We start from the raw sequence: 223,165 nt of genomic DNA on the forward strand, positions 1-223,165 counted from the left end.
GCGGCACCGCTCCGCGCGCCGGAGGCCGACGCGCGGACCATCGCCCACGTCGTCGCGACCGAGACCGCGCGCGAGAGCCCGCGCGAGGCGATCTCGTTCGCCGGCGTCGAGGCGGGTCTGTACGCCCGCCGCCTTCTCGAGCGCCTCGGCGTGCGTCGCCCGCGCGCCCGGTCCCGGGGGACCGACCTCGCTTACGCACCCTACGGTGGGCTGCTGGCCCGAGCCGAGGTCCTGCGAGCCCTCGGCCTGCCGCGCGCCGATTTCGTGCTGTACGGCGACGACCTCGAGTACACCTCCCGGATCGTCGCGCGCGGGGGTCGCATCGGCCACGTCCGCGATGCCGTCGTCGTCGACCCCCGCGGGGAACGATGGATGCCGCCGGGCTTCGAGGTGCGGGCGATGTTCCTGTCGACGAGCCCGGCGTTGCTGTACTACTTCCTCCGCAACCGTCTGCATCGCGAACTGGGGACGGGGCGACGGTGGAGCATTCCGCGTGCGGGGAACGCGGCGCTGTTCTTCGCGCTCTGTGCCGGGTGTGCCATCGTGACGCGCCGATGGTCGAAGCTGCCGATCATCCGTCGGGCGGTCGGCGACGCTGTGGCCGGCCGTCTCGGGCGTCAGGTGGAGATCTGACCGCAGACGGGTGAGCTGCTGGGTGAGCCGCCTAGAGCTCGATCGTGATGCGCGGGCACGCCGCCCGCGAGACGCACAGCATCATCGTGCGGTTCGCCTCCTGCTCCTCCGGCGACAGCACGGAGTCGCGATGCTCGACGTCCCCGTCGATCACGGGCACTTCGCATGTTCCGCACGTGCCGACGCGGCAGCTCGACGGGACCACGGCGCCGTACTCCTCGACGACCTCGAGAATCGACTTCTCCGGCGGCACGGTCACCGTCAGCCCCGACATCATGAGGTCGACCTCGAAAGGCTCCGACCACACCGGCGGCCCTAGGACCTTCGCCTCGAACCGCTCGACGTGGAGGCTGCCGCGCGGCCACCCCGACATCGTGGCATCCAGGGCCTCCAGGAGGCGCGCGGGTCCGCACGCGTAGACGACCGCCCGCGAGACGGGAGTGCCGAGGCGCGCGTCGAGATCGAGACGTCGGCCCTCGTCGGCGGCGAATACCTCCACGCGGTCGCCGTAGCGCTCGACGAGCTCGTCGACGAACGCCATCGTGCTCCGCGAGCGGCCGGTGTAGAGCAGCGTCCACGCGGCCCCCGCGGTCTCGGCGGCCTCGATCATCGGAACGATCGGGGTGATGCCGATGCCCCCGGCGACGAAGACGTACGAGCGCCCCGCGGTCGGAGCGAAGAGGAAGTGGTTCGCGGGGCCGCGCACGCGCAGCGCGGTGCCCGGGTGGGCGTTTTCGTGCAGCCACACCGATCCTTCGCGCTCGCGGAGCACGCCGATGCGCCACGTGCCCCGTTCGCTCGGCGAGCCGCACAGCGAGTACTGGCGCTCGACTCCGCCGGGCAGCACGACGTCGATGTGCGCGCCCGGCGACCAGTGCGGCAGTACTCCACCCGGCCGCTCGAGGTCGAGCACGACGACGCCGTCCGCCGCCTCACGGCGCTCGCGGACGGTCACCTCGAACGTCAGACCGCCGCTCATGCTTCTCCTTCGCCGGGGTCGGGGGCGCCGTGCACCAGTTCCTTCACGATCAGCAGGCGGTAGGGCGCACCGCCGGGCGAGTGCCACCGGTGCGGTGTGCCGGACCGACAGTAGACCGAGTCGCCGACGGACAGGGTCGTCTCGCCGAACGGGCCGAGCGAGATCACGATCGAGCCCTCCAGCACGGTGAGGAACTCGTCCTCCTCGTGCACGTAGTGGTCCCCGGGTTCGGGGTTCGCGCCGGTGAACTCCATCGGCTCGAAGCGACGCGGACCCTCGGCGAGCATCCGGGCGCTGCCTTCGGCGTAGGGTCCGACGAGCCCCTCGTCGGCGCGCACGAACGTGGGGTGCGCGCTCTCGTCGGGACGCGGCGGCTCGGAGGCGGCGATGAGCTCGACGCGGCTCGTGCCCAGGGCGCGCGCCAGCCTCTCCAGGCTCGCCATGCTCGGGCGGGCCAGACCGCGCTCGAGTTGGCTCAAGAACGGATGCGAGAGCGCCGCCGCCTCGGCCAGCTGGGTCAGCGTCAACCCGCGCGCTTTGCGCAGACCGCGCAGGTGCGCCCCGAGACGTTCGTCGCCGGTGGAGCCGGTGGCGGGATCATCGGCGGGGATCGCGGGAGCCATGGTGGTCATCGTCCCACCCTCTCGAACAGTCGCGCGGTGATCTCGGCTTCGTCGGCGGCTGTGAGCCGTCCATCCTCCACGACGAGGCGCCCGGCGGCGACGACCGCGCGCGGACGGCGGCCGGGAGATGCCCACAGCAATCCCGCCACGCGATCGGCGACGCCGGCATCCGCGACACCCGAGACGTCCCACAGGCAGAGGTCGGCGGCCGACCCCGGGGTGAGCCTCCCCAGCTCGGGGCGCCCGAGGCCGTCGGCCGATCCCGCGGTCGCCATCGACAGGACCGTGGATGCCGCGAGCTGGGGGCCCACGAGGGCGGAGACCTGCATCGCGAGACGGGCGTCCGCGAGGAGGTGTCCGGCGTCGTTGCTGCCGCCGCCGCTCGTGCCGAGCCCCACCGGGATGCCGGCATCCCGAAGCTTCGCCACCGGAGCGACGCCCCATCCCATCGGTACGTCGCATCCCGGCGCGTGGGTCGCGGTCACACCGGCGGCGGCGAGCCGGGCGATCTCTTCGTCGGTGACGCCGCACAGGTGGGCGAGGGTCACGTCGGGCGCGAGCCAGCCCCAGTCCTCGAGCAGGTCGATCGGACGCCGGCCGTAGGTCGAGAGCGCGATCTCGACGTCCACGACCTCGTTCGCCTGCGTGCGGCGACGGAGCCCCCGGCGCTCAGCGACCTCGCCGAGCAGCGCGAACGTCTCGCGGGAGTCGCTGTGGACTCCGGCGGGGCCGACAGCCACTTGCAGCATCCCGTCCGCGGTCACACCGCCCGGGCGCCCGTCCACGAGCGCGGCGGCGATCACCTCGGCCGACAGCGCGGCTTCCTCCGGGTCGTCCCGCGCGGCGCCGCGCACGAACGCAAGTCGCGCACCGACCTGGGCGGCGGCATCCGCGGCGGCACGGGCCATCCCGACCGTGTCGGCCCCCGACGGCCACGTGAGGTGATGGTCGGCGACCGTCGTGACTCCGCTGAGCAGCGCCTCCGCGAGCCCCGCGCTCGCCGCGATCCCGGTCAGCTCGGGGTCGACACCCGCCGCGGCGTACGCGCTCGCCATCGCGGGCAGCCATTCGCGCATCGGGATGCCGCGGGTTCCGGGCAGAGTCCGGAACGCCGTCTGCAGGAGGTGGTGGTGGGCGTTGACGAGACCGGGAGTCACGACGCAGCCGCTCGCATCCACGACCGTCGCGTCCGCGGGCGCCGGGGTGTCCACGATGATCCCGTCGACGCTCACGACATCGCCCGTGCGGACCCGGCCCTCGGCTTCGACGACCGCGACGGCGTCGCGGATGACGAGCGCCGTCATCGCGCCATCACCGGCGTCGGGACCGCGCAGCCGGGTGCGGCGCCGGCGTGCAGGGGGCCGTCCGTCGAGCTCAGGGGCAGGGCGCTCGCGCGGCGACGTGACGCGACGATCTCGGCGATGACCGACAGTGCCGTCTCTTCGGGCGTCTCCGCGCCGAGATCGAGGCCCAGGGGGGAACGCAGCCGCCCGAGCTCGGCATCCGTCACTCCCGCCTGCGTGAGCAGCGCGGCCCGCCGCGCGACGGTCGCCCGCGATCCCATGGCGCCGACGAAGCCCACGGGAAGTCGCAGTGCCGTGCGGATGGCCGGGATGTCGAGGCGTTCGTCGTGCGTCAGGACGCATACCGCGGTGCGCTCGTCCGGCGATTCCAGCGAAGCGAGGTAGTCGTGCGGCGCGGCGACGACCAGTTCGGATGCCTCGGGGAATCGGTCGCGCGTCACCATCAGCGCCCAGGCGTCGCACACCGTCACGGCGAACCCCGCTGCCGCCCCCACGCGGCACAGGGCCGCCGCGTGCTCGCCCGCGCCGAGGACAACGAGCCGGGGGCGCGACGGTCGGTGCAGCTCCAGCACCGTCCCGTCCGTCAGGTCGAGGTCGATCGCGCTCTCGCGGCCGGCCGCGGCCGCCACGAGGGCGTCGCGCACCCGGGCGTCGTCGCCGTCGATCGGGTAGGCCACCACCTCGATCGCCCCGCCGCACGCGAGTCCCGCGGTGACGATCGCGTCGTCCGGGCCGGTGAAACCGAAGCTCCCGCGACGGACCTCGCCCGAGCGGAGCGCGTCCAGTCCGAGCATCACGGCGTCGCCTTCGACGCAGCCGCCCGAGAGCGAGCCGATGACGCGCGCGTCGGACGTCACCGCGAGGGTCGCGCCCACGCCGCGCGGAGCGCTCCGCACGACACGAGTCACCGTGACGGCCGCGACGGGTACCCCGCGTTCGATCAGGGGCAGCAGATCGGCGGCCAGTTCGAGCATGCTGGCGACCGTATCCCCGCCGTGTTTCACGCACGCTACGCTGTCGTGACCATGCCCTCCGCGACCGGTTCCGCCCCCGTCGGAGAGACGCCCGCCGGCCTCGTTCTCGCCGCCGGGGCCGGTCGTCGATTCGGGGGCCCCAAGGCTCTCGCTCGCGATTCCCTCGGTGTCCCGTGGGTCGAGAAGGTCGTCCGTGCCCTTCGCGCAGGCGGGTGCGACCCCGTCCTCGTCGTCCTGGGTGCCGCAGCCGACGCGGCGGCGCACCTCGTCCCCGCGGAGACGACCATCGTGCGCGCGGAGGGATGGAGCGAGGGCGTGTCGGCGTCTCTGCGCGCGGGCCTGGAGGCCGTGGCATCCACGTCCGCTCCCGCGGTCGTCGTGATTCCCGTCGACACCCCGGATCTCCCCGCTGCGGCCGTCGCGCGGTTGGCCTCGCGCACGAGCGGCGATGCGCTGGCGTTCGCCGCCTACGACGGCGCTCCCGGGCATCCGGTCGTGATCGGCCGCGACCACTGGATCGCGGTGGCCGCTGCGGTACGCGGCGATGTCGGGGCGCGTCCGTACCTCCGGGCGCACGGCGCCGAGGCCGTCGAGTGCGCCGACCTGTGGTCGGGAGCCGACCGCGACGTCCGCTGATCAGCCGAGGCCGCTGGCCGCGGCCCGGAGCTCGTCGAGCACGCGGAGGACATGCGGGGCGAGCCCCTGCTCATCACCGCGGGGGTCGTCGGACCAGCGCTGATAACCCTGCTTGAAGGCCAGCACCCCCATCTCGCTGGCGAGGTGCGCCGTCGCCGCGGGCACGCCGCGCTCGCTCAGCGCCGCCGACATCGCGGCGGCCATTCCGACGCTCTTGAGCGCGTCCCGTTCCTGGAGCTCGACACTGGCGGCGACGGCCGCTTTCAATCGAGGTCCGAGTGCACGGTTCTGCGGGCCCATCTCGCTCGACGCGCGCGCGAGCCCGGCGGCGACCGCTTCCAGTGGGCTGGCGTTCGAGGGTGCCTCGGCGATCCCCTCGGACAGGAGGCGACTGAGCGTCTCCTGTCCCGCCACGAGGAGTTCCCGCTTGTCAGGGAAATGACGGAAGAACGTGCTCTTGGTCACGCCGGCGCGCTCGGCGATCTCGGTCACCGTCGTGGCGTCGTACCCCTGCTCCGTGAACAGGTCGACGGCCGCGACGACGAGTCGCTCGCGCGCTCCCGGTTCCCATCGAGCCATACCGGAATCCTATCCGATGGGACAATTGTCCCGTCGGGGCGTATGGTGATGGGATAAAAGTCCCATCACTGAAAGGTTTCGCCATGATCGTTTTCGTCACCGGTGGCACCGGCACGATCGGCACGGCCGTCGTCGCCGAACTGCTTACCCATGGCCACTCCGTCCTCGGACTGGCGCGGTCGGATGACTCGGCGTCCGCACTCCTCGCCGCGGGTGCGGACGTCCTCCGCGGCTCGCTCACCGACCTCGACGTCCTGCGCGAGGGCGCGTCACGAGCGGACGGGGTCATCAGTCTCGCCTTCAGCCGCGATTACGGCAGTGCGGAGGCGCTGGATCGAGGTCTCGTCGAGGAGCGGGAGGCGATGGCGACCCTCGGAGGCGCGCTGATCGGGACCGGGAAGCCGATCGTCACGGTGTCCGGCACGCCGTGGGTGCCGGGGCGCGCGGCGACCGAGTCCGACCCGCTCCCGCTCGAAGGTCCCGTGGCCAGCCGCGCACTCGCCGTCACGGCTCTGCTCGACCTGTCCGCGCGCGGGGTGCGGGCTTCCGCGGTCCGCATGCCGCGAACGGTGCACGAGCACGGTGAGGGAGGATTCGCCGGGCTCCTCGCCGCGGCGGCGCGACGGACCGGCGTCGCCGGCTACCCCGGTGACGGGCAGCAGCGCTGGCCCGCGGTACACGCCCGCGACGCCGCCGCTCTGTTCCGTCTGGCCCTAGAGTCGGCGCCCGGGGGAAGCGCGTGGCACGCCGTTGCGGATGAGGGGGACCGCGTGGTCGACATCGCGACGGTCATCGGCCGACGCCTCCAGCTTCCGGTGCGATCGGTCCCCGAGGAGACCTTCGGCCCCTTCGGTTCGATCTTCGCGATGGACCAGCCCGCGTCGAGTGCCCTCACCCGGCAGGTGTTGGGGTGGGAGCCTCGGCATCCGTCGCTCCTTGCCGATCTGGAGGAACTGCAGCCCTAGCGGTTGCGGCCGAGGTGCGTGACGGAGTGGGGCTCGAGCCCCACTCCGTTATCTGTTCGTTGCACTCGGCCCGCGTCGAAGCTCTGGACAAATCCCGGCACCCGGGGATATGTTCACGGAGCCGTCATAATTAACGACGGCACCAGGAAGCCGGGACGAGGACGTACCCGATCCGACGCCGGGGAGGGCGCCGGGTACGGACCACGGGGGTCCCTGCAGTTCAGAGAGGAACGCAGATCACAATGCTGAAGAAAATTCTGACCGGTGCGGCCATCGCGGCTCTCGCCGTCGGACTCGGAGCGTGTAGCTCCACGCGTCCCGCCGACGGCGGCGGCGACGCCGCCGGGGGCAGCAGCGAGTGCAACGTCGGCATCGCGATGCCGACCCGCAGCCTCGAGCGCTGGATCAACGACGGTGAGCAGCTCCAGAAGAAGCTCCAGGACGCCGGCTGCACCGTCGACTTGCAGTACGCCGACAACAAGACCGACCAGCAGATCAGCCAGATCCAGAACCAGATCTCGGGCGGTGCGAAGATCCTCGTGATCGCCGCCATCGACGGTTCGACGCTCGGCCCGGTCCTGCAGGAGGCCAAGGCCCAGAACGCGACGGTCATCGCGTACGACCGCCTCATCAACGGCAGCGAGAACGTCGACTACTACGCCACGTTCGACAACTACAAGGTGGGCACCCTCCAGGGTCAGTACATCGAGGAGCAGCTCGGCCTGAAGGACGGCAAGGGTCCCTTCAACCTCGAGCCCTTCGCCGGCAGCCCCGACGACAACAACGCGAAGTTCTTCTTCGCCGGTGCGTGGGACGTGCTGAAGCCGTACGTCGACAAGGGTCAGCTCGTCGTCCCGAGCGGCAAGTCGCCCGCCAACGACGACGCGTGGGCCAGCATCGGCATCCAGGGCTGGGCCTCCGACAAGGCGCAAGCCGAGATGGACAACCGCCTCTCGTCGTTCTACGGCGACGGCAAGAAGGTCAACGTCGTCCTGTCGCCCAACGACAGCCTCGCGATCGGTATCGAGGCATCCCTCAAGTCGGCCGGCTACACCGCCGGCGCCGACTACCCGATCATCACGGGTCAGGATGCCGACAAGGCCAACGTCAAGGCGATCCTCGACGGTCTACAGTCGATGACGGTCTGGAAGGACACCCGCGCGCTGGGTGACCGCGTCTTCACGATGATCCAGGAGATCAAGGACGGCAAGGAGGTCGAGGTCAACGACACCAAGACCTACGACAACGGCAAGAAGGTCGTCCCGTCGTACCTGCTGACGCCTGAGGTCGTCGTCAAGGACGACGTGCAGTCCAAGCTCATCGACTCGGGCTTCCTGAAGGCCTCTGACGTCGGGCTCTGATCCGCAACTGCGGCGGGGCGGGTTCGCCCGCCCCGCCGCTCTATCTGTCGCCGCGCGGCGACGGAGGGAGACACCATGACCGAACCGATCCTGCGCATGTCGGGGATCTCCAAGTCGTTCAACGGCGTGCCGGCCCTGGCCGACGTCTCGGTCGACGTGCACCGCGGTGAGGTGCACGCGATCTGCGGCGAGAACGGCGCGGGGAAGTCGACGCTGATGAAGGTCCTCAGCGGGGTCTACCCCGCCGGGAGCTTCGACGGCACGATCACCCTCGAGGGCGAGCCGGTCGCCTTCCGCTCGATCAACGACAGCGAGGCCGCCGGCATCGTCATCATCCACCAGGAGCTGGCCCTCAGCCCCTACCTCTCGATCGCCGAGAACATCTTCCTCGGCAACGAGAAGTCCAAGCGCGGCGTCATCGACTGGAACGCGACGAACACCGCCGCCGCCGAACTGCTCAAGCGCGTCGGCCTGCGCGAGAACCCGGCGACGAAGATCTACGAGCTCGGCGTCGGAAAGCAGCAGCTCGTCGAGATCGCCAAGGCGCTGGCCAAGGAAGTGAAGCTCCTCATCCTCGACGAGCCCACCGCCGCCCTCAACGACGACGACTCCGCGCACCTGCTCGACCTCATCGACCAGCTGCGCGACCAGGGGATCACCTGCATCATCATCAGCCACAAGCTGAAGGAGGTGCTCCGCATCGCCGACCGCATCACGATCATCCGCGACGGCCGGACCATCGAGACGATGCGGCGCGACGACCCCGAAACCGACGAGGGACGCATCATCCGCGCCATGGTCGGTCGCGACCTCAACAGCCTCTTCCCCCCGCGAGAGCCCGACATCGGCGAGGAGCTGTTCCGCGTCGAGCACTGGACCGTCCACCACCCCGTCGACACGGAGCGCGTCGTCATCGACGACGCGTCCTTCATGGTGCGCGCGGGCGAGATCGTGGGCTTCGCCGGTCTCATGGGCGCCGGGCGCACCGAGCTCGCGATGAGCATCTTCGGCCGCATGTACGGCACCGGGATCTCGGGCGAGGTTTACAAGGACGGTCAGCAGATCGACGTGCGCACGGTGGATGCCGCCATCAAGAACGGCATCGCCTACGCCACGGAGGACCGCAAGAAATACGGTCTGAACCTCATCGGCGACATCCAGGTCAACGTCTCGGCATCCGCCCTCGCCCGCCTCGCGCGTCTCGGCGTCGTCGACCGGTACCGCGAGTACAAGGTCGCCGATTCGTACCGCTACAAGATGAACATCAAGGCGCCCAGCGTCGCCGCGATCACCGGGCGCCTCTCCGGCGGGAACCAGCAGAAGGTCGTCCTGTCGAAGTGGATGTTCACCGGACCCGACGTGCTGATCCTCGACGAGCCCACCCGTGGCATCGACGTCGGGGCGAAGTACGAGATCTACGGCATCATCAACGAACTCGCGGCCCAGGGGAAGGCCGTCATCGTCATCTCGTCGGAGCTGCCCGAGGTCATCGGCCTCTCCGACCGCATCTACACCATCTCCGAAGGACGCATCACGGCCGAGGTCAGCCGTGAGGATGCCACCCAGGAGACGCTCATGCGGCACATGACCGCCGGAAGGAACTGACAGCAATGGCCACCGCATCCACCCAGACGGTCGAAGCGCCGACGCAACCCGGGCCGCGGCGCCGCGGTCTCCTCGCGCGCATCAACTTCCGGCAGTTCGGCATCCTCGCCGCCCTGGTCATCATCATCGTGCTGTTCCAGGTGCTCACCGGCGGACGCCTGCTGCTCCCGGGCAACGTCAACAACCTCATCCAGCAGAACGCCTACGTGCTGATCCTCGCGATCGGCATGGTCATGGTCATCATCGCCGGTCACATCGACCTGTCGGTCGGATCGGTCGTCGCGATGGTCGGCGCGATCGCGGCGATCGCGATGAATCAGTGGGGCCTGCCCTGGTTCGTCGCGGTGATCCTGTCGCTCATCGTCGGCGCGATCGTCGGGGCCTGGCAGGGATTCTGGGTCGCCTTCGTCGGGATACCCGCGTTCATCGTGACCCTCGCGGGCATGCTGCTCTTCCGCGGACTCACGCTCGTTCTGCTCACCGGCGGCACGATCAGCGGTCTGCCCGACGGCTTCACGGCGATCGGCGCCGGGTGGCTGCCGCCCGTCCTCGGCTACGTCGGCAACTGGGACAGCCTCACCCTGGTCCTCGGTGCGATCGCGAGCGTGCTCCTCATCGTGCAGCAGCTGCGCACCCGCGCCACGCTGCGCCGTCTCGAACTGCCCCGCGAGGTCGCGTGGTCGTTCTGGCTGAAGAACGCGATCGCGGTCGTCGCGATCATGGCCGTGGCCTTCACGATCGCCGCGTACAACGGCACGCCGATCGTGCTCATCATCCTGGCCGTGCTCGTGCTCGCGTACACGTTCGTCCTGAACCGCACGACGTTCGGTCGTCACATCTACGCGATGGGCGGCAACCTCTTCGCCGCCGTGATGAGCGGCGTGAAGACGAAGTGGGTCAACTTCTTCATCTTCGTGAACATGGGTGTGCTCGCCGGTCTCGCCGCGGTCGTGAGCACGGCGCGCGCCGGCGGTGCCGTGGCATCCGCGGGTCAGAACTACGAACTGGATGCCATCGCCGCGGTGTTCATCGGTGGCGCCGCGGTCCAGGGCGGTATCGGTACCGTCGTGGGCGCGGTCGTCGGTGGTCTCGTGATGGGCGTGCTCAACATGGGCCTGTCCATCCTCAGCGTCGACGCGGCCTGGCAGATGGCCATCAAGGGCATCGTGCTGCTGCTGGCCGTCGCGTTCGACATCTTCAACAAGCGACGCAACGGCGGTGCCTGACCGGGTGGGGAGCGTGGCCGTGGGCCGTGCTCCCCACACCGGCGAGGACCGGGGGGCGCTCGATGCGAGAATGGGGGAGGTGCCCTCATGACTCCTGCCGTGTTCGAGCCCGCGACGCCGCTCGCACCGCCCGCAGGTCGTACGACGAACGACCTCATCCGCCAGCAGAACCTCGCGTCCGTGCTGTCGTTGCTCCACCTCCGGGGAGCGCTCTCACGGGCCCAGCTGGGCGCAACGATCGGTCTGAATCGTTCGACGGTCACGGGCCTGGTCATGGAGTTGACCGAACTGGGGCTCGTCCGCGAGGTCGCCGCCGGTGAGCGGACCGGCAAGGTCGGTCGCCCCACGCTCGACATCGAGCCCGAGGATCACGTCGCGGCGCTGAGCGTCCGCGCCGAACCGCACGCCGTCACGGTCGCGCTCGTCGGGCTCGGTGGCGTCGTCCACGCGCGGCTCCGGCACGACACGGCCAGTGCGCCGTCCCCGCGTCGCTTCGTGCAGATCGTCGCGTCGTCGGTCGAGGCGATGCGGGCCGACATCGACCGGCACTACCGCGTCGTCGGCGCGGGTCTCGCCGTCCCCGGGCTCGTGAACGCCAACGGCTCGGTGCTGGTGTCGCCGACACTGGGGTGGCGGCGCGATCCGGTGGCCGCGCGGTTGAGCGACGAGCTCGGCATCCCGGTCTCCGCCGGCAACGACGCGAGCATCGGCGCGCTCGCCGAGTCGCGGTTCGGCGTCGGCGTCGGGGTGTCGAACCTCCTCTACCTCGGCGGCGCGATGCACAGCATCGGCGGCGGCCTCATCATCGACGGCACGCTCCTGCGCGGGACCTCGGGCTACGCCGGCGAACTCGGCCACACCGTCATCGATCCCCGCGGGCGTGCGTGCGTGTGCGGGCGGAACGGATGCCTCGAGGCCGAGGTCCGGCTCGACCTCCTCGAGCCGCTGCTCGGTCGCCGGAAGCTCGACGAGGACGAGCTCGATGTCGAGCTCGGGGTCGCCCGCGACCCGCGGGTGATGGCCGAGGTCACGCGCCAGGTCGAGGTTCTGTCGCTCGCGCTGACGAACTTCGTCAACGCGTTCAGCCCCGAGACGGTCGTGTTGTCCGGGTACCTCGGTGCACTCCTGTCGGTGAGTCGCGAGCGCCTCGCCGAGGCCGTACGCGTCCACCCGCTCGGCGCGGAGGGGCGAACGATCCGCCTCGAACGCGCGCACCTGCGTTCGCGCCTCATGCTCATCGGCCCCGCCGAGCTCGCGTTCGCGGACCTCCTGGCGAATCCGGCCGGTTTCCGCGGCTGACGCCGGGCGCGCGCTGCCGAACGTCCGGCGACGTGGCGCCCGTGCTCCCGCGGCGACGGGCGTCGTTCACCCGCCGGTCAATCACGGGGGCTAGCCTCGCCGCGGCATGCGCTACCCGAGCGGATGCCAGGGGAGGGCCCGCGTGGATCTCGACGCCGGCCGCGGTCGTTCGTGGTCATCCGTGCTCGCCGCCGTTGCGGCGGTGCTGTTCGTCGGCATCGCGATCGCACTCGTCGTGTCGGCGCAGACCGCGGGGCGTGAGCGTCCGCTCGGGGAGCGCGTCGCGGCCTTCTCCCCCGTGGCGGCGGCCGCAGAGCCGGTGCCCGCCGACATCACCACGACGGTGAACCCCGATGCCACCGCCGTCACCGGCTCCGAAAGCACCGAGACGCAGACCGCCGATCCCGCGCCGGCGGACGCCCCGTCCACGGTGCAGCTCGTCACCGCGGACGCGACCTGGAGCGCGCGGACCGCCGCAGCCACCGGCATCCCGGAACGCGCCCTCCGCGCCTACGCCTCGGCCGCGCTGACCCTGAAGGCCGAGCAGCCGGGCTGCGGACTGGGGTGGAACACGCTCGCCGGGATCGGTGCGATCGAGTCCGCGCACGGCACCCACTCGGGAGGTCACCTGGATGCCGCCGGCTACCCGCAGCCGGCGATCAGGGGCATCCCCCTCGACGGCAGCGCAAGCGCCGAGATCGCCGACACCGACGGCGGTGAGTGGGACGGGGATGCCACCTGGGATCGCGCGGTCGGACCGCTGCAGTTCATCCCCGCCACGTGGCAGCGGTGGGGTGCCGACGGCAATGGCGACGGTGTGGCCGACCCGAACCAGATCGATGACGCCGCCCTCGCGGCAGGCCGCTACCTCTGCGCGGCCGGCGAGATGACGAGTGCCACGGGCTGGCGACGGGCGATCTTCTCCTACAACCACCTCGACAGCTACGTCGACGACGTCGCCGCGGCGGCGAACACCTACGCTGCGCGCGCCGCGGGCTGAGCGCGCATCAGCTGCGCAGCACGACGTTCTCGGGCTCCTCGCCCGCGAGGAAGTGGTCGATCTGCCGACGCACGAGCCGCGCGATGCGCGGGCGCATGGAGTCGGTCGCGCCACCGACGTGCGGAGCGATCAGCACGCCGTCCAGCGACCACAGCGGGTGATCGGCGGGCAGCGGCTCGGGGTCGGTGACATCCAGTGCTGCGCGGATGCGTCCCCTCCGCACGTGGTCGACCAGAGCGTCGGTGTCGACCACCGGACCGCGGCCGACGTTCACCACGAGCGCGCCGTCGGGCAGGGCCGACAGGGCTGCATCGTCGACGAGGTGCCGGGTCTTCTCGCCGCCGGGCAGCGAAGCGATGAGCACGTCGGTTCCCGCGAGGACGTCGTACAGCTCGCCGAGCGGGAGGACTTCCACATCGTCCTGCAGCCGGCCGTGCGAGGCGACCGCGCGCAGCTCGACCTCGAAGGGCTTCAGGCGTGCAGCGATGGCGCGGCCGACGCCGCCGAAGCCGAGCAGCGTGACGCGGGCATCGGCGAGGCCCGGCGCCCACAGGCCCTTCCATTCCGCTCGGTCCTGCGCGCGGACGAAGGCGGGGAGCGACCGCTGGGCTGCCAGCGCCAGTGTGACGGCGAGTTCGGCCGTCGCCGTCTCGTGCACGCTCGTCGCGTTGGCGAACGCGATGCCGGCGGGGAGGCGCCCCTCGACGTTGTCGTACCCGATGGACTGTCCCTGCACGAGCCGCGTCGTCACTTCGGACAGCCGGGCGATGACGGTGTCCATCGACATGTACGGCGGCACCACGATGTCGATGTGCGGGCGGGGTGCGGCATCTGTCATGTCCCAGACGAGCACCTCCACCCCTTCGGCCAAGGGCAGCAGGTCATCTCGGAGCTGCGCGGTGGGCACGGACACGACGAGCGAGGAAGTCACCCGCCCCACGCTACCCGCGCGTCCGCGTGAGGCAGCACGTCGTGTCGGTCAACCGGGGACATCCGCGGGCGCGGGCCGCCGACCGATGTGCACCCCGACCGGAACGTCGTACGCGAGGTACTCCGCCATCAGCGCGTCCGCGTCGCGGGTGAAGAGTCGACGCGAGAGTGCCGCGGCGAGCTTCGTCGCCCCGCCGACCAGGCCGGGGATCTGATGGCTCAGCATGCCCTGGCTGATCCGCGCGCCGTGATTGAACATGTGGATGCGTGACAGCGCCGAGTGTTCCGGTGCGCTGCGGCTGACCAGACCGAAGTCGTCGTCGAGATAGGGGAACGCGGCGAGACCCGGGCTCTCCGCCGCTTGCGCCGGAGTGAGGCGGTCGGCCCAGAGCGTGGCATCCGGGGCCACCGTCGACAGCTCCGGACGGCTGGCGAGATCCGCGACGATCCCCGTCGCCGCGATGACGACGTCGTAGCGGTGGATGCCGTGCGGCGTCGTCACCACGATGTCGTCGCCGTCCCACTCGGCACCGTGCCACGGCGACGACGTGAGGAAGCGGAACTCGTCGAAGGCGTGCGCGCGCCAGATCGCGTTCTGCGTCGCGGGCTGGTCGACCGCGGAGAGGTGCACGTTGAACGTCCACTTCTGCGCGTCGGTGAGCGAGCCGTAGTTCTCGATGAGACCTGCGAACTCCATCCACCGGTACGGGCTCACCTGCGGCATCGCCGGGCGACGCATGTGCACGTCGACCGCGGCGGCGCCGTGCTCGAGGGCCGTCGCGGCGTTGTCGAACGCGCCGGTGCCCGCCCCGAGGATGCCCACGCGTTTTCCGGCGAGGGCGGGGAAATCGATCGCGTCGTGAGTGTGGTGGACGCGTTCCGCGGGGAGGCCGGCGAGGAGGGCGGGGAGGTGCCGACCGCCCGCGCCCTCGATCCCCGTCGCGAGGACGACATGGCGGGCCAGCAGCACCCAGGAGCCGTCGGGGCCGTCGAGCTGCAGGCGCAGGGGGCCGTCGGCATCCGTCGCCGTGATCCTCGTGACCGTGGTCGAGCCGACGACCTCGACACCCGCGACCGTGCGGTACCACTGCAGGAATCCCTGCCACGCGACGGTGGGGAAGAAGGCGATCTCGTCCCACGCCGCTTCGCCGTACACGGCTTCGAACCACGCGCGCGGGCTCTCCGCCGGAACGCCCCACGTCGGCCACGCGATGTCCTTCGGCGTGCGGAGGGTGTGCATGCGGGCGTACGTCGTCCAGGGGCCGGTCGCGTCGGCCGGCGCCGCGTCGAGCACGACGACGTCGTCGATCCCGCGGGCGCGCAGACCGCGGGCGAGGACGAGCCCCGCCTGCCCGGCGCCGACGATCACGACCGGGTGTTCCCCGTCGCGCTCACCGACCCACGACCGTCCGTCCCCCGCGCTGAGGTGTTCCTGGTGCGCGGCCTCCCGTTCGAGCGCGGCCAACCGCGCCGATGCGTCGCGGAGGGGTGCGAGCGTGCTCACTCGGGGATGACGACCCGCACGCCGTACGCGTCGTCGAGCCGGAAGTTGTGGTGGTCGGTGACGTTCGTGTCGTCGAGTTCGAGATTGACGAAGTCCATGCTCGGCTCGGCGAAGAACGGACCCGCGTGCCACGTGCCCTTGAGCATCGTGATCGCGGTGCGCGGCGGGATGCGGAACGCGCGCAGGTCGTCGAGACCGGGCTGGTCGATGCCGGCGGGCGCGACGGCGATGGTCCACTCGACGTCACCGACGGACATGAGCGTCTGCGTGGTCTCGAGGTGCCGCGTGACGCGCGTGAACTCGGGCTTCTTGTCGTCGAGCGACATGAGGTAGAACCGCGGGATGCCGCCGGACACGTCGAGCACGGACTCCTCCGACGTGAAGGGTGTGCCGTCGGCCATGGGGGTGAGGACGACGCCGAACGGGGCGAACGTTTCTGCGGTGACCGTCTCGGCGGTCAGCGGGTGGGCGGGGAGCGTGTCGGTCATGCCCCCAAGCTACGCCTGTCCGACAAGTGCTCACCATACTTGTCTGACATGTTCACGACGCTGTTACGATCCCGAAACGCCCCGATCGTGCCGGACCCGACGGATCAGCGCGTTCCGTAGCCCGGCGGGCGCGGCCACCTGCACTTCGCGGGACCAGTACCCGACGTCGTCGCCCGTCCCGTATCCGCAGTACGTCATCTCGACGACCGGGGTGCCCTCGGCCGTCGCGAGCAGCGCCGCGCGCTCGGCATCCAGGCCCACCGCATCGACCCACAGGGTCTCCCACGCGACCCGGATGCCGTTGGCCTCCTCGGCGAGGTCGAACACGGGTCGCCGCGGGTCGAGGTCGACCTCGCGCGCGAGCGGAACGAGGTCTTCCGCGAGGGCGTAGGGGGCCCCGTCGACCCGCCACACTTTGACGGTGCGGAACACCCGGGTGCCGTCCGGGAGGTCGTCGAAGCGGCCCGGGTCGCCGCCCCGGAGCACGTGCACCCCGGATGCCGCGACCTCGAGCAGCGGTTCGTAACCGGCGGACCGGATCGACAGGGAGTGGTCGAACTGTTCGTCGATGCGGCGCCCGACGTCGGGGAGGCGTCGGTTCGGTGTCGTTCGCGTGCCCTGCGTGCGGTGGACGTAGCCGCGCTCCTCGAGGCGCACGAGCGCTTCACGCACCGAGGCCCGGCTCGCTCCCGTGAGCTCGGCGAGGCGTGGCTCGGACGGCAACGTCTCGAGGTCGCCGCTCCAGAGGGCGAGGATCCGGTCGATGACGGCGTCCTGGTCTGTCGCGCGCATGGGCCTCTCGTTCCGTGCGAGCCTCACGGCCAATCGTCGGGACGCTGCAGCAGCTCCACGGCGTCCTCTCGGCTCGACACTCCCAGCTTGCCGTAGATCGACCGGACCTGAGACTTCACCGTGTTCACCGACACGTTGCGCACCCGCGCGATCTCGGGGATGCCCAGGGGCGAGGTGAGCAGGTAGGCCAACTCGCGTTCGGTCGTGGTGAGGGCGGCAAAGGCTCCCGATCCGTTGGAGCGGGCGGCGATCATCGGGAGGATCTGGCGCATCATCGCGACCGTCGGAGCCAGGCCGGGGTTGTGTTCGACGACGAGGCTGAGCAGCCGTTCGGTGTCGTCGAAGGGGATCATCAGGAACGGCGTGACCGAGCCTCCCGTGCGCCCGATCAGCTGGACGACGGATTCCATGCTCTGCACGGCGCGCTTCTCGCTTCCGAGCCGGAGGAAGGCGACCGCTCTCCGCGTCAATACGGGCGTGAGGGTTCGGAGACAGTGCTCGTCGAGCAGCGCGACACATGCGTTGGTGGTTTCGATGACCTCGCGTTCACGGCCCATCTGAAGCAGGACGCCCGCGCGCTGCATCGGGAAGCAGACCGCGTGGCCCGGGTGCGTGGCGGCGTTCGCCATCACGGCCATCGCCTCGTCGAACTCGCCCTGGGCGGCGAGCATGTCCGCGTGGAGGCCCAGAAGAAGATCGCGCACGATCCGGAAGCTGCGGGTGCGGCCGGATCCGTGCAGCAGCTGTCGACTGTCGGCGAGGCCCGTGGTGAGGTTGCGATCGATGAACATGGCCGTCACCCGGATCATCCCGACGCTGAATGCCCAGTAGGGATCGTCCGGCTGCGCAGCTTCCAGTTCGTCGGCGATCTCTCGCATATGGTCCATGTCGGCGGTGCTGACGGTGACCAGCCCATCGCCCAGGAGCAGGCAGTGGGAGGTGTTCTCGATGGACCATCCCTCGTCGACGAACACGCGCCGGGCCTCGTCGATCGCGACCGTGGCCGCGGGGTATTCCGCATTCAACCCGAGGTTCAGGGCCTGAACGCTGAGTGCGCGATATCGCTGCGCGGGTGTCTCCGCGAACATCAGCGCCTCGGCGGCGTAATGACCGCCGATCTGCGGCCAGCCGATGGCGGCGCAGTACTCGGCGACGCTCGCGAAGAGTCCCGACCGGGCCGGTCCCGACAGCGCGGCGGGCCGCGTCAGGCGCCCGGTGTCGAAGTAGCGTGAGACCAGGTCGATGCCTTCGCCGAGCGCATCGTTGCGGGCGCGCGCGACGAGCATCGCCGACAGCAGCATCGCGCGCGTGTCGGTCCAGACGAGCGGCGGGGGGCCCGGTTCGGCCTCGGCGAGCAGCGAGAGGTGCCGGGGAAGAGGCTGTCCGTGTCCGGGCTCCAATCGCGCGAATGTGTGCGCGGCTGCGGCCCGCAGAGTGGCGCTGTGCCCGCTGGCACCGTGTGAATCGCTCATATGACCTCCGTCGCACGAGCGAATCCGCGCCGCTGACGTGCGCGGCGATCGCGTCGTGGATTGACAGACACCCGGGAAGGGCGGTCGGACGCGAATTCGGGTACACGAGCGGCCGCTGAGACCGCATGCCCCCAGGGAAGCGGCCCCCACAGCGAGGATATGACAAATGTGCCAAGAACGCGCCCGGTTCACCCACCGAAACGAGTGGTCGGCGCGGCGCGACGCCGTGGGGAGGAGAGGTGGTGGGTGGCCCTACGCGGCCGCGGACACGACGGCCGAGATCGCGGACGTGAAGAAGCCCAGCCCATCGACGCCCGAGCGCATCGCGACGGTCGTACCGGGGCCGAAGCCGGGCTCGACCGCGTGCTCGGGGTGCGGCATCAGGCCGACGACGTTGCCTCGCTCGTTCGTGAGGCCGGCGATGTCGTCGAGCGAACCGTTCGGATTCACGCCCAGGTAGCGGAACGCGACGAGCCCCTCGCCGTTGACGCGGGCCAGGGTCTCGGCATCCGCGATGTATCCGCCGTCGGCGTTCTTCAGGGGGATGACGATCTCGTCGCCCTCGTCGAATTCGCTGGTCCACGCCGTCGAGGCGTTGTCGACGCGCAAACGCTGGTCGCGACGGATGAATTGCTGGTGCGCGTTGCGGATCAGGCCGCCGGGCAGCAAGTGCGCCTCGACGAGCATCTGGAAGCCGTTGCAGATGCCGAGGATCGGCATGCCCTTGGCCGCGGCATCCTTCACCTCGGCCATGATCGGCGCGAACGCGGCGATCGCTCCGGCGCGCAGGTAGTCGCCGTAGCTGAATCCGCCGGGGAGGACGAGCGCGTCGACTCCGCGCAGGTCGTGCTCGCCGTGCCACAGGGCGACGGGCTCCGCACCCGCGAGGCGGATCGCGCGCTGCGCGTCGCGGTCGTCGAGCGAGCCCGGGAAGGTGATGACCCCGATGCGCGTCGTCACTCGACGACCTCGATGTTCACCACGTCCTCGATGACCGCGTTCGACAGCATCTCGTCGGCGAGCTCGCGGGCGCGGGCCAGCGTGGCCTCATCGACCTCGCCCTCGACCGTCAGTTCGAAGCGCTTGCCGATGCGGACGTCGGAGAAGCGGTTCTCACCCAGTCGCGACAGGGCACCGGCGACGGCCTTCCCCTGGGGGTCGAGAAGCTCGGCCTTGGGCATGACGTCGACGACGATGGTGGGCATTCCAGCTCCAGGTGTCGGAAGGGCAATGGATGCCATTCTACGTGGCCGTGCCCGGGGTCGACCGACACGCCCCTGTGCGTGGTCGATGCAAGCCCTTGCGTGCTCCCTTCCGATATGGGAGCGCTCTCTTGACACCGTGGGAGCGATCCCATAGCCTCGGTCGCGATCGGTGAGAGCGCTCCCACGGTTCAGAGGTCGAGGGAGCGCCGCGCATAGGAGCACACCGAATCACCCACCACGAAGGAGTGTTCTGTGAAATCACGTGCCCTGCGTCGTACCGCCGTCATCGCGGCCGTCGCCTCCACCTCCGCCCTCGTGCTCGCCGGTTGCTCCGGCAGCGGGGGCACCGCTTCCGGCGACGGCGAGGTCACCCTCACCATCGCGACGTTCAACGACTTCGGGTACACCGATGCGCTCCTCCAGGAGTACATGAATGCCCACCCGAACGTGAAGATCGTCCACAACAAGGCCGCGACGAGCAACGATGCGCGCGAGAACTACTTCCAGAAGCTCGGCAAGACCGGGCTCGCCGACATCGAGGCGATCGAGGTCGACTGGCTCCCCGAGGTCATGGAGTACGCCGACCTCCTCGCCCCCGTGCCCGACGACCTGAAGAGCCGCTGGCTCGACTACAAGGTGGAGGCCGCGACGAGCCCCGAGGGCAACCTCATCGGCTACGGCACCGACATCGGTCCCGAGGGCGTCTGCTACCGCTCCGACCTGTTCGCCGCGGCGGGCTTGCCCACCGATCGCGCCGAGGTCGCAAAGCTCCTCCAGGGTGACTGGTCGACCTACTTCGAGGTCGGCGACAAGTACGTGGCCGCGACCGGCAAGGCGTTCTTCGACTCCGCCGGCGGCACCTACCAGGGCGCCATCAACCAGGTGGAGGCCGCGTACGAGAACCCCGACAACGGAGAGATCACCGCCACCTCCAACCCCGAGGTCAAGAAGATCTACGACCAGGTGCTCAAGGCCAGTGCGACGCAGTCGGCGCACCTCGGCCAGTGGTCCGACGACTGGTTCGCCGGGCTCTCCAACGGCGCTTTCGCCACGATGCTCTGCCCCGGCTGGATGCTCGGCGTCATCGAGGGCAACGCCCCCGACGTCAAGGGCTGGGACATCGCCAACGTGTTCCCCGGCGGCGCCGGCAACTGGGGTGGCTCGTACCTGACCGTCCCCGCCAACGGTAAGAACGTCGAGGCCGCACAGGAGCTCGCCGACTGGCTCACCGACCCCGAGACGCAGGTCAAGGCGTTCGAGAACGCGGGCACCTTCCCGAGCCAGACCGACGCACTCAAGGCCGACGCCCTGCTCGGTAGCACCAACGCCTACTTCAACGACGCCCCCGTCGGCGAGATGCTCTCGGAGCGCGCTCAGGCCGTGAAGGTGTCGCCGTACAAGGGGAAGTTCTACTTCCAGATCAATGACGCCATGCAGAAGGCGCTGACGCGTGTCGAAGACGGCACGCAGGATGCCACCTCCTCCTGGCAGCAGTGGGTGACCGAGGTCGACGCCCTTTCCTGACCCGCGCGAACGGATGCCAGGGGCTGCTGCTTCGGCCCCTGGCATCCGTCGCCCGTCCCCCTGGAGGAGACAGAACGTGACCAGCACACTCGAACGGCAGACCCCGACGGCGCCGCCGTCCGCTGGGGGACGCCAGCCCCGGCGCGTGGGTTTCAGCAAGCGCCGCAGCGCGTGGGACCTGAAACTCTCGCCCTACCTCTACATCTCGCCGTTCTTCATCCTGTTCGCGGTCACGGGGCTCTTCCCCATCGCGTACACCGCGGTGATCTCGTTCATGGACTGGGACCTGGTCCGCAACTCGGGGCACTTCATCGGCTTCGACCAGTACGCGTGGGTGCTCAGCCAGCCGAAGTTCTGGATCGCCCTGCGCAACACGTTCAGCATCTTCCTGCTCTCGAGCGTCCCGCAGCTGATCCTCGCGATCTTCATCGCCGCGATGCTCGACCAGAACATCCGCGCCAAGACCTTCTGGCGCATGAGTGTTCTGATCCCCTACGTCATGGCCCCGGTGGCCGTGGCCCTCATCTTCAGCAACATGTTCGGCGACCAGTACGGCGTCGTGAACACCACGCTGCAGAGCCTCGGTCTCCCCGCCGTGCCCTGGCATTCCGATGCCTTCGCCAGCCACATCGCGATCGCGACGATGGTGAACTTCCGCTGGACCGGGTACAACACCCTGATCCTGCTCGCTGCGATGCAGGCCGTACCTCGCGAGTACTACGAAGCGGCAACCGTCGACGGCGCGGGGAAGATCCGGCAGTTCTTCTCGATCACGCTGCCGAGCCTCAAGCCCACGCTGATCTTCGTCATCATCACCTCGACGATCGGCGGCCTGCAGATCTTCGACGAGCCCCGCATGTACGACCAGTACGGCACCGGCGGCGCGGACAACCAGTGGCTCACCGTCACGCTCTGGCTCTACAACGTCGGGTGGGGGGAGTGGAACTTCGGGCGCGCCGCGGCGCTGGCCTGGATCCTGTTCCTCATCATCCTCGCCATCGGCGTGATCAACCTGTTCATCACGCGCTCCGTCGTGCGCGACGAGGGTCGGCGCGACGCGCGCTCCCGTCGCGAGGTCCGCGCTCAGGCGCGCGCCGCGAAGAAGCAGCTCGCGCGAGAGGAGGCGGCACGATGAGTTCCGTCAACGCCGTTCCCGTCCCCGTCGTCGACCCGGATCTGCCCTCGGCGCCGCGCCGACGTCCGCGCCCGGTGCGCGGCTCGCGGCCGAGCTGGATCGTGTACGCCGCGCTCGGCGCGGTGCTGCTGGCGAGCGTGTTCCCCTTCTACTGGTCGCTGCTCATCGGATCCGGCGACTCGTCCACGATCCGCGACGCCAACCGGTCGTGGATCCCCGGCGGCAACTTCTTCGCCAACGCCGCCGCCGTCATCAGCGACCCGGCGGTGAACTTCTGGCCCGCGCTGCTGAACTCGATCATCAGCTCGGGGCTGATCGCGGCATCCGTCGTCTTCTTCTCCACCCTCGCGGGGTGGGCCTTCGCGAAGCTGAAGTTCCGCGGCGGCCCGTGGCTGCTGGTCTTCGTGGTGGCGACGATGGCCGTGCCGACGCAGCTCGGCGTCGTCCCGTTGTACATCCTGTTCAGCGAACTGGGGTGGACCGGGCAGCTCGGCGCCATCATCATTCCGGCGCTCACCAGCGCGTTCGGCGTGTTCTGGATGACGCAGTACCTGCGCCAGGCGGTGCCCGACGAGCTCATCGAGGCGGCGCGCGTCGATGGTGCCAGCTCGTTCCGCACGTTCCTCACGGTGGGTGTCCCTGCGGCGCGCCCCGCCGCGGCGATGCTCGCGCTGTTCACGTTCGTGAGCGCGTGGAACAACTTCTTCTGGCCGTTCATCGTGCTCGATCGGCAGAACCCGACCCTGCCGGTAGCGCTCTCGCTGCTGCAGTCCAACTACTTCGTCGACTACTCCATCGTGCTCGCGGGCGTGCTGCTGTCGACGATCCCGCTGCTGCTGCTGTTCGTGTTCGCCGGGAAGCAGCTGGTCAGTGGCATCATGCAAGGGGCGGTCAAGGGATGACACTTGCGCCCACGGAAGGAACCCGATCCATGTCCCACACCCGAGCCTTTCCCGAGGGCTTCCTGTTCGGTGCGGCGACCGCCGCGTACCAGATCGAGGGAGCCGCGTTCGAGGACGGGCGCACGGCCTCGATCTGGGACGCTTTCAGCCGGGTCCCCGACGCGGTGATCAACGGCGACAACGGCGACGTCGCGTGCGACCACTACCACCGGTATCGCGATGACGTGCAGGTGATGAAGCGTCTCGGGCTGCAGACCTACCGCTTCTCGACCTCCTGGTCGCGTGTGCGTCCGGACGGCGGCGCGCTCAACCCGAAGGGCGTCGACTTCTACGAGCGTCTCGTGGACGAGCTGCTGGATGCCGGCATCCTCCCGTGGCTGACCCTGTACCACTGGGATCTTCCCCAGGCCCTGCAGGACCGCGGCGGCTGGGCCGTCCGCGAGACGAGCGACCTCTTCACCGAGTACGCGCTCGACATGCACGACGCACTCGGCGACCGCGTGAACGTGTGGACGACGCTGAACGAACCGTGGTGCTCCTCGTTCCTCAGCTACACCGCCGGCGCCCACGCGCCCGGTCGGTACTCGCAGGCCGAGGGAATGCTCGCTGCGCATCACCTGCTGCTCGGGCACGGCCAGACCGTGCGCGAGCTGCGCGCCCGTGACGCGTCGCTCAACCTGGGGCTCACGCTGAACCTGACGGTCGCGGATGCCGTCGACCCGTCGAACGCCGCCGACCTCGACGCCGCGCGTCGCATCGATGGTCAGTTCAACCGCTGGTTCCTCGACCCGGTGTTCCGCGGCAGCTACCCGGCCGACATCATCCAGGACTTCCGGAACGTGGATGCCGAGGCCGTGCGGCGCTGGCAGGACGCCGTTCGGCCGGGCGACCTCGAGGTCATCTCGACCCCGATCGACACGCTCGGCGTGAACTACTACCACGGGGAGTTCGTCGGTGGGACTCCACCGCTCGTCAACCCGCCCGGGGGCGACGCCCCGACGGTGCGACCGATCTCGTCGCCGTTCCCCGCGCACGAGAACCTCTACTGGCACGATCGCGGGCTGCCGCGCACGACGATGGGGTGGGAGGTGCAGCCCGACGGGCTCACCCAGCTGCTGGAACGCGTGAGCACGGAGTACTCCGCCGAGCGCGGCGTCGCGCTCTACGTCACCGAGAACGGCGCCGCCTACGACGACGTCCCGGTCACGGAGGACGGCGAGACGCGCGTCCACGACGTCGAGCGCGTGGAGTTCGTCGAGGCGCACCTCGCGGCCGTCCTGGATGCCGTCGATCGCGGTGTCGACGTGCGGGGCTACTTCTACTGGTCGTTGCTCGACAATTTCGAGTGGGCGTGGGGCTACGAGAAGCGCTTCGGCATCGTGCACGTCGACTACGCGACGCAGGAACGAGCGGTGAAGGACTCCGGCCTCGCCTACGCGCGGGTCATCGCGGAGCGGGCACTGCGCGCGGACGTTGCGGTCGCCGACGAACTGCCCGCCGCCTGATCTCGAGCGCGGGAACTCGGGCGATCGCTCGGCCCGTCCGCGGTCGTGCCGAGCGGAATCCCTCGACCGCGGAGGAGTACGCTCGCAACGTCGCCGGGAGTGATCCGGCGTACCGTCGCGTCCCTGAACCCGGGAGGAGGCCGATGGATCTCGCCCCTGCGCGAGGCGCCGCCACCATCGAAGAGGTCGCCGCCCGAGCCGGCGTCTCCCGTTCCACCGTGTCGCGCGTGGTCAACGGGTCGACGGCGGTGTCGCCCACCGCCCTCGAGGCCGTGCGCCGTGCCATCGAGGAATTGCAGTACGTCCCCAATCGGGCCGCACGGTCGCTCGCCAGCCGCCAGACGCGCGCGATCGCGCTCGTGATCCCCGAAGACACCGACCGCTTCTTCGGCGACCCGTTCTTCGGGTCCATCGTCGCGGGGATCTCGCAGGTCATCGGCGACTCCGACTACGTCATGAACATGCTCATCGCGAGCGACGACGCGAGCGCCAAGGCCCTCGGGTACCTTCGCAGCGGCAGCGTGGACGGCGCGATCGTGGCCTCGCACCATACGAGCGACACCTTCGTCGACCGCCTCGCCGACACGGTCCCCGTCGTGTTCGGCGGACGCCCCGCGCGCGTGCGACCCACCGACCACTACGTCGACGTCGACAACATCCAGGGCGGGCGGGATGCCACCCGCTACCTGCTCGACCGCGGTCACCGCCGTGTCGCGACCGTCGCCGGGCCCGCCGACATGCCCGCGGGCATCGACCGTCTCCAGGGGTTTCGGGACGTCCTCGCGGAGGCCGGGCTCGAGCCCGTGGGTGTCGAGGACGGCGACTTCACCGAAGCGGGCGGCGCCGAGGCGATGCGCCGGATGCTGGCATCCGGGGATCTTCCCGAGGCGCTCTTCGTCGCCAGCGACCTCATGGCCCGTGGCGTCTACACGGCACTCCGCGAGCGTGGGCACGAACCGGGACGCGACATCGCCGTGATCGGCTTCGACGACTCCGCGGTCGCGACCTCCCTCGTACCTGCCCTGACGACGGTCCGGCAGCCCTCGCGCGATCAGGGCCGGCAGATGGCGACGATGCTGCTCGACGTCCTCGCGGGTCGGGTGACGGCCAACACTGCGATCCTGCCGACCGAGATCATCGTGCGCGCTTCGGCGTGAGCGCTTCCCCGATCGGGGCGACAAGCGACGCGCCCAGCCGCTAGCCTGAGCGCACGGCGGCGCGCGAACCCGAATCCGCGCCCGCGCGAGAGGACCGACGATGCGTCGATGGAGAAGTGTTTCCGCCGTGGCCGCGCTGGTGGCGCTGGCGAGCCTGACCGGATGCGTGCCCGAGGAGGCGACTCCCGTCGCGTCCGAGACGTCCACGCCGTCGGTGACGGTGGTGACGCCGTCGGCCACGCCCGCGCCCACGTCCTCGCCCAGTTCGACCTCGGCCAGCGTGGCGGCCAACGTTCCGGCATCCTGTGACGACCTCGGCACCGCGAGCAGCCGCGCCGAGACCGTCGGTGATCTCACCGCCCAGCACGCCGACGGGTTCGTCCGCCCCGCCCCGCCGAACGCGACCACCGTGCTGTCGTGCAACTGGATCCAGGAGGAAGCCGCCGCGGTGCTGCTGATCGTCAGCACCGCGAGCGACGCCGACGTGACCGACGGGCTCGCGCAGCTGACGTCGGAGGGCTACCAGTGCCAGCCGGCGCAGGACTTCGGAGCGCAGTACTGCTCGCGCCCCGGCGATGCGGCGAGCAGCGAGGACGTCATCGTCGCGCGCGACGACGTGTGGATCTACCTCGAGACCGTCAACGTCAACGCGCGGGCGTGGCTGTCCGACATCGCCGCCCAGATCTACGGCTGACCTTCACTCCCACGTCGCGGCGTCGGGGTCGATGCCGTGCGCCCGGGCGCTCGCGTCGATCGCGTCCCGGAGCCATACGGCGAGGCCGGGGTGCACGCCGTCGTAGTGCGCCGCGAAACGCGGGTCCGCCGCGTACATGCGGCCCAGGCATACCTGCATCGATCGTGTGATCGGGAAGTACGCCGAGAACACCCCGCGGTGCCGTTCGACGAGATCGTTCGCGCGCTCGTCTCCGGGCAGGGCGCCGGATGCCAGGGCGTCGCCGAGTTCGCGCTCGAGAGCCGTGACCGCCGAGGTGACGGCCGCCCAGTCGGCGGGCGTCCGCGACGCCGACCGCTCGGCGTACTGCTGCCACTGTTCCGTGCCGCGGTAGCGTTCGGCCGCCTCGGCCGCCCACGCGGGGTCCCAGTCCCGGCCGAACGCGGCGGTCTGCTCGTCTTCGGAGAGAAGGATGCCGCGCTCCTGCGCCGCGATCATGCGTTCGAGGTCGTCGTCGAGGTCGCGCAGCTGCTCCATGCGCTGCGCGAGTTGCGCGCGCTGGACTCGCAACTGGGCGGCGACGTCGCCGCCGGCCTCGTCGAGCACCGCGCGGATGGAGTCGAGGTCGAGGCCGAGTTCGCGGTACACGAGGATCCGGCGGAGGCGTTCGAGGTCGTCGCGGGTGTACAGCCGGTAGCCGGCGGTGGAGCGCGCCGCGGGCCGCGCGAGCCCGATCTCGTCCCAGTGGTGCAGGGTGCGCACCGTCACCCCGAGGCGCGCGGCGGTCTCGCCGACGGGGAGACCCTGGTCAGTCATGGTGTCCATTGTCGGTGCCGATGCCCACGCTCCGGAGGTTCCGTCCTTCGGCGCTGTCAGGATCGAAGACCTTCGCCGCGGTGAAGGTCACGCGGACGTTCTCGGGTGTGACCACGTCGATGTCGCGCGTGTTCCAGGGGCTGTCGTGCGAGTCCGCGTCGACGCCCACCTCGCGCAGTGCCGCGAGGATCTCCGGGATCTGCCCGAGCACGCACGCGAAGCTGACGCGGGAGGTCGGGACGATCTCGTTCCCCTCGCCCGCGACGAGCAGGACGTCCTGGAACGCCCATCGCCGGAGATGCACCATCCGGCCCGGGATGCCGAACAGCTCGAAGAACCCGAGCCCGCGCGTCCAGAAGTCGACCGAGGCGGCGAGGTCGGACGTGGGGAGGGTGACGAACATCGGCATCCCGTAGATGCCCCGGAACAGCGGTGGGGCGACGGCATCCGGTCCGGGCGGGGGAACGGGGCTGATCTCGAAAGCGTCGGAGGAGCGGGTCATGAGTCCAGGCTCAGGGCTCACGCCGCGTGAGGGTCAAGCCGCCGATCAGCTTCTCGGGGGCAGCGGCTGCTGGTACACGTCCGGAACGTCGTCGCCGTCGGCATCCACTTCTTCCGCCGCCGCGAGCTGCTTGTAGCGGCGGTTGCGGGCGAGCAGGACGATGGCGGCGAAGACGGATGCCAGGAGCGAGGCCACCATGATCGCGATCTTCGCGTCGTCGGTGTGGGGTGAGCCGGCGGGGAAGCTGAGCTCGGCGATCAGCAGCGACACCGTGAATCCGATGCCCGCGAGCAGGCCGACACCGGCGAGGTCGATCCATTTCAGCGCCGGGTCGAGGCGCACCTTCGTCACCAGCGTGAGCAGGCGGACCCCGAGCAGGATGCCGATCGGCTTGCCGAGCACGAGCCCGGCGACGACGCCGACGGTGACGGGGTCCATGACCGCGCGAGCGAGACCCTCGGCGCCGCCGATCGCCACGCCCGCGGCGAAGAACGCGAAGATCGGCACCGCGATGCCCGCCGACAGGGGGCGGAAGCGGTGCTCGAACTGCTCGGCGAGGTCCATGCCGCGGATCTCGGGCTGACGCTTCGAGGGGGCGACCGGAATCGTGAACGCCAGCGCGACGCCGGCGATCGTGGCGTGGACGCCCGACGCGTGCAGGAACGCCCACGCGGCGAAACCGATCGGCAGCAGCACGACCCACGCGGCCCACGGGGTGCGGGCGAACCAGGCGCGGCCGCGATGCGCGATCACGCCGTAGATCGCGACGAGCACCGCGAAGACGGCGAGCGGGAGGAGCGAGATGTCGCTCGTGTAGAACAGCGCGATGATCGCGATCGCGATGAGATCGTCGACGACCGCGAGCGTGAGCAGGAAGATGCGCAGCGGGCCCGGCAGGTGCGAACCGACGAGCGCGAGCACGGCGACGGCGAACGCGATGTCGGTCGCGGCGGGGATCGCCCAGCCGGCGAGCAGGCTCGGCTGCGAAGAGACGACGGCGACGTAGATGAGCGCGGGCACCGCGACGCCCGCCGCGGCGGCGGTGATCGGGACGATGGCGGTGCTGAAGCGGCGAAGGCTCCCCACGACGATCTCGCGCTTGAGCTCGAGGCCGACCATGAAGAAGAAGATCGCGAGCAGGCCGTCGGCCGCCCACGCGCCGACGCTCAGTTCGAGGTGCCACGGCTCGTACCCGAACCGCAGGTCGCGCAGGGCGAAGTACGCGTCCGAGGCGGGGGAGTTGGCCCAGATGATCGCCGCGATCGCGGCGATCACGAGCAGCATGCCGCCCACGGACTCTCGGCGGAGCACGGTGGTGACGCGGTGGACTTCGCGGTAGCCCGGCCAGCTCGGCGCGCGGGTGGGGGTTTCTGTCATGGCATCTGCTTTCGGGGTCGATCGACACGATCGTCGACCAGACTTCCCGACACGCCCCCGCCAGTTTACCTGGGCGACCTGAACGTTGCCGAAAGCGCACGATCCGGCCGGGAGCACACGTTCGGGTCGGCCGGAACGTGGGCGCTCGACCCGAACGGGTGCTTTCGAGCGCGGATGCCGCCCGCGCGGGGCCTCAGGACGGGTCGCCGCCTAGGGGACCCACCGCGGGGATCGGGCCGCCGTCGTCGGCACCGGTCTTGCGGGCGCGGGCGATCGCGTTGCCCAGGTGGTAGATGACCAGGGCGGCGACGGCGCCGAGCACGATCGCGCCGAGCTGGAAGTCGCCCCACTGCATCGTGAACCCCGCGATCGCGAGCACCAGCGCGACCGCGCCCGTGTACTGGTTGACCGGGCGCGAGAAGTCGACGCGGTTGTCGACCCAGATCTTGATCCCGATGATGCCGATCAGGCCGTAGAGCGCCGTCGTGACCCCACCGAGCACTCCGGCGGGGATCGTGTTGAACACCGCACCGACCTTGGGTGAGAGGCTCAGCACGATCGCGGTGAGCCCGGCGACCCAGTACACGGCGGTCGAGTAGACGCGGGTCGCGGCCATGACGCCGATGTTCTCGCCGTACGTCGTCGTGCCCGAGCCGCCGAACGTTCCCGCGAGGGTCGTGGCGACGCCGTCGGCGATCAGCGCGCGTCCGGTGGAACGGTTGGCCGTGGCATCCGTCATCGCCGCCACGCCCCGGACGTGCCCGACGTTCTCGGCCACGAGCACCAGAACGACCGGGAGGAACATCGCGATGACCGACCACGTCTGCGGCGACGCGAAGTTCGCGAGGTGGAACTCGGGAAGGCCGATCCACGGCGCGGCCTCGACCGGCGCGAAGTCGATGAGCGTCTCACCGGTCGTGACCTGGATCAGGACCGTCGCGACGTAGCCGACGATGACGCCGAGGAAGATCGAGATGCGCCCGAGGAATCCGCGGAACAGCACGCTGAAGAGGATCACCGCGACGAGCGTGATCGTGCCGGGCAGGGGTTGGAGCTGGAAGTTCTGCCACGCGACGGGGGCCAGGTTGAAGCCGATGAGCGCGACGATCGCCCCGGCGACCACCGGCGGCATGACCTTGTCGACCCACCCGAGCCCGACGAACTGCACCACGACGCCGATGAGGGCGAGCAGGATGCCGACGGCCACGATGCCCGCGAGGGCGGAACCCGTTCCGCCGATCGTGGTCGCCGCGGTCACGGGCGCGATGAAAGCGAACGACGACCCGAGGTAGCTGGGGAGCCGGTTGCGGGTGACGAGGAGGAAGAGCAGCGTCCCCACGCCCGAGAACAGCAGCGTCGTCGACACCGGGAACCCGGTGAGCACGGGCACGAGGAACGTGGCGCCGAACATCGCGATGACGTGCTGGAGTCCGATCGCGACCGTGGCTCCCCAGTTGAGGCGCTCGCCCGGGGCGACGACCGCTCCCGGCGCGACCGTGCGCCCGTTTCCGTGCAGCTTCCACTGGAACATGTGTCTCTCCTCGCGGTGGTGGGGAATGGATGCCGATCGCGCACGTTCGGGTCGAACGCTCACGTTGCAGACGCCCCGAGCGTGTGCGTTCGGCCCGAACGTGTGTTCTCGTCGCTGCCGGCGCGGGCGCCGGGCGCGTCAGGACGTCAGGCGGCTCAGCAGCTCGGCGTAGCGGGCGCGTGTGCGCGTCACGATGTCGTCGGGGAGGGCGGGGGGCTCGCCTTGCTTGTCCCAGTGGGCGGCGAGCCAGTCGCGGACGATCTGCTTGTCGAAGCTCGCCATGCGCTCGGCCGGGGTCGTGCCCGTGCGCCAGGCTTCGGCATCCCAGTACCGCGACGAGTCCGACGTCAACACCTCGTCGGCGAGGGTCAGCACGCCCTCGGCGTCGTAGCCGAACTCGAACTTCGTGTCGGCGAGGATCAGGCCGCGCTTCTCGGCGATCGCTGCGGCGCGGCGGTAGATCTCCAGCGACAGGTCGCGCAGGGCGGCCGCGGTCTCGGCGCCGACGAGCTCGACGGATCGCTCGTACGTGATGTTCTCGTCGTGCTCGCCCATCGGCGCTTTGTAGGCGGGGGTATAGAGAGGCTCGGGCAGCCGATCGCCATCGCCCAGTCCGTCGGGGAGCGGGATGCCGCACACCGTACGCGTCGCCTGATACTCGGCCCATCCCGACCCGGTCAGGTAGCCGCGCACGACGCACTCGATCGGCTGCATGTCGAGCGACCGGACGAGCATCGCGCGACCGCGCACGGCATCCGGGATCAGCTCGACGGCGTCGTCGCCCTCGAGCACGTGGTCGGCGGCGAGGTGATTCGGGATGCCACGCCCCCCGTCGGCGCCGGCGAGCCGGTCGAACCACCACAGGCTCAGCGTCGTCAGCAGCACGCCCTTGTCGGGGATGCCGGGGTTCAGGACGTGGTCGAAGGCGCTGACCCGATCGCTCGCGACCACCAGCAGGTGCGCGGGCGCGGCTCCCTCGGCCGTGTCGGCGGGGACGTACAGGTCGCGGACCTTGCCCGAATAGATGTGGCGCCAGCCGTCGAGCGCGAGGGGGGAGTCGGGGATCACCCGCTCATTATCGCGGGTCGGCCGGGCCGCCCACGGCCGCGATGAGCGAGATCTTGTCACATCCCGGCCGCGCGCGCCCGCCCCCCGGCGTTTTGGGGTCGCCTCGCTACCGTCGAAGGATGACCGAGGCGAACCCCGACACCGCGGCATCCATCGATCCTCCCGACGGCAGCTCCCACCGCACCCTCCGCGGCTGGGTGTTCTGGCCGGCGTCGGCCATCGCGCTGACGTTCATCGCCTTCGCGCTGCTCTTCCCCTCCGCGGCCGAGGTCGCGTTCGGCGCGCTGCAGACGGCGATCGTCTCGGCGTTCAACTGGTACTACGTCCTCATCGCGGCGTTCTTCGTCGTCTTCGCCCTCACGATGGGATTCAGTCGATTCGGCCGCATCAAGCTCGGCGGCGACGACGACGAGCCGGAGTTCTCGACCCTGTCGTGGTTCTCGCTGCTGTTCGCCGCCGGCATGGGCATCGGTCTGGTGTTCTACGGCGTGAGCGAGCCGCTGAGTCACTTCACCTCCCCGCGACCGGGCGTCGACGGCTCGGCGACGGAGATCGCGCAGCAGGCGATGTCGCAGACGTTCCTCCACTGGGGCGTGCACGCGTGGTCGATCTACGTCGTGATCGGTCTCGCGCTGGCCTACGCCTTCCATCGCCGCAAGCGCCCGCGCACGATCCGCTGGGCGCTCGAGCCGATCCTGGGCGCCCGGCTGGTGCAGGGCGGGTGGGGCAATGCGATCGATGTCGCCGCCCTCGTGGGCACGCTCTTCGGCGTCGCGACCTCGCTCGGACTCGGCGTCATCCAGATCAGCGCCGGCCTCGACTTCCTCGGCGTCGTGCCGCCCTCGATCGTCAGCCAGGCGATCCTCATCGGCATCATCACCGGGTTCGTGCTGTTCTCGGTTCTGTCGGGCGTCGGCCGCGGCATGAAGTGGCTGTCGAACATCAACCTCGTTCTCGCCGGCATCCTGATGCTCTACCTGCTGTTCGTGGGACCGACCGAGTTCCTGCTGCGCGACGTCGTGCAGTCGATCGGCAACTACATTCAGAACTTCGTCGGCCTCTCCTTCACGGTGAGCGCCTACTCCGGTGAGGCGGGCGTGGCCTGGCAGGGCGCGTGGACCGCCTTCTACTGGGGCTGGTGGATGTCGTGGGCGCCGTTCGTCGGGATCTTCATCGCGCGCATCTCGCGCGGACGGACGGTGCGCGAGTTCGTCACCGGAGTGATCCTGGTGCCCACGCTCGTCGGCATCCTGTGGTTCACGGTGCTCGGCGGCTCGGCCATCTACGCGGAGTTGACCGGCTCGGCGACGTTCGTCGGCGCCGATGGGACGATCGATGTGTCGACGGCGCTCTTCCAGCTGCTCGAGACGGTGCCGGGCTCGGTGTTCCTCGTCATTGGGTTCCTCGTCCTCATCGGCATCTTCTTCATCACCTCGGCCGACTCCGGCGCGCTCGTGATGAGCATGATCGCCACCGGCGGAGAGGAGGAGCCGCCCCGCTGGACGCGCGTGTTCTTCACCCTCGCGACGTCGGTGATCGCCTTCGCCCTCCTCATCGCGGGGGGACTGACGGCGCTCCAGACGGCGGCGATCAGCATCGCTCTGCCGTTCAGCCTCGTGCTGCTCGCGATCTGCTGGGCCACCGTCGTGGCGTTCCGGCGCGAGCTGAAGGCGTACGACCGCGCCGAGCGCGCGCGACTGCGCGAGCAGATCGGCGAGCACTACGGCCTGGAGGTCGAGGAGGCCAACCAGCGCGGCATCTTCGGCCTGCCGGCGCGGTGGCGGCGCCGCCGTGCGGCCGACGCCGACGCCCCGGAGGAGTGACGCGCCTCCGCGCCCGGCACACCGAAACGTTAACCGCCGCGGGGGTCTCCCACCGCCTTCTGTGCGATATAGTCCACATGGACTAGTCGACACGGACCATGGAGGGGTGGATGCCAGAACCCACGCGACTCACACCGCTCGCGGTGATGCTCCTGGCGACCCTGCGCGAGGGCGACATGCATCCCTACGAGATGCTCCGACTGCTGCGCGATCGTGGCGACGATCGGCTCGTCCCGCTGCAGAAGGGCACGATCTACCACACGATCGCGCGCCTCGAACGGGAGGGCCTCGTCGCTGAGGTCGGCGTCGACCGCGACGGCAACCGCCCCGAGCGCACGACGTATCGCCTGCTCGACGCCGGACGCAACGCCGTGGACGCCTGGGTCCGCGCGGAACTGCCGCAGATCGACCGTCCCGGCGACTTCCGCGTCGCCCTGGCCGAAGCCCATAATCTCGACCGTGACGACGTCGTCGCGCTCCTCGACCGGCGGCGGGAACTCCTCGTCGCCTCCCGCGACGAGCACCGTGACGGGCTGTCCCGTGCACGCGACCGCGCGGTCCCGCACCAGTACATGATCGAGGTCGAGCGGCAGTCCGTTCTCCTCGACGCCGAACTCGCCTGGCAGGACTCCCTGCGCAACGGCCTGATCGCCGGCACCCTCCCGTGGGGCGCCGACGGCCTTCCTCACCACCTCGAACGACTCCGCGTCTCGAAGGAGACCCCCGCATGACCGATTCCCGCGCCGCCTCCGTGGCATCCGCTCCGCCCGAACGGAGCCCGTGGCCCGCCCTCTGGGCGCTGGTCATCGGGTTCTTCATGATCCTCGTCGACACCACGATCGTCTCGGTGGCCAACCCGGCCATCAAGTCGGCGCTCGATCCGAACACCAACAACCTCGACAACGTCGTGTGGGTCACCAGCGCCTACCTGCTCACGTACGCCGTGCCGCTGCTCATCACCGGTCGTCTCGGCGACCGCTTCGGTCCCAAGAACATCTACCTGACGGGCCTGGCGATCTTCACGATCGCCTCGCTCGCGTGCGGCCTGGCCACCTCGCTCGAGATGCTGATCGTCGCCCGCGCCGTCCAGGGCCTCGGCGCCGCGCTCATGACGCCCCAGACGATGGCGGTCATCACCCGCACCTTCCCTGCGCAGCGCCGCGGCGCAGCCATGGGGCTGTGGGGGGCCACCGCCGGTGTCGCGACGCTCGTGGGTCCGCTCGCGGGCGGCCTGCTGGTCGACGGCCTCGGGTGGGAGTGGATCTTCTTCATCAACATCCCGGTCGGCGTCATCGGCTTCATCGCCGCGCTCGTGCTCGTGCCGCAGCTGCCGAAGACCGCGCACAAGTTCGACATCCTCGGCGTCGTGCTGAGCGCCGTGGGGCTCTTCCTCATCGTGTTCGGCCTCCAGGAGGGCGAGCACTACTCGTGGGCCGCGTGGATCTGGGCGATGGTGGCCGCCGGAGTCGTCGTGATGGGCGTGTTCATCTGGACGCAGGCCCGGAGCAAGGGCGAACCCCTCGTGCCGCTCGACCTCTTCCGCGAGCGCAACTTCTCGGTGGCGAACCTCGCGATCGCGACGGTGGGATTCACCGTGACGAGCATGGCCCTGCCGCAGATGTTCTACCTCCAGCTGGCGCGCGGCCTCACCCCGACCGAGTCGGCGCTGCTGCTCATCCCGCTCGCGATCCTCTCGGGGGTCCTGGCGCCGTTCGCGGGGAAGCTGCTCGATCGCACCGACCCGCGGTTCCTGCTCGTGCCCGGACTCCTGCTGGTCGGCGGCTCGCTCGCGCTGTACGCCGCGCTCATCTTCGGCGACGCTCCCATCTGGGCGTTCCTGATCCCGTCCGCGCTGATGGGCGTCGGAAACGCCGGCATGTGGGGTCCGCTCGCCACGACGGCGACGCGCAACCTCCCGCCGCGCCAGGCCGGCGCCGGCGCGGGCATCTACAACACCACCCGCACCGTCGGATCGGTGATCGGTTCGGCATCCATCGCCGCGTTCATGCAGGCGCGCCTCGAGGCCAACCTGCCCGGAGCGGGCGATGCCGGAACGAGCTTCGGTGGGGGAGTGCTCCCGCCGCAGATCGTCGAGGGCTTCTCCACCGCTATGGGTCAGTCGCTGCTCCTCCCCATCGGCGTGATCGTCCTCGGACTCGTGGCCGTGCTGTTCATGCGGCGGCCCTCGGTGATCCGTGCCCACGGGACGCCCCTCGACGCCGCTCCGGCGCAGGCTTCGGCGGCTCCGGCCGGGCAGGGTTCGGCTCCCGCGCCGATCTCTCCTGCGCGGACCGCTCCCGCGGCCGCGGGCACCGCTCCCTCGGGCGAGTAGCCCGGCCGAGGTTCGGCCCGGGTCGGTTCCGCCGAGACTGCACGCGCCCGACATCTCCCTTGCATTCTGCGGGGGAGATGTCGGGCAATTGCTGTTTCGGCGGGAACCGCGTGCCGGCCGGCCTCAGGGCGTGATGTCGTCGACGAAGCGGTGGGCCTCGTCGATCAGGGCGGCCCACGTCTCGGAGGCATCCGGCGAGATCTCTGCCCACTCCCGCAGGGGCCGACCGCGCATGACCATGGGGGCGCCGATCCCGTCCGCCGCGAGCTCGCCGATCCGCTCTTCGGGCAGCTTCACCACGAGAGAGCCCTGGTGCGCGACGAACGCGAATATCTTCGCGCGCACGCGGAGACCGTCGGTGCCGAACATGCGGCCGATGTCGACGTCGGGCAGCGCACACAGACGCTCCGCGATCGGGTCGAAGATCACGTGCCCGCGCGCCATGGCATCCCGGTCCACCATGCGCATACGCTAGCCCGCTCGGGATGCCGGGGTGAGGGGTGCTCGGTGCCGAAACGCCGAGACTTCATCGCGCCGACATCTCCCTTGAAGATTGCGCGGGGGATGTCAGCGCGATGAAGTCTCGCGGATCAGACAGCGGATCAGCCGGATGCCGGGGCAGCGCGGCGCTCCGGTCGCGCGTCAGTCCTCGACGACGCGAGCGGCGATGTCGGTGCGGTACTGACCGCCCTCGAGGCCGATCAGGCTCAGCGCCTCGTACGCGGCGGAGCGGGCCTCGCGGAACGTCGTCCCGAGGGCGACCACGTTGAGAACGCGGCCTCCGGTCGCGTGCAGCTGCCCGTCGCGGAGCATGGTCGCCGCGTGCGCGAGGTGCACCCCGTCGACCTCTTCAGCGTCGTCGACGCCGGTGAGCGGTCGTCCGGTGATCGGAGCCTCGGGGTAGCCCTCGCTCGCCAGCACGACCGTGACGGCGGTCGCCTCGGCGAACGCGGGACGCGGCTGGTCCTCGAGCGTGCCGGAGGCCGCGGCCAGGAGCAGCGTCGACAGCGGGTCGACGAGCCGCGGCAGGACCACCTGCGTCTCGGGGTCGCCGAAGCGCGCGTTGAACTCGATGACCTTCACGCCCGCCTCGGTGAGGATGAGCCCGGCGTACAGGAGTCCGATGAAGGGGGTGCCCTCGGCATCCATCTGCCGGATCACCGGCTCGGCCACCTCGCGCGTGACGTGGTCGACGAACTCCTCCTCGCCGCCGAAGCGCTCCAGCAGCCACGGCAACGGCGAATACGCCCCCATGCCGCCGGTGTTGGGGCCCTCGTCGCCGTCGCGCAGGCGCTTGAAGTCCTGCGCGGGACTGAGGGGCAGCACCCGGTCGCCGTCGCTGAGGAAGAAGAGCGAGACCTCGGGCCCGGCGAGGAACTCCTCGATGAGCACGGGACCCGTCGGCAGGTACGCCTCGGCGTGCGCGAGTGCCGCTGCGCGGTCGGTCGTCACGATGACGCCCTTGCCCGCGGCGAGACCGTCGGCCTTCACGACGTGCGGGGCGCCGAGGTCGTCGAGCGCCGCCTCGACGCCGGCGAGATCGTGCGCGCGCACGGCTCGTCCGGTCGGGACGCCCGCGGCATCCATGATCCGCTTGGCATACGTCTTCGATCCCTCGAGCTGCGCCGCCGCCTTGCCCGGACCGAACACCGGGATGCCGCGCTCGCGCAGCGCATCGGCCACGCCGGCGACCAGCGGAGCTTCGGGTCCGATCACGACGAGGTCGATCGCCTCGGTGTTCGCGAACTCGGTGACGGCGACCGGATCGTTCGCGTCGAGGTCGACGACGTGGGCGTCGCGGGCGATGCCGGCATTGCCGGGGGCGGCGTAGATCGCGTGCGAGACCTCTTCCGAGCGCAGGGCGAGGATGATGGCGTGCTCGCGCGCGCCCGAACCGAGGACCAGGATTCTCACGCGGCCAGCCTATCGAGCGCCTCGGACACCGCCTTTATCCGTCGAAGGCCCAGGACTCGGCGTCGGGCCCGGACACGTGCCGGCGTGTCAGGGACACTCGACAGGGGTGACGGTTGGGCGAGAGGGACCCGGGTACCGTGGATGCCATGCCCCCTCGCCGCATCGACACCGGAGACGGCCGCGCGGCGCTCGCCGCCGTGGCCGCGGGCGACGCGCCCCGGACGGCGACCGCGACCGCCGTGCGGTACCTGCTGCAACTGCTCGTCGAGAAGGCGCCGGGGAACTCGGTCGAGATGCGCGTGCCGCCGTTCGGTGCCGTCCAGGTCATCGAGGGGCCGCGACACACCCGCGGCACCCCGCCCAACGTCGTCGAGACCGACGCGGCGACCTGGATCGCCGTGGCCACCGGCGTGGAGAGCTGGGCGGATGCCGCTGCCTCGGGCCGGATCGTCGCCTCCGGCGTGCGCGCCGACCTGAGCGCGCTGCTGCCGCTGCGCCCGTGACCGATTCGACGTCGGGCAATCGGCGACCCGCGGAACCTGCCGCGGTGGGACAATGTGAGCATGGCTGAGCAGCCCGCCCCTGAACGCAAGCCCCTCGTGCACGAGGAGATCGTGACGCTGCGCGTGCGCCGCGCGCCCAAGTATGGCGTCTTCCTGGCCGCGGGTGCGCTCCTTGGCATCCTGGCGGCTCTCATCTTGACGTTCGCGATCGACGGCTCCGACCTCAGCCCGTACACGCAGGTCGTCTACTCGCAGCTGCAGGTCTTTGGTTTCACGGCGCTCATCTGCGTCGTCGTCGGCGTGACGTTGGGCGCGATCGCCGCGCTCATCTCCGAGCGAGTGGTGGGCCGGAAGGTCCGTGACGTCGCGGTCGACCACGAGCGCTACCGCTACTGACGCCGCCCGCGGGCGCCCCCGCGGCTCACGCCAGCTCGGCGATGATCGGGTGGATGGCGGTGTCGAACGCGACGACATCGCTGCGCAGGCCGTCCGTCACGGCGACGGTGAGGGATCCGATCCACCACACACCGCGTTGTGCGAGCGGCAGCACCTGGACATTGAGCTCGAACGAGTGCGCCCGGCGCCCGACCCGGCGTTCGTGCTCCGCGATCGCGCTGGCGTAGGCGCGGTACGAGACGCCCGGACGCGACGCGCCCTCCGCGCTGTAGCGCCCGTGAGCGAGCCGGGCGAACTCCAGCGCGTCCGCGGCGTGCGGCGCGATCGCCTCCCGCAACGCCTCGGCCCGGCCGACCGGTAGCGCCAGCAGGTCGTCGAACCCCTCGACCAACTCGAGCGGGACGGGCGAGGGGTGCGCCAGCGGCTCGACGCTCATGGCCCACAGTTCGCGCCACTCGCGTTCGAGAAGCGCCTGTTCGTCCTCGGGGCGGTCGAGGCCGTCATACGCGGGCACGCGTCGGAGGGCCGGCAGCTCCTCCGGGGCGCGGATGCCGCAGACCTGCCGCAGATAGAGCGCGATCAGGACGGCGATCGCCGCGTCCTCGCGGATCACCCAGTCCGGCTGACCGCTCACCATGGCGCCATTGTAGGGAGCGGTCGTGACCGCGAGGGCGGGTCTTGCTCTCGGCGTCGCTGCGCGGGGTTCTCTGCTCGTAGCTCGCCGGCCCGCTTCTCGGTGAGGACCGGAGGACATGGGGCAAGGGGAGGAGCAATCCACCTTCCGGCATCCTCCGTACCTCCCAACTCCTCCGCTCGTCCCGCGGCATCTAAGGACGGACTCCGGGCGACGGTTCCTCCCCAGTCGCCGAATCCGGCATTCCGTCCACAGAAGCGCGTCGTCGCCGGACGCGTTCGTGCCGAATCGCGCACAGTATGTGGATGCCAGCTCACCGCGCCGATCCCGTCGACCTCGCTCGCCGGGCTGGCGGGATCGTGCGTGGAGTACGACTGGCAGAGGCGGGAGTCTCATGGCGCGCGGTGGCCGATGCCACCGACCGTGGCGAACTCGTCCGGCTGCGTCGCCGATGGTTGGCCCTGCCCGACGCCGATCCGTATGTCACCGCCGCGGCGCGCGCGGGCGTGATCCTGACGTGCATCACGGCCGCCGTGCATCACGGTCTCTGGGTCGCATCGCACACCGAACCGCATGTTGCCACGGGTCCGCATTCGGGGCGCGTGGACGTTGCTCCGGGTACACGCGTCCATCGCACGCGCCCGTTGATCCCGCGGCACCCGGACTCACTCGTCGATGGCGTCGGCAACACCCTCGTCGCCGTTGCATCCTGCCTTCCTCGTGATGACGCACTGGTCGTGTGGGAGTCGGCATTGAACAAGCGGCTCATCTCGCTGGACGAACTCTCGCGTCTGCCGCTCCCCGCGAGAGCCCGCGCGCTCGCGGAGGTTGCGCAACCATTCGCGGACTCGGGACTGGAGACGTATCTCATCGCCCGACTTCGGTGGCTCGGGCTTCGTTTGATTCCTCAGGCCTGGATCCTCGATCATCGCGTGGACCTCCTGATCGGAGACCGGCTCGTGTTCCAAGTCGATGGGGGCCACCACGTCGACGCTCAGCGTGAGCAAGACATCCAGCACGATGCACTGCTCACCCTTCACGGGTACCACGTCATACGCGTCGGGTACCGACAGGTCATTCACGACTGGCCCCAGGTGCAGATGACCGTCATGAACGCGGTCGCCCAGGGGCTTCACCGAATCTGCGACTAGTCACATCCTGGCGTCGCGCCCGTGAAATGCGGGGGGAGGGGAGGGCGGGGGAGGAGGGGAGGATGTCGGGAGGCCATGGCATCCTCCCTCTGTCCCAAGCCCTCCCCTCGTCACGCAGCCGCAGCCGCAGCCCCAACCAGCCCCCGCACACCCCCGCGAAGCGCAGAGGCGGGAGGCGTGTCGGATCCTGCGGGTAGTCTGTTGCGGTGGCCTCTGCTCCCCACGAAAACCCCTACTCCGCTGCCGGCGTCGACACCGCCGCGGGCGACCTCGCCGTCGAACTGATGAAGTCGGCCGTCAAGCGTACGCACGGCCCCGAGGTGCTCGGGGGAGTGGGCGGCTTCGCGGGTCTCTTCGACGCTTCCGCGCTGCGGGACTACGCGCGGCCGCTGCTCGCGACCAGCACCGACGGTGTCGGCACGAAGGTCGCGATCGCGCAGGCGATCGACAAGCACGACACGATCGGCGAAGACCTCGTCGGCATGGTGGTCGACGACATCGTCGTGGTGGGTGCGCGGCCCCTCTTCATGACCGACTACATTGCGTGCGGCAAGGTCGTGCCGACCCGTATCGCCGACATCGTGGCGGGGATCGCGCGCGGTTGCGCGGCGACCGGCACTGCTCTGGTCGGCGGCGAGACCGCCGAGCACCCGGGTCTGCTGGGCATCGACGACTACGACGTGGCGGGTGCGGCGACCGGCGTCGTCGAGGCCGACCGCGTCCTGGGCGCCGAGGGCGTCCGTTCCGGTGACGTCGTCCTCGCTCTCGCCTCGAGCGGTCTGCACTCGAACGGCTACTCGCTCGTGCGCCACATCGTCGCGGGTCGCGGCATCGCCTACGGCGCCGCCTCCGCCGAGCTCGGCGGTACGTGGGGCGAGGCGCTGCTCGAGCCGACGCGCCTGTACACCTCGCCGCTGCTGCGTCTGCTCGACGATGCGGCCGTGGGTACCGGCATCCACTCGCTCAGCCACGTGACGGGCGGGGGCATCGCCGCCAACCTCGCCCGCGTGCTGCCGCAGAACACCTGGGTCGACGTCGACCGCTCGACGTGGAGCCCCTCGCCGGTGTTCCGAGTTCTCGCCGACATGGGCGGTCTCGAGCTGACGCAGACCGAGGGCACGTGGAACCTCGGGATCGGCTTCCTCGCCGTGGTCGCCCCGGAGGTCGTGGATGCCACGATCGCCGGACTCCGCGCCGACGGCATCCACACGTGGCAGGTCGGTGTGGTGCGCGACGACGCGCGTCCCGACGGAGAGTTCGAACAGGGTGCGAAGGGCGTCGACGGTGGCGCCGTGCGCTTGGTCGGCACCTACGCGGATGCCGGTACCCCGGCGAACGGAGCGAAGTAACACTTCATGTGCGGCATCGTCGGCATGGCCGGGCAGGGCCCGGTCAACCAGGAGATCTACGACGCGCTCCTGCTCCTCCAGCACAGGGGGCAGGACTCCACCGGTATGGCGACGGCGGAATCGAGCGGCGTCTTCCACATCCACAAGGCCCGCGGGCAGGTGCGCGAGGCGTTCCGGACCCGCGACATGCGGGCGCTTCTCGGTGACATCGGCCTCGGGCACGTGCGCTACGCCACCAAGGGCACCGCATCCAGCGAAGAAGAGGCGCAGCCCTTCTACGTCAACGCCCCGTACGGCATCGTCCTGGTGCACAACGGGAACCTCACGAACACCCGCGAGCTGACGAGCGAGCTGTTCCACAAAGACCGCCGACACCTCAACACGAGCTCGGACACCGAGCTGCTCGTGAACATCCTCGGTTCCGAGCTGCAGTCCGAGATCTCCGGTCCCGACCTCGACCCGGCACAGGTGTTCCGCGCGGTGGCCCGCGTCCACGAGCGCGTCGAGGGGTCGTACGCGACCATCGCCCTCATCGCGGGCTATGGCCTGCTCGCGTTCCGCGACCCGTTCGGCATCCGCCCCCTCATCCTCGGCAAGCGGCCGGCGGCCGAGGTGCCCGGTGGCGAGGCGCGCGAAGAGTGGGTCGTGGCATCCGAGTCTCTGGTGCTCGAGAACGCCGGCTTCGAGGTCGTCCGCGATGTCGAGCCCGGTGAGGCCGTCTTCGTCACCCTCGACGGCACGCTCCACGCGCAGCAGTGCGCCGAGAACCCCACGCTGGCGCCGTGCTCGTTCGAGTACGTCTACCTCGCCCGCCCCGACTCCGTCATGAACGGGATCTCGGTGTACGAGGCGCGTCTGCGCATGGGTGAGCGTCTGGCCGACACGATCGCGAAGTACACCCCGCACGGGTCGATCGACGTCGTCATGCCGATCCCCGACTCGTCGCGGCCCGCGGCGATGCAGGTGGCGCGCAAGCTCGGCATCGAGTATCGCGAGGGCTTCTACAAGAACCGCTATGTCGGCCGGACGTTCATCATGCCCGGCCAGGCGGTGCGCAAGAAGAGCGTGCGTCAAAAGCTCAACGCCATGTCGACGGAGTTCCAGGGCAAGAACGTCCTCCTCATCGACGACTCGATCGTGCGCGGCACCACCAGCCGCGAGATCATCCAGATGGCTCGGGATGCCGGCGCGAAGAGCGTCACGTTCGCCTCGGCGGCGCCGCCGGTGCGGTACCCCCACGTGTACGGCATCAACATGCCCTCGCGCCACGAGCTGGTCGCGCACGGCCGGACGATCCCGCAGATCGCCGAAGAGCTGGGCTGCGACTACCTGGTGTACCAGGAGGTCGACGATCTGAAGGCCGCGATCATGGAGGGCTCCGACCTCGTCGACCTCGACATGAGCTGCTTCGACGGCCGGTACGTCACCGGCACCGTCTCGGAGGAGTACCTCGCCTGGGTCGAGGGCAGCCAGGAGTCTTGACGCCCCGCGCCGCGGGGACGGTCGCGTGGGCCGCGGCGGCGATCGTGCTGCTCGCGCTCACCCTGCGCATCGCGGTGGCCTCCCTGTCGCCGCTGCTGACCATCATTTCCCGTGACTTCCCCCTGCCGGCGGCGGTCGTCGGACTCATCGGCATGGCGCCTCCTGTGGCGTTCGCGTTGTCCGGCGTCGTCACACCGGTCATCGAGAGACGGGTCGGGCTGGAGCGCCTCGTCCTGCTCGCGGCGATCGCGGCGGCGGCGACGCTGGGTCTGCGGGCTCTCGCGACGGATGCCTGGACCCTCCTCGCCGCGACGGCGGGGGTGTTCGCCTCGGTCGGTGTGGCCAACGTGCTGATCCCGGCGGTCGTGAAAAAGTACTTCCCCGAGCGGGTCGGCCTGATGACCACCGTCTATACGACGACGATGGCGGTGGCCACGTTCACTCCGCCCCTGGTGGCGGTCCCGCTCGCCGACTCGATCGGGTGGCGCGGGTCGTTCGCGGTGTGGGCGTTCGTCGCGGTCGCGGCGGTCGTGCCGTGGATGGTGACGAGCCTGCGGGCGCGAACCGGACGCGGGGACGTCGTGGAGGAGCCGCGCGCCTCCGTGCTCTCGCGCGTGGTGCGCGTGCCGCAGGCGTGGGCGCTCGTCATCACGTTCGCCGTGAACTCGTCGGTCGCCTACGGCATGTTCGCGTGGCTGCCCGCGATCCTCATCGATACCGCCGGCGTCGACGCGGCCACCGCGGGGAGTCTGCTCGCCCTGTTCTCGTTCATGGGCCTGCCGGTTTCGCTCGTCGTGCCGCTGCTCGTCGCGCGCCTGCGCCGGACCACGCCGTTCTACGCCCTCGCGGTCGGCAGCGGTGTCGCGGGAGTCGCGGGACTGCTGCTCGCGCCGGGCACCGCAACCGTGCTGTGGGTCGTCCTGATCGGGCTGCCGCCCCTGATGTTCCCGATGGTGCTCGTGCTGTTCGGCCTCCGCACGCGCTCGCACGAGACGGCGGTCGCCCTCAGCGGATTCGTGCAGAGTCTGGGCTACGCGCTGGCCGCGCTCGTTCCGCTCGCGATCGGTGTCACCCACGAGATCACCGGCGGTTGGGCCGCCGGACTGCTCGTGCTCGGGGCTGCCATCGTGATCGTGGTGCCCGCAGCCGTCGTGGTGGCGCGCTCGGAAACGATCGAGGAGGCGTGGGAACGCCGCCACGGTCGAGCGTGGTGAGGAAGGCTAGGCCTTCTCGTCTTCGTACTCGTCCGCGTACTGGTCGGCCCACTTGTCGACGTACGCGTCTTCACCCGCTTCGGGTGCGCCGAGTTCGCGCTCGAGAGCCGAGTAGTTCACCGAGTAGGTGTCGTACTTCAACTCACGGGCGATCTTGGTGTTCTTCGCCTTCTGACGGCCACGCCCCATGCGAGACCCCCTCACGATCGACGTCGAGGGCCACGCTCTGGGCCCTGCGTATTGCGGTTCCGGACCGAGCCGGTAAGAGTAACAGCCAGGATATCACGGTGCCCTCTGACCCCGGCTGTCCGGGGATCGGACCAGAGGTGCACCGGGCGATGCGAGGAGTGACGATGGCCGAGAACACCCCCACCCCGAAACGCGCGGGAGCCGTGATCGTGGGTGCGGTACCGGGTCAGTCGCCCCGCGTCCTGCGTGTCGCCGCGCGACAGGCGGCTCTGGCGGGCACCGAGCTCGTGATCGCGCACGTCGACACCACGCGGTTCGTTGCCTTCGAGGACCCGGACGGTTACGTGAACCCCTCCACCGTCGACGTCGCCGGGGCAGCGTCCCGGGCGGCACTCGCCGAGGTGCAGGCCACAGCGGATTCGGCCCTTGCCGACGAGACGGTGTCGTGGACGGTGCGGCAGGTGATCGGCGATCCCGCTCTCGCCCTGATCCGACTCGCCGACGAGCTGGATGCTTCGCTGTTGGTCGTCGGTACCCGCAAGCGCGGGCTGGGGGAGTCGCTGCGCGAGTTCCTCACCGGCTCGGTGGCCGCCCGGCTCACCCATCGGCAGCGTCGTCCGGTGCTGGTGGTTCCGCTGGGTGAGCCGCTGGCCCCCGACGAAGAACTCGTCTGGGAGTGATCGTCAGCCGCGCATGACACGCGTGACGGCATCCGACGCCTGCTGAAGCGCGGACTCGATGGCATCCACGCCGGATGCGCTGAGCTCGCCGCCCCGCGCCACGTGCGATCGCAATTCCGCGCGGACCCTGCCGCGGAACTCGGTGATCGCCGCATCAGCGCGATGCAGTTGTTCTCGACTGCGCACGCGCGGATCGTCCGTCGGCGCTTTCTGCGCCTGCTCGCGTTCGTCGCGCGAGGCGGCGGCGAGGTCGGCGCGGAGGCTGCGCATGGCATCCCGTACGCTCCCGCGGACCTCGTCGGCGATGAGCCGGACGCTGTCGGCGAGACCGGCCTGGATGCCTTCAAGGTCGCCCTCGCGAGCGGTGACTTCGGCGCGTCCGGCGTCGGTGATCTCATAGACGGTCTTGCGCCCGTCGACGGTCTTGGTGACGAGACCTTCTTCTTCGAGCTTCGCCAGGCGCGGGTAGATCGTGCCCGCTGACGGAGAGTACGTTCCGCCGGTGCGTTCGGTGAGCGCCTGCATGAGGTCGTACCCGTGACGGGGCGCCTCGGCGAGGAGACTGAGGATGTACAGGCGCAGGTCGCCGTGGGAGAAGACGGGGGTCATCACCACTCCTCCTCTCCGGCGAGCTCGTCGGGACGCAGCCCCGAAACGCCGCGCCGCAGGACCGTGATCTCGCCCGACACGGTGTTCGCGCGCACATCGACGAACGACCCGGCGAGGGTGCCGGTCGAGCCCGTGTAGTTGGTGGGGCCCGAGCCCGAGCGCACGTGCCCGTCGATCTGCACGCGGCCGCTCACCGAGCGCGCGACGTAGTTCGCGGGGAGTTCGCGATCCAGTCGGATCGTGGCCGAGCCGTTGACGGAGTTCAGTCCGATCGACTGGACCGTGCCGGTGGAGTCGACGAGCATCGCACCGGAGACGGTGTCGATCGAGGCCTTGGTGACGGCGCCGGTGGCCGCGATGTCGCCCGAGACGCTGTTCGCCGTGAGGGCGCCCTGGAGCTCGCGCACCTGGACGTCACCCGAGACGGCGTTGAGGCTCACGTCGCCGACGAGTCCGTCGACCATGATGTCGCCCGAGACGGTGTTGAGCTTGGCATCCCGGCGGAGTCCCGAGACGAGCGCGCTCGCACTCACGACGCCGAGCGTCAGGGCGACGGTCCGCGGGACGGCGACGCTGACCTCGGCCTTGGGGCCGCCCGCGCCGAAGTTGCGGAACACCTCGAGGAAGTTGTCCCACCGCAGCTGCGGGTGGTCGATCTCGAGTCGACCGTCCGTCATCTCGATGCGCAGGTCTTTGACCGTGACACCGTGCACCTCGATGCGGGCGCCGGGGTCATCGTGGGCGATGACGTCGACCTGGCCTCCGACGAGACCGATCTTCAGCTCCCGCAGTCCGTCGACGTCGATGACGCGGGTTTCGCCCGGGTGGACGATCCATTTCTCCATGGCGATCTCCTTACTCACGATATATCGCGTTGGTTCGAGTATCGCGATATATCTCGAGTCCGTCAAGCCCCGCCCTCGCCCCGCGCCCTTCCGGCCCCCGGCATCCGGCGAGAACGCACGTTCCGGTCCAGCGCACACGTTGTGGGCGTCCCGATCGTGCGCGCTCGACCCGATCGGGAGCGTTCGGTGCTGATGCCGCCGTTCGGTGCTGACGCAGCCGTTCGGTGCTGATGCCGCCGTTCGGTGCTGACGCCGCCGTTCGGTGCTGACGCCGCACGGAAACGACGGATGCCACGTCCCGGGGGGAACGTGGCATCCGGGGCGGGCGAACCCGCCGGGGGATCAGAGCGCTGCGCAGAAGTGCGAGCGCTCCTCTCGGGGGTTAAACCGGCTTGCGGCCGCTGATCAAACGGAACAGCAGCACGATGAGGGCGATGAGCCCGACGATGATCGCGATCCAGAGCAGGAAGCTCGCGGCCTGGCTCAGACCGCTGACGATCGCGATGACGATCGCGGCGACGATGATGATGATCAGGAAGATGTTCATGGGGGGCTCCTTGCTGTTTCCGCTGGGCGCGGCAACCGGCGAGTGGTTGACCTCTACGTTCCCACTGCGGCTCCATCCGAGCCGGGGGGTTGACGTTTCTGGAAATTCGCTGTTAGTCGCGGCGAATGCTTGACCGGGAGATCAGAAGGGGCGTCTGTCAAGCCCGACCGCGGGGCCGGGCCGCGAGTCGTACGTTCGGGGCATCCGATGGAAGGAGACGGCCATGCCCCAGGGGCGAGGATCGAGCAGTCTGAAGGACCCTGATCTGTACGAGGAGCTGCGCAAGCAAGGCGATTCGAAGGAGAAGGCCGCGCGCATCTCGAACGCGGCTGCCGCGCAGGGACGCGGCAAGGTCGGCGCGCGCGGCGGGCATGCGGAGGACTACGAGGACCGCACCGTCGATGAACTCCGCAAGCGCGCCAAGGAGCTCGGCATCACGGGATACTCCGGCAAGAAGAAGGCGGAGCTGATCGACCTGCTCCGCAACCACTGACGGTGGCGCGGCTCGTCCGGGTCCGCCCGTACGAAGACCCCGGGTTCCGGCGGGTCCGTTCCGGCTCGGGCTTTCGATTCGTGGACCACACGGGGGCGGCCGTGCCCGAGCGGGAAGCCGATCGCGCGCGCGGACTTGTCATCCCTCCCGCGTGGCGCGAGGTCTGGATCGCGAAGGAACCTAACGCGCATATCCAGGCCGTCGGCACGGACGAGGCCGGACGCCGCCAGTACACGTACCACGCCGACTGGTCGAAGGGCCGGGACAAGGGCAAGTACTCGCGCGCCCTCCAGCTGGCCGAGGCGCTCCCGCGCGCTCGAGCGCGCGTCACGCAGTCGCTGCGACGCTCGGACCTCGACCGGGAACGGGTGCTGGCGGTGTCCTTCCGTCTCCTGGATCAGGTCGCGCCCCGCGTCGGCAACGCGCGCTACTTCGTCACCAACGGCAGCCGCGGCCTCACGACCCTCCAACGACGGGATGCCACTGTCGAGGGCGACCTCATCCGCCTCTCCTTCCCGGCCAAGAGCGGGAAGCGCGCCGAGTTGTCGCTGAGGGATGCCGAGGTCGCGGCGCTCATGTCCGAACTCGCGACAGGACGGTCTCGTGCGGCGCTGTTGAGCTACCGCCGCGGCCGTCGGCGTGTGCCGCTCACTCCCGGCGACGTGAACGCCTACGTTCGGTCGCTGACCGGTGGTCCCTTCAGCGCCAAGGACTTCCGGACGCTGCGCGGCACGATCCTCGCGGCCGAGGCGCTCGCCAAGGCGGGTGTCGCGCCGACCAAGAACGAGCGCAAGAAGGTCGAGCTCGCCGCCGTCCGCGCTGCTGCCGAGGCCCTCGGCAACACCCCGGCGGTCGCACGGTCCAGCTACATCGATCCGCGCGTGTTCTCGCTCTACCGTCGCGGGCACACGATGGAGCTGGGCGGATCGAAGGATGCCGCCATCCGACGCCTCATCCTGGGGCAGTAGCCGGCCCCGCGCCCGCCCGGCCCCGCGCCCCCGCCCTTCCCGCGAGCCCCGAACCCGCGCGGCCCGCACGTACCCGCGAGCCCCGAACCCGCGCGGCCCTCACGTACCCGCGAGACTTCATCCGGCTGACATCTCCCTTGCAAGCTGCAAGGGAGATGTCGGCGCGATGAAGTCTCGGCGGAACCGGGGCCGCAACCACACCGCGTGCGCGGGACGTGACCGCGGGACGTGCGCGCGGGGCGGGGCGCGTAGGGTGTCGACGTGGTGTCCTGGCGCGATCTCGTCTCGGTCGCCGTCGGCGGTGCGCTCGGGACCGCGGTGCGCGCGGGCCTCACTCTCGCCTTCGCCGATGCCCTCGGATCGGCGCTCGTGCCGATCGTCAACGTCGTGGGTGCGTTCGCGATCGGCATCCTGTTCGGAATCCGAGCGCGGATGCCGAGATCCACCCGCGCCCAGCGGGCGCAGCTGTTCTTCGGCACCGGCGTGCTGGGCGGCTTCACGACATACAGCGCTCTGGCCGTCGAATCGGCCGATCTGTCACTTGTGTGGTGGGGGGCGGCGACCGTGGTCGTCGGGACGTTCGCGGCGTGGGTCGGTGTGCTCATCGGCCGGGGCGGCCGCGTGCGCTGACCGGCGCTTGGTGGTGAGTGCGGCGCGGTGGTACAAATGTGCCACTCGCCGACGTGGGCTCGCTGCGCCGGAAGCGACCCGGAGGCTCAACGATGACAGCCGTCCCCCGAATCGTCACGCTCGGCGCGCACGTGCTCGACACGATCGTCCAGCCCGTCGACGAGATCCCGCCCGGGCAGGGCTCACTCCTCGTGGACGAGATCGCGATGTCGGCCGCCGGCCCCGCCGGCGGCACGGCGCTCGTGCTCGCCAAACTCGGCGCACGCGTGATCACGAGCGGAGCCGTGGGCGACGATGTCGCGGGGCGCGTCCTGCGCGGGCTGCTGGCCGACGCGGGGATCGACGTCACGCATCTGCGCACCGGCGAGCTGCCGACCTCGGCGTCGGTGCTTCCCATCCGCTCCGACGGGTCGCGGCCGGCCCTGCACGTCGTCGGGGCCAACGCGCTCGCCGCCGATGTCGTCCCCTGGGATGTTCTCGCCGACGCCGATCACGTCCACATCGGAGCCCCGGAACTCCTCGGGCCCGAGAACGTCATCGAGATCCTCGACCACGCGCGCGCGAACCGGGCGAGTACGTCGCTGGACTTCCTGATCGGCGGTGAGCAGGCGTTCTACGCGCTCATCGAGCCCCTGCTGCCGTACACCGACTACATGCTCCCCAACGCCGAGCAGGCTCTCGGGTGGACCGGTGCCCCCGACCTCCACACCGCCGCCCACGTCCTCGCCGAGGCGGGCGCGCGCGTGGTCGCGATCACGAACGGCGGCGACGACATCGTCCTCGTGGAGGGCGACGACCTCGTCGACATCCCCATCGTTCCCGCGATTCCGGTCGACACCAGTGGCGGTGGCGATGCGTTCTCCGCCGGGTTCGTGTTCGCGCGGCTGCGCGGGCAGACCTCCGTCGAGGCCGCGCGGTTCGGCTCCGCCGTCGCGGCGCAGGTCGTCGCGGGCGTGGGGACGAGCCATGGCACCTACGACGAGGCATCCATCGATGCCCTGCTCGCCGGGGCCGCCCGGTGACGGACGTCGACGCGCATACGGCGGTGCGCGCCGCCATCGCCGAGGTGTGCCGGGCGCTCGCCGCGGACGGGCTCGTCAAGGGGACCGCGGGCAACGTCAGCGTGCGCGTCGACGAGGGGATCGCGATCACGGCGACCGGCGTGGTCTTCGCGCAAGCGACCCTCGATGACGTGTCCGTCGTCGATGCCGCGGGGCGCGTGGTCGTCGGTGCGCTCGCCCCGAGCTCGGAGCTCGGTCTGCACCTCGCGGCGTACGCGGACGACGCGGTGGGGGCCGTCGTCCACACGCACGCGCCGGGCGCTGTCGCGCTGTCGCTCGTGTCCGACCGGCTGCCGTGCCTGCACTACCAGCAGCTCACGTTGGGCGGGGAGATCGAGGTCGTGCCGTTCGCCGTCTTCGGGTCGGAGGAGCTCGCGGCCCGCACCGGTGCCGCGCTGACGACGGCGAACGCGGCGATCCTCGCGCACCACGGTGCCGTCACGACGGGCCGTGACCTCGCCGATGCCGTCGCCAACACGGCGCTCCTGGAGTGGGTGTGCGACATCTACCTGCGCGCGCGGGCGGTCGCGGAGCCGGCGGAGCTCAGTCCGGCGCAGCAGGCCGACGTCGTGGCCGCGGCGCTCGCCACGGGCTACGGGCAGACCAGACCGGTGTAGCAGCACTGCGAGACCGGTGCAGCGACGCGGCGAGACCGGTGTAGCGACGCTGCCAGACCGGTGTAGCGGCGCGGCGTCAGCGGACCGAACGCACCCGCATGATCAGCACCGAGCCCACCAGCCCCGCGATCCCGCTCGCGACGAACAGCCCCGTGAAGCCGCCGAAGAGCACGACCGCGCCGGCGCCGAGGAGGGGGCCGAACGCCTGCGGCCCGGCTTGGGCGATGTTCATGAGGCCGACGTCCTTGCCGCGACTCTCCGCCGACGGCAGAACCTGCGTGGCCAGCGCCTGGTCGACCGCGAAGAAGCAGCCCTGACCGAGTCCGAGCAGCACCGCGCCGACGATCGCCGTCGATTCCGCGGGAGCGACGGCGAGCAGCAGCGCCGCGACGGACTGCGCCGCGCCCGACGCGAGGACGAACACGCGTCGTCGGCCCCGGACGTCGCTGAGCTTGCCGAACCCGACCGACGCGACGATCGTGACGACCATGTAGATCACCGTCGTGAAGACGAGGAACCCCGTCGGGTCGGCGACCCTCAGTGCGAACGTGAAGAAGTAGAGCAGCATCGTCGTCGCGATCGCGTTGCTCAGGTTGATGAGGACGCGGCTGACCACCGTCCACACGAAATCGGGGTGGCGGCGCGGGTCCACCCAGATGGATGACAACACCGAGCGGACGGTGAGGGGCCCCAGCAGCGCCGCCTCGGCGGGGGTCAGCGGGACGTCGTTCAGACGCAGCAGGAACGGCACGGCGAGCACGACCGCGCACACCGCCAGCGCAAGGTAGCCCGAGGACGTGGTCGTGAACACCGCCGTCACCAGCACGATCCCCAACAGGATGCCGAACGCGTTCGGCGCCGAGATCCAGCCCGACACCAGGCCGCGCTGATTCTCGGGCACGCGGTCGGCCATCACCGCGGTGAGAGCGGCGGATGCCATGCAGAATCCGATCATGGTGACGGTCCACCAGATCACCGTGCCGACCGTCTCGGTCTGGAACCCGAGAAGCGCGAGTCCCACCCCGACCGTCAGGGCGCCGGCGAGGATCCACGGACGACGACGTCCGAATCGTGAGCGGGTGCGGTCGCTCAGGGCGCCGACGATGGGGTACGCCACGACGACGAAGGCGCCGGCGATGGCGCTGACCGCGCCGTACGCGACGAGCGAGGCCAACCAATCCTCGGAGGTGTGCTGGGCCTCGATCTGCAGGGGCAGCAGCACCTGGACGGGGACGAGTTGTGCCATCCAGAGTCCGAGCCATACGCCGGCGAAGGCGGCGATCCATCCGGCGCGCACGGGTCGGGTCGGCTCGGCGTATGCGCTCAGCGCCGTCGGGCGCTCGGCGGATGTCACCTCAGCTCGCGGGCAGGGAGGGGGATCATCTCAGTGGCCCTTCTGTCGATCACAGCATCGGAATCGACTATCCGGTCACTTTATTGCACAGGCGTACTGAGTTTTGTATCCAGAATGTGAATTTCCGCGGCTGGGTCGACCGACCGCAAGTGAAACCTGTACATTCGTGCCAACTAATCGGCTTCGTGCTCCGCGTCCCCGAGGGATGACGTGGCGGCGAGGCTCACGAAGCCGATGAGGGCGGCGCGGAGGGCGTGCGCGAGGGACTGGTACTGGATGACTTCCGAACGGGCGATGCGATGCAGGGTGAATCCGTCGATCAGCGCGACGACCGCCGCCGCGGCGTGCGGGTCGGTGACGCCGTTCGTCCGCAGGACCGCCGCCGCGATCGTGCGCGTCTCATCGAGGATGCGCTCCACGTGCACGCGCAGAGCGGGATGCCGAGAGGCGAAGAGGTAGATCTCGAACTGCGCGACGGCGTTCTCGTCCGACTGTTGCCGCACGATCTCCACGAACTCGTCGATCGCGGCGCCGGGGCCGTTCGCCCCGGTTTCGAGCAGTGTGCGGAACTCCTGCAACCGGTCGAACTCGGCCGCCATGGCGTGCGCGACCGCCTCGCCGATCATGTCGTCGAGCGAGTCGAAGAAGTATGTTGTCGACGAATGCGGCACTCCTGCCGCTGCGGCCACCGAGCGGTGGGTGACGCCCGAGATGCCGCGGTCCGCGATGATCGACAGCGTCGCCTCCAGCAGCAGCTCGCGGCGCGCGCGACCCCGAGCGCGCATCGACCGAGTCGTCGTCCCACTCACCGTGTCCTCCTCACCGACCTCCGGGGTCGGCCTCGCAACGGAATGGGAGCAAGCCTATGACCGCGCCTTCGGCTCCACGCGGTTCCGACGGCCCTGATGACGTCGATGTCGTCGTCGTGGGCGCGGGTCTCTCCGGGCTGACCGCCGCGCACCGCCTCCGGCAGTTCGGTTTCACGGTCGCCGTGTTCGAGGCGTCCGCCCGCGTGGGCGGCCGCGTGTCATCTGCCGAGGTCGACGGTGTCCACGTGGACCTCGGCGGCACGTTCGTCGGCCCCGGGCAGGACCGCATCCTCGCGCTCGCCGACGAGGTGGGCGTCGAGCGTTATCGGACCTACGGCGCGGGGGACAACGTCATCCGATGGCGCGGTCGGAGTCGTCGGTATCGGGGCACGGTCCCGCCCGTCGGCGCGGGTCTGCTCGATGTCGGACGCATCCAGCTCGCGCTGGATCGACTCGCCCGCACGGTTCCCTGCGGGGACCCCGCCGCCGCACCACACGCCACCGAGCTGGATGCCGAGAGCCTCGGCTCATGGCTCCGTCGATCGCGCGCGTCGGCGGCCGCGCGCGACCTCATCGCGATCGCCGGGCGCACCACGTGGGGCTGTGAACCCGACGAGATCTCGCTCCTGCACGCTGTGCACTACATCCACCAAGCCGGTGGTCTGTCCTCGATGCTCGATACCGAGGGGGGTGCGCAGGAGGAGCACTTCGTCGAGGGGTCGCACGAGATCGCCGTGCGTATCGCGCGCGGACTCGGGCACGCGCTCCGCCTCGACGCGCCGGTCGAGCAGGTCGAGGCGTCGGCGGACGGCGTCGTCGTCTCGTCCGTCGGTGAGGCCGTGACGGCGCGCGCCGTGATCGTCGCCGTGCCGCCGGCGCTGCGCGGTCGCATCCGATTCTCGCCGGAACTCCCACCCCGGCATGCCCAGCTCGCGCAGCGGTGGCCCGCGGGAGTGCTCTCGAAGGCCTACGCGATCTACGACGAACCGTTCTGGCGCACGCGAAACCTCTCGGGTCAGGGCCTCTCCGACACCGGCCCGGTGTTCATCACGTTCGACGCGAGTCCGCCGGGTGACGGCGGTCCGGGCGTGCTGCTCGGATTCATCGGCGCCCGCTACGCGCGCGAATGGGACGATCTGCCGGCCGCCGAGCGCCGGGTGCGGGCCCTGTCCTCCTTCGCGGATCTCTTCGGTTCTCGGGCCCTGGATGCCAGGGGCTACATCGATCAGCGATGGGGCGCGGAGCCGTGGGTCGGCGGCGGGCCGACCGCGGCTCCCGGACCCGGCGTCGTGGCCCCCTACGCCTCGGCCCTCGTCGAGCCGGTCGGTCGCATCCTCTGGGCGGGCACCGAGACCGCGTCCCGCTGGACCGGGTTCATGGACGGCGCCGTCCGCGCCGGCGAGCGCGCCGCTCTCGAGGCGCGGCGCTTGGTCGACACCTCCGCACGCGACACCGACATGACGGGAGACGGCGAATGACCTGGCGCCGCGAGTACACGCAGCTCACCACGGCCACGCCGGAGGCGGTCTGGAAGCGGTGGACGACGCCCGAAGACTGGGCGACCGACGACCCCGACCTGCGGGAAGCCACGTTCCCCGTCCCGGCGCGCGTCGGCGCCGTCGGTCGTGTCGTGAACCACGGCACTCCCGCGCAGAAGATCGTCTTCACGGAGCTCCAGCCGGGCTGCGCCATGAATTTCCGGATCTCTCTGCCGGGGGCCGCGCTGTCCTTCCCGCACCGGATGCACGTGACGCCGAACGGACTGTCGGTCACGCACGCGGTCGAGATCTCCGGCCCGCTCGCGAAGCTCTACGGCCTGCTGGTCGGTCGGTCGATCGCCGCGGGCCTGCCGGCGGTCGTGCGTCTGGTGACCACGAACGCGCTCGCCGACGCGGTGGGGTGGACGACACCCTAGTGTGACGGGACATATGTGCAAGAATTGCGCGCGTGACGACGATGTCACGGAGAGCAGGAGAGACGATGGCTGCACGCTACGACCTGGCGAAGGTCAAGCTGGGGGCACTCATGACCGATCCGGATGCCGAGAGCATCATCCTCGACGTCATTCCCGACCTGAAGAAGAGTCCGACGTATCTCGTGGCGCGGACGCTGACGGCGAGCGCCGCGCTGCAGCTCGCCGCCGCCCAGCTCGGCGCGGAGAAGGCGGCGGAGCTCCGCCGCCGGGTCGAAGCGCTCGAGGCGTGAGCCGGCGACCGGCGCCGCCACGGACGCCTGCGTCGGCGTAGATTGGCGGCGTGACGCCCCTCGTCTTCCTCGCGGTCGTCGTGGCCGGCGGTGTCGGCGCGGCCCTGCGCTTCTTCGTCGATGTCGCCGTGCGGCGGCGGACGGGTGAGCGCTTCCCGTGGGGGATCCTGGTAGTGAACCTCACCGGCGCGTTCGCGCTGGGGCTCGTCACACCGCTCGCGGCCGATGAGGCCTGGCGCTGGATCGTGGGCACGGGGCTCCTCGGTGGGTACACGACCTTCAGCGCCGTCGCCGTGACGACGGCGCTCCTCGCGGAGGAGGGGCGCTCGCGCGCCGCGACCTCGTACGCAGTGGCATCCTTCGTCGGGTCCGTCCTGGCGGCCGCCCTCGGGCTCGGCCTCGGCCGCGCCCTCTGATCCACCCGCTCGATCCGTTGGCCCGCCGCCTCCGCGGCCGTCTTCCACGTGCGCGGACCGTGGGATACTGGCCGTCGATACAGTCCTGTATCGAACCGGCCGACCGAAGGGCCCCCGCGTGTCGTATCTGGCCGTGCTCAGCCTGCGCAACCGCGCCCTCATCGCCCTCGTCACGATCGTCGCCGCCGTGTTCGGTGGCCTCGCGTTGACCAGCCTCAAGCAGGAGCTCATCCCGTCGATCGAGTTCCCTCAGCTCGCGGTCGTCACGACCTACCCGGGCGCCTCGCCGGAGGTCGTCGAAGCCGACGTGTCCACGCCGATCGAGGGCGCCATCCGCGGCGTGGAGGGGCTCGAGTCGACCACCGCGACGAGCACGACGAACTCCTCGATCGTGTCCGCCTCGTTCACCTACGGCACCGATCTGGCCGCGGCGCAGCAGAAGATCCTCGCCGCGATCGCGCGCATCAACGACCAGCTCCCCGAGTCCGCCGACACCACCGTCGCCTCCGCGAGCATCGACGACTTCCCCGTCATCCAGCTCGCCGTCACCGGCTACTCCGACGCGCAGACGATCCAGTCGACCCTCGAGACGGTCGTCGTCCCGGCTCTCCAGGACGTCGACGGTGTCAACGCCGCCCAGGTGGTCGGTGGCACCGGCCAGCGGGTTACCATCACCCCCGATCCGGCCCGGCTGGCGGAGCGCGGCTTCAGCCAGCAGGCGATCAGCGACTCCCTCGAAGCCAACGGCGTGCTGTTCCCGGGAGGGACGGTCACCGAGGGCGATGAGACGCTGACGGTGCAGACGGGGGCCAAGATCACCAGCGTCGATGAGATCTCGGCGCTCCCGCTCGTCCCGACTGATGCGGCGCAGGCGACGGCCGGACGCACCACCATCGGCGATGTGGCGACCGTGGCGCAGCAGTCCGACCCCGTGACGACCCTGTCGCGGGTCAACGGCGAGCCCGCGCTCACGATCGCCGTGACCAAGCTTCCCGCCGCCAATACCGTCGACGTCTCGCGCGCCGTCCTGGCCGCGATCCCCGATCTCGAGTCCTCGCTCAACGGCGCCACGTTCACGGTCGTGTTCGATCAGGCGCCGTTCGTGGAGCAGTCGATCGAGGCCCTCGCGCAGGAGGGTCTGCTCGGCCTCGCGTTCGCGGTCGTCATCATCCTCATCTTCCTGATGTCGGTGCGCTCGACGCTCGTCACGGCGATCTCCATCCCCACCAGCGTCCTCGCGACCTTCGTCGGGCTGCAGGCGTTCGGATACTCGCTCAACGTCCTCACCCTCGGCGCCCTGACGATCGCGATCGGGCGCGTCGTCGACGACTCCATCGTCGTCATCGAGAACATCAAGCGGCACTACGTCGGCGATGCCGACAAGATCCCCACGATCATCCGCGCCGTGCGCGAGGTGGCCGCCGCGATCACGGCATCCACGATCACCTCGGTCGCGGTCTTCCTCCCGATCGCGTTCGTCGGCGACGTGACGGGTGAGCTGTTCCGCCCGTTCGCGCTGACCGTCTCGATCGCCATGGCCGCGTCGCTGCTCGTGTCGCTCACGATCGTCCCCGTGCTCGCCTCGTGGTTCCTCAAGCCCGGGAAGGTGATCCGGGATGCCGAGGGCAACCCCGTCGACCCCGAGTCGCCGACCGCGCCTCCCTCGCGCCTGCAGAAGGCGTACGTCCCGATCCTCAGCTGGACCCTGCGGCACTCGTGGGTGACCCTCGGGCTTGCCGTGCTCGTGCTGGCCGGGACCGTGGCATCCGTTCCGCTCCTCAAGACCGACTTCCTCGGCGACTCGGGCCAGAACACGTTCACCGTCACACAGAAGATCGGCGCCGCGCCGAGTCTCACGGCCGAAGACGACGCCGCGCAGCGCGTCGAGGCCGTCCTGCGCGACATCCCCGGCGTCGAGACGGTGCAGACCTCCATCGGCTCGAGCGGCTCGGCTCTCCGTGACGCCTTCTCGGGTGGTGGATCGGGCATCACGTACTCGATCACCTCCGAAGCGGGCGCCGACCAGGTCGAGCTCCGCGAGCGCGTGCGCACCGCCGTGTCCGACATCGCCGACGCCGGCGACATCGAGGTGAGCGCCCAGGGCAGTGGCTTCGGCTCGAGCGACATCACCGTCGACGTGACCGCCGCCGACGGCGAAGGACTCCAGCAGGCCACCGACGCTGTCGTCTCGGGGCTCCAGGGACGCGAGGGCATCGGTCAGGTGACCAGCAGCCTGTCGGCGTCACTGCCGTTCGTCTCGGTGCGGGTCGACCGGGATGCCGCCGCCGAGCGCGGGCTCTCCGAGCGCACCGTCGGCGCGCTGGTGTCCGGCGCGATGCAGCCGCGACAGGCGGGCACCGTGGAGATCGATGGGCGCGGGCTGAGCGTCTACATCGCCTCGGACGATCCGCCCACCACCATCGACACCCTGCGCGCCCTGCAGATCCCCACGGCGCGGGGTGCCGTGCGTCTCGACGAGATCGCCACGGTGGAGACGAGTCAGACGCCGCCGAGCATCACGACCTCCCGCGGCCTTCGCACGGCGACCGTTACGGTCACCCCCACGAGCGACAACCTCAGCAGCTCCTCGGCGAGCGTGCGAGACGCGCTCGACGACGTGTCGCTGCCCGACGGTGCGACGGCGAAGCTCGGCGGTGTCGTGACCAATCAACAGGACGCGTTCGGTCAGCTCGGTCTGGCCCTGCTGGCCGCGATCCTCATCGTGTACGTCGTCATGGTCGCGACCTTCAAGTCGCTCCGTCAGCCGCTCGAGCTGCTGGTCTCGGTGCCGTTCGCCGCAACCGGCGCGATCCTGATGTTGGCGATCACGGGCGTGCCCCTGGGGGTGGCCGGCATGATCGGTGCGCTGATGCTCGTGGGCATCGTCGTCACGAACGCCATCGTTCTGATCGACCTGGTGAATCAATATCGTGCGCGCGGACTCAGCGTTTTCGAGGCCACGGTCGTCGGTGGCTCACGACGACTCCGCCCCATCTTGATGACGGCGCTCGCGGCCATCTTCGCGCTCGTGCCGATGGCGCTGGGTATCACCGGGCACGGCGGGTTCATCTCGCAGCCGCTGGCGGTTGTGGTGATCGGCGGACTCGTGTCGTCGACGTTCCTGACGCTGCTCGTGCTGCCGACGCTGTACAACCTCGTCGAGGGAGCGCGGGAGCGCCGTATCGCTCGCCGCGCGGCGCGCTCGACGCCCGCCGCAGACGAGGCCGAGCCGACGACGGACGAGCACCCGCTGAGCCGACGAGAGCTGCGCGAGCGCCACTGACGATCGCGGGGCGGCGTCGCATCGCGCTCACACGGGCGTGGGGGAATCGGCGCGCGACGGGAGTGGTCGCCGCGGCGGGATTCGCGGCGACCGGAATTCCGGTGACAGCGGCTCGCGTGGCGGACACTCGGGTGCGGCGAGCGATTTCGAGGGCGGGCGCTTCCACAGGAGCGGTGACCGGACGCGCCTGGGCGCCGCCGAGGCAGTGCGTGAATACTCCCGACCACGCGAACATCGCGCTGAAGGCGATGACCTCGAAGAGCGCGAGGTTGATGGTGGCCGTGACGAAGAGCCACGCCCCGGCGAAGAGGAACACGAAGACGAGAGACGTGGAGATCACGAGACGCTTCGGCAGACGGTGAAGCAGGAAGGGGGACGTGAGCAGGAGGGCCGCGAAACCCAGCACCATCATTCCGGCGACTTTGTCGTGCAGGTCTTTGTTGGTGTTCAGCGGAACGCAGCCCACGAGCGCCAGATTCACGCCGATGACCGTCAGGAAGAATGCCGCGGAGGTGGGTGCACCGCGACGGCCGGCCCGGCGTCCGAGCCGGCGCAGGTCACGACGAACCCGCACGGCGTAGACGACCACGAGCGATCCGCCGACCTTGAGCGTGGTGTTGAAGAAGGCGGCCGAGAGGTCGCCGAACGTGCCGAGCTGGCTGAAGTGCAGCTGCCACCACAGCGGGTCGCTCGTCGTGAGGATGGATGCCAGGATGCCGCCGACCAGGACGACGAGCACGAGACCGGCCAGGTGCATCGTGGGGATGTCGTCGAAACGGCGGGTGAGGCGCCGCGCGAGCGTGGGAAGGTCGGCAGAAGGGACGGCGGGGCGGACCGCAATGCTCATTTCGGGCACTTTCGTCGTGGACGGATCGGGCGTCCCCCCACACCGCGAGACCCCCAGCCCCCGTCGGCTCATTCGGGTTTGAGCCGAGGGGACGATGGTCCTCGGTCTCCCCGGCGGCGACGGAATCCGTCAAGGGAATCGTAACTTTCCGAGCGCCCTCATAGGAAAGGTCTTGCCTGCGAATTCCCCAGATCGTATGGCAAATTCCGTGTCCCCCAAATGGGGGACAAGAGCCTCATGCGCGGTAAGAAATGCCCCATTCACGACGCATTTCGCACCCCGGCTCCAGCGCGACGAGATCCACGCCGGACGCGAACGCATTCGACGGTGCGGTCATGGGTTCGATGGCGACTGCCAGGGAATTCCCGGGGTAGCGGTCGGTGGTGAAGACCTGCGTCCATTCGAAACCGGCGTCCTGCCACAGCTCGACGCGCCGACCGTCGGGTGCCGTGAGCGTGTGGCGGGCCCGACCGTCGGCATCGCGTTCCAGTCCTCGGTAGGCGTTGTCCAGCGCGACGTCGCCGAGACGTCGGCCCGCGCGGAGGTCGGTCGCCCCGCTCACCGATACCTCGTCGACGGGGAGCTTGCGGTCGTCCACGACGAGGGTCGAGGTGCCCGTGGAGTGGATCACCAGGTCGGCGGTCGCGACACCGCCGATCTGCAGATACGGGTGGATGCCGAGCGCCACCGGGGCCGTGTCGGCACCGACGTTCTCGATCACGTGCTCGACGTGCAGTCCGTCGGGGAGGAGGATGAAGGTCACCCGGGTGCGCAGGTGGAACGGGTAGCCGGTCTGCGGGACGACGTCGGCCGTCAGAACGAGCCGGTCGTCCGTGACCTCGACGGCCGTGTAGGAGCCGAAGCGCAGCAGCCCGTGGCTGGCGTTGCCGAAGGCCGGCTCGCTGAGGGCGAGCTGCCGTTCCACGCCCGCGAAGGAGTACCTGCCGTCACGGATGCGATTAGGCCAGGGAACGAGCACGACCCCGGATGCGGCCGGAGTCGGAACGTCGTCCGCGTAGCGGGGGACGAGATCGACGCCGTCGACCGTGAGCGCCCGGAGCGCGGCACCCACCTGGGCGATCTCGGCCGAGGAGTGGGGGCCTCGCAGATGGAAGCGGTGGCCGGTGGGATCGGCGGTCATGACGAGGCCTTTCGAGAGCGGGGCGGACGCTGCAACCAGGGTCGCAGGAGGCGTGTCACCCAGGGAAGGACCGCGTAGGTCATCACGGGCGTCAGGAGGAGCGTCGTGGCCAGCACGCGCAGCGGAAGGGGGATCTCGGCGAAGCCCGGCACGAACCCCAGCAGCCAGCTGGCGAGGAGGTTCGTGGGGAAGAAGCCCACCCAGATCGTCACGGCCTGTTTCCACCGGGGCGGAGCCGGCGGCACCGGCTGTTGCACGCTCTGGGTCGTGGCATCCGCCGGGGCGAGCACCGATCCGAATGCCGCGTCGAACCATCCCTCGATGCCCGTGCGGCGCTCGACGCGCTCCTCGCGGGCGAAGGGTCTGCCCGAATCCAGCCACCACCGCCGCTGCGACGACGTCTCCCACCCCTCGAGGGTGGCGATGTCGCGGAAGCGGTACAGCATGTACCAGAGGTCGCTGTCTTCGCCCGCGCGCACCCATCCCGAGCCGAGGAAGCCCGGGAAGGCGGTCGCGAGGTCGGTGCCGGCCTGCATCCAGGAGGTCGCTTCGGCGGTGCGCGTCGGGTCGATGCGCCGCTCGATCGCCACCGTGATGGGGTGGGCGTCGGTGTCTGCCATGCGTCCATCTTCGTGCAGGGAGGGGTGTCTCGCGCGGGCTGCGACGAGCGGCCGCCTCGGTTCCGTCGCTCGCGTAGAGCCTCGTCCCACTTATGGCGGAGCGTGTCCCACTTCTTGCCGTCTGAGCGCCACCGAGGTGGCAACAAGTGGGACGAGCCTCGACGATGTGGATGCCATTCCCAGGGGCGACCTGTAACGTGGTGAGGTCGGCTCTGGACACCGCACCGTGTGCGGATGGGTTTGTGAGTCCAAGGGGCCGATGGAGAGAACGCGATCGCGTCTCGACCATCACTAGTGAATGGCCCCCGGCCGACGGATGTCCGGGTTTTGCACCGCCGTGCGGTGCCGCTGTTTCGCGCGAACAGAACCCAGAAGGACACCCCATGCCCAAGAACAAGAAGCCCGCCGGCGGTCGCGCCGCGAAGAACTTCGAGCCCCGCTACGGCGCGACGACGTCGTTCCAGGACCGCAAGCGTCGCCCCGGAGCGGATGCGCCCGCCAAGCCCGGGAGCAAGAGCCCGAGCCACCGCGGCTACCGCGCTCCCGAGGCCGACGCCGCCCCCGCCAAGCACCGCTGGTCCGCGCAGGACCGTGTCGGTCGTGACGAGGCCCGCGGCATCCGCAGCCAAGCCCGCGGCGATGACCGCTACGCCCGTCCCGAGAGGGATGCCGCGCCCCGCAGCCGCGACGAGCGTCCCGCGCGTTCGTTCGATCGCGATGAGCGTCCGCGTCGTTCGTTCGACGAGCGCCCGGCGCGTTCGTTCGAGCGTCGTGATGACCGTCCGGCCCGTGATGACCGTCCGGCGCGTTCGTTCGATCGGACCGAGCGCCCCGCTCGGTCGTTCGATCGCACCGAGCGCCCGGCGCGTTCGTTCGAGCGTCGCGATGACCGTCCGGCTCGCGATGACCGGCCCGCGCGCTCGTTCGATCGCACCGAACGCCCCGCGCGTTCGTTCGACCGCAGCGACCGTCCGGCCCGTGACGACCGCCCGGCGCGTTCGTTCGACCGCAGCGACCGTCCCGCGCGTTCGTTCGATCGGAACGACCGTCCCGCGCGTTCGTTCGACCGCAACGACCGTCCCGCGCGTTCCTTCGAAGACCGCCCGGCGCGGTCGTTCGACCGCAGCGACCGTCCGGCCCGTGACGACCGTCCGGCGCGTTCGTTCGATCGCAGCGACCGTCCGGCCCGCGCCGAGCGTCCCGCCCGTTCGTTCGACCGCGCCGACCGCCCCGCGCGCTCGTTCGAGGACCGTCCCGCCCGTTCGTTCGACCGCAGCGACCGTCCGGCCCGTGATGACCGCCCGGCTCGCTCCTTCGACGACCGCGCGCGCCGCGACGACCGCCCCCGCCGGACCGACGGCCCCAACCGAGCCGACTGGAACGCCACGCCGAAGCGTTCGGCCGAGCACGAGCAGCGCGTCGACGTCGTCCACGAGCGCCTGCAGGCCGAGGCCGTGGACGCGACGACCGTGACCGGCGCCGGCTTCGCCGAGCTGGGCCTGGGCGACAACATCGTGCGCGCGCTCGCCGGTCTCGGCGCCGCGAACCCGTTCCCGATCCAGGCGGCCACCGTGGCCCCGATCCTCGAGGGCCGCGACGTCCTCGCGCGCGGCCGCACCGGCTCGGGCAAGACGATCGCGTTCGGCGCTCCGCTGGTCGAGAGCATCCTGCGCGCCCAGGCGGGCAAGAAGCGCGAGTTCGGTCGTGCGCCGAAGGCGCTCATCCTCGCCCCGACGCGCGAGCTCGCGCTGCAGATCGACCGCACCGTGCAGGTGATCGCGCGCAGCGTCGGTCTCTTCACGACGCAGGTCTACGGCGGCGTGCCGCAGGCGCGTCAGGTGGGTGCGCTGAAGAAGGGCGTCGACATCGTCATCGGCACCCCCGGCCGCATCGAGGACCTGTTGAACCAGGGCAAGCTCGACCTCTCCGAGGTGAGCATCGCGGTCCTCGACGAGGCCGACCACATGTGCGAGCTCGGCTTCCTCGAGCCCGTGCAGCGGATCCTCCGCGCGACGGCCGAGGGCAGCCAGAAGCTCCTCTTCTCGGCCACGCTCGACCGGGAGGTCGCGGCGCTCGTCGACGAATTCCTCGTCGACCCGGCCGTCTACGAGGTCGCCGGGGAAGACCAGGACTCGGGCACCATCGAGCACCGCGTGCTGGTGATCGACCACCGTGACAAGGCCGAGATCCTCGGCTCGCTCGTCGACCGCGAGGGCAAGACGCTCGTGTTCGCCCGCACCCGCGCCTACGCCGAGATGCTCGCCGAGCAGTTCGACGAGGCCGGCATCGCGGCGGTCGCCCTGCACGGTGACCTCAACCAGCAGAAGCGCACCCGCAACCTCGAGAAGCTCACCTCGGGCCGCGTCAACGTGCTCGTCGCCACCGACGTCGCCGCCCGTGGCATCCACGTGGACGACATCGACCTCGTCATCCAGGCCGACGCACCCGACGAGTACAAGACGTACCTGCACCGCTCGGGTCGCACCGGCCGTGCCGGTCGCCGCGGAACCGTCGTGACCCTCATCACGCGCCAGCGTCGCCGTCGCATGACGGAGATGCTCGAGCGTGCCGAGATCGAGGCGCCGTTCGAAGAGACGCAGCTCGGTGACGACGTCATCGAGGAGCTGGCCGGCCGCCAGCTCGCCGACGTCACGTCCTGAGCCGGTCTCGAAAGCCCCGTCCGCCGCGTGCGGGCGGGGCTTTCGCGGTTTCAGAACAGGGTGGGCTCGCTCGCCGGTGCGACGGAGGGGCGAGCGGATGCCGCGGACCCGGTCGTGCGCACCGGTCCGAGCCGCGGCTTCGTCGCGTTACGGTCGGCGAGCCCCGGCTGCGGTCGGCCGCGCGGGTGGTCGTCCTCGTCCCAGCCGTCGAGGCGGTGCAGGCGCAGCAGGGGCTGGACGCGTTTGCCGAGCCAGCGACGGTACGCCTGCGGCGCTGGCACGGATACACCCGGATAGAGCCCGCGGTAGGACGAGATCAGCTCCGGGTGCTCGCGCTCGAGCCACTGCAGGAACCACTCTTTCGCTCCGGGCCGGAGGTGCAGCGCTCCGTACACGACCCGCGCCGCGCCGGCGGCCCGGATGCGCCCGAGGGCATGGTCGAGAGCCTCGATCGAGTCGGTGAGGTGGGGGAGGATCGGCATGAGGAAGACGGTCACGCGGAACCCCGCCGCCGTCGCCGCGCGCACCGTGTCGAGGCGTGCCTCGGCGGTGGGCGTCCCCGGCTCGAGCGAACGCTGCAGGGCGTCGTCGAACACGGCGATCGACATCGCGAGCGTCACGCGGACTTCTTTCGCCGCGTCGGTGAGGAGCGGGAGGTCGCGCCGCAGGAGCGTGCCCTTCGTGAGGATCGAGAACGGGGTGCGGTTCTCGGCGAGCGCGCCGATGATGTCGGGCATCAGCCGGTAGCGTCCCTCGGCGCGCTGGTAAGGATCGGTGTTCGTCCCGAGCATCACGGGTTCGCGTGCCCACGACCCGCGCCGCAGTTCGCTCCTCAGGACGTCGGCGACGTTCACCTTCACGACGATCTGCGAGTCGAAGTCGGCTCCCGAGTCGAGGTCGAGGTACTCGTGGGTCTTGCGCGCGAAGCAATAACCGCACGCATGACTGCATCCTCTGTATGGGTTCACCGTCCAGTCGAATGGCATCGCCGAAGCGCCGGGTACGCGATTCAGGGCGGTCTTCGCGACAACCTCGTGGAAGGTCACCCCCGCGAACTCCGGGGTGGTGACCGAGCGGACGAGACCGTCCATACGCTCCATGCCGGGAAGCGCCGACGTGTCATCGACGCCGAGCTTCTGTCCCTGCCATCTCATCCCTCAATGGGAACATGTGTTCGAAGAAATGGCAAGTGAAGACGGCGTCAGTTAGAAGACATGGACTCCCGACCTCCCAGGAGCAGCCTTGTCAGCGCCGCGCCGGATGACAGCAGGTCGTCGAGCGAGGCCGACAGGTCGTCGTCGAGGGGGAGATCGTCGCCCCGGAGCGCCGCTCGCAGAACCGTGCGGCGCACGAGTTCCTTGGCGAACGATCCGGTCGTCCCTTCGGCTCGTTCCGCCGCGGCATCCAGGGCCTCCGGGGAGAGGGGCAGGCTGCCGGCGTAGTGCTGGAACAGGCGGCGGCGCGCGGCGACATCCGGCAGGGCGATCTCGACACCGAGGTCGACGCGGCCCCGGCGGGCGGCGAGGGCTTCCTCGAGGATCTGCACGTGATTCGTCGTCATGACGAAGGCGATGTCGGCATCCGCCTCCAAGCCGTCGAGGGCGTCGAGCACGTCGAACAGCACCGGCTGGGGCGAGTACGAGCGGTCGGCGGCGACGAGGTCGATGTCTTCGAGGACGACGAGCGCGGGCGCGAAGGTGCGCGCGATCTCGGCGGCGGCGGTGACGAAACGGACGCTGGAGCCGGTGAGCACGACGGCGGTCGTCCCCGGCGTGCGCGACAGCAGGTGGCGCACCGTCAGCGTTTTTCCGGTGCCGGGCGGGCCGTACAGGAGCACGCCGCGCTTCAGGTGCTGTCCCGCGGCGCGCAGGACGTCGCGCTGGTCGCCGATGCCGACCACGTGATCGACGATCTTCTCGAGCACGCCGTCCGCGAGCACGACCTCGTCGGCGTCGACCGAAGGGCGGGGAAGGAACGTCGCTCCCGCCTGCGAGCCGTACTCGGTCGGTGCGAAGGACAGAACCTGGCCTCGCACCACGCTCCGCTCGACCATGAGGCGTCGGATCTCCGCGAGGGCCGCGCTGGTGGCATCCGGGTCGGGTCCGAAGAGTTCCAGCCGCGCGGTGGGAGGCATGGCGTTCGCCGTGCTCGCCCGCTGCACCACCGCGAGGGGACGGCCGTCGAACGTCAGCAGCCGCACGCCGAACGCGACGACGCGGCGCTCGGTGCCGGGCCCGATCGCCCGCGTCTCGTACGAGATCGGACCGGGCGTGAAGCGACCGTGCGTCGAGGTCAGCAGATCGGATGCCGAGAGGTACCACCGCTGGTCCCCTCCGGTCACGCCGATCACCCGCCCGTCGCCGGCGGCGCTCAGCTCGTCCAGCGCGATGTCCGCGTCGACGTACCGGTGCAGCGACACCGGCTCGGTCGTGACGGGGACGGTCGTGACATCCACTCCCAAGTGGGCCGAGATGACGTCGGCCAGCTCGCTGCTCCGGTGCACGTTGTCGTCGGTGGCCACCAGGTGCACGTGCTCCAGGTAGCGGTAGACGGTGCGCAGAATCTCCCGGTCGTCGTCGTCGATCATCATCGCCCCCCGTTCGCCCCAACCCTCCCAGCCTGCCTGGGCAGGCGCGGCCCGGCAACCGGGGATTCGCTGCGCGTCCGTGCGTCCCCTCGACCGAGGCGGGTGGCCGGGGGAGAATGGATGCAGTGACGTCCTTCGATCCCGAGCTGTCGCCTCGACGCGCCGCGCGCGCCGAGGTCGAACGACGGGCGACGGCCGCGGTCTCGGTGGTCACTCCCGACGAGATCGCCGAACCCCCGATGTCGCGACGGCGGCACCGCGCGGCCGCGGCCTCAGCGGCGCCCGGCGCACGCGTGAGGTGGGCCTCGCAGCCACGTTCCGTACGCCGTCTCGTCGCGGCGCTCGCGTTGACGGCGACCGTCGTGGCCGCCGGAACCATCGCCGTCGCCGCGGCGGTCGGAAGCGCCCCGCCCCGGTCGCCGCACCCGAAGCTGCGGCAGTGATCGCCGGCCCGCCGGCGGTGCCCGCCGAGGGATTGCCCGTGCCGGTGATCGCGGAAGCCCCGGCCCCCGCGAGCCCCTGCGACAACCCCGCGGTCACGTCGGCCCTGGCATCCGGGGACGATGGTTCCGCGATCGCCGCGGTCGGTGGCGGGGAGGCGTTCCGTTCGGCCGTGGCATCCGGGATCGCCCCGTGCATCTCGTTGTCGGACCCGAACCGGCAGTGGGTCGTAGTGAACAAGAAGCGTCCCTACGAACCCGTGGATTACTGGCCCGGAGACCTCGTGATGCCCGACGGCGTGCGCGCGCTGAAGGAATCGGGGCTGCGCCGACAGGCCGCGGATGCCCTGTCGTCCCTCGTCGGGGCGGCGAAGGACGCGGATGCCGGCGAGATCGGCTATCTCAGCGCCTTCCGCTCGTACGCGAACCAGCAGTCGACGTATGCCGGACGCGTCGCCGTCGGCGGGGTCGAGACCGCCGATCGTGAGAGCGCACGGGCCGGCTTCAGCGAGCATCAGTCGGGGCTCACGGTCGACATCGTGCCCTGCAACCGATCATGCGGCACGCTCGACGATGTCGCCGGATCGAGCCAGGGCGCGTGGGTCCGCGACCACGCGTGGGAGTACGGCTTCATCACGCGGTACGTCGAGGGGCGCACCGACGTGACCGGATACGAGCCCGAGGCGTGGCACCTCCGCTACATCGGTCCCGAACTGGCGAAGGCCTACCACGACGGCGGCTACACGACGCTGGAGGAGTTCTTCGGTCTCCCGGCGGCGCCGACGTACTGACCCGCGTCACACCACCACGAACACCGTCGCCGACGCGGCCCAGAACGCGAGCACGAACACGCTGTCGCGGCGATGCCACGGGACGAGGTGGCGTTCGGTCCGGTCGGGGTGGGCGCCGAACGCCCGCGCGTCCATGGCGAGGGCCACGCGCTCGGCGTGACGGATGCCGCCGGCCAGCAGCGGCACGACCGTCCGCATCCACCGCATCGGGGCGAACCCGCCGACGCCGCGCACCCGGTGCGCCTGTCGGATGATGTCGAGTTCGCGCCCGAAGCGCGGGACGAAGCGGATCGCGGCGAGCGCCGCGTATCCGATCCGATACGGCACCCGCAGCTGTTGCACGAGCGCCCGGACCAGGTCGGGGCCGGTGGTCGTCAGGCCGCCGATGAAGGCGAGCACCATGATCGCGGCCAGCCGCAGTCCCGTGGCCAGCCCCGTGGTGAGAGCGTCGTCGGTGAGAGTCCACGACCCCGCGCGCACCACCTCGGCACCGCCCCCGGACGCGTCGACCCACAGTGCGAAGCCCGCGGCGACGACGACCACCGCGAGCGGCACGACGACGCCGAGCAGCACGAGGAGCCGCGCCGACCATCGCGCGCCGATCAGCAGGACGAGGTACGCCAGTCCGAGGAATGTCGTCGGGGTCGCGAGATCGCGCGCGAAGACGAGCGCGACGATCGCGGGCAGAGCCGCGGCGATCTTCGCGAGCGGATTCAGCCCCAGGAGGAACGGCGCCCGGGTGGGCGAGAGCGCAACGGCGGTCATCCTTCGCCCCCCGGGAGGTCGCGCAGGCGCGTGATCGAGGCGAGCTCCGGATGCCGCTGGAGTCCGGCGAGCGCCCGGCGCAGGGGCGGAACGCCCAGGCCGGTGCGCTCGAGCAGCGGCACGTCGGCGAACACGGCAGGGGTGGGAGCGTTCGCGACGAGGCGCCCGGCATCCATCACCACGACCCGGTCGGCGTGCTCGGCGACGAGCTGCAGGTCGTGCGTGACCACGATGATCGTCGTCCCGCTCGCGCGGAGGTCGTTGAGCATCGCGAGCAGCTCTTCGGCGCGGGCGCGATCCTGCCCGTATGTCGGTTCGTCCAGCACGAGAACCCCTGCCCCGCCCACGAGCGCCGTGCCCACCGAAAGCCGTCGCTTCTGCCCACCCGAGAGGAGGAACGGGTGCGCGTCCGCGCGGTCCCGCAGGCCGAATCGGGCGAGCATTTCCTCGACGCGGGCGCGCACCTCGGCCTCGGGGAGCCGCAGTCGACGCAGGCCGTAGGCGAGTTCGTCGAACACCGTCGTCGTGACGAACTGGTGCTCCGGATTCTGGAACACGAACCCGACGTGGCGCGACAGCACCCGCGCGGGGAGGCGTCGCACGTCCCGTCCGTCGATCGCGACGGTTCCTCGGGGTGGCCGCCGCACGCCGGCGATCGCCTGAACGAGCGTCGTCTTCCCCGCACCGTTGGGGCCGACGACGGCGACGAACTCGCCCACCGATACGTCGAGGTCGACGTCCTGCAGGACGGTCGAGCGGCCGCGCCTCACCCCCAGGCCGCGCACGCGCACGATCGGCTCGCCCATCGGTCGCGTCTGCACGGGACCGGGGACGGATGCCAGGGCGGGCGGCGCCGCGGCCTTGAGCTCGATGCGCAACTCGTCCGGTGTGAGGGGCAACCGCGCGAGCGCGTACCCGGCGCGGCGCAGCCGCAGCGCCGCGAGGGTCGCGGTCGGCAGCCACACGCCGAGCGCGTGGAGCTCGTCGGCCCGGCCCCGCAGGACCTCGTCGACGCCGCCGTCCGCGACGACACGGCCCTCGCTGTCGAGGGCGACGACCCGATCGACCAGGTCCACCGCGGCATCCAGGTCGTGCTCGATCAACACGATCGCGCGGTCTCCCGCGGCGACCACGTCGCGCAGCGCCGAGTAGACCTCTGCGACCCCGGCCGGATCGAGGCTCGCGGTGGGCTCGTCGAGCACGAGGAGCGGGGATGCCATCGCCAGCGCACACGCGATCGCGAGACGCTGCCGTCCGCCGCCGGAAAGCACGTCGGGCGAGTCGTCGCGCCGGTCCCACAGCCCGACGCGACGCAGCGCCGCCTCCGCCCGCGAGAGCACCTCAGCCACGGGGAGCCGGAGGTTCTCGGGACCGAAGCACACTTCGTCGAGCACCGTGCCGGTGATGAGCTGCGCATCGGGGTCTTGGAACACCATCGCCACGGTCAGGGCGAGCTCCGAGACCGGCGAGGTCGCGGCGTCCCGGCCCCCCACGATCACGGTGCCGGTGACATCGCCCGGGACGGCATGGGGGATGAGCCCGTTCATGGTCATGGCCAGGGTCGACTTCCCCGACCCGCTCGGGCCGAGCACGAGCACCACCTCGCCCGGCCGGACGTCGAAGCTCACATCGGCGGGCGTCGGGCGGTCGGCCTCGAGGTGGGTGACGCCGACGTTCCGCAGGCGCAGCAGCGCATCGATGTCCGCGCGGGGCGTCGCGGCGGTCGGGTGCGGGTGGGTGGTCACGGATGTCCTGTCGGCGAGGCATCCAGTCTATTTAGGTAGGCCTAACCACCGCCGGGCGGCGTCTCGACGTCGAGGGAGCCCGGATCCTGCGCTCTGGACGGCCGAATTGCGCGAACGGTACATTCGAGATTCCTCCGCCCGAACGGACGATCTCGTGACCGGTCTCTCCCGCCGTCAGTTTCTGCACGCCACCGCCGCCGCTGCCGCCGCGACGGGGCTCGGGTTCGACGTGCTCGCGCCGCAGCTCGCGCGTGCAGCGGCACCGTCGGCGGACATCCCCTCGACGCTCCTGCAGACGATCCGTCGGGGCGCGATCCTGTCCGGGAAGTACCGCACGCTGACGACCGGACCGGGCGAACCGTACGTCCCGCGCATCGACGTGCTGCGGCGCTCGCCGTCTCCCGCGCGCACGGCGGCCCGTCGTTCGCTCCTGTACCTCGGACACCTGTCCGACCTGCACGTCATCGAGGCGCAGTCGCCGGGACGCATCGAGCCGATGATCGTGCAGAACCACTCGGCATGGGGCTCGGCCTTCCACCCGCAGGATCCGCTCAGCCCGCACGCGACGGCCGCGATGGTGCAGGCCTTCTCGGACGCCCGGTACAGCCCGCTCACGGGAGCGCCGATGAGCGCGGCCATCGTCACGGGCGACAGCGCCGACATGCACTCGCACCTCGAGTTGCGCTGGTACATCGACCTCATGGACGGCCTCGCGGTCGACCCGGCCACGGGCGGCCCGACGTGGCAGGGAGTCCAGGCGTGGAGCGAGGCGACGTGGGCGTACCGCCCCGGAGATCCGAGCGGCGGCGACTTCGGCGACTACGGATTCCCGCGCCTGCCGGATCTCCTCGCGCAGGCCATCGCGCAGCCGGTGACGTCGGTGGGACTCCCCGCCCCCTGGTACGCGGTCTACGGCAACCACGACACGCTCCTACTCGGAACATTCGACATCAGCCCGCAGCTGCGAGCGCTCGCCGTGGGCGCCCGGAAGTCATACACCCTGGATGCCACGGCATCCACGGCCCTCGAAGGCTGGGCCGCGGGGACGAGCGTGCTCGCCCAGGCGCTCGCGGCGCTGGGGCTGGCGTCCGGGGGCCCGGGGTTCAAGGAGGTCGCTGCCAACCCGGATCGGTACCTGTTCGAGCAGCGCGACTTCATGGCCGAGCACTTCCGGACGCAGCCCACGCCCGGACCCGTCGGGCACGGCTTCACCGCGCACAACCTCACGTCGGGCGAGACCTGGTGGCAGGCCGACCTCAGCCCCCGCGTCCGCGCGTTCGGGCTCGACACCTGCAACGCTGTCGCGGGCCCCGACGGCGCGGTGCCCGAGTCGCAGATGCAGTGGCTGCGCGCGCAGCTCGAGATCGCGCAGCGCGACCAGGTGCTCGCGCTGATCTTCAGCCACCACAACAGCCTCACGCTCGAGAACCGCGCCACTCGCCCCGGCGCGGACGAGAAGCTCTACGGCGCCGAGGAGTTCGTCGCGATGCTGCTGGAATATCCCGTCGTCGTCGGGTGGCTCAACGGCCACACTCATCTGAATCAGATCCTCGCCCACACGAACGCGAAGGGCGGCTTCTGGGAGATCACCACGGCGTCGTGCATCGACTTCCCGCAGCAGCAGCAGGTGGTCGAGATCGTCGACAACCGCGACGGCACGCTGTCGCTGTTCACCACCGTTCTCGACCACGCCTCTCCCGCGATGCCGGGGAAGTCGGGCTCGGTCGCCGACCTGGCGTCCCGCAGCCGCGAGCTCGCCGCCAACGACTGGGCGGAGACACCGCTCATGCGCCGGGGATCGCCGCTGGACCGCAACACCGAGCTGCTGCTGCCGGCGCCGTTCGACCTGTCGGTGATCACCGACGCGCAGCTCGAGGCGCAGCACGTCACCGAACGGGCCAGGATCCTCGCGTACGAGAAGGAGCGGGGGCTGTGAGGCGCGTCCGCGCGGCGGCGGTGCTTCTGGCGGTCGTGGCGTTGTCGGGCTGTTCGCAGGTCGCGGCGATCGCCCCCGTCGGCGGCAACCACCTCACGGAGGTCCGTTTCGCGACGATCGACGTGCTGCAGCAGAAGGGCATCGCCCTGGAGCAGGTGCCGATCTGCACGCGGGCCGCCGACGGGGCGATCTCCTGCGAGGGGACGACGGCCGACGGCGCTGCGGTCTCCGCGGCCTCGTCGGCCGGCGACCCCGACAGCTTCACCGTGACCGTCGCATCCGAGACGGTGTTCTCCGGCAGCGTCAGCGCCGTGATCGATCAGGCCGCGGGAGTCGCCCCGTGAGGCGCGCGCTGCTCGTCACGGCCGTGGTTCTGGCGAACGCCGTGATCCAGGCGCTCTGCGTCCTGCCGGGCGCGACCCCGGCCGCCGCGCCGCTCTTCGTCGCGCTGCTCACCGCGTCCGTCGCGACGCTCGTGGCCGCGGCGACGGGCGTCGTCGTCCTGGTGGGTGGCCCCGGCGCGCGCATCCTGCGTCCGCTCGCCGCCGTGGCACTCGCTCTCGTCATCGTCGGGGCGCTCGCCGTGGTGTCGTCGACGACTCTCCTCCCGGCGCTCCTTGTCGCCTTCGTGTTCGCGGCGCCCGCCGGTACTCCGGATGCCACGGCGTGGAGCGGTCTGCGCGCGTTCCTCTGGCATCCGGTCCGGGCGATCCTGCTCGCGGTGCTGACGCTGCTCGCGATCCTCGTGGTCGCGATCGCCGCGCTGCTCCTCGGGCTGTTCGTCACCGGCGGGCTCGGATCGTTCGTGACGTGGGTCGTGGTAGGCGCGCTCGCCGCGCTGCTCGCGCGGGCGTGGGCGCGGCTCGCGGTGCGGCCTCGGCGTACCCGCTAACGCCGCGACAGTCCGCGCGCGACCCCGGCGCCGCGGAGTCCCGAGCCGATCCCGATACCCGCGGCCGTCCACGCGACCGGCCCGAGCACCGCGATGACGAGCGAGGCGACCTGCGCCCACGGAGCGAGGGCGCCGAGGTGCGCCGCGAACCACACCGCGGCGGCCACGACGAGCCCGATGATCACGGCGGAGACGAAGAATCGGGCGCTCGCCCACACGCGGTATCGGGTGAGCGCCGCGACACCCTCCTGGATGCCACCGAACAGCACCGCGGTCCCGAGGAAGCGCAGCGTCCACTGCGGCGCCATCGCACTCGCGACGAGAGCCGCGAGCAGGTGGGTGAGCAGCGCCACCCACGGCCGGCGGACGACCTGCTGCGCGATGATCCCGGGGAGGACGTGCGACCCGAGCACGAGGCCGTACGCCCACGGTGCGGTGGCCAGGACGACGAGGGTGAGCCATCCGGCCGCGCCCCCGAGAATGCCCGTGCCGACCCCGATCGCGGCGCAGATCAGAAGCACACGGGTGGACAGACGGGATGCCGACGACACGGGCTCAGCGTATCGCGGCACGGCTGTCGTCGCGGCCTCGCCGACTGTCCACGACACGCCGTATCTCCGCCTCGGCATCCGGCGTGTTCTGGACACTCGACCGCGGCGCTACGCCCGGCGGCGTCGCGGTGTCAGCCGCACGGCGGGGAGAGGGGGAGCGGGGATGCGCTCTGTGCCGTGTCCCACGACCGCGCCGAAGCGCGAGGCCTGGGCCTCCCATGCCTCACGCGCCTCGAGGATCTCCTCGTGCGAGCGGCCGACGAAGTTCCACCACATCACGATGTCGGCCTCGAACGGCTCGCCGCCGAGGAGGAACACCCGGGCGTCGTCCGGCGCGGTGACGTCCACGTGGTCCCGACCCGTCCCCAGGTAGAGCAGACGTGATGCGTCGACGGATGCCGTGGCCCCCGTCGCCGCGAGCGGAGTCGTTCGTTGCGCCGCGTCGGCGTCGGTGGCATCCATTCCCGTCTCCACCTCGGCGGAGCCGATCATTCCGTAGAGGGCATATTCCCATTCGGGCCGGAGCGGAACCCGCATGGTCCGGCCCGCGGGCAGCCGGAGCTCCGCGCCCACGATCGGGGTGTGGACGGTGGCGGGCGACGTGATCCCGGCGAACTCGCCCATGACGACGACGGCATCCGCCCCGTCGCCGAGGTCGTGCACGGGGAGGTTCTCGTGCCGCTCGAAGGCGGGCGCGCCGTGACGGCGGGACTCGGGCAGGGCGACCCAGAGCTGCAGCGCGTCGAGGGGAATCGGACTTTCGCCGACCGAGTACTCGGAGTGCGCGATGCCCTCGCCGCTCGTCATGAGGTTCAGGGCTCCGGGACGCACCACGACGTCGCTGCCCACCGTGTCGCGGTGGCGCACCTCACCGATGATCGGCCAGGTCACCGTCTGCAATCCGATGTGCGGGTGCGGCTCGACGCGCATGAGGGTGTCCTGTGGGCCGAAACGGTCCAGGAAGCACCAGGCCCCGACCATCGGCAGCGCGCGGTGGGGAAGCGTGCGGTGCACGGCCATGGCCCGCACGCCGCCGAGCGGCACCTCACGCGCTTCGACGACGAGCGCACGCGGACCGTCGCAGTCGACGGGGCCCTCCGTGGCCTCGGGGGCGACGTCGAGCCGCGTCATGCCGGTTCGCCGGGATCGGCAGAGTCTGCGGCGTCCTGATCGTTCGGCCAGTCGATCACCAGGCCCGGCACGTCGTGCTCGTGCAGGTAGTGAGCGACGAACGGGCACGTCGGGATGATCGTCTCGCCGCGCCGGGCGAGATCGGCCAGCGCCTCGCTCGCGAGTGTCGAGCCCAGGCCCTTGCCCTTGAACGCCGAGTCGATCTCGGTGTGCGGCAGGACGACGCGGCCCTCCCCGGCGGGGCGGAACTGCAGCACTCCACCCAGTTCGCCGTCCACGTGCACTTCATAGCGGTGCGCCTCGTCGTTGCGGGTCACGGTCACTTCGTCAGTCATGTCGCCTCCGGTCGTCGGTCCTGACCTCAACGTTCGCAGGGTGCGTGCTGTTCCGCCATCCCGGGTCGGCCGGTGCTGGCGGGCGGCGAGGCCGATCGCTAGGGTGCGGGCATGACGGTTGTGGGTATCGGCGGGCTCCTCCTGCGCAGTAGCGATCCCGACGCGCGAGCCGGCTGGTACCGCGACCTGCTCGGCATCCCGGTCGGCGCGGAGGGATCGGATGCCGTGTGGGTGCAGGACGCCGGCCCGACCGTGTTCGCGCCGGTCTCGAGCGGATCGGCGGACTTCGCGGCCGATCAGCCGTTCCTGCTGAATCTCCGGGTCACCGACCTGGACGCGATCGTGCGGCGCCTCGACGCGGCCGGGGTCGCGGTCGAACGACGCGAGGAGTGGGACACCGCCTACGGCCGGTTCGTCCGCCTTCGCGATCCCGAGGGGCTGCCGCTCGAGCTGTGGGAGCTGCCGTCCGACCCTCCTCCCCAGGACGAAGCCTGACCCGGCTCTCCACGACCGGTCCTTCCCTCCGCTGCCGGTGTCGGCCGCCCGGGTTACCGTGGTCGGGTGACTTCTCCCGGCGCCGCTCCCGAGCCGTACGCCGACGCGCCTCCCGAGGCGTTCGACGAGTACGACGATCCGTACGCGGGGGCCGACTGGGACCCCGATCTGTTCGCCCCGCCCGAAGACCCTGACGCGCCACCCCCGCCGACGGATGCCGCGGCCTCGCCGTTCGCTCGAGCGGCGGTCGTGACCGGCACGGCGCGCGAACTGCCCGACGCCCGTGACTTCACCGGCCGCGACCCGCGCGAGGTGCTGCACGAGGTCTACGGCTACGACGCGTTCCGCGGCGACCAGGCCGACATCGTGCAGCGGGTGGTCGACGGCGGGGATGCCGTGGTGCTCATGCCGACCGGCGGTGGCAAGAGCGTCACGTACCAGGTACCCGCTCTCGTGCGCCCCGGTACCGGGCTCGTCGTGAGCCCGCTGATCGCCCTCATGCACGACCAGGTCGACGCCCTCGTCGCCAACGGTGTGCGCGCGGCCTACCTCAACTCGACGCAGGCCCCCGCCCAGCGCCAGGCCGTCGAGCAGGCGTATCTCGCGGGCGACCTCGACCTCCTCTACGTGGCGCCCGAGCGTCTCAACGGCGCGCAGACCCTCGGACTCCTCGCGCGGGGGCGCTTGAGCGTCATCGCGATCGATGAGGCGCACTGCGTGTCGCAGTGGGGCCACGACTTCCGCCCCGATTACCTGGCGCTCGGTGACCTCGCCGACCGGTTCCCCGGTGTTCCGCGCATGGCACTGACCGCGACCGCGACACCCGAGACGGCGCGCGAGATCGTCGAGCGGCTCCGACTGCGCGACGCCCGTACGTTCATCGCGAGCTTCGACCGGCCCAACATCCAGTACCGGATCGACGCCAAGGTCGATCCACGCCGTCAGTTGGTGTCCTTCATCCGATCGCAGCCCGAGGGCTCGGCGGGCATCGTCTACGCGCTGAGCCGCAAGAGCGTCGAGCAGACCGCGGCGTACCTCGCAGCGCAGGGGCTCGACGCGTTGCCGTACCACGCGGGGCTCGACGCGTCCGTGCGCGCGGCCAACCAGTCGCGCTTCCTCCGCGACGACGGTGTCATCATGGTCGCCACGATCGCTTTCGGCATGGGGATCGACAAGCCCGACGTGCGATTCGTCGCCCACATCGACCTGCCCAAGTCCGTCGAGGGCTACTACCAGGAGACGGGCCGCGCCGGTCGCGACGGCGATCCGTCGGTCGTGTGGATGGCCTACGGACTCGGCGACGTCGTGCAGCAGCGGCGCATGATCGACCAGTCGCCGGGCGACCGGTCCTACAAGATGCGTCTCGGTCAGCACCTCGACGCCATGCTGGCCCTGTGCGAGACGGTCGGATGCCGCCGACAGAACCTGCTGTCGTACTTCGGCGAGCCGTCCGAGCCGTGCGGCAACTGCGACACGTGTCTGACCCCGCCGGACACCTGGGATGGGCTCGTCGCGGCGCAGAAGCTCCTCTCCACGATCGTTCGTCTTCAGCGCGAGCGCGGGCAGGCGTTCGGTGCGGGCCACCTCATCGACATCCTCCGCGGCGCGAAGACCGACCGCATCGCGCAGCAGGGCCATGACCGGCTGACCACGTACGGGCTCGGCGCCGACTTGTCCGACCAGGACTGGCGCAGTGTCATCCGTCAGCTCCTCGCGCGCGGCATCATCGTCGCCCAGGGCGACTACGGCACGCTGGCGATCAGCGAGGCCTCGGCAGCGGTGCTGCGCGGCGAGACCCCCGTGCCTCTCCGTCGCGACGCCCTCGGGCGGTCGGCCGGCGGCGGCTCGACCCGCCCCCGCAAGTCCAGTGCCGACGACGTCGCTCCCGGCGACCGTGACCTCTTCGAGGCGCTACGCGCCTGGCGCGCCGAGCAGGCGCGTGAGCAGGGTGTCCCGGCCTACATCGTCTTCGGCGACGCCACCCTGCGGGCGATCGCGGCCGAGCGTCCCGCCTCGATGGGCGACCTCGACGGCATCACCGGCATCGGTGCCAAGAAACGCGAGGCCTATGGCGACGGCATCCTGACGGTGGTCGCCCATAACTGACGCGTCCGGGTGTCTCCCAGAGATGTTGACGCCCCACAACCACCCGTGGCGACGTCGCCGCCCGGCCTTGTGTAGACCGCACACAATGTTTGATCCAGCGTTGTGGGACTCCTACCGTGGAGGCATCCCTTTGCAACGTCGAAAGGTGCCGAGATGACCGACGCCGCCGTCCGTCCCACCACGCCCGCCACGAGCACGCGTACCCCCGTCGGGGGTGCGCCGACCGCCGCGCACTCCGCCGCGGAGGCCGCCGAGAACCGCATCGACATCGAGCGGGTCACCGATCTGCTGCTCGGAACGTGGGCCGATACCCGCCGAGAGGCGCGCGAGATGCTGAAAGACCCGCTGTTCTGGCGCGATGACAGCCTCGCTATGGACGCCCACCGCGAGCGCACCCTGGGCCAGCTCCACGAGCTCGTCGCCCGCAAGGCCGTGCACCGCGCGTTCCCGAAGCGGTTCGGCGGCGAAGAGAACAATGGCGCGAACATCGCCGGGTTCGAAGAGCTCGTGGCCGCCGACCCCAGCCTGCAGATCAAGTCGGGCGTCCAGTGGGGGCTGTTCGGCTCGGCCGTGCTGCAGTTGGGAACCGAAAAGCACCACGAGAAGTGGCTGCCGGGCATCATGAGCCTCGAGATCCCCGGCGCGTTCGCGATGACCGAGACCGGCCACGGCTCGGACGTCGCCGCGATCGGCACGACGGCGACCTACGATCCCGAGACCGAGGAGTTCGTCATCCACACGCCGTTCCGCGGCGCCTGGAAGGACTACCTCGGCAATGCGGCCTTGCACGGCAAGGCGGCCACCGTCTTCGCGCAGCTCATCACCAACGGCGTCAACCACGGCGTGCACTGCTTCTACGTGCCGCTGCGCGACGATGAGGGCACGTTCCTGCCGGGCATCGGCGGCGAGGACGACGGCCTCAAGGGCGGCCTGAACGGTATCGACAACGGACGCCTGCACTTCGACCAGGTCCGTGTCCCGCGCGAGAACCTGCTGAACCGCTACGGTGACGTCGCCGCCGACGGCACGTACTCGAGCGAGATCGCCAGCCCCGGCCGTCGCTTCTTCACGATGCTCGGCACGCTCGTGCAGGGTCGCGTCTCGCTCGACGGCGCCGCCGCGTGGGCGTCGGCCATCGGCCTCACGATCGCGATCACGTACGGTAACCAGCGTCGCCAGTTCGACTCCGGCAGCGGCACCCCCGAGGTCACGCTGCTCGACTACGGCAAGCACCAGCGCCGCCTGCTGCCACGCCTGGCGACCACGTACGCCCAGATCTTCGCGCACGACGAGTTCCTGCAGAAGTTCGACGGCGTCTTCAGTGGCCGCCTCGACACGGATGCCGATCGCGAAGACCTCGAGACCCTCGCCGCCGCGCTGAAACCGCTGTCGACCTGGCACGCGCTCGACACCCTGCAGGAGTCGCGCGAGGCGTGCGGCGGCCAGGGCTTCCTGTTCGAGAACCGTCTCGTGGGGCTCCGCGCCGACCTCGACATCTACGTCACGTTCGAGGGCGACAACAACGTGCTGCTGCAGCTCGTCGGCAAGCGTCTGCTCGCCGACTACGCGAAGCAGTTCAAGGGCAAGGATGCCAAGGCCCTCGCCGCGTTCGCCGTCGGACAGACCGCCGGGAAGCTCTTCCACGGCGCCGGTCTCCGTCAGCTCGGACAGGCCGTGACGGACCTCGGTTCGACCGCGCGCTCGGTCGAGAAGGGCCTTCGGGCACAGCAGCAGCACGAGCTCCTCGCCGGTCGCGTGCAGCAGATGGTCGCCGACATCGCGGGGCGCTTGCGCCCGGCATCCAAGCTCTCCCGCGAGGACGCGGCCGCGCTCTTCAACGAGAACCAGGCCGAGCTGATCGAAGCCGCGCGTGCGCACGGTGAACTTCTGCAGTGGGAGGCGTTCACCGACGCGATCAATCGCCTCGGCGACGACTCCTCGCGTCAGGTGTTGACGTGGCTGCGCGACCTGTTCGGCCTGCAGCTCATCGAGAAGCACCTGGCCTGGTACCTGATCAACGGGCGCCTGTCGACGCAGCGGGCGGCGGCGGTGTCGAGCTACATCGACCGTCTGTGCGTGCGGCTGCGTCCCCACGCGCAAGACCTGGTGGATGCCTTCGGCTACGGCCCCGAGCACATCCGCGCCTCGATCGCGACGGGCGTCGAGGACGACCGGCAGAACGAGGCGGCGTCGTACTACGCGGCGCTGCGGGCGTCGGGCAACGCCCCGGTGCCGGAGAAGAAGCCCGGGAGGTAACGCGTCCGAGAAGGGCGGTGGTCGGGACGGCCGCCGCCCTTCGTCGTGTCAGTTGCGGCGCAGCAGCGCCAGGCGCACGAGGGCCAGCGCCGCGATGAGCGCGCCCGCCGCGAGCAGGGCGATCGCGAACCAGAGCGGTCCGTTCACGCTGATGGTGACGATGCCGATCACGATCATGACGAGCGCGAGGGCCAGGCCGAGGACGAGCGAAACGCGTGTCCGACGGGGACCGAGGGGAACGGTGTGCATTCCCGGAGGGTATCGGCACAGCCGGCCCCGGGGCGAGCGGTGGTCACGCGGGCCCCTGTCCGAGCCCTTCCCTACTCTGGGAGCATGAGCGACCTCATCATCGACGTGGACGGCGTCGCGCGCTGCGCCTGGGCCGGATCGGACGCCGAGTACCGGCGGTACCACGACGAAGAGTGGGGCACAGAGCTGCGCGGCGATCGTCCGCTGTTCGAGAAGATGAGCCTCGAGGGGTTCCAGGCCGGGCTGTCGTGGATCACGATCCTGCGCAAGCGCCCGCGCTTCCGCGAGGTGTTCCACGGGTTCGAGCCGGCCGTCGTCGCCGCGTTCGGGCCCGACGACGTGGAGCGGTTGCTTCAGGATGCCGGCATCATCCGCCACCGAGGCAAGATCGAGGCCGTGATCGGCAACGCCGCGATCGTCGCGGGCATGGCCGAGGGCGAACTCGATGCGCTGCTGTGGTCGTTCGCCCCGGCGCCGCATCGACCGCCGTCCTCCTTCGCCGAGGTGCCCGCCGTCACCGACGAGTCGACCGCGATGAGCAAAGAGCTGCGACGGCGCGGATTCCGCTTCGTCGGCCCCACCACGATGTACGCCCTCATGCAGTCGTCGGGTATGGTCGACGACCACGTCGCGGGGTGCTGGCGCGCGGCGGCCTGACGTCACCCGCTAGACTGGGTCGTGGAGCTCTCGCTCCCAGCGTCGTCGAACGCACCGGCCCCCTTGCGTGGGCCTTTGACCTTCACGGCGAACGGATGCGCCGCCCGGCGCCTTCGCCCATTGCAGCCGCAGTATCGCGGCATCCCGAACCGCCGTGCGTGCTCGCGCGCCGGCAGGAGACTTCATGACGTCCCAGACTTTCACCGACCTCGGCGTGCCCGCGCCGCTGATCGCCGTCCTCGCCGAGCAGGGAAAGAACGAGCCCTTCCCGATCCAGGCCGACACCTTGCCCGACACCCTCGCCGGGCGCGACGTGCTCGGCCGGGGCAAGACCGGCTCCGGCAAGACCCTCGCGTTCTCGCTGCCGCTGGTGGCCCGCCTCGCCGCGAAGAGCGACCGCCGCCGCGGCCGCCGCCCCCGCGCGCTCGTGCTCGCCCCGACCCGCGAGCTCGCCAACCAGATCGACGAGGTCATCAAGCCCCTCGCCGCGGCGTACGACCTCACCACGACCACCGTCTACGGCGGCGTGAACCAGAAGCGTCAGGTCGACGCGCTCGCCGCGGGCGTCGACATCCTCGTCGCGTGCCCGGGCCGCCTCGAAGACCTCATCGGTCAGGGTTTCGCGAGCCTCGACGCGGTCGAGATCACCGTCCTCGACGAGGCCGACCACATGGCCGACCTGGGCTTCCTCCCCGGTGTGACCCGCCTTCTCTCGCGCACGCCCGCCGACGGCCAGCGCCTGCTGTTCTCGGCGACGCTGGACAACGGTGTGGACAAGCTCGTCAAGCGCTTCCTCCGCAACGAGGTGCTGCACTCCGTCGACGAGGCCCACTCGCACGTCGCCGCGATGACCCACCACGTCTTCACCCCTGCCGACGCGGATGCCAAGAAGCAGCTCGTCGAGACGCTGGCTTCGGGCTCCGCCCGCCGCATCCTGTTCATGCGCACCAAGCACCAGGCCAAGAAGCTCGCCAAAGCGCTGACCGCCGCAGGCATCCCCTCGGTCGATCTGCACGGCAACCTCTCGCAGCCGGCGCGTGACCGCAACCTCGCCGCCTTCAGCGACGGGCGTGCCAAGGTCCTCGTCGCCACCGACGTCGCCGCCCGCGGTGTGCACGTCGACGGCATCGAGCTCGTCGTGCACGTCGACCCTCCCGTCGAGCACAAGGCGTACCTGCACCGTTCGGGCCGTACCGCCCGGGCCGGCAGCGCCGGTGACGTCGTGACGATCATGCTTCCCGAGCAGCGTCGCGACACGCTCGACATCCTCCGCAAGGCGCAGATCTCGGTCACGCCGCAGGCGGTGACGCCGACCTCGCCCGAGGTCCTCGCGCTCGTGGGTGAGGTCGCCCCGTACGTCAAGCCCGAGCCGATCGTCGCGCAACCGCAGGGTGGGGGACGCTCGCAGGGCGCCAACGCTCAGCGCAAGCGCGCCGCTCGCGGACAGGGATCCTCGGATGCCGCTCCCCGCACGTCCGCTCCGGGCGAGGCGCGTCGTCGCCGCGGCCGCGGTGCCGGGCAGGGTGCCGCGACCACCGATGGTGCGCAGCCCGCACGTCAGGGTCAGCGCTCGGGTTCGGGACGCGGTCAGGGAGCTGGCGGCAACCCCCGCGGTGGCTCCGGCAACGGTCGTCCGCAGGGCGCCGGCCGCTCGGCATCCGGTGCCCCCACGACCGGCATGGTCGTCGGTGCCCGCAGCCCGCGCACGAACCGTCGCGCCCAGGGCTGACCCGCCCTTCTCGTCGCCCCCGCGGATCCGTCCGCCCGGGGCGACGTTCGCGGTCGCGGATGTCGGAGGCCTACGGCACACTGAGGGTCGACCCTTCGAGGAGCCGCCATGACCGATGCCCCCGCCGATGCCCACGACGTCATCCGCGTGCGCGGCGCACGTGAGAACAACCTCAAGAACGTGGACGTCGACGTACCCAAACGGCGGCTCACGGTCTTCACGGGTGTGAGCGGTTCGGGCAAGTCGTCGTTGGTGTTCGGCACGATCGCGGCCGAGTCGCAGCGGCTCATCAACGACACGTACCCGACGTTCGTGCAGCAGTTCATGGGGCAGCCGTCGCGTCCCGAGGTCGATGCGCTCGAGAACCTGAGCGCGACCATCCGCGTCGATCAGGAGCGCATGGCGCCCAACGCGCGATCGACGGTGGGCACAGCGACCGACGTACACGCGATGCTGCGCGTCCTGTTCAGCCGGCTGGGGCAGCCGCACGTCGGTTCGTCGCAGGCGTTCTCCTTCAATGTCCCGTCGATCTCGGGCTCCGGCGCGGTGGAGATCGCGACCGGTGCGCGCAAGGGGCAGAAGGAGCGCCGGTCGTTCGAGATCACCGGCGGCATGTGCCCCGATTGCGAGGGTCTCGGCCAGGTGAGCGACATCGACCTGTCGCAACTGGTCGACGAGTCGAAGTCCCTGAACGACGGGGCGATCCTCGTTCCCGGATATACCGCCGACGGCTGGATGGTCCGCATCTTCGCCGAGGCGGGTTTCTTCGACGGCGACATGCCCGTGCGCGACTTCAGCCCCGAGCAGCGGCAGCTTTTCCTGTACGGCGAACAGCAGAAGGTGCGGATCGCCAGCACCAACATGACGTACGAGGGGCTCGTCCCCAAGATCACGAAGAGCATGCTGCAGAAAGACCGCGACGGCCTGCAGCCGCACATCCGCGCGTTCGTCGACCGCGCCGTGACGTTCGTGCCGTGTCCGGCGTGCGAAGGCACGCGTCTGAACGAGGGGGCACGATCGTCCCGCATCGGCGGGGTGAACATCGCGGATGCCGCGGCCATGCAGATCACCGACCTCGCCGCATGGGTGCGCACGATCGACGACCGCTCCGTCGCCCCGATCGTGGATGGGCTCCGCGACACGCTCGACGCTTTCGTGCACATCGGGCTCGGATACCTCTCGCTCGACCGCGCGAGCGGCACGCTGTCGGGCGGCGAGGCGCAGCGGACCAAGATGATCCGGCACTTGGGTTCGAGCCTGACCGACATCACCTACGTCTTCGACGAGCCGACCGCGGGCCTGCATCCCCACGACATCCAGCGGATGAACGACACCCTGCGGCAACTGCGCGACAAGGGCAACACCGTGCTGGTCGTCGAGCACAAGCCCGAGGTCATCGAGATCGCCGACCATGTCGTCGACCTCGGCCCGCGCGCCGGCCGCGACGGCGGAACCATCCAGTACGAGGGCGCGGTGGCGGGGCTGCGCGCGAGCGATACCCTGACCGGCCGCTTCCTCGACCACCGGGCTCAGCTCAAGGCCGCGGTGCGCCCGCGCACGGGCGCCATCCCCATCCGCGGGGCTTCGCAGCACAACCTGAAGAACGTCGACGTCGATGTGCCCCTCGGCGTTCTCACGGTCGTCACGGGGGTCGCGGGGTCGGGCAAGTCATCCCTGATCCACGGCAACCTGCCGGCCGCCGACGACGTCGTGGTCGTCGACCAGTCGCCGATCAAGGGCTCGCGGCGCAGCAGCCCGGCCACGTACACCGGCGTCCTGGATGCCGTGCGCTCCGCGTTCGCCAAAGCGAACGGTGTGAAGCCGGCGCTCTTCAGCGCGAACTCCGAGGGCGCGTGCGTCGCCTGTAACGGACTCGGAGTGATCGTCACGCAGCTCGGCTTCCAGTCCACCGTCGAGACTGTCTGCGAGCTGTGCGGCGGGACGGGCTTCGCCGACGAAGTGCTCCAGTACACCCTCGACGGCAAGAACATCGCCGAGGTGTTGCAGATGTCGGTGGCCGAGGCATCCGCGTTCCTGACCCGGGGGCCCGCGGTCGCGGTCCTGGGGCGACTGGTCGACGTCGGCCTCGGGTACATCACGCTCGGTCAGTCGCTGAACACCCTCTCGGGCGGCGAACGGCAGCGGCTCAAACTCGCGATCTCGATGGCCAAGAAGGGCGCGGTGTACGTGCTCGATGAGCCGACGACCGGTCTACATCTCGCCGATGTCGACACGCTGCTGGCCCTGCTCGATTCCCTCGTGGATGCCGGCAACACCGTCATCGTGATCGAGCACCATCAAGCCGTCATGGCGCACGCTGACTGGATCATCGACATCGGCCCGGGGGCGGGGCGCGACGGCGGGACGATCGTCTTCGAAGGAACCCCGGCCGACCTCGTCGACGCTCGATCGACGCTCACGGGCGAGCACCTCGCCCGGTACGTGGGGGTCTGACGCCGCGCCGATCCCCGGCGGCGGGGATGCGGGGCCGGTCAGGCCATCGGAGTCGCGGTGTGCAGGTGCCGGTCGCCGTGGGCGAGTACCTTGACGATGACCCCGCGCTGCCGGAGCTCCGACACGGCGCGAGACGCGTCGGCGCGTGAGACACCGAGGGCCTCGACTGTGGTGACGACGAGGACGTCACCTCGGGTCAGCGTCCCGAAGAAGCGCTCGAGTCGGGCTGCCCAGTCCTCGAGGGTCTCGGGGGCGGGGTGTCGGAAGCCCTCGATCGGCACGCCGAAACGAGTGAGGTCATCGCGCTGCCTGACAACGGAGGGAAGACCGGGGCGCGACACGACGAGGCCCACGAGACGCGAACCGGCCGGTCGCGCGCGCCACCACGCTCCGTCGCTCTGCATCTCGGTGAAACACTGCGGGCAGTCGGCCGCGGTGTGAGCAACCGGCACATCGGCATCCGTGGACGAGATCGGTTCGCTCATGGCACCTCCCGCGTCCATTCTGCCTTACGCCCCCGCGGACGCCCAGGCTCGAGCCCCATCAACGCGAGACTTCATCGCGCCGACAACACGCCGGCAGTCTGCAAGGGGTTTGTCGGCCACGTGAAGTCTCGCGGTTCGCGGTCTCGCGGTCCGCGGCCCGCGCCACGCGGAGGGGCGCCGGCTAGTCCTCGCCGTCGATGCGGAGCTCGGTGCTCAGCTGGTCGGCGTCGAGTTCGGCGAGAGCGTGGCGCAGCGCCGCCGTGCTGTAGCGGCCGTCATGGCTGATGTGATTCAGTTCGCGCCGCATCGCGTCGATCGACGCGAGGCGAAACTCGAGCAGGTCGCGAGCCCGCACGGTCAGGTCGTCGTCGGGCGGGCGCGTCAGCCGCGCGCCGGCGCGTTCGATGAGATCCGCGGGGAACGGTTCGCCGTTGCGCCGGAGGAGCCTGCCGGAGGTGAGGGCGTTCATCGAAGCCTCGCGGAGTTCGGCATCCAGAGCGTGCTGCTCCTCGCGTGTGGGGCCTTCCCCGCCCTCGGAGAGACCGACGCTCCGCACCACCGCGGACAGCGTCAGGCCCTGGAGCAGCAGGCTGAAGAGTGCGACGAGGAACGCGACGAAGATGAGCAGCGGCCGGTCGTCGACGCCCTCGTGGGGCAGGGTCTGTGCGGCGGCGAGCGTGACGACCCCGCGCATCCCCGCCCACACGATGATGATCCCGTGCCGCCACCCCAGGGGGCTGTCGCGGTAATAGTCCAGGTCGGCCAGGGTGCGCGTGACCCGGCGGCGCACGAAGGCGAAGCGGCGTTCCGCGTGAGCGGGATCGGCGACGCGGTTCTGGAAGGCCGCGGGATCGGCGCGATAGGCCTCTTGCATCTCATCGATGCGTTCGTTGATCCGTTCGGCGCGTTCGCGGTGAACGACATGTCTCCGGCTGCGACGCCCCTGCAGCCAGATGATCCCCGCGACGTACACGGCCCGGACGCCCAGCGAGATTCCGAGCGCGCTGAGCGCGAGCCACGTGCCATACCACAGGCCCTCGTGTTCCCCGAGGTTGGCGTTGACGATGTCTTTCAGCTCGAGACCGAAGACCAGGAAGACGCCGCCCTCGAGGATCAGCTCGATCGTCCGCCAGTTGAGTCTGTCGCTGAGACGCTGCTCGGGGGTGAAGCGGCGTGCCGCGCCCTGACCGGTGACGATGCCCGCGACGACCGCGGCCACGAGCCCCGACCCACCGAGGTGCTCCGTAGGAAGGTAGGCGATGAACGGGATGGTGAAGCTCAGCGCCGTGTTCGCCGCGGGGTTGGTCACACGCTCACGGATGCGCAGATTCCCCCAGCCGACGAGCCCGCCGAGGACGAGGGCGATCACGACGGCCCACGCGAAGTTCGCGACAGCGTCGCCGAAAGCGAAGCCGGATGCCACCGCCGCCACCGCCGTGCGCAGGAGCACGAGCGCGGTCGCATCGTTCAGCAGGCTCTCGCCCTCCAGCAGCGTGACGACGCGGGGAGCGATGCCCAGCCGCTTGGCGATCGAGGTCGCCACGGCATCCGTCGGGCTCAGGATCGCCCCGAGCGCCACGGCGAGGGCGAGCCCCAAACCGGGGATGACCGCCGCGAAGAAGAGACCCAGGCCGAGTGAGCTCAGGACGACGAGCAAGACCGACAGACCCGCGATCGGGGCGAAGTCGCGGCGGAACTCGATTGCGGGGAGTTGGAGCGCGGCCGAATACAGGAGCGGCGGAAGCACGCCGATGAGGATGACTTCGGGGTTGATCGTGAACGCCGGGACGAAGGGCAGCAGGCTCACGCCGAGCCCGATCGCCATCAGTACCAGCGGACCCGCGATGTTGAAGCGCGGCGCGATGACGGTGACGAGCGAGACCACCACGATCCCGCCGACGACGATGAGGAGGGGGTCGATCACCCTCCGAGGCTAGACCCGCGGATGCCGTGCGGCGAAGACGACCGTCTCAGTACTCGACGCGCACGGCGTCGGCCACGGCGCCGAGTCCGGTGAGAACCTCGGCGAAGCTCGTCGAGAGGGGTGCGAGCCCGATCCTCAGCCCGTCGGGGTCGCGATAGTCGGGAATCACATCGCTCGCCCACAGTCGCGCGGTGACGCTGCGCATCGCGGGGTGCGACAGCGTCACGTGGCCACCGCGCTCGCCGGAATCCCGAGGCGACGCCAGCGTCACGCCGAGCGGGCTCAGGATGCCATCGCTCACGCGGAGCGCGAATTCGGTGAGCGCCACGGACTTCTCACGGATCGCGGAGATGCCGGCATCCTCGATGAGGTCGAGCGTGTCCTGCATCGCAAGCATCGCGAGCACCGGGGGAGTACCCGACAGGAACCGGCGCATGCCGGCGGCGAGTCGGTATTCGGGCCCCATCGCGAAGACGTCGGCCGCTCCCATCCATCCTTGGATCGGCTGCGTGAGCGTCGCGTGGTGCCGCTCCGCCACGTAGGCGAAGGCCGGTGATCCCGGCCCGCCGTTGAGGTACTTGTACGTGCAGCCCACGGCGAGGTCGACGCCCCACGCGTCCAGGTCGACGGGCACGGAGCCGGCCGAGTGGCAGAGATCCCACAGCACCAGGGCGCCGGCGTCGTGGGCGATGCGGGTGAGGGTCTCGGCATCCGCGAGGTACCCGGAGCGGTACGAGACGTGGCTGAGCAGCACGACCGCGGTGTGCGGTCCGACGGCCGCGCGCAGCCGGTCCGCGTCGACGCCGCGGGCCGTGTCGACCTCGATCCAGACGACCCGCGCGCCACGCTCCGCGGCGATCCCCTCGACGAGGTAGCGGTCGGTGGGGAAGTCGTCGCGTCCGACGACGATCTCGACCCGCTCGGGGTCCGCGGCGGACCGTTCGGCCAGGGCCGCCCGCAGCAGCTTGTAGAGCAGCACGGTCGTGGAGTCGGCGATGATCGTCTGCCCGGCGGCCGCGCCGAGCACTGACCGACCGATCCGGTCGCCGATGCGGAACGGCAGTTCCATCCACGCCTCGTCCCATCCGCGGATGAGACGGCCACCCCATTCGGCGGTGACGAACTCGCCGAGCCGCTCGGCGGTCACGCGCGGCGGACGCCCGAGCGAGTTGCCGTCGAAGTACACCAACGATGTCTCCGCGCCGACGAACGCGTCGCGGAGGGCGGCCAGGGGGTCGGCGGCGTCGAGAGCGTGCGCCTCGGCTCGGAACGGGGTGGAGGGATCAGTCGACACGCGTGAGCTCCTCGGTGGGGACGACCACCGCGTGCGACAGCCAGCTCGCGAGATCATCGAGATCGGTGGGGGCGGGCCCGGCGATGAAGCTGCGGACCGCGTCGGCATCTGAGTGACCGGGCCAGGGATCGGTGAGGGATGCCACGAGCGCGTCGCCGCGGATGCCCGCTTCTTGCAGGGCGAGGAGTTCGCGGCGGTTCACGCCGAGGGGGAGCAGGCCGTTGCCGAGGTCGGTGCCGTACAGCACGCGCCCACCACGCTCCGCGAAGGCGCCGAGGTGAGCGATCGCTCGCGCACGCGCGTCACCGCGGTGGATGTCGAGCGTGGAGATCCAGATCTGGCCGGCCTCGGCGGCGTGCGCGAGGAGTCTTCGTGAGAGCGACGGGTCGAACGGCGTGTGTGCCAGCGCCGCGACACCGGCCTCGATCGCCCGCTCCACCTGACCCGGGCCCTGGGCGTGCGCGACGACGGGGAGTCCGCGCCCGCGCGCCGCGGCGACGACGGCCGCGAGCACCTCGTCGGAGGGTACCGGACCCGCGTCCGCGTTCATCGCCACCTTGATCACCGAGGCGCCCGCGTCGGCCTGCGCGTCGACGGCCGTGCGGGCACCGCCGGGGACGCCGGGGTGCGGCGACGGATTCGACACGTCGCACACGATGGCATCCGGTGCCCAGGCTCTCCCCCTCGGGTAGCCTCCCGGCGCGCTGAGGAAGGCGCCGGCGTACGTCACCCGCGGCAGGCCGGACGGTCGCCGCGCGAGGGCCGCCGGATCTCCCCCCAGATCGAGCACGCGCGCGATCCCGCGAGCGGGCAGCGCGTCGATGTCGACGAGGTGCGCGTGCACGTGGTGGTCGGTGAACGCCGGAAGCGAGGTTCCGGTCTCACCGGTCGCGTGACGGCGTACCGGCCACGCGGCGGTGAGCATCGGGCGGGGTCAGATCAGCGAGAGTTCGCGGAGCTTGGCCTCGACGTCGGCGTTGGTCGGCTCGACGTGGTGCGAGGCATCGGGATAGACCACGACGGGGATGTTGGTGCGACCCGAGATCTCCTTGGCCACATCGGCGGCAGCCGGGTCGGCCACCAGGTCGACGTACTCGTACGCGACGCCCAGGTCATCGAGCTGCTTCTTCGTGCGGATGCAGTCACGGCACCAGTCGGCGCCGAACATGCGGATAGATGCGTCGGACATGATTCCAGCGTACGCCGCTGCGAACGGCGCGGACTCAGACCTCGGTCAGGCGGCGAGTTCGTCCTCGAGCGTCTCGGGGAGGGGAAGCCGCGCGAGACGGTTCTTCTTCGGCGCGTAGACGACGAGAGCGTGGTAGACGAATCGGACGACGAAGGCGGCGAGCAGCGTCAGCGCGGTGGCGATGACCACGTGCAGGTGCGCGGCGCTCACCAGCAGCCACAGCAACGGGATACGCACGATCGCCTCGATGCCGTTGAACGTGAACGACTTGAGGAAGCGATGCCGCATGAGTCCGGACTCGGCGCGCATGTCGGCGAACACCAGGTACTCGAGCGCGAGGAAGTTGCCGATGATCGTCAGCAGGCTCGCGATCACCGACGCCACGAGGTACTGGACGCCGAGGCCGGTCAGAGCCCACGTGATGAGGAGGTTCGCCACCGCGCCGATGCCGCCGACGACGGCGAACGCCGACATACGTCCGAAGCGGAGCATGGTCAGCTGGGTGAGGAAGCGCAAGCCCTGGCTGAAGGAGGCCTTGGATTCGCCGGCGAAACGCGGGGCGAACGAGAACGGCACCTCGGCGACGCGCATCTGCTTGCGCGCGAGGATCTCGAGCAGGATCTTGAAGCCGCGCGGACGCAGACCCTCGACGTCGAGCGCGCGCCGGTCGATGAGGAAGAAGCCGGTCATCGGGTCGGAGCAGTTGTGCAGCTTCCGGGGGAACATCGCCTTGGTGAGCAAGGTCGATCCGCGCGAGACGAGCGTGCGCACGGCGTTCGCGAGTCCGTCGGACGTGCCGCCGGCGGTGTAGCGAGAGGCGACCACCACGTCGGCATCGCCGACCTCGGCCCGATTCAGGAGTTCGGCGATGACCTCCGGCGGGTGCTGGAGGTCGCCGTCCATGACGACACAGTAATCGGATGCCGCGGCGCGGATGCCGTCGACCACCGCTCCGCCGAGTCCGCCGACCGGCTGGTCACGGTGGAGGAGTCGGACGGGAATCGATGCCTGCGCGGCGACGGCGCGGATGATGTCGGGGGTGTCGTCGGTGGAGTCGTCGACGAAGAGGATCTCGATAGCGCGACCGGGGAGCGCATCTGCCGTTCGACGGACGAGTTCGGCGACGTTCGGACCCTCATTGAAGGTGGGAACGATGACGGAAAGGTCCATGGATGCTCGCGTTTCGGTGAAGCCAGAAGTACACAGCGTAGACGGGCCGACGCGTGCCCAAATAAGCATTGTGAATCATTTAGCTGAGAGGTACCGGGGCGTTCATCCTCGGGAGGAATGGTCATCGAGCGGTTTCAGCCGATGGCGTTCTTCAGATCCTCGACCGTCATGCCGTAGTTCATGCGGATCACCGGGAGTGCGAGTTTGTCGGTCCCGAGGCGGACGTAGCCGTGTTCGATCGTGCGGCCCATCTCGAAGCCAGCACGTCGGAGCCCCTCCTTGGTGGTGTCGTTGTAGTGGCCGAACGGGTACGCCACGACCTCTTTCGCGCCCAGGATCGCCGCGGACTGCTCCAGGTCGGCGGCGATCGTGTCGGCGTCGTCGTTGACCATGCGACCTTTCCCGTTCGCGCCCGCGCGGTGCATGTCGTGGGTGTGCGATCGCTGGAGCACGAATCGGTTGGGCGTTCCCTCGGTGCGCGCCGAGGTGATCACGAAGGAGGTCGTCAGGAGGCGGCGCGCGTCGACCACGGGGGCGGCCTGTTCGAGCCAGGTGATGTCGGCATCGTCATCCGTGATGATGACCGATCGCTTCGGGAGGAAGAGGGCGCCGTCGATGAAGGCGCTCAGCTCGTCCCATGTCGGCAGATAGAACGCCGACTCCTGGATGTACGCCATCTGCGCGTCGAAGTCGCCGATGTAGGTGTAGTTCGCGCGCAACCAGCTGTCTTCGCCCTCCGGCTTCCGCGTGAACTGGTGGTACATGAGGATCGGGATGCCGGCATCCTCCGCCGCGTTCGCCGCGGGGGTCGTCCACGCGGCGTGGAGCGTCTGCTGCCGGTCGCTGCAGGTGACCAGGTCCGCGCCGTTCACGCGAGCGGCGACGGACATCGCGCTCGCGTCGGCCGCGGAGGTGTACCACCCCGCGAACACGCGACCGTCGGAGCGCGGGATCGGCAGCTTCTCGTAGCGCGCGTCCTGGGTCTGCAGTTGCGGATCCGCGGCGATGCCGTCGCCCGCGAACGAGACGGCGCACGCCTTCGGGTCACTGGTCGTGGACAGAAGCTTCTGCGCGGCGGTGAGGGGCGCCGCGGTCGGAGTGGGCGAGGGCGTCGGCGCCGACGGCGAAGAGGGCTCCGTCTCGGCGACGGGCTGCCCGGACGATTCACGCAGGAGCGCGAGAGCGCCGACGGCTCCGACGATGAGGACGACCGCGATCACGGCGGCGATCGTGCGTCGCAGGCGCACTCGCCGTGATGCCCGGCGGCGTCGTTGCGCGCGCGTGACCATTGACTCTTCCCCCGGATGTAGCGATCGTCCCCGCGATCAGCGCGATCCTATCCGGACGTTTCGCGCAGGCCGTGCACGGTCGCGCGCGCGTCGGCGGGGGATGATGGGCGCATGATCCGCATCGGCATCGTCGGCACCAATTCCATCTCCGAGCGCCTGGCGGATGCGGTGCGGGCGGTCGACGGCGTCGCGCTCGGCCCGGTGGCGTCGCGTGACGGGGATCGCGCGCGCGAGTTCGCCGACCGCATCGGTGCGCCCGGCGCCGTCCGGGGACTGGAAGCCCTGCTCTCGGCGGGCGAGGTGGATGCCGTCTATCTCGCGAGCCCGAACGCGGCACACGCGCAGCAGGTCGAGGCGGCCGTGGACGCGGGTGTCGCGGTGCTCGTCGAGAAGCCGGCGACGCTCGCCGCCGCCGAGTGGGACGGCCTCGTCGCCCGCGCGCGGGAGCAGCGCGTCGTGCTCCTCGAAGCGATGCGCACGGCGTACGACCCCGGCATCCGGTCGATCGCCGATATCCTGCCGCGTCTGGGCCGTGTCCGCAGGGTCTCCTTCCGCTACGAGAAGCGATCGGCGCGGTACGACCACGTCCTTGCGGGGGAGCAGACCAACATCTTCGACCCGTCTCTCGGGGGGAGCGCACTGCGCGACCTGGGGGTCTACCCCCTGCACGCTCTCGTCCTCCTCTTCGGCGAGCCGCGGCGGATCTCGGGCGCCCGTGTCGGTATCGCGTCGGGCACCGACGGCCTGGGCAGCGCGATCGCGGAGTACGACGATCTCGTCGCCGATGTGGCGTGGTCGAAGATCACCGACACGGCGCTTCCAAGCGAGATCCAGGGCGAGGAGGCCTCTCTGTCGGTGGACGCGATCGACGCACCGCGACGCCTCGTGCTCACCCCGCACGGCGGCGCATCGGAGGTGATCGACGTCGAGGCCCCCGAGAACCCGATGATCGGTGAGGTGGAGCGCCTCCGCGACGCGGTGCGCGGCGCCGACATCGCGTCCGACCAGGACCGCACCGCGTCGACCCTGCGCCTGGTCGACGTACTCCTGCAGCGTCCGCTGCGCTGACGCGATTCACCCGTCGTTTCCCCTGACGCGGTAGGAAGAGCGGATGACACGAGCCGGCACGGTGCCCGAGGTCTTCCTGGCGTTCCTGCGGCTGGGGGTGACGTCCTTCGGCGGTCCGATCGCGCACCTCGGGTACTTCCGCGACGACCTCGTTGTCCGTCGGCGGTGGATGGATGACCGTGCCTACGCCGACCTCGTGGCCCTGTGCCAGTTCCTGCCCGGCCCGGCATCCAGCCAGGTCGGATTCGCGATGGGGCTCCAGCGCGCGGGCTTCCTCGGCGCCGTCGCGGCCTTCCTCGGGTTCACCCTGCCCTCGGCGGTGCTGCTTGTCGCCTTCGCCGCGGGAGCCACGCTGTTCGCGGGCCCGGTGGGCGGCGGCATCCTGAACGGACTCGAGATCGTCGCCGTGGCCATCGTCGCCCAGGCCGTGTGGGGAATGGCGCGCTCGCTGACCCCCGACGCGCCGCGCGCGGGGATCGCCGTCGTCGCGGCCGCGCTCGCCCTGTTCGCGCCGGGGGCCATCGGGCAGCTGGGGTCCCTCGTCATCGGCGTCGTGGCGGGACTGCTCCTCCTGCGCGACGTGGAGGAGGGGTCCGGGGAATCCCTCCCGTCTTTCGGTGTTCCGCGCGCCGTCGCGATCGGCAGCCTCGTCGTCGCGGCCGGCGCACTCGTCGGGCTCCCCGTCCTGGCCGCGGTGACGGGATCGGGCGTGGCCGCGCTCGCCGGCGCGTTCTTCCGTTCGGGTGCGCTCGTCTTCGGCGGCGGCCACGTCGTCCTCCCTCTTCTGCAGGGCGCGGTCGTGGAGACGGGGTGGGTCTCGCCCGACGTGTTCCTCGCGGGATACGGCGCGGCGCAGGCGGTGCCGGGTCCGCTGTTCACGTTCGCCGGATACCTCGGCGCGGTCTCCTCGGTCGGTCCCGGTGGCGTCGTGGGCGCGGCCGTCGCGCTCGTGGCGATCTTCCTCCCCGGGTTCCTCGTGCTGGTGGGCGTGCTGCCGTTCTGGGACGCGCTGCGCGGCCGCCCCCGGGTTCGTGCGGCGATGCGAGGCGCGAATGCGGCCGTCGTCGGCATCCTCGGGGCCGCGCTGTACACGCCCGTGTTCACGACCGCCGTGACCGGACCGGGGCCCTTCGTGCTCGCCCTCGTCGGCTTCGTCCTGCTCACGGCGTTCCGGACACCGGCATGGCTCGTCGTGATCGTCGGGGCGGCGGGCGGAGTCGGGCTCGCGCTGCTCTGAGAGTCCGCTGAACCTCCGTCTCGTACGGGGTGACACCGAGTTTCTCGTTTGGCAGGATGAGCACACGGCATCGTCGCCGCGCCGGTATCGAAGGAGATCCCGTGTTCCACAGCCCGTACTCGCGTATCGAGATCCCCTCCGTCAGCGTTTACGATCACCTCTTCGGCTCCCTCGAGGACGTTGATCTCGACAGGGTCGCCGTGATCGATCCCGCGACCGGTTCCGAGACGACCTATCGGGCGCTGCGCGCGCAGGTCGACGCCTTCGCGGGCGCGCTCGCGCACCGCGGGGTCGACACCGAGACGGTCGTCGCGATGCTCTGCCCCAACGTCCCCGCGTTCGCGACCGTGTTCCACGGCATCCTGCGCCTGGGGGCCGTGGTGACGACCGTCAACTCCCTCTATACGGCCCACGAGATCGAGACGCAGTTGAGGGATGCCGGCGCCACCTGGCTCGTGACGGTCTCGCCGCTGCTCGGACCCGCCGCGGAGGCTGCGCGCGCCGCCGGCATCGCGGACGAGCGGATCATCGTCCTCGATGGCGCCGACGGCCACCCGGATCTGCGGTCGCTCCTGACGGAACAGCGGACCCCGCCCGAGGTCGATTTCGACCCCGAGACGCACATCGCCGTGCTGCCGTATTCGTCCGGCACCACCGGGGTGCCCAAGGGCGTCATGCTCTCGCACCGCAACCTCGTCGCCAATGTCGAGCAGTGCCGCGTCAGCATCCGTCTGAACAGCGACGACCGCGTGCTGGCGGTGCTCCCGTTCTTCCACATCTACGGCATGACCGTGCTGCTGAACCTCGCGCTGCGGCAGCGCGCCACGCTCGTGACGATGCCGAAGTTCGACCTGCTGGCGTTCCTCCGGTGCATCCAAGCCCACCGGTGCACGTTCCTGTTCATCGCACCGCCGATCGCGCTCGCCCTCGCCAAGCATCCCGTCGTCGACGACTTCGACATCTCGAGCGTGCACACCGTGTTCTCCGGCGCCGCTCCGCTGGACGGTGAGACCGCCGAGACCGCGGGCCGACGAATCCACGCCCGCTTCTTCCAGGGGTATGGCATGAGCGAGCTGAGCCCGGTGTCGCACGCGATTCCGCCCGAGCGAGAGGACATGCCGGTCAGCTCCGTGGGCGTCCTGCTGCCGAACGTCGAGGCGAAGCTCGTCGACGTCGAGACCGGCGCCGAGATCGAGGAGCACGACCGCGCCGGGCTCACGGCGCCGGGGGAGCTGTGGGTCCGAGGGCCCAACGTGATGGTCGGATACCTGAACCGCCCCGACGCCACCGCGGAGACGATCGACGCGGACGGCTTCCTGCACACGGGCGACATCGCCACCCACCACGAGGACGGGTACTTCACGATCGTCGATCGGCTGAAGGAGCTGATCAAGTACAAGGGGTATCAGATCGCCCCCGCCGAGCTCGAGGCGCTCCTGCTGTCGCATCCGAAGATCCAGGATGCCGCTGTCATCGGCGTCCTCGACGACGAGAAGCAGGAGATCCCCAAGGCTTTCGTCGTCGCGGCCGCCGGCGCTGAGCTCACGGCCGACGACGTCATGTCGTTCGTCGCCGCGGAAGTCGCGCCGCACAAAAAGGTGCGACGCGTGGAGTTCGTCGACGCGATCCCGAAGTCCGCGTCGGGGAAGATCCTGCGGAAGGACCTGCGCGCCCGCGAGGGGTGAGGGGGAAAAGGCGAAACCCCCGCGATGTAGAAGCTACGCGAGGGTTCCTGGGGTGACTGTAACGGTCACCCGTGTGGCTCCGACCGGCATCGATCCGGTGACCTTTCGATTTTCAGTCGAACGCTCTACCAACTGAGCTACAGAGCCGAGCGGCATGTCTGCCGCTTCCTAAACGAAAGGCCTCCTCGAAAGAAGGCCCGTCGCTGTGGAGCGACCCTGACGGGACTTGAACCCGCGACCTCCGCCGTGACAGGGCGGCACGCTAACCAACTGCGCTACAGGGCCATGCTTATTTAATTGTGACCGGTGAGTGACCCCAACGGGATTCGAACCCGTGCTACCGCCGTGAAAGGGCGGCGTCCTAGGCCGCTAAACGATGGGGCCGGATGAAGCTCGAACCTTACGATTTCGTGCTCACTTGCCGACCACCGAGCCTACTTCATGATCTTTGAGATTGCCAATCGGGGGCGTGGCGATGCTCCGCCCTGGCGTGTCGAGGGTCCAGACTAGCCGCGGCAGCGGGAACGCGCCCTGTTGTTCGTGTGATTCGTGTTGCTACTGTGGTGCGAGTTGCGAACCGGTGAGATGAGGTATTCCCGTGGCGCCTGAACCCCCCATCGGCGTTGATGACTGCGGCTGCGCCCCGAGCGCGGCCGAACGATCCCGGATCTGGCCGACTCTCGACCGCCGCGGTGCACTGAAGTTCGGTGCGTTCGGCGCCGTCGCGATCGGCGCCCTCGGTGCCACCGTCCCCTCGCTCATCTCGTCGTCCCCGGCGTTCGCGGCCGACTACCCGTCATGGGCCGATGTCGAGGCCGCCCGCGCCAACGAGGCGGCCAAAGCCGGTGAGATCTCCCGCATCCAGGGTCTGATCGCAGGTTTGCAGTCCGAGGTCGAGCGCACCCAGGCCGAGGTCATCGCGCGATCGGACGAGTATTACGCCGCGCAGCAGGCGTTCTTCGACGCCGACTACCGCGCTCAGCAGTTGAGGACGCAGGCCGACGCCGAGGCCGCCAAGGCGACGGATGCCGCGACCAAGGCCGGCAAGGTCGCCGCGCAGCTGTACCGCAGCGGCGGAGATGACACGTCTCTCGACCTCTTCTTCTCGGGGTCGGCGGCGACCGCCGACGATCTGCTCTCCAAGCTCGGCACCATGGACAAGCTCCTCGAGCGCAACCGGTCCGTGTACGCCGCGGCCGTGGCCGCGCGCGACAGCGCCAAGAACCTCAGCAGCCAGGCCGACGACGCGAAGGCAGAACGCGACCGCCTGCAGAAGATCGCCGAAGACAAGATGGTGGCCGCTCAGCAGGCCGCCGACGCGGCACAGGCGGCGCTCACCGAGCAGCAGGCGAACCAGGTCGTGCTGCAGGCCCAGCTCGCGGCGCTCCAGGACACGACGGCCAAGACCGTCGCCGACTACCAGGCCGGTGTCGAGGCCGAACGCAAGGCGCGCGAAGAGCGGGAGCGCAAGGCTCGCGAAGAGGCAGAAGCGCGCGACCGTGCTGCACGCGAGGCCGCAGCCCGTGCGGCAGCTGCGGCCGCGGCTGCCGCCAGCAGTGGCGGCGGTGGCGGCGGTGGCGGCGGCGGTGGCGGTGGCGGCGGCGGTGGCGGCGGTGGCGGATCCGTCGTCGGCTCCGGCTGGGCGCGCCCCTCGTCGGCCGGGATCAGCTCGGGGTACGGCCCCCGTACGGGGCAATGCGGCCCCGATTACTGTGCGAGCACGTGGCACCTCGGTCAAGACTTCGCGGCGAGCTGCTGGTCGCCGATCTACGCGGCAGCGGCCGGTCGGGTCACGTACGCCGGTTACAACGGCGGCTACGGAAATTACATCCGCATCCAGCACGACGACGGCTCCGGCACCGGATACGCGCACATCGTCAACGGCGGCATCTACGTCTCTTACGGCCAGCGCGTGTCCGCCGGTCAGCAGATCGCGGCGACCGGGCAGACCGGCAACTCGTTCGGATGCCACCTGCACTTCGAGGTCTACCCGCCGTGGGGCGGGACGACCGACCCCGCGCCGTGGCTGCGCGATCGCGGAGTCTGGGTCTGAGCAACGCGAAAGCCCCCGGTCGATGACCGGGGGCTTCGTCGTGACCGGGAAGGTCAGAGCGTGTTGGGGGCTTCGCCCTCGCCCTGCGTCTTGGTCTGCGCGTCGTGCTCCTCGAAGCGCGCGAACGCCTCGTCGACCAGGCGCTCGGCCTCGGCGGCATCCGCCCACTCGTCGACCTTGACCCACTTGTTGGGCTCGAGGTCCTTGTAGTGCTCGAAGAAGTGCGAGATCTCCTTCTTGGTCCACTCGTCGATGTCGCCGACGTCCTGGATGTGGTCCCAGCGGGGGTCCTTCGCGAGGACCGCGACGACCTTGTCGTCGCCGCCGGCCTCGTCGCTCATCTTCAGCACGCCGACGGGGCGCACCTTGGCGAGGATGCCGGGGTACAGGTCGCGGTCGAGGAGCACCAGCACGTCGAGCGGGTCGCCGTCCTCGCCGAGGGTGTTCTCGAAGAAGCCGTAGTTGGCCGGGTAGCCGAACACCGTGTACAGGATGCGGTCGAGGAAGACCCGGCCGGTGCCGTGGTCGACTTCGTACTTCACGCGGCTGCCGCGCGGGATCTCGATGACGGCGTCGTACGCGCCCATACGTGTGCTCCTTAGATCTGTGGGTTTCCGCGCCCAGCCTAGTCGGGGCGCTCCACGTCCGTTCGGGCATTCAGCCGGGGCCGCTACCGTGGAGGAGTGGAGCGACGACCTGGACTCGACCCCGCCGTCGCGGAAGTGCGGCGAGCGGTGCGGGCGAGCCTCGCGGGACGCAGCGGTGCTGTCGTGGTCGCGCTGTCGGGCGGGGCGGACTCGCTCGCGCTCGCGGCGGCGACGGCCTTCGAGGCGCCGCGGCACGGCATCCGCGCCGAAGCCGTGGTGATCGACCATGGGCTCCAGCCGGGATCCGACGCGATCGCGGAGAGGGCGGCCGAGGTCGCCCGCGGACTGGGGCTGTCTGCCCGGGTGGTCGCGGTTGAGGTGGGCGCGGGGGACGGACCCGAGGCTGCGGCCCGCGCGGCCCGATACGCGGGTCTGGCGCGCGCGGCCGCCGAGGTCGGAGCCGACGCGGTGCTGTTGGGCCACACGCTCGACGACCAGGCCGAGACGGTGCTGCTCGGGCTCGCGCGCGGGTCGGGCACGGCGAGCCTGTCGGGCATGGCCCTCGAGCGTCGGGATGCCGCCGGCCCGGTGCTGCTGCGCCCGCTGCTTGCCGTGCGACGAGAGACCACGGCCGCCGCCTGCGTCGCGGATGGACTCGACCCGTGGCGCGACCCCCACAACTCCGACCCCGCGTTCGCGCGCGTGCGAGTGCGCGAGACCGTGCTGCCCGTGCTGGAGGCCGAGCTCGGGCCCGGTGTCGCCGAGGCCCTCGCGCGCACCGCCGATCAGCTGCGCGAGGACGCCGCGGCGTTCCAGGAGATGATCGACGAGACGATCGAGGACATCGTCGAGCACGCCGAGGCGGGGATCTCGGTGTCGGTCGCGGCGCTCGCGGCGAACCCCGCCGCGCTGCGGAACCGCATCGTGCGCCACGTCGTCGAGAGCGAGTTCGGCGTCGCCCTCACCCGGACCCAGACCCTCGAGGTCGCGCGCCTGGCCACCGACTGGCGCGGCCAGGGTCCGATCGACCTGCCCGGCTGCCTCGCGCGTCGGGTCGGCGGCCGGATCGAGATCGTCGCGCGGGCGGCATCCTGAATCGTCCTGCGTAGACTTGCCCAATGCGCGCGGCCGACATCTCCGACGACATCAGCGAAGTCCTCCTCACCGAGGAGCAGATCCACGGCAAGCTCGCCGAACTGGCCTCGCAGGTCGCGGCCGACTACGCCGGACGCGACGTCGTCCTCGTGGGCGTCCTCAAGGGCGCGGTCATGGTCATGGCCGACTTCGCCCGTCACCTGCCCATCCACATCACGATGGACTGGATGGCCGTCTCCTCGTACGGCGCGAGCACCCGCTCGAGCGGCGTCGTGCAGATCCGCAAAGACCTCGACACCGACATCACCGGCAAGCACGTGCTGATCGTCGAGGACATCATCGACTCGGGCCTGACCCTCAGCTGGCTGCTCGAGAACTTCGCCTCGCGCGGTGCCGAGTCCGTCGAGGTCCTGGCGCTCCTGCGCAAGCCCGAGGCGATGAAGGTCGAGGTCGACTGCCGTTACGTCGGCTTCGACATCCCCAACGACTTCGTCATCGGCTACGGCCTCGACTACGCCGAGAAGTACCGCAACCTGCGCGACGTCGCTGTGCTCGCGCCGCACGTCTACTCCTGACCGGTATCCGGATGCCGGGCGTCTCGGCGTGGCATCCCTCGCCCGCGTACGCCCACGACGAACGCACAGTCTCGGCATAGCCGGCGGGCGTTACCCTGATCCCACCGCTTTTCACCGGGCGGATCACGAAAGGGCTGGGCTCGCCCACCATGGATTTCAAGAAGATCACGCGCAATCCGATCATCTACGTTCTGCTGGTCGGTCTGCTTCTGGTCATCGGTTTCTCCCTCATCTCGAACCTCAGCGGAGCCCGACAGGTCTCTACGCAGGAGGGCCTCGAGCTCCTCAAGGGCAACACGGTCACCTCCGCGACGACCAATGACACGGACCAGCGCGTCGATCTGAAGCTCTCGCAGCAGTACGAGGGCGCCGACACCGTGCAGTTCTACTACGGCACCGCGCGCGCGTCCGAGGTCGCGACCGCCATCACCAACGCGGCCCCGTCGGACGGCTTCAACGACGTCGTCCCGCGTCCCGGCTGGTTCGACGGCTTCATCTCCCTCATGCTGCCCCTCGTGTTGCTCGGCCTGCTCTTCTGGTGGCTGCTGTCCAGCGCCCAGGGCGGTGGAAGCAAGGTCATGCAGTTCGGGAAGTCGCGGGCGAAGCTCGTGACGAAGGAGACGCCGACCGTGACGTTCCAGGACGTGGCGGGGTCGGACGAGGCGATCGAAGAGCTCGAGGAGATCAAGGACTTCCTCAAGGACCCGAAGAGGTTCGAGGAGGTCGGTGCGCGCATCCCCAAGGGCGTGCTGCTGTACGGCCCTCCCGGAACCGGTAAGACGTTGCTCGCCCGCGCTGTCGCGGGTGAGGCGGGTGTGCCCTTCTACTCGATCTCCGGTTCGGACTTCGTCGAGATGTTCGTCGGTGTCGGTGCGAGCCGCGTGCGCGACCTGTTCAACCAGGCGAAAGAGAACTCGCCGGCGATCATCTTCATCGACGAGATCGACGCCGTCGGTCGCCACCGCGGCGCCGGCATGGGCGGCGGTCACGACGAGCGCGAGCAGACGCTGAACCAGATGCTCGTCGAGATGGACGGCTTCGACCCCAAGGTCAACGTCATCGTCATCGCGGCGACCAACCGTCCCGACATCCTCGACCCCGCTCTGCTGCGCCCGGGCCGTTTCGACCGCCAGATCGGCGTCGACGCCCCCGACCTGAAGGGTCGCCAGCGCATCCTCGAGGTGCACGGCCGCGGCAAGCCGCTGTCGGACTCGGTCGACCTCGAGGTCGTCGCCCGCAAGACGCCCGGCTTCACCGGTGCTGACCTCGCCAACGTGCTGAACGAGGCCGCGCTGCTGACCGCGCGCTCGAACGCGCAACTCATCGACAACCGTGCCCTCGACGAGGCGATCGACCGCGTGATCGCCGGCCCGCAGCGGCGTACGCGCGTGATGAGGGACAAGGAGAAGCTCATCACGGCCTACCACGAGGGCGGACACGCGCTCGCGGCGGCGGCGATGAACCACACCGACCCCGTCACGAAGGTCACGATCCTCCCGCGCGGCAAGGCGCTGGGGTACACGATGGTGCTGCCGCTCGACGACAAGTACTCCGTGACCCGCAATGAGCTGCAGGACCAGCTGACGTACGCCATGGGTGGCCGCGTCGCCGAGGAGATCGTGTTCCACGACCCCACGACCGGTGCCTCGAACGACATCGAGAAGGCCACGAGTATCGCCCGCAAGATGGTGACCGAGTACGGCATGACGAACGAGGTCGGCCCGGTCAAGCTCGGTTCGTCGTCGGGCGAGGTGTTCATGGGGCGTGACATGGGTCACGGTCGCGACTTCTCGGAGCGCATCGCCGAACGCGTCGACGTCCAGGTCCGCGGACTCATCGAGCAGGCCCACAACGAGGCCTATCAGGTGATCAACGACAACCGCGAGGTGCTCGACCGCTTGGCGCTCGCGCTCCTCGAGAAGGAGACGCTCGACCACCTGGAGCTCGCCGAGATCTTCAAGGACGTCAAGCGTCTGCCCCCGCGGCCGCAGTGGCTGTCGTCGGGCGACCGCCCGGTGTCGAGCCTGCCGCCCGTCGAGGTCCCGCGACGCCAGTCCGCAGCCGGTGTCGCCGCGTCCACCGAGGCCAACGCGCAGCCGGCGACCCAGCCGCAGCGTCGGCCGAGCGGACAGACGCGTCCGGCCACCGCCTAAGGCGCCGTGGCCGTCGACCGGGAGCGCGTGGTCGCGCTCGTACGCGAGCTGCTCGAAGCGATCGGTGAAGACCCCGACCGCCCGGGCCTGCGGCAGACCCCGGCGCGCGTGGCGGATTCCTGGACGGAGTTCTTCGGGGGAGTGGGGCAGGATGCCAGCTCTCCCCTGCAGCACACCATCTCGGTGAGCCGCGGGCCGGCGCCCGACACCCTCCCCTCCGGCGCGGTGATGCTGCGCGACATCGCGTTCCGTTCGATGTGCGAGCACCACCTGCTGCCGTTCCGGGGTCACGCGCACGTCGCCTATCTCCCGGGCGAGCAGGTCGTGGGGCTCGGCGCGCTGCCGCGCGTGATCGACATCCTCGCGGCCCGCCCGCAGGTGCAGGAGCGCCTGGGCGAACAGGTCGCCGACACCATCGCGGGTGCTCTCGACGCGCGCGGCGTGCTAGTCGTCCTGGATGCCGAGCACGAGTGCGTCACGATGCGCGGTGGCCGGCAGCCCGACGCCTCCACGGTGACCATCGCTGCACGTGGCGTGTACACCGAGCCCGTGGCACGGGCGGAGCTCGTCGCCCTCATCGGGAGGGGTCGTCCGTGACCCTCGTCATGGGGATCGTCAACGTCACCCCCGACTCCTTCAGCGACGGCGGCCGTTTCCTCGACCCCGACGTGGCGATCGCCCACGCCCGCTCCCTGCGCGCGCAGGGGGCCGATCTGCTCGACGTGGGTGGCGAATCGACCCGCCCGGGAGCCGAACGCGTCGCGCCCCGGGTCGAGCAGCAGCGCGTGCTGCCGGTCGTCGAGGCGCTGGCATCCGAGGGGCTCATCGTGAGCGTCGACACGATGAACGCGAAGACGGCGTGCGCGGCGGTCGCTGCCGGTGCGAGGATCGTCAACGACGTGTCCGGGGGTATGGCCGATCCCGACATGCTCGCCGCGGTTGCCGACACCGACGCCGACATCGCCCTCGGGCACTGGCGGGGTCCGTCGGCGGAGATGTATGCCCGCGCCGAGTACGACGACGTGGTGGCCGAGGTCCTCGCCGAACTGCAGGAGCGGGTGGACGCGGCCGAGACGGCCGGCATCCCCCGCGCCCGCATCGTCGTGGACCCGGGTATAGGATTCGGAAAGCGCGGTGAGCAGAACTGGCAGGTTCTGCGCGCTCTGCCGCGGCTGTCCGGGCTCGGATGCCGAGTGCTGATCGGCACGAGCCGCAAGAGGTTCCTGGCCGAGGCGCTCGGAGGCGATGCCGATCTCGGGCGCCGCGACCTGGCCACCGCTGTCACCAGCGTTCTGGCCGACCGAGCCGGCGCCTGGGCCGTGCGCGTCCACGACGTTCCGACCACCCGCGACGCCCTCGCCGTCGCCCACGCCTGGGAGGCCTGATGGACTTCGCCGACGAGATCACGCTGACCGGGGTGCGCGCCTTCGGCTTCCACGGCGTTTACGCCGACGAGAAGCGCGAGGGGCAGGAGTTCGTCGTCGACGTCGTGCTGCAGTTGTCGCTGCGCCCGGCGGCGGAGTCGGACGACGTCGTCGACACGGTTCACTACGGCGAACTGGCCGAGCGCATCGTGGCCCACGTCGAGGGCGACCCCGTCGACCTGCTCGAGACGCTCGCGCAGCGCATTGCCGACGACGTCCTGGCCGATGAGCGTGTCATGCTCGTGACGGTGACCGTCCACAAGCCGCAGGCCCCCATCACCGTGCCCTTCGGTGACGTATCGGTGACGATCCGGAGGGGGCGCGCGTGAGCGTCCGCCTTGCCCACGGAATCGGCGATCCGCCCGCCGATCGGCCCGTCGCGGCCGTCGTCGCGCTGGGCGCCAATCTCGGCTCGCGCGCCGAGACCCTTGGGGCGGCGGTCGAGGAGCTGCGGCTCCTGCCGCTGACGACCGACGTCCGCGTGTCGACTCCGATCGAGACGGTGGCGGTCACCCTCGCGGGCGAGGACGTGGACGCCCCGCGATACCTCAACGCCGTCGCCCTGCTGCGGACACGACTGGCTCCCGCGACCCTGCTGCGGGAGCTGCATCGCATCGAGGCCGAGCACGGGCGGGTGCGGCGCGAGAAGTGGGGCGACCGCACGCTCGACCTCGACCTGATCGCTTACGGTGACGCCCGGATCGAGGAGGAACACCTCACGGTTCCGCATCCTCGCGCGCACGAACGTGACTTCGTGCTCGCGCCGTGGCTCCAGATCGATCCGGATGCCGAGATTCCGGGCCGCGGGCGGGTCGACGCGTTGCTCGCTGCGGTGCGGGGCGGTGCATCGTGAAGCGGACCGGGGCGACGATCCTCATCGTCGCCGTGCTCGCGGGCCTCGTCGTCGGGTTCCTGGTCGACGCGGTTCTGACGTCCACGGGGCGCCCCACGTTCGTGCCGGCGGCGAGTCTGCCGACGATCCTGGTGCTTCTCGGCGCGATCGTCGTTGCGTTCGCCGTGCCGATCTTCCGCGCTTCTCGGGGGCGAAGCGGTCGCCGTATCGACCCGTTCCGGGCGTTGCGGATTGCGATGCTGGCGAAGGCCTCCTCTCTCGTGGGAGCTGCGGCGACGGGCTTCGCGGTGGGACTTCTCGCTTTCGTCTTCACGCGTCCCTTCACTCCGTCGTTAGGCTCATTGGGGTCGATCATCGCGACGGCCGTGTGCGGTGCCGTCCTCGTCGTCGCGGGACTCGTGGCCGAGCAGCTGTGCACCATCCGGAAGGACGACGATGACGAACACCCCGGATCTGCCGGAGAGCACCCCGACGCCGGTCCCTCCGTCGGCTGAGCCCCCGGCATCCGTCCTGGACGACGCGACCTACTCCCGCATCCTCGAGCCGCGCGGCGAGGGACGTCTGCCTCTCGGCGACGGCACGTGGCACCAGCTCGCGCGCGCCTACATCCGAGTCCAGCTGATCTCGCAGGGGGCGGTGTTCCTGGTGGTGCTCGCCGCGGCGATCGTCGCACAGATCGTCACCGGACTGATGTGGCAGTGGATCCCGGCCGGCGTCGTGCTGCTGGTCACCGCGATCGGAATGATCATCACGCCGCGCCAGGCGCGGTCGTTCGGATACCAACTGCGCCGCGACGACCTGGTGTTCCGCCGCGGCATCCTGTGGCAGAGGGTCGTGGCCGTGCCGTACGGACGCATGCAGCTGGTCGACATCACCCACGGTCCGCTGGATCGGGGATTCGGTATCGCCCAGCTGAAGCTCGTCACCGCAGCCGCATCCTCGGGGATCACGATCCCGGGCTTGACGCAGAGCGCGGCCGAACAGCTGCGCGACACTCTCATCGACGTCGCCGAGACCCGCCGGACCGGGCTGTGACTGATCCGCGGCAGCCGGAACCGTCGGCGGAGGTGGGTTCGACACCGCCTCGACCTGAGCCCGCGTGGGGTCCGCCGTCGCCTGACGCGATCGCGGCGCCCGCGTCGGGTGCCGAGGTCGCTGGGCCCGCCGGGGGCGTGGGACCCGCCGAGGGCGCTGGGCCCGCCGGGGTCGCCGGACCCGCCGGGGGAGGGGAGAGCCCCGAGGGTGCGCCTCCCCGCGCCATGGTCCGCTCGCCGTTGAGCGATGGCGAGTGGCAGCGTCTGCATCCGCTCACCCCGTTGCTGCGTGGCGGACTGTTCCTCGTCGTGATCATCGGTGTCATCGTGGCGAACCTGCGGGAGCGGTTGATCGAGTTGTTCCTGCCCTCCGTGACGGACCTGCCTCCCGGTGTCGTCCCGCCGGATCCGGTCGACTTCATCCTCGCGAACAACCTCATCCTGATCGCCGGGGGCGGGGCGCTCGCGGTACTCGTGGTGCTGCTCGTGATCTTCCGGCTGTCGTGGCGCTTCCACACCTTCCGAATCAGCGACGACGACGTCGAAGTGCGCTCGGGTGTCCTCTTCCGAACGCACCGGCGAGCGCCGCTCGACCGCGTGCAGGGCGTCAATCTCACGCGACCGCTCTTTGCCCGCATCCTGGGCTTGGCGAAGCTCGAGGTGGTGGGCGCCGGACTCGATTCCAACGTCAAACTCGAGTACCTGTCGGCTCCTGCCGCCGAGACCGTCCGAGGCGACATCCTGCGGCTGGCATCCGGTCGACGTCTCGCGGAACGCGGCGCGGCGACGGTCGCCCCGGGATCTTCGGTCCAGCAGGCCGCTGACGCGGTGGCGGCCGGCATCCAGGGAATCGTCGACGGGGAAGACTTCTCGGATGCCGAACCCGAGAGCATCGTGCGGATTCCGTTCGGGCGTCTCGTCGCTTCGCGCGTGCTGAGCGGTTCGACCCTGATGCTTGTCGTGCTGATCGTCGCGATCGCGGTCGCTGCGTCGCTCTCCACACTGTGGGTGCTGTTCACCATCGTTCCGGCGTTCCTGGCTTTCGGGGCGTACTACGTGCGTTCGATCGCGCGTGGCCTGCGGTACTCCATCGCGCCGAGCCCCGACGGGGTGCGGCTCACGCTGGGCTTGTTCACGACGATCAGCGAGGTGCTGCCGCCGGGACGCGTGCACGCGATCGAGGTCCACCAGCCGCTGCTGTGGCGACCGTTCGGCTGGTGGAGCATCTCGATCAACAGGCTTTCCGGTCGTGGCTCGACCGACTCCACCACCGACCCGTTCGCGGCCGTGCTGCCTATCGGGACGCGGGAGGACATCGAGCGGGTGCTGCGGATCCTGGCCCCGGCGCTGCCGCCGGACGAATGGACGTTCGTGTTCCGGGACGGCATCCTTGGTCCGGTGGACGACGACCCCTACGTGACGACACCGGGGCGCGCGCGGCTGTTGCGGCCTTTCTCATGGCGACCCAACGGCGCGGTGCTCTCGGCCGACGCGCTGTTCCTCCGGCGGGGCTGGGTTCATCGGACGCTTGCGATCATCCCTCTGGCGCGGCTGCAGTCCATCGGCCTGCGCCAGGGACCCGTCGCGCGCGCAACGCGCACGGCGACCCTGGCCGCGCACGTGATCGCGGGCACGGTTCGCACTTCGGTCGGCGCGCTCGACCGGGACGCCGCCGTCTCCCTGTTCGAGGACACCGCGCGCTTCACCATCGCCGCGGCGGCGGGCGACCGTAGCCATCGGTGGGCCGGATGAGCGGCGGACGCGACGGTCGGCTCGGCGTCGGCATCATCGGCGCGGGGCGCGTGGGGCCCGTTCTCGGCGCGGCGCTGGCGGGTGCCGGCCACGCGTTGACCGGCATCACGTCGGGATCGGACGACGACCGTGTGGAAGCCATCCTCCCCGGTGTGCCGATCCTGCCGCCCGAGGAAGTCGTCCGGCGTAGTGAGCTCGTCGTCGTCGCCGTTCCGCATGCCCAGCTCGCAGGGCTCGTGGCTGGACTCGCCGACCTCGGCGCCTGGCAGCCCGGACAGCTCGTGCTGCATACCGACCCCGCGTACGGCGTCGATGTGCTGGCGCCGGCGCTCCAACGCGGGGCGATCCCCCTCGCGATCCATCCCGCGATCGTCTTCACCGGCGCATCGTCGATCGATCTGCGGCAGCTCGCGCAGGCGTATGCCGCAGTCACCGCGCCCGGTCCGGTCCTGCCGATCGCGCAAGCCCTGGCCGTCGAACTCGGATGCGAGCCGGTGGTGATCGCGGAGTCCGACCGTTCCGCGTACGCCGAGGCGGTCGCGACGGCCACCGAGTTCTCGCGTTCCATCGTGAGGCAGGCGGCGGGACTCTTGGCGGGCGTGGGAGTGGAGAACACGGGCGGGTATCTGTCGGCGCTCGTGCGTTCCAGCGTCGACCAGGCGCTGGTGGACGGGACCGGTCCCGTCCGCGCGGAGGACCTTCCCCCGGACGCTACGATCGACGAATGATCCGCACCATCGAGGATCTGCGCACCCGACTGGCCGAGGCCAGAAGCGCAGATCGCCCGGGCGGTGCTGCGCGCGTCGCTCTCGTTTCGACGCTCGGGGCCCTCCATGACGGCCACCGCGACCTCATCCGCACCGCCCGAGAGCGTGCCGACGTCATCGTGGTGTCGACTTTCGTCAATCCGCTGCGGTTCCGCACGGCGGAAGAGACCGCGGCCTATCCCCGGACCCCTGAGGCGGATGCCGATCTGCTCGACCGATTGGGCATCGATCTCGTTTTCGCACCGACCGCGCGGGAGTTCCTCCCCGCGGGTACCGCCACGACGCGCGTGTCCGCGGGCGATCTCGGCCTGAGGTACGAGGGGCGCACACGGCCCTTCTACTTCGACGGTGTTCTCACGGTCGAGGCGAAGCTCTTCCACCTGATCCGTCCTGACGTCGCCGTGTACGGTGAGCGCGACCTCCAGCGGGAGTTCCTGGTGCGGCGCATGATCCGCGACCTGGACTTCGGCATCGCGACGGCGCTGGTTCCGACCGTGCGCGCCGAGGACGGCCTCCCGATCTCGAGCCGTATCGACCTGTTGGATGATGCGGATCGCCGGGCTGCGGCCAAGCTCCCCATCGCGCTCGAGGCCGCCGCATCGAACGCCGATCTGGGTGTCGACTCGTGCATCGCGGCGGCGCAGTCGTCGCTCATGGGCGAACCACGTATCAACCTGGAGTACCTCTCGGTGGTCGACCCGGAGACGTTCCTCCCCGTCGACGACGGGCACCGTGGTCGCGCGATCGCGCTCATCGCGGCGACCGTCGGTGGCCACCGCTTCATCGACAACGCCGAGATCTCGCTGCGCTGACGCGCACCATCCACCCGCGCCCCGCGGGTGTCGGTCGCTCCGCGGTGGCAGCGGCCGCGTTCCGGGAAAACGCGGAGCGGGCCGCGGATAAACTCGATGCGACCCCGAGGAGCCTTCACGATGACCGACGCGCCCGCGAACGACGCCGAACCGACCGAAGACGACGTCTTCGAACAGAAGGCGGTCCGGCTCGCGAAGCGGGAACGCCTGCTCGCCGAGCGGGCGGATGCCGCCGGCGGACCCTACCCGGTCGTTGTTCCGGTCACCGACACCATCCCCGCACTGCGCGAGCGCTATGGCGACCTCGAGGCGGGCGCCGAGACCGGTGTGACCGCAGGCGTCGCAGGACGCGTCGTGTTCAGCCGCAACACCGGCAAGCTCTGCTTCGCCTCGCTGCAGGCGGGCGACGGCAGTCGCATCCAGGCCATGGTCTCGCTCGCGAACGTCGGTGAGGAGTCGCTGCAGGAGTGGAAGGAACTCGTCGACCTCGGCGACCACGTTTTCGTCTCCGGTGAGGTGATCTCGAGCCGCCGCGGCGAGCTCTCGATCATGGTTTCGGACTGGGCCGTCGCGTCCAAGGCCGTGCTGCCGCTCCCGAACCTGTACTCCGAGCTCAGCGAAGAGAGCCGGGTGCGCAGCCGTTTCCTCGATCTCATCGTGCGCGACCGCGCACGCGACACGGTGCTGGCGCGGGCAAAGGTCAATGCGAGCCTGCGCCGCACCTTCGCCGAGCGCTCGTTCGTCGAGGTGGAGACCCCGATGCTGCAGGTCCAGCACGGCGGTGCCAGTGCTCGACCGTTCGTCACGCACTCCAACGCCTTCGACGCCGATCTGTACCTGCGCATCGCCCCCGAGCTGTTCCTCAAGCGCGCGGTCGTGGGTGGGATCGACCGCGTGTTCGAGATCAACCGCAACTTCCGCAATGAGGGTGCGGATTCGACCCACAGCCCCGAGTTCGCGATGCTCGAGGCCTATCAGTCGTACACCGACTACAACGGCATCGCCGACCTCACGCAGACGTTGATCCAGGACGCGGCCGTCGCCGTGGCCGGCTCCACGACGGTGACGTGGGCCGACGGAACCGAATACGACCTTGGCGGCGAGTGGGACCGCATCTCGATGTACGACTCCCTGTCCGAAGCCGCGGGGAGCGTCGTGACTCCCGAGACGACCCTCGACGAGCTGCGTGCGATCGGCGCGGAGGCCGGTGTCGATGCTCCGGCTCACGAGACGCACGGCAAGTGGGTCGAAGAGTTGTGGGAGCACTTCGTGAAGGGCGGATTGACGCGCCCCACGTTCGTGATGGACTTCCCCGTCGACACCAGCCCCCTGGTGCGTGAGCACCGCTCCATCGCGGGCGTCGTCGAGAAGTGGGACCTGTACGTGCGGGGATTCGAGCTCGCCACGGGGTACTCCGAGCTGGTCGACCCCGTCATCCAGCGCGAGCGTTTCACCGAGCAGGCGAAGCTGGCCGCGCGCGGTGACGACGAGGCGATGTCGATCGACGAGGAGTTCCTGCGCGCGCTCGAACACGGCATGCCGCCCACCGGCGGCATGGGAATGGGTATCGACCGTCTCCTCATGGCCATCACCGGTCTCGGCATCCGCGAGACGATCCTGTTTCCGTTGGTGAAGTAGCCGGCTCGCGCTCGAACACCCACTCGGGCAAGCGCGCGTGGGCGACCAGGGTCGCCACGATGTCGGCGAGGCCGTGGTCGGGATCGATCTCGCGTGCGTGATCGGCGTAGGCCGCCGCGTGCGTCGATCGCCCTGTGGCCCAGGCGAGCCAGGCGCACGCCGCGAGGGGCCCGGCCCGCCCGGCGAGTGGGGTCGCCGCGGCGACCTGGCGGCACGCGGTCAGTGCTCGGTGAAGCCGCGTCGACTCGGGCTTCGCGCCTTCCCCCCACGTCGGGCGTGCGAGGTCTTCCGGGAAGGAGCCTCCGTCAGCGAAGGCGAACTGGGCGCGGTAGATCGCGTCGCCGGTGGCGAGGTCGCCGACCCACTGCATCAGCGCGACGTCCCGAAGTGCGGGTCGCTGCAGGCAGAACGCCACCGCGGCGAGACAGGGAGCGTCGAGCGGCGACTCGGACGCGATGGCGGCCTCGAACAGGGCCGGGGGATCGCTCAGGTCGTCGAGGAGCGCGGCCGCGGCTGTTCGACGGTGGATCGGCAGTCGCCTTCCCGCGGGGGAGCGGGAGACCAGGTGCTCGGCGTCTGCCAGCAGTCGCCCCACCGCTTTGCCCACGGTCGGTCCGATCGCGGGGAGCGCGGCCGCGGCTGACTGATCACCGTCGACGGCAGGCATCGGGGGAAGCTCTGACGGTGCCGCGATCTCCGCGAGCGGTTGCGGTCCGGCAGCGGAGGGTGCGAGATAGCTGTCCCACCCGTCCGCGCCCACGACCAGCGCATGCGTCACGTGGAGACCGCAGATGTCGGCCCGGGACATGAGAGCCTCCACCAGCGCACGGTGCGGGAGAGCCTCGGCATGCCTGAGGCGGGCGTCGGTGTAAACGACAGCGGCGATGGCATCCGTCTGCGAAACCTTGCACGCCATCCCGATGACGGTCGATGCGACACTGTCGACGGCGGCGTGCGACGGGTCGGGGAGGTCGACACGCAGAGCGCCGACGGAGCGCCCCGCGGCGAAGGTGATGACGGCGAGGCTGGATCTCGGTGTGTACTCCAGGAGGTGGGGGACGAGGGCGAGGAACTCGGCGGAGGATCCGGCGCGGACGATCGTTGGCATGCCCCGAGGGTGGCGCAGCCATCACGGTGGCCGCGGCGCGATCGGCGCGATCTGGGGAGGGATCGTCAGGATCGCGGGGTGGGAGGGAGCGGTCGCCCTCCCGACCGACGCACAGGCGTTGCCCGTATCCTTGGAGGGTGGATGACATGTGGGCCGGCGTGCTGTGGGCGATCCTGCCGACCATCGTGGTCTCGGTGACCTTCTTCTTCATCCTGCGCGGAGTCATTCGCATGGACCGCACGGAGCGCAAGGCGTACGCGCGCATCGAGGCGCAGGAGCGTGCCAAGCGCGGTCTCCCCGCCTCTGACAGCAGCGAGCGCTGAGCCCCGCCGTCCCCGCGTGTCGGGGCCGGTCACTACGCTGGGGGGACATCCCGCCCAGGAGGTCCCGTGATCGACACCACGTTCGAGGCGAGCTGGCTCGTCATCGCGCTGTTCGTGATCGATCTGGTCGTGCGCATCGCCGCCGTCATCATCGTTCCGCGCAACCGCCGACCCACCGCGGCGATGGCCTGGCTGCTGGCGATCTATTTCATTCCGTTCGTCGGCGTGTTCCTGTTCCTCCTCATCGGGAACCCGCGTCTGCCGCGCAAGCGCCGTCGCAAGCAGGCCGACATCAACCGGTACATCCACGACACGAGCGAGTCGCTCGAGTTCGGCACGCTCCGCCCGAACGCGCCCGACTGGTTCCGTCCGCTCGTGCGCCTGAATCGCAATCTCGGCGCGATGCCCATCGCGGGCGACAACGCCGCGACCCTCATCGCCGACTATCAGGAGAGCCTCGACGCGATGGCGGATGCCATCCGGCAGGCGAAGCGCTACGTCCACGTGGAGTTCTACATCCTCCAGACCGACGCCTCCACCGACAACTTCTTCCGCGCGCTCGAAGAGGTCGCCGAGCGCGGTGTCGTCGTGCGGGTGCTGCTCGACCACTGGGCGAACCGTGGCAAGCCGTTCTACCGCCAGACGTTGCGTCGCCTCGACGCCATGGGGGCGCACTGGCACCTGATGCTGCCGGTGCAACCGCTGCGAGGGCGCTACCAGCGCCCCGACCTCCGCAATCACCGGAAGCTCCTTGTCATCGACGGCGCGGTGGCCTTCATGGGCTCGCAGAACGTCACGGATTCGTCGTACAACCTGCGTAAGAACATCCGCCGCGGACTCCACTGGGTCGACCTCATGGTCCGCGTCGAGGGCCCGGTCGTGGCCAGCGTCAACGCCGTGTTCCTCAGCGACTGGTACAGCGAGACAGACGAGACGCTGACCGACGAGATCGACCTGTTCAGCGTCGAATCCGGTCCCGGAGACCTGGATTGCCAGATCGTTCCCTCGGGCCCGGGCTTCGACTTCCAGAACAACCTCAAGCTGTTCCTAGGGCTTCTCTTCGCGGCCCGCGAGCGCATCATCATCGTGAGCCCGTATTTCGTGCCCGACGAGGCGCTGCTCCTGGCGATCACCACCGCGTGCCAGCGGGGCGTGCACGTGGAGCTGTTCGTCTCCGAGGAGGGCGACCAGGCGATGGTCTACCACGCCCAGCGGAGCTACTACGAGGCGTTGCTGACGGCCGGCGTGAAGATCTGGATGTATCGCAAGCCATTCATCCTGCACAGCAAGAGCCTGACGATCGACGACGAGGTGGCCGTGATCGGGTCGAGCAACATGGACATGCGCTCGTTCGGTCTCAACCTCGAGATCTCGATGCTCGTCCGCGGCGAAGAGTTCGCGCGCGAAATGCATCGGGTGGAAGACGTCTACCGCACGCTGAGCCGCGAACTGACGGCGGAGGAATGGCGGCGGCAGCCCCTGCGCTCGACGATCCTCGACAATCTCGCGCGTCTCACCTCGGCGCTGCAGTGACCCCATCGGAGGCATCCATGGTCCGACGTTCCCTGCCCGTCCTGATGGGCCTCGGCATCCTGTCGGTCGGGGTGCTCGTCGGCTGTGGGACGGGTACCGGCTCCGTTCCCACCGAGGATGAGACCCCGGATGCCACGTCGCCGAGCGCGTCGTCAGAGGTCGACGCGGGGTGGCTCGACGCGGGCCGCGGTGTCGCGGTCGTGACCCTGGGCAGTTCGTCGTGCGTGCCGGTCGCCGCGGATCCCTCGATCTCGGGCACGACGCTGACCGTCGACCTCGTCGACGTCACCGATGGTCCGTGCACGCGCGACATGGCGCCGCGTGCGACATACGTTGCGCTGCCGTCGGGTGTCGACCCGACGCAGGATCTCGACATCGTCGTGACCGGCGCCGTCGCCGGGGCGACGTCGCTCGCGGGCCTGGCGACGTCTCCGGCGCCCGTCGCGGAGTTCGGGCCGAGCGCCGGGTGGGTCGGTGGCGATCTCGCCGCGATCCTGACGTGGGGCAGTTCCGGATGCCGCCCTCAGCTCGAAGCCGTGACCTCCTCGGACGCAGGGGCCACGGTCACCTTCGCCGAACCGCCCGCCGACCAGGTCTGCACCATGGACCTCGCTCCGCGCGTGACTCTCGCCGACCTCACGGGGATCGTGGGCAACGGCTCCGTCGAGCTGAGGCTCTCGGGCGGCAACGTCGCGTCGGACGGCCCGGTTCCCGTGCTCGGCAACCGTTGACGCTCCTCCCCATCGCGGTAAGGGGAGGAGTTCTCCCCAAGAGAGGCTGCCGCGGCGCCACGGGTTGCACTCGACAGGGCACGCTCGACAGATGGATCCGCGTCGCTTGCCGCCCGAGCTCGGGCCGCGATTCAGCGTGCGGCAAGCGCTCGAACTCGGAGCGACTCCGGGGCTTCTGCGGTCGCGACGCCTGGATCGACCGTTCCACGGGGTGCGGTCGCGTCTCGAGACCGGTGCCGGGGAACATCTGGATGCCGTCCTCGCGTACGCCACCCGAATGTCCCCGTATGCGTTCATCAGTCACCGCAGTGCCGCGGTCGTGTGGGGACTTCCCCTGCCCGGACCGCTGGCGGCGTTGCGTCCCGTCGACGTGTCCGTCATCTTCCCGCGGCGCGCGCCGGAAGGGCGTGGAGTTCGGGGGCATTCGGTGCGCGGGTCCGGGGTTCACGTCTGGGATCATCCGCAATTCGGCGTCCGAGTGAGTTCGCCTGCGTCCACGTGGGTCCAGCTGGCCGGGGACCTTACCCACTCGTACGACCTGGTCGCCGTCGGAGACGCGCTGGTGAGACAACCCCAGCACCCCAACGACCCCGGGGCGCTGGCGACAGTCGATCAGTTGGGGCGGGCACTGTCCGCGGGGCGTCGAGTGAAGGCCGAAGACCTGCGTCGCGCGTTGCCCCGGATCCGCAACGGTGCATCTTCTCGCCCCGAGACCTGGACGAGGCTCCTCGTGGTCGACGCCGGACTGCCCGAGCCGACTCCGGCGTTCGAGATCGTCGACGACGCCGGTGATCTCGTCGCTCGCGTAGACCTCGCGTTCGAAGCCGAGCGCCTGGCGCTCGAATACGAGGGCGAGCATCACCTCACGAGCCCGGCGCAATGGCGTCGCGACATCGAACGGATCGAACGACTCGCCGACCTCGGCTGGCGTGTCATCCGGGTGACTGCGGACGACGTGTTTCGGCATCCGGATGCCTTCGTCCGACGCGTTCGGCGAGCACTCGACGAGCGTCGCCTCTGACCTCCCACACGTCGGGTGTTCGCTCCGTCGCCTTCGGTCGCGGCAGAGGGTTGCGCTCGTGGTTTGGTCGCGCCAAATTGCACGACTGAACGGGCCCCCTTTGGCGTCCGTCGTGTCATGGTCGCGGCAATGCGTTGCGCTCGTGGTTTGGTCGCGCCAGATTGCACGACTGAACGGCCCCCTTTGGCGTCCGTCGTGTCATGGTCGCGGCAATGCGTTGCGCTCGTGGTTTGGTCGCGCCAAATTGCACGACTGAACGGGCCCCCTTTGGCGTCCGTCGTGTCATGGTCGCGGCAATGCGTTGCGCTCGCGGTTCGATCGCGCCAGGTTGCACGACCGTAGTGGCGACGCGTGTCGCGCAGACGCACCGGTGGCAATGAGACTCGGTCACTCGTCTCGGTCGCGCGAAAGTGTCGTTGACGCTGTTCGGTCGTGCAACCTGGCGCGACCGAAGGCCATTGCCGCGGCGCCACCCCGCCTCAGTCGCGGCAAAGTGCTGCCCGCGGCCTAGGGTCGTGCAACTTGGCGCGACCCACGGTGGCGACGGGTGCACGGCGACGCTGCGCCGGCACCACCAACAGGACGCGATCCCGGCACCACCGACAGGACGCTATCCCTGCACCACCAACAGGTCGCCGACCTCGCAGTCGAGGGCTCGGCAGATCGCCGCGAGGGTGGAGTAGCGGATTGCGCGGGCGCGGTCGTTCTTCAGCACGGACAGGTTCACGATGCTCACCCCGACCAGCTCGCTCAGCCGGGTGAGTGTCATGCCTCGCTCGGCGAGCAGTTCGTCGAGTCGGCAGTGGATGCCGCTGGGGCCGTCGTCCTCGGTCGCGGGGCTCACACGAGTCCTTCCGTGTCGCGCTGCAGACGGATGCCGTAGGAGAAGACCACGGAGAGGGCGAGGACGCCGAGACCCACGAGAGCCCATGCCGGATCGAACGACGACCCGATGACGAAGACGTCCCCGGCCGCCGGGTTCAACTCGTCGGCGGCCATCATTCGGCCGAGACCGCCCAGTCCGGCAGACAGGATGCCACCGATGAGCAGCGAGGCCCCCGCCACCCGTGTCGCGACGACCAGAGCGCGGTGGAACGGACGTCTCCACAGCAGCAGGAGGAAGAAGAGCATTACGGACCCGACGGTGAGGAACGTCGTCAGCGCACCCGCGGCCGCGCCGAGAACGAGCAGGGTGCGCGCACCCGAGCCCAACTCGTCGGTGATCACCCACGCCGACTCGTAGCGCGCCGTGATCGGTGCGCCCGGCGTCGTCACGACGGTGGCGTCGGTCAGCAGGCTGAAGCCGCCCGCTCCCGTCGCGATGCCCACCGCCGACCGGATCCCGGGCAGGGCGAGCGCGAACCCCATCACCACACCGGCCGCGATGAACAGCAGGAGGATGCCGCGCTCCATGCGGGCGGACACCCACGCGGGCGTGCTCATCAGACGAGTCCTTCCGTGTCGCGCTGCAGGCGGTCGCCGACCGAGAACACCGTGCCGGCGACCGCGGCGACGAACGCCGCCCCCAGCAGCACGGGCAGATCGATGACCTGCACGGGTCCCCGGTCGTAGGTGTAGTCCGAGATCCGGGCGAGAGCGCCGTTGGCGACCATGTTCTGGAAGAACGGCACGCCGGCCAGGCCGACGAGGGTGACCGTCCCGGCGGTCGTGACGATCGCGGTGTTGCGTCTGCTGAAGATCTGTCCGCGGAGGATGCCGATCGTCAACGTCAACAGGAGGGCCACCACGGTCACGACCACCACCGCGAACAGCACCTCCGCGATCACGAGTGCCCACAGGGACGCGACCGGGAGCTCGGGGGCGACGATCGCGCCCGCGCCGAGCTCCACCGGGACGGGCGCACCGTCGGGGCCGAGCGGGGCCTCCGCCGCCGTGTCGAGGAACGGCATCGCGACCCGGACGTCGCGATTGGGGAGGGCCTGGACGATGGTCGCGACGCTCTGCACGACGGCCCAGACGGCGAGTCCGACCCCGGCGACGAGGAAGAGCAGCAGGCTGACGGTGTCGCCGCGCGAGAGGGCGCGGGTGGTCGGGCGGGGGGATACCATGACGACTCCTTATCGATGATCGTTGTTATTGACTTTCGATAAGTTATCGATCATCGATGTGTGATGCAAGCCCCGCACCGTCGCGGGTATGCCCACGGCGAACACGGGTCCGCGGCATCCGGCCGCTGGTTACTCTCGATGTACGGCGCGCGGAGGCGTGCCTGTCAGCCCATTCCTGGAGGGACTGAGGATGTTCGAGAGATTCACCGACCGTGCCCGTCGCGTGGTTGTGCTCGCCCAAGAAGAGGCGAAGATGCTCAACCACAATTACATCGGGACCGAGCACATTCTCCTCGGCCTCATCCATGAGGGAGAAGGTGTCGCCGCCAAGGCGCTCGAGTCCCTCGGCATCTCGCTCGACGCCGTGCGCGAGCAGGTGCAGGACATCATCGGCCAGGGTCAGCAGCAGCCGACCGGTCACATCCCCTTCACGCCGCGCGCGAAGAAGGTGCTGGAGCTGTCCCTGCGCGAAGCGCTGCAGCTCGGCCACAACTACATCGGCACGGAGCACATCCTGCTCGGCCTGATCCGCGAAGGCGAGGGCGTCGCCGCCCAGGTGCTCGTCAAGCTCGGCGCCGACCTGAACAAGGTCCGCCAGCAGGTCATCCAGCTGCTCTCGGGTTACCAGGGCAAGGAGCCGGCGGGCGTCGCCTCCGGCGCCGGGGAGCAGAGCCAGGGCGCTGCCCAGGGCGGCTCGGCCGTGCTCGACCAGTTCGGCCGCAACCTCACGCAGGCCGCGCGCGACAACAAGCTCGACCCCGTGATCGGGCGCGAGAAGGAGATCGAACGGGTCATGCAGATCCTCTCGCGTCGCTCGAAGAACAACCCCGTCCTCATCGGTGAGCCCGGTGTCGGAAAGACGGCGGTCGTCGAGGGCCTCGCGCAGGCCATCGTCAAGGGCGACGTGCCCGAGACGCTGAAGGACAAGCAGGTCTACTCGCTCGACCTCGGTTCGCTCATCGCCGGTTCCCGCTACCGCGGTGACTTCGAGGAGCGCCTCAAGAAGGTCACCAAGGAGATCCGCACGCGCGGCGACATCATCGTCTTCATCGACGAGATCCACACCCTCGTGGGGGCCGGTGCCGCCGAGGGTGCGATCGACGCGGCATCCATCCTCAAGCCCCTCCTCGCCCGCGGTGAGCTCCAGACCATCGGTGCCACCACGCTCGACGAGTACCGCAAGCACTTCGAGAAGGATGCCGCCCTCGAGCGCCGCTTCCAGCCGATCCAGGTCGCCGAGCCGAGCCTGCCCCACGCGATCAACATCCTGAAGGGGCTGCGCGACCGCTACGAGGCCCACCACAAGGTGCAGATCACGGACGGCGCGATCGTCGCCGCGGCGAACCTCGCCGACCGTTACATCAGCGACCGGTTCCTGCCCGACAAGGCCATCGACCTGATCGACGAGGCCGGCGCGCGCCTGCGTCTGTCGATCCTGTCGAGCCCGCCGGAGCTGCGCGAGTTCGACGAGAAGATCGCCAAGGTCCGGGAGCAGAAGGAGTTCGCCTCCGAGGAGCAGGACTTCGAGAAGGCCGCCGCTCTGCGCGACGAGGAGAAGTCGTTGCTCGCCGAGCGCCTGCGCCTCGAGAAGCAGTGGCGCTCCGGTGACGTCGCCTCCCACGCGGTGGTCGACGAGGGTCTGATCGCCGAGGTGCTCGCCCAGGCGACCGGCATCCCGGTGTTCAAGCTCACCGAGGAAGAGTCCAGCCGCCTCATGTTCATGGAGAAGGCCCTGCACCAGCGGGTCATCGGCCAGGAAGAGGCGATCGCGGCTCTCTCGCGCACGATCCGTCGTCAGCGCGCGGGCCTCAAGGACCCCAAGCGTCCCTCGGGCTCGTTCATCTTCGCCGGCCCCACGGGCGTCGGAAAGACCGAGCTGGCCAAGGCGCTCGCCGAGTTCCTCTTCGACGACGAGGGTGCGCTGATCTCCCTCGACATGTCGGAGTTCGGTGAGAAGCACACCGTCTCGCGTCTGTTCGGTGCCCCTCCCGGATTCGTCGGGTTCGAAGAGGGCGGCCAGCTCACCGAGAAGGTGCGCCGCAAGCCGTTCTCGGTCGTGCTCTTCGACGAGATCGAGAAGGCCCACCCCGACATCTTCAACTCGCTCCTGCAGATCCTCGAAGAGGGTCGTCTGACCGACGGTCAGGGCCGCGTCGTCGACTTCAAGAACACCGTGATCATCATGACCACGAACCTCGGTTCGTCGGCGATCGCCGGTGGTCCGGTCGGCTTCCAGGTCGAGGGCAGCGCGCAGACGTCGTACGAGCGGATGAAGGGCAAGGTCGACGAAGAGCTGAAGCGCCACTTCAAGCCCGAGTTCCTCAACCGCGTCGATGACGTCATCGTCTTCCCGCAGCTGAACAAGGACGAGCTCCGCCAGATCGTCGGGCTGTTCGTGAAGCGCCTCGCCGACCGTCTGCTCGACCGCGACATGACCGTGGAGCTGTCGGACGACGCGAAGGACAAGCTCATCGAGATCGGATTCGACCCGACCCTCGGTGCTCGTCCGCTGCGTCGCGCCATGCAGCGCGAGGTCGAGGATCGACTCAGCGAGAAGATCCTGCACGGCGAGCTCGAGGCGGGCGACCACGTCAAGGTCGCCGTCGAGAACGGACAGTTCACGTTCGAGACCAGCCCCCGCGGCGACAAGGTCGCCATCGGTGTCGGCACGGCCGGGGAGATCTCGGCTACGCCTGACATCGTCGCCGGCAGCTGACGCGTAACGACACGAGGGCCCGGATGCCATGGCATCCGGGCCCTCGTTCTGTCTCCGGCCGGGGCGCCGTGTGCCGAGATGACCCGCCCTCGCCGAGATGACCGCCGATCCGGCCCGCACGGCGGTGATCTCGACGACCGCGGGTGATCTCGGCGGTGGAGGCCGTGGCATCCGGACCCTCGTCGTACGCTGGGACGATGACCGCTGCCGCGCCGTTCGTCGTCCGCCCCGCCGGGACCAGCGACGTCCGACGTATCCACGAGCTGCTCGAGCCGTTCGTGCAGAAGCGCATTCTGCTCGGCAAGGATCTCGTGGTGCTCTACGGGTCGGTGCAGCAGTTCGTCGTCGCCGAGGTCGACGGCGAGGTCATCGGATGCGGGGCGCTCCACGTCATGTGGGAGGACCTCGGCGAGATCCGCACGCTCATCGTGCACGACGACTGGCTGCATCACGGCGTGGGCCGCCAGATCGTCGAGGTGCTCGAGGAGAACGCGCGGGCGCTGGGCGTCTCGCGGCTGTTCTGCCTCACGTTCGAGGTCGATTTCTTCACGCGCCGCGGCTTCGCCCCCATCGGCGAGCAGGTCGTCGATCCCGACGTGTATTCGCAGCTGGTCCGCAGCCCTGACGAGGGCGTCGCGGAATTCCTCGACCTCGCGCACGTCAAGCCCAACACCCTCGGCAACACGCGCATGCTCAAGCAGCTCTGAGCGCGGCGTGGCGCGGCCGCTCAGCCTCGCCGCCTACGCTGGAACGATGACCGATGCCCCCCGCAGGCGGCGGCAATCCCCGGCGGTCTACCGACGTCGCCGCCTCGCCGCCGTGCTCCTCGCGCTGCTCGTGATCGGCCTCGTCGTGTGGCTCGTCGCGGCACCGCCGTGGCGTTCCGCCCCCACGGCCGAGCCGTCGACCGTGGCGAGCTCTGCGACGCCGGTGCCGTCAGCACCGACGACGCCCTCCGCGCCGGCGGAGTCGCCGACGCCGTCGAGCACCCCGACGCCGACCGCACCGGCCGGACCCGTCGAGTGCAGCCCCGCCGACATCACGGTCGAAGCGCTCACCGACAAGGGCGAGTACGGCCAGGGCGAGAACCCTCAGCTGTCGATCCGCCTGACCAACACCTCGACGAACCCGTGCACGATGAACGTCGGCACGAGTGCCCAGTCGTTCACGATCACCAGCGGTTCCGACGTCTGGTGGCGTTCGACCGACTGCCAGTCCGAGCCGAGCGACATGGATGTCACGCTCGCGGCCGGGCAACAGGTCACCAGCGCCGCTCCGCTGACGTGGGACCGCACGCGCTCGTCGGTGTCGTCGTGCCAGGGTGAGCGGCCGTTCGCCCCCGGCGGCGGCGCCACCTACCACTTGAGCGTGTCGATCGGCGGCATCCCCTCGACGGGGACCGCATCGTTCATCCTGCGCTGACCCCGCGCGGACGCGAAGAGGGGCGGATGCCAGTGGCATCCGCCCCTCTGCCGTCAGCGCTTCTCGCCGAAGACCTCGCCCTCCATCGCGTCGTAGCCCTCTTCCTTCGGGTCGCGGTGCAGGCCGCCGGACAGGGCGTACTCCTCCTCGGGGGAGAGCACGAGCCGGTGGCGTCCGTAGATCGCGAAGCCGATGAAGATGACCGCGTACACCACGATGATCGCGACGATCGCGGGGAGATACGCCGGGTTGAGCAGCAGACCGAAGAACACGATCGCCGCGATGATCGCCGCCGAGTAGGCGCCGAACAGCCCCCACGGGCTCTTGTACGGGCGGAGGGCGTTGGGAAACTTCCGCCGCAGCACGATGAACGACACCATCTGCAGGAAGTACGCCACGACCGCGCCCCACACGGCGATGTTCAGCACGATGGCGCCGGCGGGGCTGGCATCCCCACCCGCCGCCTGGACGACCACGAGCGCGAGGAAGCCGAGCACCGCGCCGAAGACGAGCGCGACCCACGGGGTCTTCCGGGCGCCGGTGAGCGACAGCCACCGCGGGTAGTACCCCGCGCGCGACAGCGAGTACATGTTGCGTCCGTACGCGAACATGATGCCCATGAGCGAAGCGAGCAGACCGATGAGGGCGAGCAGCGACAGGAGCGCCGCGGCCTGGTCGCCGACCATCGCGCGGAATCCGTCGAGCAGCGGCTCGAGCGACTGACCGGTGGCATCCGATCCGAGGACGCCGGTGTTGAGGAACAGCACGATGAGACCGGTGATGATGAGCGTGCCGCGGGCCCACAGTCCCGCGCGAGGGATGTCGCGGGCCGGCTCGTGCGATTCTTCCGCGGCCAGGGGCAGCTCCTCGATGCCGAGGAAGAACCACATCGCGAAGGGGAGGGCGAGCAGGATCGATCCGACGCCGAAGGGCAGGAACTCCGACTGGCCGGGGTCCGGCGCGATGTCCCACAGCGAGCCCCAGTCGAACGCTCCGCTGGCCAGCGCCATGATGCCGAACACCACGATGATGCCGATCGAGATGACCGAGACGACGATCGCGAAGACGAACGAGATGTTGGCGCCGGCGGCGTTCAGGGCGATGAACACCGCGTAGAGGATGAGCCACCAGAGGAACGGAGGCAGGCTGACGCCGGTGAGGAGTTCGAGCGCCGAATCGGCGTACTGCCCCGAGAAGTACACGACGACGGCGGTCGTCGCGACGTACTCGATGGTCTCGGCGAGGCCCGTCGCCAGACCTCCCCACGGCCCCATCGCGGAGCGCGCGAACGAGTAGGCGCCGCCCGTGTGCGGCATCGCGGCGGCCATCTCGCCGATCGAGAACGTCAGGCCGTAGTACATGACCACGAGGACGACGAAGGCGATGAGCATCCCGCCGAAGCCGGCGAAGCCGATGCCGAAGTTCCATCCGGAGAAGTCGCCCGAGATCACCGCGGCGACGGCGAGGCCCCACAGGCCCCACACGCCGGCCGAGCGTTTCAGGGTGCGCTTCTCGAAGTAGGTGGAGTCGGTCGCGGTATAGGTGGCCCCGGCGACCTTTTTTTTAGAACTGCTCGAGGTGGACATGGAGCCTCCAGACATATGCGATCAGGCTTCGGGAGCGCCTTTGCGGAGAATCATGGCGTTCTATTGGTCGACCTGTCTACCTTTGGCGTGTAAGTTCCTCGTTACGTCCTCCGAGCGCGGGGGGCCTCGAGCAGGCGAGAGGGAGACCATGGCGGGCAATCTCACCACCGCAGAATTGGATGCCGCGATCGACTCCGGCGAGATCGACACCGTCGTCGTCGCCTTCCCCGACGCGCAGGGGCGTCTGGTCGGCAAGCGCGTCGCGGCCCGGTTCTGGCGCGACGAAGTGCTGCCGCACGGAGCCGAGGCGTGCAACTACCTGCTGTCCGTCGACGTCGACATGAACACCGTCGACGGCTACGCGATGTCGAGCTGGGAGAAGGGCTACGGCGACATGCTGCTCCTCCCCGACCTCGACACGCTGCGCCGCGTGCCGTGGCAGGAGGGGACGGCACTGGTCATGGCCGACCTCGCGTGGGAGGATCGCACCGCCGTGGTGCAGTCGCCGCGCGGCATCCTGAACGCCCAGCGCGCGCGGCTGGCGAACGACGGGCTGTCGGCCTTTGTCGGAACGGAGCTCGAGTTCATCGTCTTCGACGACTCGTTCCGGGATGCCTGGGCCAAGGGGTACACCGGGCTCACCGCGTCGACCGACTACAACGTCGACTACAACCTCCTCGCCACGACGCGGCTCGAGCCGCTGCTGCGCGACATCCGCCGCGGCATGGACGGCGCGGGAATGTACTGCGAGGGCGTGAAGGGCGAGTGCAACGACGGGCAGCAGGAGATCGCGTTCCGCTACGCCGAGGCGCTGGAGACCGCCGACAACCACACGATCTACAAGAACGGCGCGAAAGAGATCGCCGACCGGCACGGCAAGTCGCTGACCTTCATGGCCAAGTTCGACCAGCGCGAGGGCAACAGCTGCCACATCCACCTGTCGGTGCGCGGCGAGGACGGCGAGCCCGTCATGGCCGGCGACGGGCAGTACGGTTTCAGCCCCTTCATGGAGCACTGGATCGCCGGCATCCTGGCCACCCTGCGCGAGTTCACACTGCTGTACGCCCCCACGATCAACTCGTACAAGCGCTACGCCAAGGGGTCGTTCGCGCCGACGGGCGTCGCGTGGGGCATCGACAACCGCACGTGCGCGCTGCGGGTCGTCGGCCACGGCTCCTCGCTGCGCGTCGAGAACCGCGTCCCCGGTGGCGACGTCAACCCGTACCTCGCGATCTCCGCCATCATCGCCGGGGGACTCCACGGGGTACAGCAGCAGCTGCCCCTGCCGGCGCCGCTCACCGGCAACGCGTACGCGGCCGGAGTGGACACCCTGCCGACGACCCTCCGCGACGCCGCGAAGCTGTTCTCGGAGTCGACCGTGGCCCGCGCGGCCTTCGGCGACGACGTCGTCGAGCACTACCTGAACCAGGCGCGCATCGAGGTGGAAGCCTTCGACGCCGCCGTGACCGACTGGGAGCGCGTGCGTGGTTTCGAGCGTCTCTGATCCCGCCCGGACCCCGGTGGTGGGTCTCACCACCTACCTGGAGCGCGCGACGCAGGGCGTCTGGGACGTGCGCGCGTCTTTCCTGCCGCAGCAGTACTTCGACGCCGTGACCGCTTCGGGTGCGACCGCCGTGCTGCTGCCCCCGCAGCCCCGACCCGCGCAGGCGGCCGCCGCCGTGCTCGACGGTCTCGACGGTCTCATCCTCACCGGAGGGCTCGACGTGCAGCCCGAGCTCTACGGCGGAGAACGGCACCCGCTCACCGATCCTCCGCGCGCGGACCGCGACGCGTGGGAGCTGGCACTGCTGGCCGGGGCGCGGGAGCGCGGCATCCCGGTCTTCGGGATCTGCCGCGGCCTGCAGCTCATCAACGTCGCCTTCGGCGGGACGCTGCACCAGCACCTGCCCGAAGTCCTCGGCACCGAGCGCTACAAGATCGGGGGCGGGGTGTTCGCCGAGAACGTCGTCGAGGTGGATGCCGGAACCCGGCTCGCCGGCCTCGTCGGTGCCGGAGACCTCGCCGTGCACAGCTACCACCATCAGGGCGTCGACCGCGTGGGCGAGGGGCTGCGGGTCACGGCCCGGACGGACGACGGACTCGTGCAGGCCGTCGAAACGGCCGGCGATGACTACCTCGTCGCGGTGCAGTGGCATCCCGAGGAGAACTCCGAGGACCGGCGGCTGTTCCTCGGTCTCGTCGCCGCCGCCGCAGCCCACCGCGTGGCCCGTGCCTCCGCCCAGCACCAGGGAGTCCCCGCATGAGCACCTTCACCGTCACCGATCCCTCCACCGGCGCGCCGATCACGACTCTCGCCCGTGCCGAGGTGGAGCACGTCGACGCCGCCGTCGCCGATGCCGTGCGCGCCCAGCGGGCCTGGGCCGCACTGCCCCCGGTGGCGCGGGCCGACGCGCTGCGGTCTTTCGCCCGCGTTGTCGGAGAGCACGTCGAGGAGCTTGCCGCGCTCGAGGTGCAGAACTCGGGGCACCCGATCGGGTCGGCGCGGTGGGAGGCGCAGCACGTCGCCCAGGTGCTGAATTACTACGCCGGATCGCCCGAACGCCTGATCGGTCAGCAGATCCCCGTCGCCGGAGGGCTCGACGTCACGTACCACGAGCCGTACGGCGTCGTCGGGATCATCGTGCCGTGGAACTTCCCCATGACGATCGCCGCGTGGGGCTTCGCTCCGGCGCTCGCCGCGGGCAACGCCGTGGTGCTGAAGCCCGCCGAGCTCACTCCTCTGACGGCGCTGCGGCTGGGCGAACTGGCGCTCCAGGCGGGGCTGCCCGAGGGGCTGTTCCGCGTGATCGTCGGTTCGGGCTCGGTCGTGGGGCAGCGCTTCGTTTCGCACCCCGACGTGCACAAGGTCGTGTTCACCGGCTCGACCGAGGTCGGCACCGGGGTCGCAGCCGGGTGCGCCCAACTGCTCAAGCCCGTCACTCTCGAGCTCGGCGGCAAGAGCGCCAATATCGTGTTCGCGGATGCCGATCTCGAGAGGGCCGCGGCGGGCGTCCCGGGTTCGGTGTTCGACAACGCCGGCCAGGACTGCTGCGCGCGCAGCCGCCTCCTCGTCGAGCGGAGCGTCTACGACCGCTTCCTCGAGCTGCTCGAACCCGCCGTGCGGGCGTGGAAGGTCGGCGACCCGCACGACGAGGACACCCAGATGGGGCCGCTCATCTCGGCATCCCATCGCTCCACCGTTCAGGGCTTCGTCGATGAGGCCCGCGTCGCCTTCCGCGGATCCGCGCCCGAGGGCGATGGTTTCTGGTTCGCCCCCGCGGTCGTGCTCGCGCAGCCCGACGATCGCATCGCGCGCGAGGAGGTGTTCGGTCCGGTGCTCGCCGTGCTGCCGTTCGACGACGAAGCGGATGCCATCCGGCTCGCGAACGACACCGCGTACGGTCTCGCGGGCTCGATCTGGACCGAGAACCTCGGCCGTGGCATCCGGGTGTCGCGGGCTGTGCGCAGCGGGGTGTTGTCAGTGAACTCGCATTCGTCGGTGCGGTACTCCACGCCCTTCGGCGGCATGAAGGCCTCCGGCCTCGGCCGGGAGCTGGGGCCGGATGCCGCCGAGCACTTCACCGAGACGAAGAACGTCTTCTACGCCACCGAGTGACCCCGCCCCTGCCGCCCCTCGAACCTCGTCCCCGTTATGACGCCCCTTGTCCCACTTATGGCTGATTCAGAGGCTCTCAACCAGCCATAAGTGGGACGAGGTGCAGCTCGAAAGGAACCACCGCACATGACCATCGACCTCACCCAGCGTCTGCGTGATCGCGTCGCCATCGTCACCGGCGGCGCGTCGGGCATCGGCCTGGCCACCGCCCGTCGTTTCGCCGCGGAGGGTGCGCGCGTCGTCATCGCCGACCTCGACGAGACGACCGGCGCCGCGGCGGCCGCCGAGGTCGGCGGCGTGTTCCGGCAGGTGAACGTCGCCGACGAGGCATCCGTGAACGCCCTCTTCGACGGTGTCGCCGCCGAGCTCGGCAGCATCGACATCGCGTTCAACAACGCCGGGATCTCACCGGCGGACGACGACTCGATCGAGACGACCGAACTGCCGGCCTGGGACCGCGTGCAGGACGTCAACCTCAAGAGCGTGTATCTGTGCTCGCGGGCGGCGTTGCGACACATGGTGCCCGCCGGGCGCGGGTCGATCATCAACACGGCGTCGTTCGTCGCACTGCTGGGGTCGGCGACCTCGCAGATCTCGTACACCGCGTCGAAGGGCGGCGTCCTCGCCATGACCCGCGAGCTCGGCGTGCAGTTCGCGCGGCAGGGGATCCGCGTCAACGCGCTCTGCCCCGGCCCGGTGAACACCCCGCTCCTGCAGGAGCTGTTCGCGAAGGACCCCGAGCGTGCGCAGCGTCGCCTCGTCCACGTGCCGATGGGCCGATTCGCGGAACCGGACGAGATGGCCGCGGCGGTGGCGTTCTTGGCATCCGATGACGCCTCGTTCATCACCGCGACGGCGTTCGTCGTCGACGGCGGCATCACCAACGCCTACGTGACCCCCCTGTGACCTGCGGCATGACAGGCTGACGGGATGACCGAAGCGCCGCTCGACGACCTGCGGCGAGCCGTGTACCGGCCCGTCCGCAGCGGCAATGCGCTCGAGGACACCACGGCGCGCATCGTCCAGACCGTGCGGCTCGGGCTCGTCGCGCCGGGGGAGTCGCTGCCGGCCGAGCGCGAGCTCGCTGCGCTGTACGGCGTCAGCCGTGACACCGTGCGCGAGGCGATCCGTGAGCTGTCGGATGCCGGCTGGCTCGAGACGCGGCGCGGCCGCTACGGCGGCACGTTCGTCGTCGACCCGGTGCCCCGGCCCGCGAGTCCGGCGGAGGTGTCCGCCACCGAGCTCGACGACGTCGTCGCCCTGCGCGGCGTCCTGGAGACGGGGGCCGCGTGGGCGGCCGCGGGCCGCACGCTCGCCCCGGAGGAACGCGACGTCCTGTGGGCGCGGCACGAGGCCGCCGCCGTCGCCGACAGCGACGACTACCGCCGGCTCGACACGCTGCTTCACCTGACGGTGGCGGAGCTGTCCGGCATCCCCTCGCTCGTGCCCCTCGTGGCCGACAACCGGGCGCGGATCAACGCGTGGCTCGACACGTTCCCGCTGTTGCCGCGCAACATCGACCACTCGACCGCGCAGCACGCCGCGATCGTGTCGTCGATCCTCGCCGGGAGACCGGATGCCGCCCACGCGGCGATGCGCGACCACCTCGCCGGCAGCGAGGCGCTGCTGCGCGGGTTCCTGGCGTAGCGGGCCCGGCGGGGCGCGGGCGCTTCGGGGGGCGGGGCTGCGGCGGAGGGTCGGGGGCGGGGCTGCGGCTGCGGCGGTCGTGCCGGGGTGGGGGGCCTCGGGGATGCCGCGGTTGCGAGGGGAGGGGATTCGGCGGAGGGAGGACGTGTCCGGCGGTTGGGGTCCTCCGCTCGCGGTATCTCCTCCGCTGGGCGCGCGGGCCGGGGCGGACGCGCCACGGCCGGGGCGCCGCGGATAGGCTCGGGGGATGGCCGGCGGCAAGAAGCGCAAGGGGAAGAAGCCCGACGTGGAGTTCAAGAACACCGCCCTCACCGACGCCCTCCAGACCCAGGACATGGCGGCGATCGCGTTCGCTCTTCGGCACGGGCCGACCGTCGTGCCGCTGATGCGCGCGGGGGATGCCGACAATCCACTCGATGTCGGCGAGGTGTGGACGTACCGCGACCCGAACACCGGGCAGATCGCCCTGCTGCTGTTCAGCGACGCGGTCCACAAGCCCGAGACGCTGCCGCCGCACGTCGCGCTGCAGTCGCCGCAGTGGCTGCGCGCTTTCCTCGATCGTCACGGCGACGAGATCACGACGGTGTTCATCGACATCGCGGGCCCGCACCCGATTCAGGCCAGCCCCGCCGACCTCCTCGCCGCGCTCGAGGCCTGACGCGCGTCTTCGGGGCGTGTGGAGGGATGCCGCGACCCGGCGACACCCCGAGGGTGAAGTACCTGACTCGCGCGGGTGATGGGCGCGTGCAAGACTCAAGGCATGGAGTACCTGATCGCCGGTGCCGTGTGCGCCGCCGGACTCGTGATCCCCGCAGTGCTGGGCTTCACGTCGCCGCACCGACGTCGCCGCTCGGCGCCGCCGGGTCGCTGATCCGGGGCTCCGCCCCACCGCGCGCAGCTCCGTCCGCCGGGGCGTCGGCCAGCCCCCCGTGGTCTCAGAACTCGGGTGCGACCTCGTCGCGTGGCATCCCGCGCACCTTCAGCTCGTTGAGAGCCTGCGCGAGCTTGCGCGACGAGGAGTCGAGCACGGTGTGATACCCGAGGCGCGCCGCCTCGGATGCCCGCTGCGCCGCCTGCGTGACGTTGCGGATCTCGCCGGTCAGCGTCAGTTCGCCGATCGCGGCGAGCCGCTTCGAGACCTTGCGGTTCTGCACGGCGTTCGCGACGGCGATCGCGATCGCGAGGTCGGCGGCCGGTTCGACGAGGCGTACCCCGCCGACGGTCGAGACGTACACGTCTTTGTCGGACAGGGACACGCCCATGCGGCTCTCGAGGATGGCGAGCACCATCGCCACGCGCGAGGAGTCGACACCGTTGACGATGCGGCGCGGGTTCGGGGAGGTCTGCTTGACGGCCAGCGCCTGGATCTCGACGGGCAGGGCGCGGCGCCCCTCCATCGCGATCGTGACGCACGTGCCGGGCTCGGGATCGCCGTGACCGAGAAACAGCGCGCTCGGATCGCTGACCTCGGCGATGCCGCTGCCCGTCATGTCGAAGCACCCGACCTCGTCGGTGGGGCCGAAGCGGTTCTTGAGCGCCCGCACGAACCGCAGGGACGTCTGCCGGTCGCCCTCGAAGTGGCACACGACGTCGACGAGGTGCTCGAGCACGCGCGGGCCCGCGATCGTGCCGTCCTTCGTCACGTGGCCCACGAGGACGACGGGCAGCCCCCGCTCCTTCGCGACGCGGATGAGCGTGGATGCCACCTCTCGCACCTGCGCCGGCTGACCGGCGGCTCCGTCGCTGAGCGTCGATGACACCGTCTGAACCGAGTCGACGATGAGGAGTTCGGGTTCGACCTGGTCGATGTGTCCCAGGATCGTGGCCAGGTCGGTTTCGGACGCGAGGAACAGCTCGTCGTGCAGTGCGCCGGTGCGCTCGGCGCGCAGGCGAACTTGCGCGGCCGACTCTTCGCCGCTGGCATACAGCACGCGGCGTCCGGCGCGGGCGCTCTGGGCCGCGACCTCGAGCAGCAGCGTGGACTTGCCGACCCCCGGCTCACCGCTCAGCAGAATGGCGGCGCCGGGCACGATCCCGCCGCCGAGGACCCGGTCGAACTCGCCGACCCCGCTCGTTCGCCGCGGAGCGTCCTGCGTGTCGATCTCGGTGATGCGCCGAGCCGCGCGCGCGGCGCCGGGTGCGACCGCGGTGACCGATCGCGTGATGCCGGTCTGCTCCGCCGCCTCGACGACCGTGCCCCACGCCTGGCACTCGCCGCACCGGCCGACCCACTTCAGGGTCGTCCACCCGCACTCGGTGCACCGGTACGGAGCGGCCGTGGGGGAGGGACGACGGGATGCCATGCGCCCAGGCTACGCGGGCCCTCCGACATCGCCGATGCGGGGTGTGGATGGCATCCGGGTGCTCAGTCGCGCAGGGAGTCCGCGACCGTGGTGAGGGCGTCGGCGGAGCGGCGAAGAAGCGTGAGCTCGCGGTCGGAGAAGGGTGTGCCGGTCAGGGGGACGGCGCCCTTGGAGCTGACGACCGACGGGACCGACAGCGCCATGCCGGAGATGCCGTGGAAGTCCTCGAGCACGGTGCTCACCGGGAGGATGGCGTGCTCGTCGCGGAGGATCGCCTCGACGATCCGGGCGCTGGACAGCCCGATCGCGTAGTTCGTCGCGCCCTTCCCCTGGATGACCTTGTACGCCGCGTCGCGGACGTCGATGGCGATGGCATCCAGTTCTGCCTCGTCGAAACGGGTGCCGTCGGGGAGGTCGTACTCGGTGATGGGGACCGACCCGATCGTGGCGGTCGACCACAGCGGGAACTCGGTGTCGCCGTGCTCGCCGACGATCCACGCGTGCACGCTGGAGGTCGCGACCCCCGCGCGCTGCGCGATCTTCCAGCGCAGGCGCGAGGTGTCGAGCACCGTGCCCGAAGCGAAGATCCGCTGCGTGGGGAGTCCCGTCGCCTGCTGTGCCAGGACGGTCAGCACGTCGCACGGGTTGGTGACGATGACATAGATCGCATTGGGTGCCACTTCGAGCAGCTCGGGCATCATGCGCTGGATGATCCCGGCGTTGGTGGCGGCGAGCTCGGTGCGCGTCTGACCCGGGTTCTGCTTCGCGCCGGCGGTGATGACCACGACGTGCGAGCCCTCGGCGACCGAGACGTCGCTGCCGCCGGTGATGTCGCTCGAACCGGTGAACTGCGTGCCGTGCGCGAGGTCGAGGACCTCGGCTTCGACCTTCGCCTCGGCGATGTCGTAAAGGGCGACGTGCCGGGCAGACCCGCGGATGAGGGACGCATACGCGACGCTGGCCCCCACGCTCCCCGCGCCGACGACGGTCAGTTTGGAGTTCTCGATCACGCTCATGATCTGATCCTGGCACCGGTGCGCGAACGCGACCAGGACGGTTCTTCGACGATGGAGGACCGGATGCCGAACGCCCGGCGGCGGCCGCGACCGGGCGGGCGAGACGGATGCCGCACCGTGGCCGAACTCCTGAGGTTTCGGCTTCAGCGAGCTGAATACGGCCAGACCGAGCCCGCGGCCTGCGGTTTCTCAGGAGTTCGGCCGGCGCGGGCGGAAGAGCGGGGGCGCTCGGATTCGCGGCATCCCGTCGAGTGTCGTAAGCTGGACGGCGGTGACGTGTCCGAGCGGCCGAAGGTGCAACTCTCGAAAAGTTGTGTAGGGTAACCCCCTACCGTGGGTTCAAATCCCACCGTCACCGCCACTTTCACTAGATCAGCCCCGCTTTCGAGCGGGGCTGATCTGCGTTGGGGCAGCTCACCCCCGGAGCGCGGTGGCGGCGATCTCCACGAGCCGGTGCGAGCGGGTCTCCTCGTGGGCGGTGATCGTCACCGCCGCGGACCGGTCGTTCGTGATGAAGACGTACTGGCCGTAGAGCCCGTCGAGGCGCCAGCCGTCGCCGGGACCGCCCCAGGTCGCCAGCCCGTAGCGCGCGAAGTCGCCCGCGCCTCCGGTGTCGACGACGTCGGTGTGCATGGCATCCACCCACTCGGCGCTCACGATCCGTTCCCCTCGCCACGTCCCTCCGTCGCGGAGGACGCGAGCGATCCGCGACAGCTCTTCGGTGCGGAGTTCCAGGCCGCTGCCGGCGATGATCCAGCCGCGCGGACAGCGGTGCCATTGCGGGTTGTGGATGCCGAGCGGGTCGAAGAGCCGGGGGAGGAGCCAGTCGCGCACGTCGCCGACGGCCGCTCCGAGCATGCGCATCGCCACGTAGGTGCTCGCGTCGGAGTACTGGAAGACCGCGCTGGGGCCCCGCGTGGGGCGGCGCAGCATCTCCTGCGCGAGGTCGGGCCAGGGGGTGGGCTCGCGTCCGAACCAGGTGAAGTCGATCCCGCTGGTCATCGTCAGCAGGTGCCGGAGCGTCACCTCCTCGACACCCTCTCCGAGCTGCATGTCGGGCAGCATCTCGCCCACGCGGGTGTCGAGCGACAGGATGCCTTCGTCTGCGGCGATCCCCGCGGCCAGAGCGCTGACGCCCTTCGACACCGAGTAGACGTTCACGGGATCGTCGCTGCGCCACCGGTGTTCGGCGGTGTCGTCGCCGAGTGCCACATGGACGCCGTATGCCCCGAGCCCCTCTCCGTCGATCGAGGCCACGATGCGGTCGAGGACGGTGGATGCGGATGCCACGGTGGAGCCTTCTTTCTCTGGCGGGGACCGTGCGGCTCGATGAGAACCGCACCCGGTGCTCCGTTCAGGATGGCAGGCCAACGGCCCCCGAGGTTCGCTCTCCCACGGGACCTTCGGCCCGTTCGGTTCCCCCGATCACTCCTAACTTTGGAGGAAAGGGAAAGCCCGAGGGCCCGCCATGGAGAACATCGTCGTCGGCGTCGATGACAGCGCGGCATCGCGATCCGCGCTCGCGTGGGTGGCGCATCGCTGTGCGACGCGTGCGGCCGACGTCGAAGTAGTGCATGTCGTGAGCAGTGTCGCCCCGCACGAAGCGCCCGCGCGGGCGCTTCTGGCGCACGCGGAACGGATCGTGCACGAGATCGCTCCCGATCAGACCGTGCATCCGCACCTCGCCGAAGGGGGAGTGGCGCGAACGCTCGGCGAGCTGTCCGCCGCGGCGGATCTGCTCGTCATCGGCGTCGACCCCGACCGCCCGGTGCACGCGGCGATCGGCGGGTGGCTTCCCGTTCGCGTGATCGCCCGAGCGGTGCCGCCCGTGTGCATCGTCCCCGCCGGGTGGGTGCCGCGCGAAGGAAGCGTCACGGTCGGGCTGGGGGACGATCCGTCATCGGCAGAGGCGCTGGACTTCGCGGCGAGAGAGGCCGAGGAGACCTCGCGGGGGCTGCGGATCGTCCACGCCTGGCGTCTTCCCGAGCCGGCGACCGACGGTTCCGCCGCCCTGCTGGTGCGACCGGATCGGCTCCTCCAGGAGCATCGCGACCTGCTCGACGCCGACACGCGGGCCCTTCGACGCCGGTTCCCGAAGGTGCACATCGAGTCGGACCTGGTCCGCTCGCATCCGGCTGCGGCTCTCCTCGACCACGCGGCCACCGCGACGATGATCGTCGTCGGCACCCATCGAGAGGGGGTGTTCGCGGGCGGCTACCTCGGGTCCGTCGCCCAGGACATCCTGTGGCGGGCGGGATGCCCCATCGTCGTCGTGCCGTCGGCGAGCTTCCCGCCCCGAGGATCGCGACCATGAGCGGCGCCGTGCGCTGAGACGCAGGACGCCCCCGGCGACCGCGCGCGATATCGTCGAGATTCGGATCAGACCGATGCGCGGGTCGGCGGCACCACGCAGATCGTCCGATGGAGTGAGCCGACGAGGTCCAGCCCGATCGATCCGACGAGTCCTCCGACGGCGATCCCGCGCCCGTGCGTGCCGATGACGACCATGCTGCTGCGATCGGCTGCGCGCGTGAGCGCGGAGGTGGGGTTGTCGCGCACGAGTTCGGTGACCACGGGGAGGCGCGGGTACTGCCGTGCGACCTCGGCGACGGCGGCATCCAGGATCTGCTCGTGCTCGGCGGCGACCCGCTGGGTGCTCGGCAGGGCGGAGGCGTGACCCCGGAGGAGGGAGCTGCCCATCAGCCACGAATGGAGGATGCGCAACGGGACGCCGGCTAAGGACGCCGCCCGGGCCGCGAAGAGGAGGGCCTGAGCGGAGGAGCTGTCGTCGTCCAGGCCGACGGTGACCGGATCGTCGGATGCCGACCACCCGGTGGGGACCAGCACGGTCGGTGCCCCGCTGCGAGCGGCCGCACGCAGCGGCATCCATGCGCTCACAGCCGACCGCATCCGGAACCCCGGCTCGATCCCCAGCACCAGCAATGCGGCTCCCCGCGCCACCTCCGTGAGGGTCGCGGGCATGAGCCCGTCAAGGCGGACGGCGGTGGCCGGTACGTCCGGAGCGAGGTCGCGCCACCGGCGGCTGGCGGCATCCAGGATCCTGTCCGCGGCGGCCCGGTCGGAGAGGAACATGTTCGTGACCAGGACGATGTCGAGCTCGAAGCGTTCGGTTCGTGCTCGCTCTGCGGTCCACTCCAGCGCCGCCTCGGACGCGGCGCTGCCGTCGAATCCCAGAACGACCCGCTCCATGGCGCTCTCCTTCCGAACGCCCCGAGAATAGGCGGCGCGCCGTCGCGCGCGACGGGCCGAAAGTCCCGCGGGGTCAGAGCTCGACGGGTCAGAGGAGGTCGGGGTGCCCGAGCCGGAAGACGGCCGCTTGCGTGCGCGAGTCGACGCCGAGCTTCATCAGCACCGACGAGACGTAGTTCTTCACGGTCTTCTCCGCGAGGCCGAGACGCTCGCCGATCTGACGGTTCGTCAACCCGTCGGCGATGAGGGTGAGCACCTGCCGTTCGCGCAGGCCCAACGACCCCCACCGCGGGTCATCGTCGCCTGCCCCGTCGCGCAGGCTCGAGGCGGCTTTCGCAGCCGCCGCGGTGTTCAGGAGCGAGCGTCCGGTGCTGACGGCGCGGATGTCCTCGAGTAGGCGCATCGCGCCGATGTTCTTGAGGAGGTATCCCGACGCGCCGGCGAGCACGGCGGCGTAGGTGGCGGCGTCGTCGTCGTACGCCGTGAGGATCAGGCACGCGACGTGCGGCATGGAGGAGCGGATCCGTCGGCACAGGTCGATGCCGCTGCCGTCGGGGAGGCGCACGTCCAGAACGGCGACGTCCGGCCGGGCGGCTTCGATGCGCGCAAGTGCCTGGCGGATGCTGCCCGCCTCGCCGACCACCTCGAATCCGTCGGCGCCGTCGATCAGGTCGGACAGCCCGCGCCGCACGATCTCGTGATCGTCGACGAGGAACACGCGGATCATCGTGTCTCCCTTCGAGAGTCGCCGAGGGGAACGCGCCACTCGGCGCGCGTGCCGTCCGCGCCCGTGTCCACCGTGAGCGCACCGCCGCGCCCCTCGGCTCGCGCGGCGAGATTGGCAAGGCCGCTCCGCCGCGAATCCCGGATGCCGCCTCCATCGTCCGCGACCACGACCGTCACCGCGCTGCCGTCCACCCCCACGTCGAGCGAGATGCTGCGTGCGTCGGCGTGTCGCACGCTGTTGGTCAGGAGTTCGCGCGCCACCCCGACGATGTCGTCCGCCAGAGGACCGGTGAGGGCCGTGTCCACGGGGCCGGAGAAACGCAGCGCCGGCGGCCGCGGGAGCGCGCCCGACACCTCCGCCACGACATCGATGAGGCGGTGACGCAGCGAACTCCCGTCGCGCGCGGAGAGGGCGAAGATCACCGTGCGGATCTGCGTGATCGCGTCATCCAGTTGCCCGATGACCTCGTCCACGCGCGAGCGATCGTGCGTCTCGGCGAGCGTCGCGGCCATCGACTGCAGCGTCAGCCCCGCTCCGAAGATCTGCTGGATGACGTGGTCGTGCAGGTCGCGTGCGATGCGGGCGCGTTCCTCCGCCAGCATGGCCTTCTGCTGCTCCCGCCGGGCGTAGGTCAGCTCGAGGGCGATGGCCGCCTGCGAGGCCAGGTCGCCGAGGACCTCCCGCTCGACCTCGGTGAATTCGCGCTCGCCGGGTGCCCGCGCGACGGTCACAACCCCCCAGGTGCGCCGACGCGTGCGCAGCGGCGCGGCGACGGCGGGCCCGATCTCATCGTCGACGGTCAGGACGGCCGGGTCGGTCGGTCCGGTCGAGCGTACGGCGGCGGCCATCCGGATGCCGCCGTGCTCCAGCGCTTCGCCCGCGATGCTTCCGCGCGTGACCGCGGTCGTGCCGAGGATGTCCAGCTCGCCGGACCCCCGCGCCGCGGCGACCCGGAGCACCTCGGCGACGTCGGTCGGGACGAGGACCGTGACGCGGCAGCTCGCGGCGAGGTCGAGGACGCGGCCGGCGACGAGGTCGAAGACCTCGTCCGGCGGAGTGGAGAGGATGGCCGCGGACAGCTCGGCCGTCGCCGCCGTCCAGGTCGCTCGCGTGCGGGCTTCGTCGAACAGTCGCGCGTTCTGGATCGCGAATCCCGCGGTGGATGCCAGACCCCGCACCAGCTCTTCATCCTCGGCGGAGAACGAACCGCTGCGCGCGTTCGTGAGATAGAGGTTGCCGAACACCTCTCCGTGCACCGAGACGGGCGCGCCGAGGAACGAGTCCATGCGCGGGTGGTGCGCCGGGAACCCCACGGCCCGCGGGTCGGTCTGCAGGTGGGCGAGCCGAATGACGCGCGGGTCGGAGATGAGCGCACCGAGGATGCCTCGCCCCCGGGGCAGCCGCCCGATCTCCTCGGCATCCCCCGGGGTGATTCCGACGTGGATGAACTGATCGAGGGACGCCCGGTCGGCGGTGAGCACACCGAGCGCTCCGAACTCGGCATCCACCAGTTCGACGGCCGCCTCGACGACCCGACGTAGGACGACGGGCAGTTCGATCTCGCCGACCACCGTCTCCACCGCATGGAGGAGCCCCCGCAGGCGGTCGTGTGAAGAGGGCGCGCCGTCAGCCGATCCGTGACTTTCCGCGGGAAGCGATCCGAGGCTCTCGCTCGCCATCGACCACCCCCTCTCCCCACCGCCTAATCTACGACCGGGCACCCGGTCTCGCCAGGACGGGGGGACCTTCGGCCCCTCCCCGGACACCGGCTCGCGGTGCACTGGACTCGGAGGTCCGCCATGAGCAACGCACCGAAAGTCCCGTCGTCCGTCACCGAGCTGAGCACCGCCGAGTGCTGGCGTCTCCTCGAGACGCAGGCCCTCGGCAGGCTCGCGCTCGTCGACGCCGGCGGGGAGCCCCGCATCTACCCCGTGAACTTCGCCGGGAGCGACGGAGCGCTCTACATCCGCAGCGCCTACGACGCCAAGCTGCGCCTCCTGCGTTCGCATCCCACGGTCGCCTTCGAGATCGACGGGAAGGAGGCCGGTGATCGGTGGAGCGTCGTCGTGCGGGGCGACGCGGTTCATGTCGACGTGGATGCCGAGATCCGCCGCGGCCGCGAGACCGGGTTGCGGTCGATGAGCCCGACGCCGAAGCCGTACGTCATCCGTATCTCGCCGCGGACCGTGACCGGACGCCGGTTCCGGGAGCGCGACGACAGCGAGGATCCCGTTCGGTCGCGGATCTTCCGGACGCGGGAGGACACCCTTCCCGCGGCGGCTCGATCGCCGCACCCCATCGCAGGCATCACGCCCAGGGCGGACGCCTGAGGTTCCGTCGGCAGATATCCCGCGAAGACGCCCGGAGAGACCCTCGCTGATCGATGGCGTGGGGCGCATCCTTCCCTGGCGAGCCCGGCACACGGCGCCTACCCGGGCGGGGGGTCCGTGCGATCGAGCTCGGCCAGGCGATCCTCCAGGAACGCCTGCTCCGCGGCGTTCGCCGTGAGTTCCATCGCGCGCCGGTACGCCGCGGCCGCCGCGGCGGTGTCGCCGAGGCGCTGCAGCAGATGGGCGCGGGTGGCGTGAAAGTAGGGATACTCAGCGAGCCGGGGATCGGCCGCCAGCTGGTCGAGGAGCGGCAGCGCTGCGGCGGGACCGTCGGCGAAGGCTACGGCGGCGGCCCGGTTGAGCGCGACCACCGGGGTGTTCCAGACCGCCAGCAGCAGGTCGTACAGGTGCACGATGCGCGGCCAGTCGGTGAGCTCCAGGGACGGGGCCACGGCGTGCACACCGGCGATCGCTGCCTGCAGGGTGAACCGCCCCGGTGCGCCGGACGCCAGCGCCCCCGCGGTCACGGTGAGTCCCTCCAGAATCGCCCGCTGGTTCCACCGCGTCCGATCCTGGTCGGCGAGGAGGAGGAGCCGGCCCCGCTCGTCCGTCCGGGTGGCTCTGCGCGCGTCGGTGAGGAGCAGCAGGCCGAGGAGGCCGCGGGTCTCCGCCTGCTCGGGGAGCAACGCGGCCAACGTGCGGGCGAGGTGCAGTGCCCGGTCGCAGAGGTCCTCCCGGACCAGCGTGTCCCCCTCCCCGGCCGTGTGGCCGGTGCTGAAGAGCAGATGGACGGCGGTGAGGACGCTGTCCAGCCGCTCCGGCAGCTCCGCGCGGCCCGGCACGCGGTAGGGGATCCGCGCTTCGGAGATCTTCTTCTTGGCCCGGGTTATCCGTGCGGCCATCGTCGACTCGGAGACAAGGAACGCCCGGGCGACATCGGGGGTCGCGACTCCGCAGACCAAGCGGAGCGTGAGGGCGACGCGGGCCTCGGGCGCGAGGGCGGGGTGGCAGCACGTGAACACCAGCCGGAGCCGGTCGTCCGGCACCGCGGCATCGGGGTCGTCCCCGTCGACCGGCTCGTGCGGGTCGACGCCCGCGGGCTCCACGAGGAGCGGGAGTTTTCGCCGAAGGGTGATTTCGCGGCGCAACCGGTCCAGCGCTTGATTCCGCGCCGCCGTTGTCAGCCAGGCGCCCGGCCGTGTCGGGATGCCGTCTCGGGTCCAGGCCTGCAGCGCACTGACGTAGGCCTCCTGGGCGCAGTCCTGCGCCAGGTCGAGGTCGCCGGCCACGCGCACCGTCGCGGACAGCACGAACGCCCACTCGGAGCGGTGTGCCTCCGTCAGCGCGGCAACGACCGCGTCCGCCTGCGTGGCGGACGCGGTCGGCTCGTCGGCGGGAGAGATCAGAACGGATTCGCCGTCGGGTCCACGACGGGGCGCACCTCTACGCCGCCACCGGGTGCCGGGCAGAGCTTGCCGATCTCCACGGCGTGGTCGAGATCGCGCGCCTCGACGACGTAGAAACCGCCGAAGGCCTCCTTGGTCTCGACGAACGGGCCGTCCGTCAGCGTGCCGCCCGCCTTGATCGTGGTGGCCGTCGTCGTGGACGCGAGCGCCGCGCCGCCCTCGATGGAGCCGCCGAGCTCAGCGACCTGCTTCGTGAACGTGTCGTGCGCGTCGATCACCGCGCCCCACGCCTCGGGCGACATCGTCGCGTAGAAGTCCGGGTCTTCGTAGATGAGGATCGCGTATTTGGCCATGGGATGCCTCCTGCACTGGGTCGCGGGCCGGCCTGTCCGGCTCCGTCATCACTGACGACGAACAGCCTGCCGTCGGATCGACAGTCCGGCCAGATTGTTTTGAGAACTCTTCCGTTCGGCTGCGCGCGGGCCCCCACGCGGCCTCGTTCCGCTTCCGTTCCCTGCGGCCGGGTAGGCGGCGCGCCACGATCACCGGACGATGACGGTGACCGTCGGCAGGTGCGACAGCACCGCGTGACTGGTCGAACCGAGCAGGAACCGCGCCACCGCTCCGCGGCCATGGCTGCCCACGACGAGGAGCCGAGCGGTGCGGGCCGTCCGGATCAGGACCTGCGCGGGGTAGCCGGGCTCCACGACGGTCGTGACCGCGAGATCGGGATAGTCCTGGCGGAGGCCCGCGAGCGAGATGGCCAGCTCTTCCGTGGTCAGGTCCTGCATACGGTCGATGTAGTCCTGCGGGTACTCGTCCAGCTCGAACGGCACCGGGACGGGCGACCAGGTCATGACCGCGGTCAGGTTCTCGCCCGCACGGTCGGCCTCCGCCGCGGCGAAGGCGATCGCCTTCTCCGACGCCTCCGACCCGTCGACGCCCACGACGACGCCCGTCTGCTCGCGCGCCACGATCTCGGGCACCACGACGACCGGGCAGCCTGCCGCGGCGGTGATCCGCACCCCGCGGACACCGCGGAGACTCGACCGGTCCTTCGCGAAGTCGCTGCCGATGACGAGCAGGTCGGAGCGCTGGGACACGTCGACGAGTCGAGCCACCGGGTCTCCTCGCTCGATCACCGTCTCGGCATCCACGCCCGCCGCGCGTGCCTGTTCTGCCGCGTACTCGAGGATCGCTTCGGCTCTGCGGGTGGCGTGAGCGATGAGGCTCTCTTCGCCGCCGATGCCCCACGCGGTTCCCACCACGGACACCAGCAGCAGCCGCTCTCGTCGCGCGACCGCGCGCTTGATCGCCCAGTGCAGGGCGTTCTGCGCCGCAGAAGCATCGGTGACTCCGACCGCGATCGTCCCGTTCATGATCCTTCCTCCGCTCGTGCCGTTCGTCGGCTCACTTTCGATTGTGCCGCCGACGGAACGAACGCCGCGGGACCTTCGGCCCGCCGCGAAAGGGGCCACCGGCGAAGACTCGACGTAGGCAAACGATCCAAGGAGAGATGATGCGCGCAGCAGTCGTCGAACAGTTCGGTACGCCCGCGAAGGTGGAGGAACGGGCGATCCCTCACCCCGGACCGGGGCAGGTCCTGGTCCGCCTGGAGACCTGCGGCCTCTGCCACACCGACATCCACGCGATGAACGGTGACTGGCCGGTGAAGCCGCCCCTCCCGCTCGTGCCCGGCCACGAGGGCGTCGGCATCATCGAGGAACTCGGTGAAGGCGTGACCAGCCGCACCGTCGGGCAGCGGGTCGCGATGCCGTGGCTCGGGCACGCGTGCGGCGAGTGCCGGTACTGCGTCGACGGGCGCGAGAACCTGTGCGAGCAGCAGTACAACAACGGGTACGGCGTCGACGGCGCCTACGCCGAGTACATGCTCGCCGACGCGCGCTTCGCCGTCCCGGTGCCGGACGGGGTCACGCCGCTGGACGCGGCGCCGCTGACCTGCGCCGGCGTCACCACGTACGCGGCGGTGAAGAACGCCCGGGTCACGCCGGGGGAGACCGTCGTCGTCTTCGGCGTCGGCGGCCTGGGACACCTGGCGGTGCAGTACGCGCGGCTCGTCGGGGCGAAGGTCATCGCGGTCGACGTGACGGACGAGAAGCTGCAACTGGCGACCGAGCTGGGTGCCGACCACGTCGTGAACGCCCGTACGACCGATCCGGTCGAGGCGATCCGGCAGTACGGCGGCGCCGACGCGGCGATCGTCCTCGCGGTCGCTCCCGCAGTGTTCCGTCAGGCATTCGACTCATTGAACCGCGGAGGCCGTCTCGTGCTGGTGTCTCTTCCCGCCGACGGTGAGCTGACGATTCCGGTGTTCGACACGGTGCTCAAAGGAATCAGCGTCATCGGCTCGATCGTCGGTACGCGGCAGGATCTCGTCGAGGTCTTCGCGCTCCACGCTCTCGGCCGCACGCGGGTCATCACGCAGACCCGTGACCTTGCGGACGTCAACCGCTCCGTGGAAGAGGTGCTCGCGGGCTCTGTGCCGGCGCGTCTGGTGTTCGCGTACCACACGGCCGATCTGGTGCCCGTCACGGAGGCAGTGGAGACCGTGTCCTAGAACCGTCTCCTCGGGCCTGCCTCACGACGCCGGTCAGCTCCGCCTCTTGCGGGACTGACCGGCGTTCGGTCGTTCAGCCCAGCGTGACGAGCCGGCCGTCCCAGGGTCCCGGCCGCTGCCATGCCACGTCGTGCGCGACGTCCAGCAGCGCTCCGCAGTGCTCGCACACCTCGGAGCGCTCGGAGGCGACTCCGCACGCGCCGCAGATCACCGCGAACGGCGGGTCCTCATTCTCGGACGGGCGGTGCTCCCGCGCCCAGGCCGCATACGCCTGCAGGATCGGCAGCGCGTCGGTGGCGGCGCGAGTGGGGAAGTACTCGACGCGCGGGCGCGGTCCGGTGGTGTAGGCGCGCGTCTCGAGGAGGCCTGCCGACACCATGCCCGACAGCCGCGACGACAGCACGTTGTCGGCCGCGTCAAGTCGACGCTTGAAATCGTCGAAGCGGCGAGCTCCGGCAAGCGACTCGCGGAGGATCAGCAGCACCCACGGGTCGCCGACCGCGTCGATTCCGCGCGCGATCGGGCAGACATCGCCGCTCCAGTCCGATCTCAGGGGCATGGGTCCCTCCTTGACTTGCTTGAAGCAAGCATAACCACTACCGTGCCGTTACTTACTAGCTTCAAGAAAGTAAATGACGTGACCGACACCACCTCGACGAAGGCGGCTCTGCGCTCCCGCCCGCGGCCCGACGCCGCGGCCGCCTTCCTCGCTGCGGTCGTGCTCATCGCGCCGGCGGTCTGGGCCGGCATCCGTCCGTCCGCCCGTCGGGGCGGGCTCGATCACGTCCGCGCGAGCGGGCTCGAACAAGGAGAAGACAAATGACGCAGATTTCGGATGCCGTCGTGCTCGTCACGGGCGCGAACGGAGGCCTGGGCACCGAGTTCGTGCGGCAGGCGCTGGCGGGTGGCGCGAAGAAGGTCTACGCCGCGGCCCGATCGCCTCGCGAGTGGGATGACCCCCGCGTCGTGCCCCTCGCCCTCGACGTCACCGATGAAGCCGCGATCGCTCGTGCGGCAGCGGATGCCGCGGACGTCGACGTCCTCATCAACAACGCCGGCATCCTCCGACAGGGTGACCTGCTGACGGGCGATGTCGCCGACATCCGTGCCCAGCTGGAGACGAACCTGTTCGGGCCGGTCCTGCTGACCCGCGCTTTCGCGCCGCGCCTGATCGCCGCGAAGGGTGCCGTGGTCAACGTCGCGTCGGTGCTGTCGTGGCTGGCGTGGGGCAAGGGGTACAGCATCTCGAAGGCGGCGCTGTGGTCGGCCACGGAGGGCTTCCGACTCGAGCTCGAGCCCCAGGGTGTGCACGTGGTCGGGGCGTATCTCGCCTTCACCGACACCCCGATGAACGACGGTCTGACCGGCCAGCAGATGAACGACCCCGCCGATGTCGTCGCCGCGATCTACGACGGCCTGCGCAGCGGGCACGGCGAGGTCCTCGCCGATGAGACCACGCGAGCGGTGCGGGCGGGGTTGTCGCACGTGGCTGACGCCGCCTGAGACGGGTCGGCCGGGAGGGGGCGGCGGGCGCGTCCGGCGCTCCCCTCCTCCACATCGCGCCGCACACGCGATCTGTCCCCCATTCGCCCCCTGAGTCGGGTTCGATGTCGGAGGCCCTCGTTAGCATGCATACATGACTTTCAAGCCACCTCCGCCGCTCCCCGATGACGGAGTCAACGCCCTGTCGTCGGTGCTGGCCGAGGTGCGGGGAGTGGATGCCGAGGTGGCCTCCGCCGAAGCCCGACGCACGCGTGCGCTGGCTCGCGCGGGTCATCTCGCCCTCGACGCCCGGGCTGGGCTGCGGGCGTCGTCGAAAGCGGCGGAAATGGCGCTGCGGGAGGTGGCGTCCGAGATCGCGGCAGCATCGAATCTGTCGGACCGGTCGGTGCAGGCGCAGATCGGGCGGGCGATGACCCTCACCGATCACTTCCCCGTCACGCTCGACGCGTGGGAGGCGGGCGCGCTCACGCGGGCGCACGTGCGGGTGATCGTGGATGCCGGGATCCCGCTGCCGCTCGAGAGGCGCCACGAGTTCGACGTGCTCGCTGTCGCCACCGCCGAGGGGCTGAGTCCCGGACGGTTGAAGACGCGACTGGCCGCGTTGGCGGAATCGCTGCAGCCCACGACCCTCACCGAGCGGCATAGGCGCGGGCGCGAGACGCGGTGCGTCCGCGTGGTCGCGGGGGAGGACGGCATGTCCGACCTGATCGCGACGCTGCCCACGGTGCTGGCGGTGGGGATCTACGACCGGCTCGTGCAGCAGAGCGCAGCGATCATCGACCTGCGCCGGGAAGCACCGACAACCCCGGACGTCGGGGTCGCGCCCGACACCCGGACCGCCGACCAGGTGCGGGCCGACATCCTCGCCGATCTCCTCCTCACCGCCGCACCCGACGCCGACCCCACCCGCGCCGACGACGGCCCCGGCACCCTCGGCGCGATCCGCGCACGCGTACAGGTCATCGTCCCCGCGTTGACGATGCTGCGTCCCGGGGAGGAGAACTCCGACCCTGCCGAGCTCGTGGGGCACGGTCCCATCGCCGCCGCGACAGCCCGGGCCCTCGCCCAAGCCACAGCCGTCCCCTGGGACCGGGTCATCACCCACCCGGTCTCCGGCGCGGTGCTGCGGACCGACACCTACCACCGCACCGCCGCGATCGACCGGCACCTCCGCGCCCGCGACCGACACTGCCGCTGGCCCGGCTGCGTCGCTCCCGCCATCCGGTGCGAAGTCGATCACACCCACGACTACTCCCTCGGCGGCGCCACCGACGTGTCCAACCTCGCCCACCTCTGCCAAAGGCACCACACCCAGAAACAGTTCACCCGATGGAAGGTCAGACAATTTCCCGGCGGGGCGCTCGAATGGACCTCACCGGCCGGACGGGTCTATACGGACGAACCCTTGCCCTACTCACCGGCGGTGAGGTTCGTCCCGGTCGAACATGCCAAGGCGTCCGCTCATGCCGCGGCATCGCCGCCACGCGTGACCGGCGGCCACGATCCCGAACCGGCACCATTCTGAACTCGCCCGCGCCATCGTGACATGCCGCGCCGGCCTCCTCCCGTTCTCGCTGCGTCCATGTGGCGTCTCCGCGGCGGTCGTACCCTCGGAGGTGACACGCGGGAGAACGGGGGCTCACATGACGACGTCCGCACCGCGAAGGGTCTCACGTCTGAAGATCCTCGGGATCTCGGCCCTCGTCCTCGCCGCGGTCGGACTCGGCGCGGGCTACCTGCTCGTCTTCAGCTGGGTGATCGACGAAACGCACTTCGATCGCCCGAGCGCGGAATTCGACCGCCTGGAGGCCGAGATCATGGCGCTGCCAGGTGTGGTCGCGGTCGACAAAGAGCGCTGGGTGGAGGCGCCGATCTTCTCGAACCCGTCGTCGGCCCTCCGGGTCACGCTCGACCGCGCCGCACTCCCCGCGCTGCTCGACCTGGCGTGCTCGTCCGACTACCGGGATCCCGTCGTCTGGGGACTCACGGTCCGTACCCCCGCCGGTGCCGAAGTGTCCGTGTTCGCCGAGCCCGCGGCATCCGGCTGCCCGGATTTCCCGGTCGATGTGCTGCCCACGGTGGACGCGGTGAACCGCCTCGCCCCGGGACGCAGCATCCAGGCCGCCGTCTGGGAGAACGGTCGCCTCTCGTTCTCGGATCTGCTCGACGGACGCGACGACATCTCGACGATGATCCCGCTCGTCGCAGCAGCCGACGAGCTTCGACGGGCCGCCGATGTGGACGCCGACAGCGAGATCGAGATCAGCGGGCCACGACTGACCGCTGCGCCCGCTCCGGGGGAGTCCGCCGCGTATGCCGCGCTGCTGCGCACGCTGGTCGACGCCTACGGCGTGACGGGATTCTGGGACGGTGCGGGCGGGGGCATGCCGACGGACGGCGTCGCGAAGACGCAGATCCTGTGCGACCCGGCCTCGGTGGAGGCCGTCGAGGAGGCGATCCGCTCCTCCGGCCTCCGTCTTGCCGACGCGCCCCTCGACTTCCGAAAGGGCTGATTCCGCCGTTCGCAAGCGCTCCTTCCGCGGGGTCCGTTGTTGCGAAGATGGCGGGATGGATGCCACCACAGGCGACGCCACGGCCGACACCGCCGCAGCACCCCCGACCGCCGACCCCGACGCGCGACGGGCCCACGCGCTCGTCGTGGGGGTCGCCGCGACCGTCGCCTTCGTGGCCCTGCGCCTCGTTGTCGCGCTGACCGGATCCGCCCCGCTTCCTTTGGACGTGTGGTGGGACGACACGATGTCGGCGCTCGCATCACCGGTGGGCGTCATCGTCGCGTGGGTCCCGGCGATCGTCGGCGGCACGATCGGCATGATCCTCATCGGGGTCGCCACCACGATCGTGTTCCTCGTCCTCCGCCGCCCGTGGGACGCGCTGAACGTCGGGGGATCCATCGCCCTCGTCGTCGCGATCGGTGCGCCGATGGCCGCGGTCATCGCCAGGGCGCGACCGACCGATTCGCTCGCCGAGACCGTGGCGACCTCGTTCCCCTCGGGGCACACGGCCGTGGCGACGACGATCGTCGTGACGCTGGGGCTGATCCTGCGACGGCGCTGGGTGTGGGCGGTCGGGGTGGCGTGGGTCGTCCTGATGATGTGGAGTCGCACCTACCTCCACGCCCACTGGCTGTCCGATGTGACGGCCGGCGCGCTGGAGGGTCTCGCGGTCGCGACGATCGTGTGGTCGGCGATCGAAGTGGCTCGCGAGCGCCGAGCGCAACGGGCTGCCGCAGCCGCGCTCTGAGCGCTACGGTGCACGGATGACTTCTGCCAGTGCAGCCGCCGACAAGGCGCAGGATTCGACCGCTTTCCGAGTCGCGGCCCGTGTCGGGTACGTCGTGCTCGGACTCTTGCACCTCCTCATCGGCGTGATCGCCATCGCCATCGCTACCGGCGGTGCCGGCGACAGCGCGGATCAGTCGGGAGCCCTCGCGCAGATCGCTTCCGCGCCGGCGGGACTGCTGCTCCTGTGGGTCATCATCGTCGGTCTCGTCGCCCTGGCGATCTGGCAGATCAGCGAGGCGATCGTCGAGCGGAACCCGGATGCCAAGAAGCGTTGGGGCTACCGCGCGAAGTACGTCGGCACGGCGGTGGCGTACGCCGCGATCGCCGGCACCGCCTTCACCGCGGCGATGGGCGGACGCTCGGACTCTTCCGCCTCGACCAAGAACCTGAGCGCCACCCTGCTCGCGTCGCCCGGCGGAGTGTTCCTCCTCGTCCTCGTCGGCCTGATCGTGGCCGCCGTCGGGGGGTCGTTCGTCGTGCGTGGAATCACGCGGGCGTTCCTGAAGAACCTGTTCGTTCCGAGCGGGCCGGCCGGTCGTGGCATCCGGGTGTTCGGGACCGTCGGCTACGTCGCGAAGGGCATCGCCGTCGGCGTGGCCGGCATCCTGTTCATCGTGGCGGCGCTCACGCACGACCCGAATGCCGCGAGCGGACTCGACGGGGCGCTCCGCTCGCTCGCGGGGCTGCCGTTCGGGCAGGTCGTGCTGTGGCTCGTGGGCGCGGGGCTCGTCGTCTACGGCGTGTTCTGTTTCGCCCGCGCCCGCTACGCGCGGATGTAGGGCACGGCGGCGCCTCGCTAGTGTTCTTGGGGTCACCCGAAGACCCGGGGCACCGTCGCCCCGCCCGTTCCGCGCACCATGGAGCCCGCCATGACCGAGACCCTGTTCGACTACTTCAGCCACGGTGAGCTGCCGACACCGACCCTCCCGACCGCCGAGGCCGTCGAGCTGCTCCGCGAAGTGCACGGCCTCGAGGTCGAGCTGCAGGGTCTCGGCAGCCAGCAGGACCAGAACTTCCTCGTCCGTCCGGTCGGTGGGGGAGAGCCGCTGGGCGTGCTGAAGATCAGCAACCCGGTCTTCAGCGAGATCGAGATCGAGATGCAGGATGCCGCGGCGGCAGCGGTCGCGAGGGCCGAGCCGGGGCTTCGTATCCCCGAGGTCGTCGACGGCCCGCGCGGCCCCGTGGCGGGGTGGTGGCAGACGAGTCAGGGGCGTCTGCACGCGCGGATCATCTCCTTCGTCTCGGGGGCGACTCTCACCGGTTCCGGATACCTCGCGCCCCGCGTGATCGAGCGGCTCGGCGAACTCGCCGCCGCCGTCAGCGTTGCGCTCGCGGAGGAGACCCACCCCGCTTCCGGTCGAGTCCTCCAGTGGGATCTGCGTCACGCCGAGCGGGTGATCGCCGAGATCGCGGCGACCGAACCGGATGCCGAGGTTCGGGAGTACTGCGCCGCGGCGACGGCCGCGGCGCTCGCCGTGCTGTCCCCGGTGGCCGACGGGCTCCCGCGGCAGCTCGGCCACTTCGACGTCACCGACGACAACGTCCTGCGCCCGCACGGTGTGGGGACGCTCCCCGACGCCGTGATCGACTTCGGCGATGTCATCGACTCGTGGGCCGTGGGCGAGATCGCGGTGACGGTGTCGTCGGTGCTGCACCACGACGGCGCGACATCCGTTTCGACCCTCCCCGCGATCGCGGCCTTCGACCGACGTCGTCCGCTCTCCGACGACGAGATCACGGCGCTGTGGCCCCTCGTCGTGCTGCGCGGGGTCGTGCTCGTGCTGAGCGGCCGTCAGCAGGTGCGGCTGGATGACGCGAACGACTACGCCAGCGGTGCCCTCGACCGCGAGTTCGAGATCCTCCGCCGGTCGGTCGTGCTGCCCCTCGAGGTGGCGACGGCCCGCATCCGTCACGCCCTCGGTCGCCCGTCCGCCCCCGCTCCGGCGTGGGAGGGCGCGTCGATCCTGCCCGAGACGATCCACCCCGTCGTGCTGGACGCCACGACCCTTTCGCCGCTCACGGACGAGGGCGCGTGGCTCGACGACGACGCCCTCGAGCGCGCAGCCCGGCGCCTCCTCGACGGGGGAGCCGACGCCGTCGTGCTTCCCGCGCTCGTTCCGACGCTGCTCGGTGCCCCCTCGCGCACCCCCGAGGAACCTGCGACGGTCCCCACGGCCGCGTCGGTGTGGTTCGCGGCTCCCGCGACGCTCGCTCTGCCTGACGCTGCGCTCTCGCTGCGCGTGGGGGATGGCATCCCGCCCTCGTCCGCGCGCACGGTCGACGTGCCCACCCGGACGCGCGTGCGCGTGCTGCTCACGACGCTCGACCCCGCGGAGGTTCCGGATGCCGTGCGGCCGAGCGATCTGCCCGGATGGCGCGCCGTCATCGGTGACGCGACTCCCGCGCTCGGCATCGCCGCGCCCGCAGCCGGCCCCGACGATCTGCTCCAACGCCGCGAGGCCGTCGTCGCCGAGGTGCAGGAGCACTACTACTCCCGTCCGCCGCGGATCGAGCGCGGTTGGCGCGAGTACCTCGTCGACGTCGACGGTCGCGTGTACCTCGACATGGTCAACAACGTCGCCTCGGTCGGCCACGCGCACCCGCGGATCCATGCCGCCGTGTCGCGGCAGACACGGCTGCTCAACACCAACTCGCGCTTCCACTACGCCGCGATCACGGAGTACGGCGAACGGCTGGCCGCGACCCTCCCGGACGAGCTCGACACGGTGTTCTTCGTCAACTCAGGCTCCGAGGCCGTCGACCTCGCGATCCGGCTCGGCCTGGCCGCGACCGGGCGCACGGACGTCGTCGCGATGGCCGAGGCCTACCACGGCTGGACCTACGCCAGCGACGCGGTGTCGACCTCGATCGCCGACAACCCGAACGCCCTCGAGACGCGCCCCGACTGGGTCCACACCGTGGATGCCGCCAACTCCTACCGCGGCCGTCACCGGGGTGCGGATGCCGCCCGCTACGCGCCCGAAGCGGTCGCGCGCCTTCGCGCGCTCGCCGCCGAGGGGCACGCGCCCGCCGCCTTCCTCAGTGAGACCTTCTACGGCAATGCCGGTGGCGTCGCGCTTCCGGACGGTTACCTGCGGGAGGTCTACGCGACGGTGCGCGAGCTCGGCGGACTCGCGATCGCCGACGAGGTGCAGGTCGGCTTCGGCCGCCTCGGGTCGTGGTTCTGGGGCTTCCAGCAGCAGGGCGTGGTGCCCGACATCGTCGCGGTAGCCAAGTCGATCGGCGGCGGCTTCCCGCTCGGCGCCGTGATCACGCGCCGCGAGATCGCCGACCGCTACCGCACGCAGGGCTACTTCTTCTCCTCCACGGGCGGCTCGCCGCTGTCGTCGGTCGTCGGGCTGACGGTGCTCGACATCATCCGCGACGAGGGGCTGCAGGAGAACGCCCGCGTCGTCGGCGGGCACCTCAAGGCCCGTCTCGAGGCGCTGGGGGAACGGCATCCCCTCGTCGGCACCGTGCACGGGTCGGGGCTCTACCTCGGGCTGGAGTTCGTGCGCGATCGCGAGACCCTCGAGCCCGCGACCGAGGAGACGGCCGCGATCTGCGACCGCCTGCTCGAGCTCGGCGTCGTCATGCAGCCCACCGGCGACCACCAGAACGTGCTGAAGATCAAGCCGCCACTGTGCGTCTCGCGCGACTCGGTCGACTACTTCGCCGACATGCTCGACCGGGTGCTGACGACCGGCTTCTGATCGCGCAAGCCCCGCAGCGCGGTCGGGTCGGAGGAGTAGACCGGACGAAGACATCCCTCCGCCCGAAAGGAACCGCCATGCGTGGAGTCATCATGCACGCCGCCGGAGACGTACGCGTCGAAGACCGGGACGCCCCGACCATCCAGGAACCGACGGACGCGATCATCCGTCTCGCCGCGTCGTGCATCTGCGGCTCCGACCTGTGGCCGTACCGGGGAGCGGACACGGTGGATGCCACACCCATGGGCCACGAGTACGTCGGGGTCGTCACCGAGATCGGCGACGCGGTGAAGAACGTGAAGGTCGGCGACTTCGTCGTCGGTTCGTTCATGGCATCCGACAACACGTGCGAGATCTGCCAGGCCGGATACCAGTCGCGCTGCGTGCACGTCGTGCCCATGGGGCGCGTGGGGACCCAGGCCGAGTTCGCCCGGATCCCGCTCGCCGACGGCACGCTCGTCGCGACCCCGGGCCAGCCCGACGACGACCTCATCCCGTCGCTCCTCGCCGCCTCGGACGTGCTCGGCACCGGGTGGTTCGCCGCGGTGGCGGCCGAGGTCGGTCCCGGCAAGACGGTGGCCGTCGTCGGTGACGGAGCGGTCGGGCTGCTCGGCATCCTGGCCGCGAAACAGCTCGGCGCCGAGCGCATCATCGCGATGTCGCGCCACGCCGACCGGCAGGAGCTCGCGCGACGCTTCGGTGCGACCGACATCGTCGAGGAGCGCGGCGACGAGGGCATCGCGAAGGTCAAGGAGCTCACCGGCGGGCTCGGCGCGCACTCGGTGATCGAGGCCGTCGGCACTCAGCAGTCGATGGAGCAGGCGATCCGCTCCACCCGCGCCGGCGGGCACATCGGTTTCGTCGGGGTCTCGCACGACGTCACGCTCGAGGGACAGGAGCTGTTCCGTTCGGCCGTGCACCTCCACGGCGGGCCCGCGCCCGTGCGGCGTTTCCTCCCCGAGCTGATCCAGCTCATCTGGGACCGCGAGATCGACCCGGGCGCGGTGTTCGACCTGACCCTCCCGCTCGAGGAAGCCGCGGAGGGCTACCGCGCGATGGACGAACGCCGCGCCACCAAGGTGCTGCTGACGATCCCATGAGCCCCTCGACGACACGCCGTACGGGACTCGCGGCCGGCCTCACCCTGGCACTGGCCGCCCTGGCCGGGTGCACGGGCGAGCGGGAGACGGATGCGATGCCTCCGTCGTCCCCTCCGGCGGCACCGCCCGTGACCCGTTCGGCGCCGCCGATCGACGCCCCCGCGTTCGTGGTGCCCGCCGGTGAGCCGGAGGTCGTGGCATCCGGATTCACCACGCCGTGGTCGGTGGCGTTCGTCGGCGAGGCGGCGCTGGTGAGCCAGCGCGACACGGGGGAGATCCTCGAGATCGTCGGAGACGGCACCCGTGTCGTGGGGGAGGTTCCCGACGTCGCCCCGCGCGGCGAGGGCGGGCTCCTCGGCATCGCCCACGCCGACGGCTACCTCTACGCTTACGCGACGACCGCCGACGGCAACCGGGTGATGCGGTTCCCGCTCGACGGCGCACCGGGGTCGTTCGCGCTGGGCACCGCAGAGACGGTGGTCGACGGCATCCCCTCGGCCAGCACCCACAACGGCGGCCGGATCGCCTTCGGACCCGACGGCATGCTCTACATCACCGCGGGCGACGCCGCCGAGCCGGCGCGCGCCCAGGATCCGGAGTCGCTCGGTGGCAAGATCCTGCGCGTCACCCCCGAGGGCGAGGTGCCCGCCGACAACCCGTTCCCCGGTTCGCCGGTGTGGAGCCTCGGTCATCGCAACCCGCAGGGGATCGGGTGGGACACGGCGGGAACGATGTTCGCCTCCGAGTTCGGCCAGAACACGTGGGACGAGCTCAACGTCATCCAACCCGGCGCGAACTACGGCTGGCCGGAGGTCGAGGGCCTCGGCGACGACGACCGTTTCGTGAACCCCGTGCAGCAATGGGCGCCCGCGGATGCCAGCCCCAGCGGCCTCGCTGTCGTCGACGGCTCGGTGGTCATCGCGAACCTGCGCGGCCAGCGGGTGCGAGTCGTTCCGACGGCCGACCCGGCCAGCGCGCGGGAGTTCTTCGTGGGCCAGTACGGCCGGATCCGCGACGTGGTCGTCGCACCCGATGACACCCTGTGGATCGTCACGAGCAACACCGATCGCGGTGGCGGCGACGACGACGCGATCCTGCGCGTCCCGCTGAGAACGGGCTGATCAGGGCGTGAGCACCGTCACACCGGCTTCCGCCAGCGCTGCCGCCAGGTCGGGCGAGGGCGGAGCGTCGGTGATGAGGTAGTCCGCCTTCTCGAGCGCCGCGACCTGGGCGAAGAGTCGCCGGTCGAGCTTCGTGGAGTCGGCGAGGATCGCGGTGCGGTCGGCGCGCTGGATCATCTCGCTCATCATCGTCGCGTCGCCGAGGTTGCTGGTCGAGAAGCCCGAGGCATCCACCGCTCCGACGGCGATGAGCGCGTAATCGCAGCGGATGTCGACGTCGGCGCCGCGCGCGCCGGCGGCGAGCGTCACCGGTCCGGTCGTGGCCTGCGTGATCGTGCGCACGGCGCCGCCGAAGATGAAGAGGTCGCGGAAGACCTGCGGGGAGATCTCGGCGGGAATGCGCAGGTTGTTCGTCGCGATCGTCAGGTTGCGGTGGTTGCGCAGCGCGCGCGCGACAGCGAGCGTCGTCGTTCCGGCATTGAGCATCACGACCGAGCCGTCTTCGATGAGGTCGGCCGCCAGTGCGGCGATCTTCTCCTTCTCGGCGGTCTGCATCTGCAGGCGCACGTCGAGACCGCGATCGCGCCCGGGAACCGACATCGCGCTCACCGCGCCGCCGTGCGTGCGGACGACGATCCCCTCGCGGTCGAGTTGGTCGAGATCGCGGCGGACGGTGTCGATCGAGACGCCGAAGTGCGAGGCGAGGTCGACGACGGTGACCTGGCCGGTCTCGGCGACGTACGCGGCGAGTTCGGCCTTCCGACCCGCCGGCAGCCGCTTCTTGTTCTGAGTGGTTGTGCCCTCCATGCCGTCATCTCTAGCACAGAGCGGCAAACGGTTCGAGAAGATTCTGCCAGAATCGGCATGAAACAGCATGATTCTGCCGATATCGCGGCATGGGAGCGCCGCTCACTGCCGCTATTGTCACGAATCTGCATCGTCGCCTTGCGCGTCGACGCAAATACGCGCATACTCATGCTGAAAGACGCAAGAACGCGCAGAACAGCGCGAAATGCAGCAGATCTCAATGAGGAGAAACGATGGACAACAGCGGGCGCGGGCGTCGGAACGCCATCAAGCTCGTCGGTGCCGCCGCAGCGGCCACGACCCTCCTGGCGATGGCGGGGTGCTCGTCGGACTCGGCGGCTCCGTCCGACGGCGGTGACGTCACGATCGAATTCGCCCAGTGGTGGGAGCCCGAGCTGCCTGACGGCCAGTTCCGTGCGCTCATGGACACCTTCGAGCAGGAGAACCCGGGTATCAAGGTCGACCTGGTCAGCGGGCCGTACGCCTCGACGAAGGAGCAGCTCTTCGCGGGCGCCGCCTCCGGGACCATGCCCGACGTCGTCGGTCTCGACGGCGCGTGGGTCAGCGACTTCGCGAAGCAGGGCGTCATCGCCGACCTGTCGCAGCTGATGAGCGACGCCGGTTTCGACGACAGCCAGCTCGCGAGCCAGATCCAGGTCGACGGCAGCACGTACATGATCCCCGTCGTCAACTTCGTGTACCCGATGTTCACCAACGACGCGATCCTCGCCCAGGCCGGCGTCAACACGCCCCCGTCGACGCGGACCGAGTTCGCCGACGCGGCCAAGAAGATCAAGGCGCTCGGCGGCGAGGCTTCCGGGTGGGTGCTCCCGCTCTCGCTCGAGGCTCCGAACGGTGTGCAGAACGACGTCATGTCGTGGGTGTGGGCGTCGGGCGGGTCGATGCTCAAAGACGGCAAGCCCGACCTGACCAACGCGGACGTCACCTCGGCCGCCGACTACGTCCAGCAGCTGTGGAACGACGGGGTGATCGCCCCCGGATCCTTCACGATGAAGGAGCAGGACAAGGTCGAGGAGTTCACGAACGGCCGCGTCGGCATGATGATCGACTCGCTCGCCCCCACATCAACCTCATCCGCGAGTCGAACCCCGACCTGACCTTCTCGATCTCCGCGATCCCCGCCGAGGACGGCTTCACCGGCGAGCGCGGCATCCCCTACGCCTCGTGGGGCATCGGCGTCGCCGAGAACTCCGAGCACAAGGACGCGGCCTTCAAGCTGGTGCAGTTCCTCATGGGCAAGGACGTCAACTCGGAGCTCTCGACGATGGCCAAGGCCTTCCCCGGCAACACCGAGTCCGTGCCCACGTTCGTCGAGGACGACGAGCTGTTCAAGAAGGCGTTCGAGATCTACAAGGCCGGTTACCCCGCCAACGAGTTCACGGGTCTGCCCGTCGCCGAAGACCTCATGCGCCAGTTCGGCGAGCAGTTCCAATCCGCCCTGGACGGCCAGCAGTCGATGAAGGACGCGCTGCAGAAGGCCCAGGACGAATGGACGGCGAAGTTCTGACCCGACGCTGACAGGGGATGCCGCACTGCCGCACCGGGCGGTGCGGCATCCCCGCCAGGAAGGCCGCACACCATGACCATGCGCACCCTCACTCCCCCCGATACCGAGCTGATCGTCACCGGCCGCCCCGCGTCCCGGCGCACGCGCCAGCTCCGCAAGGCATCCGAGGCCTATGCCTTCCTGTCCCCGACGCTGATCCTGCTGTTCGTCCTGATGATCGTGCCGATCGTCATGGTCATCGGGTACTCGTTCCAGGACAACGTCATCACCAACAAGAACCCCGAGCTCGTCGGGCTCGACAACTACATCACCGTCCTCACGGACGCGGGCTTCTGGAAGGCCACCGGCAACACGCTCTTCTTCACGCTCACGAGCGTCGCCGCCCACCTCGTCCTCGGCCTGTCCTTCGCCCTGTTGCTGAACAGCCGCCTCATCGGCGCGGTGCCGCGGGCCATCTTCCGCGGACTCTACGTGCTGCCCTGGCTCTTCACCGTGGCCGTCATCGCGGTGCTGTGGCGCATGCTCCTGTCGCCGAACGGCATCGTCAACTTCCTCTTGAACACCAACATCGAGTGGCTCGCGTCGCCGCAGCTCGCGCTGGGCACCGTCACCTTCATCAACATCTGGGCGGGCTACCCGTTCTTCATGGTGAGCCTGCTCGCGGGTCTCCAGGGCATCCCGACCGACCTCTACGAAGCCGCCACGGTCGACGGCGCGAGCCCCGTGCAGCGCTTCTGGAACGTCACCATCCCGCAGTTGCGGCCCATCATCGTCAGCCTCCTGCTGCTCGACCTCATCTGGACCTCGCAGCAGTTCGCCCTCATCTGGCTCACGACGGGCGGCGGTCCGATCGACGTCACCGAGATGCTCAGCACCTACACCTACAAGCTCGCGTTCGCCACGTACGACTTCTCGACGGCAGCCACGTCGGCGGTGCTCGTGCTGGCGATGTCCATGATCATCGCGGTCCTCTACGTCCGCCACCAGAAGGCGAGGGACTGACATGGCCCTGACCACCACGGCGCGCACCCGCGTCGCCAAGACCGGAGTGCTGATCGGACTGGTGCTGGGCGCCGTCTTCGCGGCCGGCCCCGTCCTGTGGATGCTCTCGAGCTCGTTCAAGTCGAACACCCAGATCTTCGAGCTGCCGCCGCGCCTGATCACCGAGACGTTCTCGTTCGACGCCTACGTGAAGATCTTCACGACGCCCGAGACGGTGCGCTTCTTCATCAACAGTTACGTCGTCGCGGGCGCGGTGACGGTCCTGACGCTCCTCGTGGCGATCCAGGCGGCGTACGCGTTCAGCCGGTTCGACTTCCGCGGCAAGCGCATCGTCAACGTCATCATCGTCAGCGTCCAGGCGGTGCCGCCGATCACACTGCTGATCCCGTACTTCGGGCTGATGGTGACGCTGAAGCTCTACAACACCTACCCGGGCCTGATCCTCACCTACATGGTGTTCACGCTGCCCTACGCGATCATCATGATGACCGGCTACTTCAACACGCTCCCGAAGGAGCTCGACGAGGCGGTCCGCGTCGACGGCGCCGGTTCGTTCACCGCCCTCTGGCGGGTGCTGGTGCCCATCTCGATCCCCGGCATCGTCTCGGTCGGCATCTACACGTTCATGATCGCGTGGAACGAGTTCCTCTTCGCGTTGACCCTCACGCGCACCATCGACATGCGCACGGTGCCGATCGGCATCCAGCTGCTGATGGGCCAGCACTCCTACGAGTGGAACCAGATCATGGCGATGAGCATCCTCGGCTCGATCCCGGTCCTCGTTCTCTTCCTGTTCTTCCAGCGCTTCTTCATCAGCGGCCTTACGGCCGGCTCGGTGAAGAGCTGACTCTCGACCACCACCCCCGACAAGGAGAAATCCGTGCTCTACACCGGCAAGTCCATCCTCGACGTGGCGAACGCCCACAGCTTCGCCATCCCGGCCTTCAACATCTCCGACTGGGCGATGTTCACCGGGATCATGGACATCAGCGAAGAGAAGTCCGCCCCGGTCATCATCGCCATCCACCCCGACGAGGTCTCTCACATCACGACCGACCTCATCCCGGCGATGCACGCCCGCGCGCACCGGTCGAGCGTGCCCGTCGCGATCCACTGGGACCACGGCGGCTCCTACGAGCAGATGATCACCGCCATCCACTCCGGCTTCACCTCGGTCATGATCGACGCCTCGCTCGAACCGTTCGAGCAGAACGTCGCGATCACCCGCAAGGTCGTCGAGGCGGCGCACGCGGCCGGCATCCAGGTGGAGGGCGAGCTCGGCACGATCGGCGCGAACGACAGCTACGGCGAGTCGGGTGCGGCCGAGATCATCTACACCAACGTCGATGACGCCGTGCGTTTCGTCGAGCAGACCGGCGTCGACAGCCTGGCGATCGCCATCGGCACCTCGCACGGCCTGTACCCCTCCGACAAGAACCCCGAGCTGCGTCACGACCTGCTCGAGCAGATCAAGGCGGCCGTCGGCATCCCCCTCGTCCTCCACGGCGGATCCAGCAACCCCGACACGGAACTCGCGCGGGCCGTGTCGCTCGGCATCAACAAGATCAACATCTCCAGCGACATCAAGGTCGCCTACCACGACCGGATGCGCGAGGTGCTCGGCACCGACCGGCGCCTGCGCGAGCCCAACGCGATCCAGCCCGAGCCGATCGCGGCGATGAAGGTGACCGCGGCCGAGAAGATCGACCTGTTCGGCGCCGCCGGCAAGGCCGACCTGTACTGATCGGAGATGATCGGCGTCATGGCAGAAGACCTCGTCCTCGGACTCGGCGGCACCGTCGACTACGAGATCCGCTGGGATGCCGAGGTGCTCACCGCCCTCGCGGCGGAGCACGGCATCCGCCGCGACGAGCTCGTCACCACGGCGCCGATCGTCGACGAGCGCACGCTCGTCGCGACGGTGCTCGCCTTCCTCGCCACCGGTGGGGGAGGCGAGCGCTTCGTCTCGAGCTCGGAGATCATCGAGACCTTCGCCGCCCGGTTCGACACCGCCGTGACGCTCGGCGGAACCGGCGTGCGCGCGGGCATCGCCCTCGACCGGATCGGTGTCCCCACGGTGCAGCACCTCGTCAGCATCGACGACACCGTCCGGCGGCTGCTTCCCCGCTCGATGCGCGTCGTCTCGTCGGCCACGCGCGACACCCTCGATCCGCACCTCATCGTCCAGTACCCCGAGGGAACGTCGGTGACCCTCGCCGACGGGACGGTGACGGCACCGGCGTCGAATCGCCTGATCTTCGCCAACGACGCCCCCAACCGCGAGATGGCGATCGCCGACGGCCTCGGCGACGCGCTCGCCGGGGCAGCGGCATTCCTCGTGTCGGGATTCAACACGATGCAGGATGCCGCCCTGCTCGAGCGGCGTCTCGACGACCTGACCGCGGCGATGCGGCGCCTCCCGCGGGAGGCGGTGGTCTACTACGAGGACGCGGGGTTCTACGACCGCTCGTTCGCCGCGATCGTCCGGCGGCGGCTCCTCGACCGCATCGACGTGTACGGCATGAACGAGGACGAACTGCAGGAGTACCTGGGCCGCTCCGTCGACCTGCTCGCGCCGGACGACGTGGTCGCAGCGCTCACCGAGGTGCACGCGCTCATCCCGGTGCCCGCGCTCGTGGTCCACACCAAGTACTGGGCGCTCGCCGTGGGGCCTGAAGCCCACCGCCATCGCGCGGGGCTCGTGAGCGCGGTGCGCACGGCCGCGACCCGCTACCGCGTCGGCGACGCGTGCACGATCGCCGACCTCGACGACACCGCGGCGCTGCCGCGCCATCCGGGCGGAACCGCCGTCGTCGCCGCGGTGGAGGAACGGATGCCGTCCGCCGGCGTCGCCGCGCACGTCGTCGACGTCGCGCACCCGACGACGATCGGCCTCGGCGACACGTTCGTCGGCGGCTTCCTCGCGGCCGTGCCCGCGGCCGTCCGTGCGGGGTCAGCGTCGTGACACGTACGCGCGCCACAGGAGGCGAGCGTGACGCACCTTGGCGCGCTCGACGCCGTCCTGGTCGTGCCGCACGGCGCTGATCCACTCCGCGATGCGGCTGGACGCGGCATCCAGGACCATGCGCACGTCGGCGTGCCGCGCGGGTGGCACTCTCGCTTCGGCCGCGGACAGTCGGCCCCGCGCCGCGAGGTCGTCGTCGAGGTGGTGACGCACGAGGCGGGCGACGCCGACGGCGTGACCGTTGACGATCGAGTGCGCTGCACCCTCGATCTCCCACCGTCGGGCGTCGCGCGCCCGCGCCACGAGGCGGGAATGCAGCCGTCGGGGCGAGGGCCGGTCGAATTCGCCGCGGATGAGCAGGAGGCGGGCGTCGACGTGCCGGATGCGGTCGGAGATCCGGTAGCGGAGCATGTGGGGCAGCACTTCGGCGAAGTAGAGGAACCCGCACAGGAGGTACGCCGACACGGCCATCACCGCGATGTGCAGGGACTCGCGCGCCGTGGACTGCACGAAGCGCACCGCTTGCACGAACGCTGACGCCTCGTCCTCGTCGACCACGGGGCTCACGAGGACGGCGTGCGACAGATCGTCGCGCCGGGCGAGCACCTCCACCACGACCTGCGTTCCCATGGAGTGGCCGACGAGCACGGGGTTCTCCAGGCGGTAGTGGGCGATCACGCCCTCGACCTGGTCGGCGAAGAACCGCGCGGTCGGCTCGTCTCCGGATGCCGGCATCCCGGCGAACCCGGGAAGGTCGAGCGCGTACACGTCGCCGTGCTCCGCCAGCAGCGGCGCGAGGAACTCGAAGTAGCTCGCCGCCACACCGATGCCGGCGACGAGCACGAACGCCCGCCCACGGGCACCGGTCGACACGATCGTGACCCGGGTCTGGGCGCTCCCGCGCCGGACCGTCTGGACATCGACGTCGGCGGGGCGGGTCTCGTCGGCCATCCGTCCAGGATGCCGCACTCCCGATGGGAGGCTGTCAATCCCGGTTCCCGCCTCGGGTCGCCGACCTAGCCTGGCGCCATGACCGATGCTCCCCGTGACCACGAAGAAGAAACCCTCGGCGCAACGCACGACGCACAGAACCCGGCGGAGAAGGACCCGTCCGACTGGGTGACCGGCGACGAGCCGATGACCGCGCCGCAGCGCAGCTACATCGACACCCTCGCCCGCGAGGCCGGTGAGGAGATCACCGCTGATCTGACCAAGGCGGAGGCCTCGGAGCAGATCGAACGTCTGCAGCAGGAGACCGGCCGCTCCAACGGCTGATCCGATCCCGCTCCGTCGCTCAGGCGGAGCGGGATTCCTCTGCCCGGGCGCTCAGCCGCTCCATGTGCTGCTTCTCGGCGCGGGCGACCTCGTCGAGGAAATCGGCGATGACCCGCCGTTCCGCCGCTCCCAGCCGGGAGGCCGCCTCGGCCACCGACGACCGGCGCACCGCGAGCAGGTGCCGGGCGGGCGACGCGTCGTCGATGGTGGCGCGCACGACGATCGAGCGTCGGTCGCCGGGGAACGGGACTCGTTCCACCCACCCGGCGTCGGCGAGGCGGTCGATGAGAGCCGTCGTCGCGGCGGAGGAGATGCCGAGCATCTCCGCCAGGAGCCGCGGGGTCACGGGTTCATCGCCGTCCTCACGGGCGAGGAGGAAGCGGAGGACCTTGGCGTCGTTCGGGCCGATGCCCAGGGAATGCAGGGCGGCGCGCTCGGAGGCGGCGCCGGATTCGGACAGGTCGCTGACGGCCTTCACCACATCGTCTTCCGTGGTCATGTGTTCGTCACCCCCTGATCGGGATAGTTCATCTTTCTCGTATCTCGCACACCCATCAAGTAGCGAAACGATATATTTACCATCGTAGCTGTCAACCGTGCCCGGTGGCAGGGGCTCCGCGGTGTCCGTCTGACGTAAGATGCCGAGGTGGAGAACGGCTCGCAGGTGTCGCGCTATTGGTACGGTGCGACCGAAGAAGACCGCCGTCGCCGCGCCGTCGAAGTGCTCCAGGCATTCCGGGTCTATCGGGCGGCGGAGGTCGCGATGCGGCGTCGCACCCGCGAGTCCATGTCGATGGGCGAGAACGAGTTGCTCGTCCTTCGCTACCTGCTGCGGGCCACCGGCCAGGGTCGCCAGGTCTCACCGAGTGAAGTGACCCGCTACCTGGGGGTTTCCACCGCTTCGACGACCGCGATCATCGATCGCCTCGAGAAGTCTGGGCACGTCACACGCGTCCCGCACCCCACCGACCGTCGCAGCATCCACATCGTGGCCACGGCCGCCAGCGACGCCGAAGTCCGAGCGACGCTCGGCTCAATGCACTCCCGCATGATGGCCGCCGTCATCGACATGACGCCCGAGGAATGCGCCGTCGTCATCGCGTGCCTGAGCAGATTGCAGGATGCCGTCGACCAGGTCGACCCCCATCCGGAGCTGCCTGTCGACGTCGACGCGGCCCTCTGATCGGCGATCTACATACCGCGTAAGTAACTAGGAAGCCTAGTTGAATTCTGAGTATTAGGAATCGTCCGCGCTCCGTGAAACCATGACATCTATGGACGAGAACACGATCGAGGCGCGCATCCCCGCGGCCGGCATCGACGCCGTCCAGACGGTGGACGGTGTGGCCGTGGCATCCCTCCAGTCGGTCGTCTCACGACTGCGTCTGGATTACCCCGGTGAGGACCCCGTGCACATCGAGACCGTCGTCCTGCGCGAGTGGGAGGCGTTCTCGGCGGGTCGGCCTCTCGTGATCCCGACGGCCGTCGAAGAGGGCGCGCGCGAGATCCTGGATCAGCGGATCGCCTGAGTCAGCCGTCCGTGGCGTCGCCGGCCGGATCGGGGACGATCAGCAGCCCGCCGGACGAGTTGGCCGAGTTTGCCAGAGCCTCGACCCACGCGCGACTCAACAGCGCGGGCTCCGGGTCGTCGAAGACGAAGCGCAGCGGAATCGAGGGGTGCAGCCACACCGTGCTGCGTCCCACCTCCTGACCCGGGCCATGCGTCCACGAAAGCGTGAAGCTCTCGCCGCGGCGGAGTTTGGTCGCGATGACGACCTTGACGTGGGCGAGCGCGCGATCCTCGATCTCGATCGGCGTCGCGGCGTCGCCGTAGTAGAGCGTTCCCACGAGAGAACCGTAACGCCGTGGGGGTATCGCGAAATGGGGGCTTGATTCGGCACCGGGTGCCGTGCAATTCGCGCGGCGGCGGGTCTCGGATAGGCTCGTCGTCATGGGCCGATTCATCTACGACACCGTCGCGAACGCCGTCGACATCGATGACCGCACGCTGGCGCACCTCCGCATCGTCGTGATGAACAAGCTCCGACGCTCCGAGTCGTTCATGTTCGACGTCGAGGTGGGCGACGGCAGCGGCCGGCGCAGCTTCTGGATGCACCCGTCGGTGCCGATCCAGTTCCACTTCTACGGCAGCCGTCAGCCGCGCATCAACCGGGTGTGGGTCGAAGACCTGATGCTCGCCGCATCGGGCCCGAACGGTCTCGCGATCACGCCGGAGCCGTCGGAGGACACCCTCGTCGAAGAGGGCTGACCTCAGCGCTTCGGCGCGTCTTCAGCGGGTGCGATGTCCTCGGGGACGAGCATGATCCCGCCGGAGGAGTTGGCCGATTCGGCCAGTCGCTCGATCCATTCGCGGCTGAGCTTCGCCGGCTCCGCGTCGTCGAAGACGAACCGCAATGGAATAGCCGGGTGCAGCCACAGGGTGCTTCGGCCCCGCGGCTGGTTCTCGGGGTGCTGCCACGACAGCGTGAAGCTCTCGCCGCGACGGAGCTTCGTCGAGATGACGACCTTGAGATGCGCCAGCGCGCGGTCCTCGATGTGGACGGCCGTCCCGCCCCCGCCGTAGAAGATCGTGCCCATGGCATCCACGATACCGGGGTGCCTTGGCATGACTACGCGGCGGCCGCCGGGGTGTCAAGGCCACCCGTTGCGCGCGGCGGCTCTGGAATCGTGGTGACATCCACGGAAGGATCCCCGTGATGGACTCCCGCTTTCCCCTGACTCCCGAACCCGCCGGCGATGCTGACCTCCCCGAGGTCTTCGATCAGCTCACGGGGATCGATGTGGTGGACGGCGAGCTGATCCCGCGCGCCACCCCGATGGGCGAGTGAGCTCCCAGGGCCCTCGTAGGCGTCACCGTTAGCGTCGGTGTCATGTCCGACCCGCTGGACGATCAGCAGATCACGGTGTCCGGAGCGTCGTTGCGCGCGATGCGCGACGAGTTCCAACGCTTCCTCATGGAATACCGGTTCGGTCTCGCCGAGGTCGAGACCAAGATCTCCATCCTCCGCGAGGAGTTCCAGGAGATGCACGACTACAACCCGATCGAACACGTGTCGAGCCGGGTCAAGTCGCCCGACAGTCTCGTCGACAAGGTCCGCCGCAAGGGGATCGAGACCGACTTCGACTCGATCCGGAGCGCGATCACCGACATCGCCGGCATCCGCATCACGTGCAGCTTCGTCGACGACGCGTACCGTCTGTCGAATCTGCTGACCCAGCAGGACGACATCACGGTCCGCGATGTGAAGGACTACATCGCGCGTCCCAAGGCGAACGGATACAAGAGCCTGCACGTGATCGTCGAGGTGCCCGTGTTCCTCTCGACCGGTCGTGTCGACGTGCCCGTCGAGGTGCAGTTCCGGACGATCGCGATGGACTTCTGGGCGAGCCTGGAGCACAAGATCTACTACAAGTACGACCGGCTCGTTCCCGACGACCTGCTGGCGGAATTGAAGGATGCCGCCGACACGGCCGCCGAACTCGACGCTCGCATGGAGCGACTCCACCGCCAGATCCGTGGCCCCCGCCCCGGGGTGGTCTCGCTCTGACCCGACGGGTCACAATGGGGGGATGAGTGATGCGGCGGCCCTCCTCGACGCGGCGGCCGCCGATCTCCTCGCGCTCCCCCCGGCACAGTTCACCGCGGCGCGCAACGCGCGCGCCGAAGAGGTCGGCGGCACGGTGGGCCGGCAGATCGGGAAGGTGCGCAAGCCGACGGTCGCGGCGTGGGCGGTCAACCTGCTCGTCCGCGACGGACAGCTCGGTGAAGCCGTCGAGCTGTCGCAGGCACTGCGCGAGGCGCAGGACGACGCGGATGCCGCGGAGATGACGCGCCTCGGACGGCAGCGCCGTCAGCTGGTCGCCGCGCTGGCCCGGCGCGCCGCCGACCTCGCCGCCGAGGCGGGCGCACCCCTGAGCGCGTCGATGCGCGACGCGGTGGAGAAGACGGTCAACGCCGCGATCATCGACCCCCACGCCGCCGCGATGATCCTGACCGGGCGGCTGGTGGCATCCATCGATCTCGCCGATGATTCGGACCCGCGCGTGGCCGTAGCCGGTTCGGTGCCGGAAGGTGCGGCCGTCGCCGAGGCCCCCGCGCGGGATGACCTGGAGCAGCGCCGGGCGCGCAAAGCGGCCGAGCGCGCCGTGCGCGAAGCGGAGCGTGGGCGGTCGGACGCCGATCGGGCGCTGGCGGGGGCGACGTCGCGCGAGGCGACGGCGCGCGAGCGGGCCGATCGCGTCCGCGAGAGGCTCGAGTCGCTGCGCACCGAGATCGCGCGCGTGGAGAAGGACGTGGAAGCTGCGGAGGCGGCTCTCGACGCGGCCGAGGACGAGACCGCCGCGGCGCGCCACGGCGGCCACCGCGGCCCGCGACCTCGACCGCGCCCGCTCCGCGCTCGACGGGGGAGCGACCTCGTGAGCACCGACCGTCTCGCCGAGCTCGTCGCCGCCGCGCGGCTCCGGCTCGTCGACGCACCGCAAGAGCGCATCGGCGAGCTGCAGGAGGGGCGACGCCTGCTCGGCATCCCGCGCGCTCCTCGCATCGTGGACCGCGGCCGCGCGTGGCACCTGGGCACGCTGCTCCTCACCGCCGACGCGGTGCTCGCCACCGGGGACATCGTGCGGTCGCGCGCCGAAGTGCGCCGAGGCTTCGCGGCGGAATCGCAGCGCCGTCGCGCGGAGCTCGCCGCCGCCGCCCACCGCGGAGGCGTGCCCGAGGGGGAGACGGTGCACATCGGGTGGCATCCGGTCGATCCGCTCGCACTCGACGAGCGGACCGCGCCGGTCGCACTCCGCGACGGCGAGCCGATGGTGCGCTGGAGCGCGCGGGGCGGTTACGTCCCGCTCGCCCGCTATCTGGACGAACGCGTCGACCTGCTGGTCCACCCGCCCGAGCGCGCATAGTGCGCGACGGGGGTGCTGTCAACGACGATGCGCCCGGCGGTCGAACGTAACTTCGCTGGTCTATCGTGAGCGACGTGCAGCAGGTATGGCCAGGATCCAGTTATCCCCTCGGGGCCACGTATGACGGCAATGGGACGAATTTCGCCCTGTTCAGCGAGGGGGCCGAGCGCGTCGAGCTCTGCCTCTTCGACGCGGACGGGACGGAGACGTGCGTCGACCTCGTCGACGTCGACGCGTTCGTCTGGCACGCGTACCTGCCGAACATCCAGCCGGGGCAGCGGTACGGCTACCGCGTCCACGGCTCCTACGACCCCGCGAACGGCCAGCGCTTCAATTCGAGCAAGCTCCTGCTCGACCCGTACGCCAAGGCCGTCGAGGGGCAGATCGACTGGGGCCAGCCCGTCTTCAGCTACGAGTTCGGCGACCCGGACTCGTTCAACGACGAGGACTCCGCCGCGCACATGATGAAGGGCGTGGTCATCAACCCGTTCTTCGACTGGACCGGTGACCGCCACCCCAAGACCCCCTACGCCGAGAGCTTCATCTACGAAGCCCACGTCAAGGGCCTCACCCAGCTGCACCCCGACGTTCCCGAGGAGCTGCGGGGCACGTACGCCGGCATCGCGCACCCCGCGATCATCGACCACCTCCGCAAGCTCGGCGTGACGGCGATCGAGCTCATGCCCGTGCACCAGTTCGTCAACGACTCCACGCTCGAGGACAAGGGCCTGTCGAACTACTGGGGCTACAACACCATCGCGTTCCTCGCCCCGCAGAACACCTACTCCTCGACCGGTGACCACGGCCAGCAGGTGCAGGAGTTCAAGGCCATGGTGAAGGCGCTGCACGCGGCGGGCATCGAGGTCATCCTCGACGTGGTCTACAACCACACCGCCGAGGGCAACCACCTGGGCCCCACCCTGTCGATGCGCGGCATCGACAACGAGGCGTACTACCGCCTCGAGGACGACGACAAGCGGTACTACACCGACTACACCGGCACCGGCAACAGCCTCAACGTCGGCAACCCGCACGCGCTGCAGCTCATCATGGACTCGCTGCGCTACTGGGTGCTCGACATGCACGTGGACGGCTTCCGGTTCGACCTGGCATCCACGCTCGCCCGCGAGTTCTACGACGTCGACCGCCTCTCCACCTTCTTCGAGCTCGTGCAGCAGGACCCGGTGGTCTCGCAGGTGAAGCTCATCGCCGAGCCGTGGGACGTCGGCCCCGGCGGGTATCAGGTCGGCAACTTCCCGCCCCAGTGGACGGAGTGGAACGGCAAGTACCGCGACACCGTTCGCGACTTCTGGCGCGGAGAGCCTCAGGCCCTCGGTGAGTTCGCGTCGCGACTGACCGGCTCGGCCGATCTGTACGAGCACTCGGGTCGTCGGCCCGTGGCATCCATCAACTTCGTCACCGCGCACGACGGTTTCACGCTGCGCGACCTCGTGTCGTACAACGAGAAGCACAACGACGCCAACGGCGAGGACAACAACGACGGCGAATCGCACAACCGCTCCAGCAACATGGGCGTGGAAGGTCCGACCGACGATCCCGAAGTGCTGACGCGTCGGGCGCAGCAGCAGCGCAACTTCATCGCGACGCTGCTGCTCAGCCAGGGCGTGCCGATGCTGCTGCACGGCGACGAGCTGGGCCGCACGCAGGGCGGCAACAACAACGGCTACGCGCAGGACAACGAGATCACCTGGGTGGACTGGTCGAGCATCGACCACCCGCTCGTGGAGTTCACCGCGGCCCTTGCGCGCCTCCGCAAGGAGCACCCCACCTTCCGCCGCAGCCGGTTCTTCGACGGCCGCCCCGTGAAGATGGAGGAGGGTGACAACATCCCCGACGTGGTGTGGCTGCGCCCCGACGGCACCCTGATGCAGCCCGAGGACTGGGACTCCGGCTTCGGCCGCGCGGTCGGCGTGTTCCTCAACGGGCAGGGCATCCGCGAGCGCGACCGCCGCGGCGAGACGATCAGCGACGACCACTTCCTCGTGCTGTTCAACGCCGGCGACGAGCCCGTGGACTTCCACGTGCCCGACATCCAGTACTCGCCCGAGTGGGACGTGTACGTCGACACCGCGGGCGAGCGCGCGAACACCGAGCCGATCGCCCCCGGTGAGGCTCTCAAGCTCGAGCCCAAGTCGCTCATCGTGCTGCGCGAGCACCACCTGCCCGAGCCCGAGATCGACCACACCGTCGCCGCGTCGCTCACCGCGCAGATCGCCATCACCGCCACCGACGACCTGCCCGGGCAGGCACCCAAACCGGAGCTCTGATCCAGAATGCGGCATCCGCTTTCGACCTACCGCCTGCAGATCCGCGAATCCTTCCCCCTCGACACCGCTGCCGAGGTCACGGGCTATCTCCGTGACCTCGGGGTGTCGTGGGCGTACCTGTCGCCGCTGCTGGAGGCCACGCCCGGGTCCGACCACGGATACGACGTCGTGGACGTCACGCGCGTCGACCCGGCGCGCGGTGGGGCTGCCGGCCTGGCGCGATTCGCGGAGGCTGCCCGGGCCGACGGGCTCGGCATCCTGATCGACATCGTCCCGAACCACATGGGCGTTGCAGAGCCCCGGACGAACGCCTGGTGGTGGGACGTGCTCCGGCAGGGTCGTGCGTCGGTGCACGCCGACGCGTTCGACATCGACTGGCAGTTCGGCGACGGCAAGGTGCGCGTGCCGGTGCTCGGTGCCGACCTCGCCGAGGTGATCGGCGAGATCTCGTACGATCCGACGCCCGCCTCCGACGCCCCCGACGGACTCATCCGTTACTACGACCACGTGTTCCCGGTCGCACCGGGAACGGGGACGGATGCCGCGGCCGCGGGGTCGCGCGAGGCGGTCCAGGCTCTGCTCGCGGCGCAGAACTTCGAGTTGCGCTTCTGGCAGGACGAGGCCGCCGACCTGAACTACCGCCGCTTCTTCGCCGTCACGACCCTCGCGGGCGTGCGGGTCGAGCGACCCGAGGTGTTCGACGCCACGCACGCCGAGATCCTGCGCTGGGTGCGCGAGGGTCTCGCCGACGGCCTGCGCGTCGATCACCCGGACGGGCTCGTCGACCCCGGCGGGTACCTCGACAGGCTCGCGGGAGCACTTCGGGAGGCGGGTGGGGATGACGCCGGGTACGTGCTCGTGGAGAAGATCCTCGAGCACGGCGAGGCCCTGCCCTCGTGGTGGAAGACCGCCGGGACCACCGGCTACGACGCCCTCGCCGAAATCGACCGCGTGCTCACCGACCCCGCGGGGGAGGCGGCCCTGGATGCCGTCGACGCGCGGTTGCGCACCGACACGGGCCTCGCGCCCCTCACGGGCTGGCACGACCTCATCCACGACACCAAGCGGCGCATCGCCGACACGATCCAGGTCTCCGAGATCCGGCGCATCGTGCGCGGGCTCGCCGCGTCGATCCGCGCGGAGTTCGAGGCCGAGACGCTGCAGGACGCGCTCGCCGAGGTGCTCGCGTGCTTCCCCGTGTACCGCTCCTACCTGCCCGCCGGCCGCGCGCACCTCGATGCTGCCGTCGGTGAGGCGGAGGTCCGTCGTCCCGAGCTGGGCGATGTGCTCGAGGCGCTCGTCCCCGCACTGACGGACACCTCGCTCGAGATCGCGTGGCGCTTCCAGCAGACGACCGGCCCCGTGATGGCCAAGGGCGTCGAGGACACCGCGTTCTACCGCTTCACGCGCCTGGGCTCGCTCACCGAGGTGGGCGGCGACCCGGGCCAGTTCGCGCTCGACGTCGACGGCTTCCACACCGCACAGGCGGGGCGGCAGGCGTCCTGGCCCACCGCGATGACCACACTGTCGACGCACGACACCAAGCGCGGCGAGGACACCCGCGCCCGCATCGCCGTGCTCGCCGAGATCCCCGAGCGCTGGGCCGAGGTGCTGACGGAGTTCCGCGGCATCGCCTCGACCGGGCACGGTCCGTTCGACGCGCTGCTGTGGCAGGCGATCGTCGGGGCGTGGCCGGGATCGGCATCCACTCGTTCCGGACTCGCGGAGTTCCGCGCGCGGCTCCACGCGTACGCCGAGAAGGCGGCGCGCGAGGCGTCCGAGGTCACCGGCTGGTGGGAGCAGGACGAGGCGTTCGAGGAGCGGATGCACGCCGTCGTCGACGCGGCCACCGGCCCCGCGGCGGAGCGCGTGCGCGCGTTCGTCGACGAGATCGCCGCCGACGGCTGGTCGAACGGCCTCTCCGCCAAGCTGCTGCAGATCACCGGACCCGGCGTGCCCGACGTGTACCAGGGCTCGGAGCTGTGGGAGCAGTCGCTCGTCGACCCCGACAACCGCCGCCCGGTCGACTTCGCCGAGCGGGCGCGGTTGCTGTCCGAGATCGACGCCGACGGCGCCGAGACCCCGACCGTCGACGAGAGCGGCCGCGCGAAGCTCCTCGTGACCTCGCGCGCACTGCGCGTGCGGCGGGACTGCCCCGAGCGGTACTCGCTGTACCGTCCGCTCGAGGCGGCGGGTGCGGCATCCGGTCACGTCATCGCCTTCGATCGCGGCGGCGTCTCCGCGGTCGCGACGCGACTGCCGCATGGCCTGCGCGCGGCAGGCGGCTGGCGCGACACGGTGCTGCTGCGCCCCGACGTCCCCGCGGTCGACGTGCTGACGGGTCGCCGGTACCCCGGAGGTCCCGTGCCCCTGTCGGACCTGCTTCAGGACCTTCCGGTGGCGCTCCTGGTGGACGAACCGGCCTGCTCCTAGATTTCCCGGCGCGTGAGGGGTCAATAATTGTCGCCTCACGGCCTCGCAAGCGACAGATATCGACCCCTCACGCGTGAGGCAGAGGAGGAGGGATGCCATGGGCATCGAACTGTGGGCACCCAAGGCTGACCGGGTGCGGCTGCGTCGCCTCGACGAGAGCGGCGAGGACGTCGTCGAAGACGTCGAGGCCTCCGCCGGAGCGGGTGGATGGTGGAGCGCCGACGTGCGCCTGGCCGACGGCGAGCGGTACGGCTTCGTCCTCGGCGACGGCGACGACCTGCGCCCCGACCCGCGGTCCCGGCGCCAGCCGGCCGGTGTCCACGAGGCCTCCGAGTGGTTCGATCCGTCCACCTTCACCTGGACGGATGCCGCCTGGACCGGGCGACAGCTCGCCGGCGGTCTCATCTACGAGCTCCACCTCGGCACGTTCACGCCCGAGGGGACCCTGGATGCCGCGATCGGACGCCTCGACCACCTCGTCGACCTCGGCGTCACCCACGTGGAACTGCTCCCGGTCAACGGGTTCAACGGCGTCTGGAACTGGGGTTACGACGGCGTGCTCTGGTACACGGTGCACGAGGCGTACGGCGGCCCCGCCGCCTACCAGCGGTTCGTCGACGCCGCGCACGCCGCGGGACTCGCCGTCGTCCAGGACGTGGTCTACAACCACCTCGGACCCTCGGGGAACTACCTGCCCGAGTTCGGCCCGTACCTTCGCGAGGGCAGCCGCAACACATGGGGCGACTCGATCAACCTCGACGAGGACGCCGTGCGCGCCTACATCGTGGAGAACGCCCTGATGTGGATGCGCGACTACCACGTCGACGGTCTTCGATTGGATGCCGTGCACGCGCTGCTCGACCATCGCCCGGTGCACGTGCTGCGCGAGATCGCCGAGCGCACCGACGCCCTGTCGGCGCACCGCGGCATCCCGCTGACCACGATCGCCGAGTCCGACATGAACGACCCGAAGCTGATCCTGCCGCGCGAGGCCGGCGGGTACGGGCTCACGGCGCAGTGGTCGGACGACTGGCACCACACGGCGCACGTCGCGCTCACGGGCGAGACAATCGGCTACTACGAGGACTTCGCGGCGCTCGAGGCGTTCGAGAAGGTGTCGAAGGGCGGCTTCTTCCACGACGGCACGTACTCGTCCTTCCGGGGGGAGAAGCATGGCCATCCGATCCCCGCCGAGGTGCCGAACTGGCGCCTCGTGACGTTCGCGCAGGACCACGACCAGATCGGCAACCGTGCCGCGGGCGACCGGCTCTCGCAGACGCTGGCGTTCGACCGCCTCGCCGCGGCCGCCGTGCTGACGCTCACCGCGCCGGGCACCCCGATGCTGTTCATGGGGGAGGAGTGGGGAGCGACCACGCCCTGGCAGTTCTTCACCTCGCACCCCGAGCCCGAGCTCGGCGAGGCGACGGCGAAGGGCCGTGTCGCCGAGTTCGAGAAGATGGGCTGGGACGAGTCGGTCGTCCCCGACCCTCAGAACCCCGAGACCTTCCACCGGTCGAAGCTCGACTGGACGGAACCGGAGGGCGACGGCCACGCCGAGCTGCTCGGGCTGTACCGAGAGCTGGCGAAGCTCCGTCGCGCGCGCCCGGAGCTCACGGACCCGTCTCGCCAGGGGCTGTCCGCGCGCACGACCGAGGCCCACGGGGGCCGCGTCCACGAGCTGCGCCGCGGCGACCTCGTCGTCGTCGTGAACCTCTCGGATGCCGAGGTCGCGGTGCCCGTGGCATCCGGAGCCGGTGTTCTGCTCGCCACCGTGGACGGAGTCGTCCTGGATGCCGGGTCGCTGACCGTTCCGGCCGGAGGCAGCGCGATCGCGGCCCCCGCGCTCTGACGTCCCTCGTCCCACTTATGGCGGTGCGTGTCCCACTTCTTGTGGGTTCAGCGCCTCAGAAGCAGCCATAACTGGGACGAGGTCTGTGTGGGACCTCTCAGGCGGGTCAGTCGATCGAAGGGCGGATCAGGCGCAGGCCCGAAACGGCGGCGGGCGGAAGCAGCACGACGAGCGCGACGACGATCGCCGCAATCGCGATGGGCGTGCTCGTCGGTGAACCCGTGAGGCGCTCCACGGCCAGCCAGCTGAGCCCCCACGCGAGCGCGAGGGCGGGAGCCACGCGCCAATCGCTGCGCCACGCGAGGGCGAGACCGATGAGGGCCACGACCACGAGGACGGCGACACCGATCGCGGAGGCCGCGTTCTCCCACGACGGCGGCACCACCGTCGTCAGCCACGCGGCCGTGTTGGCGACGGTCGCGAGCGTCACCCAGCCGAGGTGGAGACCGGTGACCCCGTCGATGAGCACGGAGTCGACCGCGCCGCCGCGAGGGTCGCGGGTCGCGACGGCCGTCCGGAAGGCCCACCCCAGCGCCGCGAGCAGCAGCACGATCACGACGACGGTGAGGAACAGCGTGCCGAAACGCGCGGCGACCAACCACAGGCCGTTGAGCACCATGGTCACCCCGATCGGCCAGCCCATGGCGCGCTGACGCTCCGAGCCGCGCTGGCGGGGAAGCGCCTGCCAGACGGCGTAGGCGATGAGCCCGAGGTAGATGAGCGACCAGATCGAGAACGCCGGCCCCGCGGGAGCCAGGTAGGACCCGTCGGTGTCGAGGGCGCCGCCCTGCTGGTCTTCGACGGCGGTGTTGCCGAACGCTCCCGCGCCGATCACCGCGGCGATCAGCATGAACGACACCGCGGACAGGACGACGATCTGCCGCGCGAGGTCGGCGCCTCGGGCGGTCGTGGTGACGTGATCTTTCGCGCTCATGCCTAGAACACTAGAAAAGCTAGCCAGTTTCCGCACGCGCTTGACAGCGGTGGCCGCGCTTCGACGGCTCAGACGGCGAGGGCGCGCGCGGCGAAGGTCCGCAGCAGGAGGGTCGGCTGTTCCACGGACACGGTCCGCACGATCGCGGCGACCTCGTCGAAGGCATCCGCGTCGAAATACCCCGCGGCCCGGTAGACCGCCATCCGGGCGACGAACGCGTCGGCGGTGGGTTCGGGGTGGAACTGCGTCGCCCACAGCGAGACGCCGGCGCGGTAGGCCTGGACGGGACAGGCGTCGTTGCTCGCGAGCAGGGTCGCGCTCGGAGGAACGACCGCGGTCCCCTCCTTGTGCGCGGTGAGGGCTTCGAAACGCGTGCTCAGGATGCCGAACAGCTCATCGCTCGCGCCCTCGGCGGTGAGGGTGATCTCGGTCGGGCCCGTGCCCTCGGGGTGGTCGAGGGTCACGACGCCTCCGAGCAGGCGCGTCACCACGCCGATCCCGAAGCACGTGAACATCGTGCGTGTCCGCCCGTCGAGAGCCGCGGATGCCAGGGTCTCGAGGTCGCGCTCGAGGCGGAGTTGCACGTCGGTCTTGTCGGGATCGGTGACGTTGAAGGGACTCCCGCCGACGACGACTCCGGCGTAGCGCTCCAGATCGGCGGGGAGCGGTTCGCGGACCAGATCGTGGTGGACGAGGTCGTCGTCGTCGACGCCCAGCCCGTCGCGGAACGAGGCCCACTCGGCGACAGCCGCCTCGCGCTGCGGGCGCGCGCAGACGTAGAGCAGTCGACCGGTCATCCGAGGATTCTATTCGGGCGGCCCGAACCGCCCGCGACGGTGTGACGTCCCGCGACAATGGGGGTATGACCACCGCGACCCTGCTCGTCACCGATGTGGAGAACCTGGGGGAGGTCGTCGCCCTCCTGCGGGCTGCCGCCGCCGACCTGGACTACGGGCTCACCGTCCGCACGCTCGCCGGCGACGACGTCGACGAAACCGAGACGGCTGCCGCCGCGCGCCGCGACCGTGAGCGCAAGCGCCTCCCGATTCCGGTGCGCGTCGACCTCTACGCGCTGTCGGATGCCACGGTGGTCGACGCTGAGGCCGTGCTCCGGGGTGCTCGCGCCCGGGGGCTTCGCGGGGGAGCGACCGTCGACGAGGTGCGGAAGACGACCAAGCGCTGAGCGCGCCGCCCGCGGTCCGGTCAGGGAGCGGGGGACTCCGCGGCGACGCGCGCGAGCACGGGCACGTCGTCGACGCGCACGCGCAGGGGCATTCCGGGGGTGAGGCGCGTCTCCGCGGCGTGCTGGACGTGGACGACGGTGCCGTCGCTCACCCGCAGCATCGAGCGGCGCACGCTGCCGAGGAAGGTGCTGGTCTCGACGACCGCGTCCACCCCCTCGTCGTCCGCACCGACGATGCGCACGTTCTCGGGGCGTACGAACACGTCGCTCGGCCCGTCGGCCGCGGGCGACAGCAACGGCAGGTGCCGTCCCCACACCTCCACGGTGTCACCCGACACCACGCCGGGGACGAGGCTGGAGGTGCCAACGAACGCGGCCACTTCGGCCGAGGCCGGGCGCAGATACAGGTCTTCGGGGCTGCCGACCTGCAGGATCCGGCCGGCGCCCATGACGGCGACGCGGTCGGACACCGCGAGCGCCTCCTCCTGGTCGTGCGTGACGAAGACGGTGGTCATGCCCAGGCGGAGCTGGATGCGGCGGATCTCATCCCGCAACTGCACGCGGACCTTGGCATCCAGGGCCGACAGGGGCTCGTCGAGGAGGAGCACGCGGGGCTCGGTCACGATGGCCCGGGCGAGAGCCACGCGCTGCTGCTGGCCGCCGGAGAGCTGGTGCGCATAGCGGTCGGCGAGGTGGCCGAGCCCGACGAGGTCCAGGGCATCGCCCGCGCGTCGGCGTGCTTCGGTCGACCCCACGCCGCGACGGCGCAGCCCGAAGGCGGTGTTCTCGAGCACCCGCAGGTGCGGGAACAGCGAGTACGACTGGAACACCATGCCGATGTCGCGCTTGTTCGTCGGCACGCCGGATACGTCACGGCCACCGATGCGCACCTCCCCGCCGCTCGCGTGTTCGAGGCCGGCCAGCACCCGGAGCGCCGTCGTCTTTCCGCATCCCGACGGCCCGAGCAGCGATACGAACTCTCCGGGCGCGACGTCCAGGTCGACGCCGTGCAGGACGCGGGTGGTGCCGTAATCCTTCACGACGCCGCGCAGCTGCACGCCGGCGCTCTCGCGTGTCGAGGCCAGCAGGGAGTTCGTCCCGGTCTCGGGAAGCGCCCGCAGGGGGATGGCGGAGGTCATGGGGTCTTCCTTCCGGCGCCGATGCGTCCGACGCGGCCGATGACGAGGAGCAGCACGAACGCGAACGCCAGTGCGAGCAGGGTGAAGATGGCGGCGACGTAGCCGTCCTGCTTGTTGACCACCAACAGCGCGGTCTGCAGGGTCTGGCGGTTCAGGAGCGAGGCGATCGTGAACTCGCCCAACACGACCGCGACCGAGATGAGGGCGGCCGCGAGCAGTCCCTGTCGCAGGTTGGGAACGATCACGCGCAGCAGCACGGCGCCCCACCCGGCACCGAGGGTGCGCCCGGCCTCGGCCAGCGTCGTCACGTCGATCGCGTCGATCGAGGCCTGGATCGAGCGGTACGCGAACGGCAGCACGAGGATGCCGTAGGCGAAGGCGAGCGTCCACGCCCCCGTTCCGAGGCTGCGCCCGATCTGCAGGTAGATCGGCGTGAGTCCGACCACCAGGACGATGGCCGGGAGCGAGATCGGCAGCAGGGCCACGAACTCGAACACCCGCCGCAGGCGCGGGAAGGCGAGCGCCACGAGCACCATCGTGGGCGTGAACAGCAGGATGACGAGAGCGACCGTGACGCCGGCGAGGATGAGCGAGTTGCCCAGGCCCGTCCAGATCGGGCGGTACTTCGCGGCGTTGGCGGGGTCGAAGATGCCCGCCCAGCGATCGAACGACAGGCCCGACCCGCCCGGCAGGGGCGTGAGGGTGAACAGCACCGTGGCGGCGAACGGCACGGCGAAGACGAGGGCGACGATCAGTCCGATGATCCAGCGCGCCGCGCGCGGGGGAGCGAGCGGATTCATGCCTGCCACCTCGATGCGCGTCGTTGCACCAGCGTGTACAGCGCCATCGCGAGTGCGACGACCACGATCATGCCGAGCGCGAGGGCGCCCGCGAGGTTCTCGCGTCCCAGCACCGTCTCGCTGGTCAGGGCCGTGCGGATCTGCAGGGGAACGATCTGCGATCCCTGGCTCGCGAGGGCGGCGGCCGTCGCGTACGACGAGAACGCGTTCGCGAAGAGCAGCAGCAGGCTCGCGAGGAACGAGGGGGCGAGCACCGGCATCCCGACATGGCGCCAGAATCCCGCGCGGGTTCCGCCCAGGGTCAGGTGCGCTTCCATCCATTGCGGCTTGAGCGCGGCGAGGGCGGGCATGAACGTGATGATCATGAGCGGCACCTGGAAGATGAGGTAGGCCAGCGCCACTCCGGGCAGGTCGTAGAGCCAGACGCCGTTCTCGTAGAACGAGAACCCGGTGACTTGGCGAACGAACACGGTGACCACGCCCTGCGCGCCGATCGCGGCGATGAGGACGAAGGCGAGCATGACGCCGCCGAACTGGGCGAGGACTCCGGATGCCGCGTCCACGGTGGTCCGCACCGCCCCGGTCTCGGAGAGCCCCAGCATCGCCCAGCACACCAGCGCCCCGACCACCGCGCCGACGGCGGCGGTGACCAGCGACAGCCACGCGGAGTTCGCGAAGGTCGTGAGCACGAGGGGGTCGCCGAGGGCGGCGAGATTGTCGAGCGTGAGAGCGCCCGTGCCGTCGACGAAGCCCGAGGCCACCGCCAGCACCGTAGGCAGGGCGAGGAAGAGGAGGATGTACGCCGCGAACGGGACGAGCCCGAGCCAGGCCCACCCGCGGCGCGCCGCGCCCCGCGGTGCCGGAGCGGACGGCTCCGGTACCGCGGGGGCGACGACCTGGTCGAGGACGGTCACTGGACCGCCGTCGCCCACTTCTGTCCGAGCGTCTCACCGGCGGCCGTGGACTGCTCCTCGGTGGGGACGACCGTGTCGGTCGGAACCTCGGGCAGGGCCGCCGCGAGGTCGGCGTCGATCGTGCCGGCGGAGGTCATGGCCTCCATGCGCGCCGGACGTGCGCCGCCCTTGAGCCACAGGTTCTGCACCTCGTCGCTGTAGAGGAACTCCTGCCACAGGCGCGCCGCAGCCGGGTTCGGGGCGTCCTTGTTGATCGCCTGGTTGTAGTAGCCGGCGTAGCCGGTGCCGGGAAGGACGACCGTCTTCCACGTGGGGACGGCCTTCGCCTGCGCGGCGTTGAGGTAGTCCCAGTCGAAGACGACGGGGGTCTCGCCGCTGGCGATGGTGGCATCCGTCGGGTCGACCTTGAGGAAGTTGCCGGCCTTGTTCAGCTCACCGAAGAAGTCGATGCCGGGCGTGAAGTCGTCGAGGGTGCCGTCGTTCTGCACGGTGGCCAGGCCCACAGCGGCGAAGGCGGAGCCCGCCTGCGTGGGGTCGCCGTTGATCGCGACGGCGCCCTTGTAGGTCGGCTCCAGCAGGTCGCTCAGCTGGGTCGGGGCGGGGAAGCGTGCCGAGTCGTAGCCGATCGACATGTAGCCGCCGTAGTCGCCGACGAACAGGCCCGACGGCTCCTTGAGCGCGTCGGGGATCTCGTCGAAGGTCTCCACCTTGTACGCGGCGAACTTGTCGGTGTTCTGCAGGGCGACGGCGAGACCGAGGTCGAACACGTCCGGAGCGGTGTCCAGTCCCTCGTTGGCGGTCGCCGCCTGGATCTCCTCGGCGCTGGAGACGTCGGGCGACTGCTCGTTGATCGTGATCTCGGGGTAGCGCTGGGCGAAGAGGTCGAGGATCTCGCCGTAGTTCGCCCACGTGCGGGGGAGCGCGATGACGTTGAGCTGCCCCTCCGCCTTCGCGGCGGCTTCGAGGTCGGCCAGGGTGCCGAAGTCGGCGAGGCTGGTCGCCGTCGCGGCGTCCGTACCGCCCTCCGCGGCAGAGTCGTTGCTGGCACCGGCGCAGCCGGCCAGGGACAGGGCGGCGACGGTGACGAGGGCGACGCCGGCAAGGGACCGGCCCGCGCGAATGCTCGGGAATGACATGAGTTTCCTCTCGAATCTCTCGGGTGAGCCGGCGGGGGAAGAGCCGGCGGGAGATGGAGCGAAACTATGGGGTCGTCGTGACCTCTCGGAGCGGGCCGGGTGAACTCAGGTCGTCCGGCGGCGGAACGGATCGCGCACGGCGGGCGAAGGCGCCGTCAGCGCGACGATCGATCCGTGCGGCCGCGCACGATGCCGACGAACGTCTCCACGTCCTCCGTCGTCGCATCACGGCGCCACGCGAGCGCGACCGTGGACATCGGTCCGTCGGCGAGGACCCGGTACTCCACGTCGCGGCGCTGGTGCGCGCGCGCGAGGGACATGGGCACGATCACGACGCCGACACCGGCGGCGACGGTCGCGATCGCCTCGGCGGTGTCGGTCGGGGGCGCGAACGCCGGGGTGGTGGCATCCGGGATCTGGATGCCGAGCACGTCGTCCGCCGGAACGATCACGACCTCGCCGGCGAGGTCATCGATCGCGATCTCCTCTTCGGCCGCGGTCAGCGCCGACTCGGTCGACATGACGACCACCGGCAGTTCGTCGTAGAGGGGAATGACGTGCAGGTCGTCGGCGCCGTCGAGGGGGAGACGCACGAGTGCGGCGTCCAGGTCGTCGAGGGCGGCGCGCTGGCCGATCACGTCGATCACCCGCAGGTCCAGGGGCACGTGCGGCATCCGGTCTCGCCACAGGCCGATCCATTTCCCTGGCGTCGCTCCCGGGACCGCGCCCAGCGCGAAGGTGCGGGGCTCTTCGGGAGCGGGTGCGGGTGCGGGCACCGCCGCCGATTTCGGGGCGGGTTTTCGTGCGCCGCGGGCGGGCGCGGTGCCACGAGCGGTCGCCCCGGGCCGGGGACGCCGGACGCCGCCGCGGGAACTCCGCGATCCGCCTCCGCTCTTCGCCATGCCCCCAGGCTAACGTGGGGGACATGCTCGGCATTCTGGCGCTGGTCTTCGCGGGGCTCGCCGCCCTCCTGCACGTCTACATCTTCGTTCTCGAGAGCGTGCGGTGGTCGCACCCGAACGTGTGGCGCATCTTCGGCCTCGCGTCCCAGGAGGCAGCCGACACGACCAAGCCGATGGCCTACAACCAGGGGTTCTACAACCTGTTCCTCGCGATCGGCGCGGCGATCGGCGTGGTGCTCTGGGCGGTCAATGGTGTGGGGGATGTCGCGGGCCGCACGCTTCTGCTCTTCGCGCTCGGTTCGATGGTCGCGGCGGCTCTCGTTCTCATCACTTCGGGTCGAAAGTACCTGCGCCCGGCGGCGGTCCAGGGGACGCTGCCGCTCATCGGGTTCGTGCTGACGCTGCTCGCCTGATTGTTCGACGTCGAGCAATATCCCTCGTCGCTTTCCTCGACGTCGAGGAATTCTCGACGCGGGAATGCTTCGATGTCGAGGGAAAGCCGGCGCCGATTTCTTCGACGTCGAAGGACTTCCCGGTCCCGACACGACGAAACCCGCACGCTCCGAAGAGACGTGCGGGTGATGGATGCCTCGAAGCGTGTGCCTCAGGCGGCCAGGCGAAGGCCTCGTTGATCGGTCGCGACGGCTTCGCCGTCGTTGATGATCTCGTCGTCGCCGATGAGCGAGCCGACCGCCACGCGGGCGTTCGACCCGACCTGGGTGCGAACACCGATGTGCGCGCCGGCGCCGATCACCGCGCCCGCGCAGATGTGCGCGTGCGGTTCGATGCGTGCCTCCGGCCCGATCACGGCATCCGTCTCGATCCAGGCCCCGCGGCCCACACGGACACCGGCCGCGATCTGCACTCCGGGTTCGACGTACGCGCCGTTCTCCACCAGTGCCGACGGGTGGACCTTCGCGCCGTGCGCGACGAGTCCACGACCGTTGACGTGCTTGCGGTAACGCAGCGTTTCGCCGTGGTCGTTCTCGATGTCGATGTAGTTCTTTCCCACGATCCCCTCCGATCGGCCTTCGGGTTGGCCGACTTGTGTGACAACCGATGCGGGCTCTGTCGCATTCCCGTGCATGGTTGTTCGGCGCGGACGCCCCGGCGGATTCCCGCCGGACCACGGTATTTTCCGCTGCGCCGGTTTGTCTCAGACCGTTGTCGCACGCTTGAGCGCACGGCGACGGCGGGTTGACAGCGGGGTCGGGAACACTTTCATTCCGGCTGACACGTCGGGCACCAGTAGACGTTGCGCTCGCTCGTGGCCGAGGCCCCGAGCGTCGTCGCGCGGATGGGTGTGCCGCACCGACGACAGGGCGCTCCTTCGCGTCCGTACACCCACATCCGGCGGCCCGGTCGGTTGTCTCCGGTGAAGGTGCGTTCGGCGCGGGGGAGGTTCGCGTGGATCATCCGATGGCCGAGCGCGATCGTCGCCGCCACGTCGATCTCGTTCGCCGGAGTGGTCGGGGCGATGCCGCGCACGAAGAGCAGTTCGTTCGCGTAGACGTTGCCGAATCCCGCGACGTTGCGCTGGTCGAGCAGCGCGACGTGGGCAGCGCGGGTGTCGGCGGAGACCCGGCGCACGGCCTCGGCCTCGTTCCAGTCGGCGCCCAGCAGGTCGGGGCCCAGGTGTCCGACGACCCGCTCCTCGTCGGACGTCGGCAGCACCTCGACCATGGCGAGATCGAAACCGACGGTGTCGGCGCCGGTGACCCCGACGATCGCTCGAGCCTTGAACGCGGGCCGCCGCCAGCGCTCGCCGGAACGGTAGACGTCCCACCGGCCCTCCATCTTCAGGTGCGAGTGGAGGGTGTACCCGCCGATGCGTTCGAGCAGGTGCTTTCCCCGCGCGACGACCTCGTGCACCGTCTCGCCGCGCAGGTCTGCCGTCGCGCTGCCCGGAACGCGGATGTCGAACCTCGTGACGGTCCGGCCGGCGAGGGCGGCGGACAGCTTCGCGGCGGCCCGATGGACGGTGTCGCCCTCAGGCACGGGCGGCCTCGTTCGCGATCGCGATCGCGTTCGCGTTCGCGGAGCGGTGGGCCGCGGGTGCCGTGGCGTGAGTGGGGGCCTCAGGCACGGGCGGCCTCGCGCAGGCTGTCGCCGGCGGTGAGACGGCGCAGGGTGAGCCCGCGCGGCGACTCGACGAAACCGGCCTCGCGAAGCGCGCGGCCCACCGCGGTGCCGTAGACGAACTCGCCGTTGACCTGTTCCACAGTGAGGGTGTCGAGCCGCCGGCGCCGTGAGGTGTCGGCCAGGTCGCGCGCAGCCGCCTGCAAGGAGGCCTCGTCGTCGGTGAAGGCGAGCGCGCTGCGTCCGCCGCGTTCGAGGTACAGCGTGAGTTCGCCGTCGACGAGCACGACGAGACCACCGGCCTTCCGGCCCGGTCGGTGACTCACCCCGTCGATCGCGGGCCAGCCGAGGGCGGCGCCGTAGGGGTTCGCCGGATCGGTCGCCGCGAGCGTGACGGTGCGCAGCGGCGGCGGGTCGGCGACCGCCGCGAACTCGCGGAGCCGGTCCACCGTGGCCGACGCCGCGAACTGCGCGGCACCGAGCTTCTCGATCACGTAGCCGCGGCGGCAGTGCCCCGCCTCCTCGAATCCGGCGAGGATGCGATACACCTGTGCGAAGCCGCCGGGCACGCCCTCCGACTGCACGGCACCGCGCGTGACGACGCCGTACCGGTCGAGGAGCAGGCTCGCCGTCGCGGTCGCGCGGGCCGCGGCATCCGGCTCGCGTTCCGGCAGGAGCGACCAGCGACCGCCCAGCGACGGGGGCCGCGGGGCCGAGGTGGGCCGCGGCAGGGTCGCGCCGCGGTACATCCGCGCGCGGGGAGCACGCCGGGCGACGCGGTGGGCCTGGCCGCCACCCCCGAGCAGCGAGCGGACCGGCGCGAACGTGTCGTTCGTGACACGTCCCGCCCAGGTGAGAGCCCACAGTGCGTCGTTGACGGACTGCTCGTTCTCGGCACCGACGAGCTGCTTCAGCTGCGCCGCGAAGTAGGCGCCGCCGCCGGAGAGCGCCGCGAGCAAGCGGGCCTCGAGCGAGTCGGGCGCGGGATCTTCCGGGTCGTCCGGATCTTGCAGCGTGAACGGGGCAGCCTCGGCGGGGTGAAGGGCGATCCATCCGTCGCGCCCGGGCAGTGTGCCGTGCCCCGACCAGACGACCTCGCCCGTCGCGGTCAGCTCGTCGAGAAGCGCGGGGGTGTAGTCGGCGACCCGCGAGGGGAGGACGAGCGACTCCCACGCACTCGCCGGGATCGGGACCCCTGCGAGCTGCTCGACCACGGCCAGCACGCCGTCGACGCCCTCCAGGGGCCGGGTGAGGTGCTGCCACACCGGCAGGAACCGGGCGTATGCGGCCGGCGGCACGGGCTCGACGCTGCCGCGGATCGCGGCGAGCGAGCGCATGCGCAGCCGGCGCAGGACCTCGGTGTCGCACCACTCGGTGTCGTCGGCGCGCCCGCCCGCCGCCTCGGGGAGGAAGAACCCGCTCGACAGACGCCCCTGCGACTCCAGGCGCTGCAGCGTGAGGCGTGCGACCGCGACTCCGACCCCGTAACGCTCGGCCACCGCGTCGGTGGTGAAGGGTCCGTGCGTGCGGGCGTAGCGCGCGACGAGATCGCCGAGCGGGTCGGCCAGCGGTTCGAGGAACGCGTTCGGGATGCCGACCGGCAGGGCCGCGCCGAGGGCGTCGCGAAGGCGTCCGGCGTCTTCGATCCCCGCGACGCGGGAGACGCCGGCGATCGTCACCGGGATCGCCCGCCGCTCGTCGACGAGCGCCGCGAGGTGCTCTCCGGCGTCAGTGAGCGACCCGCCTTCGAGACGGGCCGCGACCTCGGCCGCGTCGAGCGGCCCGAGCAGGCGCAGCAGGTCGGCCACGCCCTCGACGCCGCGCGCACGGCGCTCGGGGTCGAGACGCTGCGCCTCGCGCTCGAACTGCGCGATCACGTCGGGGTCGAGGAGCTCGCGCATCTCGACTTTGCCGAGCAGCTCGCTCAGCAGGGCCGGGTCGACCGACAGGGCGGCGGCGCGGCGCTCGGCGAGCGGCGAGTCGCCCTCGTACATGAAGGCGCCGACGTAGCCGAACAGCAGATCGCGAGCGTACGGTGAGGGCTGGCTGGTGGTGGTCTCGACCAGGCGAATGCGGCGTTCGCCGATCTGCCGGGCCACGCGCAGCAGAGCGGGCAGGTCGTAGACGTCCTGCAGCACCTCGCGGAGCGTCTCGAGGATGATCGGGAACGACGGATGCCGACGTGCCACCTCGAGCAGCTGGGCGGAACGCTGGCGCTGCTGCCACAGCGGCGACCGGCGGTTGGGGTTCAGCCGGGGGAGGAGGAGCGCCCGGGCGGCGCACTCTCGGAAGCGCGAGGCGAACAGGGCGGACCCGCCGACCTCGTCGGTGACGATCTGCTCGAGCTCGTCGGGCTCGAAGACGAAGAGGTCGGCTCCGGGCGGTTCGGCCGCGGCATCCGGAACTCGCGCGATGATGCCGTCGTCGCTGGCGACGGCGGCGCCTTCGACGCCCAGACGTTCGCGGATCCGCGCGTTCACCGCCAATGCCCATGGCGCATGCACCTGCATGCCGTACGGCGAGTGCAGGATGATGCGCCAGTCCCCGACCTCGTCGCGACTGCGTTCGACCGTCAGCGTGCGGTCAGTGGGAAGGCTGCCGGTCGCCTCGCGCTGTTCGGCGAGATAGGCGAGGAGGTTGGTGACGGCGTTGTCGTCGAGCCCCGACTCGCGCAGGCGCTCTTCGGCCTTGGCGCGGTCGGCTCCGGCGATGTCGCGCGAGAACTTGCCGAGCGCTTCGCCGAGTTCCGCGGGTCGCCCGAGGCCGTCGCCGTGCCAGAACGGGAGCTTGCCCGGCTGCCCGAACGCGGGCAGGACGTTGACCCGGTCGTGGGTGATCTCCACGATGCGCCAGCTCGTGGTGCCCAACGTGAACACGTCGTTCACCCGCGACTCGTAGACCATCTCTTCGTCGAGCTCGCCGACCCGGGCATTCTGTGATTCGCCGGCGATGAAGACGCCGAACAGGCCGCGATCAGGGATCGTTCCGCCGCTGGTGACCGCGACGCGCTGCGCCCCGGGGCGCCCGGTGAGCGTGCCCGCGTCGCGGTCCCAGACCAGGCGCGGACGGAGCTCCGCGAACTCGTCGGACGGGTACCGCCCGGCGAGCAGGTCGAGCGTCGCCTCGTATGCCGAGCGGGGGAGGGATCGGAACGGCGCGCTGCGCTTGACCGTCTCGAACCATTCCTCGACGTCGATCGACCCGAGGGCCGAGGCCGCGACCGTCTGCTGCGCCAGGATGTCGAGCGGGTTCTGCGGCACGGTGATGGCCTCGATCTTGCCCGACAGCATCCGCTCGGTGACGACGGCCGTGTGCAGCACGTCGCTCCGGTGCTTCGGGAAGAGCGCCGCGCGGCTCACCTCGCCGACCTGGTGGCCGGCTCGGCCGACGCGCTGAAGACCGGATGCCGCGCTCGGCGGCGCCTCGACCTGGATCACGAGGTCGACCGACCCCATGTCGATGCCGAGCTCGAGACTGCTTGTCGCGACGACGCAGCGCAGCGTGCCCGACTTCAGTTCGTCTTCGACCTGCGCGCGCTGCTCTTTCGAGACGGAGCCGTGGTGCGCCTTGGCGAGGATGGCGGCGACGCCGGCGGAAGATCCGGCCTGCGCCATCATGGATGCCGGAACCGTCGGCTCGGGCACGTCGATGCCCTGCCGCTCGGCGTAGATCTCGTTCAGGCGCCCGGTCAGCCTCTCGGCGAGGCGACGCGAGTTGGCGAAGACGATCGTCGAGCGTCGCTCCAGGATGCGATCGACGATGGCTTCTTCGACGTGCGGCCAGACCGACCCCGACATCTCGGTGCTCTCGGGCCGCTCGGAGAACCATTCGCCCCCGCCCGGGTCGTCGGGGGCCGGCGACCCGGGCGGGGGCGGGGGGTTGAGCATGTCGTCGACCGGGACGACGACCGACAGATCGAACGCCTTGGTCGCTTTCGGGGCCACGATGTCGACCGGCTGCGCCCCGCCGAGGAAGCGCGCGACCTCGTCGATCGGCCGCACCGTCGCGGAGAGACCGATGCGCTGCGCGGGGGCGTCGAGCAGGGCGTCGAGCCGCTCGAGGCTCACGGCGAGGTGCGCACCGCGCTTGGTCGCCGCGACCGCGTGGACCTCGTCGATGATGACGGTGTGCACCCCGCGCAGGGTCTCGGCTGCCTGGCTCGTGAGCATCAGGTACAGCGACTCGGGCGTCGTGATGAGGATGTCGGGCGGGTCGGTGACGAGCTTGCGGCGGTCGCTCGAGGTCGTGTCGCCCGAGCGCACGCCCACCGTGACCGAGGGCACGTCGATGCCGAGCCGCCGGGCGGACTGCCCGATCCCGACGAGCGGGGAGCGCAGGTTCCGCTCGACGTCGACGCCGAGCGCCTTGAGCGGCGAGATGTAGAGGATGCGCGTGCGCGTGGTGTTCGCCGCAGCCTTCGCTGTCGCCCGGCCGCGACGCGGAGGAGTGGCATCCGGGGTGTCGGGAGACTTCTCGCGGAACACCCGGTCGATTGCGAAGAGGAAGGCCGAGAGCGTCTTGCCCGAGCCGGTCGGCGCCACCACGAGCGCATTGCGACCGGATGCCACGGACTCCCACGCCCCCTTCTGGGCCGTCGTGGGCGCCGAGAACGCACCGCGGAACCAGTCCTGCGTCGCAGGACCGAATCTGTCGAGTACGTCGGCCATGCCGACATCCTCTCCCGGACCTCCGACATCGGGCCGGGGTTGACGTTCGCCCGCCGCGGAACGGCGCCCCGTCGCGAGGCGGCGCCGGCTGACCTCACGGGGCGCACTCCGTCAGCCGCCCGTCGCCCAGCTCCAGCCGAAGGTCGAGCCCGAGGCGCGCGAGGAACGCGTCGTCGTGACTGACCACGAGCACCGCCCCGCGATAGGCCTGGAGCGCCGACACCAGCTGATCGACCGTGTCCAGATCGAGGTTGTTCGTCGGCTCGTCGAGCACGAGCAGCGGGGGCGGGGGATCGGCGAGCAGCACGCGGGCGAGCGCGACACGGAAGCGCTCACCGCCGGATAGCGAGCCGACGGGACGGCTGACCGCGTCTCCTCGCACGAGGAAACGGGCGAGCCGATCGCGGACCGCGGGGACGGGAACGTTCGGCGCTGCCGCGCAGACGGTGTCGAGGACGGATGCCGTGTCGTCGAGGCCGTCGAGACGCTGGGGGAGATAGCCGACGTGCTCCACGCTCGCTCGGGCGTGCAGCACCCCCACCACCTGCGCACCGTGAACGACGCTCTCGAGCAGGGTCGTCTTCCCCGCACCGTTCCGCCCCACCAGGGCGACCCGCTCGCGGCCGGTGACGATCCATTCGCGTTCGTCATCGCCCAGGGCGAAGATGCGCCGACCGGGTGCGTTGCCCGGATCGGGCAGATCGATGCGCACCACATCGTCGTCGCGGACGCGCGCCGCCGCCGCGTCCAGCGCCGCGCGCGCGGCATCCTCCTTCCCCTTCATCTCGGTGCTCCATCGACCCGCGCTCACCTGCGCCGCGTTCGCCCGGTTGCCCGCGATGATCTTGGGAACCCGCTTCTCGACCTGCGCTTTGTGCGCGACGCGGGCGCGGGTGGCGAGCTTGTCGTGGGACTCGATACGTTGCCGGCGCTCGCGCCGCAGGCTTTGCGCGGCGTCGCGCTCGGCGCGCACGGCGGCTTCCTGCTCGGCGTCGCGGTGCGCTCTCCAAACGCTGTACGGACCACCGACGACGCTGAGGGCGTGGCTGTACAGCTCGGCGGTGGCATCCATGCGCTCGAGGAGACCCACGTCGTGACTCACCACGACGAGCGTGCCGGGCCACCCCTGCACGAGTTCGCCCACCCGTGCGCGCGCCTCGCGGTCGAGGTCGTTGGTCGGCTCATCGAGCAGTGTGATGTCGGCCGCGCGGGCGCGCAGTCCCACGAGCGCCGTCAGCATCGTCTCGCCGCCGGAGAGCTCGCCGACGGTTCGATTCAGCGCATCGGGGGCCAAGCCGGCCTCGGCGAGAAGGGAGTGCGCGCGTGTCTCGACGTCCCAGTCGTCGCCGACGGCGTCGAAATGGTGCGGAGCCACATCGCCCGACTCGATCGCGCGGAGGGCGGTGAGCGCCGTGTCGACGCCGAGGAGCGAGGAGACCGGGCGACGCGGATCGGCCGCGAGACGTTGGGGCAGCATCGCGACGTCACCGGATGCCGAGACTGTTCCGGACGAGGGGGTGAGACGCCCGGCGGCGACACGCAGGAGGGTGGACTTGCCGGCGCCGTTGCGGCCGACCAGGCCGGTACGCCCGCGGCCGAGCGCGCCGGAGACGTCATCGAGGGCGACGGTTCCGTCCGGCCACACGAGGCGGACGCGATCGAAGACGAGGGAGGGGGACGGTGATGACATGACGAGACTCCGGGAACGCGGGATGCGCGGACACCGGACCCGTCCGCATCAGCGGACGGCGGCCGAGAAAACGGCGGGTCGACGGGTCAGCGCGCGGACAGGGGCGCGGAAGCGTCGACGTTCTTCACCGGAGGAGACCTCGTTCTCGGGGACAGGGCTGCCTACGATAGTCGTTCGGCCTCCGGTTTCTCAACCTTCGGCTGTTCCGGACCGCGCGGCCAGGCGTCCCTCGAGGAACGCGCGCACATCGGCCAGCTCTTCCCCGGACACCGAGTGGGTCAGCCCCGGATACACCCGGCCGGTCAGCTCGCTGTGCGCGGGCAGCCACTGCGCCGTCATGTCGACGAGGTGAGGCGGGATGACGTCGTCGCGCGACCCGCGCCCCCAGAACACCGGTGGCCGACGCTCGGCCAACACGGTGTCGCCGGGGAGCTCGCCGCCCGCTGCGTAGCCGGCGAGGACGACCGCGAACTCCACGGCGTCGGGCGCGACCCGCAACGTCTGCACAGCGACGGCGCCGCCCTGCGAGAAGCCGAGGAGGCCGACCGGCCGGTCTCCGAAGACGTCGGCGATCCACGCGAGCAGGGATTCCGCCGCGACGGTGATGGCCTCGGGATCGCGGCCGTTCAGACCCTCGATCGGGTACCACGAGGCGCCCGGCGTCGGCCACGGCGGGGTCAGGGGTGCGCGGACGCTCGCGATCGCGAAGTCGCCGGGGAGGTACGGCACGAGACCGAACAGATCGTGCTCGTCGGCCGCGTAGCCGTGCAGCAGGAGCAGCACGGGTCGATCGCCGATCTCGGTCGGCGGCACCGACCAGCGGACGACGGACGGGTCGAGGATCGGACGCTCGCTCATGCGGCCATTGTGGCAAACGCCCCCGACACGGCCGTCGTCCCGTGGCATCCCGCCCCTTCTCCCCAGCTCGCGGAAGCACGGCATCCCTCCCCCGACATAGGCATCGGTGCGGACGGTTGATATACAGGGAGCATGCCCGTCCGCACACCCGATCCCGAGCCCGGCGACAACGGCGACGAGCGCGACTCGCTCTCGACGCCCTTCTCGGGTGCGCCCACCGGCGGCCCCGGCCCCAACACGAACCCCGCGTGGCTCAGTGAGGTCGAGCTCGCCGAGGCGCGTCGGCGGCTTCCGATGCTGTACGTGGAGGCCCTGCCCGTGCGCACCGACGGCATGGGGGCGGTCACGCAGGTCGGCATCCTGCTGCGGGCGACCCCCCTCGGTGAGATGACCCGGACGCTCGTCTCCGGTCGCGTGCGTTATGGCGAAACGGTGCGCGACGCCCTGTTCCGCCACGTCGAGAACGATCTCGGACCCATGGCCTTCCCCCTGCTGCCTCCGCAGCCGGCGCCCTTCACGGTCGCCGAGTACTTCCCGATCCCCGGCGTGAGCGCGTTCCACGACGACCGGCAGCACGCCGTCTCGCTGGCGTTCGTGGTGCCGGTGACGGGAACGTGCGAACCCCGGCAGGACGCGCTCGAGGTCACCTGGCTCTCGCCCGAGGAAGCGGCATCCGAAGCCCTCTCCGCCGAGATGGAGGGCGGACGCGGCACGCTCATCCGGCTGGGGCTGGCTTCGGTGGGCGCCCTGCGCTGATCCGTCACGGCCCCGGATGCCGATGGACACCTCCCTCGTCGATCTCGCGATCGCGCTGCCCGTCGTTCTCGCGCTCGCCGCGGTCATCGCGCTGCTTCTGCGGCGCGTGTTCGGACCCGCGCGGTCGCTGAGCATGCCGACCATGACGGTCATCGGCGTGCTCGGGGTGAGTGTCGGGCTTCTGCTGTCGGCGTGGGTCGGTGGGGCGGCGCGTCTGTGGGTGCCGACGACGATCCTGTTCTCCGTCGGAGCGAGCCTCGGGCTCTCGGCGGTCGTCGCGGCCGTGGTCGCCGCGGCTCGGCGCGACGGCGGCGACATCGACGTCCCCGCGCTGCTGCGCGCGGGGGAGTCCGACCGCGTCGAGTTCAAGGAAACCGCGCGCTGGAACGTCCGGGAGAACCGCAAAGACCCGCGCATGGAGATCGCGATCGCCAAGTCGATCGCCGCCTTCCTCAACTCCCGCGGGGGAACTCTCGTGATCGGTGCCGACGATGCCGGCACGGCGATCGGTCTCGATCGCGATCTGGCGACGCTGCGCACCCCCGACCACGACCGGTTCGAGCTGTGGCTGCGCGACATGCTCTCGAAGGCGATCGGACGCAACGCCGCCGCCCAGCCGCGCATCGTCTTCGCCACGGCGGATGCGGGCGGCCCCGCCGTGTGCGTCGTGGTGTGCCGCCCGGCTCCGCGGCCGGTGTTCCTGACGCAGCCCAAGGACGGCGGCTCTGTCACCGATCTGTGGGTGCGGGTCGGCAACTCCAGCCGCGCCCTCGGCGTGGATGAGGCCGTCGAGTACGTGGCGCGTCACTGGCAGCCTTCTGTGAAGACGGTCGTCCTGGGGCGGCCGGGCTCCTGAGGTCGGCCCCTCCTGCACAGCGGCCGGCGGCGCGACGTTCCTCCCCTTTCGGCCCGCGGGTCGTTGTGGGTGTCGTCGGCCCTGCCTAGGGTCGAAGGATGCCGGATTCTCCCCTCGAGCCCCTTGTCCTGCCGCACGATCTCGACGCGTGGCTCGCCTTCGCCGGCGACCGCCCCGCCGAGCGGTTCGCGCGCGTCGCAGCGATCGACGCCCGACTCGTCGCCGAGCCCGAGCTGTCGATGCGCGAACGCCTCGCGCTCTGGAACGAGGCCGACATCGCGCTCGCCGAGGCCGCGGCGCCCTCGCACCTGATCAGCGAATCGCATCCCGACGCCGCCGTACGCGACGCCGCGGAGAAGCAGGCGCAGGCCGTCGATGCCGTGCAGTCGCGCCGACTGCTCGACCGTGATCTGTGGAGCGTGTTCGCCGATGCCGACGCGGCGGGCCTCGAGCCCGACGAACTGCGTTTCCTCTCGCACGTGCAGCGTGAGTTCCGTCGCGGCGGGGTCGACCTCGACGACGCGGCGCGAGAGCGCGTCCGCGAACTCGCCGACCGTGACACCGAGCTGTCGTTGACGTTCTCACGGAACATCCGTGAGGGCCGTCGCACGATCCGCGTGCCCTCGTCCGCGCTGGACGGACTCCCCGCCGACTTCCTCGCCGAGCACCCCGCCGACGACGAGGGGATGGTGACGCTGACGACCGAATACACCGACCTCATGCCGGTGCGCGAGTACGCGCGCGACCGCTCCGTCCGGCACGACCTGGTGGCGGCGTACAACGACCTGGCCTGGCCCGACAACGAGCCCGTGCTGGCGGAACTGCTCGCCGTGCGCGCGGAACGCGCCGCCCTGCTCGGCTACGGAGACTGGGCCGATTACGAGACCCAGACGCGCATGATCGGGTCGAGCGCCGCGGTCGCGGCCTTCCTCACGCGCATCGCCGATGCCGCCGCGCCCGCGGCCGCGGCGGAGTATGAGCGCGTCCTCGAGCGCCTGCGCCGCGACGAGCCCGACGCCCGGGCCGTGACGATCGCCGACTTCTGGTACGTCCTCGGTGCCCTCAAACGCGAGGAGTACGACGTCGACGCGCAGCTCGTGCGGTCGTACTTCCGATTCGACCGCGTGCTCGACGGGGTGCTCGCGACGACCGGGCGACTGCTCGACGTGGAGTACGTCGCGGTCGACGCGCCCTCGTGGCACGAGGACGTGCGCACGTACGACGTCGTCCGCGGCGGCGAGCGTCTCGGGCGCATCCACCTCGACCTGCACCCGCGCGACGGCAAGTACAGTCACGCCGCGTGCTTCGGTCTCGCGCCCGGCATCGTGGGTCGCTCGCTGCCCGAGTCGGTGTTGCTGTGCAACTTCTCGCGCGGCCTGCTCGAGCACGACGAGGTCGTCACGTTCTTCCATGAGTTCGGGCACCTCGTGCACGACATCCTCGGCGGCCACCAGCGGTGGGCGCGCTGGACCGGCGTCGCCACCGAGTGGGACTTCGTCGAGGCGCCGAGCCAGCTGCTCGAGGAGTGGGCGTGGGACGCCGAGGCGCTGGCATCCTTCGCCGTGAACGACGCCGGCGAACCGATCCCCGCCGATCTCGTCGAGCGCATGCGCACCGCCGACGCGTTCGGACGCGGGCTGGAGGTCACGCGCCAGCTCGGACACGCGACGACGTCGTATCGTCTGCACGTCGACCGCCCCACCGATCTGGCGACGGCGGTCGACGGGTACTACCGGGGCGCGAGCCCCGTCGTCCCCCTCGACGGTGCGCACTCGTACGCGGGGTTCGGCCACCTCACCGGTTACGGGGCCTGCTACTACACGTACCAGTGGAGCCTCGTGATCGCCCGCGACCTGCTGTCGGCGTTCGGCGACGACCTCTTCGACGCCGACACCGCGGCGCGGTACCGCCGAGAGATCCTCGAGCCGGGGGGCACGCGCGATGCACGTGACCTCGTCGAGGCGTTCCTCGGACGCGAGACGACGTTCGACGCCTATCGTGCCTGGCTCGCAGGCGAGTGAGACGCCGAGGGCCGTGGCATCCGGGTTCGGGATGCCGCGGCCCTCGTGGTCCGTCCGGGTCTAGCGCGTGGTCTCGCGCGCGATCGCCGCGACGAAGGCATCGATGTCGGACTCGGTCGTGTCGAACGAGCACATCCAGCGCACTTCGCGGCGCAGCTCGTCCCAGTCGTAGAACCGGAAGCTCTCGCGCAGTCGATCGGCGACGCCCGCGGGCAGGATCGCGAAGACGCCGTTGGCCTGCGTCGGCTGGGTGAACTCCACCCCGCGGATGGAACCGTCGGCGATGCCCGCCTCCACCCCGGCACGGAGCCGCTGAGCCATCGCGTTCGAGTGCCGGGCGTTGCGAAGCCACAGGTCGTTCTCGAGCAGGGCGACGAGTTGGGCCGAGACGAAGCGCATCTTGCTCGACAGCTGCATGTCGAGCTTTCGGAGGTAGGTGAGTCCGGTGGATGCCGCCGGGTCGAGGACGACGATGGCCTCGCCGATCATCGCGCCGTTCTTGGTGCCGCCGAAGCTGAGGACATCGACGCCGGCATCGCGCGTGAAGGCCCGCAGCGGCACGTCGAGGGCGGCGGCGGCGTTCGAGATGCGGGCGCCGTCCATGTGCAGACGCATGCCGTGCGCGTGCGCGTGATCCGCGAGGGCGCGGATCTCGTCGACGGAGTACAGGGTGCCGAGCTCGGTCGACTGGGTGATCGAGACGACCAGCGGCTGCGCGCGGTGCTCGTCGCCCCACCCCCATGCCTCGCGATCGACCAGTTCGGGCGTGAGCTTGCCGTCGTCGGTCGGGACGGTGAGGAGCTTGATGCCGCCGACGCGCTCGGGGGCACCGCCCTCGTCGACGTTGATGTGTGCGGTGGACGCCGAGATGACCGCGCCCCAGCGGGGCAGCATCGACTGGAGGCCGACGACGTTCGCGCCCGTGCCGTTGAAGACGGGGTACGCCTCGACTCCCTCGCCGAGGAGATCGACGAACAGCTCCTGCAGGCGGGACGTGTAGACGTCCTCCCCGTAGGCCACCTGGTGGCCCTCGTTCGCCGAGGCGATGGCCGCCAGGACGTCGGGATGGATGCCGGAGTAGTTGTCGGACGCGAAGCCGCGGACGGCGGTGTCATGCAGGGGGGTCACCCCTCCAGCGTAGTCATCGCCGATGCCGCGGACGCCGGGGGTCTGGCCGATGTCGGAGGGGGTGACTAACGTCGGCTCCATGTCCGAGAAGCCTCCCATCCCCGCGACCGCGGCGACGCCCCTCGTCGAGCCCGCGGCCGGTCGGCGGGTCTTCCTCGGGGTCCTCGTCAACACCGCGGCCGCCAATGTCACGACGAGCTTCCTGTGGTTCGCCCTGACGTTCTGGGTGTACCTCGAAACGCAGTCGGTCCTCGCGACGGGGATCATCGGCGGCGCCTACATGCTGCTGCTGGCCGTGTTCGCGATGCTCTTCGGCACGATCGTCGACCGGCACCGGAAGCACCGCGTCATGGTGGTGTCGGGCGTCGTCACGCTCGTCGCCTTCCTCATCGCGGGCGCCCTGTGGCTCGCCTTCCCCGAGCGTGCGCTGCTCGATCTCGGTGGGCCGTGGTTCTGGATCTTCTCCGGGGTGGTGCTCGGCGGTGCCGTCATCGAGAACATGCGCAACATCGCGCTGTCGACCACGGTGACGCTGCTCGTGCCCGAGGAGCGCCGCGCCAACGCCAACGGGCTGGTCGGGACGGTGCAGGGCCTGTCCTTCGTCGTGACGAGCGTCTTCAGCGGGCTGTCGGTCGGTCAGCTCGGCATGGGATGGACGCTGGCGATCGCGATCGTCCTGACCCTCGGGGCTCTGGTGCACCTGCTGACCATCCGGATCCCCGAGGCGCGTCCGCAGTCGACGGGCGAGCGGGTGCCCGCGGTCGACGTGCGCGGGGCGGTGCGTGCCGTCCGCGCCTCGCGAGGGCTGTTCGCGCTGCTCATCTTCTCGACGTTCAACAACCTCATCGGCGGCGTGTACCTCGCGCTCATGGACCCCTACGGACTCCAGCTCTTCACGGTCGAGGTCTGGGGCCTCGTGCTCGGGGTCACCGCGACCGGCTTCATCATCGGCGGCGGTCTGGTGGCGAAGTTCGGACTCGGCCGCAATCCCATCCGGACGATGCTGCTCGTCGTGATCGGGATGGGTGTGCTCGGCGCCGTCTTCACCCTTCGGGACTGGTGGTGGCTGTACGTCCTGGGCATCTGGGTCTACATGGCGCTCATCCCCGCGGTCGAAGCCGCGGAACAGACGGTGATCCAGAAGGTCGTGCCGTTCGAGACGCAGGGGCGCGTCTTCGGTTTCGCCGCCGCATTCGAATCGGCGGCGGCGCCGATCACCGCGTTCCTCATCGCCCCGATCGCGCAGTTCGCGATCATTCCCTACATGGATGGTCCCGACGGCCGCGCGACGTGGGGGTGGCTGCTCGGCGACGGAATCGGGCGGGGCATCGCGCTGGTGTTCGTGTTCGCCGGACTCGTGATGGTCGTCGTCGGGGTCGCCGCGTTCCTGACCCGGTCGTATCGCGTCCTGTCCGCCCAGTACCAGGCGGCGCCGGACGAGTCGGCGTCCGACGCGTCCGAGCCGTCCGACGTTCCCCGACCGGCCGACGAGAACTCCTCGCTCGCGGCGCGGGCGGGTGGCATCCCGGAAACCGAGGCCTCCGCGCTCGGCGACGGCGGGAGCCGGTCACAGCCGGGCGGCTGAGAGGAATCGATCGGGCGGCCGAGGAGCCCGTGTCAGGCCCCGGCCAGCTCGATGGTCACGTCGTTGATGTCGGCGGCGGGGTCTTCCCACAGCCCGAGGAAAGCGAGGCCGAGCGCGTCCTCGAGCCCGGCCAGGCTCTTCACGCGGAAGATCACCGCCGCCGCCGATGGTTCGCGCCCGGCGTCCCGCGCCGCCTTGGCGAACCCTTGGGCGACGGCTCGCGTCCACGCCTCGGCAGCTGCTTTCGCCGCCGTGTAGTTGGCTCCCCCGGCGAGGGGCCGCGCGACCGCGGTGGACGACACGATCGCCAGGCGGCCGGCATCCGACGCCTGCAGGTCGGCGTCGAACGCGCGAGTGATGTTCCGCAGCGCCGTGAACGAGCGCAGCAGGAAGGCGAAGTCGTCATCGCTCTGTCCGGCGAGTCCTCCGCCGCCGCGCCACCCTCCGACGAGGTGCAGGATGCCGTCGACGGGGCCGTGCGCGGCGTGGATCCGGTCGCGCAGCGCGGTGACGGCATCCGGGTCGGTGAGATCGCACTGTTCCGTCACGACCCCGTCGAGCTCTTCGGCGACGGATGCCAGCCGCCCCACGTCGGAGCCGACGACGATGACCGTCGCACCCGCGTCTCGCAGGATGCGGGCGACGCTCCGCCCGGCCGCGCTCGTGCCCCCGGCCAGCAGCACCGTCCGGCCGTTCACCGCCGTGTCGGTTTCCATGCCGTGTCTCCTCCGTCGTCGGGCGCCGGTGGCCGCTGCCGCCCGCGCATCGCGGCGTACCGTCGTGCGGACATCGTGTCGGACACTCCGGCTCTGATGCCACCCCCACGGCGTGTCGGACACGATCTCCGCACGACGGCGTGACGCGGCGCGGGCCGAACGCCGCCCCGCCGGACCAGGGCCGGGCCCCGCCCCGCCGGACCAGGGCCGGGGCGCGACGCGGGCGGGCCGAACCCGCCGCCCAACCAGTGTCGGGGCCCGACGCGGGCCGGACCGAACCCGCCGCCCAACCAGGGCCGGAGCCCGCGGCGCGGGCCGCAAGCCTCAGTCGCGGCCGGTGATGCCCTCGGTCGAGGCGATCACGGGGCGCATCTTCTTCTCCAGCGCCTCGAAGAACATCGACAGGGGGAACTCGTCGTCGAGAACGGCGTCGGTGTACCCCTTGGGGAGGCCGGCCAGCACGTCGTCCGACAGCCCCCGTGCCCACACCGAGGCCGGGTGCGGGGTGACGACCGACCGGACGAGGTCGTAAGCGGCGAGCCAGTGCGCCGTCTTGGGGCGGTCGATCGAGCGCCAGTACAGCTCGTCGATCGCGTCGGCGAGGGCGACCACGGCGGCGGGTACCTCGTCCCAGTCGAACGCGAGCGACGTGTCGGTCCAGTGCAGCACGCGCCGCTGGTGCAGCCACGCGAACAGCAACTGCCCGCCGAGACCGTCGTAGTTGCGGACGCGCGAGCCGGTGATGGCGAAGCGGAAGATGCGGTCGAAGATCACGGCGTACTGCACGAGCTCGGCGTGTTCGAGCATCGCCTTCTCCGCGTCGTCGAGATCGTCGCGGGCGGACAGGCGCGCCTGCAGCGAGACGCACTCGCGGAACGCGGTGAGGTCGCACCGCAGCTCCTCGAGCGAGTACAGGAAGTACGGCATCCGCTGCTTGATCATGAACGGGTCGAACGGCAGGTCGCCGCGCATGTGCGTGCGGTCGTGGATGATGTCCCACATCACGAACGTCTGCTCGGTGAGCGACTGGTCATCGAGCATCCGGGCGGCAGCGTCTGGCAGGTCGAGCTTGGTGATCTCCGCCGCCGCCCGGGTCACGCGCCGGTAGCGGGCGGCCTCGCGGTCCTGGAAGATCGCGCCCCACGTGAAGGTGGGCACCTCGCGCATCGCGACCGTCTCGGGGAAGAGCACCGCCGAGTTGGTGTCGTACCCCGGCGTGAAGTCGACGAGGCGCAGCGACACGAACAGGCCGTTGGTGTACTCGGTCTCGAGCCGCGCGATGAACTCGGGCCAGATGACCTCGACGAGCACCGCCTCCACGTGCCGGTCACGCGAGCCGTTCTGCGTATACATCGGGAAGACGACCAGGTGCCGGATGCCATCGATCCGGTGCTCCTGCGGCTGGAAGGCGACGAGCGAGTCGAGGAAGTCGGGCACGCCGAAGCCGGCGTCCTTCCACCGGTCGAAGTCGACGACGACGGCGCGCAGGTAGGCATCGTCGTGGGGGAAGAGGGGCGTGAGGGCCGCGATCGCGTCGACGATGTCGGCGACGAGTTCGGTGGCACGCGGGTGGTCCGACGACTCCGGGATCGAGCCGTCGGGGGCCTGCAGCGACTGCATTTCGACGGCGGCATCCTTCAGCAGAGCCCACGCCGGCGTGTGCTCCACAGTGGTCACGGTGTGTCCGTCGAGCAGGTCGTGCGCGGGACGCGCGGGAGTTGCGAGGGTCATGGTGGCATCCGATCGAGAGGAGCGAAAAAAATTCCTGTCAAACACCGATACTAACGGAAAACTTACGGATGCCGAGAGGGGTGATGTGGTCCCGACTGCTACTCTCGGCGCATGTCCGACGGTTCTGCCCGCCGCGTGCGTCTCGACGATCCCGTCGACGCGGCCATCGTGCGCGAGATCTCCCTCGACGCGCGCGCAACCCTCGCGCACCTGTCCGAGAAGGTCGGGCTTTCGGTGTCCGCCGTGCAGTCGCGTCTGCGTCGGCTGGAGGCGCGCGGGATCGTCCGCGGCTACCGGCCCGTGCTCGACGCGGAGGCGCTCGGTCGCCCGCTCGCCGCTTTCGTCGAGATCACGCCGCTCGACCCCGCGCAGCCCGACAACGCCCCCGAGCTGATCGCTCACCTCACCGCGATCGAGGCGTGCCACTCCGTCGCCGGGGACGCCGCCTACATGCTCTTCGTGCGCGTACCGACGCCGCGCGATCTCGAGACCCTCATCCGCGACATCCGCGCCGCCGCACAGGTCAACACGCGCACGACGATCGTGCTGCAGACCTTCTTCGAGGCGCGACCCATCGAGCCGGCGGACTTCCCGGCCTGACGCGGCGCCGGCCACTCACCAACGGGGGCGCCGCCGGCTGGACGGGGCACCGCCCCCGGCGGCACGGCACCGGGGATACATCCCTCGATGGATGCCGTCGGCCCCACGCGCCGCGTAGCGTGACGGGGATGCGCATCACCCTGCGTCCCCTGCTCCGATACCAGCGGACCGTCGACCTCGTCGTGGCCGGGGTGTTCGGTCTGTTCTCGATCGTGATCGAGGTGGAGCCGGGCGATGTCGGGGGCAACCTCGGGGCGTTCCTGTTCGTCGGACTCATGACGGCGGCGTTCGCCTTCCGCCGGTTGCAGCCCGGACTGGCACTTTTCCTGGCCTGGGTCGGGGCGTGCGTGCAGATGGCGTTCCTCCGTGATCCGTCGCCGACCGACGTCGTCGTGTTCGTCGTGCTCTACGTCACCGCCGCTTACGGAAGCCGCCGCGTGTTCTGGGCGGGGTTCGCTTCGGCGTTCGTGGGGGCTGGAGTGGCCTCGGCGTACGTCGTCCTCCGAGGGGTGGACGGAGTCATCAACCCCAACAGCCTCTTCGCCGTCCTCGCGGTGCTGCTGGCCTCGGGGTTCGCGTTCGTCCTCGCGTGGGTGACGGGGGCGCTGGTCCGCACGGCCCGCCGGGCCGCGGCCAACGCCGCGGCTCAGCGCGCGGCGGAGGAGGCCACGATCGCCGAGCAGGAGCGCGTCCGAATCGCGCGCGACATGCACGACGTCGTGGCACATTCGCTCGCCGTCGTGATCGCGCAGGCCGACGGCGCCCGGTACGCCGCCGCGCAGGACCCCGAGGCCGCGACGCAGGCGCTGTCGACGATCTCGACGACCGCCCGGGCGGCGCTGTCCGATGTCCGGCTGCTCCTGCAGCAGTTGCGCCACAGCCAGGCGGACGGGCCGCAGCCGACGTTGGCCGACCTCGAGGTGCTGTACGCCCAGGTCCGGGCCGCCGGGGTCGACCTGCAGGCCACGGTCGACCCGGCACCGGATGCGGAGCCGCCCGCGACCGTCCAGCTGGCGCTCTACCGCATCCTCCAGGAGGCCCTCACCAATGCCCTGCGCCACGGGGCCGACCGCCGCGTGGCGGTGCGGATCGCGTGGCATCCGGACCGCGTCGAGCTCACCGTGCGCAATCTCCGCGGCGGCGCCGCGCCGTCCACCGGCGGCCACGGCGTGATCGGCATGCGCGAGAGGGCGCAACTGGCGGGCGGAACGTTGTCGGCGCAGCCCGAGGCCGACGACTTCGTCGTCCGGGCGATGCTGCCGATCGGCGCGTCCTCGTGAGTGCCCGGTTCGTTCAGGCGTCGGTCGACCGGCAGAGTGGATGCCATCCCACCCCCGTTCCTCGGAAGGACACCGCGTCATGACCTCGTCGATCCGCGTCGTGCTCGTCGACGATCAGGCGCTGTTCCGCGCCGGAATCCGCATGGTGCTGAACTCGCAGCCCGACGTGGAGGTCGTCGGCGAGGCATCCGACGGACGTGAGGGTGTCGAGGTCGTCCGCGCGACGCGCCCCGACATCGTGCTGATGGATGTCCGGATGCCGGTGATGGACGGCCTCGCCGCGACCGCGGAGATCCTCCGCGACGCGGACGCCCCGCGAGTCGTGGTGCTGACCACGTTCGACCTCGATGAGGCGGCGGCTCGAGCGATCCAGCACGGCGCGAGCGGCTTCCTGCTAAAGGACTCCGAGCCGGAGTTCCTGCTCTCCGCGGTGCGGACGGTCCACGCCGGGTCGGCAGTGATCGCGGCGGAGGCGACGCGCGACCTCTTCGCCCACATCGCCCAGACGGGCTCGACCGACCCGCTCCCGACGAGCTACGGCATGCTCACCGATCGCGAGCGCGAGATCTTCGCCCTCGCCGCTGCGGGCCTGAGCAATGCCGAGATCGCCGCGCGCGAGTTCCTGTCCGAGGCGACGGTCAAGACGCACGTGAGCCGCATCCTCACCAAGCTCGCGCTTCGCGATCGGGTCCAGCTCGTGGTCTTCGCCTACCGCCACGGGCTCGTCTGAGTGCCGCACGCGCCGGGACGGCGCCTGCAACTGCCGCGACGCGGGATCGGCACCGGCACAACCTCAGCGATCCGCCCACGCTCAGTGGCATCCGGCTGAACGCACGGAGGTTGTGCAGATCGCCGAGGTTGCGTGCCCTGGCGACCGGCGCGTGCCGAGCCGTGCGGGCAGCGCGCTCCTCAGTCCGCCGCGTCCTCCGCGGGCTCCGGGTCGTGCGCCCACGTCGGAGCGAGGGCGCGGATGCGCGTCGCGCGCCACTGCCACATCGCCCACAGGCCCGGCCAGAGCGCCGGGGCGGCGGCCCCTCCGATCGTGAGGCGTTCGCGCCACAGCGTGCGGTTCGGGTCACCCGGCACCGCCGAGACCGCCATCTGGTGGTCCCAGACGTCGAGCGCCGCGAGCGGGCCGGTCAGCGGGACGCCCCAGTCGCGGAACACCCGTACGCGGCCGTTCGCGTCGGACGTCTCGCGGTCGGCGACCGAGATGAGCTGCCGCCCCACCGGGAAGACACCCGCCGCGCGCATCTGCACCGGCACGTCGTCCCCCGACGCGAATGACGTCGGAGCGTCCTCGAGCGTCTCGACGGCGAGGAGCGGACCGTAGAGCTCCGCGACCGCGCGCGGTGAGTGCAGGGCCCGCCAGGCGGCATCCGGATCGCAGTCGATCTCGAACTTCAGCAGAATGCGCATGCTCGCATTGTGTCAAGGACACCGGGGAACGCGGGCGGGTTGACGTGCCCGGTGTCGGAGGGCGGATCGTCGTAGGGTCGAAGGATGCCGAACATCCCCGACGCTCTCGCGCAGGCGAACTATCAGGTGCGCCTGGAGTGGGGCGAGGAGGGACTGCGGCGACTCGCCCCGGCGGACGTCGTCGTCGTCGTGCAGACGCTGGGGCTGTCGGCGCGGGTGCTGGCGGCCGCGGAGGACGCGCGTACGCTCGCGGCGTCGTCGACCGACGCGGCCGATCGCCTCGCCCTCGCCGCGGAGCGCGCGGGGGCGCACGTCGTCGTCGCCGGGATCCGCAACGCCGCCGCCGTCGCCTCGCACGTGCTCGACGTGCAGCGCTCGCGCGGCGAGCGGACGAGCATCGCCGTGATCGCGGCCGGCGATGCGGAGGGGGCGGGCGTGCGATTCGCGGTCGAAGACCTCCTGGGCGCCGGGGCCGTGGTCGTGGCGCTGGGCGACCTCGGTATCGATCACGCCTCGCCGGACGCAGCGGTCGCCGGCGAGGGCTTCCGGGCGCTGCGGGGAGCCGTGCGGCACCTTCTCACCGCGAGCGGCACGGGCCGTCTGCGCGCCGACGCCGGCGACCGCGACCTCGTGCTCGTGGCGGCCGAGCGCGACGCGGCATCCGTCGTCCCCGTGCTGCGCGAGGGCGTCTTCTCCGTCGTGTGACGCGGATCGCCGGGAGCGAGTACCCGGCGCAGCGCGGTGTCGCCGCGCGCCGCGGGGAGCCGACGCGGTCCGTGACGCCCGGGTTCACCGGGGCACCACCGCGTGATGCGGGAAGTCAGCGCGGCGTCGCCGCGGCCAGCCGTGTCGCGGGTGTGATCTCGCGGTGCACCCAGGTCAGCGCGAAGCGGGGGTCGAAGTACGGCGCGCACTTGGCGCACGACGTGGGCCGCGTCGCTCGGCGATGCCGGTACGCGACGTGGCCGGACGGACACGTGCCCACCCACGGCGCGAGCTCGTTGGCCGTCTCGCCGGCGTGCGTGGTGCCCCCGACGTAGCCGAGGTCGCGGGCCGCGCGCTTCCACACCGGTCCGTGACCCGCCGCGGCACCGGCCAACGCGTGCGCGACCTCGTGCAACAGCGTCTGGTGATTGGTGTCGTCGTCGTAGCGGGCGGCGAGGTAGCGCGAGACGCTGATGCGGCGGCGGCCGTAGTCGCAGAGCCCGGCCCGGCGCTTGGCGTTGTCGAAGGCGAATGACCACGAGTCATCCAGGTGCAGGGCGATCAATGCCTCTGCCCAGACGCGCACACGCTGCAGATCGGACATGACGGGAATCGTAGAGAGGGGCTCCGACGTCAGCTCGCGACGACCGAGCGCGAGCGCCGCCGGTCGGCGGCGTCGATCGCGAGAAGGGTCGACTCGAGTTCGGCGTCACTGGCTCCGGCGTTCTGACGGAGGAACAGGGCGCGCTTGAAGTCGCGGCGGGCCGCCTCGTACTCGCCGTCGTCGTAGTGCACCTTGCCGCGGTGCTGCAGGGCGAACGCGGCGATACCGGCCCACCCCTGCCCCTCGGCCTCTTCGGCGCACGTGGTCAGCTCCTGCTCGGCTGCGGCGAACGCGCCCCGGCACTGCTGAATGGTGGCGTGCAGGATGCGCGCCCGCAGCAGATCGCGGCGCGTTCCGGCCATGCGCGCGACGCGCACCGACTGCTCCGAGACCATGAGCGCTTCGTCGAAACGGTCGAGCACCTTCAGGAGCCAGGTGCGCTCGAGCAGAGCGGGGAGGCTGCGCTGCGAGCCGATCTCCTCGAGCCGTTCCGCGCACTCGCGAGAGTCGGTGATCTCGCGCAACGTGTCGGGGTCGTACCCGTGGATATAGCTCACCCTCGCTCCTCTCGAATGGCCGATGGCATCCAGTCTGCGGTGCCCGCGGCCGTTGCTCCGCCTCGCCACACCGGCGGGTCGCGAACCCACCCGGGCGAGCGGCTCGGCGTCCCTTGTCAGCGGTCGAAAATGGATGCCGAGGGCTTCGGTGACGGTGTCGCGTCGGCATCCGTCGCCGGGCGTGCGCCGCGGATGAACTCGTCGATCTCGGCGCCCTGGGAGACCTTCGCGGGGTGCGGGCCGGCGGCCATGAGACGCGGCAGCCACTCCACGGGGAGGGGAGCGGCAGAGGCGGCGACGACGAGGTTGCCGAAGCGACGCCCCTTCAGCACCTGGACCTCGGCGAGCACGATGACCTCGGGGAGCACGTCGCGCACGGTGGCGACCTGGCGCCGCGCGAACGCCAGTCCCGGACCGTCGGACACGTTGACCAGCAGGACGCCGTCGGGCGCCAGGAGTCCGGCGGCCTCGCGGTAGAACTCGACGGTGGTCAGGTGGGCCGGGGTCTGCGCGCCCGAGTACACGTCGCTGACGAGGAGGTCGACCGCGCCGTGCAGGCCCGCGGGCAGGCGACCGAGGCCGGCGCGGGCGTCTCCGATGCGGACGCGGATCGCCGCTCCCCGCGGGAGGGGGAGGTTCTCGCGCACCAGGTCCCACAGCGCCGGTTCCAACTCGATGACCTGCTGGCGGGATCCCGGCCGTGTGGCCTCGACGTAGCGCGGGAGCGTCAGTGCGCCGGCGCCGAGGTGGACCGCGGTCAGCGGCTGTCCCGGCATCCGGAGCCGGTCGATGACCGCGCCCATGCGCGCGACGTACTCGAAGTGCAGATGGGTGGGGTCGTCCAGGTCGACGTGGGATTGCGGTGTGCCGTCCACGACGAGCTCCGACCCCGAGACGAACGTCGAAGAGGTCACCCGCGCGATCGACCCGTCGGACAGCCGCGCCGTCGGTGCGTCGTCGGGTTCCACTCGCATCCGTGCCATGTGTCCACGCTAGCTCGGGCGGCCCACCCCTCACGCGCGCGGAGCGCGGGGGAGAGGGAGAGGGAGGGGGACGGAGGTCAGGGCGTCGGGGGTCACCAGGGAGACCGTGTCGTCGGGGAGGGGCGTCCAGCCGTGCAGGGGGATGCCGGTCGTCGCCACGAGCCGCGCCCCGGACGCGGTCCGCCGGGTGAACAGGCGGTTGTAGTCCGCGCCGTGGCCGGGCGGCAGGTCGGCGACGTCCAGCCCGCGCGCGGCGAACGCGGCCAGCGGGGCCGGACGCCCCGCCGAGGAATGCACCGCGACGAGGGCGTCCGGGGTGAGCAGCAGCGCGTTCAGGCACGCGTCCGGGTAGGACGCGCGCACCGCGGCGACGGCATCCGCGATCCTCGTCGGGTCGATGGCGGTGCCGGGGCTGAGGGCGCGCCGGAGGCGTGCGAAGTAGAGCTCGCTGTCGTTGCTCCCGCGGAGGGTCGCACGCTCCTCCTCGCTGAGTTCGGCGCGCAGTCGCTCGGCCGGAGCGAGGGCTCCGTTGTGCTGGAACGCCTCGTCGCCGAAGACGAAGGGCTGCGCTTCCGTCTCGCTCAGGCCCGTTCCCGCGCTGCCGAAACGCAGGTAGAGCAGGGCGGCCGTCGTCGGCATCCGGATCGCACGGGCGAGATCGTCCCGCGTGGCCCGGCGTCCGGTGGCCAGACGCGCGGCGACGCCGGACTCGGTGCGCCACCCCGCCCCCCACCCGTCGGCGTGCACCCGGGAGAGGGCGGCGAAGGATGCCAGGAGGTCGTCGCCGAGCGTGGCGGCGGCGTCGACCGGGCGGTGGCTGACGTAGGCGAGCATGCGGGACACGGCACCTCCGGGACGAGCGATCACAGATTGGATCCACATGTAGTATGTTTGGATCCTACTCGGAGGTATCCCGTCCCCCATGAACCCGCCCCCCACCGCAGACGCCGTCACGGCCACGGCACCCGCGCCCGTCGCGGACGGACCCTCCATCGACGTCGCCGCGGAGCGAGCACGCACCGCGGGCTCGGCTCTCGCCCACCACTTCAACGCCGCCGGAGCGGCGCTCCCGACGCGCGGCGTCGTGACCGCCGTGGTCGACCATCTGCGTCTGGAGGAGCAGAAAGGCGGGTACGAGGCGGCGGCCGAGCGACGCGGGCGGATCGACGCGGTGTACGCCTCGGCGGCCGCGCTCGTGGGCGCCGCGTCGACCGAGATCGCCCTGTTCGACAGCGCGTCGACGGGCCTGCGGATCCTCCTCGACGCCCTGCGTCCGACCCGGGGGCAGCGCATCGTCGCCTCCTCCAGCACGTACGTCAGCCACGCGCTGCACCTCATGAGTCTCGCCCGCGAGCACGACATCGACCTCGTGATCGCCCCGTACGACGAGGGTCGCCGGGTCGACGTCCCCGCGCTCGAGGCGATCCTCGCCGACGGGGTACCGTCGATCGTGACGGTCGCCCACGTGCCCACCTCGTCCGGTCTCGTCGAGCCGGCCGCCGAGATCGGGGAGGTCGTGCAGCGCTACGGAGGCACCTACATCCTCGACGCCACGCAGTCGGTCGGCCACCTCTCGGTCGACGTCCGCGAGATCGGGTGCGACGTGATGGTCACGACCGGCCGCAAGTTCCTCCGCGCCCCGCGGGGCACCGGGTTCGCCTACGTGCGCGATTCCCTGCTCGAGCGTCTCCTCCCCATCGCTCCCGACGTCCGCGGTGCCCAGTGGACGTCGAGCGCGAGCTGGGAGCTCGACGCCTCGGCGCGGCGATACGAGACGTGGGAAGGTCCGGTCGCCGCGAGGCTCGGACTCGGCGTCGCGCTGGACGAGACGCTGGCCCGCGGCATCCCCGAGAGCGAGGCGTGGCTCATCGACGCCGGCCGCCGTCTCCGGACCGCACTCGCCGACATCGAGGGCGTCACGGTCGCCGACCCCGCCGACAGCCGCTCGGCCATCGTCACCTTCGTGATCGACGGGGTCGGCGCGGCCGACGCCGTCGTCGAACTCGCCCGCCGCGGCGTCCGGGTCGTGTCCGTCCCCGCGACGCACGGACAGTGGGACCTCGGCGACCGCGGCGTGCCGAGCGTCGTCCGCGCCTCACCGCACGTCTACAACGACGACACCGACGTCGCCGCCCTCGTGGACGGAGTGGCCGCCATCGCCACGGGGATCACGCGATGAGCGCGGTCGTGTCGGCGGACGTCGTCGTGCTCGGACTCGGCATCCACGGAATGTCGACCGTCGCGTCGCTCGCCCGCCGCGGCGTGCGGGTGATCGGGATCGATCGCTTCACCGCCGGGCACTCCCGGGGTTCCTCGCACGGCCGGACGCGCATGATCCGCCGCGCGTACCCGAACCCGGTGTGGAATCCGCTGGTCGAGAAGGCCTTCGACGCGTGGGGCGCACTCGAGCGGGCGTCGGGGACGACGCTGGTGCATCGCACCGGGGGGATGTACGCCCACGAGGGCGCTGCGCAGCTGCAGGGCCCGGAGTGCGTCCTGGTCGAGGACCGTGCCGAGATGGCATCCCTCATGCCGTCCTTCGCCGTGCCCGACGGATACCGCGCCGTCTACGACCCGTCGGCGGGCGTGATCGAGGCCGAGCGCGCACTGGTCGCGCTGCGCGGACTCGCCGAGGGTGCCGGGGCGGAACTCCGCGACGGCGAGCGAGTGCTCGGGTGGGATTCCACCGCGGACGGCGTCGAGGTCCGCACCGACCGGGGCGCCGTGCGCGCCGGGCGTCTCGTCATCGCGGGCGGCTCGTGGGCCGGTCGCCTGCTGCCGCAGCTGTCCGACCTTCTCGAGGTGTGGCGCATCCTCACCGTCACGGTCCGCGCGGGGCAACCCGCGGGGATCCCGGCGGCGCTCGGAGCCTTCTCGGTCGATCGCGCCGAGGGGCTCGTTTTCGGCATCCCGGATGCCGACGGCAACGGCGTCAAGCTCGGAGTGGATGCCGGAGAGGTCTGGGATCCCGAGACCCCCGTCGCCCCACCGACCCCGGCCGAGGCCGAGGCGTTGCGCGAGCTGCTCCACCGCTACGTCCCGGCTCTGGACACCGCGCCCGTCGAGCTCGCCGCGTGCCTCTACACGATGACCGCGGACAAGCGCTTCGTCATCGGTCCGCTCGCCGACAGCCCCGAGGTCATCGCCGTCTCGGCCTGCTCGGGTCACGGCTTCAAATTCGGCCCGGCGATCGGGGACGCCGTCGCGGACCTCGCCACGGGTGTCGACCGCCCCGATCTCGACTTCGTCTCGACGGCCCGCCGAGGAATCTGACATGACCACCGCCCTTGCCGCTCCGCACCACGCCGCCGTCGAGGCGGGCCGCTCCGCCCTCGCCGCGGGGGGTAACGCCGTGGATGCCGCCCTGGCCGCGGCCGCGATGCTCACCGTCGTCTACCCGCACCAGTGCGCGGTCGGCGGCGACCTCATCGCCCTGGTCCGCCGGCCCGACGGCTCGACGACCGCGATCGTCGCCGCCGGCACCGCCCCCGCCGCGATCGCCGAGGTCGCCGCGACGTGGGTCGAGGTACCGCGGGCCGGCGCCGGCTCGGTCACGGTTCCGGGGATGTTCGCCGGATGGGAGGCGATCGCGCGCCTCGGCGCCGTCCTGCCGCTCTCGCGTGCTCTTGACGCGGCGGCCGCGACGGCGGAGGCGGGCACGCCGGTCAGCGCGGGCTTGGCCCGTGCCCTCGTCTCGCGGGCCGATGCGATCCTCGCCGACCCGGGCCTGCGCGAGGTGTTCACCCGGGACGGTGAGCTGCTGGCCGAGAGCGACGCTCTGGTCCAGCCCGCGCTCGCCGGGTCGCTTCGCCGGATGGCCGCCGACCCGAACGACTTCTACGCGGGCGAGATCGCCCGGTCGCTCGTTTCGACGCTGCGTGCCGACGGAGGCACTCACACCGTGGAGGACTTCGCCGGATACCGCCCCGAGGTCACCGAGGCGCTGACCCGCACGATCGGCGGCGCCGAGTACAGCGTCGCTCCGCCGCCGTCGGTGGGCGCGATCCTCGTCGGCGTCGCCGCGGCGGGTGAACGGCATCCCGGTGCCGCTGAGCTTCTCGAGGCGAGCGTCCGCGGAGCCCAGGCGCGCGGCGCGCACCTCGGCGACCCCGCCGCGGGACCCGTCGACCTCGAGGCCCTGCTCTCTCTCGACGCCCGCCCGCTCACCGGACCCGGCGAGCCGCGTCCGCAGGGAGACACCGCCGCGGTCGTCGCGATCGACGACGACGGGTATGCCGTGACGATCGTGCAGAGCGTGTACCAGACGTTCGGCTCCGGACTCCTCGACCCGGCGACCGGCATCCTCCTCCACAACCGCGGTGGGGCGTTCTCGATCGACCCGGCCTCACCCGCGGCGATCCGCCCCGGAGCGCGTCCGCCGCACACGCTCGCCCCGGCGATCGTCGATCGCGACGACCTCACGGTGGTCGCCGGATGCCAGGGCGGCCGAGCGCAGCCGTGGATCCTCGCGCAGCTGCTCCCCGACGCGACAGACCCCGCCACCGACCTGGACGAACTGCTCGGCCGCCCGCGCTGGGTGATCGGCGACCGCGACCTGGGACACGATCGCCTGACCCTCGTGACCGAGCCCGGGGTCGTTCCCGACGTGGGGGAGCGGGCCGAAGCCCTCGGGCTGGGGATCGCGGCGTTCCCCGGACCCGCCGACGAAGCCGGCCACGTCCAGCTCGTCCGCCGATCGCGCACCGCCGGGGTGCGCGATGCCGCGAGCGACCCCCGCGCCGACGGGGTCGCCGTCCTCGTCCCCTGACCGTTCACCCGCCCCACCGCACGCCCTGCCCCACCAAGGAGACCCGATGACCGCCGACCGGCACTGGAGCGACCCCCTCACCCCGAGCGAGATCGTGGAGGTCACCGCGCTCGTGCGCGCGGACGAGCGCATCGGTTCCGAGCCCCGCTTCTGGGGCATCGCCGTCGAGGAGGGGCTCGCTCGCAGCCTCGCGCCGGGCCAGGGACGTCCCGTGCGTCTGGTCGTGATGAACCCGGCGGCGCACGCCGCGTGGGAGGTCACCGGCTGGACCTCGGGCACCGATCGCGCCGAGGCGTCGCTGGCATCCTGGAGTCCGGTGGATGCCAAGCGCCCCGGCGTCTCGAGCGACGAGGCGCGCGCGATCGCCCGCGCAGCCCGCGAGCACCCGCTGCTGAAGGAGGCCCTCGCCAAGCGCGGGATCACCGACACGACGCACGTGTGGGTGGACCCCGAGTCGATCACCGGCTTCGAGCCGGAGGACCTCATGGACCGCCGTCTGTCGTGGGGCACCGTCTGGTACCGCGAGAGCGCCGACGACAACGGCTACGCGCGTCCGGTCGCCGGCCTCGTGCCGATCCTCGACCTCGAGACGCTCGACATCATCCGCATCGAGGACCACGGCGTCATCCCGATGGCCAGCGAGGGCGGCAACTACCGTTCGGGCACGTGGGGACCCGACCGCACCGTCGCGCCGCTGGAGATCACCCAGCCCGAGGGCCCCGGCTTCACCGTCGAGGGCCACAAGGTCACGTGGCAGAACTGGTCGTTCCGCATCGGCTTCACGCACCGCGAGGGGCTCGTGCTGCACGACATCGCGTACCGCGACGGCGACGTGGAGCGCCCCGTCCTCCGCCGTGCCGCCGTCAACGAGATGTACGTGCCGTACCTCGACTCCGACCCGACGGCGTACCGCAAGAACTTCTTCGACTGGGGCGAGTACGGCGCGGGGCCCCTGACGGCATCCCTCGAACTCGGATGCGACTGCCTCGGCGAGATCCACTACTTCGACGCCCACGTGCTCGACGGGCTCGGCGAGGCGCAGACGATCACGAACGGTGTCTGCCTGCACGAGGAGGACTCCTCCATCCTGTGGAAGCACGTCAACACGCGCACGGGTGAGGCGGACGTCCGCCGCTCGCGGCGACTCGTGATCTCGTTCTTCGCCACCGTCGCCAACTACGACTACGGCTTCTACTGGTCGCTGTACCAGGACGGCTCGATCGAACTGGAGATCAAGCTCACCGGCATCCTGTCGGTGTCGGGGATCGACGACGGGAAGATGCCGGCCTTCGGTCGCATGGTCAGCCCGAACGTCCAGGCACCCACGCACCAGCACTACTTCGCCGTGCGCATGGACACCGCGATCGACGGACCGAAGAACCGCCTCGTCGAGGTGCACGCCGAGGTCGAGGAGGACGAAGAGCTCAACCCGTGGGGGAACGCCGTCAAGATGGTCTCGGAGGTCATCGCGTCCGAGAAGGATGCCGGACGCATGGCGGATGCCTCCCGCGCGGTGCACTGGCGAGTGGAGAACACCGAGCGCACGAACCGCTTCGGTGAGAGCACCGCCTACCGCCTGTCCGCGATGCACACGACGCGCCTGTTCGCCAAGCCCGGCAGCATCGTCGCGCGCAAGGCGCCGTTCGTCTCGAAGCACCTGTGGGCCACGGCGTACGACCCGAACGAGCGCTTCATCACCGGCGACTACCCCAACCAGGCGCCGCTCGAGGCCGAGGGCATCACGGCGTGGCAGCAGGCCGACCGTCCGCTCGACGGCGCCGAACTGGTGCTGTGGCCGATCGTCGGCGTGCACCACTACCCCAAGCCCGAGGAATGGCCGATCATGCCGGTGCACCGCATCGGCCTGCGGTTCGAGCCGGACGGCTTCTTCACCCGCAACCCCTCGCTCGACCTGCCGCCGTCCTCGGGCGGCGACCACTGCCACGCGCCGACCGCGGGTTCCGGTGGGGCCGTGGCCGAGGGGCACGCGTTCCACGGGCACGACGCCGGCGGGCACGAGCACCACGGGCACGACCACGCCGCCGGGGGCCACGACCACTCGGCGCACGGGCACCACGGGCACGACCACCACGGGCACTGATGGGGGAGGTCCTGCACGTCGGCGCGCTGGTGACGACGGCGGCGGGCGCGTGCTGCGTCGCCGCCGACCGTCCGGCCGCGCGCGTGCGTGAACTGCTCATCGCCGCGCTTATGCTGCTGGCGATGGCCGACATGGTCGTCGGCGGCGGGCGTGTGCCGGCGGTGTTCTGGGCGGCGGCGTTGCTGGCCGCGGCGCTGGTCGCGGTGGCTCCGGGTTCGGCGCGGCGCGGGGGCGACCGTCGTATGCGCGCCTTCGATGCGCTCGGCGCCGTGTTGATGGCGGCGCTTCTGCTCGCGGCGCACGTCCCGGCATCCGTCGGTACGTCTCACCACGGGTCGGGGGCGATGCCGCTCGTGGCGCTCACGCTCGTCGGGGTGGCGGCGTACGCCGTGGGCGGTGTGGTGCTGTTCGTCGCCGCGCACCGTGATCGACCGCTCGTCACGCGGCTGCCGCCGTTGGCGATGGGGGCGTCGGCGGTGCTGATGGCGGCGCCGCTGCTGCTGGGGGATGAGGGCACCCGATCGACCCCGGGCACCGGGATCGGATAAACGACCGATCGTATTCAGGTACCCGGCGGTGATTCCGCCACCCTAGGATGAGGCATCCGGGGTGCGCGGGGGGCGCGCATCCGGGCTGGCGCCTGATTCTGGAATGGGGGGGATCTGGGCATGGTGACGGGAAATTTCTTCGTACCGCCATCGGGCTCGGGTGGTGGATCGGGCACGCCCGGTCGGAAGGCCACGAGCTCACGGCAAGGGGACGCGAGGGGTGTCCGGGGCAGGGCGATCTTGACGAACCCCGCGACGCGTCTGATGGCCATTCTCGGCGGTGCGGACCCTCGTGTTCTCGAACGGGCGCCATCGGAGGCCGGTCGTTTCGTGACCATGTTCCTCGTTCTGCTGGGCACCGCATTGCTGTCCGGGATCTCCATCTGCGTCGCCCTCATCACTGCGATGGAGGTGTGGTGGTGGGTGGCTGCGCCGCTCGCGCTGATCTGGATGGCGCTGATCTTCAACCTGGACCGTTTTCTGACATCGTCCATCAAGTCGACGAGGAACGTATCCGTTCTCGTCATCGCTGCTCTGCCACGCGTCGCCATGGCAGCCGTGATCGGCGTCATCGTCGCTGAACCGCTGGTTCTCCAACTCTTCAACGACGAGATCACTCGTGAGATGAACGCGATCAATCAGGTCGAGGAGACGACGCAGCTCCAGGCGCTGGAAACCGGCATTCTCGCAAAGGCCCGCGACGATACGCGACAGCGCTACCTCGATCTCGCGGAGCAGGAACGGACCGGTGTGATCGCCGGAACGGGGGATTCCGAGACGTACTCGGTGTCGGAGGCGAGGGCTCAGGTCGCTCGCCTCACCGATCAGCTCGCTCAGGCCAGCACCGACCTTCAGAGTGCGCGCGCGTTGTACCAGTGCGAGCTGAACGGTGGAAACGTCGCGGGTTGTTCGGGCACGCCGGGCGACGGAACCAACGCCCGCTCAGCGCAGCAGCAGATCGATGAGGCCAACCAGCGTTGGTCCTCCCTCTCGCAGCAGCTTCAGAGCGCTGAGGCGGCACTCTCCGAAGCCGAGGCGGCCTCCGCCGGTGCGAACGAGTCGTCGGAAGCGGCGAACCGCCAGCAGGCGGCCACGCAGGTCGAGGCGGCACGCCTCGCCGAAGAGCAGGCGCTCGCCGCCTATAACGCCGAGCGCACGCGTATCCAGACGGACGTGGCCAACTCGACGGGCCTCATCGCCCGGATGAACGCGCTGGAGACACTCACTTTCGGAGACCGGATGGTCGATGCCCAGGGCAACGTCCTGAGGGAGACCGAGGGCAGCCCGATCATCGGCTGGGCGCATTTCGCTCTCGCGACCCTCTTCTTCATGTTCGAGATCCTGCCCGTGGTCTCGAAATCCGTGATGGCCTACGGGGACAAATCCCTCTACGAGCAGGTCGAAGCCATGGACAAGGCCTCGATGGTCGAACGGGAGAAGATCGAGCGCAACGACAGCCGGTGGGAGGCCCAGCAGCGTTCGGGTAATCGTCGCAAGCAGATCGAGCACATGCTCGAACTGGAAGCCGATCAGGCGCGGAAAGCGAATGTGCACGTCGCGCGAGAGATGGAGAAAGTCCTGGATCTTGCTCTCGCCACGTGGAGCTCTCACCTCCCTCACGCCGACCCGCGGCAGGACGGCCCTCCACCGCGGCCGACCACGCACGACGCCCCTCACCGCTAAGGCCACGACGTGACGTATCCGATCTCGGAAAGCTGGATCCACACGGCGATCATCGTCGCCTCCCCCTCGGGCGAGATCCCCACGACGTCGTGGGCCGTCCTGAACGCCGCCGCCGCGACCGTGCTCGCCTCGCCCGAATTCGACGAGGTCAGCTTCCATGTCCTGGTCCGATCGCCCGGCGACGCGGGGGGCCTTCCGACATCGGTGGACGATGTCCTGGGCAGGGTCCTCGACGAGACGGAGGCATCCGCGATCTCCCTGGTCTGGTGCGAACCGGCCGATACGGTGGACGGCTCGCTCGCCCCGCACCTCGAGCCCCTCAACGCGGTGCGGTTCACCGCTGCGGTCGTGGAAGAGGTTCGCCAGCGCAGCGCCGCCCCCGACGTCGTTGCCCGGAGGGCCGTGATCGCGGCGCTCACGGCGGCGGAAGGACACCGCGGCACGCCACGACCGCTCATCGAGGCCTTCGGGCATGCTCAGGAGCCGGCCCCGGCGCCGGTGTCTCGCGATCCCGTGGCCGGGCGCGACCAGGCGTCTCCGCTTCCGTCGATGCCTGTCGAGGGCGGCTACGCCACTCGATCGACGGCCGGCGAGGGGTACCGCGATCCCGGGCGGAGCGCGGAACGCTTCTCGCGCGCCGATGACCGACTTCCCGGACGCGGGCCCGCGTTCGTCCAGGACGTTCGCACCGCGTTCGCGTCACAGCTGGACGACTGGTGCAGCGGAACCTCGAAGGCCAGACGGGCGGCGGAACGCGTGGGGGTAGCCGAGTTCGATGAGCTTCGGCTGATGCCGGGAGTTCGACGTCCTCTGCTCTACGTGGTCGTGGCGGCCTCCCCGCAGTGGGACAAAAGGTCGATGCGCACGCGCGATGCCGCACTGACTCTCATCACGCGCGGGCTCGGGCGGCAGTGGGTTGCCATCGCTGCGAACATGGGCGCAACGCTCTCGCGCGTGGCCGGGCCCACGGTACCGAATCTCCTTCCTCCCGCGTGGCGCAGGACCGATCGCAGCAACGACTTCGACCTCGGGCACGCCGCCGGAGAAGTGTCGGCCCAACTCTCGCGAGACGTCGCGTCGCTGCGGCTTCGCGGTCATGACGTGGGTTCCTCGCACGTCGTCGTGTTCGCCACCGAGCCGCCGTTCGTCGACTCTTCCGCCGACAGCGCGTACCGAGAATTGCTGGGCGCCGTGGACTCGGTGACCTGGCTCCTGGCTGGGGATTCCGGATGGATGGAGACCCCGTGGGAGCTGGAGCAACCGCCCTCCCGTGTGCTGCAGGCAGAGCAGGATGGCGCGAAGATCTTCCTCGCCGAAGTGCTGTCGCCGATCGATCAGGAAGGTGAGGACTGACTGCCGTTCTCCTCGGCGGGGCTCCGCTTCCGGTCGCCGAGTTCCTCGGCGATTTCTGCGAACGCGAGGGCCTGCGCGCTCATGATCGCGGAAAGGTGCTCTTCGAGGACCGCGACGAGGGAAGACCCGAGCGAAAGAGCATCGGGCAGGGGGAACGAGCGCGTCAGATCCGCCCGGAGATCGTCGAAGCCGGAAGCGCGCAGCAGCTCCGCGACGTCGAAGCCGAGTCTCTCCATCGAAGGAGCGGTGGATGCCAGCTCCGCGGCGCCGTTCGTGAGGTCGTCCATCGAGGTCGGCCACGCCGGCAGGGGAACACGGATGTCATCGCGAAGAACGGACGGGGCAGTGAAGGCGGGGAGGGCCGGGACGTACGGTGCAGGAAGTGCTCCCGTCTCCACGTGGAAGGGCGGCAGCTCGTAGCAGTCGACCGTGCCGAGGACGCGCGTGGCGCTGTCATATCTGGTTCGCACGTGAAGCACGACCTGGCCGGCGTGGGGGACGCGGACGGGTGCGCTGTCGCGATCTCCTGGCACGCTCGCCCACTCGCCGGAGGGGCCCGAGATCTGCACCTCGTAGGGGCTCCCCGACTGGATGTGCCAGGAGGCGATGATGTCGCTTCCCCGCAGGGCCGCAGGCTTGCTCAGGCCGGCGTGCGTGATAACGGGAGGGGCGATCACCGTGCGGACGGCATCCTCCGCGGCGTACCGCAGTTGTCCGGCGGTCGGCCTGTTCGCCGGATCGGGATCCAACGCCCGCTCGATCATGGCGGCGAGTTGACTCGTGACGACGGGTGGCGGTGGTGACGGGAGTGCTCCACGCTGCGTGGCCCCTTTCCCTCCGCGGATGAAGCGCACGAAAGCGAGCCCGAGCTTGTACACGTCGGTCTCGAAGTCCTGCAGCATCTTCACGTGTGGCCGCGAGTCATCGTTGCCCTGAGACATCTCGGGGGGAAGCCACCGGGGGAAGTGGCCTTGACGGGCCGCACGGGTGGGGTCCGACACGTGCCCGACCGCGTCGCAGTCCAACAGCAACACGCGCGCGGGCGAGAAAGTGAACACCTCGTTGTGCGGGTTGAGGTCTCCGAACACCACCCCGTGCCCGTGGAGCAGCTCGACGGCGCCCGCGAGCTTGGCGAGTACATGCAGCCGCAGCGCGTCGTCGTCGTAGTCGGGGTGGTCGTACCCGAGATTCTTCCTCGATTGCTCCGGTGCGCTCAGGTACTCGTACCCGCGCGGCTTGCGCGCGCCCGGGATGTTGTTGGTCGGGTGAATGTCCATGAAGAATTCGGGGGGAATCAAGGGCAGCAGGCATCCCACTTCTCGACCTTGGTCGACGACCATCGCGACCGGCCAGACGGCGATCTCGTCGATCTTCTGCCGATCGGCATCGCTCAACCCCGCGCGAAAGGCCACCGCACGGTGCATCCCCTCCAGAACGGCAGGAACGTGCACCGGGTCGATGTCCGGCTTGGGCCGCTTGAGAACCATGGGCCGCGTGTCACCGGGTACGGGTGTTCCCGCGACCTCGTGAACGACTCCGAACCCTCCGTCGCCGATTTCGTTCTCGATGCGGAGGGACGACAGCTCGACGTTCATATGGCGTCCCTCGACGCCGCGACACCGTCCGGGTCGGCGGTCGCGGCAGACCACACGCCCACCACGGTTCGGTCGTCCTGGAAGCTTTGGCGCGCGAACTCCACCTGCCCGCCGAAGGTGTAGATACCGGGCGCATCCGCCCACCATGACGCCAGAGCCTGCCGCACCTCGTGCGAGTTGCGGAGGGGCACGCCGACCCCGTCCGTCATGACGAAGATGCTGTCTGCGCCGCCGGGCAGCGTGGCGAACTGCACGACTGCTCGTGCGGAGGGCAGCGCGTCGATCGGTGCGGCGAAGGCGTCGCCCGCAACCGCCGAGGCTGTCGCCTCGGACCAGGCTCCACCGGACAACACCCACACGGGAGAGTCGCCGACCCACGCGATATGGCCCGGGCCGATGACGCCATCCACGATGGAGACCTCCACGAGCGTGAGAGTCGTTCCGCCGAGGGGGAACCCCGATTCTCCGATCACCGTGTGTTCGAGGAGGTGGGCGTTCGCCCGTTGCACGAGCTCGCCGAGGGTTGTGTCCTCCAAACTCCAGGCATCGGCGGCCACCCTCACGGCGGCCGCACTGGCTTCTCGGGAACGCGACCGGGATCCGACCCCGTCCGCGACGGCGATCAGGAGACTCGACCGCTCTGCCCGCCAGGCGCACGAGAAGGCATCCTGCCGTTCTGTGCCCCGGTTTCGGTGCAGGAGGCCGCGCACCGAGGCGGCGCGGATCGCCGCGCCGTCGATGTCATGTTCCGCGAGTTCGATCTCGGGGCTGGCGGAGGGTCCGAGCGGCACTCCCAGGCGCACCTCGCTGGCGAGTCGCCCGGGGATGCCGATCGGGTACGGGATGTCGCGAAGACGTTTCACCACGGCCCGGCTCCTAGAACGTCGCGTCGACTGTTCCGTGCGCGATGTCGGATGCGGGTGCCGGACGCGCGGCCTGGAGGTTCGGCTGGCTGGATGCGGCCGCGGCACTGGCGCGGATGACCGTCTGATTGATCAGGTGCTTCACCTGCGCGATCACCGCCTTGATGTCAGCATTCTTGAAAAGGAAGTACTCTCCCCGCTTCTCGCCGAAGTCGGGGTACGCGATGCTCTTGAGCACCTCGACGTCCGCATCTCGGAAGCCGTAGGCCACGACGTACGGCCACGCCTTGTTCGCCTCTGCGCCCTGAAGCCTGAGGAACGTGTCTCGGAATCGACCCCTGTCGTCGTGGTCGGGCTGCCCGTCCGTGAGGAAGAACACGCAGGGACGGTGGTAGCTCCCGTTCTTCGCCTTGATGGCCGCCGTATCCGCGCGAACGGCACGGTCATATGTCTCCCACGCCGAGCTGAAGTTCGTGCCGCCGAGAATGGTGAGCGGTTCGACCGACTCGATGTTGGACAATCGCGAGAGCGGAATCGTCACCCGCGCGGTCGAGCCGAAGCTGATCACGCCCAGCAAGGCCGTGTCGTCCGTGGCCGCATCGGCTCGGAGCTCGGCGACGATCTCCTGCACCGCCGAATGCAAAGTTCCCAGGTCCGCACTCATCGACCCGGATTGGTCGAGGATGATGTAAAACGGCATCACCTCCTGACCCTCGGCGATGTCGACGTCGCGGGCGTCATCGACGCCCTCTGCGTACTCGTTCATACATTCCCCCCAGATGTTGATATTGCACGTACGGTCACGGTATCCGGAGCCGTCGCAGCCACACAACGACGGTGTTCGGCGGTGTCTGAGACGGCTGGCGAGCCGGTGCGCGACTGATCCATCACCCGGGTCTACCGATCCCGGGGATGGGTGGGCTGAGCAGCCGCATTCGTGGCCCCGGGGCCACCGCTGACGCCCCGTGCCACAGAACGTGCACCGACCCGCGGAGCCCCGCGTCAGCCCGTGAACACCGTCGCGGAGCGCCGCTCGTACCACCGCGCGAGCTGCTCGCCGGCCTTGAGGACGTGCTCGCGCATCTCTCGGCGGGCGGCCTCGGCGTCGCCGCTCTCGATCGCCTCGATGATGCGCACGTGCTCCTGGAAGTTCTCTTCGCGGTGGCGGTCGTCGCCCACGAGGAGCTGGGCCGACACGTTGCGGGGGAAGGTCTCGTTGATCTCCTCGATGGCGCGGGCGAGGCGGGCGTTGGCCGAGACCTGCGCGATCGTGTTGTGGAAGACATCGTTCTCGCGGCGGCTGGCGAGCGCCGGGTCACCCTGGCCTCGCTCGCGCTCGACGGAGCGGTCGTACATGTCCTGGTTCGCCTCGCGCAGGCGCGCGACGTCGCCGCGCGAGATGCGTTCGACGGCGCGGGCGGCGGCGAGGGCCTCGAGCTCGGCGCGCACCTCGTAGGCTTCGCGCACCTCCCACGGCGCGGGCACGCGTACCACGGCGCCTCGGTTGGGCAGCACCTCGATGAGCCCACCCGTCTGCAGCTGACGCAGCGCTTCGCGCACGGGGGTGCGGCTGACGCCGAAGTCGCTCGCGAGCTCCGCCTGGCGCAGCTGCGCTCCGATCGGAATGTCGCCCGACATGATCCGTTCCCGGATCTTGGCGGCGATCTCATCGACGAGGGCGTGCCCCCCGGCCGCCGAGATCTCGGTGTCCCCCCCTGCGGCCATGCTGCCCCTCTCGGTCGGTCGTGGTCGCGCTCCCGCGACTGCCGAACCTAGCAGAAGGGCTCCCGGATGCCACGCAATCCACGCGGGTCTGGCTCCCAGGTCATGCATTCGGGATCCAATTTGTTTCTGTTAGGATCCAAACATGACGACCCGAGAGGATGCCACCGAGCTCCGCGCCCGCGTGCGCTCTCTGACGCTCGAGACCGCCGACGTCATGTCGGTAGAGCTCGAGGGGGTCGACGGGCCGCTCCCCGAATGGACACCCGGCGCCCATATCGACCTCGCCCTCCCCGGCGCACCGGTGCGGCAGTACTCGCTGTGCGGCGAGCCCGGGTCGGCGCGCTACCGCGTCGCCGTCCTGCACGAGGAGCAGAGCCGCGGCGGCTCCCGCGCCGTGCACGAGCGGCTGCGCCCGGGCGACGTCGTGTCGCTCCGCGGTCCGCGCAACCATTTCGGCCTCGAACCCGCCGACGAGTACCTCTTCCTCGCGGGCGGCATCGGCATCACGCCGGTTCTGCCCATGGTGCGCGCCGCGGCCGCGGCGGGCGTGCCGTGGCGCGTGCTGTACCTCGGCGCCTCCCGCACCCGCATGGCGTTCCTCGACGATCTCGCCGCCCTCCCGGGGGGAGCGGTCGACGTCGTCGCGCGGGACGAGGGCGTCCGAGCCGACCTCGAGGCCGAGCTCGCGGCCCACCCGAACGCGGCCGTGTACGCGTGCGGTCCGGCACGCATGCTCGAGGAGGTCACGCGCCTGGTGCCCGAGGCATCCGGTCGTCTGCACCTGGAGTACTTCACCGCCCCGGCCGTGGAGTACGAGCCCGGCGGACCGTTCGCCGTGCGTCTCGCGCTCACGGGCGTCGAGCTGACCGTCGAACCCGAGCAGAGCGTGCTCGAGGTCATCCGCGAAGCCGGCGTCGACGTGCTCTCCGACTGCGAAGAGGGCATCTGCGGCAGCTGCGAAACGGGCGTGCTCGAAGGCGAGGTCGAGCACCGCGACTTCGTCCTCACCTCACAGGAACGTGCCGCGAACGACTGCATGATGGTCTGCGTTTCGCGGTCCGCGTGCCCCCTCCTCGTGCTCCAGGCCTGAGAGCCCCGGACACAACCCACACCGACCACGAAGGGCGACGGCGATGCTGAAGCAGGAAGACAACGAGAAGATCACCCGCTCCGGACCGGGCACGCCGCTCGGAAACCTTCTGCGCTCGTACTGGCAGCCGGCCGCCCTCGTCTCCGAGATGCCGGGCGAGCGGCCGGTCAAGGCCGTCCGCATCATGAGCGAGGACCTCGTGCTGTTCAAGAAGCGCGAGGGCTGGGGCCTCATCAGCCGCTACTGCGCCCACCGCGGCGTCGACCTGTCGTACGGCCGTCTCGAGGAGGACGGCATCCGCTGCCTGTACCACGGGTGGCTCTACGACGGCGAAGGGAAGTGCGTCGAACAGCCCGCCGAGCCCGAACACAGCCAGTTCCTCGGCAAGATCCGCATCGCCAACTACCCGTGCGTGGAGAAGAACGGCATCATCTTCACCTACATGGGCGCGGGCGACCCGCCGCCGTTCCCCGACTACGACTGCTTCATCGCGCCGGAGGAGTACACCTTCGCCTTCAAGGGCCTGTGGGACTGCAACTGGCTGCAGGGCCTGGAGGGCGGCATCGACCCGAGCCACGTGTCGTTCCTCCACCGCTTCATCCAGGAGGACCCGCGCGAGATGTACGGGCAGCAGTTCGCCGAGGAGGTCGAGGGCACCGGCAAGAAGCTCTCGATGCTCGTGGGAGAGAGCTACCGCCCCGACATCGAGGTCGAGAGCGCCGACCACGGCCTGCGCGTGTTCGCGCTGCGGCAGCTCACTGAGGACATCAAGCACGTCCGGGTGACGAACCTGATGTTCCCGAACGCGTTCGTCGTCCCGTTCGGCAACACCAAGGTGTTCACGCAGTGGCACGTGCCGATCGACGACGAGCACCACTACTGGTACATGATCTGGTACGACTTCGCCGAGGTGACCGACAAGGACACGCTGCTGCAGCAGCGCCTCGAGGGCGTGACGCTGCCGGACTACCGGCCGATCCGCAATCGCGACAACAACTGGGGCTTCGACCCGCAGGAGCAGAAAGAGCTCACGTACACGGGTATGGGGCTCGACATCAACGTCCACGACCAGTGGGCCGTGGAGAGCATGGGCCCGATCCAGGACCGCACGGTCGAGCGCCTCGGGGTCTCGGACCGCGCCGTCACCGCGAACCGGCGCCTGCTGCTGCGGGCCATCGACGCGTTCGCGGCGGGCGGGCAGACGCCCTCGCACCCCGTGAGCGCGGAGGAGGCCGCGAAGCTCACCGGGCCCCTCGCGATGGACACGATCTCGGCCAACGACGCGTGGCAGGAGCGCTGGGTCCAGCGCGAGCAGGAGCGCCGCGCCGCCTCGCCGTGGGCGGCCGCGAGCGCCAGCGCCGAGGAGACCGTCGATGCGTGAGCGCAACGTCGACGAACGCCCCGTCTCCGAGAGCGGCGGCGGGATCTCCGCGCGACCGATGCTCGCCGCCGACCGCGAGGGTTTCGTCCACCGCCACGGGCTGTGGAGCGAAGCGAAGTACGCCGCCGCCGGGCAGATGCGCCGCGTCGTGGACGAGCTCGGGATCGACATGGTCCGGTTCTCGTTCGTCGACCAGCACGGCATCCTGCGCGGGAAGACGATCGCCCGCGGAGGGCTCGCCGCGGCCTTGCGCTCGGGTGTCACCGCGCCGAGCTCGCTCCTGCTCAAGGACACGTCGGGACAGTCCGTCTTCTCGGTGTTCAGCGCCGAGACGGGTGTCGGTGTCGCCGGATTCAGTGGCGCGGGCGACATCGTGCTCGTGCCCGACCCGACGACGTTCCGCGTGCTGCCGTGGGCGCCGGGGACGGCCTGGATCCTGTGCGACCTGCATTTTCCCGACGGCAGCCCCGTGCCGTTCTGCACGCGCACGATCCTCCGCAACGAGCTGACCACGCTCGCCTCGCGCGGCTACGACATGACCGTGGGCGCCGAGCTGGAGTTCCACGTCTTCCGGGCCGAGGAAACGGCGCTGGGCACCGAGCACGTCGGAGCCCCGGGTCGCCCGGGCGCCGCGTCGCTCGCCGCTCCGACCACGCGCGGCTCGCAGCTGCTGCTCGAGGAAGGGCTCGACCGCATGCAGCCCCTCGTCGACGCGCTCTACCGCGGGCTGACGCTGCTCGACCTGCCGCTGCGCTCGATCGAGCTGGAGTTCGGTCCCAGCCAGTTCGAGATCACGATGGAGGCCGGCTCCGCCGCCGAGATCGCGGATGCCATCGTCCTGTGCCGCACCGCGGTCCGGCGCATCGCCGCGGGGCTCGGCTATCACGCCACGTTCATGTCGCGCCCGCAGGGAGCCGAGGGCGCGTCCACCGGCTGGCACCTGCACCAGTCGCTCACCGAGCGGGCGACCGGTCGTGGCGCGTTCGTGCCCGACGCCCCCGGAACGACGCTGTCGCTCCTGGGCTCGGCCTACCTCGGTGGCCTGCTCGCGCACGCCGGAGCCGCGGCGGTCTTCACGACGCCGACGGTCAACGGCTACAAGCGCTACCAGCCGAACTCCCTCGCGCCCGACCGCATCGCGTGGGGCATCGACAACAAGGGGGCGATGGTGCGCGCCGTCGGCGGAGTCGGCGACCCCGCGACGCGCCTCGAGAACCGTTCGGGCGAGCCGGCGGCCAACCCGTACCTCTACATCGCTTCGCAGCTGATCAGCGGCGTGGACGGCATCGACCGGGGTCTGATCCCGCCGGCGCCGACCGCCGACCCGTACCGGACGGATGCGCCCTCGCTCCCGGCATCCCTGGGTGCCGCCGTCGACGCGTTCGAGGCCGACTCGGTGTTCCGGGCCGCGCTCGGCGACGTCGTCGTCGAGTGGTACGCGACCATCAAGAGGGCAGAATTCGCCCGCTACCTTCGCCACGTCTCCGACTGGGAGCAGCGCGAGTACTTCGAGATCTTCTGAGGACCAGCATGAGCCTTCGCACCACCGTCACCGCCCTCCCGGACTACGAGCCGTTCCTCCTCGGGGGCGAGTGGATGCCGCGGGGCGAACGCCCCGCACGCGCGGTGATCGACCCCGCCACCGGCGAGGTGCTCACGACGGTGGCCGACGCCACGCCCGCCGACGTCGACGCGGCGGTGGCGACCGCCGTCGCCGCCCACGCCGACCGGCGGTGGCGCGGGCTCGCGCCGCTGGATCGCGCCCGCATCCTCAACCGGGTCGCCGACCTCATCGAGGAGCGGCTCGAGGAGCTCGCGGTGCTCGAGACCCGGGACAACGGCAAGCCGATCGAACGCTCCCGCGCGGACACGGCCATGGCGGCGCGGACGTTCCGCCATTTCGCGGGTGCGCCCTCGCGAC

213 protein-coding genes, 4 tRNA genes and 1 pseudogene (2 of these 218 only partly in view) are annotated in these 223,165 nt (G+C 70.4%); 126 read left to right on the forward strand and 92 right to left on the reverse strand.

Translation table 11 applies throughout. The annotated features are described in order from the left end of the window. Positions 1-633, forward strand: partial view of a glycosyltransferase gene (locus AC3WLZ_RS01100; RefSeq protein ID WP_412923259.1) — the 3' portion only. The gene continues 378 nt to the left of window position 1, outside the view; only the last 633 of its 1,011 coding nucleotides appear in the window; the start codon falls outside the window, past its left edge; it ends in the stop codon at positions 631-633. A gap of 31 nt (positions 634-664) precedes the next feature. Here the strand turns inward: AC3WLZ_RS01100 and AC3WLZ_RS01105 are convergent, their stop codons facing one another. From AC3WLZ_RS01105 to AC3WLZ_RS01120, 4 genes are read right to left on the reverse strand one after another with little or no spacing between them, the layout of a single operon-like run. Further along, positions 665-1,612, reverse strand: coding sequence for a PDR/VanB family oxidoreductase (locus AC3WLZ_RS01105; RefSeq protein ID WP_412923260.1), 948 nt, complete (start codon positions 1,610-1,612; stop codon positions 665-667). Continuing rightward, positions 1,609-2,244, reverse strand: a complete 636-nt coding sequence (locus tag AC3WLZ_RS01110; RefSeq protein ID WP_412923261.1) for a helix-turn-helix domain-containing protein — start codon at positions 2,242-2,244, stop codon at positions 1,609-1,611. The genes AC3WLZ_RS01105 and AC3WLZ_RS01110 overlap by 4 nt, the downstream gene beginning before the upstream one ends. Beyond that, positions 2,241-3,539, reverse strand: a complete 1,299-nt coding sequence (locus AC3WLZ_RS01115; RefSeq protein ID WP_492468715.1) for an amidohydrolase family protein — start codon at positions 3,537-3,539, stop codon at positions 2,241-2,243. Before AC3WLZ_RS01115 ends, AC3WLZ_RS01110 begins: the two co-directional genes overlap by 4 nt. Next, positions 3,536-4,513 carry an XdhC family protein gene (locus AC3WLZ_RS01120; RefSeq protein ID WP_492468716.1) on the reverse strand — a complete coding sequence of 326 codons (978 nt, stop codon included), beginning with the start codon at positions 4,511-4,513 and terminating at the stop codon, positions 3,536-3,538. The genes AC3WLZ_RS01115 and AC3WLZ_RS01120 overlap by 4 nt, the downstream gene beginning before the upstream one ends. Before the next feature lie 51 nt (positions 4,514-4,564). Here AC3WLZ_RS01120 and AC3WLZ_RS01125 point away from each other — a divergent pair, with 51 nt between their 5' ends. Then, complete coding sequence (locus AC3WLZ_RS01125) at positions 4,565-5,149, forward strand: nucleotidyltransferase family protein (protein WP_492468717.1); 585 nt, start codon at positions 4,565-4,567, stop codon at positions 5,147-5,149. On the opposite strand, the gene AC3WLZ_RS01130 is transcribed toward AC3WLZ_RS01125, so the two are convergent. Next, positions 5,150-5,728, reverse strand: a complete 579-nt coding sequence (locus tag AC3WLZ_RS01130; protein ID WP_412923264.1) for a TetR/AcrR family transcriptional regulator — start codon at positions 5,726-5,728, stop codon at positions 5,150-5,152. 83 nt (positions 5,729-5,811) lie between these two features. Here AC3WLZ_RS01130 and AC3WLZ_RS01135 point away from each other — a divergent pair, with 83 nt between their 5' ends. The 6 genes from AC3WLZ_RS01135 (at position 5,812) to AC3WLZ_RS01160 (ending at position 13,184) form a co-directional block, all read left to right on the forward strand. Beyond that, positions 5,812-6,693, forward strand: a complete 882-nt coding sequence (locus tag AC3WLZ_RS01135; RefSeq protein ID WP_412923265.1) for an NAD-dependent epimerase/dehydratase family protein — start codon at positions 5,812-5,814, stop codon at positions 6,691-6,693. A gap of 242 nt (positions 6,694-6,935) precedes the next feature. Further along, on the forward strand, positions 6,936-8,054 hold the full coding sequence (chvE, locus tag AC3WLZ_RS01140; RefSeq protein ID WP_492468718.1) for a multiple monosaccharide ABC transporter substrate-binding protein: 1,119 nt from the start codon (positions 6,936-6,938) through the stop codon (positions 8,052-8,054). A gap of 75 nt (positions 8,055-8,129) precedes the next feature. Next, positions 8,130-9,659 (forward strand): multiple monosaccharide ABC transporter ATP-binding protein, encoded by a 1,530-nt coding sequence (gene mmsA, locus AC3WLZ_RS01145; protein WP_412923267.1) that lies wholly within the window; start codon positions 8,130-8,132, stop codon positions 9,657-9,659. 5 nt (positions 9,660-9,664) lie between these two features. Then, positions 9,665-10,885, forward strand: coding sequence for a multiple monosaccharide ABC transporter permease (gene mmsB / locus AC3WLZ_RS01150; protein ID WP_412923268.1), 1,221 nt, complete (start codon positions 9,665-9,667; stop codon positions 10,883-10,885). 87 nt (positions 10,886-10,972) lie between these two features. Next, positions 10,973-12,184 (forward strand): ROK family protein, encoded by a 1,212-nt coding sequence (locus AC3WLZ_RS01155; protein ID WP_492468719.1) that lies wholly within the window; start codon positions 10,973-10,975, stop codon positions 12,182-12,184. A 142-nt stretch (positions 12,185-12,326) separates the two neighbouring features. Beyond that, the gene (locus AC3WLZ_RS01160) at positions 12,327-13,184 is read left to right on the forward strand and encodes a lytic transglycosylase domain-containing protein (protein ID WP_412923270.1); all 858 of its coding nucleotides are present in this window, start codon (positions 12,327-12,329) and stop codon (positions 13,182-13,184) included. A gap of 7 nt (positions 13,185-13,191) precedes the next feature. Here AC3WLZ_RS01160 and AC3WLZ_RS01165 read toward each other — a convergent pair whose 3' ends face one another. From AC3WLZ_RS01165 to purS, 7 genes are all read right to left on the reverse strand, one after another. Then, entirely contained in the window at positions 13,192-14,115 is a 924-nt protein-coding gene (locus AC3WLZ_RS01165) for a 2-hydroxyacid dehydrogenase (protein ID WP_492468720.1), read from the reverse strand. Between the two features lie 48 nt (positions 14,116-14,163). Continuing rightward, the gene (locus AC3WLZ_RS01170; RefSeq protein ID WP_412923272.1) at positions 14,164-15,618 is read right to left on the reverse strand and encodes an FAD-dependent oxidoreductase; all 1,455 of its coding nucleotides are present in this window, start codon (positions 15,616-15,618) and stop codon (positions 14,164-14,166) included. Next, the gene (locus tag AC3WLZ_RS01175) at positions 15,615-16,106 is read right to left on the reverse strand and encodes an ureidoglycolate lyase (protein ID WP_492468721.1); all 492 of its coding nucleotides are present in this window, start codon (positions 16,104-16,106) and stop codon (positions 15,615-15,617) included. Before AC3WLZ_RS01175 ends, AC3WLZ_RS01170 begins: the two co-directional genes overlap by 4 nt. 63 nt (positions 16,107-16,169) lie before the next feature. Beyond that, complete coding sequence (locus AC3WLZ_RS01180) at positions 16,170-16,898, reverse strand: GntR family transcriptional regulator (protein WP_412923274.1); 729 nt, start codon at positions 16,896-16,898, stop codon at positions 16,170-16,172. Between the two features lie 23 nt (positions 16,899-16,921). Next, positions 16,922-18,370, reverse strand: a complete 1,449-nt coding sequence (locus tag AC3WLZ_RS01185; RefSeq protein ID WP_492468722.1) for a LuxR C-terminal-related transcriptional regulator — start codon at positions 18,368-18,370, stop codon at positions 16,922-16,924. 252 nt (positions 18,371-18,622) lie between these two features. Then, complete coding sequence (purQ, locus tag AC3WLZ_RS01190; protein WP_412923276.1) at positions 18,623-19,330, reverse strand: phosphoribosylformylglycinamidine synthase subunit PurQ; 708 nt, start codon at positions 19,328-19,330, stop codon at positions 18,623-18,625. Then, positions 19,327-19,575 carry a phosphoribosylformylglycinamidine synthase subunit PurS gene (gene purS, locus AC3WLZ_RS01195; RefSeq protein ID WP_022878640.1) on the reverse strand — a complete coding sequence of 83 codons (249 nt, stop codon included), beginning with the start codon at positions 19,573-19,575 and terminating at the stop codon, positions 19,327-19,329. The genes purQ and purS overlap by 4 nt, the downstream gene beginning before the upstream one ends. Positions 19,576-19,827: 252 nt before the next feature. Between purS and AC3WLZ_RS01200 the strand changes: the two genes are divergently transcribed. The 6 genes from AC3WLZ_RS01200 to AC3WLZ_RS01225 all read left to right on the forward strand — a co-directional run bounded on the left by AC3WLZ_RS01200 (position 19,828) and on the right by AC3WLZ_RS01225 (position 26,492). Further along, positions 19,828-21,099 (forward strand): ABC transporter substrate-binding protein, encoded by a 1,272-nt coding sequence (locus tag AC3WLZ_RS01200; RefSeq protein ID WP_492468723.1) that lies wholly within the window; start codon positions 19,828-19,830, stop codon positions 21,097-21,099. A 76-nt stretch (positions 21,100-21,175) separates the two neighbouring features. Continuing rightward, positions 21,176-22,234 carry a carbohydrate ABC transporter permease gene (locus tag AC3WLZ_RS01205; protein WP_412923278.1) on the forward strand — a complete coding sequence of 353 codons (1,059 nt, stop codon included), beginning with the start codon at positions 21,176-21,178 and terminating at the stop codon, positions 22,232-22,234. After that, positions 22,231-23,136, forward strand: coding sequence for a carbohydrate ABC transporter permease (locus AC3WLZ_RS01210; protein WP_412923279.1), 906 nt, complete (start codon positions 22,231-22,233; stop codon positions 23,134-23,136). The genes AC3WLZ_RS01205 and AC3WLZ_RS01210 overlap by 4 nt, the downstream gene beginning before the upstream one ends. A gap of 29 nt (positions 23,137-23,165) precedes the next feature. Further along, positions 23,166-24,641 (forward strand): glycoside hydrolase family 1 protein, encoded by a 1,476-nt coding sequence (locus AC3WLZ_RS01215; protein ID WP_492468724.1) that lies wholly within the window; start codon positions 23,166-23,168, stop codon positions 24,639-24,641. Positions 24,642-24,784: 143 nt separating this feature from the next. Beyond that, positions 24,785-25,798 (forward strand): LacI family DNA-binding transcriptional regulator, encoded by a 1,014-nt coding sequence (locus AC3WLZ_RS01220; RefSeq protein ID WP_412923281.1) that lies wholly within the window; start codon positions 24,785-24,787, stop codon positions 25,796-25,798. Between the two features lie 127 nt (positions 25,799-25,925). After that, positions 25,926-26,492 (forward strand): hypothetical protein, encoded by a 567-nt coding sequence (locus AC3WLZ_RS01225; RefSeq protein ID WP_492468725.1) that lies wholly within the window; start codon positions 25,926-25,928, stop codon positions 26,490-26,492. Between the two features lie 3 nt (positions 26,493-26,495). Here the strand turns inward: AC3WLZ_RS01225 and AC3WLZ_RS01230 are convergent, their stop codons facing one another. From AC3WLZ_RS01230 to AC3WLZ_RS01250, 5 genes are all read right to left on the reverse strand, one after another. Continuing rightward, positions 26,496-27,287 (reverse strand): MerR family transcriptional regulator, encoded by a 792-nt coding sequence (locus AC3WLZ_RS01230; protein ID WP_492468726.1) that lies wholly within the window; start codon positions 27,285-27,287, stop codon positions 26,496-26,498. Further along, positions 27,280-27,789 carry a VOC family protein gene (locus tag AC3WLZ_RS01235; RefSeq protein ID WP_492468727.1) on the reverse strand — a complete coding sequence of 170 codons (510 nt, stop codon included), beginning with the start codon at positions 27,787-27,789 and terminating at the stop codon, positions 27,280-27,282. The genes AC3WLZ_RS01230 and AC3WLZ_RS01235 overlap by 8 nt, the downstream gene beginning before the upstream one ends. A gap of 45 nt (positions 27,790-27,834) precedes the next feature. Continuing rightward, positions 27,835-29,166: a Na+/H+ antiporter NhaA gene (gene nhaA / locus AC3WLZ_RS01240; RefSeq protein WP_412923285.1), complete on the reverse strand. Its 1,332-nt coding sequence runs from the start codon at positions 29,164-29,166 to the stop codon at positions 27,835-27,837. Positions 29,167-29,359: 193 nt separating this feature from the next. Then, complete coding sequence (locus AC3WLZ_RS01245) at positions 29,360-30,697, reverse strand: uracil-xanthine permease family protein (RefSeq protein WP_492468728.1); 1,338 nt, start codon at positions 30,695-30,697, stop codon at positions 29,360-29,362. 138 nt (positions 30,698-30,835) lie between these two features. Next, a complete protein-coding gene (locus AC3WLZ_RS01250; protein ID WP_492468729.1) occupies positions 30,836-31,765 on the reverse strand; it encodes a phosphoribosylaminoimidazolesuccinocarboxamide synthase in 930 nt (309 codons plus the stop codon). A gap of 119 nt (positions 31,766-31,884) precedes the next feature. On the opposite strand from AC3WLZ_RS01250, the gene AC3WLZ_RS01255 reads away from it, so the two are divergent. From AC3WLZ_RS01255 to AC3WLZ_RS01265, 3 genes are all read left to right on the forward strand, one after another. Next, positions 31,885-33,588, forward strand: coding sequence for a BCCT family transporter (locus tag AC3WLZ_RS01255; protein ID WP_492468730.1), 1,704 nt, complete (start codon positions 31,885-31,887; stop codon positions 33,586-33,588). Between the two features lie 110 nt (positions 33,589-33,698). Next, entirely contained in the window at positions 33,699-34,319 is a 621-nt protein-coding gene (locus tag AC3WLZ_RS01260) for a PadR family transcriptional regulator (RefSeq protein WP_492468731.1), read from the forward strand. Continuing rightward, positions 34,316-35,920 carry an MFS transporter gene (locus AC3WLZ_RS01265; RefSeq protein ID WP_492468732.1) on the forward strand — a complete coding sequence of 535 codons (1,605 nt, stop codon included), beginning with the start codon at positions 34,316-34,318 and terminating at the stop codon, positions 35,918-35,920. Before AC3WLZ_RS01260 ends, AC3WLZ_RS01265 begins: the two co-directional genes overlap by 4 nt. A gap of 123 nt (positions 35,921-36,043) precedes the next feature. On the opposite strand, the gene AC3WLZ_RS01270 is transcribed toward AC3WLZ_RS01265, so the two are convergent. After that, positions 36,044-36,382: a TfoX/Sxy family protein gene (locus AC3WLZ_RS01270; RefSeq protein ID WP_492468733.1), complete on the reverse strand. Its 339-nt coding sequence runs from the start codon at positions 36,380-36,382 to the stop codon at positions 36,044-36,046. 180 nt (positions 36,383-36,562) lie between these two features. Next, positions 36,563-37,834 (reverse strand): phosphoribosylamine--glycine ligase, encoded by a 1,272-nt coding sequence (gene purD, locus AC3WLZ_RS01275; protein ID WP_492468734.1) that lies wholly within the window; start codon positions 37,832-37,834, stop codon positions 36,563-36,565. A 146-nt stretch (positions 37,835-37,980) separates the two neighbouring features. On the opposite strand from purD, the gene AC3WLZ_RS01280 reads away from it, so the two are divergent. After that, positions 37,981-38,337, forward strand: a complete 357-nt coding sequence (locus AC3WLZ_RS01280; protein ID WP_412923293.1) for a sterol carrier family protein — start codon at positions 37,981-37,983, stop codon at positions 38,335-38,337. 60 nt (positions 38,338-38,397) lie between these two features. After that, the gene (locus tag AC3WLZ_RS01285; RefSeq protein WP_492468736.1) at positions 38,398-38,733 is read left to right on the forward strand and encodes a potassium transporter Trk; all 336 of its coding nucleotides are present in this window, start codon (positions 38,398-38,400) and stop codon (positions 38,731-38,733) included. Between the two features lie 25 nt (positions 38,734-38,758). Here AC3WLZ_RS01285 and AC3WLZ_RS01290 read toward each other — a convergent pair whose 3' ends face one another. Continuing rightward, positions 38,759-39,370, reverse strand: coding sequence for a zinc-binding alcohol dehydrogenase (locus AC3WLZ_RS01290; RefSeq protein ID WP_412923295.1), 612 nt, complete (start codon positions 39,368-39,370; stop codon positions 38,759-38,761). 302 nt (positions 39,371-39,672) lie between these two features. Between AC3WLZ_RS01290 and AC3WLZ_RS01295 the strand changes: the two genes are divergently transcribed. The 4 genes from AC3WLZ_RS01295 to AC3WLZ_RS01310 all read left to right on the forward strand — a co-directional run bounded on the left by AC3WLZ_RS01295 (position 39,673) and on the right by AC3WLZ_RS01310 (position 44,563). After that, positions 39,673-40,518, forward strand: a complete 846-nt coding sequence (locus AC3WLZ_RS01295; RefSeq protein WP_412923296.1) for a DUF559 domain-containing protein — start codon at positions 39,673-39,675, stop codon at positions 40,516-40,518. A 206-nt stretch (positions 40,519-40,724) separates the two neighbouring features. Then, complete coding sequence (purM, locus tag AC3WLZ_RS01300) at positions 40,725-41,867, forward strand: phosphoribosylformylglycinamidine cyclo-ligase (RefSeq protein ID WP_412923297.1); 1,143 nt, start codon at positions 40,725-40,727, stop codon at positions 41,865-41,867. A gap of 6 nt (positions 41,868-41,873) precedes the next feature. Beyond that, entirely contained in the window at positions 41,874-43,349 is a 1,476-nt protein-coding gene (gene purF, locus AC3WLZ_RS01305) for an amidophosphoribosyltransferase (RefSeq protein WP_492468739.1), read from the forward strand. Then, on the forward strand, positions 43,346-44,563 hold the full coding sequence (locus AC3WLZ_RS01310; protein ID WP_412923299.1) for an MFS transporter: 1,218 nt from the start codon (positions 43,346-43,348) through the stop codon (positions 44,561-44,563). Before purF ends, AC3WLZ_RS01310 begins: the two co-directional genes overlap by 4 nt. Positions 44,564-44,569: 6 nt before the next feature. Here AC3WLZ_RS01310 and AC3WLZ_RS01315 read toward each other — a convergent pair whose 3' ends face one another. Beyond that, a complete protein-coding gene (locus tag AC3WLZ_RS01315; RefSeq protein ID WP_076673353.1) occupies positions 44,570-44,752 on the reverse strand; it encodes a DUF3073 domain-containing protein in 183 nt (60 codons plus the stop codon). A 164-nt stretch (positions 44,753-44,916) separates the two neighbouring features. Here AC3WLZ_RS01315 and AC3WLZ_RS01320 point away from each other — a divergent pair, with 164 nt between their 5' ends. Continuing rightward, complete coding sequence (locus tag AC3WLZ_RS01320) at positions 44,917-45,432, forward strand: universal stress protein (protein ID WP_492468740.1); 516 nt, start codon at positions 44,917-44,919, stop codon at positions 45,430-45,432. Between the two features lie 3 nt (positions 45,433-45,435). Here the strand turns inward: AC3WLZ_RS01320 and AC3WLZ_RS01325 are convergent, their stop codons facing one another. The 3 genes from AC3WLZ_RS01325 to AC3WLZ_RS01335 all read right to left on the reverse strand — a co-directional run bounded on the left by AC3WLZ_RS01325 (position 45,436) and on the right by AC3WLZ_RS01335 (position 47,433). Next, positions 45,436-46,041 carry a PadR family transcriptional regulator gene (locus tag AC3WLZ_RS01325; protein ID WP_412923301.1) on the reverse strand — a complete coding sequence of 202 codons (606 nt, stop codon included), beginning with the start codon at positions 46,039-46,041 and terminating at the stop codon, positions 45,436-45,438. Further along, positions 46,041-46,892: a DUF4097 family beta strand repeat-containing protein gene (locus AC3WLZ_RS01330; RefSeq protein WP_492470932.1), complete on the reverse strand. Its 852-nt coding sequence runs from the start codon at positions 46,890-46,892 to the stop codon at positions 46,041-46,043. Before AC3WLZ_RS01330 ends, AC3WLZ_RS01325 begins: the two co-directional genes overlap by 1 nt. A gap of 376 nt (positions 46,893-47,268) precedes the next feature. Further along, complete coding sequence (locus AC3WLZ_RS01335; protein ID WP_022878111.1) at positions 47,269-47,433, reverse strand: hypothetical protein; 165 nt, start codon at positions 47,431-47,433, stop codon at positions 47,269-47,271. Positions 47,434-47,656: 223 nt separating this feature from the next. Here AC3WLZ_RS01335 and AC3WLZ_RS01340 point away from each other — a divergent pair, with 223 nt between their 5' ends. The 5 genes from AC3WLZ_RS01340 (at position 47,657) to AC3WLZ_RS01360 (ending at position 51,202) form a co-directional block, all read left to right on the forward strand. Further along, entirely contained in the window at positions 47,657-47,926 is a 270-nt protein-coding gene (locus AC3WLZ_RS01340) for a DUF7218 family protein (protein WP_412923302.1), read from the forward strand. A gap of 2 nt (positions 47,927-47,928) precedes the next feature. Continuing rightward, complete coding sequence (locus AC3WLZ_RS01345; RefSeq protein WP_412923303.1) at positions 47,929-48,894, forward strand: DNA topoisomerase IB; 966 nt, start codon at positions 47,929-47,931, stop codon at positions 48,892-48,894. 261 nt (positions 48,895-49,155) lie between these two features. Next, positions 49,156-49,524, forward strand: coding sequence for a fluoride efflux transporter FluC (locus tag AC3WLZ_RS01350; RefSeq protein ID WP_492468743.1), 369 nt, complete (start codon positions 49,156-49,158; stop codon positions 49,522-49,524). Between the two features lie 92 nt (positions 49,525-49,616). Then, entirely contained in the window at positions 49,617-50,546 is a 930-nt protein-coding gene (locus AC3WLZ_RS01355; protein WP_492468744.1) for a carbohydrate kinase family protein, read from the forward strand. Continuing rightward, positions 50,543-51,202: a class II aldolase/adducin family protein gene (locus AC3WLZ_RS01360; RefSeq protein ID WP_492468745.1), complete on the forward strand. Its 660-nt coding sequence runs from the start codon at positions 50,543-50,545 to the stop codon at positions 51,200-51,202. Before AC3WLZ_RS01355 ends, AC3WLZ_RS01360 begins: the two co-directional genes overlap by 4 nt. Before the next feature lie 76 nt (positions 51,203-51,278). Here AC3WLZ_RS01360 and AC3WLZ_RS01365 read toward each other — a convergent pair whose 3' ends face one another. Both AC3WLZ_RS01365 and AC3WLZ_RS01370 read right to left on the reverse strand, forming a co-directional pair. Then, on the reverse strand, positions 51,279-52,556 hold the full coding sequence (locus AC3WLZ_RS01365) for an MFS transporter (protein WP_492468747.1): 1,278 nt from the start codon (positions 52,554-52,556) through the stop codon (positions 51,279-51,281). A gap of 173 nt (positions 52,557-52,729) precedes the next feature. Further along, entirely contained in the window at positions 52,730-53,365 is a 636-nt protein-coding gene (locus AC3WLZ_RS01370; protein WP_412923308.1) for a TetR/AcrR family transcriptional regulator, read from the reverse strand. A gap of 56 nt (positions 53,366-53,421) precedes the next feature. On the opposite strand from AC3WLZ_RS01370, the gene AC3WLZ_RS01375 reads away from it, so the two are divergent. From AC3WLZ_RS01375 to AC3WLZ_RS01395, 5 genes are all read left to right on the forward strand, one after another. Next, the gene (locus AC3WLZ_RS01375; RefSeq protein ID WP_492468748.1) at positions 53,422-54,843 is read left to right on the forward strand and encodes a flavin monoamine oxidase family protein; all 1,422 of its coding nucleotides are present in this window, start codon (positions 53,422-53,424) and stop codon (positions 54,841-54,843) included. Further along, complete coding sequence (locus AC3WLZ_RS01380; protein ID WP_492468749.1) at positions 54,840-55,280, forward strand: SRPBCC family protein; 441 nt, start codon at positions 54,840-54,842, stop codon at positions 55,278-55,280. The genes AC3WLZ_RS01375 and AC3WLZ_RS01380 overlap by 4 nt, the downstream gene beginning before the upstream one ends. A gap of 65 nt (positions 55,281-55,345) precedes the next feature. Further along, complete coding sequence (locus AC3WLZ_RS01385; protein ID WP_412923311.1) at positions 55,346-55,570, forward strand: hypothetical protein; 225 nt, start codon at positions 55,346-55,348, stop codon at positions 55,568-55,570. Positions 55,571-55,620: 50 nt separating this feature from the next. Beyond that, complete coding sequence (locus AC3WLZ_RS01390; RefSeq protein WP_492468750.1) at positions 55,621-55,986, forward strand: fluoride efflux transporter FluC; 366 nt, start codon at positions 55,621-55,623, stop codon at positions 55,984-55,986. Positions 55,987-56,104: 118 nt separating this feature from the next. Further along, on the forward strand, positions 56,105-59,269 hold the full coding sequence (locus AC3WLZ_RS01395) for an efflux RND transporter permease subunit (RefSeq protein ID WP_492468751.1): 3,165 nt from the start codon (positions 56,105-56,107) through the stop codon (positions 59,267-59,269). A 223-nt stretch (positions 59,270-59,492) separates the two neighbouring features. Here the strand turns inward: AC3WLZ_RS01395 and AC3WLZ_RS01400 are convergent. The 3 genes and pseudogenes from AC3WLZ_RS01400 to AC3WLZ_RS01410 form a co-directional block, all read right to left on the reverse strand. After that, a pseudogene (locus AC3WLZ_RS01400) lies at positions 59,493-60,188 on the reverse strand (DUF998 domain-containing protein); the annotation flags it as partial. Between the two features lie 163 nt (positions 60,189-60,351). Further along, positions 60,352-61,257 carry an aldose 1-epimerase family protein gene (locus AC3WLZ_RS01405; protein WP_492468752.1) on the reverse strand — a complete coding sequence of 302 codons (906 nt, stop codon included), beginning with the start codon at positions 61,255-61,257 and terminating at the stop codon, positions 60,352-60,354. Then, positions 61,254-61,877 carry an antibiotic biosynthesis monooxygenase gene (locus AC3WLZ_RS01410; RefSeq protein ID WP_492468753.1) on the reverse strand — a complete coding sequence of 208 codons (624 nt, stop codon included), beginning with the start codon at positions 61,875-61,877 and terminating at the stop codon, positions 61,254-61,256. The genes AC3WLZ_RS01405 and AC3WLZ_RS01410 overlap by 4 nt, the downstream gene beginning before the upstream one ends. Positions 61,878-62,260: 383 nt before the next feature. Between AC3WLZ_RS01410 and AC3WLZ_RS01415 the strand changes: the two genes are divergently transcribed. Continuing rightward, positions 62,261-64,537 carry a DEAD/DEAH box helicase gene (locus AC3WLZ_RS01415; RefSeq protein ID WP_492468755.1) on the forward strand — a complete coding sequence of 759 codons (2,277 nt, stop codon included), beginning with the start codon at positions 62,261-62,263 and terminating at the stop codon, positions 64,535-64,537. 50 nt (positions 64,538-64,587) lie between these two features. Here the strand turns inward: AC3WLZ_RS01415 and AC3WLZ_RS01420 are convergent, their stop codons facing one another. Together AC3WLZ_RS01420 and AC3WLZ_RS01425 are read right to left on the reverse strand one after the other, a co-directional pair. Beyond that, positions 64,588-65,691, reverse strand: coding sequence for an Rv2578c family radical SAM protein (locus tag AC3WLZ_RS01420; protein ID WP_492468757.1), 1,104 nt, complete (start codon positions 65,689-65,691; stop codon positions 64,588-64,590). Between the two features lie 47 nt (positions 65,692-65,738). Then, positions 65,739-67,127: an AAA family ATPase gene (locus tag AC3WLZ_RS01425; protein ID WP_492468758.1), complete on the reverse strand. Its 1,389-nt coding sequence runs from the start codon at positions 67,125-67,127 to the stop codon at positions 65,739-65,741. Between the two features lie 122 nt (positions 67,128-67,249). Between AC3WLZ_RS01425 and AC3WLZ_RS01430 the strand changes: the two genes are divergently transcribed. Together AC3WLZ_RS01430 and AC3WLZ_RS01435 are read left to right on the forward strand one after the other, a co-directional pair. After that, positions 67,250-67,567, forward strand: a complete 318-nt coding sequence (locus AC3WLZ_RS01430) for a hypothetical protein (protein WP_492468759.1) — start codon at positions 67,250-67,252, stop codon at positions 67,565-67,567. Further along, entirely contained in the window at positions 67,564-68,355 is a 792-nt protein-coding gene (locus AC3WLZ_RS01435; protein WP_492468760.1) for a M15 family metallopeptidase, read from the forward strand. Before AC3WLZ_RS01430 ends, AC3WLZ_RS01435 begins: the two co-directional genes overlap by 4 nt. Positions 68,356-68,361: 6 nt before the next feature. On the opposite strand, the gene AC3WLZ_RS01440 is transcribed toward AC3WLZ_RS01435, so the two are convergent. Further along, a complete protein-coding gene (locus AC3WLZ_RS01440; protein WP_492468761.1) occupies positions 68,362-69,120 on the reverse strand; it encodes an energy-coupling factor transporter transmembrane component T in 759 nt (252 codons plus the stop codon). Beyond that, entirely contained in the window at positions 69,117-70,865 is a 1,749-nt protein-coding gene (locus AC3WLZ_RS01445; protein ID WP_492468762.1) for an ABC transporter ATP-binding protein, read from the reverse strand. The genes AC3WLZ_RS01440 and AC3WLZ_RS01445 overlap by 4 nt, the downstream gene beginning before the upstream one ends. A gap of 154 nt (positions 70,866-71,019) precedes the next feature. On the opposite strand from AC3WLZ_RS01445, the gene AC3WLZ_RS01450 reads away from it, so the two are divergent. Genes AC3WLZ_RS01450 through AC3WLZ_RS01460 form a run of 3 tightly spaced genes read left to right on the forward strand, consistent with a single transcriptional unit; the run spans position 71,020 to position 73,693 of the window. Beyond that, positions 71,020-72,801, forward strand: coding sequence for a TIGR03767 family metallophosphoesterase (locus tag AC3WLZ_RS01450; protein WP_492468763.1), 1,782 nt, complete (start codon positions 71,020-71,022; stop codon positions 72,799-72,801). Then, complete coding sequence (locus tag AC3WLZ_RS01455; protein WP_492468764.1) at positions 72,798-73,145, forward strand: hypothetical protein; 348 nt, start codon at positions 72,798-72,800, stop codon at positions 73,143-73,145. Before AC3WLZ_RS01450 ends, AC3WLZ_RS01455 begins: the two co-directional genes overlap by 4 nt. Continuing rightward, positions 73,142-73,693 carry a hypothetical protein gene (locus AC3WLZ_RS01460; RefSeq protein ID WP_492468765.1) on the forward strand — a complete coding sequence of 184 codons (552 nt, stop codon included), beginning with the start codon at positions 73,142-73,144 and terminating at the stop codon, positions 73,691-73,693. The genes AC3WLZ_RS01455 and AC3WLZ_RS01460 overlap by 4 nt, the downstream gene beginning before the upstream one ends. Here AC3WLZ_RS01460 and AC3WLZ_RS01465 read toward each other — a convergent pair. The 3 genes from AC3WLZ_RS01465 to AC3WLZ_RS01475 all read right to left on the reverse strand — a co-directional run bounded on the left by AC3WLZ_RS01465 (position 73,690) and on the right by AC3WLZ_RS01475 (position 75,710). Beyond that, positions 73,690-74,244: an ECF transporter S component gene (locus AC3WLZ_RS01465; RefSeq protein ID WP_412923325.1), complete on the reverse strand. Its 555-nt coding sequence runs from the start codon at positions 74,242-74,244 to the stop codon at positions 73,690-73,692. The genes AC3WLZ_RS01460 and AC3WLZ_RS01465 overlap by 4 nt on opposite strands. Positions 74,245-74,352: 108 nt before the next feature. Next, complete coding sequence (locus AC3WLZ_RS01470) at positions 74,353-75,375, reverse strand: pirin family protein (RefSeq protein ID WP_492468766.1); 1,023 nt, start codon at positions 75,373-75,375, stop codon at positions 74,353-74,355. Next, positions 75,372-75,710, reverse strand: a complete 339-nt coding sequence (locus AC3WLZ_RS01475) for a GNAT family N-acetyltransferase (protein WP_492468767.1) — start codon at positions 75,708-75,710, stop codon at positions 75,372-75,374. Before AC3WLZ_RS01475 ends, AC3WLZ_RS01470 begins: the two co-directional genes overlap by 4 nt. A gap of 111 nt (positions 75,711-75,821) precedes the next feature. On the opposite strand from AC3WLZ_RS01475, the gene AC3WLZ_RS01480 reads away from it, so the two are divergent. From AC3WLZ_RS01480 to AC3WLZ_RS01490, 3 genes are all read left to right on the forward strand, one after another. Continuing rightward, positions 75,822-76,205: a VOC family protein gene (locus tag AC3WLZ_RS01480; RefSeq protein WP_492468768.1), complete on the forward strand. Its 384-nt coding sequence runs from the start codon at positions 75,822-75,824 to the stop codon at positions 76,203-76,205. A 66-nt stretch (positions 76,206-76,271) separates the two neighbouring features. Continuing rightward, the gene (gene recQ / locus AC3WLZ_RS01485) at positions 76,272-78,311 is read left to right on the forward strand and encodes a DNA helicase RecQ (protein ID WP_492468769.1); all 2,040 of its coding nucleotides are present in this window, start codon (positions 76,272-76,274) and stop codon (positions 78,309-78,311) included. Positions 78,312-78,464: 153 nt separating this feature from the next. After that, complete coding sequence (locus tag AC3WLZ_RS01490; protein WP_492468770.1) at positions 78,465-80,567, forward strand: acyl-CoA dehydrogenase family protein; 2,103 nt, start codon at positions 78,465-78,467, stop codon at positions 80,565-80,567. A 48-nt stretch (positions 80,568-80,615) separates the two neighbouring features. On the opposite strand, the gene AC3WLZ_RS01495 is transcribed toward AC3WLZ_RS01490, so the two are convergent. Next, a complete protein-coding gene (locus AC3WLZ_RS01495; protein WP_492468771.1) occupies positions 80,616-80,816 on the reverse strand; it encodes a hypothetical protein in 201 nt (66 codons plus the stop codon). 84 nt (positions 80,817-80,900) lie between these two features. Between AC3WLZ_RS01495 and AC3WLZ_RS01500 the strand changes: the two genes are divergently transcribed. The 3 genes from AC3WLZ_RS01500 to AC3WLZ_RS01510 all read left to right on the forward strand — a co-directional run bounded on the left by AC3WLZ_RS01500 (position 80,901) and on the right by AC3WLZ_RS01510 (position 85,656). After that, positions 80,901-81,473: a DNA-3-methyladenine glycosylase I gene (locus tag AC3WLZ_RS01500; protein ID WP_492468772.1), complete on the forward strand. Its 573-nt coding sequence runs from the start codon at positions 80,901-80,903 to the stop codon at positions 81,471-81,473. 184 nt (positions 81,474-81,657) lie between these two features. Further along, on the forward strand, positions 81,658-83,202 hold the full coding sequence (locus AC3WLZ_RS01505) for a DEAD/DEAH box helicase (RefSeq protein WP_412923333.1): 1,545 nt from the start codon (positions 81,658-81,660) through the stop codon (positions 83,200-83,202). Between the two features lie 108 nt (positions 83,203-83,310). Then, a complete protein-coding gene (locus AC3WLZ_RS01510; protein WP_492468774.1) occupies positions 83,311-85,656 on the forward strand; it encodes an ATP-binding cassette domain-containing protein in 2,346 nt (781 codons plus the stop codon). 38 nt (positions 85,657-85,694) lie between these two features. Here the strand turns inward: AC3WLZ_RS01510 and AC3WLZ_RS01515 are convergent, their stop codons facing one another. The 7 genes from AC3WLZ_RS01515 to AC3WLZ_RS01545 all read right to left on the reverse strand — a co-directional run bounded on the left by AC3WLZ_RS01515 (position 85,695) and on the right by AC3WLZ_RS01545 (position 92,938). Next, a complete protein-coding gene (locus tag AC3WLZ_RS01515; protein ID WP_412923335.1) occupies positions 85,695-86,141 on the reverse strand; it encodes a recombinase family protein in 447 nt (148 codons plus the stop codon). Positions 86,142-86,322: 181 nt separating this feature from the next. Then, complete coding sequence (locus tag AC3WLZ_RS01520) at positions 86,323-88,065, reverse strand: cation:proton antiporter (RefSeq protein WP_492468775.1); 1,743 nt, start codon at positions 88,063-88,065, stop codon at positions 86,323-86,325. 46 nt (positions 88,066-88,111) lie between these two features. Next, positions 88,112-89,359: a kynureninase gene (gene kynU / locus AC3WLZ_RS01525; RefSeq protein ID WP_492468776.1), complete on the reverse strand. Its 1,248-nt coding sequence runs from the start codon at positions 89,357-89,359 to the stop codon at positions 88,112-88,114. Continuing rightward, positions 89,349-90,284: a hypothetical protein gene (locus tag AC3WLZ_RS01530; RefSeq protein WP_492468778.1), complete on the reverse strand. Its 936-nt coding sequence runs from the start codon at positions 90,282-90,284 to the stop codon at positions 89,349-89,351. Before AC3WLZ_RS01530 ends, kynU begins: the two co-directional genes overlap by 11 nt. Positions 90,285-90,293: 9 nt before the next feature. Next, positions 90,294-90,548, reverse strand: coding sequence for a glutaredoxin family protein (locus AC3WLZ_RS01535; protein WP_412923339.1), 255 nt, complete (start codon positions 90,546-90,548; stop codon positions 90,294-90,296). A 45-nt stretch (positions 90,549-90,593) separates the two neighbouring features. Beyond that, positions 90,594-91,718, reverse strand: coding sequence for a glycosyltransferase (locus tag AC3WLZ_RS01540; RefSeq protein WP_412923340.1), 1,125 nt, complete (start codon positions 91,716-91,718; stop codon positions 90,594-90,596). 134 nt (positions 91,719-91,852) lie between these two features. Beyond that, positions 91,853-92,938, reverse strand: coding sequence for a polysaccharide deacetylase family protein (locus AC3WLZ_RS01545; RefSeq protein ID WP_492468779.1), 1,086 nt, complete (start codon positions 92,936-92,938; stop codon positions 91,853-91,855). A 180-nt stretch (positions 92,939-93,118) separates the two neighbouring features. On the opposite strand from AC3WLZ_RS01545, the gene AC3WLZ_RS01550 reads away from it, so the two are divergent. The 3 genes from AC3WLZ_RS01550 to AC3WLZ_RS01560 all read left to right on the forward strand — a co-directional run bounded on the left by AC3WLZ_RS01550 (position 93,119) and on the right by AC3WLZ_RS01560 (position 96,997). Then, positions 93,119-94,075 (forward strand): Gfo/Idh/MocA family protein, encoded by a 957-nt coding sequence (locus tag AC3WLZ_RS01550; protein WP_492468780.1) that lies wholly within the window; start codon positions 93,119-93,121, stop codon positions 94,073-94,075. Positions 94,076-94,118: 43 nt separating this feature from the next. Beyond that, the gene (chrA, locus tag AC3WLZ_RS01555) at positions 94,119-95,312 is read left to right on the forward strand and encodes a chromate efflux transporter (RefSeq protein WP_492468781.1); all 1,194 of its coding nucleotides are present in this window, start codon (positions 94,119-94,121) and stop codon (positions 95,310-95,312) included. Between the two features lie 101 nt (positions 95,313-95,413). Further along, complete coding sequence (locus AC3WLZ_RS01560) at positions 95,414-96,997, forward strand: AMP-binding protein (RefSeq protein ID WP_492468782.1); 1,584 nt, start codon at positions 95,414-95,416, stop codon at positions 96,995-96,997. Between the two features lie 74 nt (positions 96,998-97,071). On the opposite strand, the gene AC3WLZ_RS01565 is transcribed toward AC3WLZ_RS01560, so the two are convergent. The 3 genes from AC3WLZ_RS01565 to AC3WLZ_RS01575 form a co-directional block, all read right to left on the reverse strand. Next, a tRNA-Phe gene (locus tag AC3WLZ_RS01565) sits at positions 97,072-97,144 on the reverse strand. A 64-nt stretch (positions 97,145-97,208) separates the two neighbouring features. Further along, positions 97,209-97,282 (reverse strand) — tRNA-Asp (locus AC3WLZ_RS01570). 26 nt (positions 97,283-97,308) lie between these two features. Next, positions 97,309-97,381, reverse strand: a tRNA-Glu gene (locus AC3WLZ_RS01575). Between the two features lie 214 nt (positions 97,382-97,595). Here AC3WLZ_RS01575 and AC3WLZ_RS01580 point away from each other — a divergent pair. Further along, positions 97,596-99,050 (forward strand): peptidoglycan DD-metalloendopeptidase family protein, encoded by a 1,455-nt coding sequence (locus tag AC3WLZ_RS01580; protein ID WP_492468783.1) that lies wholly within the window; start codon positions 97,596-97,598, stop codon positions 99,048-99,050. Positions 99,051-99,103: 53 nt separating this feature from the next. Here AC3WLZ_RS01580 and AC3WLZ_RS01585 read toward each other — a convergent pair whose 3' ends face one another. Next, positions 99,104-99,637 (reverse strand): inorganic diphosphatase, encoded by a 534-nt coding sequence (locus AC3WLZ_RS01585; RefSeq protein ID WP_138176144.1) that lies wholly within the window; start codon positions 99,635-99,637, stop codon positions 99,104-99,106. Positions 99,638-99,733: 96 nt separating this feature from the next. Between AC3WLZ_RS01585 and tilS the strand changes: the two genes are divergently transcribed. The 13 genes from tilS (at position 99,734) to lysS (ending at position 111,740) form a co-directional block, all read left to right on the forward strand. Beyond that, entirely contained in the window at positions 99,734-100,732 is a 999-nt protein-coding gene (gene tilS, locus AC3WLZ_RS01590; RefSeq protein WP_492468784.1) for a tRNA lysidine(34) synthetase TilS, read from the forward strand. Between the two features lie 23 nt (positions 100,733-100,755). Next, a complete protein-coding gene (gene hpt / locus AC3WLZ_RS01595; RefSeq protein ID WP_412923348.1) occupies positions 100,756-101,307 on the forward strand; it encodes a hypoxanthine phosphoribosyltransferase in 552 nt (183 codons plus the stop codon). Positions 101,308-101,456: 149 nt separating this feature from the next. Continuing rightward, positions 101,457-103,460 carry an ATP-dependent zinc metalloprotease FtsH gene (ftsH, locus tag AC3WLZ_RS01600; RefSeq protein ID WP_492468785.1) on the forward strand — a complete coding sequence of 668 codons (2,004 nt, stop codon included), beginning with the start codon at positions 101,457-101,459 and terminating at the stop codon, positions 103,458-103,460. 6 nt (positions 103,461-103,466) lie between these two features. Next, entirely contained in the window at positions 103,467-104,057 is a 591-nt protein-coding gene (gene folE, locus AC3WLZ_RS01605) for a GTP cyclohydrolase I (protein WP_492468786.1), read from the forward strand. Continuing rightward, complete coding sequence (gene folP / locus AC3WLZ_RS01610) at positions 104,054-104,845, forward strand: dihydropteroate synthase (protein ID WP_492468787.1); 792 nt, start codon at positions 104,054-104,056, stop codon at positions 104,843-104,845. The genes folE and folP overlap by 4 nt, the downstream gene beginning before the upstream one ends. Then, positions 104,845-105,213, forward strand: a complete 369-nt coding sequence (gene folB, locus AC3WLZ_RS01615) for a dihydroneopterin aldolase (RefSeq protein ID WP_412923352.1) — start codon at positions 104,845-104,847, stop codon at positions 105,211-105,213. Before folP ends, folB begins: the two co-directional genes overlap by 1 nt. After that, the gene (gene folK / locus AC3WLZ_RS01620) at positions 105,210-105,737 is read left to right on the forward strand and encodes a 2-amino-4-hydroxy-6-hydroxymethyldihydropteridine diphosphokinase (protein WP_492468789.1); all 528 of its coding nucleotides are present in this window, start codon (positions 105,210-105,212) and stop codon (positions 105,735-105,737) included. Before folB ends, folK begins: the two co-directional genes overlap by 4 nt. Beyond that, a complete protein-coding gene (locus tag AC3WLZ_RS01625) occupies positions 105,734-106,231 on the forward strand; it encodes a DUF3180 domain-containing protein (RefSeq protein WP_412923354.1) in 498 nt (165 codons plus the stop codon). Before folK ends, AC3WLZ_RS01625 begins: the two co-directional genes overlap by 4 nt. Next, the gene (locus AC3WLZ_RS01630; RefSeq protein ID WP_492468790.1) at positions 106,173-106,772 is read left to right on the forward strand and encodes a PH domain-containing protein; all 600 of its coding nucleotides are present in this window, start codon (positions 106,173-106,175) and stop codon (positions 106,770-106,772) included. Before AC3WLZ_RS01625 ends, AC3WLZ_RS01630 begins: the two co-directional genes overlap by 59 nt. A 32-nt stretch (positions 106,773-106,804) precedes the next feature. Then, the gene (locus tag AC3WLZ_RS01635) at positions 106,805-108,523 is read left to right on the forward strand and encodes a PH domain-containing protein (protein ID WP_492468792.1); all 1,719 of its coding nucleotides are present in this window, start codon (positions 106,805-106,807) and stop codon (positions 108,521-108,523) included. After that, on the forward strand, positions 108,520-109,251 hold the full coding sequence (locus tag AC3WLZ_RS01640; protein ID WP_492468793.1) for a DUF2520 domain-containing protein: 732 nt from the start codon (positions 108,520-108,522) through the stop codon (positions 109,249-109,251). The genes AC3WLZ_RS01635 and AC3WLZ_RS01640 overlap by 4 nt, the downstream gene beginning before the upstream one ends. After that, positions 109,248-110,102: a pantoate--beta-alanine ligase gene (panC, locus tag AC3WLZ_RS01645; RefSeq protein WP_412923358.1), complete on the forward strand. Its 855-nt coding sequence runs from the start codon at positions 109,248-109,250 to the stop codon at positions 110,100-110,102. Before AC3WLZ_RS01640 ends, panC begins: the two co-directional genes overlap by 4 nt. A 120-nt stretch (positions 110,103-110,222) precedes the next feature. Further along, positions 110,223-111,740 carry a lysine--tRNA ligase gene (lysS, locus tag AC3WLZ_RS01650; protein ID WP_492468794.1) on the forward strand — a complete coding sequence of 506 codons (1,518 nt, stop codon included), beginning with the start codon at positions 110,223-110,225 and terminating at the stop codon, positions 111,738-111,740. Here lysS and AC3WLZ_RS01655 read toward each other — a convergent pair. Continuing rightward, complete coding sequence (locus AC3WLZ_RS01655; RefSeq protein WP_492468795.1) at positions 111,691-112,848, reverse strand: DUF4192 family protein; 1,158 nt, start codon at positions 112,846-112,848, stop codon at positions 111,691-111,693. The genes lysS and AC3WLZ_RS01655 overlap by 50 nt on opposite strands. A gap of 137 nt (positions 112,849-112,985) precedes the next feature. Here AC3WLZ_RS01655 and AC3WLZ_RS01660 point away from each other — a divergent pair, with 137 nt between their 5' ends. The 4 genes from AC3WLZ_RS01660 (at position 112,986) to AC3WLZ_RS01675 (ending at position 116,456) form a co-directional block, all read left to right on the forward strand. Further along, positions 112,986-113,171, forward strand: coding sequence for a hypothetical protein (locus AC3WLZ_RS01660; protein ID WP_412926189.1), 186 nt, complete (start codon positions 112,986-112,988; stop codon positions 113,169-113,171). A gap of 69 nt (positions 113,172-113,240) precedes the next feature. Then, positions 113,241-114,704, forward strand: coding sequence for a cardiolipin synthase (gene cls / locus AC3WLZ_RS01665; RefSeq protein WP_492470933.1), 1,464 nt, complete (start codon positions 113,241-113,243; stop codon positions 114,702-114,704). Between the two features lie 17 nt (positions 114,705-114,721). Next, positions 114,722-115,435 (forward strand): hypothetical protein, encoded by a 714-nt coding sequence (locus AC3WLZ_RS01670; RefSeq protein WP_492468796.1) that lies wholly within the window; start codon positions 114,722-114,724, stop codon positions 115,433-115,435. A 91-nt stretch (positions 115,436-115,526) separates the two neighbouring features. Continuing rightward, on the forward strand, positions 115,527-116,456 hold the full coding sequence (locus AC3WLZ_RS01675; RefSeq protein ID WP_492468797.1) for a DUF559 domain-containing protein: 930 nt from the start codon (positions 115,527-115,529) through the stop codon (positions 116,454-116,456). A gap of 610 nt (positions 116,457-117,066) precedes the next feature. On the opposite strand, the gene AC3WLZ_RS01680 is transcribed toward AC3WLZ_RS01675, so the two are convergent. From AC3WLZ_RS01680 to AC3WLZ_RS01690, 3 genes are read right to left on the reverse strand one after another with little or no spacing between them, the layout of a single operon-like run. After that, positions 117,067-117,300 (reverse strand): helix-turn-helix domain-containing protein, encoded by a 234-nt coding sequence (locus tag AC3WLZ_RS01680; protein ID WP_412923363.1) that lies wholly within the window; start codon positions 117,298-117,300, stop codon positions 117,067-117,069. After that, a complete protein-coding gene (locus AC3WLZ_RS01685) occupies positions 117,297-117,899 on the reverse strand; it encodes a hypothetical protein (RefSeq protein ID WP_492468799.1) in 603 nt (200 codons plus the stop codon). The genes AC3WLZ_RS01680 and AC3WLZ_RS01685 overlap by 4 nt, the downstream gene beginning before the upstream one ends. Beyond that, positions 117,899-118,525 carry a hypothetical protein gene (locus AC3WLZ_RS01690; protein WP_492468801.1) on the reverse strand — a complete coding sequence of 209 codons (627 nt, stop codon included), beginning with the start codon at positions 118,523-118,525 and terminating at the stop codon, positions 117,899-117,901. The genes AC3WLZ_RS01685 and AC3WLZ_RS01690 overlap by 1 nt, the downstream gene beginning before the upstream one ends. A 190-nt stretch (positions 118,526-118,715) precedes the next feature. On the opposite strand from AC3WLZ_RS01690, the gene AC3WLZ_RS01695 reads away from it, so the two are divergent. From AC3WLZ_RS01695 to AC3WLZ_RS01705, 3 genes are all read left to right on the forward strand, one after another. Beyond that, complete coding sequence (locus AC3WLZ_RS01695; protein ID WP_412923366.1) at positions 118,716-121,241, forward strand: ATP-dependent Clp protease ATP-binding subunit; 2,526 nt, start codon at positions 118,716-118,718, stop codon at positions 121,239-121,241. A 197-nt stretch (positions 121,242-121,438) separates the two neighbouring features. Further along, positions 121,439-121,948 (forward strand): amino-acid N-acetyltransferase, encoded by a 510-nt coding sequence (locus AC3WLZ_RS01700; protein WP_492468803.1) that lies wholly within the window; start codon positions 121,439-121,441, stop codon positions 121,946-121,948. A 46-nt stretch (positions 121,949-121,994) separates the two neighbouring features. Then, positions 121,995-122,663, forward strand: coding sequence for a hypothetical protein (locus AC3WLZ_RS01705; RefSeq protein WP_412923368.1), 669 nt, complete (start codon positions 121,995-121,997; stop codon positions 122,661-122,663). Positions 122,664-122,716: 53 nt separating this feature from the next. Here the strand turns inward: AC3WLZ_RS01705 and AC3WLZ_RS01710 are convergent, their stop codons facing one another. Continuing rightward, entirely contained in the window at positions 122,717-124,249 is a 1,533-nt protein-coding gene (locus tag AC3WLZ_RS01710) for an amino acid permease (RefSeq protein WP_492468805.1), read from the reverse strand. Positions 124,250-124,397: 148 nt separating this feature from the next. On the opposite strand from AC3WLZ_RS01710, the gene AC3WLZ_RS01715 reads away from it, so the two are divergent. The 6 genes from AC3WLZ_RS01715 to AC3WLZ_RS01740 all read left to right on the forward strand — a co-directional run bounded on the left by AC3WLZ_RS01715 (position 124,398) and on the right by AC3WLZ_RS01740 (position 130,170). Continuing rightward, positions 124,398-125,753 (forward strand): glutamine synthetase family protein, encoded by a 1,356-nt coding sequence (locus tag AC3WLZ_RS01715; RefSeq protein WP_492468806.1) that lies wholly within the window; start codon positions 124,398-124,400, stop codon positions 125,751-125,753. Then, positions 125,734-126,513, forward strand: a complete 780-nt coding sequence (locus AC3WLZ_RS01720; protein WP_492468808.1) for a gamma-glutamyl-gamma-aminobutyrate hydrolase family protein — start codon at positions 125,734-125,736, stop codon at positions 126,511-126,513. The genes AC3WLZ_RS01715 and AC3WLZ_RS01720 overlap by 20 nt, the downstream gene beginning before the upstream one ends. Continuing rightward, positions 126,510-127,865 carry an aldehyde dehydrogenase family protein gene (locus AC3WLZ_RS01725; RefSeq protein ID WP_492468810.1) on the forward strand — a complete coding sequence of 452 codons (1,356 nt, stop codon included), beginning with the start codon at positions 126,510-126,512 and terminating at the stop codon, positions 127,863-127,865. Before AC3WLZ_RS01720 ends, AC3WLZ_RS01725 begins: the two co-directional genes overlap by 4 nt. Positions 127,866-127,991: 126 nt before the next feature. Next, entirely contained in the window at positions 127,992-128,771 is a 780-nt protein-coding gene (locus AC3WLZ_RS01730) for a 3-oxoacyl-ACP reductase (RefSeq protein WP_492468812.1), read from the forward strand. A 24-nt stretch (positions 128,772-128,795) separates the two neighbouring features. Beyond that, positions 128,796-129,512 (forward strand): FadR/GntR family transcriptional regulator, encoded by a 717-nt coding sequence (locus tag AC3WLZ_RS01735; protein ID WP_492468813.1) that lies wholly within the window; start codon positions 128,796-128,798, stop codon positions 129,510-129,512. A gap of 247 nt (positions 129,513-129,759) precedes the next feature. After that, a complete protein-coding gene (locus AC3WLZ_RS01740) occupies positions 129,760-130,170 on the forward strand; it encodes a dehydrogenase (protein ID WP_412923375.1) in 411 nt (136 codons plus the stop codon). Between the two features lie 277 nt (positions 130,171-130,447). On the opposite strand, the gene radA is transcribed toward AC3WLZ_RS01740, so the two are convergent. Both radA and AC3WLZ_RS01750 read right to left on the reverse strand, forming a co-directional pair. Beyond that, positions 130,448-131,815 (reverse strand): DNA repair protein RadA, encoded by a 1,368-nt coding sequence (gene radA, locus AC3WLZ_RS01745; RefSeq protein ID WP_492468814.1) that lies wholly within the window; start codon positions 131,813-131,815, stop codon positions 130,448-130,450. Positions 131,816-131,877: 62 nt separating this feature from the next. After that, entirely contained in the window at positions 131,878-132,831 is a 954-nt protein-coding gene (locus AC3WLZ_RS01750) for an L-lactate dehydrogenase (RefSeq protein ID WP_492468816.1), read from the reverse strand. Positions 132,832-133,101: 270 nt separating this feature from the next. On the opposite strand from AC3WLZ_RS01750, the gene AC3WLZ_RS01755 reads away from it, so the two are divergent. Continuing rightward, positions 133,102-133,192: transfer RNA gene (locus AC3WLZ_RS01755), tRNA-Ser, on the forward strand. 53 nt (positions 133,193-133,245) lie between these two features. Here the strand turns inward: AC3WLZ_RS01755 and AC3WLZ_RS01760 are convergent. Then, on the reverse strand, positions 133,246-134,121 hold the full coding sequence (locus AC3WLZ_RS01760; RefSeq protein ID WP_492468818.1) for a serine hydrolase domain-containing protein: 876 nt from the start codon (positions 134,119-134,121) through the stop codon (positions 133,246-133,248). A 178-nt stretch (positions 134,122-134,299) separates the two neighbouring features. Between AC3WLZ_RS01760 and AC3WLZ_RS01765 the strand changes: the two genes are divergently transcribed. After that, positions 134,300-135,145, forward strand: a complete 846-nt coding sequence (locus AC3WLZ_RS01765; protein ID WP_492468820.1) for a universal stress protein — start codon at positions 134,300-134,302, stop codon at positions 135,143-135,145. A 65-nt stretch (positions 135,146-135,210) separates the two neighbouring features. On the opposite strand, the gene AC3WLZ_RS01770 is transcribed toward AC3WLZ_RS01765, so the two are convergent. From AC3WLZ_RS01770 to AC3WLZ_RS01780, 3 genes are all read right to left on the reverse strand, one after another. Next, positions 135,211-136,041: a universal stress protein gene (locus AC3WLZ_RS01770; protein ID WP_492468821.1), complete on the reverse strand. Its 831-nt coding sequence runs from the start codon at positions 136,039-136,041 to the stop codon at positions 135,211-135,213. A gap of 88 nt (positions 136,042-136,129) precedes the next feature. Further along, the gene (locus AC3WLZ_RS01775) at positions 136,130-136,768 is read right to left on the reverse strand and encodes a response regulator (RefSeq protein ID WP_412923381.1); all 639 of its coding nucleotides are present in this window, start codon (positions 136,766-136,768) and stop codon (positions 136,130-136,132) included. After that, positions 136,765-138,447 (reverse strand): sensor histidine kinase, encoded by a 1,683-nt coding sequence (locus AC3WLZ_RS01780; RefSeq protein ID WP_492468822.1) that lies wholly within the window; start codon positions 138,445-138,447, stop codon positions 136,765-136,767. The genes AC3WLZ_RS01775 and AC3WLZ_RS01780 overlap by 4 nt, the downstream gene beginning before the upstream one ends. 120 nt (positions 138,448-138,567) lie before the next feature. On the opposite strand from AC3WLZ_RS01780, the gene AC3WLZ_RS01785 reads away from it, so the two are divergent. Beyond that, positions 138,568-139,098, forward strand: coding sequence for a pyridoxamine 5'-phosphate oxidase family protein (locus AC3WLZ_RS01785; RefSeq protein WP_492468823.1), 531 nt, complete (start codon positions 138,568-138,570; stop codon positions 139,096-139,098). A 98-nt stretch (positions 139,099-139,196) separates the two neighbouring features. On the opposite strand, the gene AC3WLZ_RS01790 is transcribed toward AC3WLZ_RS01785, so the two are convergent. The 3 genes from AC3WLZ_RS01790 to AC3WLZ_RS01800 all read right to left on the reverse strand — a co-directional run bounded on the left by AC3WLZ_RS01790 (position 139,197) and on the right by AC3WLZ_RS01800 (position 141,883). Beyond that, a complete protein-coding gene (locus AC3WLZ_RS01790; protein WP_492468824.1) occupies positions 139,197-140,408 on the reverse strand; it encodes an RNA polymerase sigma factor in 1,212 nt (403 codons plus the stop codon). A gap of 92 nt (positions 140,409-140,500) precedes the next feature. After that, the gene (locus tag AC3WLZ_RS01795) at positions 140,501-140,857 is read right to left on the reverse strand and encodes a YciI family protein (protein WP_492468825.1); all 357 of its coding nucleotides are present in this window, start codon (positions 140,855-140,857) and stop codon (positions 140,501-140,503) included. 189 nt (positions 140,858-141,046) lie between these two features. Further along, on the reverse strand, positions 141,047-141,883 hold the full coding sequence (locus AC3WLZ_RS01800; RefSeq protein ID WP_492468826.1) for a universal stress protein: 837 nt from the start codon (positions 141,881-141,883) through the stop codon (positions 141,047-141,049). Between the two features lie 140 nt (positions 141,884-142,023). On the opposite strand from AC3WLZ_RS01800, the gene adhP reads away from it, so the two are divergent. After that, positions 142,024-143,082, forward strand: coding sequence for an alcohol dehydrogenase AdhP (gene adhP, locus AC3WLZ_RS01805; RefSeq protein ID WP_492468827.1), 1,059 nt, complete (start codon positions 142,024-142,026; stop codon positions 143,080-143,082). Positions 143,083-143,155: 73 nt separating this feature from the next. Here the strand turns inward: adhP and AC3WLZ_RS01810 are convergent, their stop codons facing one another. Continuing rightward, positions 143,156-143,641, reverse strand: coding sequence for a winged helix-turn-helix transcriptional regulator (locus tag AC3WLZ_RS01810; RefSeq protein WP_492468828.1), 486 nt, complete (start codon positions 143,639-143,641; stop codon positions 143,156-143,158). 78 nt (positions 143,642-143,719) lie between these two features. On the opposite strand from AC3WLZ_RS01810, the gene AC3WLZ_RS01815 reads away from it, so the two are divergent. The 9 genes from AC3WLZ_RS01815 (at position 143,720) to AC3WLZ_RS01855 (ending at position 153,821) form a co-directional block, all read left to right on the forward strand. Beyond that, on the forward strand, positions 143,720-143,905 hold the full coding sequence (locus tag AC3WLZ_RS01815; RefSeq protein ID WP_492468829.1) for a hypothetical protein: 186 nt from the start codon (positions 143,720-143,722) through the stop codon (positions 143,903-143,905). Beyond that, the gene (locus tag AC3WLZ_RS01820; protein WP_492468830.1) at positions 143,902-144,585 is read left to right on the forward strand and encodes an SDR family oxidoreductase; all 684 of its coding nucleotides are present in this window, start codon (positions 143,902-143,904) and stop codon (positions 144,583-144,585) included. The genes AC3WLZ_RS01815 and AC3WLZ_RS01820 overlap by 4 nt, the downstream gene beginning before the upstream one ends. Before the next feature lie 133 nt (positions 144,586-144,718). Then, positions 144,719-146,110, forward strand: a complete 1,392-nt coding sequence (locus tag AC3WLZ_RS01825) for an HNH endonuclease (protein WP_492468831.1) — start codon at positions 144,719-144,721, stop codon at positions 146,108-146,110. 118 nt (positions 146,111-146,228) lie between these two features. Next, positions 146,229-147,098, forward strand: coding sequence for a hypothetical protein (locus tag AC3WLZ_RS01830; RefSeq protein WP_492468832.1), 870 nt, complete (start codon positions 146,229-146,231; stop codon positions 147,096-147,098). Between the two features lie 55 nt (positions 147,099-147,153). Further along, a complete protein-coding gene (locus tag AC3WLZ_RS01835; RefSeq protein WP_492468833.1) occupies positions 147,154-147,846 on the forward strand; it encodes a phosphatase PAP2 family protein in 693 nt (230 codons plus the stop codon). A 16-nt stretch (positions 147,847-147,862) separates the two neighbouring features. Then, positions 147,863-148,666 (forward strand): DUF1206 domain-containing protein, encoded by an 804-nt coding sequence (locus tag AC3WLZ_RS01840; protein ID WP_492468834.1) that lies wholly within the window; start codon positions 147,863-147,865, stop codon positions 148,664-148,666. Between the two features lie 90 nt (positions 148,667-148,756). Next, positions 148,757-151,600: an aminotransferase class III-fold pyridoxal phosphate-dependent enzyme gene (locus AC3WLZ_RS01845; protein WP_492468835.1), complete on the forward strand. Its 2,844-nt coding sequence runs from the start codon at positions 148,757-148,759 to the stop codon at positions 151,598-151,600. A gap of 77 nt (positions 151,601-151,677) precedes the next feature. Continuing rightward, entirely contained in the window at positions 151,678-152,700 is a 1,023-nt protein-coding gene (locus AC3WLZ_RS01850; RefSeq protein WP_492468836.1) for a zinc-dependent alcohol dehydrogenase family protein, read from the forward strand. Next, positions 152,697-153,821: a PQQ-dependent sugar dehydrogenase gene (locus tag AC3WLZ_RS01855; RefSeq protein WP_492468837.1), complete on the forward strand. Its 1,125-nt coding sequence runs from the start codon at positions 152,697-152,699 to the stop codon at positions 153,819-153,821. Before AC3WLZ_RS01850 ends, AC3WLZ_RS01855 begins: the two co-directional genes overlap by 4 nt. On the opposite strand, the gene AC3WLZ_RS01860 is transcribed toward AC3WLZ_RS01855, so the two are convergent. Then, positions 153,822-154,628 (reverse strand): DeoR/GlpR family DNA-binding transcription regulator, encoded by an 807-nt coding sequence (locus AC3WLZ_RS01860; protein ID WP_412923399.1) that lies wholly within the window; start codon positions 154,626-154,628, stop codon positions 153,822-153,824. It lies immediately after the preceding gene. Positions 154,629-154,861: 233 nt separating this feature from the next. On the opposite strand from AC3WLZ_RS01860, the gene AC3WLZ_RS01865 reads away from it, so the two are divergent. The 6 genes from AC3WLZ_RS01865 to AC3WLZ_RS01890 all read left to right on the forward strand — a co-directional run bounded on the left by AC3WLZ_RS01865 (position 154,862) and on the right by AC3WLZ_RS01890 (position 160,123). After that, on the forward strand, positions 154,862-155,746 hold the full coding sequence (locus AC3WLZ_RS01865) for an ABC transporter substrate-binding protein (protein WP_492468838.1): 885 nt from the start codon (positions 154,862-154,864) through the stop codon (positions 155,744-155,746). Positions 155,747-155,880: 134 nt separating this feature from the next. Next, on the forward strand, positions 155,881-156,156 hold the full coding sequence (locus AC3WLZ_RS01870; RefSeq protein WP_492468839.1) for a hypothetical protein: 276 nt from the start codon (positions 155,881-155,883) through the stop codon (positions 156,154-156,156). A 72-nt stretch (positions 156,157-156,228) separates the two neighbouring features. Further along, the gene (locus AC3WLZ_RS01875) at positions 156,229-157,158 is read left to right on the forward strand and encodes a carbohydrate ABC transporter permease (RefSeq protein WP_492468840.1); all 930 of its coding nucleotides are present in this window, start codon (positions 156,229-156,231) and stop codon (positions 157,156-157,158) included. Between the two features lies 1 nt (position 157,159). After that, complete coding sequence (locus tag AC3WLZ_RS01880) at positions 157,160-158,005, forward strand: carbohydrate ABC transporter permease (RefSeq protein WP_412923402.1); 846 nt, start codon at positions 157,160-157,162, stop codon at positions 158,003-158,005. 33 nt (positions 158,006-158,038) lie between these two features. Then, positions 158,039-158,902 carry a ketose-bisphosphate aldolase gene (locus tag AC3WLZ_RS01885; protein ID WP_492468841.1) on the forward strand — a complete coding sequence of 288 codons (864 nt, stop codon included), beginning with the start codon at positions 158,039-158,041 and terminating at the stop codon, positions 158,900-158,902. Positions 158,903-158,920: 18 nt separating this feature from the next. Continuing rightward, positions 158,921-160,123, forward strand: a complete 1,203-nt coding sequence (locus AC3WLZ_RS01890; RefSeq protein ID WP_492468842.1) for an ADP-dependent glucokinase/phosphofructokinase — start codon at positions 158,921-158,923, stop codon at positions 160,121-160,123. On the opposite strand, the gene AC3WLZ_RS01895 is transcribed toward AC3WLZ_RS01890, so the two are convergent. After that, on the reverse strand, positions 160,112-161,074 hold the full coding sequence (locus AC3WLZ_RS01895) for an alpha/beta fold hydrolase (protein WP_492468843.1): 963 nt from the start codon (positions 161,072-161,074) through the stop codon (positions 160,112-160,114). The two genes, AC3WLZ_RS01890 and AC3WLZ_RS01895, sit on opposite strands and share 12 nt — an antisense overlap. A 78-nt stretch (positions 161,075-161,152) precedes the next feature. On the opposite strand from AC3WLZ_RS01895, the gene AC3WLZ_RS01900 reads away from it, so the two are divergent. Next, the gene (locus AC3WLZ_RS01900; protein ID WP_412923405.1) at positions 161,153-161,398 is read left to right on the forward strand and encodes a DUF3072 domain-containing protein; all 246 of its coding nucleotides are present in this window, start codon (positions 161,153-161,155) and stop codon (positions 161,396-161,398) included. A gap of 19 nt (positions 161,399-161,417) precedes the next feature. Here AC3WLZ_RS01900 and AC3WLZ_RS01905 read toward each other — a convergent pair whose 3' ends face one another. Then, positions 161,418-161,897, reverse strand: a complete 480-nt coding sequence (locus tag AC3WLZ_RS01905; RefSeq protein WP_492468844.1) for a MarR family winged helix-turn-helix transcriptional regulator — start codon at positions 161,895-161,897, stop codon at positions 161,418-161,420. Between the two features lie 147 nt (positions 161,898-162,044). On the opposite strand from AC3WLZ_RS01905, the gene AC3WLZ_RS01910 reads away from it, so the two are divergent. Both AC3WLZ_RS01910 and AC3WLZ_RS01915 read left to right on the forward strand, forming a co-directional pair. Then, a complete protein-coding gene (locus AC3WLZ_RS01910) occupies positions 162,045-162,581 on the forward strand; it encodes a MarR family winged helix-turn-helix transcriptional regulator (RefSeq protein WP_492468845.1) in 537 nt (178 codons plus the stop codon). 91 nt (positions 162,582-162,672) lie between these two features. Then, complete coding sequence (locus AC3WLZ_RS01915; protein WP_412923408.1) at positions 162,673-162,927, forward strand: hypothetical protein; 255 nt, start codon at positions 162,673-162,675, stop codon at positions 162,925-162,927. A gap of 1 nt (position 162,928) precedes the next feature. On the opposite strand, the gene AC3WLZ_RS01920 is transcribed toward AC3WLZ_RS01915, so the two are convergent. Beyond that, the gene (locus AC3WLZ_RS01920) at positions 162,929-163,246 is read right to left on the reverse strand and encodes a DUF7882 family protein (protein WP_412923409.1); all 318 of its coding nucleotides are present in this window, start codon (positions 163,244-163,246) and stop codon (positions 162,929-162,931) included. 103 nt (positions 163,247-163,349) lie between these two features. Here AC3WLZ_RS01920 and AC3WLZ_RS01925 point away from each other — a divergent pair, with 103 nt between their 5' ends. Continuing rightward, positions 163,350-163,667, forward strand: coding sequence for a DUF7882 family protein (locus AC3WLZ_RS01925; protein WP_022879211.1), 318 nt, complete (start codon positions 163,350-163,352; stop codon positions 163,665-163,667). Between the two features lie 2 nt (positions 163,668-163,669). Here the strand turns inward: AC3WLZ_RS01925 and AC3WLZ_RS01930 are convergent, their stop codons facing one another. Beyond that, the gene (locus tag AC3WLZ_RS01930) at positions 163,670-163,996 is read right to left on the reverse strand and encodes a DUF7882 family protein (protein WP_492468846.1); all 327 of its coding nucleotides are present in this window, start codon (positions 163,994-163,996) and stop codon (positions 163,670-163,672) included. Positions 163,997-164,115: 119 nt separating this feature from the next. On the opposite strand from AC3WLZ_RS01930, the gene AC3WLZ_RS01935 reads away from it, so the two are divergent. The 6 genes from AC3WLZ_RS01935 (at position 164,116) to treZ (ending at position 172,894) form a co-directional block, all read left to right on the forward strand. Next, the gene (locus tag AC3WLZ_RS01935) at positions 164,116-164,247 is read left to right on the forward strand and encodes a hypothetical protein (protein ID WP_412923411.1); all 132 of its coding nucleotides are present in this window, start codon (positions 164,116-164,118) and stop codon (positions 164,245-164,247) included. Between the two features lie 42 nt (positions 164,248-164,289). Next, on the forward strand, positions 164,290-164,967 hold the full coding sequence (locus tag AC3WLZ_RS01940; protein WP_412923412.1) for a GTP pyrophosphokinase: 678 nt from the start codon (positions 164,290-164,292) through the stop codon (positions 164,965-164,967). Between the two features lie 22 nt (positions 164,968-164,989). Further along, positions 164,990-166,324, forward strand: a complete 1,335-nt coding sequence (locus AC3WLZ_RS01945; protein WP_492468847.1) for a hypothetical protein — start codon at positions 164,990-164,992, stop codon at positions 166,322-166,324. 65 nt (positions 166,325-166,389) lie between these two features. Next, a complete protein-coding gene (gene glgX / locus AC3WLZ_RS01950; RefSeq protein WP_412923415.1) occupies positions 166,390-168,612 on the forward strand; it encodes a glycogen debranching protein GlgX in 2,223 nt (740 codons plus the stop codon). A gap of 6 nt (positions 168,613-168,618) precedes the next feature. Continuing rightward, positions 168,619-171,045, forward strand: coding sequence for a malto-oligosyltrehalose synthase (gene treY, locus AC3WLZ_RS01955; RefSeq protein WP_492468848.1), 2,427 nt, complete (start codon positions 168,619-168,621; stop codon positions 171,043-171,045). A 97-nt stretch (positions 171,046-171,142) separates the two neighbouring features. Beyond that, positions 171,143-172,894 (forward strand): malto-oligosyltrehalose trehalohydrolase, encoded by a 1,752-nt coding sequence (gene treZ / locus AC3WLZ_RS01960; RefSeq protein WP_492468849.1) that lies wholly within the window; start codon positions 171,143-171,145, stop codon positions 172,892-172,894. A 106-nt stretch (positions 172,895-173,000) separates the two neighbouring features. On the opposite strand, the gene AC3WLZ_RS01965 is transcribed toward treZ, so the two are convergent. After that, positions 173,001-173,828 carry a TspO-related membrane protein gene (locus AC3WLZ_RS01965; RefSeq protein ID WP_492468851.1) on the reverse strand — a complete coding sequence of 276 codons (828 nt, stop codon included), beginning with the start codon at positions 173,826-173,828 and terminating at the stop codon, positions 173,001-173,003. 68 nt (positions 173,829-173,896) lie between these two features. Then, complete coding sequence (locus AC3WLZ_RS01970; RefSeq protein WP_412923419.1) at positions 173,897-174,625, reverse strand: type 1 glutamine amidotransferase family protein; 729 nt, start codon at positions 174,623-174,625, stop codon at positions 173,897-173,899. 65 nt (positions 174,626-174,690) lie between these two features. On the opposite strand from AC3WLZ_RS01970, the gene AC3WLZ_RS01975 reads away from it, so the two are divergent. Further along, the gene (locus AC3WLZ_RS01975) at positions 174,691-175,011 is read left to right on the forward strand and encodes a hypothetical protein (protein ID WP_492468853.1); all 321 of its coding nucleotides are present in this window, start codon (positions 174,691-174,693) and stop codon (positions 175,009-175,011) included. Positions 175,012-175,031: 20 nt separating this feature from the next. On the opposite strand, the gene AC3WLZ_RS01980 is transcribed toward AC3WLZ_RS01975, so the two are convergent. From AC3WLZ_RS01980 to AC3WLZ_RS02000, 5 genes are all read right to left on the reverse strand, one after another. Then, complete coding sequence (locus AC3WLZ_RS01980; protein ID WP_412923421.1) at positions 175,032-176,150, reverse strand: ABC transporter ATP-binding protein; 1,119 nt, start codon at positions 176,148-176,150, stop codon at positions 175,032-175,034. Then, positions 176,147-176,950: an ABC transporter permease gene (locus AC3WLZ_RS01985; RefSeq protein ID WP_412923422.1), complete on the reverse strand. Its 804-nt coding sequence runs from the start codon at positions 176,948-176,950 to the stop codon at positions 176,147-176,149. The genes AC3WLZ_RS01980 and AC3WLZ_RS01985 overlap by 4 nt, the downstream gene beginning before the upstream one ends. After that, a complete protein-coding gene (locus tag AC3WLZ_RS01990; RefSeq protein ID WP_412923423.1) occupies positions 176,947-177,864 on the reverse strand; it encodes an ABC transporter permease in 918 nt (305 codons plus the stop codon). The genes AC3WLZ_RS01985 and AC3WLZ_RS01990 overlap by 4 nt, the downstream gene beginning before the upstream one ends. Further along, a complete protein-coding gene (locus AC3WLZ_RS01995) occupies positions 177,861-179,000 on the reverse strand; it encodes an ABC transporter substrate-binding protein (protein WP_412923424.1) in 1,140 nt (379 codons plus the stop codon). The genes AC3WLZ_RS01990 and AC3WLZ_RS01995 overlap by 4 nt, the downstream gene beginning before the upstream one ends. A 155-nt stretch (positions 179,001-179,155) precedes the next feature. Next, the gene (locus AC3WLZ_RS02000) at positions 179,156-179,776 is read right to left on the reverse strand and encodes a LysR substrate-binding domain-containing protein (protein WP_492468854.1); all 621 of its coding nucleotides are present in this window, start codon (positions 179,774-179,776) and stop codon (positions 179,156-179,158) included. 149 nt (positions 179,777-179,925) lie between these two features. Here AC3WLZ_RS02000 and AC3WLZ_RS02005 point away from each other — a divergent pair, with 149 nt between their 5' ends. Then, complete coding sequence (locus tag AC3WLZ_RS02005; RefSeq protein WP_412923426.1) at positions 179,926-180,315, forward strand: DUF1304 domain-containing protein; 390 nt, start codon at positions 179,926-179,928, stop codon at positions 180,313-180,315. 191 nt (positions 180,316-180,506) lie between these two features. On the opposite strand, the gene AC3WLZ_RS02010 is transcribed toward AC3WLZ_RS02005, so the two are convergent. The 5 genes from AC3WLZ_RS02010 to AC3WLZ_RS02030 form a co-directional block, all read right to left on the reverse strand. Next, positions 180,507-180,914 (reverse strand): transferase, encoded by a 408-nt coding sequence (locus AC3WLZ_RS02010; protein WP_412923427.1) that lies wholly within the window; start codon positions 180,912-180,914, stop codon positions 180,507-180,509. 209 nt (positions 180,915-181,123) lie between these two features. Further along, positions 181,124-181,900: a DNA-formamidopyrimidine glycosylase family protein gene (locus AC3WLZ_RS02015; RefSeq protein ID WP_492468855.1), complete on the reverse strand. Its 777-nt coding sequence runs from the start codon at positions 181,898-181,900 to the stop codon at positions 181,124-181,126. 80 nt (positions 181,901-181,980) lie between these two features. Further along, positions 181,981-186,648, reverse strand: coding sequence for an ATP-dependent helicase (locus tag AC3WLZ_RS02020; protein ID WP_492468856.1), 4,668 nt, complete (start codon positions 186,646-186,648; stop codon positions 181,981-181,983). Between the two features lie 94 nt (positions 186,649-186,742). Beyond that, the gene (locus tag AC3WLZ_RS02025; protein ID WP_492468857.1) at positions 186,743-188,338 is read right to left on the reverse strand and encodes an ATP-binding cassette domain-containing protein; all 1,596 of its coding nucleotides are present in this window, start codon (positions 188,336-188,338) and stop codon (positions 186,743-186,745) included. Between the two features lie 189 nt (positions 188,339-188,527). Then, positions 188,528-189,196, reverse strand: coding sequence for an alpha/beta hydrolase (locus tag AC3WLZ_RS02030; RefSeq protein ID WP_492468858.1), 669 nt, complete (start codon positions 189,194-189,196; stop codon positions 188,528-188,530). Between the two features lie 132 nt (positions 189,197-189,328). Between AC3WLZ_RS02030 and AC3WLZ_RS02035 the strand changes: the two genes are divergently transcribed. From AC3WLZ_RS02035 to AC3WLZ_RS02045, 3 genes are all read left to right on the forward strand, one after another. Next, positions 189,329-189,952 carry an NUDIX hydrolase family protein gene (locus AC3WLZ_RS02035; RefSeq protein ID WP_412923432.1) on the forward strand — a complete coding sequence of 208 codons (624 nt, stop codon included), beginning with the start codon at positions 189,329-189,331 and terminating at the stop codon, positions 189,950-189,952. Positions 189,953-189,974: 22 nt separating this feature from the next. Beyond that, positions 189,975-190,808: an AlbA family DNA-binding domain-containing protein gene (locus AC3WLZ_RS02040; RefSeq protein WP_492468859.1), complete on the forward strand. Its 834-nt coding sequence runs from the start codon at positions 189,975-189,977 to the stop codon at positions 190,806-190,808. A gap of 98 nt (positions 190,809-190,906) precedes the next feature. Beyond that, positions 190,907-192,829, forward strand: a complete 1,923-nt coding sequence (locus AC3WLZ_RS02045; protein ID WP_492468860.1) for a M3 family metallopeptidase — start codon at positions 190,907-190,909, stop codon at positions 192,827-192,829. Positions 192,830-192,889: 60 nt separating this feature from the next. On the opposite strand, the gene AC3WLZ_RS02050 is transcribed toward AC3WLZ_RS02045, so the two are convergent. Further along, complete coding sequence (locus AC3WLZ_RS02050) at positions 192,890-193,957, reverse strand: threonine aldolase family protein (RefSeq protein WP_412923435.1); 1,068 nt, start codon at positions 193,955-193,957, stop codon at positions 192,890-192,892. Between the two features lie 79 nt (positions 193,958-194,036). Here AC3WLZ_RS02050 and AC3WLZ_RS02055 point away from each other — a divergent pair, with 79 nt between their 5' ends. Beyond that, complete coding sequence (locus AC3WLZ_RS02055; protein WP_492468862.1) at positions 194,037-195,542, forward strand: MFS transporter; 1,506 nt, start codon at positions 194,037-194,039, stop codon at positions 195,540-195,542. A 32-nt stretch (positions 195,543-195,574) separates the two neighbouring features. Here the strand turns inward: AC3WLZ_RS02055 and AC3WLZ_RS02060 are convergent, their stop codons facing one another. Beyond that, positions 195,575-196,258 (reverse strand): SDR family NAD(P)-dependent oxidoreductase, encoded by a 684-nt coding sequence (locus tag AC3WLZ_RS02060; protein ID WP_492468863.1) that lies wholly within the window; start codon positions 196,256-196,258, stop codon positions 195,575-195,577. A gap of 324 nt (positions 196,259-196,582) precedes the next feature. Then, a complete protein-coding gene (locus tag AC3WLZ_RS02065; RefSeq protein WP_492468864.1) occupies positions 196,583-197,989 on the reverse strand; it encodes a DUF6421 family protein in 1,407 nt (468 codons plus the stop codon). A gap of 111 nt (positions 197,990-198,100) precedes the next feature. Between AC3WLZ_RS02065 and AC3WLZ_RS02070 the strand changes: the two genes are divergently transcribed. The 3 genes from AC3WLZ_RS02070 to AC3WLZ_RS02080 all read left to right on the forward strand — a co-directional run bounded on the left by AC3WLZ_RS02070 (position 198,101) and on the right by AC3WLZ_RS02080 (position 200,599). Further along, the gene (locus AC3WLZ_RS02070; protein ID WP_412923440.1) at positions 198,101-198,589 is read left to right on the forward strand and encodes an Lrp/AsnC family transcriptional regulator; all 489 of its coding nucleotides are present in this window, start codon (positions 198,101-198,103) and stop codon (positions 198,587-198,589) included. A gap of 128 nt (positions 198,590-198,717) precedes the next feature. Continuing rightward, the gene (locus tag AC3WLZ_RS02075; RefSeq protein WP_492468865.1) at positions 198,718-199,869 is read left to right on the forward strand and encodes a sensor histidine kinase; all 1,152 of its coding nucleotides are present in this window, start codon (positions 198,718-198,720) and stop codon (positions 199,867-199,869) included. Positions 199,870-199,948: 79 nt separating this feature from the next. Further along, entirely contained in the window at positions 199,949-200,599 is a 651-nt protein-coding gene (locus AC3WLZ_RS02080) for a response regulator (protein ID WP_492468866.1), read from the forward strand. 179 nt (positions 200,600-200,778) lie between these two features. Here the strand turns inward: AC3WLZ_RS02080 and AC3WLZ_RS02085 are convergent, their stop codons facing one another. Beyond that, positions 200,779-201,288: a hypothetical protein gene (locus AC3WLZ_RS02085; protein WP_492468867.1), complete on the reverse strand. Its 510-nt coding sequence runs from the start codon at positions 201,286-201,288 to the stop codon at positions 200,779-200,781. Positions 201,289-201,372: 84 nt separating this feature from the next. On the opposite strand from AC3WLZ_RS02085, the gene AC3WLZ_RS02090 reads away from it, so the two are divergent. Beyond that, positions 201,373-201,993 (forward strand): 2-phosphosulfolactate phosphatase, encoded by a 621-nt coding sequence (locus AC3WLZ_RS02090; protein ID WP_492468868.1) that lies wholly within the window; start codon positions 201,373-201,375, stop codon positions 201,991-201,993. A 115-nt stretch (positions 201,994-202,108) separates the two neighbouring features. Here the strand turns inward: AC3WLZ_RS02090 and AC3WLZ_RS02095 are convergent, their stop codons facing one another. From AC3WLZ_RS02095 to AC3WLZ_RS02110, 4 genes are all read right to left on the reverse strand, one after another. Further along, complete coding sequence (locus AC3WLZ_RS02095; protein ID WP_412923445.1) at positions 202,109-202,597, reverse strand: SprT-like domain-containing protein; 489 nt, start codon at positions 202,595-202,597, stop codon at positions 202,109-202,111. Positions 202,598-202,626: 29 nt separating this feature from the next. Next, a complete protein-coding gene (locus AC3WLZ_RS02100) occupies positions 202,627-203,154 on the reverse strand; it encodes a hypothetical protein (RefSeq protein ID WP_492468869.1) in 528 nt (175 codons plus the stop codon). A gap of 116 nt (positions 203,155-203,270) precedes the next feature. Further along, positions 203,271-204,137 carry a spermidine synthase gene (locus AC3WLZ_RS02105; protein WP_492468870.1) on the reverse strand — a complete coding sequence of 289 codons (867 nt, stop codon included), beginning with the start codon at positions 204,135-204,137 and terminating at the stop codon, positions 203,271-203,273. 30 nt (positions 204,138-204,167) lie between these two features. After that, on the reverse strand, positions 204,168-205,019 hold the full coding sequence (locus AC3WLZ_RS02110; RefSeq protein WP_492468871.1) for a class II glutamine amidotransferase: 852 nt from the start codon (positions 205,017-205,019) through the stop codon (positions 204,168-204,170). A 40-nt stretch (positions 205,020-205,059) separates the two neighbouring features. On the opposite strand from AC3WLZ_RS02110, the gene AC3WLZ_RS02115 reads away from it, so the two are divergent. The 7 genes from AC3WLZ_RS02115 (at position 205,060) to AC3WLZ_RS02145 (ending at position 214,590) form a co-directional block, all read left to right on the forward strand. Next, on the forward strand, positions 205,060-206,316 hold the full coding sequence (locus AC3WLZ_RS02115) for an aminotransferase class V-fold PLP-dependent enzyme (RefSeq protein WP_492468873.1): 1,257 nt from the start codon (positions 205,060-205,062) through the stop codon (positions 206,314-206,316). Beyond that, positions 206,313-207,410 carry an N-methyl-L-tryptophan oxidase gene (gene solA, locus AC3WLZ_RS02120; protein ID WP_412923450.1) on the forward strand — a complete coding sequence of 366 codons (1,098 nt, stop codon included), beginning with the start codon at positions 206,313-206,315 and terminating at the stop codon, positions 207,408-207,410. The genes AC3WLZ_RS02115 and solA overlap by 4 nt, the downstream gene beginning before the upstream one ends. A 1-nt stretch (position 207,411) precedes the next feature. Beyond that, complete coding sequence (locus tag AC3WLZ_RS02125) at positions 207,412-208,905, forward strand: gamma-glutamyltransferase (protein ID WP_492468874.1); 1,494 nt, start codon at positions 207,412-207,414, stop codon at positions 208,903-208,905. A gap of 46 nt (positions 208,906-208,951) precedes the next feature. Then, positions 208,952-211,006 carry a primary-amine oxidase gene (locus AC3WLZ_RS02130; RefSeq protein WP_492468875.1) on the forward strand — a complete coding sequence of 685 codons (2,055 nt, stop codon included), beginning with the start codon at positions 208,952-208,954 and terminating at the stop codon, positions 211,004-211,006. After that, positions 211,006-211,554 (forward strand): hypothetical protein, encoded by a 549-nt coding sequence (locus tag AC3WLZ_RS02135; RefSeq protein WP_492468876.1) that lies wholly within the window; start codon positions 211,006-211,008, stop codon positions 211,552-211,554. Before AC3WLZ_RS02130 ends, AC3WLZ_RS02135 begins: the two co-directional genes overlap by 1 nt. A 264-nt stretch (positions 211,555-211,818) precedes the next feature. Beyond that, complete coding sequence (locus AC3WLZ_RS02140) at positions 211,819-213,237, forward strand: DUF4407 domain-containing protein (RefSeq protein ID WP_492470934.1); 1,419 nt, start codon at positions 211,819-211,821, stop codon at positions 213,235-213,237. Between the two features lie 9 nt (positions 213,238-213,246). Continuing rightward, on the forward strand, positions 213,247-214,590 hold the full coding sequence (locus tag AC3WLZ_RS02145) for a hypothetical protein (RefSeq protein WP_492468878.1): 1,344 nt from the start codon (positions 213,247-213,249) through the stop codon (positions 214,588-214,590). Here AC3WLZ_RS02145 and AC3WLZ_RS02150 read toward each other — a convergent pair. The 4 genes from AC3WLZ_RS02150 to AC3WLZ_RS02165 all read right to left on the reverse strand — a co-directional run bounded on the left by AC3WLZ_RS02150 (position 214,572) and on the right by AC3WLZ_RS02165 (position 218,773). Beyond that, entirely contained in the window at positions 214,572-216,185 is a 1,614-nt protein-coding gene (locus AC3WLZ_RS02150) for a serine/threonine-protein kinase (RefSeq protein ID WP_492468880.1), read from the reverse strand. The genes AC3WLZ_RS02145 and AC3WLZ_RS02150 overlap by 19 nt on opposite strands. Beyond that, entirely contained in the window at positions 216,182-217,051 is an 870-nt protein-coding gene (locus tag AC3WLZ_RS02155; protein ID WP_412923456.1) for a protein phosphatase 2C domain-containing protein, read from the reverse strand. The genes AC3WLZ_RS02150 and AC3WLZ_RS02155 overlap by 4 nt, the downstream gene beginning before the upstream one ends. A 10-nt stretch (positions 217,052-217,061) precedes the next feature. Continuing rightward, positions 217,062-217,814 carry a vWA domain-containing protein gene (locus tag AC3WLZ_RS02160; protein ID WP_492468882.1) on the reverse strand — a complete coding sequence of 251 codons (753 nt, stop codon included), beginning with the start codon at positions 217,812-217,814 and terminating at the stop codon, positions 217,062-217,064. A 236-nt stretch (positions 217,815-218,050) separates the two neighbouring features. Next, entirely contained in the window at positions 218,051-218,773 is a 723-nt protein-coding gene (locus tag AC3WLZ_RS02165) for a GntR family transcriptional regulator (protein WP_412923458.1), read from the reverse strand. Positions 218,774-218,915: 142 nt separating this feature from the next. Here AC3WLZ_RS02165 and AC3WLZ_RS02170 point away from each other — a divergent pair, with 142 nt between their 5' ends. The 4 genes in view from AC3WLZ_RS02170 to AC3WLZ_RS02185 are tightly spaced (at most 43 nt apart) and all read left to right on the forward strand, a layout consistent with a single transcriptional unit that may run on beyond the window. Next, the gene (locus AC3WLZ_RS02170) at positions 218,916-219,863 is read left to right on the forward strand and encodes a PDR/VanB family oxidoreductase (RefSeq protein WP_412923459.1); all 948 of its coding nucleotides are present in this window, start codon (positions 218,916-218,918) and stop codon (positions 219,861-219,863) included. A gap of 43 nt (positions 219,864-219,906) precedes the next feature. Further along, positions 219,907-221,244 (forward strand): Rieske 2Fe-2S domain-containing protein, encoded by a 1,338-nt coding sequence (locus AC3WLZ_RS02175; protein ID WP_412923460.1) that lies wholly within the window; start codon positions 219,907-219,909, stop codon positions 221,242-221,244. Continuing rightward, positions 221,237-222,766, forward strand: coding sequence for a glutamine synthetase family protein (locus tag AC3WLZ_RS02180; RefSeq protein ID WP_492468883.1), 1,530 nt, complete (start codon positions 221,237-221,239; stop codon positions 222,764-222,766). Before AC3WLZ_RS02175 ends, AC3WLZ_RS02180 begins: the two co-directional genes overlap by 8 nt. Before the next feature lie 8 nt (positions 222,767-222,774). Next, positions 222,775-223,165 carry the beginning of an aldehyde dehydrogenase family protein gene (locus AC3WLZ_RS02185; protein WP_492468884.1) on the forward strand. It continues 1,076 nt past the right edge of the window, so 391 of the gene's 1,467 nt are visible here — the first part of the coding sequence; the start codon lies at positions 222,775-222,777; its stop codon lies off the right edge, out of view.

The organism is Microbacterium sp. FW305-3-2-15-F-LB2, from assembly GCF_058787255.1.

What these genes read in the sequence shown, in the direction of transcription:
- AC3WLZ_RS01785 (WP_492468823.1), top strand. Translation starts at nt 138,568, where the DNA reads ATGAGCAACGCACCGAAAGTCCCGTCGTCCGTCACCGAGCTGAGCACC.
- AC3WLZ_RS01270 (WP_492468733.1), bottom strand. Translation starts at nt 36,382, where the DNA reads ATGGTGGACCGGGATGCCATGGCGCGCGGGCACGTGATCTTCGACCCG.
- AC3WLZ_RS01585 (WP_138176144.1), bottom strand. Translation starts at nt 99,637, where the DNA reads ATGGGCGCGTACGACGCCGTCATCGAGATCCCGCGCGGCAGCCGCGTG.
- AC3WLZ_RS01130 (WP_412923264.1), bottom strand. Translation starts at nt 5,728, where the DNA reads ATGGCTCGATGGGAACCGGGAGCGCGCGAGCGACTCGTCGTCGCGGCC.
- AC3WLZ_RS01260 (WP_492468731.1), top strand. Translation starts at nt 33,699, where the DNA reads ATGCCAGAACCCACGCGACTCACACCGCTCGCGGTGATGCTCCTGGCG.
- nhaA (WP_412923285.1), bottom strand. Translation starts at nt 29,166, where the DNA reads ATGACAGAAACCCCCACCCGCGCGCCGAGCTGGCCGGGCTACCGCGAA.
- AC3WLZ_RS01690 (WP_492468801.1), bottom strand. Translation starts at nt 118,525, where the DNA reads ATGGTATCCCCCCGCCCGACCACCCGCGCCCTCTCGCGCGGCGACACC.
- AC3WLZ_RS02150 (WP_492468880.1), bottom strand. Translation starts at nt 216,185, where the DNA reads ATGAACGTCGAGCTGTCGTCCCTCCGCATCGAGAACGAAATCGGCGAC.
- AC3WLZ_RS01735 (WP_492468813.1), top strand. Translation starts at nt 128,796, where the DNA reads ATGACCGAAGCGCCGCTCGACGACCTGCGGCGAGCCGTGTACCGGCCC.
- AC3WLZ_RS02170 (WP_412923459.1), top strand. Translation starts at nt 218,916, where the DNA reads ATGACGACCCGAGAGGATGCCACCGAGCTCCGCGCCCGCGTGCGCTCT.
- AC3WLZ_RS01385 (WP_412923311.1), top strand. Translation starts at nt 55,346, where the DNA reads ATGGCTGCACGCTACGACCTGGCGAAGGTCAAGCTGGGGGCACTCATG.
- AC3WLZ_RS01795 (WP_492468825.1), bottom strand. Translation starts at nt 140,857, where the DNA reads ATGGCCAAATACGCGATCCTCATCTACGAAGACCCGGACTTCTACGCG.
- AC3WLZ_RS01840 (WP_492468834.1), top strand. Translation starts at nt 147,863, where the DNA reads ATGACTTCTGCCAGTGCAGCCGCCGACAAGGCGCAGGATTCGACCGCT.
- AC3WLZ_RS02065 (WP_492468864.1), bottom strand. Translation starts at nt 197,989, where the DNA reads ATGACCCTCGCAACTCCCGCGCGTCCCGCGCACGACCTGCTCGACGGA.
- AC3WLZ_RS01235 (WP_492468727.1), bottom strand. Translation starts at nt 27,789, where the DNA reads ATGACCCGCTCCTCCGACGCTTTCGAGATCAGCCCCGTTCCCCCGCCC.
- AC3WLZ_RS01945 (WP_492468847.1), top strand. Translation starts at nt 164,990, where the DNA reads ATGAGTGATGCGGCGGCCCTCCTCGACGCGGCGGCCGCCGATCTCCTC.
- AC3WLZ_RS01550 (WP_492468780.1), top strand. Translation starts at nt 93,119, where the DNA reads ATGATCCGCATCGGCATCGTCGGCACCAATTCCATCTCCGAGCGCCTG.
- AC3WLZ_RS02135 (WP_492468876.1), top strand. Translation starts at nt 211,006, where the DNA reads ATGGGGGAGGTCCTGCACGTCGGCGCGCTGGTGACGACGGCGGCGGGC.
- AC3WLZ_RS01800 (WP_492468826.1), bottom strand. Translation starts at nt 141,883, where the DNA reads ATGAACGGGACGATCGCGGTCGGAGTCACCGATGCTTCTGCGGCGCAG.
- AC3WLZ_RS01135 (WP_412923265.1), top strand. Translation starts at nt 5,812, where the DNA reads ATGATCGTTTTCGTCACCGGTGGCACCGGCACGATCGGCACGGCCGTC.
- AC3WLZ_RS01765 (WP_492468820.1), top strand. Translation starts at nt 134,300, where the DNA reads ATGGAGAACATCGTCGTCGGCGTCGATGACAGCGCGGCATCGCGATCC.
- AC3WLZ_RS01340 (WP_412923302.1), top strand. Translation starts at nt 47,657, where the DNA reads ATGCCCCAGGGGCGAGGATCGAGCAGTCTGAAGGACCCTGATCTGTAC.
- AC3WLZ_RS02105 (WP_492468870.1), bottom strand. Translation starts at nt 204,137, where the DNA reads ATGGCACGGATGCGAGTGGAACCCGACGACGCACCGACGGCGCGGCTG.
- AC3WLZ_RS01535 (WP_412923339.1), bottom strand. Translation starts at nt 90,548, where the DNA reads ATGTCCGACGCATCTATCCGCATGTTCGGCGCCGACTGGTGCCGTGAC.
- AC3WLZ_RS02175 (WP_412923460.1), top strand. Translation starts at nt 219,907, where the DNA reads ATGCTGAAGCAGGAAGACAACGAGAAGATCACCCGCTCCGGACCGGGC.
- AC3WLZ_RS01265 (WP_492468732.1), top strand. Translation starts at nt 34,316, where the DNA reads ATGACCGATTCCCGCGCCGCCTCCGTGGCATCCGCTCCGCCCGAACGG.
- AC3WLZ_RS01480 (WP_492468768.1), top strand. Translation starts at nt 75,822, where the DNA reads ATGACGGTTGTGGGTATCGGCGGGCTCCTCCTGCGCAGTAGCGATCCC.
- AC3WLZ_RS01725 (WP_492468810.1), top strand. Translation starts at nt 126,510, where the DNA reads ATGAGCACCTTCACCGTCACCGATCCCTCCACCGGCGCGCCGATCACG.
- AC3WLZ_RS01640 (WP_492468793.1), top strand. Translation starts at nt 108,520, where the DNA reads ATGAGCGGCGGACGCGACGGTCGGCTCGGCGTCGGCATCATCGGCGCG.
- chrA (WP_492468781.1), top strand. Translation starts at nt 94,119, where the DNA reads ATGACACGAGCCGGCACGGTGCCCGAGGTCTTCCTGGCGTTCCTGCGG.
- AC3WLZ_RS02095 (WP_412923445.1), bottom strand. Translation starts at nt 202,597, where the DNA reads ATGTCCGATCTGCAGCGTGTGCGCGTCTGGGCAGAGGCATTGATCGCC.
- AC3WLZ_RS02125 (WP_492468874.1), top strand. Translation starts at nt 207,412, where the DNA reads ATGACCACCGCCCTTGCCGCTCCGCACCACGCCGCCGTCGAGGCGGGC.
- AC3WLZ_RS02130 (WP_492468875.1), top strand. Translation starts at nt 208,952, where the DNA reads ATGACCGCCGACCGGCACTGGAGCGACCCCCTCACCCCGAGCGAGATC.
- radA (WP_492468814.1), bottom strand. Translation starts at nt 131,815, where the DNA reads ATGGCATCCCGTCGTCCCTCCCCCACGGCCGCTCCGTACCGGTGCACC.
- AC3WLZ_RS01410 (WP_492468753.1), bottom strand. Translation starts at nt 61,877, where the DNA reads ATGGCAGACACCGACGCCCACCCCATCACGGTGGCGATCGAGCGGCGC.
- AC3WLZ_RS01705 (WP_412923368.1), top strand. Translation starts at nt 121,995, where the DNA reads ATGACCGATGCCCCCCGCAGGCGGCGGCAATCCCCGGCGGTCTACCGA.
- AC3WLZ_RS02070 (WP_412923440.1), top strand. Translation starts at nt 198,101, where the DNA reads ATGTCCGACGGTTCTGCCCGCCGCGTGCGTCTCGACGATCCCGTCGAC.
- AC3WLZ_RS01855 (WP_492468837.1), top strand. Translation starts at nt 152,697, where the DNA reads ATGAGCCCCTCGACGACACGCCGTACGGGACTCGCGGCCGGCCTCACC.
- panC (WP_412923358.1), top strand. Translation starts at nt 109,248, where the DNA reads ATGATCCGCACCATCGAGGATCTGCGCACCCGACTGGCCGAGGCCAGA.
- AC3WLZ_RS01890 (WP_492468842.1), top strand. Translation starts at nt 158,921, where the DNA reads ATGGCAGAAGACCTCGTCCTCGGACTCGGCGGCACCGTCGACTACGAG.
- AC3WLZ_RS01915 (WP_412923408.1), top strand. Translation starts at nt 162,673, where the DNA reads ATGGACGAGAACACGATCGAGGCGCGCATCCCCGCGGCCGGCATCGAC.
- AC3WLZ_RS01210 (WP_412923279.1), top strand. Translation starts at nt 22,231, where the DNA reads ATGAGTTCCGTCAACGCCGTTCCCGTCCCCGTCGTCGACCCGGATCTG.
- AC3WLZ_RS01320 (WP_492468740.1), top strand. Translation starts at nt 44,917, where the DNA reads ATGGCCGAGAACACCCCCACCCCGAAACGCGCGGGAGCCGTGATCGTG.
- AC3WLZ_RS01820 (WP_492468830.1), top strand. Translation starts at nt 143,902, where the DNA reads ATGACGCAGATTTCGGATGCCGTCGTGCTCGTCACGGGCGCGAACGGA.
- AC3WLZ_RS01405 (WP_492468752.1), bottom strand. Translation starts at nt 61,257, where the DNA reads ATGACCGCCGATCCCACCGGCCACCGCTTCCATCTGCGAGGCCCCCAC.
- AC3WLZ_RS01125 (WP_492468717.1), top strand. Translation starts at nt 4,565, where the DNA reads ATGCCCTCCGCGACCGGTTCCGCCCCCGTCGGAGAGACGCCCGCCGGC.
- AC3WLZ_RS02160 (WP_492468882.1), bottom strand. Translation starts at nt 217,814, where the DNA reads ATGAACGAGTACGCAGAGGGCGTCGATGACGCCCGCGACGTCGACATC.
- AC3WLZ_RS01155 (WP_492468719.1), top strand. Translation starts at nt 10,973, where the DNA reads ATGACTCCTGCCGTGTTCGAGCCCGCGACGCCGCTCGCACCGCCCGCA.
- AC3WLZ_RS02060 (WP_492468863.1), bottom strand. Translation starts at nt 196,258, where the DNA reads ATGGAAACCGACACGGCGGTGAACGGCCGGACGGTGCTGCTGGCCGGG.
- AC3WLZ_RS01175 (WP_492468721.1), bottom strand. Translation starts at nt 16,106, where the DNA reads ATGACCGACACGCTCCCCGCCCACCCGCTGACCGCCGAGACGGTCACC.
- AC3WLZ_RS01380 (WP_492468749.1), top strand. Translation starts at nt 54,840, where the DNA reads ATGACCTGGCGCCGCGAGTACACGCAGCTCACCACGGCCACGCCGGAG.
- AC3WLZ_RS01995 (WP_412923424.1), bottom strand. Translation starts at nt 179,000, where the DNA reads ATGTCATTCCCGAGCATTCGCGCGGGCCGGTCCCTTGCCGGCGTCGCC.
- AC3WLZ_RS01750 (WP_492468816.1), bottom strand. Translation starts at nt 132,831, where the DNA reads ATGAGCGTGATCGAGAACTCCAAACTGACCGTCGTCGGCGCGGGGAGC.
- AC3WLZ_RS01710 (WP_492468805.1), bottom strand. Translation starts at nt 124,249, where the DNA reads ATGTCCACCTCGAGCAGTTCTAAAAAAAAGGTCGCCGGGGCCACCTAT.
- treY (WP_492468848.1), top strand. Translation starts at nt 168,619, where the DNA reads ATGCGGCATCCGCTTTCGACCTACCGCCTGCAGATCCGCGAATCCTTC.
- AC3WLZ_RS01375 (WP_492468748.1), top strand. Translation starts at nt 53,422, where the DNA reads ATGACCGCGCCTTCGGCTCCACGCGGTTCCGACGGCCCTGATGACGTC.
- AC3WLZ_RS01870 (WP_492468839.1), top strand. Translation starts at nt 155,881, where the DNA reads ATGGGCAAGGACGTCAACTCGGAGCTCTCGACGATGGCCAAGGCCTTC.
- AC3WLZ_RS01505 (WP_412923333.1), top strand. Translation starts at nt 81,658, where the DNA reads ATGACGTCCCAGACTTTCACCGACCTCGGCGTGCCCGCGCCGCTGATC.
- purS (WP_022878640.1), bottom strand. Translation starts at nt 19,575, where the DNA reads ATGCCCACCATCGTCGTCGACGTCATGCCCAAGGCCGAGCTTCTCGAC.
- AC3WLZ_RS02045 (WP_492468860.1), top strand. Translation starts at nt 190,907, where the DNA reads ATGCCGGATTCTCCCCTCGAGCCCCTTGTCCTGCCGCACGATCTCGAC.
- AC3WLZ_RS01835 (WP_492468833.1), top strand. Translation starts at nt 147,154, where the DNA reads ATGGATGCCACCACAGGCGACGCCACGGCCGACACCGCCGCAGCACCC.
- AC3WLZ_RS01180 (WP_412923274.1), bottom strand. Translation starts at nt 16,898, where the DNA reads ATGCGCGCGACAGACCAGGACGCCGTCATCGACCGGATCCTCGCCCTC.
- folB (WP_412923352.1), top strand. Translation starts at nt 104,845, where the DNA reads ATGGACTTCGCCGACGAGATCACGCTGACCGGGGTGCGCGCCTTCGGC.
- AC3WLZ_RS02165 (WP_412923458.1), bottom strand. Translation starts at nt 218,773, where the DNA reads ATGGCCGCAGGGGGGGACACCGAGATCTCGGCGGCCGGGGGGCACGCC.
- AC3WLZ_RS01655 (WP_492468795.1), bottom strand. Translation starts at nt 112,848, where the DNA reads ATGCCAACGATCGTCCGCGCCGGATCCTCCGCCGAGTTCCTCGCCCTC.
- AC3WLZ_RS01285 (WP_492468736.1), top strand. Translation starts at nt 38,398, where the DNA reads ATGGCTGAGCAGCCCGCCCCTGAACGCAAGCCCCTCGTGCACGAGGAG.
- treZ (WP_492468849.1), top strand. Translation starts at nt 171,143, where the DNA reads ATGGGCATCGAACTGTGGGCACCCAAGGCTGACCGGGTGCGGCTGCGT.
- AC3WLZ_RS01215 (WP_492468724.1), top strand. Translation starts at nt 23,166, where the DNA reads ATGTCCCACACCCGAGCCTTTCCCGAGGGCTTCCTGTTCGGTGCGGCG.
- AC3WLZ_RS01740 (WP_412923375.1), top strand. Translation starts at nt 129,760, where the DNA reads ATGGCCGGCGGCAAGAAGCGCAAGGGGAAGAAGCCCGACGTGGAGTTC.
- AC3WLZ_RS01530 (WP_492468778.1), bottom strand. Translation starts at nt 90,284, where the DNA reads ATGCTCACCGCCGCGTGGCCGGTACGCCGTCACGCGACCGGTGAGACC.
- AC3WLZ_RS01770 (WP_492468821.1), bottom strand. Translation starts at nt 136,041, where the DNA reads ATGGAGCGGGTCGTTCTGGGATTCGACGGCAGCGCCGCGTCCGAGGCG.
- AC3WLZ_RS01495 (WP_492468771.1), bottom strand. Translation starts at nt 80,816, where the DNA reads ATGCACACCGTTCCCCTCGGTCCCCGTCGGACACGCGTTTCGCTCGTC.
- lysS (WP_492468794.1), top strand. Translation starts at nt 110,223, where the DNA reads ATGACCGACGCGCCCGCGAACGACGCCGAACCGACCGAAGACGACGTC.
- AC3WLZ_RS01355 (WP_492468744.1), top strand. Translation starts at nt 49,617, where the DNA reads ATGACAGCCGTCCCCCGAATCGTCACGCTCGGCGCGCACGTGCTCGAC.
- AC3WLZ_RS01825 (WP_492468831.1), top strand. Translation starts at nt 144,719, where the DNA reads ATGACTTTCAAGCCACCTCCGCCGCTCCCCGATGACGGAGTCAACGCC.
- AC3WLZ_RS02110 (WP_492468871.1), bottom strand. Translation starts at nt 205,019, where the DNA reads ATGTGGATCCAATCTGTGATCGCTCGTCCCGGAGGTGCCGTGTCCCGC.
- AC3WLZ_RS01630 (WP_492468790.1), top strand. Translation starts at nt 106,173, where the DNA reads ATGACGAACACCCCGGATCTGCCGGAGAGCACCCCGACGCCGGTCCCT.
- AC3WLZ_RS01245 (WP_492468728.1), bottom strand. Translation starts at nt 30,697, where the DNA reads ATGTTCCAGTGGAAGCTGCACGGAAACGGGCGCACGGTCGCGCCGGGA.
- AC3WLZ_RS01895 (WP_492468843.1), bottom strand. Translation starts at nt 161,074, where the DNA reads ATGGCCGACGAGACCCGCCCCGCCGACGTCGATGTCCAGACGGTCCGG.
- mmsB (WP_412923268.1), top strand. Translation starts at nt 9,665, where the DNA reads ATGGCCACCGCATCCACCCAGACGGTCGAAGCGCCGACGCAACCCGGG.
- AC3WLZ_RS01325 (WP_412923301.1), bottom strand. Translation starts at nt 46,041, where the DNA reads ATGACCCCCGTCTTCTCCCACGGCGACCTGCGCCTGTACATCCTCAGT.
- AC3WLZ_RS01700 (WP_492468803.1), top strand. Translation starts at nt 121,439, where the DNA reads ATGACCGCTGCCGCGCCGTTCGTCGTCCGCCCCGCCGGGACCAGCGAC.
- AC3WLZ_RS01865 (WP_492468838.1), top strand. Translation starts at nt 154,862, where the DNA reads ATGGACAACAGCGGGCGCGGGCGTCGGAACGCCATCAAGCTCGTCGGT.
- AC3WLZ_RS02055 (WP_492468862.1), top strand. Translation starts at nt 194,037, where the DNA reads ATGTCCGAGAAGCCTCCCATCCCCGCGACCGCGGCGACGCCCCTCGTC.
- AC3WLZ_RS02030 (WP_492468858.1), bottom strand. Translation starts at nt 189,196, where the DNA reads ATGAGCGAGCGTCCGATCCTCGACCCGTCCGTCGTCCGCTGGTCGGTG.
- solA (WP_412923450.1), top strand. Translation starts at nt 206,313, where the DNA reads ATGAGCGCGGTCGTGTCGGCGGACGTCGTCGTGCTCGGACTCGGCATC.
- AC3WLZ_RS01975 (WP_492468853.1), top strand. Translation starts at nt 174,691, where the DNA reads ATGACCACCGCGACCCTGCTCGTCACCGATGTGGAGAACCTGGGGGAG.
- AC3WLZ_RS01115 (WP_492468715.1), bottom strand. Translation starts at nt 3,539, where the DNA reads ATGACGGCGCTCGTCATCCGCGACGCCGTCGCGGTCGTCGAAGCCGAG.
- AC3WLZ_RS01730 (WP_492468812.1), top strand. Translation starts at nt 127,992, where the DNA reads ATGACCATCGACCTCACCCAGCGTCTGCGTGATCGCGTCGCCATCGTC.
- AC3WLZ_RS01775 (WP_412923381.1), bottom strand. Translation starts at nt 136,768, where the DNA reads ATGATCCGCGTGTTCCTCGTCGACGATCACGAGATCGTGCGGCGCGGG.
- AC3WLZ_RS02090 (WP_492468868.1), top strand. Translation starts at nt 201,373, where the DNA reads ATGCCGAACATCCCCGACGCTCTCGCGCAGGCGAACTATCAGGTGCGC.
- AC3WLZ_RS01875 (WP_492468840.1), top strand. Translation starts at nt 156,229, where the DNA reads ATGACCATGCGCACCCTCACTCCCCCCGATACCGAGCTGATCGTCACC.
- AC3WLZ_RS01110 (WP_412923261.1), bottom strand. Translation starts at nt 2,244, where the DNA reads ATGACCACCATGGCTCCCGCGATCCCCGCCGATGATCCCGCCACCGGC.
- AC3WLZ_RS01295 (WP_412923296.1), top strand. Translation starts at nt 39,673, where the DNA reads ATGCCAGCTCACCGCGCCGATCCCGTCGACCTCGCTCGCCGGGCTGGC.
- AC3WLZ_RS01940 (WP_412923412.1), top strand. Translation starts at nt 164,290, where the DNA reads ATGTCCGACCCGCTGGACGATCAGCAGATCACGGTGTCCGGAGCGTCG.
- AC3WLZ_RS01810 (WP_492468828.1), bottom strand. Translation starts at nt 143,641, where the DNA reads ATGCCCCTGAGATCGGACTGGAGCGGCGATGTCTGCCCGATCGCGCGC.
- AC3WLZ_RS01845 (WP_492468835.1), top strand. Translation starts at nt 148,757, where the DNA reads ATGACCGAGACCCTGTTCGACTACTTCAGCCACGGTGAGCTGCCGACA.
- AC3WLZ_RS01470 (WP_492468766.1), bottom strand. Translation starts at nt 75,375, where the DNA reads ATGACGCGGCTCGACGTCGCCCCCGAGGCCACGGAGGGCCCCGTCGAC.
- AC3WLZ_RS02115 (WP_492468873.1), top strand. Translation starts at nt 205,060, where the DNA reads ATGAACCCGCCCCCCACCGCAGACGCCGTCACGGCCACGGCACCCGCG.
- AC3WLZ_RS01440 (WP_492468761.1), bottom strand. Translation starts at nt 69,120, where the DNA reads ATGACCGCCGTTGCGCTCTCGCCCACCCGGGCGCCGTTCCTCCTGGGG.
- AC3WLZ_RS01970 (WP_412923419.1), bottom strand. Translation starts at nt 174,625, where the DNA reads ATGACCGGTCGACTGCTCTACGTCTGCGCGCGCCCGCAGCGCGAGGCG.
- AC3WLZ_RS01540 (WP_412923340.1), bottom strand. Translation starts at nt 91,718, where the DNA reads ATGGACCTTTCCGTCATCGTTCCCACCTTCAATGAGGGTCCGAACGTC.
- AC3WLZ_RS02080 (WP_492468866.1), top strand. Translation starts at nt 199,949, where the DNA reads ATGACCTCGTCGATCCGCGTCGTGCTCGTCGACGATCAGGCGCTGTTC.
- AC3WLZ_RS02040 (WP_492468859.1), top strand. Translation starts at nt 189,975, where the DNA reads ATGGACACCTCCCTCGTCGATCTCGCGATCGCGCTGCCCGTCGTTCTC.
- AC3WLZ_RS02075 (WP_492468865.1), top strand. Translation starts at nt 198,718, where the DNA reads ATGCGCATCACCCTGCGTCCCCTGCTCCGATACCAGCGGACCGTCGAC.
- AC3WLZ_RS01510 (WP_492468774.1), top strand. Translation starts at nt 83,311, where the DNA reads ATGACCGATGCCCCCGCCGATGCCCACGACGTCATCCGCGTGCGCGGC.
- AC3WLZ_RS02140 (WP_492470934.1), top strand. Translation starts at nt 211,819, where the DNA reads ATGGCCATTCTCGGCGGTGCGGACCCTCGTGTTCTCGAACGGGCGCCA.
- AC3WLZ_RS01860 (WP_412923399.1), bottom strand. Translation starts at nt 154,628, where the DNA reads ATGGAGGGCACAACCACTCAGAACAAGAAGCGGCTGCCGGCGGGTCGG.
- AC3WLZ_RS01515 (WP_412923335.1), bottom strand. Translation starts at nt 86,141, where the DNA reads ATGAGCGAACCGATCTCGTCCACGGATGCCGATGTGCCGGTTGCTCAC.
- AC3WLZ_RS01850 (WP_492468836.1), top strand. Translation starts at nt 151,678, where the DNA reads ATGCGTGGAGTCATCATGCACGCCGCCGGAGACGTACGCGTCGAAGAC.
- AC3WLZ_RS01675 (WP_492468797.1), top strand. Translation starts at nt 115,527, where the DNA reads ATGGATCCGCGTCGCTTGCCGCCCGAGCTCGGGCCGCGATTCAGCGTG.
- AC3WLZ_RS01280 (WP_412923293.1), top strand. Translation starts at nt 37,981, where the DNA reads ATGCCCCCTCGCCGCATCGACACCGGAGACGGCCGCGCGGCGCTCGCC.
- chvE (WP_492468718.1), top strand. Translation starts at nt 6,936, where the DNA reads ATGCTGAAGAAAATTCTGACCGGTGCGGCCATCGCGGCTCTCGCCGTC.
- mmsA (WP_412923267.1), top strand. Translation starts at nt 8,130, where the DNA reads ATGACCGAACCGATCCTGCGCATGTCGGGGATCTCCAAGTCGTTCAAC.
- AC3WLZ_RS01255 (WP_492468730.1), top strand. Translation starts at nt 31,885, where the DNA reads ATGACCGAGGCGAACCCCGACACCGCGGCATCCATCGATCCTCCCGAC.
- AC3WLZ_RS02005 (WP_412923426.1), top strand. Translation starts at nt 179,926, where the DNA reads ATGCTCGGCATTCTGGCGCTGGTCTTCGCGGGGCTCGCCGCCCTCCTG.
- AC3WLZ_RS01980 (WP_412923421.1), bottom strand. Translation starts at nt 176,150, where the DNA reads ATGACCTCCGCCATCCCCCTGCGGGCGCTTCCCGAGACCGGGACGAAC.
- AC3WLZ_RS01880 (WP_412923402.1), top strand. Translation starts at nt 157,160, where the DNA reads ATGGCCCTGACCACCACGGCGCGCACCCGCGTCGCCAAGACCGGAGTG.
- AC3WLZ_RS01230 (WP_492468726.1), bottom strand. Translation starts at nt 27,287, where the DNA reads ATGACTGACCAGGGTCTCCCCGTCGGCGAGACCGCCGCGCGCCTCGGG.
- AC3WLZ_RS01290 (WP_412923295.1), bottom strand. Translation starts at nt 39,370, where the DNA reads ATGGTGAGCGGTCAGCCGGACTGGGTGATCCGCGAGGACGCGGCGATC.
- AC3WLZ_RS01670 (WP_492468796.1), top strand. Translation starts at nt 114,722, where the DNA reads ATGGTCCGACGTTCCCTGCCCGTCCTGATGGGCCTCGGCATCCTGTCG.
- AC3WLZ_RS01500 (WP_492468772.1), top strand. Translation starts at nt 80,901, where the DNA reads ATGAGCGACCTCATCATCGACGTGGACGGCGTCGCGCGCTGCGCCTGG.
- AC3WLZ_RS02020 (WP_492468856.1), bottom strand. Translation starts at nt 186,648, where the DNA reads ATGGCCGACGTACTCGACAGATTCGGTCCTGCGACGCAGGACTGGTTC.
- AC3WLZ_RS01490 (WP_492468770.1), top strand. Translation starts at nt 78,465, where the DNA reads ATGACCGACGCCGCCGTCCGTCCCACCACGCCCGCCACGAGCACGCGT.
- AC3WLZ_RS01105 (WP_412923260.1), bottom strand. Translation starts at nt 1,612, where the DNA reads ATGAGCGGCGGTCTGACGTTCGAGGTGACCGTCCGCGAGCGCCGTGAG.
- AC3WLZ_RS02180 (WP_492468883.1), top strand. Translation starts at nt 221,237, where the DNA reads ATGCGTGAGCGCAACGTCGACGAACGCCCCGTCTCCGAGAGCGGCGGC.
- AC3WLZ_RS01925 (WP_022879211.1), top strand. Translation starts at nt 163,350, where the DNA reads ATGGGCCGATTCATCTACGACACCGTCGCGAACGCCGTCGACATCGAT.
- AC3WLZ_RS01335 (WP_022878111.1), bottom strand. Translation starts at nt 47,433, where the DNA reads ATGAACATCTTCCTGATCATCATCATCGTCGCCGCGATCGTCATCGCG.
- AC3WLZ_RS01935 (WP_412923411.1), top strand. Translation starts at nt 164,116, where the DNA reads ATGGACTCCCGCTTTCCCCTGACTCCCGAACCCGCCGGCGATGCTGAC.
- AC3WLZ_RS02035 (WP_412923432.1), top strand. Translation starts at nt 189,329, where the DNA reads ATGCCCGTCCGCACACCCGATCCCGAGCCCGGCGACAACGGCGACGAG.
- AC3WLZ_RS01415 (WP_492468755.1), top strand. Translation starts at nt 62,261, where the DNA reads ATGCCCAAGAACAAGAAGCCCGCCGGCGGTCGCGCCGCGAAGAACTTC.
- AC3WLZ_RS01930 (WP_492468846.1), bottom strand. Translation starts at nt 163,996, where the DNA reads ATGGGCACGATCTTCTACGGCGGGGGCGGGACGGCCGTCCACATCGAG.
- AC3WLZ_RS01120 (WP_492468716.1), bottom strand. Translation starts at nt 4,513, where the DNA reads ATGCTCGAACTGGCCGCCGATCTGCTGCCCCTGATCGAACGCGGGGTA.
- AC3WLZ_RS01965 (WP_492468851.1), bottom strand. Translation starts at nt 173,828, where the DNA reads ATGAGCGCGAAAGATCACGTCACCACGACCGCCCGAGGCGCCGACCTC.
- AC3WLZ_RS01905 (WP_492468844.1), bottom strand. Translation starts at nt 161,897, where the DNA reads ATGACCACGGAAGACGATGTGGTGAAGGCCGTCAGCGACCTGTCCGAA.
- ftsH (WP_492468785.1), top strand. Translation starts at nt 101,457, where the DNA reads ATGGATTTCAAGAAGATCACGCGCAATCCGATCATCTACGTTCTGCTG.
- AC3WLZ_RS02025 (WP_492468857.1), bottom strand. Translation starts at nt 188,338, where the DNA reads ATGTCATCACCGTCCCCCTCCCTCGTCTTCGATCGCGTCCGCCTCGTG.
- AC3WLZ_RS01425 (WP_492468758.1), bottom strand. Translation starts at nt 67,127, where the DNA reads ATGATGATCGACGACGACGACCGGGAGATTCTGCGCACCGTCTACCGC.
- AC3WLZ_RS01475 (WP_492468767.1), bottom strand. Translation starts at nt 75,710, where the DNA reads ATGACTGACGAAGTGACCGTGACCCGCAACGACGAGGCGCACCGCTAT.
- AC3WLZ_RS01420 (WP_492468757.1), bottom strand. Translation starts at nt 65,691, where the DNA reads ATGAGATGGCAGGGACAGAAGCTCGGCGTCGATGACACGTCGGCGCTT.
- AC3WLZ_RS01695 (WP_412923366.1), top strand. Translation starts at nt 118,716, where the DNA reads ATGTTCGAGAGATTCACCGACCGTGCCCGTCGCGTGGTTGTGCTCGCC.
- AC3WLZ_RS01900 (WP_412923405.1), top strand. Translation starts at nt 161,153, where the DNA reads ATGACCGATGCTCCCCGTGACCACGAAGAAGAAACCCTCGGCGCAACG.
- AC3WLZ_RS01185 (WP_492468722.1), bottom strand. Translation starts at nt 18,370, where the DNA reads ATGAGCGATTCACACGGTGCCAGCGGGCACAGCGCCACTCTGCGGGCC.
- AC3WLZ_RS01985 (WP_412923422.1), bottom strand. Translation starts at nt 176,950, where the DNA reads ATGAATCCGCTCGCTCCCCCGCGCGCGGCGCGCTGGATCATCGGACTG.
- AC3WLZ_RS02085 (WP_492468867.1), bottom strand. Translation starts at nt 201,288, where the DNA reads ATGCGCATTCTGCTGAAGTTCGAGATCGACTGCGATCCGGATGCCGCC.
- AC3WLZ_RS01220 (WP_412923281.1), top strand. Translation starts at nt 24,785, where the DNA reads ATGGATCTCGCCCCTGCGCGAGGCGCCGCCACCATCGAAGAGGTCGCC.
- adhP (WP_492468827.1), top strand. Translation starts at nt 142,024, where the DNA reads ATGCGCGCAGCAGTCGTCGAACAGTTCGGTACGCCCGCGAAGGTGGAG.
- purF (WP_492468739.1), top strand. Translation starts at nt 41,874, where the DNA reads ATGTGCGGCATCGTCGGCATGGCCGGGCAGGGCCCGGTCAACCAGGAG.
- AC3WLZ_RS01830 (WP_492468832.1), top strand. Translation starts at nt 146,229, where the DNA reads ATGACGACGTCCGCACCGCGAAGGGTCTCACGTCTGAAGATCCTCGGG.
- AC3WLZ_RS01780 (WP_492468822.1), bottom strand. Translation starts at nt 138,447, where the DNA reads ATGGCGAGCGAGAGCCTCGGATCGCTTCCCGCGGAAAGTCACGGATCG.
- AC3WLZ_RS01315 (WP_076673353.1), bottom strand. Translation starts at nt 44,752, where the DNA reads ATGGGGCGTGGCCGTCAGAAGGCGAAGAACACCAAGATCGCCCGTGAG.
- AC3WLZ_RS01685 (WP_492468799.1), bottom strand. Translation starts at nt 117,899, where the DNA reads ATGAGCACGCCCGCGTGGGTGTCCGCCCGCATGGAGCGCGGCATCCTC.
- AC3WLZ_RS01715 (WP_492468806.1), top strand. Translation starts at nt 124,398, where the DNA reads ATGGCGGGCAATCTCACCACCGCAGAATTGGATGCCGCGATCGACTCC.
- hpt (WP_412923348.1), top strand. Translation starts at nt 100,756, where the DNA reads ATGCGCGCGGCCGACATCTCCGACGACATCAGCGAAGTCCTCCTCACC.